Below are 227,152 nucleotides of genomic sequence, written 5' to 3' on the forward strand. Positions count from 1 at the left end.
TGCGGGAATAGCTCAGTTGGTAGAGCACGACCTTGCCAAGGTCGGGGTCGCGAGTTCGAGTCTCGTTTCCCGCTCCATATTCAACAAAAACGCCGCTCAGTGATGAGCGGCGTTTTTGTTTGTGCGTTATTTGTAGCGCAACAAAAAAGGACCTTGCGGTCCTTTTTTGTGGGCCCATCACCTTGGCGGGCCAGTGTCGCGATCAAAGCTTCGGCAGTTGCCCGATCCGTCCCATCATTTCGGTAACGATCTGCAGGTCCAGCAGGAACTGGTCAACCGTCTTGAACTCGCCGTCGGTGTGACCGGTGTATTTGACCTCAGGTCGAGCCAGGCCAAATTGCACGCCGTTAGGCAGTTCATGCACCGAGGTGGCGCCGGCAGAGGTGCCGAACTCGTGTTTCATGCCCAGGTTTTCGGTGGAGACGGCCAACAGCGCCTTGACCCACTCGCCCTCTGGATTGCGGTACATCGGCTCGGCGATCGAGTAATCGAAGTTGACCGCAACGTGGGTTTTCTTGCTCCAGGCCGCCAGTTTGTCGGCGATTTCGGTTTTGAGCACTTCCGGCGACTTGCCCTTCGGCACGCGCAGGTTGACCGCGAGTTTGAAGGTTTTGTCGTCCATCCCGACATAGGTCAGCGAGGTGGTCAGCGGGCCCATGAAGTCATCGGCGAAACCGACACCCAACTTGCCACCCTTGTAGTCCAGGCCCCAGTTGTCGGCGGCGTAGCGGGCGGCGTCGGTGATGTGGTTGTGTTTGAGCGCGATTTTGCCATCCACACTGTGGATGAAGTCCAGCATGCGGGCGACCGGGTTGACGCCGGATTCCGGTTCGGAAGAATGCGCGGAAACGCCGGTAACGCTGAGTTTCACGTCTTTGCCATCGACCTTGGCATTCACTTCGAAATCGCCGCCATGTTGTTTGGCGTATTCGTTACCGGCCTTTTGCAGGCTGGCGGCCAGTTCGGCCGGTTTGTCTGTCACCAGGGTGACGAGCGAAACCGATGGAATCTGGTTGGTCGCCATGCCGCCGGTCATAGAGATGATTTCCGCACCTTTGCCCTCGGCCTTGCGCTTGGCAAATTTGGCCATGACGGTGCCGTAGCCTTTCTCGGCGATCACCACCGGGTAGCCGCCATCCAGCGCCAGGTTGTATTCGGGCGTCGGGTTGCGCTCGAAGTAGTAAGGAATCGCGTCGCCGGTGGTTTCTTCGGTGGTGTCCACCAGCAATTTGAAGTTGCGTGCCAGCGGCAGCTTTTCTTCCTTGATGACCTTCATGGCATACAGCGTCACCACGATGCCGTTCTTGTCGTCTTCGGTGCCGCGGCCGTACATGCGGTCGCCGATCAGCGTGACCTTGAACGGGTCGAGTTTGGTGCCGTCCTTCAGCACCCAGTTTTCCGGAGTCACTGGGACCACGTCGGCGTGAGCATGAATGCCCACGACTTCCTTGCCGCTGCCGTCGAGGGAGATCTCGTAGACGCGGTTGTCGACGTTTCGGTAGTTCAGGCCAAAGGATTCGGCCAGGCTCTTGATCTTGGCGGCAATCTTGATGAATTCAGGGTTCTCGTGCTGGGCAACACCTTCCTTGCGATCGGTCGGGATCTCCACCAGTTCGCGCAGGGTTTCGAGAGCGGCCTTGCCGTATTTCGCCCGAGTGTAGAGGCCGAGCAGGCGATAGATTTCGTTTTGCTGCTCAGCGGTCAGCGTCTTGTTGTCGAGAAACGCGCTGATGGAGGGGCGCAGGTCGTCGGTCTTGCTCAGGTCGCTCTTGGCCAGTTCGCCGAGGAACTGGCGGAAGTCACTGACCTTTGCATCGCTGAATGTCTTGAGGATGGTCGCGCTTTGCTGCGGTGTGATGTTGGCGTGTGCGGGCAGTGTCACGGACGAAAGGCTGGCCAGAATCAGGGTCGACGCGGCCAGTTGCTTGAGGGAAAAATCCATTGCTGGGGGCATTCCTTTGCAGGCAGTGAGTAGGAAGTGTCTGATCGATAGGTCAGACGGTTTCGCAAACTAACACCACAAGCGCGTGATAGGGGAGCCCCCGAAGTGGGACGCGTCGCACAGAAATGCAAAAGCGGCGCAGAATCGAAAAAGCCCGTCCAATCTGTCTGGACCGGGCTTCTCCGTTCAACGTGTTTACATCGACAACACCAGTCGCCCGGCAAACAGGATCAGAATCACTCCCATGCTGCGCTCGAACCAGTGCCCCATGCGCATGAACAGCACGCGCACTTTGCTGCTTGAAAAGAACAGCGCAACGATCACAAACCACAACGCATTCACGCCGCACATCCACAGTCCGTACAGGGCCTGGATTTCCAGCGGCGTGCTGGCGCTGATGATCGTGGTGAAGATCGCCAGGAAAAACAGCGTGGCCTTGGGGTTGGTGGCGTTGGTCAGGAAACCGGTGGAAAACGCCTTGAACAACGATTGCTCGACCAGCGGTTCGTCGCTGGTCTTTTCGCCTTCCAGTGTTGTCTTGGGTTTGCTGCGGATCAGGCTGATACCGAGGTAAAAGATGTAGGCGCCGCCCACGACCTTGGCCACCGTCAGCAGCCAGGGCGTGGTGTGCATCAAGGCGCCGACGCCCAGCAGGGTGTACAGCACGTGTACGGAAATCCCCGCGCCGATGCCCAGTGCCGTGCAGATGCCGACCAGTCGACCGAATCGCACACTCTGGCGAATGGTCACGGCGAAGTCCGGGCCGGGAGCGACCACGGCCAGAAAGTGGATGGTGGCCAGCGCCAGAAACTCGCCCAGGTAATTCGATGTCATTTCAACTCCAGAAAGTCAGGGGTGAAGCATTGCCGCGATAGCCGACAAAAAACGAAAGGCTCAAGCGCGGATCTGCCACGCCCGGCGTCACCGAGTGCATGCGACGCGAATTGAACATGATGAAATCCCCCGGTTCCGGGCGAACTTCGAGGGCTGGCGGGCCGAGCAGCGCCGGGTCGATGCCGTAGCTGTCGCCACGCATCTCGTCGAACCGGTCCGGTGAAATGTCGTCTTCCCACATCTGCAACGCGCCGCCCTCGGTCGGCATGTTCAGGTAGACGTTGCAGGCGAATTGCGCCTCCAGGCTGTGAGCCTGGAAGCTCTCCGGCGCGTCCTTGGCGAAGATGTCGTGGTGGGCCAGGAAGCAGACGCCGGGTTTGACCACCCGTGACAGACCGACATACATCTTGCGTCCGTACAGGTTCTCCAGATGGGCGCCTGCCGGCCAGGATTCGTCGAGCATGCAGCGCAGGGTGTCGATCGGCGAGGAGTAGGGCGCGCAGCGGTTACGCAGTTCGGCAATGTTGCTGGTGGCGCGTTCGAAGTAGTCCTCGATCAGCAACGGCTGGTTTTCCGCCTCGTAGAACGCCATGCCGATGCGGCCGATGCTGGGGGCGTTGATGTAACCCTCGAATCCGGGGGCGAGGATCTTGTCGCCAATCCGGATCGCCTGGTCTTCAGGCAAAAAGCCTTTGACGCGGATGGCGAGGACTTCTTCGTTGGCCAGTTTTTTTATGCACGTCTCATCGAGACGCTCGACGTCAAGCATCATGGTTTCAGGTCCATCTAACGAGTAGTCAACGGAACCAGCGAACGCGGTTCCCCCGGCGACGGACGCTGCGCCTGGCAGCGCCCGAAATCCTCAATCCACGTTGTAGTGGACGGACAACGTGCCCTTCTTCTGCGAAAGGGACGCGATCGTGACTGTGCCCAGATCCTTCAGGCTGCGTACATGGGTGCCGCCACAGCCGTAGGCTGGCAGTTCACCGAAGCCGATTTCCCGCGCACCTTCGCGCAGAGACGTCAGGCGGGGCAGATCGTGTTCGATCCATTGCCCGATGCCGTATTGAACGGTTTGCGCATCGACTTCCTGAGCCGAATCCCCGGGCTTGAATTGCACCCGGCCTTCGTCCGGCCAGTGGTGTGCCTTGATCGGCATCCAGCCCATGGCCTGGACAAAGTGGCCGATCAAATGCCCGGCAGAGTGCATGCGGGTGTTGAAGCGACGGCGGTCTTCATCGACACGAATCTGGGTCATGCCGAGCGGGACGGGCTGATCGACGAAATGGACGATTCGATCCGGCTCCTGCACGACGCGCAGGACCTGACTGTCGCCGATCCAGCCGGTATCGCAAGGCTGTCCGCCACCTTGCGGGTGAAACAGAGTGGCGCGCAGCACCACGGCGAACTCGTTCTCGTGGGGCGTGCAGTCGAGGACTTCCACATTGGCCTTGAGGTCATCACTATGGAAAAAGAGGCGAAGCGTCATATTCCATGCCCTTATTAAAGTTTCTTTTTTAATTATATGAATCGTGCAATAACGTGATAATCCGTTCAAACATCAAAGGACTGTTGCGCTGTGAGCATAAATCTCCCCCTGCCGCTGCTTGGTGAAATGGCGATTTTCGTCAAGGTCGTGGAGACCGGCAGCTTCTCCGAAGCCGCTCGTCAATTGGGTTCGTCGCCCTCGGCGATCAGCCGCAGTATTTCCCGGCTGGAGAAGGCTTTGGCCACACGGCTGCTGCAACGCACCACGCGCAAATTGCGCTTGAGCGATGGCGGGGAAGAGGTGTTCAAGCGCTGTCAGGAGATGGTCAGCGCCGCCAGGTCAGTGATGGAGATCAGCGGCCAGTTCACTCACGAAGCCGAGGGACTGGTGCGGGTCAGCGTGCCAAAAGCGGTCGGACGCTTCGTAATTCATCCGCATATGCCGGAGTTTCTGCGCCGCTATCCCAAGGTTGATGTGGAGTTGCTGCTGGAAGACCGGCAAGTGGATTTGATCGACGATCATGTCGACCTGGCGATTCGCATCACGGAGCGACCACCGGCGGGGTTGGTTGGGCGGCAGTTGTTGACCATCGACCATTTGCTCTGCGCGACGCCGCAATACCTGGCCGAACATGGCACGCCGACGCATCCCCATGACTTGCTCAATCACAGCTGCATCTACCTGGGCGAAACCCCGAGCGATGCGCGCTGGAAATTCAAGAAAGGCAGCAAAGCGGTGACGGTCGGCGTTCGAGGGCGGTATGCCGCCAATCACACGGGCGTGCGTCTGGGCGCGGTGTTGCAGCACATCGGTATTGGCAGCTTGCCGTATTTCACCGCTCGTTATGCCCTGGAACAAGGGCTGATCGTGCAGGTCCTGCCGGACTGGACATTCCTGGCGTCCTACCACGGTGGACTATGGTTGTTGCACTCGCCGACGCGCTATCTGCCACCGAAGTTGCGGGTGTTCATCGACTATCTGGTGGAGTGCCTGGAGAAAGAACCGACATTGAGCAAACCCGGAAAAACCGGCGGTTCAAAAGCCTTGGCCGAGTACGAATTGCCCGAGAGTGAAGGGCTGCTTTAATCAATCAAAAAAAGGCCCGCATGGATCACCATGCGGGCCTTTTCTTTACCGGGTGAAAATCAGTGCTTGCTGTCCTGGGCGGACATCGCCAGCAGTTGTTTTTCCTGATTCCAGTCGAACGGTTCGTCGTTCTGTTCAGCTTCGTAACGGCGCTCTTCCAGTGCCTGATACATGTCGATTTCTTCATCGGACAGGTAGTGCAGGCAGTCGCCAGCGAAGAACCACAGCAGATCCCGCGGGATCAGGTGGGCAATTTGCGGATAGCGGGTAATCACTTGAGTCAGGATGTCCTGGCCCAGGTATTGGCTTTCGATCGGCTCGATCGGCAGTGACGCCAGCAGTTCGTCGAAACGCTCCAGGAACAGGGCATGGCTTTCTTCGGGAACCTGATCGGCCTCACCTACGGCGACCAGGATACTGCGCAGGTGGTCGAGCAAAACCAGATGATCGGCAACGACGTTGGACACGAGATAAGTCCTCAAGAGCAAAACGGGCGCGGGAGTATAAAGCGCCTGCGCCCGTTTTTCACTGATTGAAGGGATCAGCGGACTTTCCCTTCCGCGGGTTTCAGTTCCTCCTTGTCGAAATCATCGACATCGATCACCTTGCGCCGCGCCGCTTCGGCATCACGCAGGGTCTGGGCTTCCACTGCCTGTAGCACTCCGGCCTCCAGTGCTGCATCGATGGCGTGTTCCCCTGCGACCGGTTTGACCTGACCGCTTTTGAGCGAGGTGTGCAGTTTCTTGTGCAGCGGTTGCGCAGCGTTCAACTGATCGCAGGCATGTTGCAGCGCGCCGACCGCATCGTCCGCCGATTGTGGGCGGTAGCAGCCGGCAAGCAGTTCTTCCAGTGCCGGATCGCCCTTGGCCCGACCGATGACGCCGGCCACTTCGGCACCGAGCTTGTCCGACGGGCCTTTGTGGCGACGACCAAACGGGAACACGATCACTCGCAACAGGCAGCCGAAGACCCGGTTCGGGAAGTTGGTCAGCAGTTCATCCAGCGCTTTTTCCGACTGGCCGAGGCTTTCCTCCATGGCCCATCTGAACAACGGCTCCATGTACGCCGGGGAATCGAGGTCGTGATACCGCTTGAGCGCCGCCGAGGCCAGATACAGGTTGCTCAGCACATCGCCCAGGCGCGCCGACAGACGCTCACGGCGTTTCAGTTCGCCGCCCAGCAGCATCATGCTCAGGTCGGCGAGCATGGCAAACGCGGCAGCCTGACGGTTGAGCGCGCGGAAATAACCCTGGCTGAGCTTGTCTCCCGGTGCATGTTCGAAATGGCCGAAACCAAGATTCAATACCAGCGTGCTGGCAGCGTTGCTCACGGCAAAGCCGATGTGCTTGAGCAGCAGGCCATCGAACTCTTTGAGTGCCTGATCCTTGTCCTCGCGACCGGCGAGGGCCATTTCCTTGAGCACGAACGGATGACAGCGGATTGCGCCCTGACCAAAGATCATCAGGTTGCGCGAAAGAATGTTGGCGCCTTCCACCGTGATGAAGATCGGCGCGCCGTTCCAGCTGCGACCCAGATAGTTGTTCGGGCCCATGATGATCGCCTTGCCGCCATGCACGTCCATGGCGTGGCTGATGCACTCGCGACCACGTTCGGTGAGGTGATACTTGAGGATCGCCGACAGCACCGAGGGCTTCTCGCCCAGATCCACCGCATTGGCGGTCAGCATCCGCGCAGCGTCCATCATCCAGGCGTTGCCGCCAATGCGCGCCATCGCTTCCTGGATACCTTCGAATGCCGACAGCGGAACATTGAACTGCTCGCGAATCTGCGCGTACTGCCCGGTCACCAGACTGGTGAACTTGGCCGCGCCAGTGCCCACTGCCGGCAAGGAAATCGAACGCCCGACCGACAGGCAGTTCATCAGCATCATCCAGCCCTTGCCGAGCATGTCCTGGCCGCCGATCAGGAAGTCCAGCGGGATGAACACGTCCTTGCCGGAGTTGGGGCCGTTCATGAATGCGGCGCCCAATGGCAAGTGGCGACGGCCAATCTCAACGCCGGCGGTATCGGTCGGAATCAGCGCGAGGCTGATGCCCAGGTCTTCTTTATCGCCGAGCAGGTGATCCGGGTCGTAGGCCTTGAAGGCCAGGCCGAGCAAGGTCGCGACCGGGCCGAGGGTGATGTAGCGTTTTTCCCAATTCAGGCGCAGGCCGAGGGTTTCCTGGCCTTCCCACTGGCCTTTGCAGATGATCCCTGTGTCGGGCATCGCACCGGCATCGGAACCGGCGAGCGGGCCGGTCAGCGCGAAACAAGGAATGTCGTCGCCCCGGGCCAGTCGTGGCAGGTAATGGTTGCGTTGTTCGTCGGTGCCGTAATGCAGCAGCAGTTCGGCTGGGCCGAGGGAATTGGGCACCATCACGGTGGAGGCGAGGTCGCCGCTGCGGGTCGCCAGTTTCATCGCCACTTGAGAGTGGGCGTAGGCAGAGAAGCCTTTACCGCCAAATTCCTTGGGGATGATCAGGGCGAAGAAGCCGTGTTCCTTGATGTGGGTCCAGGCTTCGGGTGGAAGGTCCATCGACTGGCCGATCTGCCAGTCGGTGACCATGGCGCAGAGTTCTTCGGTCGGGCCGTCGATGAATGCCTGTTCCTCGTCGCTCAGTTGCGCTTTGGGATAGGACAGCAGTTTTTCCCAGTCCGGACGGCCGCTGAAGAGTTCGCCGTCCCACCACACCGTGCCGGCATCGATCGCATCGCGCTCGGTCTGCGACATGGGCGGCAGGGTTTTCTGGAACCAGTTGAACAGCGGCGCGCTGAAGTGTTTGCGGCGCAGATCCGGCAATAGCAGCGGAGCCGCAACGGTGGCCAGCACGACCCAGAAGATCAGCAGCAACCAGCCTGGCGCGTGGCTGAAAATCCCCATCGCCAGCAGGTAAGCTGCGACGATGCCCAGTGCAGGCAGCGGGGCGATGCGTCGGTGGGCCAGATACGCCACGCCGACGATCAGAACCAGTATCCACAACAACAGCATATTCAATCCTCCGTGAACCAGGGCGAACGACCCTCCAGAGCTTAGACGGCATCTGCAAAACGGGGCGGTCAGAGCAAGCTGATCTGAATCGTGGGAATCCCTGGATGTCTTTTGTAGGTTCGGTGGGCAACACCCGTGGGAAATCGTTCGCAGACTCCGCGGCTTTGCGTCCATGTTTGGCCGAAACGTCGTTATCTCTGTGCTGATCCTCTCGCTAGACTCCGGGTTCATCCAGGAGAATGTCGTCATGCGCGAGTATCTGAGCCCCGGCCGCTTCATCGATAGTGACCACCCCTCGGTGGTGGAGTTCGCAGAACAGCACCGTGGTGCCAGCCGCGACCCGCGCGCGCAGGCGATCAGTCTTTATTACGCCGTGCGCGAGGCGGTGCGATACAACATGTACACCTTCAGTCGCGACCCGCAAACCTTGCGCGGCAGCTACGCGCTGGCGGCGGGTGAAAGTTATTGCGTGCCCAAGGCCACGTTGCTCGCCGGTTGCGCGCGCCATTGCGGGATCCCCGCACGCATCGGTCTGGCGGATGTGAAAAACCATCTGTCGACGCCGCGTCTGCTTGAGCTGCTGAGAAGCGAAGTGTTCGCCATGCATGGTTATACCGAGCTGTTTCTCAATGATCGTTGGGTCAAAGCCACACCCGCGTTCAACCAGAAGCTCTGCGAAATGTTCAACGTTGCGCCGCTGGAATTCGACGGCATAAACGACAGCGTTTTCCACCCGTATAACAGCGATGGCGCGCTGCTGATGGAGTACCTGGTCGATCACGGCCAGTTCGCCGATGTACCGGAATCTTTTTTCTTCGAACATCTGCAGAAGTGTTATCCGCACCTGTTCAACGACCAGCAGACGCCACTGTCCAGTGACATGCGCGGTGATGTCGGCAGCCGCTGATCCGGCGTATGCTGCTCGCCCACTCAATGGAAAAGAGGCGGTCATGCTGAAGATCTGGGGTCGCAAGAATTCGTCGAATGTCAGAAAACCGTTGTGGGCTGCCGAAGAACTCGGGCTGGCCTATGAGGCAATCGATGCCGGTGGCGCGTTCGGTGTGGTCGACACGCCTGAGTACCGGGCGATGAACCCGAACGGTCGGGTGCCGGTGATCGAAGACGACGGTTTCGTGTTGTGGGAGTCCAACGCCATCGTCCGCTACCTGTTGGCCAGACACGCGGCGAACACTTCGTGGTATCCGGCAGATCTGCAAACCCGTGCTGTCGCCGACAAGTGGATGGACTGGACCACCTCCAGTTTCGCAGGCCCTTTCCGTACGGTGTTCTGGGGCGTTCTGCGCACCCCGGCGGACAAGCAGGACTGGCCGGCGATTCATGCCGCGATCAAGGAATGCGAAGGGTTGCTGGCGATGGCCGATCAGGCCCTGAAAAACCAGCCTTACCTGTCCGGCGGTGAAATCGGCATGGGCGATATTCCGCTCGGCAGTTTCATTTATGCCTGGTTCGAGATGCCGATCGAGCGTGCGCCGATGCCTCATCTGGAGGCCTGGTATGCGCGACTGAAGCTGCGTCCGGCGTATCAAAAAGCCGTCATGACCGCGTTGACTTAATACCTACTATCGACACACTTGACTGTACTTGTGCGGCGGCGGCAAGCACCATTGCGCTTGTGCGCCGCGGTTGTCTTCCTCGCCGCCCGCCGTCATTCAGTCCTTTTTCTCTTCTTGGTGCGTAAATCCGATATGAGTTCCGCTCTGTCCATCCGGCAGCTAACCAAAACCTACGGCAACGGGTTCCAGGCCTTGAGTGGTATCGATCTGGACGTCGCAGAAGGTGACTTCTTTGCCTTGCTCGGCCCTAACGGCGCAGGCAAATCCACGACCATCGGCATTCTCTCGACCCTGGTGAACAAGACCAGCGGCACGGTGAATATCTTCGGTCACGACCTGGACAAGAACCCCGCGGCGCTCAAGCGCTCGATTGGCGTGGTGCCCCAGGAATTCAACTTCAACCAGTTCGAAAAGACGTTCGACATCGTCGTGACCCAGGCGGGTTACTACGGCATTCCGGCGAAGATCGCCAAGGAACGCGCCGAACAGTACCTGACCCAGCTCGGCCTGTGGGACAAGCGCGATGTGCCGTCGCGTTCGTTGTCCGGCGGCATGAAGCGCCGTCTGATGATCGCCCGGGCGTTGGTGCATGAGCCGCGCCTGCTGATCCTCGACGAACCGACAGCCGGGGTGGATATCGAGCTGCGTCGTTCGATGTGGACCTTCCTCACCGAACTGAACCAGAAAGGCATCACCATCATCCTCACCACGCATTACCTGGAAGAGGCTGAGCAGTTGTGCCGCAACATCGGCATCATCGACCACGGCACCATTGTCGAGAACACCAGCATGCGTCAGTTGCTCGGGCAGCTGCATGTGGAAACCTTCCTGCTCGATCTGAAGAGCGATCTGGCGGTGGCGCCGCAACTGGTCGGCTATCCGGCCCGTCTGGTGGATGCGCATACCCTGGAAGTCCAGGTCGACAAGTCCATGGGCATCACTGCGCTGTTCGGCCAACTGGCCCTGCAGAACATCGAAGTGCTGAGCCTGCGCAATAAAACCAATCGCCTCGAGGAGCTGTTCGTGTCCCTGGTGGAGAAAAATCTGTCGAAGGTGGCGGTATGAGTTCCGAGCTGCGCCCCAACCTCGTCGCCCTCAACACCATCGTTTACCGCGAGGTCAAACGCTTCACCCGGATCTGGCCGCAGACTCTGCTGCCGCCGGCGATCACCATGGTTCTGTACTTCGTGATCTTCGGCAACCTGATCGGCAAGCAGATTGGCGGCATGGGTGGCTTCACCTACATGGAGTACATCGTGCCGGGGCTGATCATGATGTCGGTGATCACCAACTCCTACGGCAACGTGGTGTCGAGTTTCTTCGGCAGCAAGTTCCAGCGCTCCATCGAAGAACTGATGGTGTCGCCGGTGTCGCCGCACACGATTCTGATCGGCTACACCCTTGGCGGCGTGCTGCGCGGCCTGATGGTGGGGGTTATCGTGACGATCCTGTCGATGTTCTTCACCAGCCTGCAGGTGCATCACCTGGGCGTCACCGTTCTGGTGGTGGTGCTGACGGCGACGATCTTCTCGCTGCTGGGCTTCATCAACGCCGTGTTCGCACGTAACTTCGATGACATCTCGATCATCCCGACCTTCGTGCTGACCCCGCTGACTTACCTCGGTGGCGTGTTCTACTCGATCACCTTGCTGCCGCCGTTCTGGCAGACCGTGTCGCTGGCCAACCCGGTGCTGCACATGGTCAATGCCTTCCGTTACGGCATCCTGGGCGTTTCGGACATTCGCATCGGTATCGCGATCACCTTCATGCTGGTCGCCACTGTGGTGCTGTATGTCGGTTGCGCACGGTTGCTGGTAAGCGGACGCGGCATGCGTACCTGATTCACCCGGTGTTGCAAAAAAAAACGGCCTCCCACAGTGGAGGCCGTTTTGCATTCACGACTGGCGACTTTTCTTGCGCCGCGCCCATTGCCGGGCCACCCACCAGCGCCAGTACATCATCACCACGCAGTAGGCGAGGGCGCCCAGCGCCAGCCCGACCACCACCGAGCCCAGCAGGAAGGGTTGCCACAGGGTCGAGAGTTCTCCGCTGATCCATTCCCAGGTCAATTCGTCGGGGAGTGTGCGGGCGGGAACATCCATCAACCACGCACCGGCCTGATAGGTGCAGAAGAACACGGCCGGCATGGTGATCGGATTGGTCAGCCAGACGAGGCTGACGGCAATCGGCATGTTGCCGCGCACCGTGATGGCCAGTGCCGCCGCCACCAGCATCTGCGCGGGAATCGGCAGAAACGCCGCGAACAGGCCAACGGCCATGGCCCGGGCCACCGAGTGACGATTGAGGTGCCAGAGGTTCGGGTCATGCAGCAACGTGCCGAGAAAGCGTAAGGATTTGTGTTCCCTGATGCTCGTCGGATCGGGCATGTAACGTTTGAATAAGCGCCGGGGCATAAGGCTTCTCGGTCGGTTAAGGCGGCAAGTATGTCTGGATTCTACGAACCGCCCATTCAGACTTTGTGACAATTGATAACGACGGCTGCGGCCAACACCCGCTATGCCTGGTGAGGGGAGACTTTTCTGGAAAGTCGCAATCAAGGACGAGCGTATGCGCACAGGGATGATGGCGCTGGCGGTCGGTCTGCTGGTTCCGGTTTTTTTGCCGGCGTTGCCGCCGGTCGGGTGGATGGTTTTGCTGCCGGTCGTGGCGCTGATGCTGCTGCCGTTTCGCAGTTACCCGCTGGCCTTTTTGCTGTTCGGCTTCGCCTGGTCGTGCATCGGTGCGCAGTGGGCGCTGGATGATCGATTGCCATCGAAGCTGGACGGTGAGACGCGCTGGGTCGAAGGGCAGGTGGTCGGTCTGCCGCAAAATGGCGACGGCGTTGTGCGCTTCGAACTGGCCAATGCCCGTTCGCGCCACGAGAAACTGCCGTCGCTGATGCGTCTGGCGTGGTACGACGGGCCGCCGGTCAACAGCGGTGAGCGCTGGCGCCTGGCGGTCAAGCTCAAACGTCCCGGTGGGCTGCTCAATCCCGATGCCTTCGATTACGAGGCCTGGCTGTTGGCGCAACGCATCGGCGCCACCGGCACGGTAAAGGACGGCAGTCGGCTGGCGGCGGCGCAATGGGCCTGGCGGGACAGCATTCGTCGGCGTCTGCTGGAAGTGGACACCCAGGGTCGAGGCGCAGCGCTGGCGGCGTTGGTGCTGGGTGATGGCTCGGGACTCAGTCACGAGGACTGGCAGATTCTGCAGGACACCGGCACCGTGCATCTGCTGGTGATTTCCGGGCAGCACATCGGTCTGTTGGCGGCGGTGATGTATGGGCTGGTCGCCGGGCTGGCGCGATTCGGTGTGTGGCCATTGCGTTGGCCATGGTTGCCGTGGGCGTGCGGTCTGGCGTTCGCGGCGGCGCTGGGTTACGGGCTGCTGGCCGGGTTCGATGTGCCGGTGCGACGGGCCTGCGTGATGGTTGCGCTGGTGTTGCTGTGGCGATTGCGATTTCGCCATCTCGGTGCCTGGTGGCCGTTGTTGCTGGCCTTCAATGGGGTGTTGTTGATGGACCCGCTGGCCAGTCTGCGTCCGGGATTGTGGTTGTCCTTCGCGGCGGTGGCGGTGCTGATTTTCACCTTCGGCGGTCGACTGGGACCCTGGCGCTGGTGGCAGACCTGGACGCGAGCGCAATGGCTGATCGCTATCGGCCTGTGCCCGGTGTTGCTGACCCTGGGCTTGCCGATCAGCCTCAGCGGGCCATTGGCCAATCTGCTGGCGGTGCCGTGGATCAGTTTTGCGGTGCTGCCGCCGGCATTGCTGGGCACTTTGTTGTTGCCGATTCCCTATGTCGGCGAAGGTCTGTTGTGGCTGGCCGGCGGGCTGGTCGATGGATTGTTCCGGGCTCTGGCCCAGATCGCAGGGCGTTGGCCAGCGTGGGTTGCAGCATCGATGCCGGGTTGGGTTCTGGCACTGGGCTGCATCGGTGCACTGCTGTTATTGCTGCCCCGAGGCGTTCCATTGCGCCCCTTGGGTTGGCCGTTACTGCTGGTGCTGGCATTACCGCCCCGGGAGCGGCTGGCCGAAGGCGTGGCGGATGTCTGGCAGCTCGACGTCGGTCAGGGTCTGGCGATTCTGATCCGCACTCGCCATCACACATTGCTATACGACAGCGGCCCGCGTTTCGGTGACTTCGATGTAGGCGAGCGGGTGGTGCTGCCTGCCTTGTACAAGCTGGGCGTGGAGCGGCTCGACCTGATGCTGCTCAGCCATGCCGACGCCGACCACGCCGGTGGCGCGTTGGCGGTGGCAAACGGCTTGCCGGTCAGCCGGGTGATCAGCGGCGATCCGCCGGGCCTCCCCGAAGCGCTGAGCGCTGAGACCTGTGACAGCGGTCGGCAATGGCAATGGGATGGCGTCGCCTTTCATCTATGGCAGTGGGCCGACGCCCATGACAGCAACCAGCGTTCCTGCGTCCTGCAGATCGAAGCCAACGGCGAGCGGTTGCTGCTGACCGGCGATATCGACACCGCTGCCGAACGGGATTTGCTCAACAGCGCACTGGCGGTTCCGACCCGGTGGCTGCAAGCCCCGCACCATGGCAGTCGCAGCTCCTCATCAATGGCGTTGCTCAAGGTTTTGCAGCCTCGGGACGTGCTCATCTCCCGGGGGCAAGGCAACTCGTTCGGGCATCCGCATCCGACGGTCATCGCTCGTTACCGCAAGCTGGGCCTGCGCATCCATGACAGCGCCGAACAGGGTGCCATTCATCTGCAACTGGGCAGATTCCAGCCGGCCCGGCCGATGCGTCAGCAGCGCCGGTTCTGGCGCGACCCGCCACTGCCGGGGGCGGCGTACCGTTGAGCACGGTCGTCGGGGGGACGGGTCTTTATCACGAACCGGTATGGTAAAGTGGCGCACTTTTTCGAGGGGGCTGTCACTGTGTGGGAATTGGTCAAATCCGGCGGCTGGATGATGTTGCCGATCATTCTGAGTTCCATCGCCGCCATGGCGATCGTCGCCGAGCGCCTGTGGACCCTGCGCGCCAGTCGCGTCACCCCCGAGCATCTGCTGGGTCAGGTCTGGGTCTGGATCAAGGACAAGCAGCTCAACAAGGAAAAACTCAAGGAATTGCGCGCCAACTCGCCGCTGGGTGAAATTCTCGCCGCAGGCCTGGCCAACTCCAAGCATGGTCGCGAGATCATGAAAGAGTGCATCGAAGAGGCCGCCGCCCGGGTCATCCACGAGCTGGAGCGCTACGTCAACGCGCTGGGCACCATCGCCGCCATGTCGCCGCTGCTCGGTCTGCTGGGTACGGTGCTGGGCATGATCGACATCTTCAGTGCCTTCACCGGTTCCGGCATGACCACCAACGCTTCGGTATTGGCCGGTGGTATCTCCAAGGCGCTGATCACCACGGCAGCGGGCCTGATGGTCGGTATTCCGTCGGTGTTCTTCCACCGTTTCCTGCAACGCCGCATCGATGAGCTGGTGGTGGGCATGGAGCAGGAAGCGATCAAACTGGTGGAAGTGGTGCAGGGCGACCGTGACGTCGATCTGGCCGGGGGCAAAGCGTGAAATTCCGTCGCAAACCCCGGGAAACGATCGACATCAACCTCGCGTCGCTGATCGACGTGGTGTTCATTCTGTTGCTGTTTTTCGTCGTGACCACCACCTTCACCCGCGAAACCCAGTTGCGTGTCGACCTGCCGGAAGCGGTCAGCGGCTCGCCGGCCGAAGATCAGCAGGTCAAGCAACTGGACGTCGCCATCAGCGCTGAAGGCGTGTTTTCGGTGAACAACAAGATTCTGCCGAAGAACGACCTGGCGACCCTGATGGAAGCCATGCAGAAAGAAGCCAACGGTGACACCAACATGCCGTTGTCGATCAGTGCCGATGGCAAGACTCAGCACCAATCCGTGATCACCGCCATGGACGCGGCCGGCAAGCTCGGTTTCAGCCATTTGCGCATGACCACGGTCGAGGCGGCGCCCAAATCCTGATGGCCATGTCCGATCGTCTGCTCGCCGCGTGGTATCAGGGGCATCCGGCCCTGACGCTGTTGCGGCCGCTGGAGTGGCTGTACCGCCGCGTCGTGGCCGGCAAGCGTCAGCGTTTTCTCGACGGCGAAGGCGAAATCTATCAGTCGCCGGTGCCGGTGATCGTGGTCGGCAACATCACCGTTGGCGGCACCGGCAAGACGCCGATGATTCTGTGGCTGATCGAACACTGTCGGCGCAGCGGGTTGCGGGTCGGAGTGGTCAGTCGCGGCTATGGCGCCAAGCCTCCGCAGTTGCCCTGGCGGGTCGAAGCCGATCAAGGCGCCGAAATCGCTGGTGACGAGCCATTGTTGATCGTGCAGCGCACCGGTGTACCGCTGATGATCGACCCGAATCGCGGTGCCGCCGTCAAAGCCTTGCTGGCCAGCGAGCCGCTGGACCTGATCCTGTCCGATGACGGCATGCAGCATTATCGTCTGGCGCGTGACCTTGAGCTGGTGCTGATCGATGCCGCCCGAGGATTGGGCAACAAGCGCTGTCTGCCCGCCGGCCCCTTGCGTGAACCGATCGAACGCCTGCAAAGCGTCGATGGCGTACTGTTCAACGGCGCGGCGTCGGACCGCGAGGACGGTTTCGCATTCCGTCTGCAACCCACCGCACTGGTCAATCTACTCAGCGGCGAACGCCGGCCCCTCGATCACTTTTCGCCCGGTCAGGCACTGCACGCAGTCGCCGGGATCGGCAATCCGCAACGTTTCTTCAATACCCTCGAAGCGCTAGACTGGCGGCCAGTGCCCCACGCGTTTGCCGACCACGCCGAATACAGCGTGCAGGCCTTGAGTTTCACGCCGTCATTGCCAGTGGTGATGACTGAAAAGGACGCGGTGAAGTGCCGTGCCTTCGCTGCCGCCGACTGGTGGTACCTGGCGGTCGATGCCGTGCCGTCGCCGGCCTTCGTGGCCTGGTTCGACACGCAACTGATGCGCCTGTTGCCGGATCGTCTTTTGCCTTAAACCGTTTTTATCCAGGGAATGTTCATGGACACCAAATTGCTCGACATCCTCGCCTGCCCGATCTGCAAAGGCCCGCTCAAGCTCAGCGCCGACAAGACCGAACTGATCAGCAAGGGCGCCGGCCTGGCGTACCCGATCCGTGATGGCATCCCGGTCATGCTGGAAAGCGAAGCCCGCACCCTGACCACCGACGAGCGTCTGGATAAATGACCACAGCCTTCACCGTTGTCATCCCGTCGCGCTACGCCTCGACCCGTCTGCCGGGCAAACCGCTGCTGGATATCGCCGGCAAGCCGATGATCCAGCACGTCTGGGAACAGGCCAGCAAAAGCAGCGCCAGTCGCGTGGTCGTGGCCACCGACGATGCGCGCATCGTCGAGGCCTGCAAGGCTTTCGGCGCCGAAGTGGTGCTGACCCGTGAAGATCACAACTCCGGCACCGACCGCCTGGCCGAAGTGGCTGCGAAACTGGGCCTTGAGCCGGATGCCATCGTGGTCAACGTGCAGGGTGACGAACCGCTGATCCCGCCAAGCGTGATCGACCAGGTTGCCGCCAACCTTGCGGCCCACACCGAAGCGCGCATGGCCACCCTGGCCGAGCCGATCGAGGACGTGGAAACCCTGTTCAATCCGAACGTGGTCAAGGTCGTCAGCGACCTCAACGGTCTGGCGCTGACGTTCAGTCGTGCGACGTTGCCGTGGGCCCGCGATGCGTTCGCCAAGAACCGCGACGTGCTGCCGGAAGGCGTGCCGTATCGCCGCCACATCGGCATCTATGCCTACCGTGCAGGCTTCCTCCAGGACTTCGTGAGCTGGGGCCCGTGCTGGCTGGAAAACACCGAATCCCTCGAACAGTTGCGTGCCCTGTGGCACGGCGTGCGGATTCATGTGGCTGACGCGTTGATCGCGCCGCCGACCGGGGTCGACACCGCCGAAGACCTCGAGCGCGTCCGTCGCCTGCTGGAGGCCTGATGCGCGTTCTGTTCGTGTGCCTGGGCAACATCTGCCGCTCGCCCACCGCCGAAGGCGTGATGCGCGCCAAACTGCGTGATGCCGGATTGGCGGCTCAGGTCGAAGTGGCCTCTGCTGGTACCGGCGACTGGCACGTCGGCAATCCGCCGGACAAGCGCAGTCAGGCAGCGGCCAAACTGCGTGGTTACGACTTGTCGGCGCAACGCGCTCAGCAGGTCAACCGCGCCGATTTCGCCAGCTACGACCTGATCCTCGCCATGGACAACAGCAACCTGCGCAACCTCAAGGCCTTGCAACCGTCTACCGGCAAGGCTGAGCTGGACTTGTTCCTGCGCCGTTATGAAGGCGAAGTCGATGAAGTGCCGGATCCGTATTACGACGGCGATCAGGGTTTCGAGCAGGTATTGGATTTGATCGAGCGCGCCTGCGACCGGTTGCTGATTGAAGTGAAGGGCCGGTTATGAGTTTGCAGGTACACCCCCAGGTTTCCATGAAGCCGTTCAACACCTTTGGTGTGGACGTTCGCGCGCAACTGTTTGCCGAAGCCCACAGTGACGCCGATGTGCGCGAAGCCCTGGCTTATGCGACCGCCCACGATGTGCCGTTGCTGGTCATCGGTGGCGGCAGCAATCTGCTGCTGACGGCGGACATTCCGGCACTGGTGCTGCGCATGGCCAGCCGTGGCATTCGCGTCATCAATGATGACGGCAACCGCGTGGTGATCGAGGCCGAGGCTGGCGAGCCGTGGCATCCGTTTGTCCAGCACACGCTGGCGCAGGGTTTTTCGGGGCTGGAAAACCTCAGCCTGATCCCCGGCACCGTCGGCGCCGCGCCGATGCAGAATATTGGTGCCTACGGTGTCGAGATCAAGGACGTGTTCGCCGGCCTGACAGCGCTGGATCGCCAGACCGGCGAGTTGCGCGACTTCAGGCTGGATGAATGCAACTTCGCCTACCGCGACAGCGTGTTCAAGCAGCAGCCGGGTCGTTGGTTGATCCTGCGGGTGCGATTCGAACTGAATCGAGTCGCGCATCTGCACCTGGAATACGGCCCGGTGCGTCAGCGCCTGACCGAGCAGGGCATCGAGCAGCCGACGCCGACGGATGTCAGTCGCGCCATTTGCAGCATCCGCAGCGAGAAACTGCCGGACCCGGCGGTGCTCGGCAATGCCGGCAGCTTCTTCAAGAACCCGCTGGTGTCGGCAGCGGTGGTCGCGCAGATCAAGGGGCAGCACCCGGATCTGGTCGCCTACGCGCAACCGGACGGGCAGATGAAGCTGGCGGCGGGCTGGCTGATCGAGCGGGCGGGCTGGAAAGGTTTCCGTGAGGCCGATGCCGGCGTGCATAAATTGCAGGCGCTGGTGCTGGTCAACTACGGCGCGGCGACCGGGCTGCAACTGCTCGATCTGGCGCAACGTATCCAGAAAGACATTGCAGAACGTTTCAATGTCGAGCTGGAAATGGAGCCCAACCGTTATTGAGGCTACGCTTTCAAGGCTGAATCCAAAGCCCTGCACTATTTAAAAAGTGCAGGGCTTTTTTGTTAATCCCGGGTTAACTTAGCGAGCTAACGATACAACCCTTTGCTCCACCAAAGGCCCGGTGCAGACGTTCCTGTCGGCACAAGAGAGCCTCATTAGCCTGAGTCGATCTGCGTGAACCCACCGCTGATTTTCCGGCGGCAGATTGCTCGACCCCATAACCTCCACGAATATGCGGGCGTGCCCATGATTACCCTGAAACTCAATGGTCAAGATCATCCACTCGATGTCACCGAGGACATGCCCCTGTTGTGGGCGATCCGTGACGTCGCCGGTTACAACGGCACCAAGTTCGGCTGCGGCATGGGCCTGTGTGGCGCCTGCACCATTCATATCGACGGCTCGCCGGCGCGCAGTTGCATCACGCCGATCGGCTCGGTGGCCGGGCAGAATGTGACCACCATCGACAACCTGCACGCCGATCCGATTGGCCAGATCGTCCAGCAAGCCTGGCTCGACACCGCCGTGGCCCAGTGCGGTTTCTGTCAGGGTGGGCAGATCATGTCCGCCACCGCGTTGCTCAAGACCAACCCGAACCCGAGCGACGAGCAGATCGAAGAGGCGATGGTCGGCAACATTTGCCGCTGCGGCACCTACAACCGGATCAAGACCGCCATTCGTCAGGCTTCCACTCACTTGAAGGAGGCCAAGGCATGAGCCGCTTACCGAACGATTTCGCCCTGAGCAACCTGAGTCGTCGGGGCTTCCTCAAGGGTGTGGGCGCTACCGGTGCGCTGGTGCTGGCCGCGAGTTGGGGCTGGCAGGATGCGCTGGCCGAAGACAAACCGAAGAAATTCGGTGCCGATGGCATGCCCAACGGCTGGATCGACGATCCGAAGGTCTATGTCAGCATTGCCGCCGACGGCACGGTGACCGTGGTCTGCAACCGCTCGGAGATGGGCCAGGGCGTGCGCACGAGCCTGACCATGGTGGTCGCCGATGAACTTGAGGCCGACTGGGCCCACGTCAAGGTTCAACAGGCGCCGGGCGATGAAGTGCGTTTCGGCAACCAGGATACCGACGGCTCGCGCAGCATGCGCCATTGGTACGAACCGATGCGTCGTTGCGGCGCCGCTGCCCGGACCATGCTTGAGCAGGCTGCGGCCGCGCAGTGGAAGGTGCCGGTCGGCGAGTGCCGCGCGCAACTGCACAAAGTCATTCACACACCGTCCGGGCGCGAGCTGGGCTACGGCGAGCTGGCTGCAGCGGCCAGTGCGTTGCCGGTTCCGGGCCGTGACAGCCTGCGGCTCAAGCAGCCGTCGGAATTCCGCTACATCGGCAAGGAAGGTACCAAGGCCATCGATGGTGATGACATCGTCAATGGTCGCGCCGTGTACGGAGCCGACGTGCATTTCGACGGCATGCTGTACGCCGTGATTGCTCGACCTGCGGTGTACGGCGGCAAGGTCAAGTCGGTGGATGACAGCGCCGCGCTGAAAGTGCCGGGCGTGCTCAAAGTCATTCAGATCGAACCGCGTCCGCTGCCGTCGGAATTCCAGCCATTGGGCGGCGTGGCCGTCGTGGCCAGCAACACCTGGGCGGCGCTCAAGGGCCGCGAGGCGCTGAAGATCGAATGGGACGACGGCCCGAACGCCAGTTACGACTCGGTTGCCTATCGCAAGGAGATCGAAGCCGCTTCACTGAAACCGGGCAAGGTAGTGCGCAACACCGGCGACATCGAAAAGGCCATCGGCAGCGCTGCCAGCACCCTGGAAGCTTCTTACTACTTGCCACATCTGGCACAGGCGCCGATGGAGCCGATGGTGGCCATCGCTCGCTATAAAGAGGGCGTGTGCGAGGCCTGGGCGCCGAGTCAGGCACCGCAGGTCACCCGTGAGCGAATCGCCGAACGCCTCGGTCTGCCGTTCGATAACGTGACCTTCAACGTGACACTGCTCGGCGGTGGTTTTGGCCGCAAGTCCAAACCGGACTTCGTTGTCGAAGCCGCGATCCTCGCCAAGGAATTCCCCGGCAAGGCTGTGCGCGTGCAGTGGACCCGGGAAGATGACATCCACAACTCGTATTTCCACACTGTGTCCGCCGAATACCTCAAGGCCGGCGTGGGCAAGGATGGCTTGCCGTCCGCCTGGCTGCACCGCACGGTGGCGCCGAGCATCACGGCACTGTTTGCGCCGGGCATGAATCATGAAGCCGCGTTCGAGCTGGGCATGGGCTTCACCAACATGGCTTATGCGATTCCCAACGTGCGTCTGGAAAACCCTGAAGCCACGGTTCATACGCGTGTGGGTTGGTATCGCTCGGTGTCGAACATTCCCCATGGCTTCGCGATCCAGAGCTTCGTCGACGAACTGGCGCACAAGGCCAAGGAAGATCCGCTCAAGTACCAGATCAAATTGCTCGGCCCGGATCGGCAGATCGACCCGCGCACGCTCAGTGAAGAATGGAACTACGGCGAATCCCCCGAGCGTTATCCGATCGACACCGGGCGTATGCGCACCGTGCTGGAAACCGCGGCCAAGGCCGCCGGTTGGGGGCGGAAATTGCCCAAGGGCCGTGGTCTCGGATTAGCCGTGCATTACAGCTTCGTGACTTATGTGGCAGCGGTGATCGAAGTCGAGGTCAAGGACGACGGCACGCTGATCGTGCATAAGGCTGATATCGCGGTGGATTGCGGGCCGCAGATCAACCCGGAGCGGATCCGTTCGCAGTTCGAAGGCGCCTGTGTGATGGGGCTGGGCAATGCCGTGTGGGGTGAAATCAGCTTCAAGGACGGCAAGGTGCAGCAAGACAACTTCCATATGTATGAAGTGGCGCGCATGTCGCTGGCACCGAAGGAAGTCGCGGTGCATCTGGTGACGCCGCCGGGCGAAGTGCCGCTGGGCGGTGTCGGTGAGCCGGGCGTGCCGCCGATTGCGCCGGCGCTGTGCAATGCGATCTTCGCCGCGACCGGCCAGCGCATCCGTAACCTGCCGGTGCGTTACCAGTTGCAGGGCTGGCAAAAGGCGCAAGCGTGATGGATAGCGCCGATCTTAATGTCCTGCGCAGCGTCCTGGAATGGCGCCGCGCCGGGCAGCGGGTGGTGTTGTTTTCGGTGGTGCAGACCTGGGGCACTGCGCCCCGGGCGCCCGGCGCGATGCTGGCATTGCGCGAGGATGGCGTGGTCATCGGTTCGGTGTCTGGCGGTTGTGTCGAGGACGATCTGATTGCCCGGTTGCATGACGGGCGGATTCCTGCCGACGGGCCGCCGGTGCAATTGATCACCTATGGCGTGACGCGGGAGGAGGCGGCGCGGTTCGGCCTGCCTTGCGGTGGTACCTTGCGCCTGACCGAAGAGCGAGTCGGCGATCCTGCATGGGTCGCCGAGTTGTTGGCTCGTTGTGAGGCTCACGAAATCGTTGCCCGCGAGCTGAATCTTGAAAGCGGTGAAGTGATTCTTTCGCCGGCGAGCAAAGCGGATGCATTGGTTTTCGACGGTAAAACTTTACGCGCCATCTACGGCCCGCGTTGGCGTCTGCTGCTGATCGGTGCCGGACAGTTGTCGCGTTATGTGGCAGAAATGGCGCGGCTGCTGGATTTCGAAGTGCTGATCTGCGATCCCCGCACCGAATTCGTTTATGACTGGGAAGAGCAGCATGGCCGCTTTGTCCCGGGCATGCCGGATGAGGCGGTGCTGAACATTCAGACCGACGAACGCACTGCCATCGTTGCCCTGACCCACGACCCGCGTCTGGACGACATGGCGCTGCTGACCGCACTGGATTCCAAAGCCTTTTACGTCGGCGCCCTGGGCTCGCGCGTCAACAGCCTCAAGCGCCGGGAATATCTGGCTGAGCTAGGCTTGTCGCCAGCGGCCATTGCAAGATTGCACGGGCCGATCGGTCTGCCGATCGGCAGTCATTCCCCGGCGGAAATCGCGTTGTCGTTGCTGGCGGAAATCGTCGCGATCAAGAATGGTGTCGAGTTGAAGCAGAAGAAGGCAGAGCGCGCATGAGTCGATCCATCGGAGTGATTGTGCTGGCGGCAGGCGAGGGCAGCCGTTTCCGCGAGGTGGCGGGTGCCGACAAAGACAAGCTTCTGGCCGATTGCACGGGGCGCGACGGGGCTGTGCGTTCGGTGATCGAGCAGACGCTGGTGAACCTGCCGGCGAGTCTCGACAAGCGAGTGCTGGTGACGACCGAAGCGCGGCCGCAGGCGATGCGCATGGCGCAGGCTTACGGGTGTGATGTTGTCTCGATCGAGTCCACGGGGATGGGTGACAGCATTGCGGCGGGTGTCGCGGCTTGCCCGGATCTGGATGGCTGGCTGATCGTGCTGGGCGATATGCCGTTCATCCTGCCGTCGAGCATTGAACGGGTGGTGGCGGCGATTGCCGACGATGCGGTCAGTGTGCCGGTGCTCAACGGTGAATACGGGCATCCGGTTGGATTTGGTCGAACATTTGGGTCCGGGTTGATGGCGTTGTCCGGTGATCGTGGGGCCAGGCCTTTGTTCAAGCAGGGGCGGGTGGTTGAGGTAGTCGTGGATGATCCTGGCGTCCTGTGGGATATCGATGTGCCCCAGGCGTTGGTTTTTCCGCCGGCCTGATCTAAACCGCAAGGCATAAAAAAGCCCCGCCTGGATCACCAGGCGGGGCTTTTCATTGGCGGTCGGAATCAGACGAGAGGTTTAGGCTCGTGTTCTTTTTCCTGGGCCTGTTCGTGATGCTCGACCGCGTCCTGAACGGAACGTGGTGCTTCGGCAATCACGGCTTCAACGGCAACTTCTTCAGCGACCGGGGCAGGGGCTGCCTCGACCACTTCGGCAGCTGGAGTAGCAGCGGCGGCAGCGGCAGCCAGTTCGGCTTCCTTCTGCAGACGCTCTTCTTCGCGCTTGCGGCGACGCACTTCACGTGGGTCGTTCGGCGCGCGGCCACTTGGCGTCAGGGCGCTGACTGGAGCCGCTTCAACCACAGGGGCTGGTGCTTCGGCTACAACTGGCGCTTCTACGACCGGAGCTTCAACGACCGGTGCCGGTTCAGCAACCACCACTGGCTCGGCAGCCTTGGCTTCTTCCACGACAGGCGCTTCAACCACTGGCGCTGGTGTTTCAGCGACAGCCGGCTCGGCCACCCAGTTGAAAGCGGTCTGTTCTTCGCGAACTTCACGCACGGTTTCGGTCACGGTTTCAGCGACGGTTTCGACAACAGATGCTTCAACAACGACCGGTGCTTCGAAGGTCACGGCAGGTTCGGCAGCGACTTCAACCTGAGGCTGAGCTTCGCGAACCGGAGCCACTTCGACTTCCGGAGCAGCGGTCACTTCTACTGGCGTGGTTGCTTCAACAACCGGCGCTTCTACTGGAGCGGTTTCCAGCGTTGCAGCGGTGGCGCGTTCAGCTTGCTCGTGGGCCTGAGCTTCGGCCGGAGCGCTGATCACGGTGCTGGCAACAGCGGCAGTCACAGCCAGGCCAGCAGCCAGTTCGGCAGTGCTTGGTGCTTCGGCGTTTTCGCCGGTTTCGGATTCTTCCGAACCTTCGATCACGTTGCCGTTGGCATCACGCTGACGCTCGCGACGGTTGCTGCGACGACGCTGACCACGGGAGCGGCGACGTGGACGATCGCCTTCGGCGTTCTCCGAACCGTCTTCCGGCAGTTGCTCTTCGTTGGTGTTCACTTCTTCTTCAGCCACGGCAGCAGCGGCTTGTTCGGCACGCGGTTGACGCTCTTCACGCGGTGGACGTGGTGCACGCTCTTCACGCGGCTGACGAGCCGGACGCTCTTCAGTGGCGGCTACAGCAACAGCGGCAGCAGCGGCTGGTGCGGCATCCAGAGGTTCACGCAGTTCACGTACGCGCTCTTCACGCTCGCCACGCGGCTTGCGATCTTCACGCGGAGCACGTGGTGCACGTTCTTCACGAGGGGCGCGTGGTGCGCGTTCTTCGCGGGCTACCGGTGCTTCGTCACGGGACTCGCGTGGCTCGCGGACTTCGCGGGCTTCACGAGGCTGACGCTCCTCACGCGGCTCGCGCGGTGCGCGCTCTTCACGTGGGGCACGTTCTTCGCGCGGCTTGCGTTCTTCATCGCGGCGACCGTTACGGTTGCGGCTCTGCTGACGACCGTTGCGACGCTCTTCATTGCGGGCCGGACGCTCGGCGGCAGGTTTTTCAACCACGACCGGAGCAACTGGCTCTTCTTTGGTAGCGAACAGGCTGACCAGCGACTTCACCAGGCCTTTGAACAGGCTTGGCTCTGGTGCGGCAACCGGAGCAGGGGCTGGAGCCGGAGCGGCGACTTCGGTCGGAACCGGAGCGTTGGCGCGGGCCGGAGCGGTCTTGACCGCAGCTTCCTGGCGAACCAGGGTGCGGGTCGCGGCGGCTGGCTGAACGTCTTCGACATCGGCGGCAGCGGCAGCGATTTCGTAGCTGGACTGGTTGGTCGCGGCTTCCGGGCTGTCGTCACGCAGACGCTGAACTTCGAAATGCGGGGTTTCGAGGTGATCGTTCGGCAGGATGACGATGCGAGCGCGGGTGCGCAGTTCGATCTTGGTGATCGAGTTGCGTTTTTCGTTGAGCAGGAACGCAGCCACCGGGATCGGCACTTGAGCACGAACTTCGGCGGTGCGGTCTTTCAGGGCTTCTTCTTCGATCAGGCGCAGGATTGCCAGGGACAGCGATTCGACGTCACGGATGATGCCGGTGCCGCTGCAACGCGGGCAGACGATGCCGCTGCTTTCGCCGAGCGACGGACGCAGGCGCTGACGGGACATTTCCAGCAGGCCGAAGCGCGAGATGCGGCCGATCTGCACACGGGCGCGGTCGGCTTCCAGGCATTCGCGGACTTTCTCTTCCACGGCGCGCTGGTTCTTGGCAGGGGTCATGTCGATGAAGTCGATGACGATCAGGCCGCCGATGTCGCGCAGGCGCAACTGACGGGCGATTTCTTCAGCCGCTTCAAGGTTGGTCTGCAGGGCGGTTTCTTCGATGTCGCTGCCTTTGGTGGCGCGCGCCGAGTTGATGTCGATGGACACCAGGGCTTCGGTCGGATCGATGACGATGGAGCCGCCGGAAGGCAGTTCGACGACGCGCTGGAAAGCGGTTTCGATCTGGCTTTCGATCTGGAAACGGTTGAACAGCGGAACGCTGTCTTCGTACAGCTTGATCTTGCTGGCGTACTGCGGCATCACCTGGCGGATGAAGGTCAGGGCTTCGTCCTGGGCTTCAACGCTGTCGATCAGCACTTCGCCGATGTCCTGGCGCAGGTAATCGCGGATGGCGCGGATGATGACGTTGCTTTCCTGGTAGATCAGGAACGGCGCGGAACGATCCAGCGACGCTTCCTTGATAGCGGTCCAGAGTTGCAGCAGGTAATCGAGGTCCCACTGCATTTCTTCGCTGCTGCGGCCAAGGCCGGCAGTGCGCACGATCAGACCCATGTCGGCTGGAGCAACCAGGCCGTTCAGCGCTTCACGCAGTTCGTTGCGCTCTTCGCCTTCGATGCGACGGGAGATGCCGCCGGCACGCGGGTTGTTCGGCATCAGAACGAGGTAACGACCGGCCAGGCTGATGAAGGTGGTCAGGGCTGCGCCCTTGTTGCCACGTTCTTCTTTTTCGACCTGAACGATGACTTCCTGGCCTTCGCTCAGGACGTCCTTGATGTTGACGCGGCCTTCGGGGGCTTTCTTGAAGTATTCGCGGGAGATTTCTTTGAGGGGCAGGAAGCCGTGGCGCTCGGAGCCGAAATCGACAAAGGCAGCCTCAAGGCTTGGTTCGATGCGAGTGATACGGCCTTTATAAATGTTGGCCTTTTTCTGCTCGCGTGCACCGGATTCGATGTCCAGGTCGTAGAGGCGCTGGCCATCTACCAGTGCAACACGCAACTCTTCGGGTTGAGTTGCGTTAATCAGCATTCTTTTCATGTAGTACCGTCGGTTTCCGGGCTGCCGGAAACGGCGTTCGGCACACACGACTTCTCACGGTCGGTGTCAGGTGCGTCGGGAGTGGTTGGCCATTCCCGTGTCCAGCGATGTCCGGCCAATTGGGCCGTTATCGCGACGTACGCGTCCTGCTTGCTGTGGCTACTTAAGCACTCAGTCAGGAGGAGGAATCAACCGCGGCTGTGGACGAGATGAAGCGTCTTGATAAAGCCTGTTGCTACACAGTCCAGCGGTTGTGCATCTCCACCCTACACGTATCCCTGATAATTCGGGTGCTGCCGCGCGCAGAATCCGCAGCGGGTTGGCATTTACCGTGAGCTCCGAAAGGGGAGGTCACGCATCATGGCTAATTCAGGCGGTGTTTCCGGCGCTTTCGCTCGGGGTCATCCGCGGCTGACTGCACTTTGTGAACTGGCCGTGAATATGGCTCGCGTGGCGAGTCAAAACTCTGCTTTGCGGCGTGATTCAGGCCTCATGTCACCTGCGCTTGTTACAGCTGCAAACTCCACCGTTACGTAGCGAAAGCCCCGTAGGACGGCCTCGCGTCCTGGTGAATTGCGTTGGTCAGGGCCGGTTTTTGACCGTGGTTCCGCTGTCCAGGCCGCTTTTGGCGGCGTTCGCGACTATAGCAGCAATGATTAAGTGCTTCAATTCCATAAAAATTGTTATCATCCGCGCCATGACGACTACTGCCCCTTCGACTCCAGGCGTTCAATTGCTTGAGGTCTCGCCGGAATATGCCGGCCAACGAATCGACAATTTCCTCCTCGCCCGGCTCAAAGGCGTGCCCAAGACCTTGATTTACCGCATTTTGCGCAAAGGCGAAGTGCGAGTTAACAAAGGTCGGATCAAGCCCGAATACAAGCTGCAGGCCGGCGATATCGTGCGCGTGCCACCGGTTCGCGTGCCTGAGCGTGACGAACCGGTGCCTTTGGCCCAAGGTCTGTTGCAGCGCCTGGAAGCCTCGATTGTCTACGAAGACAAAGCCCTGATCGTGATCAACAAGCCCGCCGGCATTGCGGTTCACGGTGGCAGCGGCTTGAATTACGGCGTTATCGAAGCCTTTCGTCAGTTGCGCCCCGACGCCAAGGAGCTCGAGCTGGTTCACCGTCTCGATCGCGACACCTCCGGCCTGCTGATGATCGCCAAGAAACGCAGCATGTTGCGTCATTTGCATGCCGCGTTGCGCGGTGACGGTGTCGATAAGCGCTACATGGCACTGGTTCGCGGCAACTGGGCGACCTCGATCAAGCAAGTCCGTGCGGCGCTCGGCAAGAGCAATCTGCGCTCCGGTGAGCGCATGGTCGAGGTCGACGAGGAGGAGGGCAAAGAGTCTGTGACCGTGTTCAAGGTCCTGCGTCGCTTTGGCGATTTTGCCACTCTGATCGAAGCCAAGCCGATCACTGGTCGTACGCACCAGATCCGCGTCCACACATTGCACGCCGGGCACTGCATTGCGGGTGACACCAAATACGGCGATGACAGTTTCAGCAAGGAAATCCGTGATCTGGGCGGCAAGCGCCTGTTCCTGCACGCCTACATGCTGACCGTGCCGCTGCCCGATGGCGGTGAACTCAAGTTGCAGGCACCGGTCGATGAAATGTGGGCCAAGACTGTGGAGCGATTGAGTGCGCCCATCTGATTACAAGCTGCTGATTTTTGATTGGGACGGCACGCTGGCCGATTCCATTCATCGGATTGTCGAGGCAATGCACTCGGCATCCGGGCGTTCAGGTTTCGAGTTGCGTGATGATTTTGCCGTCAAAGGCATCATCGGTCTGGGCTTGCCCGAGGCGATCCGCACCTTGTATCCGGACATCAGCGATGCCGAAATGACCTTGTTTCGCGAGTATTACGCGGATCACTACATCGCCGCGGAGGCCGTGCCTTCGCCGTTGTTCGAGGGCGTAGTCGAGTCGATGGCGTCCTTTCGCGAGCAGGGCTATCACCTGGCAGTCGCGACCGGCAAGAATCGTCGCGGGCTGGATCGGGTACTCAAGGCCAATGGTTGGGAAGATTATTTCGATATCACCCGCGCTGCCGATGAAACGGCGAGCAAGCCGCACCCTTTGATGTTGGAGCAGATACTGGCCCATTGCGGTGTGCGTGCCGAGCAAGCGCTGATGGTCGGTGATTCGTCCTTCGATCTGTTGATGGCGCGCAATGCGGGGATGGATTCGGTGGCGGTCAGTTATGGCGCGCAATCGATCGAATCGCTGCAGCAGTTCGAGCCGCGTCTGTCGATTGACCGATTTTGTGAATTGCATGCCTGGCTCGCGCAGCAGGCTTAATACGTTTTTGCTGGGGTGGATGGCATGACCGACGAATGGAAAGCACCGGCCAAGGCAACTGCCGACGACGGTGATGCGAAAAGCTGGAAGCTGCTGGAAAAGACTCTGCTGGCCGGTGTGCAAGAGCAGCGTCGTTCCAGGCGTTGGGGGATCTTCTTCAAGCTGCTGACGTTTGTTTATCTATTTGTTGCGCTGATCCTGTTCACGCCGTTGATGGACATGGAAAAAAGCGCCACTCGTGGCCCGAACTACACCGCGCTGATCGACGTCACCGGCATGATTGCCGACAAAGAGCCGGCCAGTGCCGATAATATCGTCGGCAGTCTGCGGGCGGCGTTCGAGGACAAGAAGGTCAAGGGCGTGATCCTGCGCATCAACAGCCCTGGCGGCAGTCCGGTGCAGTCGGGTTATGTGTATGACGAGATCAAGCGCCTGCGCGGCCTGCATCCGGAAACCAAGCTGTATGCGGTAATTTCTGACCTGGGCGCTTCCGGTGCTTATTACATCGCCAGCGCCGCAGATCGGATCTACGCCGACAAGGCGAGCCTGGTGGGTTCTATCGGTGTGACAGCGGCCGGTTACGGCTTTGTTGGCACCATGGAGAAGCTGGGCGTCGAACGTCGCACTTACACCTCCGGTGAGCACAAGTCGTTCCTTGATCCGTTCCAGCCGCAGAAGCCGGAAGAAACGGCATTCTGGCAAAGTGTGCTGGATACCACGCACAAGCAGTTCATCAATAGCGTGAAGCAGGGGCGTGGCGATCGCCTGAAGGACAAGGAGCATCCGGAGTTGTTCTCCGGGCTGGTCTGGTCTGGCGAGCAGGCGCTGCCGCTGGGGTTGATCGATGGTCTGGGCAATGCCAGTTCGGTGGCGCGTGACGTGATTGGCGAAAAGGAGCTGGTGGATTTCACCGTTCAGGAATCGCCGTTCGATCGCTTCTCGAAAAAGCTGGGCGCCAGTGTGGCCGAGCAGTTGGCAATGTGGATGGGTTTCCACGGGCCATCGTTGCGTTGATCGCTTGATGCATAAAAAAACCGGCCTTCGTGGCCGGTTTTTTTGGCTCAGTGGCTCAGTGGCTCAGTGGCTCAGGGAATTTGTACGCCTTCTGCCAACAGCATGTCGATCAGGCGAATCAGCGGCAGGCCGATCAGGCTGGTGGCGTCGGGGCCTTCGGTGGACTGGAACAGGCTCACGCCCAGTCCTTCGGCCTTGAAGCTGCCGGCACAGTCGTAGGGCTGCTCAGCGTGCAGGTAGCGCTCGACGCGGGCCTGATCCAGTACTCGCATGTGCACGGTGAAAGGCACGCAGTCGACCTGGCAGTGGCCTGTCTGGCTGTTGAGCAGGGCCAGGCCGGTGAGGAAGGTCACGCTGGCGCCGCTGGCGGCCATCAGTTGTTCGCGGGCGTTTTCAAAGGTGTGTGGTTTGCCGATGATGCGTTCGCCGAGTACGGCAACCTGGTCGGAGCCGATGATCAAATGGGCAGGGTGGCTGTCGGCCAGTGCCCGGGCTTTCTGTTCGGCGAGGCGTTTGACCAGGTCGATTGCCGACTCGTCCGGGCGATGGCTTTCGTCGATATCCGGTGAGCTGCAGACGAACGGTAAGCGCAGGCGATTGAGCAATTCCCGACGATAGGTCGAGCTTGAAGCGAGTAATAAAGGCAGCATTCGCATCTCCAGAGGCAGGTGGCAGATTCTAGCGGAGCCGCGTAAGTGACGGACAGGGCGCAATTTCCTTTGACATGGGCGGGTGCATCCCTATAATGCTGCGCCTATGTTGAATGACCCGATTCCACCTCACGTTGACCCGCGCAAATTGGCTGACCGTGGCACCACCCTTCAAGGTGAACTGCTGCTGGCCGATTTGAAGAGACTCTGCGACCCGCTTTCCGACGATGTCGGTACGGTGCAGGCTAAATTCGTTTTTGAACGAGATGAACGTAAATCTGTGGTGATCCACAGCTTTATCGACACCGAAGTCAAAATGGTTTGCCAGCGTTGTCTTGAGCTGGTCACCCTGCCGATCCACAGCGAATGCAGTTACGCTGTAGTGAAGGAGGGTGCGAATACCCAGTCGTTACCGAAAGGTTATGACGTGCTGGAACTGGGCGAAGATCCATTGGATCTGCAGTCACTGATCGAGGAGGAGCTTCTGCTCGCCTTGCCCATTGTGCCTGCTCATCATCCGGAAGAATGCCAGCAGCCGGCGGGAGCAGATGAGCCCGAACCGAGCGAGGACGAGGTAACGCGGTCCAACCCGTTCAGTGTATTGGCGCAGTTAAAGCGTGACCCAAACGTTTAGGAGTTAATCAATTATGGCTGTTCAGCAGAACAAAAAATCCCGCTCTGCCCGTGACATGCGCCGTTCGCACGACGCTCTCGAGGCTAGCACCCTGTCTGTAGAAAAAACCACTGGTGAAGTTCACCTGCGTCACCACGTATCGCCAGAAGGCGTATACCGTGGTCGTAAAGTGATCGACAAGGGCGCTGACGAGTAATCACTTGTCCGCTCAAGTCATCGCGATTGACGCAATGGGCGGGGACTTCGGTCCCCGCAGCATTGTTCAGGCCAGCCTTGCTTGCCTTTCTGCTACACCCTCGCTGCACCTGACCCTCGTCGGTCAACCCTCCCTTCTTGAAGAATTGATCACTGGCCAATCGGCTGCCGATCGCGCGCGCCTGACGATTGTTCCGGCGTCCGAAGTCATCACCATGGACGAAAAACCTGCCCAGGCTCTGCGTGGCAAGCCGGACTCGTCGATGCGTGTCGCCCTCGAATTGCTGCGTGATGGCAAGGTTCAGGCCTGTGTCAGTGCCGGCAATACCGGTGCGCTGATGGCGCTGTCGCGATTTGTGCTCAAGACCCTGCCGGGGATTGATCGTCCGGCCATGGTCGCGGCGATCCCTACGCAGAAGGGCTATTGCCAGTTGCTCGATCTGGGCGCCAACGTCGATTGCAGTGCCGAGCATCTGTTGCAGTTCGCTGTGATGGGGTCTGTGGCCGCACAAACGCTGGGCATTGCCCGCCCGCGTGTCGCGTTGCTGAACATTGGCACTGAGGACATCAAGGGCAATCAGCAGGTCAAGCTGGCTGCGACGTTGTTGCAGACGGCCCGGGGCATTAACTACATCGGTTTCATCGAAGGCGACGGCTTGTATCGCGGCGAGGCGGATGTGGTGGTTTGCGACGGTTTTGTCGGCAACATCCTGCTCAAGTCCAGCGAAGGCCTGGCGACGATGATCGCTGCGCGCATCGAAGCCTTGTTCAGGAAAAACCTCGCCTCCCGCGCTGTCGGCGCTCTGGCGCTGCCCTTGATGAAGCGCCTGCAGGCTGATCTGGCGCCTGCGAGACACAACGGTGCAAGCTTTCTGGGCTTGCAGGGGATCGTGGTGAAAAGTCACGGTTCCGCCGGGGTTCAGGGGTTTCAGAGCGCCATTCAGCGGGCATTGATCGAGATTCAGGAGAATCTTCCCGAGCGCCTGCACGGCCGTCTGGAGGATTTGTTGTCTTAGGCGTTTTCGTCGGACAATGCTTAAATGTGACCGCCCGGTTCAAAGGGCCATCCAACTGTCAGTTTCTTGCGTCCCTCTAGCGGGATGCCATTTTTCCGACGACAAGATCATTAGGGGCTTGTTACATGTCTGCTTCCCTCGCATTCGTCTTTCCAGGACAGGGTTCGCAGTCCCTCGGCATGCTGGCCGAGCTGGGCGCGCAACATCCGCTGATCCTCGAAACTTTCAAAGAAGCATCCGATGCTCTGGGCTACGACCTGTGGGCGCTGACCCAGCAGGGTCCGGAAGAGCTGCTCAATCAAACCGACAAAACCCAACCGGCCATTCTGACCGCTTCGATCGCCCTGTGGCGTCTGTGGCTGGCGGAAGGTGGTGCGCGCCCGGCGTTCGTTGCCGGTCACAGCCTGGGTGAGTACAGCGCGCTGGTCGCTGCGGGCAGCCTGAGCCTGGCGGACGCGGTGAAGCTCGTCGAGCGCCGTGGCCAGCTGATGCAGGAAGCCGTTCCGGCCGGGCAGGGCGGCATGGCTGCCATCCTCGGTCTGGAAGATGCCGACGTGCTGGCAGCCTGTGCCGAAGCGGCGCAAGGCGACGTGGTCAGCGCGGTGAACTTCAACTCCCCGGGCCAGGTGGTGATCGCCGGTGCCAAGGCCGCAGTTGAGCGCGCCATCGAAGGCTGCAAGGCCCGTGGCGCCAAGCGTGCCATGCCGCTGCCGGTCAGCGTGCCGTCGCACTGTGAACTGATGCGTCCGGCTGCCGAGCGCTTTGCCGAGTCCATCGCTGCCATCGACTGGCAGGCGCCGCAGATCCCTGTGGTGCAGAACGTCAGCGCTCAGGTGCCGGCGGATCTGGAAACCCTCAAGCGTGATCTGCTGGAACAACTCTACAAGCCGGTTCGCTGGGTCGAGTCCGTACAGACTCTGGCAGCGAAAGGCGCGACCAATCTGGTCGAGTGCGGCCCTGGCAAAGTGCTGGCCGGTCTGAACAAACGTTGCGCCGAAGGCGTTTCGACTTCCAACCTCAATACCCCAGACGCTTTCGCTGCCGCTCGTGCAGCGATTGTCTGAATCAGGAGAAACTTGCATGAGTCTGCAAGGTAAAGTTGCACTGGTCACCGGCGCAAGCCGTGGTATCGGCCAGGCTATCGCACTGGAACTGGGTCGTCAGGGCGCCATCGTTGTTGGCACCGCGACTTCCGCTTCCGGCGCCGAGCGCATTGCTGCGACCCTGAAGGAAAACGGCATTCAGGGCGCAGGTTTCGAACTGAACGTCACCAGCGACGAATCGGTCACCAAGGTGCTTGCAAGCATCCAGGAGCAGTTCGGTGCTCCGGTCGCGATCCTGGTCAACAATGCCGGCATCACCCGCGATAACCTGATGATGCGCATGAAAGACGACGAGTGGTACGACGTGATCGATACCAACCTGAACAGTCTGTATCGCCTGTCCAAGGGCGTTCTGCGCGGCATGACCAAGGCGCGTTGGGGTCGAATTATCAGTATTGGCTCGGTGGTGGGTGCCATGGGCAACGCAGGCCAAGTAAACTATGCAGCCGCCAAGGCCGGTCTGGAAGGTTTCAGCCGTGCCATGGCGCGTGAAGTCGGTTCGCGTTCGATTACGGTCAACTCGGTGACCCCAGGGTTCATCGACACCGATATGACCCGCGAGCTGCCTGAAGCACAGCGTGAAGCCTTGCAGACGCAGATTCCGCTGGGCCGTCTGGGACAAGCTCAAGAGATCGCGTCCGTGGTCGCTTTTCTTGCATCCGACGGTGCGGCATACGTGACCGGGGCTACAATCCCGGTTAACGGCGGGATGTACATGTAATTCAAATGTGACGGATTGCTTCAAAAAAATGTCATACGAGCTGTCTAAAATCCGTTATAAAGCTGCAATCTATTTATAGGCAGAGGGTCGCAGGGTTTGAGGAGTGAAGCTTTCAGTTGAAAAGCTGAAAAGTCTTTCTATACACTTACCCACTGGCCAGCTGCCTGAATTTGTCCATTAGGAGTGAAAACAAGGTATGAGCACCATCGAAGAGCGCGTCAAGAAAATCGTTGCCGAGCAACTGGGTGTTAAAGAAGAAGAAGTGGTAAACACCGCTTCCTTCGTAGAAGACCTGGGTGCCGACTCCCTTGACACCGTTGAGCTGGTGATGGCTCTGGAAGAGGAATTCGAGACCGAAATCCCTGACGAAGAAGCTGAGAAGATCACTACTGTACAAGCTGCAATCGACTACGTTACTAGCCACCAGGCGTAATAGTTTGTAATCGTTGCTTGCTGTCATGGAAAAACCGCACTGCCATCATGGCGTGCGGTTTTTTCTTTAGGCCTGATGCAAAGTCGTCATTTGAAAAAGGAGAGTGCTGTGTCGCGTAGACGCGTCGTAGTCACCGGTATGGGTATGTTGTCGCCACTGGGCACGGATGTGCCGAGCAGTTGGCAGGGCATTCTGGCTGGCCGCAGTGGCATTGGTCTGATCGAACACACCGACCTTTCTGCCTATTCCACCCGCTTTGGCGGCTCGGTAAAGGGCTTCAATGTCGAGGAATACCTGTCGGTCAAGGAAGCGCGCAAGCTCGACCTGTTCATTCAGTACGGTCTGGCGGCCGGCTTTCAAGCCGTACGCAATGCCGGTCTGGAAGTCACCGATGCCAACCGTGAACGCATTGGCGTAGCCATGGGTTCGGGTATCGGCGGTCTGACCAACATCGAAGAAACCAGTCGCACCCTGCACGAAACCGGCCCGCGCCGGATTTCTCCGTTCTTTGTGCCTGGCTCGATCATCAATATGATTTCCGGTTTCCTGTCCATCCACCTGGGTGCACAGGGGCCTAACTACGCCATCGCCACAGCGTGTACCACCGGTACGCACTGCATCGGCATGGCAGCCCGCAACATCATGTACGACGAAGCCGACGTGATGATTGCCGGTGGTGCCGAGATGGCCGCGTGCGGTCTGGGCATGGGCGGCTTTGGCGCCTCCCGCGCACTGTCGACCCGCAACGACGAACCGACCCGTGCCAGCCGTCCGTGGGACAAGGGCCGTGACGGTTTCGTCCTGTCCGACGGTGCCGGCGCCCTGGTGCTCGAAGAACTCGAACACGCCAAGGCCCGTGGCGCGACCATCTACGCCGAGCTGATCGGTTTCGGCACCAGTGGCGATGCGTTCCACATGACATCGCCACCTGCCGACGGTGCCGGTGCTGCGCGTTGCATCACCAATGCGCTGCGTGACGCGAAGATCAACGTCGATCAAGTGCAATACATCAACGCTCACGGTACTTCGACGCCGGCCGGCGACCTCGCCGAAGCCAATGCGATCAAGTCGGTGTTCGGTGATCACGCCTACAAACTGGCGGTCAGCTCCACCAAGTCCATGACCGGTCACCTGTTGGGTGCAGCGGGCGCGGTCGAGGCGATCTTCAGCGTGCTGGCGATCAACAGCCAGGTGGCGCCGCCGACCATCAACCTCGATGAGCCGGATGAAGGCTGCGATCTCGACTTCGTGCCGCACACGGCGCGCAACATGGACATCGATGTCGTGCTGTCCAACTCGTTCGGGTTTGGCGGCACCAACGGCACGTTGGCGTTCCGTCGGTTCGCCGGCTGATGGACTGCTGGGTCGACGGTCAACCGGCTGACACTCTGTCGCTGAAAGATCGCGGCCTGGCTTACGGCGACGGTCTGTTCGAGACCATCGCCGTGCGTAACGGCCAGCCTTTGCTGCTGGAGCGTCACGTGGCGCGACTGGCCGAAGGCTGCTCACGCCTGGCCATCGCGGCCGACATCGAGCTGATCCGTAGCGAGCTGCAAGCCTATGCAGCGGCCATGGGCGAGGGTGTGCTCAAGCTCATCCTCACCCGTGGCGACGGTTTGCGCGGTTATGCGCCGGATCCTTCGGCGCCGGGCCGACGCATTCTGCAAGGCAATCCTCCCGTTGCTTATCCTGCCGTCCATGGCGAGCAAGGCGTTCGCCTGTTTCCGTGTACGACGCGTTTATCTGTCCAGCCCTTGCTGGCAGGTCTCAAGCATCTCAATCGTCTGGAACAAGTCCTCGCTCGCGCCGAATGGCAAGACAGCGAGCACGCCGAAGGCTTGATGCTCGACCAGGCGGGTCGTGTGATCGAGGGCGTGTTCAGCAACCTGTTTCTGGTGCGCGATGGCGTGCTGGTCACGGCGGATCTGAAACGCTGCGGCGTGGCCGGTGTGATGCGCGCCGAACTATTGTTTCAGGCAGCGTCAGCGGGTATCTCCACGCAAATCACCGATATCAGCCTTGATCAGCTGCAATGGGCTGATGAAGTCTTTGTCTGCAACAGCGTGTATGGCGTCTGGCCGGTACGCGCGTACGCTGCACTGAGCTGGCCGGTTGGGCCGCTCACCCGTAAACTGCAAACCATTGCCCGCACGCTACTGGATGCCTGATTCGTGAGACGTAAACTTTTGCTGCTGCTGGAAACCGGACTGGTTCTGGCAGGGCTGCTGCTGGGCGCCAGCGCCTGGAAGATTCATTCGGCACTGGAACAGCCTCTGAATATCACGCAGGAAGAACTGCTGGATGTGCCCAAGGGTTCCACGCCGACCCGCACCCTTCTCGGACTTGAAGCCGATGGCGTGATCAAGGACGCTTTCTGGCTACGCATATATTGGCGTTTCAATCTGACGGGCACCCCGATTCACACGGGCGAGTACCGCATGCAGCCGGGCATGACCGTCAAGGGTCTGATCGATCTGTGGAAGCGTGGCGAAGTGGTTCAGTACAGCCTGACCCTCGTCGAAGGCTGGAACTTCCATCAGGTGCGCGCCGCTTTGTCGAAAGACGAAAAGATCGAGCAGACCCTGACCGGTCTGAGCGACAGCGATGTGATGGCCAAAATCGGCCACAAAGGCTTGTTTCCCGAAGGTCGGTTCTTCCCAGATACCTACCGATTCGTGCGCGGGGTCTCCGATACCGAGCTGCTGAAAAAGGCGTTCGACCGCCTCGACGAAGTACTGGCCAAGGAATGGGAAAACCGCTCCACTGATGCTCCCTACACCGAGCCTTACCAGGCGCTGATCATGGCGTCACTGGTGGAGAAGGAAACCGGCGTTCCGCAGGAGCGTGGCCAGATTGCCGGCGTGTTCGTACGTCGCATGGCGCTGGGCATGCAGTTGCAGACTGATCCGACGGTGATCTACGGCCTGGGTGATCGCTACAACGGCAAGCTGACTCGTGCTCATCTCAAGGAAGCCACGCCGTACAACACTTATGTGATTCCGGGGCTGCCGCCGACGCCGATTGCGATGGTTGGCCGCGAGGCGATTCACGCCGCGTTGAACCCGGTGGAAGGCACCAGCCTCTACTTTGTAGCTCGTGGCGATGGCAGCCATGTGTTCTCTGACGACCTCGATGCGCACAACAGTGCGGTGCGTGAGTTCCAGCTCAAACGGCGCTCGGATTACCGTTCGAGCCCGGCGCCGGCTTCGACACCGGAAGCCGCTCCGACAACCGGGGAAGCCGTTCCTGCCGCATCACCCGAAACTGCGCCAGAATCGTTGCCGCAGGTTCCTGCCCAGGAGCCCGCGCCGACTCCGGAAACCGAAGCGGCCGCACCGCAAACCGTGCAATGACTTTGATTAAGGACTGCCTGTGACTGGCTTGTTTATTACCCTGGAAGGCCCGGAAGGCGCCGGCAAGAGCACCAACCGCGAATACCTCGCCGAGCGCCTGCGCGCCGCCGGTATCGAAGTGGTGCTGACCCGCGAGCCCGGCGGTACGCCGCTGGCCGAGCGTATTCGTGAGGTGTTGCTGGCCCCGGTCGACGAAGTGATGAACCCGGACACAGAGCTGCTGCTGGTGTTCGCCGCCCGTGCCCAGCATCTGGCTGAAGTCATTCGCCCGGCGCTGGCCCGTGGTGCCGTCGTCTTGTGCGACCGGTTCACCGATTCGACTTACGCCTATCAGGGTGGCGGTCGCGGTCTGTCGCTGGAGCGTATCGCTGCGCTGGAGACTTTCGTTCAGGGCGACCTGCGGCCCGACCTGACGCTGATTTTCGATCTGCCGGTGGAAATCGGCTTGGCCCGCGCCAGCGCCCGGGGGCGTCTGGATCGCTTCGAGCTGGAAGGCCGGGCGTTTTTCGAGGCGGTGCGCAGTGCGTTCCTCAAGCGTGCCGAAGCCGATCCTGCGCGCTATGTGCGGATCGACGCCGGTCAGCCGTTGGCCAAGGTTCAACAATCGCTGGATACCCTGATTCCGAACTTGCTGGAGCTGTGCCGTGGCTGAGGCCTATCCGTGGCAGGACAGTCTCTGGCAGCAACTGGCCGGTCGCACTCAGCACGCCCACGCGTATCTGCTGCACGGTCCCGCCGGGATCGGCAAGCGCGCGTTGGCCGAGCGGCTGATGGCCAGTCTGCTGTGCCAGCGTCCGACGCCTGAAGCCTGCGGCGAGTGCAAATCCTGCCTGCTGCTCAAGGCCGGCAGCCACCCGGACAATTACATCCTCGAACCGGAAGAAGCGGACAAGGCGATCAAGGTCGACCAGGTGCGCGATCTGGTCAGTTTCGTGGTGCAGACCGCGCAACTGGGCGGTCGCAAGGTGGTGCTGATCGAGCCGGTGGAGTCGATGAACATCAACGCTGCCAACGCCTTGCTCAAGAGTCTCGAAGAGCCGTCGGGCAATACCGTGTTGTTGCTGGTCAGTCACCAGCCGAGCCGTCTATTGCCGACCATCAAGAGCCGCTGCGTGCAACAGGCCTGTCCGCTGCCGAGCGAGGCCATGAGCCTGCAATGGCTGGCTCAGGCATTGCCGGAATGCTCCGAAGACGAACGGGTCGAGCTGTTGACCCTGGCCGCCGGCTCGCCGTTGGCCGCCGTCACGTTGCAGGGGCAGGGCGTGCGCGAACAGCGTGCGCAGGTTGTGGAAGGCGTGAAGAAGCTGCTCAAACAGCAGCAATCGCCGACGCAACTGGCCGAGGAGTGGAAAAACATTCCGATGCTGCGCCTGTTCGACTGGTTCTGCGACTGGTCGAGCCTGATCCTGCGCTATCAATTGACCCAGGATGAAGCGGGCCTCGGCCTGACCGACATGCGCAAGGTCGTGCAGTACCTGGCGCAGAAAAGCGCCCAGCGTAAAGTCCTCGATATCCAGGACTGGATTCTCGCCCAGCGCCAGAAAGTCCTGAGCAAGGCCAACCTCAATGCCGCGTTGCTGCTGGAAGCGTTGTTGGTGCAATGGGCGAGTCTGCCTGGCCAAAGATAAGAATGTGTACCTAGACTCTGAACATCAGCAGTGGAGGTCAACATGAATGAACCCGTCAGCCCGGGGCCGCGCAACGGCATCTTGTCCCTGACCATCAAGGACAAGTCTGTCCTTTACGCCGCTTACATGCCGTTCATCAGGAACGGTGGCTTGTTCATCCCGACCAACAAGAGCTACAAGTTGGGCGACGAGGTGTTCATGCTGCTGCACCTGATGGATGAGGCGGAAAAGATACCGGTGGCCGGCAAAGTCGCCTGGATCACCCCCAAAGGCGCCCAGGGCAACCGCGCTGCCGGCGTCGGCGTGCAATTCAACGATGGCGACAACACCGCGCGCAGTCGCATCGAAACTCATCTGGCCGGAGCCCTGAAATCCGACCGTCCCACTCATACGATGTAAGTTGCAGTCCTTTTTATGCTCGTAGATTCCCATTGTCACCTTGATCGACTCGACCTCGCCGTTCACGACGGTTCCTTGGATGCTGCGCTGGATGCAGCCCGCCAGCGCGGCGTCGGGCATTTCCTGTGCATTGGCGTCAGCGCCGATAACGCCGCCGACGTCAAAGCCCTGGCCGAGCGTTACGACGACGTCGATTGCTCGGTTGGCGTGCATCCGCTGGATGTGCAGCCCGGCGCGGCGCCGGCACTGGACTGGCTGCTGCATGAACTGAATCACCCGAAAGTGGTGGCGATCGGCGAAACCGGTCTGGACTACCACTACGAGCCGGAAGCCGCCGAATTGCAGCAGGAGTCTTTCCGTCTGCACCTGCAAGCCGCACAGCAGACCGGCAAACCGGTGATCATCCACACCCGTGGCGCCCGCGCCGACACGCTTGAATTGTTGCGCGAAGCTGCGCTGCCCCAGGCCGGTGTGCTGCATTGCTTCACCGAAGACTGGGACATGGCCAAGGCGGCGCTGGACATGGGTTATTACATTTCCCTGTCGGGCATCGTCACCTTCCGCAATGCCGATGCGCTGCGCGATGTGGCAAGCAAGGTCCCGGCGGATCGCCTGCTGGTGGAAACCGATTCGCCGTACCTGGCGCCGATCCCTTATCGCGGCAAACCGAACCTGCCGCAATACGTGCGGGAAGTGGCAGAGTTTCTGGCGATGCTGCGGGGCGAGAACTATGAGCGCTTTGCCGAGCAGACCACGGAGAACTTCAAGCGACTGTTTCCGCTGGCGCACGTAAAAGTCTGAATCGCAGGCAAAAAAAACCCGGGTTCTGGGGGGTGAATCCGGGTTAAGACCATTAGGAGTAAAACAAAGGCACGCGGTCCTTTGGTACCTTTACCGGCGCGACACTTGGGGGAGATGTCGCCCGACAGTTCAAGTATTGATCAGTCTGGCGTTCAGTCCAGTTGGCCGGTCGGGGTTTTTAAACAAATTTGGAATACGTTCGCTTCGGTTATGTTCTCATTCCCCCCAAAACGTTCGTGAAATGAACAAGAAACACAGATATGGTCGGATGATCCGTGCATTTTTGCGCAAGTTAGGCATAATACGCGGCTTCGAATTTTGACCCCTACAGACCTTTTCTTATGCACAAAGAACCTCGTAAGGTCCGTGAGTTTCGTCGCCGCGAGCAAGAAATTCTCGATACCGCGCTCAAGCTGTTCCTCGAACAAGGTGAAGACAGTGTCACCGTCGAGATGATTGCTGATGCCGTGGGTATCGGCAAAGGCACGATCTACAAGCACTTCAAGTCCAAGGCGGAAATCTATCTGCGCCTGATGCTCGATTACGAGCGCGACTTGAACGAGCTGTTGCATTCGGCCGATGTCGACAAGGACAAGGAAGCCCTGTCCCGTGCCTACTTTGAATTCCGCATGCGCGACCCGCAGCGCTATCGCCTGTTCGATCGCCTGGAAGAGAAGGTGGTCAAGGGCAATCAGGTCCCGGAGATGGTCGAGGAGCTGCACAAGATCCGTGCCTCGAACTTCGAACGTCTGACCCTGCTCATCAAGGGCCGCATCAGCGAAGGCAAGCTCGAAGACGTGCCGCCGTACTTCCACTACTGCGCATCCTGGGCGCTGGTGCACGGCGCTGTGGCGCTGTATCACTCGCCGTTCTGGAGCAACGTGCTGGAAGATCAGGAAGGTTTCTTCCAGTTCCTGATGGACATCGGCGTGCGCATGGGCAACAAGCGCAAGCGCGACCCTGAAACGCCAAGCAGCTGAATCATTCAGTCGCCTTATGCGCCGTGTTTTTCGCTACATGGCGCAGTACCGCAGGAATATACTCAGGCATAGGGCTTGCTAAAACTTGAATTGTGAGTCAAGTTTTAGCCGCTCGATTTTCCATCGCCGGAGTGCTTCATGATCGTTGACCGTCAAGGCAGGCGTTTTCGCAATTTGCGGATCAGTCTGACCTCCGCCTGCAATTACGCCTGTACCTACTGCGTGCCCAACGGCAAGCGGTTGGTGGCTGCGCAGGATGAACTGTCGGCCGAGGCCATGGCGCGCGGCGTTGCCTATCTGATCGAAGCCGCCGGCATCGAGCGCCTGCGCATCACTGGCGGCGAGCCGCTGGTCAGTCCCAAGCTCGAATCCTTCATGAGCGCCGTCGGCAAGATGGGCCTGGAAGACATCAGCCTGACCACCAACGGCCAGCTCCTGGCGAAAAAACTCCCGCTGCTGGTCGATGCCGGCCTGCGACGCATCAACGTTTCCCTCGATACCCTGGACGCCGGCGCGTTCCGCAGCATTGCCCGTGGCGGCGATCTGGCCACCGTGCTCGACGGCATGGATCAGGCCGCAGCGGCGGGGATGAAGATCAAGGTCAACATGGTGCCGTTGCGCGGGCAGAACCTCGACCAGGTGATGCCGCTGCTCGATTACTGCCTCGAGCGTGGCTTTGAACTGCGCTTCATCGAGCTGATGCGCATGGGCCACCTGGCCACTGATTCCAACGCCTTCCTGCAACAGTTCGTCAGCCTGCAACAGCTGCTGAGCCTGATCGGCGAACATTACGAGTACGCGCAAACCGACGCGCCGGTGGACGCCACCGCTGTTCGCTATGCAATTCCCGGTCTCGGCAACTTTGGTGTGATCGCCAACGAAAGCGTACCGTTCTGCCGAACCTGCTCGCGACTGCGCTTGTCATCCACCGGATGGCTGCATGGTTGCCTGTCATCGAGCAACCGTCACTACGTCGGTGACCTGCTCGACAAGCCGCGCCACGAGGCGCTGCCAGCGTTGCAACGATTGCTGGTCAAAGCCTTGGGCGACAAGCAGGAAGTCGCGTTCTCCGGCGGCGGCACCGTCATGAAGATCATTGGCGGCTAAATCTCTCGCCACCAAAAATCTATTTCAAACCGGATACCTGCACATTTCCAAGGACTGGCGCAAAAGCTGCATCCTACGGCCATTCGCCGGTTTTCCGTCACCGGCTTCTGGAGGATTAGGATGCGTAGCCTGGTTTTGCTGCTGGCCGTTTTGGCGCTGGGCGGCTGTATGACTGTCAGTGACATGGCCGAAGGGACTCGCTACCAGATGAGCGACGCAGGTCTGCTGGATCACAGCGACAGCCGCCGCGTAAACAATTTCCGCATTCAGCCGGATTCGTTCATCTACATCGCGCAGGGTTCGTTCGCGCCGCCGGGTGGTTCCTACCCGCGTCCCAACGTAGTGGCCGAGGAGGCCTTCAAAGGTTTCGTCGAATACTTCCCGATGGTCCGTCGCGCCCGTGCGCCGGAAGGCCTCGACCAGGCGATGGGCGAAGCCCGTGATGCCGGTGCTCACTACCTGCTGTACACCCGTTTCGCCAAGGCTGACGACCGCATCGGCAACTCCGATGAATGGCTGGATCAGGAAGCCGTGGATCGCCTCGGTATCGACGGCGGCGTGATTCAGATCATGTTGATCGAGACCAGCACCCAGTATTTGATTGATACTGCACGGATCAAGAGTCGTGGCGGTTTACTGACGTTCCACGATAACAAGCCCGAAGACCTGATCGGCCCACCGCTGGCGCAGTACGCGCGCAGCCTGCTGGGCGTCGGGGACCAGTAATTCAAGGAGTACGCCATGAGTGGCCCGCAAAAAGCCAATGACCTGTTGGGACAAATCCCCAAAACCAAAGGCTTGCCGCCGGTGCACTTGTGGAACCCGGATTTCTGCGGCGACATCGACATGCGCATCGCCCGCGACGGCACCTGGTATTACCTGGGTACACCGATCGGGCGCAAGCCGATGGTCAAGCTGTTCTCCACCATCATCCGCCGCGATGGCGATGATTATTTCCTGATTACTCCGGTGGAGAAAGTCGGGATCAAGGTCGATGACGCGCCATTCGTGGCGATTGCCGTCGAGGTGGAAGGCGAGGGTGAGGCGCAACTGCTGCGCTTTACCACTAACGTCGATGAAACCACCGAGGCCGGCCCGGAACATCCGATCCGGGTGGAGATCGATCCGACAACGCAAGAACCTGCCCCCTATGTGCATGTGCGCACCAACCTCGAAGCGCTGATCCACCGCAACGTGTTCTACCAATTGGTGGAGCTCGCAGTCAGTCGTGAAATCGATGGCCAGCGCTGGCTCGGCGTCTGGAGTGGCGGCGAGTTCTTCCGCATCGGCCTCGAACCCTAAGAAACCGCAGTCTGTGAAAGCAGGCTGCGGTTTTTTGTCGTTGACTCTCAATCGTATGATGATTAGCTTGGGCAACCACAGCGAACGGCTTCGGGGTATCCATGTCGAGCAGTTTTCACGCATCAACGGTTGACTGGCTGGGCGCCTGGATTGCCGCCGGCCAGGTAAAACCGGGGCAGGCGATCAAAGTCGAGGCCGATCTGGGCGAACAGCTCGGTGTCAGCCGCACCGTGATCCGCGAAGCGATCAAGACCCTCGTCGCCAAAGGCATGCTCGAAGTCGGGCCCAAAGTCGGCACGCGGGTGTTGCCGATCAAGCGCTGGAACCTGTTCGATCCGCAAGTCGTGGGCTGGCTGTCGCGCAGCGGCCTGCCGGAAAACTTCGTCGATGACCTGCTCGACCTGCGCCGCACCATCGAACCGATGGCGGTGCGCTGGGCCTGCGAGCGGGCGACCGTCGAACAGGTGCAAGCCGTGCAGCAGGCCTACAATGCCTTGGAGCGGGCGGTGGACAGCGGCATTGATTACAACCGCGCCGACCAGTTCTTCCACGAATGCATTCTCGCCGCCAGCCACAATCAATTCATCGAGCAAATGGTGCCGGCCCTCGGCGCGCTGCTCGCCGTGTCCTTCGAAGTGTCCGCGGCAGACCCCGACGAATTACGCCGCACACTGCCCATCCATAAAGACATGGCCGACGCCATCGCCGCTCGGGATGCCGCGCGCGGGGTATGGGCCTGCATGACCCTGATCGACAATGCCGACCTGGCCATCAAGCGGTTCTACCCGCAGGTGATGGCCGACAAAAAAGCCAGCTGACAAAAACAACAAGACAGGAGGTTGCATGACGTGGACTGCGGTGACAGAGCATCGGGCGCAACTGGGCGAAGGCCCGTTCTGGGACGCACCGACCCAGGCGCTGTACTGGGTCGACATCGCCGGCAAGCAGGCGCTGCGCCTGATCGGGCAGAACGTGCAGATCTGGCAGATGCCGGAACACGTCTCGGCGTTCATCCCCTGCGCCAGCGGCGACGCGCTGGTGACCCTGAGCAGCGGCGTCTACCGACTCGACCTGGATTCCCCCGGACTTGAGCCGCGGCTGACGCTGTTCTGCGTCGCCGACCCGCAACCGGGTAACCGCGCCAACGAAGCACGTTGCGATGGCCAGGGCCGCTTGTGGCTCGGCACCATGCAAAACAACATCGGCGAGCAGGGCGAAGATCTGCCGATCACCCGTCGTTCCGGTGGGTTGTTCCGGATTGATCCGGATAAACGAGTCACGCCGTTGCTGCGTGGCCTGGGGATTCCCAACACGCTGCTCTGGAGTGACGACGGCACCACGCTGTTGTTCGGCGATAGCCTCGACGGCACGTTGTATCGCTATTTCATCCACACCGACGGCAACCTCGACACGGCCCTGTCTTGGTACGGCGCCGATCAGAACGGTGGCCCGGACGGTTCGGCGATGGACGCCGAAGGCTACATCTGGAACGCCCGCTGGGACGGCAGCTGCCTGCTGCGCCTGACACCGGATGGCCAGATCGACCGCAAGATCGACCTGCCGATCAGCCGCCCGACCAGTTGCGTATTCGGCGGCGCCGACCTGAAAACCCTGTACATCACCAGCGCCAAAAGTCCGCTGAACCACCCGCTGGACGGCGCCGTGCTGTCGCTACGAGTGGACGTCGCAGGAAAGCTCTGTACGCGATTCGCCAGTTAAATCCCAAAATATGGGATGCAAAATTATATATTGAGATTATTTGGCGGTCGGGTTTATAGTCGGCTCCAGCAGTAACACGCACTCACACTTAAAAAGAACAAAACAGGTGAAGTGATGCAGCGAATCTCTATCGCACTCCCCAGCGGAGTCAGCGTCCCGCAACGGCCCGATGCCGTCAGCGGCGCTCGCCTGTTGTGTTCCAGAAGCCTTCCAGACCGGACATCGTCAGATGCCCGGTTTTTTTATGCTTTCCAACAGGAGTCCTGATTCATGGCTGAACCTCTGTCCCTGCCACCGGTACCCGAGCCACCGAAAGGCGAGCGCCTGAAAAACAAGGTTGTGTTGCTGACCGGCGCCGCCCAAGGCATCGGCGAAGCGATCGTCGCGACTTTCGCCTCCCAGCAGGCGAAACTGGTGATCAGCGATATCCAGGCTGAAAAAGTCGAGAAAGTCGCTGCGCACTGGCGCGAGCAGGGCGCCGATGTGCAAGCGATCAAGGCCGACGTATCGCGCCAGCAGGATCTGCACGCCATGGCCAAACTGGCCATCGAGTTGCACGGTCGTATCGACGTGCTGGTCAATTGCGCCGGGGTCAACGTGTTCCGCGATCCGCTGGAAATGACCGAAGAAGACTGGCGCCGCTGCTTTGCCATCGACCTCGACGGCGCCTGGTATGGCTGCAAGGCCGTGTTGCCGCAGATGATCGAGCAAGGCATCGGCAGCATCATCAACATTGCCTCGACCCATTCCACGAACATCATTCCCGGCTGCTTCCCGTACCCGGTGGCCAAACATGGCCTGCTCGGGCTGACCCGCGCGCTGGGCATCGAGTACGCGCCGAAGGGTATTCGCGTCAACGCCATCGCCCCGGGCTACATCGAAACCCAGCTCAACGTCGATTACTGGAACGGCTTCGCCGACCCGCACGCTGAACGCCAGCGCGCCTTTGACCTGCATCCGCCAAAACGCATCGGCCAACCGATCGAAGTGGCGATGACGGCCGTGTTCCTGGCCAGCGACGAAGCGCCGTTCATCAACGCCTCGTGCATCACCATCGATGGTGGTCGTTCGGTGATGTACCACGACTGAAAAACCGGATTCCAGGTGGCAAGGTTCGCCTGAAATCCAATCATCATACGATATGACTATTGTCCTGATGATTGACAGAAACATGCTTCGACCGCTTCAACGCTTTTCAAATAACGCTCAAGAAAAATAACAAGGAGTCTGCTTATGAAACGTCGTTTCGGGATTCGTACCCTGTGCAGTGCCGCGCTGGCGGTCACTGCGTTCAGCCTGAGCGGTTCGCTGCTGGCCGCCGATCCGGTGAAAATCGGTTTTCTGGTCAAGCAGGCCGAAGAGCCGTGGTTCCAGACCGAATGGGCCTTCGCAGAAAAAGCGGCCAAGGACAAAGGCTTCGAGCTGATCAAGATCGCCGTGCCGGACGGCGAGAAAACCCTCTCGGCCATCGACAGCCTCGCGGCCAACGGTGCCAAGGGCTTTGTGATCTGCCCGCCGGACGTATCCCTCGGCCCTGCGATCATGGCCAAGGCCAAACTCAATGACCTGAAAGTGATTGCCGTGGACGACCGTTTCGTCGACGCCAACGGCAAGTTCATGGAAGAGGTGCCGTACCTCGGCATGGCCGCGTTCGAAGTCGGCCAGAAGCAGGGCGCCGCCATGGCCGCCGAAGCGAAAAAACGCAACTGGGACTGGAAAGACACCTACGCCGTTGTGAACACCTACAACGAACTCGACACCGGCAAGAAGCGCACCGACGGCTCGATGAAAGCGCTTGAAGATGCCGGCCTGCCGAAAGAGCACATCCTGACCGCCGCCCTGAAAACCCTCGACGTACCGGGCAGCATGGACGCCACCAACTCGGCGCTGGTCAAGCTGCCGGGCGCGGCGAAGAACCTGATCATCGGCGGCATGAACGACAACACCGTGCTCGGCGGCGTGCGCGCCACCGAAGCCGCCGGGTTTGCCGCCGCCAACGTGATCGGCATCGGCATCAACGGCACCGACGCGATCGGCGAGCTGAAAAAGCCCAACAGCGGCTTCTACGGTTCGATGCTGCCGAGCCCGCACATCGAGGGCTACAACACCGCGAGCATGATGTACGAGTGGGTCACCACCGGCAAAGAGCCGCCGAAGTACACCGCGATGGACGACGTCACCCTGATCACCCGCGAGAACTTCAAGCAAGAGCTGGAAAAGATCGGCCTGTGGAACTGACGGCAGCGGCGGCCCGGGCAACCGGGCTGTCATCGGTGTGAAGAGGTGGCTTAAATGCACGCGCAAGTACAAACACAACAACACAGTGCCGGCAGTCTGCGCTTCAACGGGATCGGCAAGACCTTCCCCGGGGTGAAGGCGCTGGACGGCATCAGCTTCGTCGCCCATCCCGGGCAGGTGCACGCCTTGATGGGCGAGAACGGCGCCGGCAAATCGACGCTGCTGAAAATCCTCGGTGGCGCCTACATTCCCAGCAGCGGCCAGCTGCAGATCGGCGAACGGACGATGGCCTTCAAGTCCACCGCTGACAGCATCGGCAGCGGCGTGGCGGTGATTCACCAGGAGCTGCATCTGGTGCCGGAAATGACCGTGGCCGAGAACCTGTTCCTCGGCCACCTGCCGGCCAGTTTCGGTCTGATCAATCGCGGTGCGCTGCGTCAGCAAGCCTTGGCTTGTCTCAAAGGTCTGGCCGATGAAATCGATCCGCAGACCAAGGTCGGGCGCCTGTCCCTCGGCCAGCGGCAACTGGTGGAAATCGCCAAGGCGTTGTCCCGTGGTGCCCATGTGATTGCCTTCGATGAACCGACCAGCAGCCTCTCGGCTCGGGAAATCGACCGGTTGATGGCGATCATCGGCCGGCTGCGCGACGAGGGCAAAGTGGTGCTCTACGTCTCCCATCGCATGGAAGAAGTGTTCCGCATCTGCGACGCGGTCACGGTGTTCAAGGACGGTCGCTACGTACGTACCTTCGAGGACATGAGTCAGTTGACCCACGATCAACTGGTGACTTGCATGGTCGGGCGCGACATTCAGGACATCTACGATTATCGCGGTCGCCCGCGCGGAGCCGTGGCGCTGAGAGTCGATGGATTGCTCGGCCCGGGCCTGCGTGAGCCGATCAGTTTCGATGCGCACAAAGGCGAAATCCTTGGCCTGTTCGGACTGGTCGGGGCAGGGCGCACCGAGCTGTTCCGGTTGCTCAGTGGCCTGGAACGCAACACCGCCGGGCGCCTGGAATTGCGTGGCCATGAACTGAAGCTGCGTTCGCCCCGCGATGCGATTGCCGCCGGGATTCTGCTGTGCCCGGAGGACCGCAAGAAGGAAGGCATTATCCCGCTCGCCAGCGTCGCCGAGAACATCAACATCAGTGCGCGCGGCGCGAACTCAGGGCTCGGTTGCCTGCTGCGCGGGATCTGGGAAAAGGGCAACGCCGACAAACAGATCAAGGCCCTGAAAGTGAAAACGCCCCACGCCGGACAACAGATCAAGTTCCTCTCCGGCGGCAACCAGCAGAAGGCGATTCTCGGCCGCTGGCTGTCGATGCCGATGAAAGTCCTTCTGCTCGACGAGCCGACCCGGGGCATCGATATCGGCGCCAAGGCCGAGATCTATCAGATCATCCATAACCTGGCCGCCGACGGCATTTCGGTGATCGTGGTGTCCAGCGATCTGATGGAAGTGATGGGCATTTCCGACCGCATTCTGGTGTTGTGCGAGGGCGCCCTGCGTGGCGAAGTCAGCCGCGACCAGGCCAATGAATCCAACCTGCTGCAACTGGCTTTGCCGCGCCACCGCGCTGACGGCGTGGCGAACTGAGAGGTGACTATGATGACAACCCAAAACGAAACCCTGCCGACCGCGCGCAAACCGCTGGATATGCGGCGCTTCCTCGATGACTGGGTGATGTTGCTGGCGGCGGTCGGGATCTTCCTCGCCTGCACCTTGCTGATCGACAACTTCCTCTCGCCGCTGAACATGCGTGGCCTGGGCCTGGCGATTTCCACCACCGGGATTGCCGCGTGCACCATGTTGTATTGCCTGGCGTCGGGGCATTTCGACTTGTCGGTGGGTTCGGTGATTGCCTGCGCCGGGGTGGTTGCGGCGGTGGTGATGCGCGATACCAACAGCGTGTTTCTCGGCGTCAGCGCCGCGCTGGTAATGGGGCTGATCGTCGGTTTGATCAACGGTATCGTGATCGCCAAGTTGCGGGTCAACGCGTTGATCACGACGCTGGCGACCATGCAGATTGTCCGTGGCCTGGCCTACATTTTTGCCAACGGCAAAGCGGTGGGCGTATCGCAGGAATCGTTCTTCGTGTTCGGCAACGGTCAGTTGTTCGGCGTACCGGTGCCGATCCTGATCACCATTGTCTGCTTCCTGTTTTTCGGCTGGTTGCTGAACTACACGACCTACGGGCGCAACACCATGGCCATCGGCGGCAACCAGGAAGCGGCGTTGCTGGCGGGGGTGAATGTCGATCGCACGAAGATCATCATCTTCGCCGTGCATGGAGTGATCGGTGCGCTGGCGGGGGTGATTCTGGCGTCGCGGATGACGTCCGGGCAGCCGATGATCGGGCAGGGTTTTGAGCTGACGGTGATTTCGGCTTGCGTGCTGGGCGGGGTGTCGCTGAGCGGCGGGATCGGGATGATTCGGCATGTGATTGCCGGGGTGTTGATTCTGGCGATTATCGAGAATGCGATGAACCTGAAGAATATCGACACGTTTTATCAGTATGTGATTCGAGGTTCGATTTTGCTGTTGGCTGTTGTGATCGACCGTCTGAAACAGCGCTGAGATCAATATTCTGCTGACCCTCTCCTTTGGGAGAGGGTGTCTCCAGTACTACGCCTTTTGTCACCTTCCCCAAAAATTACCTTGCTCGTCCCAACCCGTTTCGGTTATCACTTTGTACATGATTAGACAGGTACGATTTGACAAGAAACAACGGGTGGTCGACGAGCTCGTCCGACGCATCGAAAGCGGCCTCATGGAGGACGGCTTTCTGTTGCCCGGCGAGCATCAGTTGGCTCAGGAATTCAACGTCAGCCGTGGCACGTTGCGCGAAGCGCTGGCCGAACTGAAACGGCGCAATTACATCGCCACGCAAAGCGGGGTCGGTTCCATCGTCACGTTCGACGGTGTGGTGCTCGATCAGCGCAGCGGCTGGGCCCAGGCCCTGGCCGACAGCGGGGCGTTCATCAACACCGAAGTGCTGCGCCTGGAAGCCGTGACCCGGCCCGATCTGCTGCCGCGCTTCGGCACCGACCAATTCATCACTCTCGATCGTCGTCGCCGTTCCAACGATGGCACGCTGGTGTCGCTCGAACGCTCATTGATGCCCGCCACCGGAGGCCTGGAAAGCCTGCCGCGTGTCGGCCTGATCGACAATTCGCTGACCGTTACCCTGGCGGCCTACGGCTACATCGGCGAGCGCGGCGATCAGTGGATCGGCGCCGAACCGCTCAACGCTGTAGACGCCGAGCTGCTCGGCCGTCCGGAAGGCACGGTGTTCCTCAAGGCACTGCGCACCACCTACGACCGACAGAACCGCTTCATGGAACTGGTCGAAAGCCTGCTTGATCCGGTGCATTTCCGTCTGCACCTGCAATTTGGAGAATCGAAATGACCGCCCTCGACCGTGCCCTGGGCGCGTTTTATGGCCTGGCCCTCGGCGATGCGCTGGGCATGCCGACGCAATCCCTGAACCGCGAAACGATCAGGCAGCGCTTCGGCCAGATCACCGACCTGCAAGACGCCGGCCCCTTGCAACCGATTGCCGCGAACATGCCCAAAGGCTCGATCACCGATGACACTGAACAGGCGATTCTGGTGGGCGAGTTGCTGGTCGAAGGCAAGGGCCGGATCGAGCCGGCGGTACTCGCGCAACGGCTGATCGAATGGGAAGCCGAGATGCAGGCCAAGGGCTCGCAGGACTTGCTCGGCCCATCGACCAAACGTGCGATCGAAATGATCCTCGCCGGCCATTCGCCGGAAGAGGCCGGGCGCTACGGCACCACCAACGGCGCGGCGATGCGCATCACCCCGGTGGGGATCGCCGCCGATGTCGCCGACTCCGAGCGTTTTATCGCGGCGGTGGTGCAGGCGTGTCAGGTCACTCACAACACCACGCTGGGGATTTCCAGCGCGGCAGCAGTGGCGGCGGTGGTCTCGGCCGGCATCAACGGTCTGGATCTGGGCGAGGCGCTGAACCTCGGCCAGCAGATTGCCCAGCAAGCGGAAGCGCATGGGCACTGGGTGGCCGGTGGGCGCATCGCGTCGCGGATCAGTTGGGCGCGCAGCATCAGCGTTGAAAGCGACCCGGTGCTGCTCGCGGATCTGCTGTACGACGTGATCGGTACATCGGTGGCCTCGCAGGAATCGGTGGTGGTGTCGTTCGCCCTCGCGCAGCAAGTCGCGGTCGGTGAAATGACGCCGTTCGACGCGCTGTGCATGGCCGCCAGCCTGGGTGGCGACACCGACACCATCGCGGCGATTCTCGGCGCCATGCTTGGGGCCTGCCTGGGTCTTCAGAGCTGGCCGGCGGCGATGATTGAAATCGTCAAAACCGTCAATGATCTGGAGCTGGAACCGTTGGTGAAAGGACTCCTCGCGCTGCGCTGAAACGCCGCCCGCCACACGTCAACCATCTGTCTTGCCGACAACCACAACAATGGCAACAGGAGTATCTCTCATGAGTTCATCGAACGCCGGGCAAAGCGCCGGGCAACTGGAAACCCGTGGCATCGAACCGGTGCCGGAAGGCGAGTGCAACGGTCATCCGCTACAGCTGTTCTGGGTCTGGTTTGCGGCCAACATTTCCATCCTCGGCCTGCCGCTGGGCGCCACGCTGGTTGCGTTTCGCGGCCTGGCGATCTGGCAGGCGATCATTGTTGCGATTCTCGGCGCTGCCGGTTCGTTCGCGGTGGTGGGGATCATCTCGATTGCCGGCCGTCGCGGTCGTGCGCCGAGCCTGACCCTGTCGCGGGCGATCTTCGGTGTGCGCGGCAATATCGGCCCGACGCTGGTGTCGCTGATGTCGCGCCTGGGCTGGGAAACCGTCAACACCACTACCGCGGCGTTCGTGCTGTTGTCGTTGTGCTCGATCCTGTTCGGCTCGCCGGTAGAAGCCAAAAGCGCGCCGGTGTTGACCCTGGTCTTCATCGCGATTTTCGTGCTGCTGACCTTGTCGGTGTCCGGCCTCGGCCACGCCACTTTGCTGGTAATCCAGAAGTGGGCGACCTACGTGTTCGGCGCGCTGAACATTCTGGTCGGCGGCTTCCTCTGCGCGACCATTGACTGGAGCGCGGTGTTCAACGCCACGCCAGCACCAATGAGCGCGATGATCATCGGTATCGGCACCATGGCGGCCGGCACCGGGATCGGCTGGGCCAACGCCGGCGCCGACATGTCGCGCTATCAGCATCGCAGCGTCAAAGCCGTGCGCCTGGTGGCTTCGGCGGCGTTCGGTGCGGGGATTCCGCTGGTGTTGCTGATCACCCTCGGTGGCCTGCTGTCGGTGGGCAACAACGATCTGGCATCGGCGACCGACCCGATCGTGGCGATCCGCGACATGCTGCCGACCTGGATGGCCGTGCCGTACCTGATCACCGCATTCGGTGGCTTGCTGTTATCGAACAACCTGTCGGTGTACTCCGCCGGTCTGACCACGCTGACCCTCGGCCTGAAGGTCAAACGCGTTTACGCGGTAGTGGTCGATATCGTCGCGATCTTCGCCGGTTCGATCTATTTCATGCTGATCGCCGACAGTTTCTACGGTCCGTTCATTACCTTCATTTCTCTGCTGGCGGTGCCGATCACCGCGTGGGTCGGGATCTTCGTGGTCGACCTGATTCACCGTCACTACTACAGCCCGAAAGACCTGCTCGACGTCAGCCCGAGCAGCGCCTACTGGTACAGCGGCGGCATCGAGTGGCGCGCATTCGGTGCGTGGGCGATTGCCATCGTGCTGGGTTTCAGTTTCACCACCATCGGTACGACCGCCGAAAATGTCTGGTTCAAGGGCTTCCTGTCCGACTCATGGCTGGGCCACAACGGCCTCGGCTGGATCGTGACGTTTGTGGTCGCCGGAGGCCTGTACTTCGTACTCGGCGGGGCGAAAGACCGCCGCGCCGCGCAAGTTGAGAACGCTCATGCCTAAGATGTTGCACACCGGCCAGGTCATCATCGACCTGGTCATGGCCGTGGAGGCTCTGCCGCAAATCGGCGGCGACGTGCTGGCGCAGTCCGCCAGTTTCGAAGCCGGTGGCGGCTTCAATGTGATGGCTGCCGCCGCGCGCAACGGCTTGCCGGTGGTCTATCTGGGTCGCCACGGCAACGGTCGTTTCGGTGATCTGGCGCGGCAGGCGATGCACGCCGAGGGCATCCGCGTCGGCATCGAGCAGCCTGCAGAGCGCGACACCGGCATCTGCGTGGCGCTGACCGATGCGTCGGCCGAGCGCAGTTTCATTTCCTACATCGGCGCCGAAGGTGAAGTGACGGCGGCGGAGCTGAACAGCGTTGCAGCCGAGGCGGGCGACTATGTCTACGTCAGCGGCTACAGCCTGCTGCACAGCGGCAAGGCCCAGGCGTTGCTGGACTGGACGCTGGCGTTGCCGAAGACGATCAACGTGGTGTTCGATCCGGGCCCGCTGGTGGAATCGCCGGACTCACCGATGATGCAGGCGTTGCTGCCGCGCATCGACGTGTGGACCAGCAACAGCGTCGAAGCCTTGCGCTTCACTGGCGCGACGGACATCGAAACCGCGCTGGACCGGTTGGCCGTGCACCTGCCGCAGGGTGTGCTGATGGTGGTGCGCGACGGGCCGCAGGGTTGCTGGATTCATCAGCACGGCGAGCGCCGGCATGTGCCGGGTTTCAAGGTGCAGGCGGTGGACAGCAACGGCGCGGGCGATGCCCATGCCGGCGTGTTCGTTGCCGGCCTGGCGCAAGGGCTGGCGGCTGATGAAGCCGCGAGGCGCGCCAATGCTGCAGCGGCGTTGGCCGTGACCCGTTGGGGGCCGGCGACTGCACCGGGCACAGCCGAAGTCGATGCGCTGATCCGCGAATCTTCCGCCTACTGACCGGCACCTTCTGAACCCGAACCACCGGTAGTGGTTTTCGAGCCCATACCGGAGCCGGAATTGTCCGGCGGAACGGGATTACCCTGAGTGCCGCCCTGACGTCCCGGATCATTGCCCTGGGTGCGTGGGTCGGTGCCGGTGGCGGGCGGCAGGGCGTTCTCGACGCCCGAGCCATCGGTGTTCATGCCGGGCGCACTCTGGATGGCCGGGGCCTTCGGGCGTTCGACCGGATCGGTGGGGCCGGTGCCCGTGGCGGTCGCGGCGAATGCCACGGGGCAGAGCAGCGTGGCAAACACGAAAGCAGTCAACCTTGACGAGATCATGGTGTGTCTCCAGTGATTGGAATCCTTACCTGATCTTGGTCCGCCCTCGCGTGGCATAGGTGCCGATTGAATGACGAACGGTTCAGTTCGTCAGTGCGCTTTCTACCGTCATCCGCCGCCAGAACAGGCGGCCGAGGGTGATCGACCAGTTCAACGCCGCCACCGCCAACACCGTCAGCAACAACGTCGCCATGCCGTGCTCGACGATGATTTTTCCGGCCAGCAGCGGAAAGCCGAATACTCCGATGAAGTACGCCAGACTGAACAGCAGCAACGCCTGCGACGTGGTACCGGCCGGTGCCTCGTTGGCCGCCAGCCCATTGATCACCGAGTAGGTAAGGCCGTAACCGACACCGAGCATCACCGCCGCCAGCAGATAGCTGATCCCGTTCTGGACGCCGAACGCGAAGAGCACGATCGAGCCCAGCATCAACCCCGACAACAGACACGACGCGCGCAGCGGATCACGCTTGACCACATAACCTGCGATCAACATCCGGCTGCTGATCGCAGCGCTCATGAAGCCCAGGAAGAACAGCGAATAATCCAGCGAACGGGCGGCGGCATAGCTGGTCTGGAAACTCGACAGCCCGCCGAACACGCAACCGCCGAGGCCGACCATGATGATCGGAAACACCGCGCGAGAGCCGAGCACCTGAGTAGTCGCCTGCCAGGAAATTCGCGCTGCCGATGTCGCCTGTGTGCCTTTCAATCGAGCGCCGAGACGCCAGAACAGCAGCACGCCGATCAGGCTCGCCCCGGCTGCCAGATAGAACGCCGACGTCACCGGCAAGCCCAGCGCACTCGCTGCACGCCCGAGCAACGGGCCGCTGCCGATCCCGGTCATCATGCTGCCGGACAGCAGCGCAAAGTATTTCGCCCGCTGTGCCGGGCTCACCAGACTGGCGACGATGATCGGCCCCAGCGTGTAGAACACGCCCCAGCCCAAACCAAGCAGCAATCCGAAAAACAGCAGCCAATGGCCGAACCCCGGCGTCATCGCAAACCCCAGGCTCGCCGCCACCAGCAACAGCCCGAACAGCGCAATCGAACGCGCCGCGCCCAGCCAGTCGGACAAATGCCCTGACACCAGCACTGCAACGAATGTGCTGAGCATCGCTGCGCTGATCACGCTGCCGGCATCGTGCTCGTTGCCGCCGCGTGAACCGATCAGTAGCGAGAGCAAGAATGTCGCGCCGTAGGACAGCGACAGCAGATAACTGGCGAGGCAAAACAGGCCGAACAGTTTGCCCGAGACCTGGGGTGTTGCTTGAGGCATGACGCGGTTCCTTGACCGGAAAAATTGAGCGTCATCTATCTAACACGGCAGGTCCGTGGCTTAGGTCTGAGCTTGGCGAACTCAGGATCGTGAATGACCGGAGTAACGCTTTCAGACGACGCCGATCTCTTCCTTGAACTGCTCCATGAAACCCTTCAGACGTTGATGACGAATCCGTGCCAGATGTTGACCGGCAGTAGTCTGGAAACCGTCGGCGAGGTGCAGCAGTTTGGTCTGGAAATGATCGAGGCAGAATCGCTTGTCGTCGTAGTCCCTTTCCCGAGCCTCGGGATCGTGCGGGTCGTACAGCGAGCTGCCCATGCGCCCGGCGATGTAGAAGGTGCGGGCGACACCAAGCATACCGAGGGAGTCGAGGCGGTCGGCGTCCTGCATCAGACGTGCTTCGAGGGTTAGCGGGGTGATGTTGGCGGAAAAGCTGTGGGCTTCGATGGCGTGGATCACTGCACTGATTTTTTCTTCGGGCCAGTTCAGGTTTGCCAGCACCGTTGATGCTTTTTCCGCCGCCAGGCGCGATGCCTGTGAACGCAGTGGCGAGTTCTTTTCCACGGCCACACAATCGTGCAGCAGCACCGCTGCCAGAAGGACTTCAAGATCGCCGCCTTCCTCGGCCTGCAAGGTGCGCGCGTTATGCCAGACCCGTTGCAGATGTGACAGGTCATGAGCGCCGTCCTCCGACGGTTCCAGGGCGTGGGGCAGCAGTTCGGCGGCGAGTTCCGCGAGGGGCGAGAAAGCGAAGTTTTTCATGGGCGTCCTTTCGAGTGTTCGGCGGCGCTAGCCTAATCTGTGGATTGCCATGTGACGAGCGCCGCGCGCCGCCTTAGTATGGCGTTTTCCTTTTTCCGACAAGGCCCGTCCATGACGATCGAAATCCGCCCGGCGACCCCCAGCGATGCACCGCAAATCCTCGCGTTCATCACTGAACTTGCAGACTTCGAAAAGGCCCGTCACGAAGTCATCGCCAGCGTCGCCGACATCGAGCGCAGCCTGTTCAGCGAAGGCGCCACCGCCCACGGCCTGATCTGCCTGCGCGATGGTCTGCCGATCGGTTTTGCGGTGTTCTTCTTCAGTTATTCGACCTGGCTGGGCAGCAACTGCCTGTACCTCGAAGACCTCTACATCACCCCGGAACAACGGGGCGGCGGCGCCGGTAAAACGTTGCTGCGCCACCTCGCAAAAATCGCCTGCGCCAACGACTGCGGCCGCTTCGAATGGAGCGTGCTGGACTGGAACACCCCGGCCATCGAATTCTACAAATCCCTCGGCGCCCAGCCGCAGGAAGAGTGGGTGCGCTATCGCATGGATGGCAAGGTATTGCGCGAATTTGCCGAGGGCTGAGTAAATAGCGGAAATCTGGCTGCTGATTCGATTGTCCAATCCGCTCTAGTCCGGCATCCTGTGCGCCATTTTTGCGCGCTCACGGACGACACCTGCAATGCCTCTGGCACTCTTTCTCCACGCCCGTGGAGCCCTCGCTGCGTCAACGAGTGACCGGCGTTGAGCGGACTACGGGCGTCGATCCGCCTGTTCGGTCTGGTCAGAAACCTCGGTTCCTCCGATAACCCGCACCGCCCACCGGTGGACATTCTCTGCACCATCACCCCCTCGGTGGCAAAGCCATCCGTGCGTTTGTCTCGTGCCTCGATGTCGCGATGCTCGACAGCACCGGCGGACACGGCAATGTCGTGGTCGGTGGGTCGGGGAAGGTGATTATTGGAAGGTCAAGGATCGTAATTTTTCTGACTTTATTGTGGGCATGGGGGAGCAATGAAACGTTTTTTTGTCATTTTATTTGCAACGATTTTTTCTGTTTCATATTCCACCAATCATGGGCGACCCACCGCCACGCTGCATTTTGGAACTGTTGAGATAACGCCGAGTGGCTTCGGCTTTCTGATGACTTTTACCAGCGATATCGATCTTTTGGCCTTGTTCGGTCCCGCCATTGGGGAAGGTCTCGTATGTGCGCTGGAAGATGATCAGGATTTTTCAATTGGGCATTATTTGAAGCGCTCCGGACGCGGTAGTGTGAGACTTATCGATGACACTACGGGAGGGCATTACGAATCAAAGGTTATTTTTCGCGAGGCAGGAGAGTTGCAAGGGCAGGAAAATATTCTGGGGGGCAAGGCGTTGCGTGATGTATTGGTCAAGAGGAAATTTATAGTATGTGCTTTTAGAGTTAACACTACCGGCAATAGAACGTATGTTTCTAACGTCATGCATGTTCCAGCTTCCGATCTAGTGCAAGCGATTGATGCACATTAAAAACCTTGCTGGCTGAGTATTCCCGCGCAATGCCTCAGTCACTTTCTCGCGCCTCTGTCGTTTTCCGGTGACCACGGAGTAGCCCATCAAGCGCCTGTTGCACGCAAATTCAGAAACGCACAAAAAGGTTGAATTTTTATGAGATGGGTATGTTTTCTCGCTTTGATGTTAGTGCTTTCAGCCTGCTCCCTGAATCATGGTCGACCTATTGCAACTCTGCAAATTTCAAAGGTTGAGCAACTCCGCAATACCGGGATTTATCAGATTTACTTTGCGTCGGATATCGATCTTCTCGGTTTGTTCAAGTCGTCCATTGGTCAAGGCCTGATTTGCTCGCTGAGCGATGATCTGGATTTTTCTCAAGCACATCATATAAAGCAATCGGGATTTGGTCTGGTTGAGGAAGTATCGGCCGAGCCGGGGCTTTACAGGGCTGACGTCATTTTTAGTGAGTCTGAAAAAAGTAGTGGTGGTGAGCGATATCTGCAAGGAGATACTTTGGCCCCTTTCTTGATGAAAAAAGACTCGATCGCTTGTTTGTTTCGGGTTCATTCCACGACGTACACGACTTACTTCTCTAACGTGATGAAAGTGCCTAGCAAGGAATTGCTGAAAGCTAACGCTGAGTACTGATTGTAATTAACAGGATTTTCCCTTGAAGAAATATATAGTTGTAGGTTTGTTATTTTTGTGCGGTGCTTGCACGCAAAATCCACCGGTGCCGCCCATTGATATACAGTTTGAGTCTGTAAGCTATGTGCCTGATTACGCACGCTTTGATGTCCGGTTTTCTTCGGATAAGGATTTGCTGAAATTCTTCGATACCCATGCAGGTAGAAACCAAACCTATGAAGGGTTTGCGTGCTATCTGGGCGCAAAAGTGGAACTCTTTGAAAGGCAGGGTGAGTCAGACTATCTGGATGGCATGATGGTTGAAGTTGATCGTACGGACTCACAGACCAGGCATCAGTACTCGGCGGAACTGAATGCGATTCATACCGACCATGAGACCGGCTCGAATACTTTCATTTCTTCGAAAGATCTTTTGGCGTTGTTGAATGCTCGCAATGCTTTGGCATGCCGGTTTTATGCCTCCGCTTATGGCTATGGAGTTTACTACTCAAGACCAATGGGTGTTCCAGCCTCCGATTTTGTTCGCGTTCTGACCAAGGAGGAGGAACGTTGAACTTTCGTATTTGCAAATGGTTGCTGTTGAGCAGTTTCTTGATGTGTTCGTCCTGCCTGCATCTCGACGTTCCACCTGCCAGGCTTGAATTTGTCTCGATCAATCACGCATTTTCTTCCTTGTACGATCTGCGTTTCACCTCTGACCGAAACCTCATCGATTTGTATGAAGTGCATGGACAGAGCGGCCAGATTGGAACCTCGATTCATTGCTCGCTGAAGGGTGACCTGAATTTTTCCGTCGAACATCAGATCGCTCTGGAAGCTTCGGGGACGGTCAGTGAAATGCGTTTGATCGAAGGCGACCGCCGGTATGAGATGTTTGCAAGGATCAACCTGAAGAATCACGCCCTCAACGACGGCCGGGAGTGGGTCAGGCCCGTTGAGTTGGTGCAGATCCTCAAGCCGCAGGAATACATTCCGTGCAAGGTGGTGATCACCGCGTTTCCGTATGTCGCCTACTACTCAAGAGTCATGTACATCCCCACGTCGCGATTCATTGCCCAGTTGGAAAACCCTCGGGTGGCACCGTCGCGTGTCTCGCTTAAACCCTCTGACCAGCCGCGTTCATTGCTGCCACTTGCGTCGGTGTGCATCGTGCGTTGGCGTTATGAGTTGGCAGCAGGATATGACCGGATCGACAGTCTCGGGCTATGCAGTGATGTGCCCTATGCCGGAATGTTGGCCTCCTTTGCGCCGAACAATACGAAATTGCGGATTGTTGCCGGAGCAGAGGGAACGCCTGCACCCCAGGTGGCGTACATCATCATTCGAGGAGACGGGCGTCAGGAGCCAGGCATAGCCGACGAGAAGGGGCGTACACATGAGGTGGGAGCGAGTGAGCATGAATCTTTGAGCGTCATCCTCAACAAGCACCTGGATCCTGTCGAGCGATAGACGCCTTGGATTGAACGCGTCCCAAAATATGGGATGTAAAATTACATATTGAGATTTTCCACTTGAGAGGTCTATAGTCCAGCTCACTCACTGCCAATAACAAAACAGGTGAAGCGATGCTGGCGCAATTGATCGCGCTCGATTGGGGGACGACCTCCCTACGTGCATACAAACTCGCGGCGGGCGGGCAGGTGCTGGCGCAGCGGTCGCTGTCGTTCGGGATCATGCAGTTGCCGAAGACGCCGCGGGTCATCAACGGTCGTGAATGCGCCGACGGTTTTGAGTTGGCATTCGATGAGGCGTGCGGCGACTGGCTCGATGCGCAACCCGACTTGCCAGTGATCGCCTGCGGCATGGTCGGCAGCGCTCAGGGTTGGCGCGAAGCGTCCTACCGCGATACGCCGGCGAACGTCGCCGATCTCGGAAAATCCCTGCAAACCGTTCGCAGTCTTCGCGGTGTCGATGTGCACATCGTGCCGGGTGTGATTCAGCGCTCGACGCTGCCGAACGTAATGCGCGGCGAAGAAACCCAGGTCCTCGGCGTCCTGCAGAATCTGCCGGTCGAGGCGGGCAAAGATCTGTTGATCGGCCTGCCGGGCAGTCATTCGAAATGGGTGGAAGTGGCCGATGGCTGCATCACTCGTTTCGACACCTTCATGACCGGCGAGGTGTTCGCCGTGCTCAGTGAACACAGCATTCTCGGCCGTACCCAACAGCACAGCGCGACGTTCGATGCCGAGGCGTTTGATCGCGGCGTGCAGGTGGCGTTGTCGTCGGAAGGCGAGATCGGCGCGCTGTCGACCCTGTTCAGCGCCCGCAGCCTGGGCCTGACCGGTGAACTCAGCGCCACCGCGCAACCGGACTATCTGTCCGGCCTGCTGATCGGCCACGAGCTGACAGCGTTGGCCACCGTGCAACGGCGCCGTCGCAACAGCGCGCAGCTTCCTTCGATCATCCTCATCGGCAACGCGCAGTTGTGCGCCCGCTACAGCCGTGCGCTCGACGCCTGTGGTTTCGCCCGGGTGACCCTGGCCGAGCAGGCCACCGAGCGTGGGCTGTGGCAATTGGCGCTTGCCGCCGGACTGATCGATTCCTCATCCCGTTAACCCTGACTGGAGGCCTGACATGCTCAAGCAAGCACTGGCGCAAAACGGTCTGATCGCGATCCTGCGCGGCCTGCATCCGCAGGAAGCCGCCGCTGTCGGAGAAGTCCTGTATGCCGCCGGATTTCGCGTCATCGAAGTACCGCTCAATTCCCCCGCGCCGTACGAAAGCATTCGCATCCTGCGTAAGACCCTGCCCGCTGATTGCCTGATCGGTGCCGGCACGGTGCTGACCCCGGAACAGGTCGAACTGGTGAAGGAGGCCGGCGGCCAGGTCATCGTCATGCCCCACAGCGATGCCAAGGTATTGCGAGCGGCGAAAGCGGCGGGGCTGTACCTGTCGCCGGGCGTCGCCACGCCGACCGAAGCCTTTGCGGCGCTGGAGGAGGGCGCGGACATTCTCAAGCTGTTCCCGGCCGAGCAGATGGGGCCGGCAGTGGTGAAAGCGTGGCTGGCGGTGCTGCCGGTCGGGACGATTCTGGCGCCGGTCGGCGGCATTACCCCGGACAACATGCAGGCGTTCATCGACGCCGGCGTCAAAGGCTTCGGTCTTGGTTCCGGGCTGTTCAAACCGGGCATGACGACTGAGCAAGTGGCGGCCAATGCCAAGGCCTACGTGGCGGCCTGGAAAGCCCTTCGCTAAGACTTTTTGGCGCTGCGTGCGCTGCATCTATAAGAGAGACAAAAAGATGAAAATCACCAAACTGACCACCTTCATCGTCCCGCCACGCTGGTGCTTCCTGAAAGTCGAAACCGACGAGGGTGTGACTGGTTGGGGCGAGCCCGTGGTCGAGGGCCGCGCCCACACCGTCGCGGCAGCGGTCGAGGAATTGTCCGACTACCTGATCGGCAAAGACCCACGCAACATCGAAGACATCTGGACCGTGCTGTATCGCGGCGGCTTCTACCGGGGTGGGGCGATCCACATGAGCGCACTGGCCGGCATCGACCAGGCGTTGTGGGACATCAAGGGCAAGGCGCTGGGCGTGTCGGTGAGTGATCTGCTTGGTGGTCAGGTTCGGGACAAGATCCGCGTGTATTCGTGGATCGGCGGCGACCGTCCGGCAGACACCGCGCGGGCCGCGAAAGAGGCGGTGAGTCGCGGTTTTACCGCGGTGAAAATGAACGGCACCGAGGAACTGCAATTCCTCGATACCTTCGAGAAAGTCGATCTGGCGCTGGCCAATGTCGCGGCAGTGCGCGATGCGGTCGGGCCCAACGTCGGCATCGGCGTCGACTTCCATGGCCGAGTGCACAAACCCATGGCCAAGGTGCTGATGAAGGAACTCGACCCGTACAAATTGATGTTCATCGAAGAGCCGGTGCTCAGCGAAAACTACGAAGCGCTGAAAGAACTCGCACCGTTGACCAGCACCCCGATTGCCCTCGGCGAGCGGCTGTTTTCGCGGTGGGACTTTAAACGGGTGTTGAGCGAAGGTTACGTCGACATTATCCAGCCGGATGCCTCCCACGCCGGCGGCATCACCGAAACCCGCAAGATCGCCAACATGGCCGAAGCCTACGACGTGGCGCTGGCGCTGCACTGCCCGCTGGGGCCGATCGCACTGGCGGCGTGTCTGCAACTGGACGCCGCTTGTTACAACGCGTTTATCCAGGAACAGAGCCTGGGCATCCATTACAACGAGAGCAATGACCTGCTCGATTATGTGAAGGATCCGCGGGTGTTCGACTACGACAAAGGCTTCGTGAAAATCCCCAACGGCCCGGGCCTGGGGATCGAGATCAACGAGGAATACGTGATCGAACGCGCGGCGGTCGGCCACCGCTGGCGCAACCCGATCTGGCGCCATGCCGATGGCAGTTTTGCCGAGTGGTGAGTGGCTGACTCAGCACATCTGATCGTTCCCGTGCCGAGCGCGGGAACGACTCAAGGCCTCAGGCCAACCTCAATAAACATAAGAAGAGGTTCTCCCCATGCAACCGCAAACCCTCACCGGGCAAGCGACGTTAGTCACGCCCAGCCGCAAGCGTTTTTTTATCATGGTGTTGCTGTTCATCACCGTGGTCATCAACTACCTCGACCGCAGCAATCTGTCGATTGCCGCCCCGGCGCTCACCACCGAGCTGGGCATCGACCCGGTGCATGTCGGACTGATCTTCTCCGCGTTCGGCTGGACCTACGCCGCCATGCAGATTCCCGGCGGCTGGCTGGTGGATCGGGTGCCACCGCGCATCCTGTACAGCGTCGCGCTGCTGTTGTGGTCGCTGGCCACGGTGATGCTCGGTTTCGCCGCCAGTTTCATCGCGCTGTTCGTGCTGCGCATGGCGGTCGGTGCGCTGGAAGCGCCGGCGTATCCGATCAACAGCCGCGTGGTGACGACCTGGTTTCCCGAGCGCGAACGTGCCACGGCGATCGGTTTCTACACCTCCGGGCAGTTTGTCGGGCTGGCGTTTCTGACCCCGGTACTGGCCTGGCTGCAACATGAGTTTGGCTGGCACATGGTGTTTGTCGTGACGGGGGCGGTGGGCATTGTCTGGGCCGCGATCTGGTATGCGGTGTATCGCGAACCGCGTGATTTCAAAGGCGCCAACGAAGGCGAAATCGACCTGATCCGTGAGGGCGGAGGGCTGGTGGACATCGCCGCCGAAGCCGCCAAAGTGAAAGCGAAATTCAGCTGGACCGATCTCGGCATCGTCCTCAGCAAACGCAAGCTGTGGGGGATTTACCTCGGCCAGTTTTGCCTCAACTCGACGCTGTGGTTTTTCCTGACGTGGTTTCCGACCTATCTGGTGAAATATCGCGGCATGGACTTCATCAAGTCCGGACTGCTGGCGTCTCTGCCGTTTCTCGCTGCGTTCATCGGCGTGCTGTGCTCCGGGTTCTTTTCCGACTTCCTGATTCGCCGTGGCTGTACCGTCGGGTTTGCGCGCAAATTGCCGATCATTGGTGGCCTGCTGATTTCCACCTCGATCATCGGCGCCAACTTCGTCGAATCGACGCCGCTGGTGATTGCCTTCCTGGCCCTGGCGTTTTTCGGCAACGGGCTGGCGTCGATCACGTGGTCGCTGGTCTCGACACTGGCGCCGGCGCGGCTGCTGGGCTTGACCGGCGGGGTGTTCAATTTCATCGGCAACCTGTCGGCGATTGCCACGCCGATTGTCATCGGCTTCCTGGCCAGCGGCGATTCGTTCGCCCCGGCGATCACCTACATCGCGGTTCTGGCATTGATCGGCGCTTTGTCCTACGTGCTGCTGGTGGGCAAGGTCGAGCGCATCGAGTTGTAGTCGTCCCTGTCGGGCGACCATAATGCCGCCCGTTCCCTCGCTCAACGCTAAAGGCTGGATATGCAGGAAGACGCCCCAAAAACCGCCAAGGACGCCGCGCCGACCGGCACCCAGACCCTGCTTCGCGGGTTGGGTGTGGTGCAGGCCGTCGCCAGTGGCGCCCGCGATCTCAAAGAGATTGCCCGCCTGATCGGTACCACGCGCAGCACCACCCATCGTCTGGCCAGTTGCCTGGTGGACGAGCGTTACCTGCGCGTCGTGCCGCAAGTCGGTTATCTGCTGGGGCCGAAGCTGATCGAACTGGGTTTCCAGGCGCGTGAAGAGTTGCCGCTGGTGACCCTGGCCGGGCCGTATCTGGACGAGTTGTCGGCGCTGACCGGTGACACCGTGCACCTGGGGATTCGCGAAGGCGACGAGGTGCTGTACCTGTTGAAGAATCCGGGGCGCAACGGCCCGGAAATGCGCTCGCGGGTCGGCCATCGCATGCCGCTGGCGCGCACCGGGATCGGCAAGGCCTTGATGCTGGATGACGCGCCGCAGGATTGGCAGCGTCTGTACGACATCAGCCTGCCAGCGGGTGGGAAAAGTCAATTCTGGCCGCAGCATCCCCAGCAGTCGTGGGAGCAGCTGGAGCAGCGGATGACCGAGTACGTGGCCGGCGGCTACGCGTTCGATCTGGAAGACAACGAACCGTCGATCCGTTGCGTGGCGGCGCCGATCCGCGACGCGAGCAAGCGCATCGTCGCGGCGATCAGCATCGCCAGCACCGTGCCGTATATGCCGCTGGAGAAAATGGCCGAGCTGATTCCCCTGATCAAAGGGGTCACAACCCGGCTTTCGGCGGAGCTTGGCCTGAAGGTTTAAAGCTTCAGGGTCGCCATGTCGATCACGAAACGGTACTTCACATCACCGGCGATCATGCGGGCGTAGGCCTCGTTGATCTGGCGGATGTCGAGCATTTCGATGTCGCAGCTGATGTTGTGCTCGGCGCAGAAATCCAGCACTTCCTGGGTTTCTGCGACGCCACCGATGAGCGAGCCGGCCAATACGCGACGGCCCAATACCAGTTTGGCGGCGTGAACCGGCGGATCGATCGGTTCGATCAGACCCACCAGAATATGCACGCCGTCGAAGCGCAGGGTGTCGAGGTACGGGTTGAGGTCGTGCTGCACTGGAATAGTGTCGAGCAGGAAGTCGAAACGACCGGCCGCGGCTTTCATCTGTTCTTCGTCGGTGGAGACGATCACGTGATCGGCGCCCTGACGACGACCTTCCTCGGCCTTGCTCGCCGAACGGGTGAACAGCGTCACTTCGGCGCCCATGGCCTTGGCGAACTTGATGCCCATGTGACCGAGGCCGCCCATGCCGAGAATCCCGACCTTGTCGCCGGCCTTCACGCCGTAGTGCTTGAGCGGCGAGTAAGTGGTGATGCCGGCGCAGAGAATCGGAGCAGCCGCTGCCAGATCCAGCTTCTCGGGGATGCGCACCACGAAGTGTTCGCTGACCACGATGCTGTCCGAATAGCCGCCCATGGTGTTGCTGCCATCGACCCGGTCGGGTGTGGCATAGGTCATGGTCGGGCCTTCGAGGCAATATTGCTCGAGGTTCGACTGGCAGGCTTCGCAGGTGCGGCAAGAGTCGACCATGCAGCCGACACCGACCAGATCTCCTACTTTGTGTTTGGTGACGTTCGCACCGACAGCGGTGACTTTTCCGACGATCTCATGGCCGGGCATCAACGGGTAAACGGCAATGCCCCATTCGTTGCGCGCCTGGTGGATGTCGGAGTGGCAGACGCCGCAGTACAGAATCTCGATGGCGACATCGTCGGCACGAGGGCTGCGGCGTTCGAATTTCATCGGGGCGAGGGGGGTGGTGGCCGTTTGAGCGGCATAGCCGATGGCGGTGTACATGTGAAACCTCGCAAAAGCAGTGACAAGTGAGGCGGCGCATTCTGGGCGCCGTCCGGTCGTCCGGCCATGGCGATTCCTCCGGGTGTCATGCCTAATCCTCCGGCATGCGGGGTTGATCGGTCGCATTGGCAAAAGGATCTGCGATGATGCTTTTATCCCTTTTTCCGTGATTTTTTCTGAAGAGCCACCCGATGCAATTGACCCGTCACCTTGATGCCAACGCCACGCTGGTTTCGCTGATCGAACCGCTGGCGCTGCGCGATGGTTACAGCCCGACCGGGCTGCCGGGCGTCCAGGTGCTGCGCGCCAGTTGTGACGTTGCCCGTGGTCCGCACATTTATGAGCCGAGCCTGATGATCATCGCCCAGGGCAGCAAACTGGCGTATCTGGGGCCGCGCACCATGGAATACGGTGCCGGGCATTACTTGATCCAGGCGTTGCCGGTGCCGTTCGAGTGCGAAACCTATGCGTTGCCGGACGCGCCGTTGCTTGGGGTCTCGGTGGCGATCGACCGGGTGTTGCTCGGTGAGCTGGTGCTGGCCATGGGGCTGGCGCCGGGGCGGCATATTCCGGCGCAGACACCGGAGTCGATGACCTCGGTGGTGCTCGATGATGACATGCGCGGCTGCGTCGAACGCTTGCTGCGCTGTCTGCACGATCCGCTGGAGTGCCAGATTCTCGGGCCTGCGCGGGTGCGGGAGTTGTTGTTCGTCGCGTTGCGCGGTCCACAGGCTGATGTATTGCGGGCGCTGGTGGAGCAGCAGGGGCAGTTTGCCCGGGTGGCGGCTTCGATCAGCCATTTGCATTCGCACTACACCGAACCGTTGAACGTCGAGACATTGGCCAGTTGCGCGAACATGAGCGTTTCGACCTTTCACGAACACTTCAAACGCAGCACGTTGCTGTCGCCGGTGCAGTATCTGAAGCGTTTGCGTTTGTTGAAGGCGCAGACGTTGTTGATCGCCGAGGGGCTGGGTGTCGCGCAGGTGGCGCATCGGGTGGGGTATCAGAGCACGTCGCAGTTCAGTCGCGAGTACAAACGCTATTTCGAACGCAGCCCGGGGGATGAGCGCGCGGCTTGATCTTTTACAAATCGCAGGCAACAAAAAGGCCCCCATATAGGGAGCCTTGATGTTCTGCAGATCGACTTACATGTTCGGGTAAGTCGGGCCGCCAGCGCCTTCCGGCGTCACCCAGGTGATGTTCTGCGAAGGGTCCTTGATGTCACAGGTCTTGCAGTGCACGCAGTTCTGGGCGTTGATCTGGAAGCGTTTCTCGCCGTCTTCCTTGGTGATCACTTCATATACGCCGGCCGGGCAGTAACGCTGCGCCGGTTCGTCGTACATCGGCAGGTTGCGGCTCAACGGGATGGTCGGGTCGGTCAGTTTCAGGTGGCACGGCTGTTCTTCTTCATGGTTGGTACCGGAGATGAACACCGAGCTCAGCTTGTCGAAGCTGATCTTGCCGTCGGGTTTCGGGTAGTCGATCTTCTTGCAGTCGGCCGCGAGCTTGAGGCAGGCGTAGTCCGGCTTGGTGTCGTGCAGGGTGAACGGCAGTTTGCCGCCGAAGATGTTCTGGTCCAGCCAGTTGAAACCGCCGCCGACGATGGCGCCGAATTTGTGGATCGCCGGGCCGAAGTTGCGGCTGGCGAACAGTTCTTCGTAGAGCCAGCTTTTCTTGAAGGCGTCGACGTAGGTGGTCAGCTCTTCGGTGCCATCCTTGTCAGCGAACAGTGCGTCGGCCACGGATTCAGCGGCGAGCATGCCGGACTTCATCGCGGTGTGACTGCCTTTGATCTTGGCGAAGTTCAGGGTGCCGAGGTCGCAACCGATCAGCGCGCCGCCCTTGAAGACCATTTTCGGCAGCGAGTTCAGGCCGCCCTTGCAGATGGCGCGGGCGCCGTAGCTGATGCGCTTGCCGCCTTCCAGGTACTGCTTGAGCACCGGGTGATGCTTGAGGCGCTGGAATTCGTCGAACGGCGACAGGTAGGTGTTGCTGTAGGACAGATCGACGATCAGGCCGACCACCACCTGGTTGTTTTCCAGGTGATAGAGGAAGGAGCCGCCGGTGTTCTCGGTGCCCATGATGTCCATCGGCCAACCGGCGGTGTGCACCACCAGGCCTGGCTGGTGTTTGGCCGGGTCGATTTCCCAGATTTCCTTCAAGCCGATGCCGTAGTGCTGGGCATCGGCATCGCTGTCGAGGTTGTAGCGCTTGATCAGTTGCTTGCCGATGTGGCCACGGCAGCCTTCGGCGAACAGCGTGTATTTGCCACGCAGTTCCATGCCCGGGGTGTACAGGCCTTCTTTCGGATGGCCTTCGCGGTCGACGCCGAGGTCACCGGTGATGATCCCGCGCACGATGCCGTTTTCATCGATCAGTGCTTCCTGAGCGGCGAAGCCCGGGTAGATTTCCACGCCCAGGTTCTCGGCCTGCTGAGCGAGCCAGCGGCACAGATTGCCGAGGGAAATAATGTAGTTGCCTTCGTTGTGCATGGTCTTGGGCACAAAGAAGTCAGGGATTTTCTGCGCGCTTTCGGCGTTTTTCAGCACGAAAATGTCATCGCGGGTGACTGGCGTGTTCAGCGGGGCGCCGAGTTCTTTCCAGTCAGGGAACAGTTCGTTCAGGGCCCGTGGTTCGAATACGGCACCGGAAAGGATGTGTGCGCCGACTTCGGAGCCTTTTTCGACCACGCAGACGCTGATTTCCTTACCGGCTTCGGCGGCCTTCTGCTTCAGACGGCAGGCGGCGGACAGGCCAGCGGGGCCGGCACCGACGATGACCACGTCGAATTCCATGTATTCGCGTTCCACAGGCTATCTCCTACTCAAGGCTCAACAGTTTTTTTTCTAATTTGGAGGTTCGGTGTCGTATCCGTTATTGCCTTTACGTTAACGTCAAGGCTAATAATGGGCAAACCACCTTTCTCTCTAGGCGGCGCATTATATCTACACCACTCTTAGCGTCCAATACAAACGTTTGTTTGAATCGGCTCCAGCCCAGAGAAATCAAAGAAGCGCGGCTTATGACAGGGCATTTTGGCGTATTGACCAGAATGGGCGTTCCGGTCAAGATACGGGCGGTTTTGCGCTCGCCGTAGGCTGAATGGTGGTTTCAAGAGCACCTCTAAAGACAGGGCGTAGGCGGTAACCGGTGATGCGCAGCGCAGGTTCGGCGCGCAGTTTACACACCGCGAAGCGGCATGACTCGTCGGTCACGACTGACGAACGGTCATCCCGCTCAGCCGGCGTTTTTAGAGGTGCCCTTGTGCCCGATGAGCATCAACCGCCAGGTTCGCCTAGGCGACTTTCTTTTCACCGGAGAGTAACGAGGAATCCATGAAGGTTCTTGTAGCTGTCAAACGCGTTGTGGATTACAACGTCAAGGTTCGCGTCAAGGCGGACAATTCCGGCGTAGACCTCGCCAACGTCAAGATGTCGATGAACCCATTCTGCGAAATCGCAGTGGAAGAAGCCGTACGCCTGAAAGAGAAAGGCGTTGCGACTGAAATCGTCGTCGTCTCCATCGGCCCGTCCACCGCTCAGGAACAGCTGCGTACCGCACTGGCTCTGGGTGCCGACCGCGCCATCCTCGTCGAATCCGCTGAAGACCTGACTTCCCTGGCCGTGGCCAAGCTGCTCAAGGCCGTGGTCGACAAGGAACAGCCTCAGCTGGTGATCCTGGGCAAACAGGCCATCGACAGCGACAACAACCAGACCGGCCAGATGCTCGCAGCACTGAGCGGCTACGGTCAGGGCACTTTTGCCTCGAAAGTCGAAGTTTCCGGCGACAGCGTTGCCGTGACCCGCGAAATCGACGGCGGCGCGCAGACCGTTTCCCTGAAACTGCCAGCGATCGTCACCACCGACCTGCGTTTGAACGAGCCGCGCTACGCGTCCCTGCCAAACATCATGAAAGCCAAGAAGAAGCCTCTCGAAGTGCTGACTCCGGACGTTTTGGGCGTTTCCACCGCCTCCACCAACAAGACCCTGAAAGTCGAAGCGCCGGCTGCACGCAGCGCTGGCATCAAGGTCAAGTCGGTGGCTGAACTGGTCGAGAAACTGAAAAACGAAGCGAAGGTAATCTAAATGACTATCTTGGTTATTGCTGAACACGACAACAAAGTGCTGGCCCCGGCCACTCTGAACACCGTTGCTGCCGCTGCCAAAATCGGTGGCGACATCCACGTTCTGGTCGCAGGCCAGGGCGCTGGCGCCGTGGCTGAAGCCGCCGCGAAAATCGCAGGCGTGAGCAAGGTCCTGAACGCTGACAATGCTGCCTACGCGCATCAGCTGCCGGAAAACGTTGCTCCGCTGGTCGCCGAACTGGGCAAGGGCTACAGCCACATCCTGGCTGCCGCCACCTCCAACGGTAAAAACATCCTGCCGCGCGTTGCCGCCCAGCTGGACGTTGACCAGATCTCCGAGATCATCTCGGTAGAAAGCGCTGACACCTTCAAGCGTCCGATCTATGCCGGTAACGCCATCGCTACCGTGCAATCGACCGCTGCGATCAAAGTGATCACCGTGCGTGCCACCGGTTTCGACCCGGTTGCCGCTGAAGGTGGTTCGGCTGCCGTTGAAGCGGTTGCCGCTGCTCACAACGCCGGTACTTCCAGCTTCGTCAGCGAAGAGCTTGCGAAATCTGATCGTCCTGAGCTGACCGCTGCCAAGATCGTCGTTTCCGGCGGCCGCGGCATGCAGAACGGCGACAACTTCAAACACCTGTACGCGCTGGCCGACAAGCTGGGCGCTGCCGTGGGTGCTTCCCGCGCCGCAGTCGACGCAGGTTTCGTACCGAACGACATGCAGGTCGGTCAGACCGGCAAGATCGTTGCGCCTCAGCTGTACATCGCCGTCGGTATCTCCGGCGCGATCCAGCACCTGGCCGGCATGAAAGACTCCAAAGTGATCGTTGCGATCAACAAGGACGAAGAAGCGCCGATCTTCCAGGTGGCCGATTACGGCCTGGTGGCGGATCTGTTCGAAGCCGTACCTGAGCTGGAGAAGCTGGTCTAATCCGGCGGCTTCACTTATAAAGAGCCCGGCCTGTTGGTCGGGCTTTTTTTTGTCTCGGATTTGAGTGGGAGCGTTTCGCCATGGATCTGCATCGCCGGTTGGGCTTCTCGTTATTGCTGTGTTCCAGCCTGTTGCCGGGGTTGTCCATGGCAGCGGGCAAATGCGAGCGACTGGTCGTCACCGGCAGCCCGGATGCACCGCCGTATCTCTGGCAGGATCCGCAGAATCCAAAACAGTTGATCGGTGCCAGTGCCGACCTGTTGCAGCAAGTGGCGAAGGACCTGGGCATCAAGGTCGAATTGCTTTATGCCGGTAAGCGCTCACAGGCCCTCGACGAAGTGCGCAGCGGGCGCATGGACATGCTGGCCGACGCGCCCATGACCTTCAACGAGCTGGAAAACCTCGACTACATCCATCCCCCTATGCTGGAAAACGACTATCTGGTGTGGACCCGCAAAGGCTCGACCCTGGTCTACAGCGAAGCGAAGGATCTCCAGGGCCATCAAGGAGGATTGTCGGAAAAGTCTCGAATGACCCAGGCATTTGGCACTTTTGCCGAGCAGCATTTGACCCTGACCCGTACGGCAAACCTCACTCAGGCCCTGCAGAAACTGCTGCTGGGCGAAGTGGAATATGTACTCGCCGGCCGTTACTCGGGGATGGCGGCCGCGCAGGCCCTGGGCATGGCCAATGATCTGCTGGCCTTCGAGCAACCGATTGACCGGCCGGGTCTGTTCCTTGCGCTTTCCCACAACTCGGCTTGCAACGATCCGTGGTTGCGCGGACAGCTGGCCAAAAAGATGACAGAATTGCCCGCGTCCGGCCTGACGGAAGCCGCGCTGCAACGCAACATCGAGCGCTGGAAGGCGCAGCAGCAACAGCCGCCGCAACCACCTGTCAGCGCCCCAAAACAGTAGGGATTCTTAGTGAGTAATCGAGTTCTTTTCACGGCCCTGGCCGTTCTGGCCCTGGCCGGTTGCGCCAGCGATCCGGCACCCAATGAACAAATGCGCCTGACCGAACAGGCGCTGGAGCAGGCCAAGGCCGTCGGCGCCACCGCCGACGAAGTGCCGGAAATGAAACTGGCGGAAGACAAGTTCAACCGGGCCAAAGGCAGCATGGCCGGCGAATCCTTCAAGAACGCGCGGATGCGCGCCGAACAGGCCGAGCTGGATGCACGCCTGGCCGAAGCCAAGGTGCTGACCCAGAAGAGCGAGGAGCAACTGAACGTGCTCAATACCCGCATCGTCCGTCTGCGCAAGCAACTGGGGGATGCCCAATGAGCCTGACTTCAAAAGCCTTCGGCACTTTGATCCTCGTGGGTTGCGCCAGCCTTTATGGCTGCGCCGGCCAACACAGCGAAACCGCCTTGCAGGAGGCCAGTGCTGACTTCCAGAAGGTCAAGGAAGATTCCAATGTGCTGCGTATCGCGCCGAAAGACGTGATTCGTGCCGGTGAATCCCTGGCCCGCGCCGATCGTCTCTCCACTTACTGGGGAAGTGGCTCGGACGTGGCGCATTACTCCTATCTGAGCCAGCGTTACAGCCAGATCGCCCGCGAGCACACCAACCTGGTGCTCAACGAAGAGCGCGCGGCGAAGCTGGAGCTGGAGCGCCAACGCCTGCAACTGGCACTGCGCGAGTCCAAACTGTTGAGCGTGCAGCAGCAGGGCAAATGGCTGGAAGAGCAGATCGTTGCTCTCGCCACCACCCAGACCGACCGTGGTCTGGTGATGACCCTGGGTGACGTGCTGTTCGACACCGGCGAGGCGGAGCTGAAGAACTCGGCGAATCGCGTGGTCTTGAAGATTGTGCAGTTCCTGCAACTCAATCCGAAACGCGTGGTGCGTATCGAGGGTTACACCGACAGCACCGGCGGCAAGCAGGACAACCTCAAACTGTCCCGCGACCGCGCACAGTCGGTTGCCGATGTGCTGACGGACCTGGGCATCGACGAAAAACGCATTCAGGTCGAAGGCTACGGCGACGAATACCCGGTGGACGCCAACGCTTCCGAGCGTGGGCGTGCGCAGAACCGTCGCGTGGAAATCGTGTTCTCCGACGAAAAAGGCCAGCTCGGCGCCGCCCGCTGAGGGTGGCGTTACTGGAAAGCCCGGCCTGTCATGCAGAGCCGGGCTTTTTTACGTCTGTCGATTACCTCACAAAGCAGTACAGATTTATCCGACACTGCACTGTATGGTTGACTAATATGGCAACTGTCCCAGTACACTTCCAGACTGTTCCGGTATTGTTCACACAAAAATAAAACGCCCGTGATATCGAGTGCTGCGTCATGACCAATCTCTTGCTCTACCAACGTATTGCTCAACAACTGGCCGAAGACATCCGCCGCGGCGTCTATCAGCCGGGCGAGCGCGTGCCCTCGGTGCGCAAGATGAGTTCGCAGCTCAACGTCAGCCATGCCACGGTGTTGCAGGCTTACGCCAACCTCGAGGATCAGGGGCTGATCCGTGCACGGCCGCAGTCTGGCTACTACGTGCACCAGACCCCGGCACTGACCGCACCGACTCCGGACATTGCCCGGGTCGAACGACCTGGCCTGGTCACCCGCGCGAGCATCATTCAGCAAGTGTTGGTCGAGTCGCGCCGCGAAGGCGTGTTCCCGCTGGGTGCAGCGGTGCCCAGTGTTGATTATTTGCCGGTGCGCGCACTGCATCAGCAATTGGCCAAGGTCACCCGATTCCATAGCCCGCGCGCCTTCAGCTACATGTTCAGCCCCGGTTTCGAGCCGTTGCGCCGACAAGTGGCGATCCGCATGCGCGACGCCGGTGTGGTGGTCGACCCGTCGGAAGTGGTGATCACCCACGGTTGTGTGGATGCCTTGCAGATGTCGCTGCGGGTGCTGACGCGCCCGGGCGATCTGATCGCCGCCGAATCACCGACCTATTACGGATTGCTGCAACTGGCCGACCTGCTGGGCCTGAAAGTCATCGAAATTCCCAGCGACCCGGCCACCGGCATGAGTCTGGAAGCCTTGCAACTGGCGGCCAACCAATGGTCGATCAAAGCGCTGGTGCTGACGACCCGGCTGAGTAACCCGCTGGGTGGCACCATGCCCGAAGAGCGGCAAAAACAATTGCTGCGCCTGGCCTCGGACTTCGATATCCAGATCGTCGAAGACGACATCTATGGCGAATTGATGTTCGAGCAAGGTCGCACCAAGGCGCTCAAGGCCTACGACCGGCTGGATCGGGTCATTTACTGTTCGAGTTTTTCCAAGACCTTGTCACCCGGTGTGCGCGTCGGCTGGATGATTGCCGGCAAGTATCAACAGGAAATCCAGCGTCTGCAGACCTTCACCACGCATTCGGCTTGCAGCGTCACGCAAATGGCGATCGCCGCTTATCTGGAAAATGGCGGTTATGACCGGCATTTGCGGTACATCCGCCAGGAATACCGAAAAAACCTCAGCGCATTCCAGCTGGCGGTGCAGCAGTACTTCCCCGAAGGCACGCAAATGACCCGACCCACGGGCGGTTTCATCCTGTGGGTGAGCCTGCCGGGGCGGGTCAACACACAGGAATTGCATGTCCGCGCATTACAGCAGGGCATCAGTATCGCGCCGGGGCTGATTTTCAGTAATACCGAGCAGTTCAACCACTGTATCCGGCTGAACTGCGGCACGCCGTGGAATCGCGAGGCGGAGCGGGCGCTGATGACGCTTGGTCTGCTGGCGACTCAACTGTGTCAGGAAATGGCCGGCGGTTTCTGAACAGACAGCGCGGCGCGCTTGTCATGTGGCGTTCAACAAGCGAGCATATGGCCCTCTGCCGTTAGCGTTGTAGGTTCCATGAAAGCGATTTTTCCTGCTGCCTGGGTTTTGCTTTGTCTGTTGATGATCGGTCACGCGCCAGCTGTCATGGCCGCTGCCGTTTCGGAAAAACCGACAGCAGCGTCCACGGTGAAAAAGCCGGTTGCCAGCAAGAAAGCCGCTCCTGCGAAAGAAAAGCAGCAGAAAGCCGCCCCCGCCAAGAAACGTGCACCGATCGCTTCCAAGTCGAAATCCGCCAGTGAAGTGGCCAAGACGCCATTACCTCCGGCCAGACTCGACTTGAGCCTGCCCAAGGACATGGTTCAGCAGTTGAAACCGGTTGGCACCGTGCCGCTGCCCAAGCGCGAAGCGATCCTGCCGCAGATGTTTGGCGAGAAGAACAGCGGCTTCCAGCTCAACGGTCGTCTGCTGAGCAACGAAATGCAGTTGCAGCTGCGCAATGAAGAGCGCCGCGAAGTCGAAGGCGCTGCGCTGGATTTCGAATTCAAGCAGTAAATTCAATCGATCCGTGACCCGCAGACCAGACGCTTTGTCGGAGACTGGTCAGTCACTTTCGTTTCTGCGTAAAAACCCCGGTTCAGGGAATTTTAAACAGCCGTTTTAGCGGTTACCCTGTTCCGCGTCCCTTTAACACATTGCCCGTCGCGAGGAACTCGTCGTCATGAACTGCCGTGAAGGTTGTGGCGCCTGTTGCATTGCCCCTTCCATCAGCTCGCCGATTCCGGGCATGCCCGATGGCAAACCTGCCGGCGAACGTTGCGTTCAGCTCTCGGTCGAAAACCTGTGCAGCATTTTCGGCCAACCGGAGCGTCCAGCGGTCTGTTCAGGGTTCAAGGCCGATGTCGAAGTCTGCGGAAGCAGTCAGGAAGACGCGATCAGACTGCTCGGCTGGTGGGAGCAGATGACGGCGGCGTGATGTGTCAAACGAACGGAACTTCAACAATAAGGAATAAGACTATGGGTTCGCTGCATCGTATCGCTGTGTTGTGTGGTTTGACTGCCGTGCTGGCCACTTCGGCTGCCCAGGCTGAAGACTGGAAAGTGGCCAAGAACGAAGATGGCATCAAGGTCTCCCTGAGCGAAGTGCCGGGTTCGGACTACAAGTCCTATCAGGGCGTGACCTTGATGAAGACCACCGTCGCCAAACTGCGCGCATTGCAGGAGGACGTCTCCGGTGCCTGTGCCTGGATTCACGAGTGCAAGACCCAGAAACTGCTCAAGCACGAAGGCGACCAGAGCTGGACCTACACCCAGTTCAACACGCCGTGGCCAGTGACCCCGCGCGACTCGATCCTGCATGTCACCACCGTTGAAGGCGCCGATGGCAGCCTGACCCGCAACCTCGAAGGCCTGCCGAAGTACCTGCCGGAAGAAAAAGGCTTTGTGCGCGTAGCTCAGGTCAAAGGCTTCTGGAAGTTCGTGCCAAAAGGCGATCAGGTCGAAGTGACCTATCAGGTCCACACCGAACCAGGCGGCAGCGTGCCGTCGATGATTGCCAACAAGTTTGTGGTCGACGCACCGTTCAATACCTTGAAAGCCCTGAAAGAGCGCGCCGAGAAGTAAGTATCGCGTTCCTCTGCAAACGCCCCGAAGAACTCGGGGCGTTTTGTTTTGTAGGTTTATTGTGTTTCCGGATATGCGTTGAACGAAATTTTCACAAAGTCTTCAAGACAATTCGCCCGCGCTGTTTGCAGCTGTCCGGGTATGCCGTGCCTTTAATGAAAGAGTCCGGCAGCGGGGCAGTAATCAATGGCAATGCCGCCGGTGATCGTGCAACATTTGCGCACCGCGCAAGCCCCGGGGCCTGGAATGGCCAACAGAGGGCAGGGCGCAGCTGTATTTTTGCAACTTCAACTTCCAATGGGTCCTAAAACGACATGGCAAACCCGGACGCCCTGAATCAGCAGCGATCTTCCAGTCGCCTGCTGCAACCGACCGTCAAATCGCATCTGGCCTACACGCTCTTGTGCGCGCTGGTCATGATGGTGATGTTTTCCGTGCTGCGCCTCGCGCTGCTGGTCTACAACCGCGAGATGATCCTCGACACCCCGGCTTCGACGTTCCTCGAAGCCTTCGCCAACGGCCTGCGTTTCGATCTGCGCCTGGTGGTCTACCTCTGCGTTCCGATGGTGCTGGCGCTGTTCAGTGCCCGGGCCATGGCCGCGCGCGGGTTCTTCCGTCTATGGCTGACGGTGACCTCCAGCATCGCGCTGTTCCTCGGCCTGATGGAAATGGACTTCTACCGCGAGTTCCACCAGCGCCTCAACGGCCTGGTGTTCCAGTACGTGAAGGAAGACCCGAAAACCGTGATGAGCATGCTCTGGTACGGTTTCCCGGTGGTGCGCTACCTGCTGGCCTGGGCCGTGGGCACGCTGATCCTGACCCTGGCGTTCAAGGGCGCCGACCGTCTGACCCGTCCGCGTGGCCCGTTCAGTGGCGGCAACGTCGGCACTCGTCAGGTAGCGCCATGGTATGCGCGTCTGGCGGTGTTCGTGGTGTGCCTGCTGATCTGTGTGGTCGCCGTGCGTGGCACCCTGCGTCAAGGCCCGCCGCTGCGTTGGGGTGACGTGTACACCACCGAATCGAACTTCGCCAACCAGCTCGGCCTCAATGGCACCCTGTCGCTGATCGCGGCCGCCAAGGACCGCATGGGCGAAGACCGCAACAACATCTGGAAAGCCACGCTGCCGCAGGATCAGGCGCAGAAAGTCGTGCGCGAGATGCTGGTCATGCCGGACGACAAACTGGTCGATGCCGACATCGCCGCCGTGCGTCGTGACTACACGCCGCCAGCCGACAAGACCCTGCCGATCAAGAACGTTGTCGTGATCCTCATGGAAAGCATGGCCGGTCACTCGGTCGGTGCTCTGGGCGCACCGGGCAACATCACGCCGTACCTCGACAAACTGTCGAAGGAAGGCCTGCTGTTCGACCGCTTCTTCTCCAACGGCACCCACACCCACCAGGGTATGTTCGCCACCATGGCCTGCTTCCCGAACCTGCCGGGTTTCGAATACCTGATGCAGACCCCGGAAGGCAGCCACAAACTGTCCGGCCTGCCGCAGCTGCTCAGCGCGCGCAAGTATGACGACGTCTATGTCTACAACGGCGACTTCGCCTGGGACAACCAGTCCGGTTTCTTCAGCAACCAGGGCATGACCAACTTCGTTGGCCGCAATGACTTCGTCAACCCGGTGTTCTCCGATCCGACCTGGGGCGTGTCCGACCAGGACATGTTCGACCGTGGTCTGGTGGAGCTCAAGGCACGTGAAAACGGCAAGCCGTTCTACGCGCTGCTGCAGACCCTGTCCAACCACACGCCTTACGCCTTGCCGACGCCATTGCCGGTCGAGCGCGTGACGGATCGTGGCACGCTCAACGAACACCTGACCGCCATGCGTTATGCGGACTGGGCACTGGGCCAGTTCTTTGAAAAGGCCCGCAAGGAGCCTTACTTCAAGGAAACCCTGTTTGTCATCGTCGGCGACCATGGCTTTGGCAACGAGCGTCAGATCACCGAAATGGACCTGGGCCGCTTCAACGTGCCGATGCTGATGATCGCACCGGGCATCCAGGAGAAATTCGGTACTCGTGACCACACCGTGGGTACGCAGATCGACATCGTGCCGACCATCATGGGTCGCCTGGGTGGCGAAGTGCGTCATCAGTGCTGGGGCCGTGACTTGCTGAACCTGCCGGCAGGCGACACCGGTTTCGGTGTGATCAAGCCGTCGGGCAGCGAGCAGACCACCGCCATCGTCACCGCTGACCAGATCCTGGTACTGCCGAAAGAGAAGGAAATGGCGCCGAAGATCTACCAGTACCAACTGGGCGCAAATCCTTCCGCCGAAATCATTCCGGACGCACCGCGCACCGCCGAGTTGAAACTCAAACTCGAAGCGTTCCTGCAGACGGCCACCAAGAGCCTGCTCGACAACACCGCCGGTGTGATTAACGGCAAGCCGGACTGATCCTTCCGCGCAATAAAAAGAGGCCCTTTTCAGGGCCTCTTTTTTTGTCGGTCAAAACGTCATATGCGGCCGAGCAACAGCAGCACCAACAGTACAACCAGCACCACACCGATAATGCCCGAAGGACCGTAACCCCAACTTCTGGAGTGTGGGAAGACCGGCAGACCACCGATCAGCAACAGGATCAGGATAATGATAAGAATTGTGCCCATGTCGATTTCCTTGTTGATAGTGTCTGGGAAGTCTTGGTGTTCAAGGGCGGCTGGAAGTTGAACTAAATCCAGGCGGCTTACAAATTCCGACTGGCGCGCGTGAAAGAAAATTCAATGTTTTTTCAGTGTATTTGGTTCACGGTCTTATTTCGTTTGATGCCACGGTTTGCTCCCGCCATTCAGCAATCTGATGGAGCGTGGGTCGCTCCGGATCCTTCGCTACACTCCGCGCATCTTCCCCGGAACAACAAGGCTGTTTGCTATGCAAAATCGCATGATGATCACTGGCGCGGGCTCCGGCCTGGGTCGCGAAATCGCGCTGCGCTGGGCGCGTGAAGGCTGGCAACTGGCCTTGTCGGACGTCAGCGAGCCCGGCCTGCAGGAGACCCTCAAACTCGTTCGCGAGGCCGGCGGCGACGGCTTCATCCAGCGTTGCGACGTGCGCGATTACAGCCAGCTCACCGCGTTCGCCCAGGCCTGTGAAGTGAAATTCGGAGGTATCGACATCATCGTCAACAACGCGGGCGTGGCCTCGGGTGGTTTCTTCAGCGAGCTGTCGCTGGAAGACTGGGACTGGCAGATCGCAATCAACCTGATGGGCGTGGTCAAGGGCTGCAAGGCGTTCCTGCCGCTGCTGGAACAGAGCAAAGGCAAGATCATCAACATCGCCTCGATGGCGGCATTGATGCAAGGCCCGGCGATGAGCAACTACAACGTGGCGAAGGCCGGTGTGGTGGCATTGTCCGAAAGCCTGCTGATCGAACTGGCCCAACAGGAAGTCGGTGTCCACGTGGTGTGCCCGTCGTTCTTCCAGACCAATCTGCTGGACTCCTTCCGTGGCCCGACGCCGGCGATGAAAGCACAGGTCGGCAAGTTGCTGGAAAGTTCGCCGATCACTGCCACCGATATTGCCGACTACATCTACAAACAGGTCGCCGCCGGCGAGTTCATGATCCTGCCCCATGAACAAGGGCGCATGGCCTGGGCGATCAAGCAGAAGAACCCGCAGTTGCTGTACAACGAAATGACTGCGATGGCCGAAAAGATGCGCGCCAAGGCCAAACAGAACAACGGCTGAACTTGCGCCGCCAAAGCCCCGTCGTTAGGGTGACCGCCACAGTCACCCTGACGAGTCATCTGCATGCTCAACTACTTGTGGTTTTTCCTCGCCGCGCTGTTCGAAATCGCCGGTTGTTTCGCATTCTGGATGTGGTTGCGCCAGGGCAAGAGCGCCTTGTGGGTGATCCCGGCGCTGCTCAGCCTGACCTTGTTTGCACTGTTGTTGACGCGCGTTGAAGCGACCTACGCCGGTCGCGCCTACGCCGCTTACGGCGGCATCTACATCATTGCTTCGATTGGCTGGCTGGCGGTGGTCGAGCGCATCCGTCCGCTGGGGTCGGACTGGATCGGTGTCGCCTTGTGCGTGATCGGTGCCAGCGTGATTCTGTTCGGGCCACGGTTTTCGGCGACCTGAAACACCGGCTTGAAGGAAACGTCTGAAGGCCAAAGCACCCGGGCGCGTAGGGTTTGACTGATTTGCCCGCAGCGCATTGTAGGGCGCTCGAAAGCCGCGCATCTTCAAGGCTCGAAAACCTTGAAGGACACCCCCCATGCTTGTACTCAGCCGTGTTGTCGGTGAACTGATTTCCATCGGCGACAACATCACTTTGCGCGTTCTGGCGGTCAACGGCTCCAGCGTGCGGTTCGGCGTCGAGGCGCCAAAGCAGGTCAACGTACACCGCGCCGAAGTCTACGAGCGGATCCAGCGCAAACAGGCCAACGGCAAGGGCCACTGACCGTTTCAGTCGAACAGGTGCTTGGGCACGTCGTGCTTGAGCATCAACTGGCACTGCTCGCTGTCCGGATCGAAGACGATCAGCGCCTGACCTTTGGTCAGGGCCTGGCGAACCCGCAATACGCGGGTTTCCAGTGGGGTGTCGTCACCGTTGTCGGTGCCGTCGCGAGTGACGAAGTCCTCGATCAGGCGGGTGAGGGTGTCGACTTCGAGCGCGTCGTAGGGAATCAGCATGGGCACCTCGGCTAAATCAATGTCGGGATGCTACGGCGAATGACCGCCGAGGGCCAGACTCAACTGTCCGAGCGTTGCCCCACCAGGCTGTCCACCGAGGGCACCCGGGTGTCGCTTTCCATTTGCGTCTCGTGCTCGATCTGGTGACTGAAGCGATCCAGTGACGCGTTGGCCGGTTGTGCATCGCTGGCGAACACCGGCGGACTCAGGATGTACGCCCCCAGCAGACGACTCAGCGCGGCGAGGCTGTCGATGTGCGTGCGTTCGTAGCCGTGGGTCGCATCGCAACCAAAGGCGAGCAGGGCGGTACGAATGTCGTGGCCGGCGGTGACGGCCGAATGGGCGTCGCTGAAGTAATAGCGAAACAGGTCGCGGCGCACCGGCAACTCATGCTCACCGGCCAGACGCAACAGGTGTCGCGACAAGTGATAGTCGTAAGGCCCGCCGGAATCCTGCATCGCCACGCTGACTGCGTGTTCGCTGGAATGCTGGCCGGGCGCGACCGGCGCGATATCGATCCCGACAAATTCGCTGACGTCCCACGGCAACGCCGCCGCCGCGCCGCTGCCGGTTTCCTCGGTGATGGTGAACAGCGGATGGCAATCGATCATCAACTCCTGACCGCTGTCGACGATGGCTTTCAGCGCTGCGAGCAGTGCGGCGACCCCAGCCTTGTCGTCCAGATGTCGGGCGCTGATATGGCCGCTTTCGGTGAACTCCGGCAGTGGATCGAACGCCACCACATCGCCAACACTGATGCCCAGCGAATCGCAATCGGCGCGGGTCGCGCAGTAGGCGTCCAGGCGCAGTTCGACGTGATCCCAACTGATCGGCATTTCGTCGACGGCGGTGTTGAAGGCGTGCCCGGAAGCCATCAGCGGCAACACGCTGCCTCGAATCACGCCGTTGTCGGTGAACAGGCTGACGCGGCTGCCTTCGGCGAAACGGCTCGACCAGCAACCGACCGGCGCCAGGGTCAGGCGCCCGTTGTCTTTCACCGCGCGCACGGCGGCACCGATGGTGTCCAGGTGCGCTGACACTGCACGGTCGGGGCTGTTTTTTTTGCCCTTGAGCGTGGCGCGGATGGTGCCGCGACGGGTCATTTCGAAGGGGATGCCGAGCTCTTCCAGCCGCTCGGCGACATAACGCACGAGGGTGTCGGTGAACCCGGTAGGGCTGGGAATGGCGAGCATCTCCAGCAGGACTTTTTGCAGGTAGTTCAGATCCGGTTCGGGAATATGGGTGGTCATGGAAACTCCTGTTGCGGGGCGTTATTCCCGCGTTTGACGCAGGAATAACGCTGAAGAGAGATCAAACGGCCGGCTGACTGTGCGGAAACAGCAAATCGACAAACCGCTCGGCCGTCGGCTGCGGTTCATGGTTGGCCAGGCCCGCCCGTTCGTTGGCTTCGATGAACACGTATTCCGGCTGATCGGCGGCGGGCACCATCAGGTCGAGCCCGACCATCGGAATGTCCAGTGCTCGCGCCGCACGCACCGCGGCATCGACCAGGGTCGGATGCAGAATCGCCGTGACGTCTTCCAGGGTGCCGCCGGTGTGCAGGTTCGCCGTACGCCGCACGAACAGATGCTCGCCGGCCGGCAGGATGCTGCTGTAGTCGTAACCTGCCGCGTGCAAGGTGCGTTGGGTTTCGTGGTCCAGCGGGATTTTGCTTTCGCCGCCGGTGGCCGCTTGCCGGCGTCGGCTCTGGGCTTCGATCAGCGCGCCGATGGAGTGATGGCCGTCGCCGACCACTTCGGCAGGACGCCGGATCGCCGCCGCGACCACATCGAAACCGATTACCAGAATCCGCAGGTCGAGGCCTTCGTGGAAGCTTTCGAGCAACACGCGGCTGTCAAACTGCTTCGCCGTTTCGATGGCTTGCTGCACCTCTTCGATGCTTTGCAGATCCACCGCCACACCCTGGCCTTGTTCACCGTCGAGCGGTTTGACCACCACCCGCTGATGCTCGTCGAGAAACGCCAGATTGTCGTCCGCATTCGCTGCCAGTTGCTGTGCCGGTACATTCAACCCGGCGCTTTTCAGCACTTTATGGGTCAGGCTCTTGTCCTGGCACAGATTCATGCTGATGGCGCTGGTCAGGTCGCTCAGCGACTCGCGGCAACGCACCCGGCGACCGCCATGGCTGAGGGTGAACAGCCCGGCATCGGCATCGTCCACTTGCACATCGATGCCACGCCGATGGGCTTCCTCGACAATGATCCGTGCATAGGGATTGAACGCGGCTTCCGGCCCCGGCCCGAGGAACAGTGGCTGGTTGATGCCGTTCTTGCGCTTGATCGCAAAGGTCGAGAGGTTGCGAAAACCGAGCTTCGCATAGAGGTTTTTCGCCTGGCGGTTATCGTGTAACACCGACAGGTCGAGGTAGCTGAGACCGCGACTCATGAAGTGCTCGATCAGATGTCGCACCAGCACTTCACCGACTCCGGGACGCGAGCACTGCGGATCGACCGCCAGGCACCACAGGCTGCTGCCGTTTTCCGGGTCGTTGTAAGCCTTCTGATGATTGAGGCCCATCACGCTGCCGATCACCGCGCCGCTGTCCTCGTCTTCGGCCAGCCAGTACACCGGTCCGCCCTGATGATGCGGAGTGAGCAGGGTGGCATCGATCGGTAGCATGCCGCGCGCCTGATACAGCTGATTGATCGACTGCCAGTCCTCTTCGCTTTGCGCACGACGGATGCGGAAGCCGCGAAACACCCGTGTTGCCTGACGGTAATCGCTGAACCACAGGCGCAACGTGTCGGACGGATCGAGAAACAGTTGAGTCGGCTCCAGGCCGAGAACCTGCTGCGGCGCGGCCACGTACAGCGCAATATCGCGTTCGCCCGGGTGCTCGTTGAGCAACTCCTGGGCAAGGCTGGCCGGGTCGGGAAAGGTGTGGCCGATCAGCAAGCGGCCCCAGCCGCAATGCACGGCAATCGGCTCGGCGCTCGGTTGATTGCCATCCTCGGCCAGACGCGCCTGCAAGCGTTCGTAGGACGGTGTCTGACCGCGCAGCAGCCGCTGGCTGTAAGCCGTGGCGTGAGGTTTCATCGATCAGATTCCTTGTTCGCTGAGCCACAGATTCAGAGCCGCCAGTTGCCACAGCTTGGAGCCGCGCAGCGGGGTCAATTGGCCTTGTGGATTGGTCAGCAGTTTGTCGAGCATGGCGGGGTTGAACAGGCCGCGATCCTGACTCGGATCGAGCAGCAGTTCGCGTACCCAGTTCAGGGTGTCGCCTTGCAGATGCTTGAGGCCGGGCACTGGGAAGTAGCCTTTCTTGCGGTCGATCACTTCGCTTGGGATGACCAGTCGCGCGGCTTCTTTCAAGACCTGTTTACCGCCGTCGGGCAGTTTGAATTTGCCCGGAACACGGGCCGACAATTCCACCAGGCGATAGTCGAGAAACGGCGTGCGCGCTTCCAGGCCCCAGGCCATGGTCATGTTGTCGACGCGTTTGACCGGGTCCTCCACCAGCATCACCGTGCTGTCCAGACGCAGGGCCTTGTCGACCGCTGCATCGGCGCCGGGCTGTGCGAAATGTTCCTTCACGAAGTCGCCGGCAGCGTCATTGGCGGTCAGCCATTTAGGCTGCACCGTGGCGGCGTAATCGTCATAGCTGCGGTCAAAAAACGCTTCGCGATAGGCCGCGTACGGATCGGCCGCGCCGTCCACTTGCGGATACCAGTGATAACCGGCAAACAACTCGTCGGCGCCCTGGCCGCTCTGTACCACTTTGCAATGCTTGGCCACTTCGCGGGACAGCAGATAGAAGGCGATGCAGTCGTGGCTGACCATCGGCTCGCTCATGGCGCGGAAGGCGGCGGGCAGTTGCTCGATGATCTCTTTTTCGTCGATGCGCAGTTGATGGTGCTGGGTGCCGTAGTGTCTGGCGATCAAATCCGAATATTGAAATTCATCACCGCGTTCGCCGCCGGCATCCTGGAAACCGATGGAAAAGGTCGACAGGTTTTCCACGCCGACTTCGCGCAACAGGCCGACCAGCATGCTCGAATCGACACCGCCGGAAAGCAATACGCCGACATCCACCGCCGCCCGTTGGCGGATCGCCACGGCTTCGCGGGTGCTGTCGAGCACGCGGTCGCGCCAGTCTTCCAGGGTCAGGTTTTTCTCATCGTCGTGTGGGCCGTAGGGCAGCGTCCACCAGATTTTCTGCTCGGTGGTGCCGTCCGCTTCAATGCGCATCCAGCTTGCTGGCGGCAGCTTTTCGATGCCGGCCAGCAAGGTGCGCGGCGCTGGCACCACAGCGTGAAAATTCAGGTAATGGTTGAGTGCCACCGGATCGAGTATCGGGTTGATGTCACCGCCCTTGAGTAACGCCGGCAGGGCCGAGGCAAAGCGCAGGCGCTGGCCGGTGCGCGACAGGTACAGCGGTTTGACGCCGAGGCGGTCGCGGGCGATGAACAGGCGCTGGGCATCGCGCTCCCAGATGGCGAAGGCGAACATGCCGTTGAGTTTCGGCAGCAGCGCTTCGCCCCAGGCGTGATAGCCCTTGAGCAGCACTTCGGTGTCGCCGCCGGAGTAGAACGCATAACCGAGCGCTTCGAGTTCGGCGCGCAGTTCCGGGAAGTTGTAGATCGCGCCATTGAAGGCCAGGGACAAGCCCAGTTGGCTGTCGATCATCGGCTGCGCCGAGCCGTCCGACAGGTCCATGATTTTCAGGCGTCGATGGCCCAGGGCAATCGGCCCCTGGGCATGGAACCCCCACGCATCAGGGCCGCGAGGCGCCAGGTGATGGGTGATTCGCTCGATGGCTGCAAGGTCTGCAGGTTGTTGATCAAAGCGTAACTCGCCAGCTAATCCGCACATAAAGTCCTTACCGGTTTTTCCGTTGGGGAGAGGGTGTCGCTGAACCGCGCCGAAATGGCCGGTACCCAGAAACTGACCCGGCTCGGATGTGGGAGTTTTAGAACGATCAGTTATAAGTGCGTTGGCCTGACCGGTGGGCCGTTACCAGTCGGGCTGAAGTGTCAGGTAGTAGATAAGTATTCGAAACATACGGATTGCTGCTTGTTTGCGGGCCCGAACGGGCAGTTATTCGTGTTTTTTATTTGATGACGGGATCGCTAGGGTGAAGGGACTCAACAGCAATAAAGGAATATTGCCCATGTCCACTACACCAGTGTCGGTCACACCGATCACCCTCACGGAAAAACAGAAACTGAGCTTTTTGCTGGAGGCCACAGGCGATCTGGACACCGCCAGGGCGTTGCAGAAAAGCTTCCCCCCTGTGCTGCTCAAGGCCAGTGCCGACACCTTGGCGGCACTGGACAAGACCGCGCGTGACTTGCACACAACCCAGGCTCAAGTCGAGACAGACCTGAGCCGGCTGCAATCGCTCAAGCATTTTTGCATCGAACAGTTGAATCGCGCCCTGACTGCGCGCTGGCTGGCTGTGTTCGATGTCGAGAAAGACCATCTGGAGTTGCCGGGAAGCTATTGCGGTTGTGAAGCGGTGACCCCGTCTGGAGGTGGGGAGAAAGTCATTCCGCCGGCGACCCCGACGCTGCTCGAAGCGGCCATGCAGAACTTCACGGAAGACGAGGCGCAAGCCGATTATTTCCCTGAAGGCAGCGTCGTGCGGATTGCCAGCAAACCTGATGGCGTTCCCGGTCTGACACCGACGGCGTTTGCCGCACTCTGCCGGGAGCTGGATCTGGGCCGGCTATACCAGGAACATTTCCAGCAGGTGTTTGGAGTCAAGAAGGTCAATGGCAGTCAGGTCGCCACTGGCCCGATGGTTCGCAATATCTCGGTGATGAAAAAGCAGATGCTGCAACTGGATCTGCACCTGGCGCTGATGAAGGAACATGTTTCCCGGGAAGGCTTCCAGACGGTTCAGCGCTTGATCGATGCCGGTGGCGTCGTCGACGCCAAAAGCCTTCAGTTCAAGGGCCGGCCGCTGATCATGCAGGGCATTGAAGCGCTCGACAGCTGTCTCTGGGGTGTCGTGGTGTTCTCCGAAAAATCGATCGAGCTGGATCCCGATCAATGGTGTCTGGTGTACATGCCCGGCGAACCCGGCCAGCCACTCTACGAGTACACCAGCGTCACGGCGTTCGTTGCGTACCTGGAGTTCAAACTGGGGGTGGGCAGTTACAAAAGTTACTTCACCCACTGCATTGGAGAGGTCGATAAGGTCGACTTTTTCAAGACGTTTGCCGATACCGAGAGCCTGGGGCATATCAAACAATTGGAGATGACCGGTCCGCTGTTCGAATTCATGCTCAAGAGCCATGTCGGCAAGTTGCAACTCGATGCCCGTGCGCTCGCCGTGCCGACGGCCGATGCCGATGAAGAAGAGCGCAAGAAACGATTGATCCAGTACCTGGAAATCGGCATGACGATCGCCAACGTGGCGGGGTTCGTCGTGCCGGTACTGGGGCAATTGATGATGGGCGTCGCGATCGGACAAATGCTCGCCGAGGTGTACGAAGGGATTGAGGACTGGAATCGGGGTGACTGTCAGGAAGCCTTTTCACACCTGCTCAGCGTGGCGGAAAACCTTGCCTTGATGGCCGCCGTGGGTGCCGGCGTCAAGGTCCTGAAATCCCTGGCGATCAAGACGGTTCAAAAACACCCGGACTTCTTCCAGCCTTTCACCGCCATTCTTGACCGCAATGGACAGTCCCGATTGTGGAAGCCGCAACTGAGTGCCTATGAACAACCTTTACCGGCAGGGGCGGAGGCTGAATCTGACGCGACAGGCCTGTATCAGGCTGACGGCAAGGTTTTTGCCCGTGTCGACGATCGAGCCTACGCCGTGGTCCGGGATCCGGTTTCCAGGAGCTGGCGCATTCAGCATCCTGTCCGCCCGGAGGCTTATGCCCCGATACTCAAGCGCAATCAGCACGGGGGCTGGCGTCATGCCTCGGAGCCGAGCGAGCAATGGTCCGGGGCTTACACACTCAAACGCATCGATCCGCCGTTGGCGCGACTCGATGACAGTCGTCTGGAGATGATCCGGCGCCTGTCCGACACTCGCTTCGATGAACTGCATCGGCTGAGCGACGACAGCCTGCCGCTGCCCCCCCGTTTGCGAGACATGATCGAACGGTTCGGCCTTGAGCGCCGGGGCCGTGACTTCATTGCTGCCATGGAGCGTGGTGAGGCGACTGATCCCCGCCATGTCCAGGAACAGATGCATGTGCTGCCCAGACTTGCGAACTGGCCACAGGATCGCTACATCAAGGTCGTGGATGAGGACGGCGGTATTGCTGCGACCTTTCCACCCGGTTCGATTGACGATGACACCCTGAGCGTTATTGTCAGCAACGCCCAGCTGGAAAAAGGCGAATTGCTGCAGACCGTCATCGACGGCCTGTATCCCAAAGAAGTGGAAGCTTTGGTCGGCGCGAACGTTGCGCCGACTGACCAAGGGGTGGCGTTGGCAAAGGTACTCGGTGCCGCGGTCAAGGCTGATCGTCGCTCGATGTTCGACCACCTGTACCGGCGCTATGACCAGACCCTGGACAGTGAGGTGCTCAAGGCAAGGCAAGCATTTCCCGATGTGCCGGCGCGTTACGCTCAGGAACTGATCCGACAGGCTTCAAGTGTCGAGCGCTCGCTTCTGCGTACCACCGGACGAGTGCCCATGGGCCTTGCGCAACGGTTGAGTGAGGCAACGAGCACTATTCGCCTGGATCGGGCGCTGACAGGGTTCTACCTGGCTGAGGTTGCCAATGCCGATACCGAGCAACTGGCCATTGGTCTGTTGCCGCAACTCAGCGGCTGGGATCCGCAGCTCTACCTTGAACTGCGTGCTCAGTCACTCAGGGGCAACCTGCTGCAGACCCTTGGCAAGAAACCCCTCACTCCCGGGAACTCGCTCACGCTGGTCAGGCTCGAAAACGGCTACGAAGGATTCGACAGCCAGGCAAAATCGCTCGGTCAGGTTTTCGGGCCCGACAGCCTTTATCAGGTCATCCTCAAAGGCCTTTCACCTCGCCAGATCAAGGCCATTGGATTGGCAGAGGCCAGGCCTGAAGACGGCTGGCGTCTGCGAAGCCAATTGCTCAGCAGCGCACTGGATGAGCGTGAGGGATGTAACCGGTTGTTGAACGGTGACCGGTTCGAGCCGGCGATTCGGGAGTCGGTATGTACGCTCGCCAATCCACCCGGCGAGGCGACGCATCATCCACAGCGTTTGTTACGCAAGGTGAAAAAACTCTTCCCGCTGTTTTCCGATATGCAGGCCCGGGAGTTTCTTGACCAGTTGGGCAGCGACCATCTGACTCGGGCACTCCGGGTCAGGCAGTTGCAGGATGATCTGGAGCGACTGCGCGAGGTGCTCGATACCTGGATGGACGATGCCGTGGCTATCAAGGCAGAGGGCGGGGTACTGAGCGAGGTGCGTGAATGTCGGCATCTTGTGGCGTACGAGATCGAGGACAGTTTTCGCCGACTGATCTTCCTGCCCGACGAATTCTATCGTTCGGCGTATGGCCTGAAGCTCGATGGCATGCGGTTCGGAAAACTGCCGATCCTGCCACCTGGGCTGACCTTTGACCATGTCAGGCATCTGTCTCTGCAAAACATGCATCTGGACAACGATGTCGTCTATTTCCTCAAAGCCTTCAAGAACCTCGAGACGCTTGAACTGGGTCGCAACAGACTTACGCAATTGCCGGAGGTGGTCTCGCTCATGCCGAACCTCAGGCGTCTGGGCCTGGGGCAAAACCGGATTCAGTTGACTGAGCAGGCCCTGGTGAAACTGTCGCGGATGCGCAGTCTGCAAAGCCTGGACCTGAGCGAAAACCCTCTGGGGGCCACGGTAGATGTCAGCGAACTTTACGATCTGACAGACCTGAGCGTGCGCAATACCCGTACCACGGAGTTGCCTAAAGGTTTGCAGCGCTTGCCCCATCTGGATCGGGTAGACCTGCGTGACAACGACATTCGTGATTTGCCGCAATGGCTGTTTGAAACACCCCGGCGCTTCAGTGAAACGATCAATCTGCGCAACAACCCGATTTCCGAACTCAGCAGCACTCATCTGGACAACTATCGCAAGAAAGTTGGCGTCGGCATGGGGTATCTGGAAAATGATATCGCGCGCCTTGACGAGCATCAGGCACGTACGATCTGGCTGACCGAAACGGGAGGAACCGTAGGCGCCAGACGCCTGCAAACATGGACCGCGATCAACGACGACCCGATGGCCGAAGGCTTGTTTCATTTGCTGGCAGAGCTGGGCAATACCGCCGACTCCGAATATGTGCGCGAGGATATGTCCCGGCGGGTCTGGACGGTACTGGAGGCGACGCAGGCCGATGCCGAATTGCGCGAGCAGATTTTCGATCTGGCGGCCAACCCGATCAATTGCACGGATAACGCGGCGTTGAACTTCAGTCATCTGGAGGTCGCCGTGCATGTGCGCAATGTGTTGCGTGTTTCCGGGGGGCGGCAGGTGTCGGCGGCAGTGCTGATGAGGCTTGCGCGAGGCTTGTTCCAGCTTGAGCAAATCGACCTGATCGCCGCGGAGCACGCCCGGGATCAAGGATCACCCGACCCGCTGGAAGTGACCCTTGCCTATCGCACGGGGCTGGCGCGGGCATTCGATCTGCCGGGGCAGCCCTCGCACATGCGTTACGCTGAACTCGCCGATGTGACGAGTGATGATCTGGTAACGGCGATCAATCGAATCCAGACGGCTGAACTGTCCCCCAAATGGCTGGATTTTCTGGTTCGCCAGCCGTTCTGGAGCGACTACGTGAAGAACAGTTTTGCGCAGCAGTTCGACGATGCCCGGGTGCCTCATCAAGTAGAGGTCCAGGCATTGTTCGACAGGGCTGAAGAACTCAGCTCTGCCGATTACCTCAGTGAAATGAACCTCTGCGCCACCCGGCTGGAACAGACCGAAAATGCCTTGCTGCAACGGTTGACCCTGCAAGTGGCGGAGTTGATCGAGAGGGGAACCTGCATTGTGCCCGGTGACTGATTGCCTTCGCAGAGGGCGTCATTTGCCACGAATCAGTCGGCGCAGGGCAAAGCGGTTGGGATGACAGGCTTCGGCCACGGCTCTGGGCAGCGGCAGCGGTTCGTTGTCCAGCCATGCCGCGAGCAACTCGCCAGACAATGGCGCGGTGATCAAACCGCGTGAACCATGGCCACTGTTGACGTACAGACCGTCCAGCCACGGGCAGGGAGTGTCCGGCACTTGCCGGGCATCCTTGCTCAAGGCGCGATAAGCCTCGGTGAAGGCTTCGCGGTCGGCCAGTGGACCGACAATCGGCAGGTAGTCAGGGCTGGTGCACCGGAAGGCTGCGCGGCCCTGAAGGCTGTCAGCATCGAGCTCGCTGATGTGCAGACGGCTGACCAGATCCGTGGAGATCTCTTCGAGCATCGCCAGATTGCCCAGATGTTCGGCGGTGGTCGGGGTCAGGTCGTCGCTGTTGAAATCGAAACTGGCACCGAGGGTGTGTTCGCCCAACCGTGCCGGTGCCACATAGCCTTCGGCGCAGACCACCGTGGCCAGTGCCTGGCTTTGCGCGGTCTGCGCCAGTCGGGTGATCTGCCCGCGAATACGCTTGAGGGGCAGGTCGGCACTCTGGGGGAAACGCTTGATCTCGGCGGCACCGGCCAGCACCACGACGGGCGCTGTTGCGATCAATCGTTCACCGTCGAAGGCTTGCCACTGACCTTCGACCTTGCGCAGCTCCACGGCTTCCTGATGGGTGAGCAGCGTGACGCCAGGCTGTGCGGATTGTGCCTGACACAGGGCCGGCGGATGCACCCAGCCGCCCTCGGGATAATACAAACCGCCGTGCGCCAGACCGATCCCGGCGCGGGCCTGAGCCTCGGGTTGATCGAGCCATTGCAGAAGGTCTTCAGGAAACGCGGCCGCCAGTTGCGCCTGCCGCTCGCGTTCCTTTTCATTGAACGCCAGTTGCAGCACGCCGCAGTCATCCCAGTCGGTGCCACGTTGCAGGGTTTCCAACAGGCGGCGGGTGTAGCCGAAACCGCTGACGATCAACTGCGACAACGCGGTGCCGTGTGCAGACAATTTCAGATACAGCACGCCTTGGGGATTGCCCGAGGCTTCCTGCGCCACCGCCGCATGCCGTTCCAGCAGACTGACCTGCCAACCCCGCGCCGCGAGGCTGGCCGCCGTGGCGCAACCCGCCAGACCGGCACCGATCACCAAGGCGCGACGCTCACTGCTCAACGGAGCCGGGCGGGCGAACCAGGGTTTGTCTGCCGCCGGTGGTGGAGCCTCCTCTGGCCAGCCGAGAAACTCGCCGCGCAAAATTTCCCATTTGTGACCGATGCCCGGCGTGCGCTTCATTTTGAAACCGGCGGCGTTGAGCAGTCGTCGCACCCAACCGGTGCTGGTAAAGGTGCTGATGGTCGAGCCGGGCGCCGCCAGCCGGGCCAGTTCGGCGAACAGTTCGGCAGTCCACATCTCGGGGTTTTTCGCCGGGGCGAAACCGTCGAGAAACCACGCGTCGATCTGGCCGTCCAGTTGCGGCAACTGCTCCAGCGCATCGCCGATCAACAGCGTCAGGGTCACTCGACCGTGATCCAGAACAATGCGCTGGAAACCCTGATGGATTGCCACGTAATGCTTGAGCAGTTGATCGGACAGTGGCTTGAGATCCGGCCACAGCGCCAGCGCCCGCTGCAGATCGGCGGGGCTCAGCGGAAACTTTTCGACGCTGACGAAATGCAGCCGCGCACCGGCCACCGCGTGCTGTTCGAACAACTGCCAGGCGCAGAGAAAATTCAGCCCGGTGCCAAACCCGGTTTCACCGATCACCAGTCGCCCGCCCGCCGGCAACGCGGCAAAGCGCTCGGCCAGACGGTTCTGTTCGAGGAACACGTAGCGGGTTTCATCCAGCCCTGACTGATCGGAAAAATACACATCGTCGAACACTCGCGAACGCGGGCGTCCCTGGTCATCCCAGTCGAGTTGGGCGTGGGGCATTACAGGTTTCATGGCAGGCTCGGCAACGGCAAGGCGGCCATTCTAGCCGATCACGCGGGCGGCGCTTGATCCATGGCAAGCCTTGCCGCTGATGACTCAAGGACAATCCGCCGCCGGCGGGAATTTCTGTGCCGTGTCTGTGCCCAATCCGCTAGTCTTGCTGAATCCTGGAAGGAGCCGTCCCTATGTTCGAATCCGCTGAAATCGGTCACGCCATCGACAAAGAAACCTACGAAGCCGCCGTGCCCGCCCTGCGTGAAGCACTGCTTGAAGTCCAGTTCGAATTGCAGCAGCAAAAGCGCTTTCCGGTGATCATTTTGATCAACGGCATCGAAGGCGCCGGGAAGGGCGAGACAGTGAAGCTGCTCAACGAATGGATGGACCCGCGCCTGATCGAAGTGCGCACGTTCGACCAGCAGACCGACGAAGAACTGGCACGACCACCGGCCTGGCGTTACTGGCGGATGCTGCCGGCCAAGGGACGGATGGGGATTTTCTTCGGCAACTGGTACAGCCAGATGCTGCAGGGCAGGGTGCACGGCTTGTTCAAGGACCCGCGACTGGATCAGGCGATTGCCGGCGCCGAGCGTCTGGAAAAGATGCTGTGCGATGAGGGCGCGCTGATCTTCAAGTTCTGGTTTCACCTGTCCAAGAAACAGATGAAAGCGCGCCTCAAGGCGTTGGCCGATGACCCGTTGCACAGCTGGCGGATCAGCCCGCTGGACTGGCAGCAGTCAGAGACCTACGACAAGTTCGTCAAATACGGTGAGCGCGTGTTGCGTCGCACCAGCCGCGATTACGCGCCGTGGCATGTCATCGAAGGGATGGACGCGCATTACCGCAGTCTGACGGTCGGCAAGATTCTGCTCGAAGGCCTGCAGAATGCGCAGAAGCGCCCCGACGTCCACCCGCACGATGTCAACGCCCAGCCGCTGGGTACATCGGTGGATCAGTTGAACCTGCTCGACAGCCTCAACCTGACCCAGCGCCTGGAAAAGAAAGACTATGAAGAACAACTGATCACCGAGCAGGCGCGACTGTCCGGGCTGATGCGTGACAAACGCATGCGCCGTCACGCGCTGGTGGCGGTGTTCGAAGGCAACGATGCGGCGGGCAAGGGCGGGGCGATCCGTCGGGTCGCGGCGGCGCTCGACCCGCGTCAGTACAACATCGTGCCGATTGCCGCACCGACCGAAGAGGAACGGGCACAGCCGTATCTGTGGCGCTTCTGGCGGCACATTCCGGCCCGGGGCAAGTTCACTGTGTTCGACCGATCCTGGTACGGCCGGGTGCTGGTGGAGCGGGTCGAGGGTTTTTGCAGCACCGCCGACTGGATGCGCGCCTACGGCGAAATCAACGACTTCGAGGAGCAACTCGCCGACGCCGGCGTGATCGTGGTCAAGTTCTGGCTGGCGATCGACAAGGACACGCAGATGGAGCGTTTCCAGGAGCGCGAAGAGATCCCGTTCAAGCGCTTCAAGATCACCGAAGACGACTGGCGCAACCGCGACAAGTGGGACGCGTACCGTGGGGCCGTGGGCGACATGGTCGACCGCACCAGTACCGAAATCTCGCCGTGGACGCTGGTCGAGGCCAACGACAAGCGCTGGGCCCGGGTCAAGGTGCTGCGCACGATCAACCGTGCACTGGAAGAGGCCTTCGAGAAGTCCGACAGGCACGCCAAGAAACACAAGGACTGAAACAATGGGCACGCATACGCGAGGTGAATGATTGTCGCAGTCGGCGATTGGGTGGACTTATGCTCGGTCCACTCTCAACCGACTACAACAATGAGGTATGCCATGCGTGAAGTGGTGATCGTCGACAGCGTGCGGACCGGCCTGGCCAAGTCCTTTCGCGGCAAGTTCAACCAGACCCGTCCCGATGACATGGCGGCCCATTGTGTAAACGCCTTGCTGTCGCGCAACGACGTCGACCCGGCCAGCGTCGAGGACTGCATCGTTGGCGCCGGTTCCAATGAAGGCGCCCAGGGCTACAACATCGGCCGTAACGTGGCGGTGCTTTCGCAACTGGGCACCGGAACGGCGGGCATGACCCTCAACCGTTTCTGCTCTTCGGGTTTGCAGGCGATTGCGATTGCCGCCAACCAGATCGCTTCGGGTTGCAGCGACATCATCGTCGCCGGCGGTGTCGAGTCGATCAGCCTGACCCTGAAAAGCGTCAATACCGATCACCTGATCAACCCGTTGCTCAAGCAGCAGACGCCCGGCATCTACTACACCATGGGCCAGACCGCCGAAGTGGTGGCGCGTCGTTATGGCGTCAGCCGCGAGGCTCAGGATCGCTACTCGCTGCAAAGTCAGATCCGCACCGCCCAGGCGCAGGCAGCCGGCCTGTTCAACGATGAAATCGTGCCGATGGCGGTGAAGTACCGGGTTGAAGACAAGAACAGTGGCGAGGTGCAGATCCTCGACGGCCTCGTCGATCACGATGATTGCAACCGCCCGGACACCACCTATGAAAGCCTCGCCGGGTTGAAGCCGGTGTTTGCCGAGGACGGTTCAGTGACCGCCGGCAACTCGTCGCAGTTGTCCGATGGTGCCTCGATGACGCTGGTGATGAGCCTGGAAAAAGCCCTGCAACTGGGGCTCAAGCCGAAGGCGTTTTTCCGCGGTTTCACCGTGGCCGGTTGCGAGCCGGACGAAATGGGCATCGGCCCGGTGTTCTCCGTACCGAAGCTGCTCAAGGCCAAGGGGCTGCAGGTAGCCGATATCGATCTGTGGGAACTGAACGAAGCGTTTGCCTCGCAGTGCCTGTACGCCCGTGATCGTCTGGAAATCGACAACGAAAAGTACAACGTCAACGGCGGTTCGATTTCCATCGGCCATCCGTTCGGCATGACCGGATCGCGGCAGGTCGGGCATCTGGTGCGCGAACTGCAACGACGCAACCTGCGTTACGGGATCGTGACCATGTGCGTGGGCGGTGGGATGGGCGCGACCGGGTTGTTTGAAGCGGTGCGCTAAAACGGTCTGCCGGAATCCATCATTTGCATCCGCGCGATGTACGCGCGGATTTCCTGCTCGGCTTTCTCGGGGCTGTCGAACGGCCCTTCGAGGGTGTTCTCCCGGGTGCTGAAAAACAGTTCGCCGTTGACCCGGCACACCCGGTCGCTGCGAAAGTGCGTGGCGGGGGCGGTGTCCTGGGCGCGCATTCCGAACATGATCGATCTCCTTGAGCGCTGCGCTGAATGGGATCCAAAGAGCTTATGCCTGAACCACTTGCAGCGCTTCGTCAGCCGATCAACGGCAACGCGTCAATTTAATGCTGCGACCTGCACAGTTTCATTAGCGGCTTGAGCGCAACTGTTCCTGTGTCGGCCGGGGCTCTGCGCCTAGAATGAGCGCTCCTGTCATTGGCTTTCGGGGTTCTCATGCACGTTTCGTCGGGTCGCTGGGTGTACGGCATGTTCCTGGCCTTGTTGACCGCGTTTCTGTGGGGAATCCTGCCGATCAAGCTCAAGCAGGTGCTGCAGGTGATGGACCCGATCACCGTGACCTGGTTTCGCCTGACGGTGTCCGGCGGCTGTCTGTTCATTTATCTGGCGGCGACCAAGCGGTTGCCGAGTCGCAAGGTGCTCGGGCCCAAGGGCGGCTGGCTGGTGCTGATGGCGGTGCTCGGGCTGGTGGGCAATTACGTGCTGTACCTGATGGGCCTGAACCTGCTCAGCCCCGGCACCGCTCAGTTGGTGGTGCAGATGGGGCCGATCATGTTGTTGATCGCCAGTCTGTTCGTGTTCAAGGAACGCTTCAGTATGGGTCAGGGCATGGGGCTGGCGGTGCTACTGATCGGCTTCGCGCTGTTCTTCAATCAGCGTCTGGCGGAGTTGCTCACATCGTTGTCTGACTACACCGCCGGTGTGTTGCTGGTGCTGCTGGCATCGACGGTCTGGACGTTCTATGCGCTGGGCCAGAAGCAATTGCTGACGGTATGGAATTCGTTGCAGGTGATGATGGTGATCTACCTGTTCTGCGCCTTGTTGCTGACGCCGTGGGTTCATCCGCTCGAAGCGCTGGAGCTGAGCCCGTTGCAGGGCTGGTTGCTGCTGGCGTGCTGCATGAACACCCTGATCGCCTACGGCGCGTTTGCCGAGGCGCTGGCGCATTGGGAGGCCTCGCGGGTCAGTGCGACGCTTGCGATCACGCCGTTGGTGACGTTTGGCGCGGTGGCGGTGGCGGCCGGGGTGTGGCCGGAATATGTGCATGCCGAGCAAATCAATTTGCTGGCGTATGGCGGGGCGGTGCTGGTGGTGCTGGGGTCGGCGCTGGTGGCGCTCGGGCCTTCGCTGATTGCCGGGCTCAAGGCCCGGCGGGCGAAACTGTTGGTCGGATGATCCTTCCCGCGCCAGGCGTGGGAAGGATCGGGATGACTCAGCCCTTGGCGCCAGCCTCGATCATGTTCTCCGGCCGCACCCAGGCATCGAACTCTTCATCGGTCAGATACCCCAGTTCCAGCGCTGCCTCGCGCAAGGTTTTGCCTTCGCTGTAGGCCTTCTTGGCGATTTCTGCCGACTTGTCGTAACCGATGTGCGGGTTGAGCGCCGTCACCAGCATCAGGCCGCGTTCCAGATGTTGCGCCATGACCTTGGCATCCGGCTCCAGTCCGGCGACGCAGTGCTGCTGGAAGTTGCTGCAGCCATCGGCCAGCAGGCGGATCGATTGCAGCAGGTTGTGGATGATCACCGGTTTGAACACGTTCAACTGCAAGTGCCCCTGACTGGCGGCGATACCGATCGTCACATCGTTGCCCAGCACCTGGCAGGCGAGCATCGACAGCGCCTCGCACTGGGTCGGGTTGACCTTGCCGGGCATGATCGAGCTGCCCGGTTCGTTGGCCGGCAGCCGCACTTCGGCAAAACCTGCACGTGGGCCGGAGCCGAGCAGACGCAGGTCGTTGGCGATTTTCATCAGCGCCACGGCGAGGGTTTTCAGGGCGCCGGAAAGCGTGGTCAGTGGCTCATGGCCGGCGAGGGCGGCGAACTTGTTCGGCGCGGTGACGAACGGCAGGCCGGATAACGCCGCCAGTTCCGCGGCAATCGCTTCGCCGAAACCGTGGGGCGAGTTGAGCCCGGTACCGACGGCGGTGCCGCCTTGAGCCAGTTCGCAGACCGCCGGCAACGCCGCGCGAATCGCCCGTTCGGCGTAATCCAGCTGCGCGATGAAGCCGGAGATCTCCTGGCCGAAGGTGATCGGCGTGGCGTCCATCATGTGAGTGCGACCGGTCTTCACCAGTTTCATGTGCCGCGCCGACAGCTCGGCCAGGCCACCCGACAGCTCGGCGATGGCCGGCAGCAGTTGGGTCTGCACCGCCTGCGCGGTGGCAATACTCATGGCGGTGGGGAAGCAGTCGTTGGAGCTCTGCGAGCGGTTGACGTGATCGTTGGGATGCACTGGCGACTTGCCGCCGCGCGGGTTGCCGGCCAGTTCGTTGGCGCGGCCGGCAATCACTTCGTTGGCGTTCATGTTGCTCTGGGTGCCGCTGCCGGTCTGCCAGACCACCAGCGGGAACTGGTCGTCGTGCTGGCCTTCGAGCACTTCGTCGGCGGCCTGTTCGATCAGGCGGGCGATGTCGGCGGGCAGATCGCCGTTGCGGTCATTGACCCGGGCCGCGGCTTTCTTGATCAGTGCCAGGGCGTGCAGCACCGGCAAGGGCATGCGTTCCTGACCGATGGCAAAGTTGATCAGCGAGCGTTGCGTCTGAGCGCCCCAGTAAGCGTCGTCCGGGACTTCGATCTGGCCCAGGCTGTCGGTTTCGATACGGCTCATCGTGCACACTCCTGTTGGTCTGTTTGCGCAGTTTAGGCCCGGTGGGGCCCAAGTGGTTCCATCCGTTCGATTGTTGCCCCGCCAGGCTCCGCCAATCAAGCGCGGCAAGGCTCGGGGGTTGAGCCGCAGCGTTATTCAGGCGCAGAATGGTCGCCCTTGGGGTTTTACCTCGCCTAGCTGAAAAGGAAACTCGATGACTCGTCTTCGTGCCATCTGCACCGCGGTTGCCCTGGTTTGCGCCAGCGGCCAGGTGTTCGCCGATACCGCCAGCCACAACGCCAGTGCCGAAACTTTCCTGACCCTGGCGCACGCTGACAAGCTGGGCACTCCGGTGTACATGCAAGTGCAGCAGATGTTTGCCCAGCGTTTTGAACAGACCAAGGCGCCGGAATCCAAGAAAACCGTACTGGATACCTACCAGGCCAAGGCCAACGCCGCCCTGGACCAGGCCATCGGCTGGAACAAGCTGAAGCCGGACATGGTCAAGCTCTACACCAGCACCTTCAGCGAACAGGAATTGAAAGACCTGGTCGCGTTCTACCAGTCGCCACTGGGCAAGAAAGTCCTGGAAAAAATGCCGCAGCTGACTCAGCAATCGGCCCAGATGACCCAGGCCAAACTGGAAAGCGCAGTACCGGTCGTCAACAAATTGCTGGACGACATGACCAACGAGCTGGCACCGAAAGGCGCTGCTCCGGCCAAGAAGAAGTAAGCGGAGTTCGTGATGACCATGCAACAACGCATCGAATCGACGCTGGCGCTGCTTCAGCCTGAGCATCTGCAAGTGCTGGACGAAAGCCACATGCACAGTCGCGGGTTGCAGACCCACTTCAAGGCAGTGGTGGTCAGCGCGCAGTTCGAAGGTCTGAACCGGGTCAAGCGCCACCAGAAAGTCTACGGCACGCTCGGCGAGCTGATGGGCGAGTTCCATGCGTTGGCGCTGCACACCTACACCCCGCAGGAATGGTCAGAGGTGGGCGCCGCTCCGGCGTCGCCGACCTGTGCCGGCGGCAGCAAGCATTAAACGTCGGTTTTTTGCTAGAATCCGCAACGCGCCGCTCACCCGGCGCGTTTTTTTTCGCATCCGGTTCACCCTTTACGAGGGTAGCCACCTGGAGAAATACCCATGACACAACCGATTGTCGTGGCGGCACTGTACAAGTTCGTCACCCTCGAAGATTACGTCAACCTGCGCGAGCCCTTGCTGCAAGCGATGGTCGACAACGGCATCAAAGGCACCCTGCTGATCGCCGAAGAAGGCATCAACGGCACGGTGTCCGGCAGCCGTGAAGGCATCGACGGGCTGCTGGCCTGGCTGCGCAACGATCCGCGCATGATCGATATCGATCACAAGGAATCGTATTGCGACGAGCAGCCGTTCTATCGCACCAAGGTCAAGCTCAAGAAAGAGATCGTGACCCTGGGCGTCGAAGGCGTCGATCCGAACAAGAAGGTCGGCACCTACGTCGAGCCGCAGGACTGGAACGCGCTGATCAGCGATCCGGAAGTGCTGCTGATCGACACCCGCAACGATTACGAAGTCTCGATCGGCACCTTCGAAGGCGCCATCGATCCGAAAACCACCAGTTTTCGCGAATTCCCCGACTACATCAAAGAACACTTCGACCCGGCCGTGCACAAGAAGGTCGCGATGTTCTGCACCGGTGGCATCCGCTGCGAGAAAGCCTCGAGCTACATGCTGGGCGAAGGCTTTGAAGAGGTTTACCACCTCAAGGGCGGCATCCTGAAGTACCTCGAAGAGGTGCCGCAGGAAGAGACCAAATGGCAGGGCGACTGCTTTGTGTTCGACAACCGCGTGACCGTGCGCCATGACCTGAGCGAAGGCGACTACGATCAGTGCCATGCCTGCCGTACCCCGGTCAGCGTTGAAGATCGCGCTTCTGAGCATTACGTGGCTGGCATCAGCTGCCCGCACTGCTGGGACACCCTGAGCGAGAAGACTCGCCGCAGCGCCATCGACCGTCAGAAACAGATCGAACTGGCAAAAGCGCGCAACATGCCGCACCCGATCGGCTACAACTATAAGCAAGCATCCACCGAGGCTTAATCATGTCTGCACGCCTGCTCTATGTGATGGATCCGATGTGTTCGTGGTGCTGGGGATTTGCCCCGGTGGCCAAGGCATTGGTGGAGCAGGCGCAGGCAGCCGGGGTGGAGCTGCACCTGGTGGTCGGCGGGTTGCGCACCGGCAGCGGTGCGGCGCTGGAGCCGACCACCCGGCGCTACATTCTCGAGCACTGGCAGGCGGTCACCGAGGCCACCGGCCAGCCGTTCAAGCTGGAAGGCGCGTTGCCGGACGGCTTTGTCTACGACACCGAGCCAGCCTGCCGGGCCATTGTCACCGCGCGCAGCCTGGCGCCGGATTGCGCGTGGAAACTGGTCGGGTTGATCCAGCACGCGTTTTACGCTGAAGGTCGCGATGTCACCCAGGCCAGCGTTCTGGTGGAGCTGGCAGAGAAGGCCGGCGTCCCCCGCATCGAATTTGCTGCCCTGTTTGATCATGCCGATCAACACAAGGCGACCCAGGCCGATTTCAGTTGGGTGCAGGATCTGGGCATCGCCGGATTTCCGACCCTGCTCGCCGAGCGCAATGGCCAGCTGGCGTTGCTGACCAACGGTTACCAGCCGCTCAGTGAACTGTCGCCGCTGCTCGGCCGATGGCTGGAGCGCGCCGCCTGTGTCTGACCCGGCCGATGACACGCCAGCCGTCAAGCGTGTCGACCGGCTGAGCTGGGCTGAAGTCCGGCGTCTGGCTCTTCATCACAAAAAATCCCTGTGGATCGCCAACGGCGTGGCCGTACTGGCGACGCTGTGCAGCGTGCCGATTCCGTTGCTGCTGCCGTTGCTGGTGGACGAAGTCCTGCTTGGCCATGGCGATGCCGCACTGAAAGTCATGAACCATGCGCTGCCGACGATGTGGCAGCAGGCGGCAGGCTACATCGGCCTGATGCTGGTGGTGACGTTGACCCTGCGCTGCAGTGCCCTGTGTTTTGGCGTGTTGCAGGCGCGTTTGTTTGCACGGCTGGCCAAGGACATCGTTTATCGCATTCGCGTGCGGCTGATCGAGCGTCTGAAACGGATCTCCCTGGGTGAATACGAAAGCTTGGGCAGCGGTACGGTCACCACGCACCTGGTCACCGACCTCGACACCCTCGACAAGTTTGTCGGCGAAACCCTCAGTCGTTTCCTGGTGGCGATGCTGACGCTGGTCGGCACCGCAAGCATCCTGATGTGGATGCACTGGAAACTGGCGCTGCTGATCCTGTTGTTCAACCCGCTGGTGATCTACGCCACGGTGCAGTTGGGCAAACGGGTCAAGCACCTGAAGAAGCTGGAGAACGACAGCACCTCGCGTTTCACCCAGGCGCTGAGCGAAACCCTCGATGCGATCCAGGAAGTGCGCGCCGGCAACCGACAGGGCTTTTTCCTCGGGCGCCTCGGCCTGCGAGCCCAGGAAGTGCGCAATTACGCGGTCAATTCGCAATGGAAGACCGACGCCTCCAACCGGGCCAGCGGTCTGCTGTTCCAGTTCGGCATCGACATTTTCCGCGCAGCGGCGATGCTCACGGTGCTGTTCTCCGACCTGTCGATCGGCCAGATGCTCGCGGTGTTCAGCTACCTGTGGTTCATGATCGGCCCGGTCGAACAACTGCTGAACCTGCAATACGCCTATTACGCCGCCGGCGGTGCGCTGACCCGGATCAACGAACTGCTGGCTCGCGCCGACGAGCCGCAATACCCGGGCGGCGTCGATCCGTTCAAGGGCCGCGATACCGTTGGCATCGAGGTGCAGGGTCTGAGCTTTGGTTACGGCGATGAACTGGTGCTGGATCAGATGAACCTGTCCATCGCACCGGGCGAAAAAGTGGCGATTGTCGGCGCCAGCGGCGGCGGCAAAAGCACCCTAGTGCAACTGCTGCTGGGTCTGTACACACCGCTGGCCGGCACCATTCGTTTCGGCGGATCGACCCAGCAGGAAATCGGCCTGGAAACAGTTCGGGAAAATGTCGCGGTGGTGCTGCAGCATCCGGCGCTGTTCAACGACACCGTACGCGCCAACCTGACCATGGGCCGTACCCGCAGTGACGAAGCGTGCTGGCAGGCACTGGAAATCGCCCAGCTTGAAGCGACTATCCGCGCCTTGCCGGATGGACTCGACAGCATCGTCGGCCGCTCCGGCGTGCGCCTGTCCGGCGGCCAGCGGCAGCGTCTGGCGATTGCGCGGATGATCCTCGCCGAGCCGAAAGTGGTGATCCTCGACGAAGCCACCTCGGCCCTCGACGCCGCCACCGAATACAACCTGCACCAGGCCATGGCGCGCTTTCTCCATGGCCGCACCACGCTGATCATCGCCCACCGCTTGTCGGCGGTGAAGCAGGCGGACCGGGTGCTGGTGTTCGACGGCGGGCAAGTGGCCGAGGATGGCGACCATCAGCAACTGATTGCCGATGGCGGGTTGTACGCCAAGCTGTATGGGCATTTGCAGCGGATGTAAGTCATTTCCAGAGAACCTGCAGTGCGTCTGCTTCGCCTCTGTGACCGAACTCCTTCATGACCAGTGAGCAAGACCCGCAGGGTGGCATCGTGGTAGCGATGTCAACCGATCTCAGCTCTAGTGGATCAGGGTACTTATCACGTATCACACGAATCAATTTGCTTTCACTGTCCAGTGAGGTCGGTCGTGCTGCCAGTGCTGGTGTGTAGGTGTCGATGTCCTTGATGGTCAGTGGCACAGCAGTCAGGCGCCCTTTGTCGGTCAACTCCAGGTTCGTCTTGCCGACAGTCAGGTTGTAATCGACGTTGATGTACGTGGTGTCGCCGATTTTTACGTGGCTGGTACCCAAGTGGCGAAAGATGGGCAGGTGTTTGGTTGTGCCATTAGCGCCAGAAACACTCACGTAAATTTCGCGTGCGCCCTTAGCGTTGATGACCTCGACATAGGCAATGTTTCGGGCATTGTCTGTACGGTCGAATCGGCTCAGCAGGTTTTGCAGTCTTTGCATTGTGTCTTCGATGCGCAGCGACACGTTGGCAACGGGTGGCTTGATCGCCGGTGACAGAAACAGGGTGTCGAAAATTTCCGCCGTTCGCTGCCGCAAAGCCTCTGGAGCGTCCTTGCTTCGTGCCCACGTGGTGGCACCTTCGGCGCGCTTTGCTACGATCATTCGCGTCGAATGGTCGAACATCAGTGCTTCACCGGGGCTGGTGTCCACCTTCAGCCATTTCATGCCAGCAGACGGATTAGCGGTCGTGCCGAGTGGAATAGCGATCTCATCCATGGTTTTCAGGGCGCGCTCGACCTCTGTAACCGTGTGGATCCGTGCCGTGTTGTTGGCATTGAGCGACCCGGTATAAACCGTCTTCAGTTCCTCCGCCAGTTCTACAGGCAGGGTTTGTGCCTTGCGTAAAACCAGAGGATCGGAAAGAGTCTGTCCGGGCAAGCGTTCGGCGACGTAAAAATCCCCGGCGTTGAGGCGGGTGAATACATAGTGTTTCGAGTCATCTTTCGCGGGAACGATGATCGCTCCGACTTCAAGAGTATCGAACCTTTTTGAGCGATCGTAGGGCAGGCGAACCTTGATGCGCGCATAGATTCCCTTTTGAAACTCCAATGATGCATTGAGTTGCTTGTAGGTCTTGATGGCGCTTGTCAGTAATGGCTGAGATGAGATGGCCGGTGTGTAAATGGTATCGCCGAACCACGGCGCCCATCCCTTGCTTGTGTCTTGACTGTTCGGGGGAGGCGTCGGCGCTGGAGTCCGGGTGACATAACTCGTTTTGCATACATCGCTGCCCGGTGCTCGTCGCGCCCGGCAAGGTATGGATTTGAACATCGACGTTTCATCGATCAGGTCGGCGCGACGCAATTGATCGCCATTCAGTCGATAAGGGATGTCATCAATCAATAGCGTGGTTCGACCATCGACCTCCAGCACTTCACGAATGTGGGCGCTTTCCGGGAGTTCGGCGAGCACGTGGGATTCAGAGGGTGGCAAGGTTTTGAAGGTGGATTGGCCGTGGATCAGGTGACCAGGGTTGTTGCTCAGGCGCGGGCCATAGGGCAAAGACGTGGCAGGATCAACAAGGTGGAATCGGCTCAGGTCTGTTGGACTGGTGTTGCGTACGAGGATGTCGTCTACGCCATTGATGCTCGCCAGTTGATCGCCCTGGGTCAGTGGTTTCCAGTGGCCGGGGTCCATGGCCTGTGGCAGGTTGTGAATCAGACGGTAGTTGTCGACCTGCCCGGTCAGTCGACGGATGCCCCCGAGACCCAGCCGGCCTGCGGCAAGCAACCCTTTGCCGGTGCCGAGTGCAAGTGACTTTGCCAGTGTCGGGATGCCATCCAGCGGGTTGAGGTTTTTCAGTGTGGAGGTTATCAACTTGCGCGACAGGGTTGAGAAAGATGGCAGGCTGGCTTTGACCACCATGCCTGTGACGCTGGCGCCGGCCCGGGCCAGTCGTACCGAACCCGAGATGAACTTGCCCACAGGGAAGATGAAGGACGCCAGATCGAGCAGTAATCCCAGACCGCCCATGACTTTGTTCCCGGTTCCCTCCGAGGAGAGATCATCAATGCTGCCCCAGAACGGTATAAAGCTCTTAACGATCGCCTCGAACACTGCAAGCCGGTTCTCGATTTTTGCCCGGATGGTATCGAAGGTCGTCACGCCGCGGGCCTGAATGCGCAGATGCTGTTCATCGACGTAAAGAAAATGCGTGGCGATGTGGTCTGCCAGTGCAATCAGTCGGGAGGATTCCAGCCCTGTTCCCGCTGCGTCTTTAACGGCCGAGCCCCGCGATACTCGGGCCACGACATCGAGAAATCCTATGTAGTAATGCCGAGCGGCGGGGATGGAACCTTTGGCATGAGCATCCCAGTCAAGCAGTAGCGACATGCTGTCCTTGCTTGAAAAGGTTTGTCCGGGGATGACCGCGTGCAACGGAAACTCGGTGAACACTCCATTCATGGTCGAAAACCTCAGTCCGGTTCTCTGACGAATGAAACCTGCGCTCGGGATGACCTCGTAATAGCTGAACTGGCCCTCCAGTAGCACCTTCAGTACGAAACCTTTTCTCGCCAGAGGTTCTGTATGAATGCCCGGTCTTGTTTTTGCACGCAGGCCCAGCACCTCTACATCACCATGTTCCAGCGTCCGGCGGTCAGCCAGCGGCAGGGATACCAGCAGACTGAGAATCAAGGTCTTGTACGCAGATCTGATGGTGGTCAGGTGCTTGTCGAACGCCGATGCAAACTCCGCATTGACATCCGGCAGCGGTTTGCCGGAAAGGTTGCGAACGATCCCGTCGGTAAACATCGGCCTATAGATGTCGTGTACTTTGCGTTCCGAGTAAAAGTACCGATCTTTGTCCATTCGGAACGTTTCGAGGGTTCGCGTTTTTCCATCTGGCTCGGTGAAAAACCATCGCTTTCCATCATCGAGCTGTCCGTCGGCATAGAGATCCAGAAACCCGTACCCTTCCAGTTTCAGTGACGGCATGTCTCTGAAACCCAGAGCGGCCGGCGGATCGTCCCGCAGGAGTTTGCGTCCGTCCGTCTCCAGTACATGACTACCCAAGGCATCGTCTTTCATTCGCTTGGCCATCTGCAATCTGTCCGGCGGGCGTAGTTCCAGTGATTGCACGGCCTTGTTCAGGCTTTCACTATGGCTTTCCAGCGCCGCCATTGCTCGTTTGATTTCCTCATCGGTGTAGTCGGATGCTTCTCGTGACTGAACGATGCCCATGCAGACTGCCCAGTCGAGTGCCGGGCTCAGTCTCAGTCGCGCAATTTTTTCAAATTCCTCGGTTGAAGCGTTCGTGCTGCGCTCCAGAGGCAGATTGACGAGCTGTTGAAAAGAAAGCGGCTGCAATCGATCAAGGCCAAGTTCGTCAGCCAGCAATACGCCATGCATGAAATTGACCCACACCACCGAGCTCTTGTAGTGAAGATCGGACGGGATGTCGCCCACGGTGAAATCTTTTGCCTCGCGGGTGTACAGCACATGGGCCAGCACTATTGCTTCTTTGCTATCGGCAGCGCGCCGAGCTTTCAGCAGGTGCTGTTCGAAAGCACTGCGCAGGGTCTGGTAGCTTTTGCCCCAGTGTGCCGGGTCTTGCCAACTGAAGCCTTCGAGTGCGTGTGGGTGATCGACCGAAGGCGCACGCACATAGAGGCGGATGGCTTTACACAAGAGTTGGTAGCGGATGGACGCTGGAGTCTGTTCGCCGGGGTTTGCACCGTACCACTTGAGTTGTTTCAACAGCTGCTCGGTCAGTGCCGTTGCTTGGGTCGAGTCGAGTATTTTCTGCAGCCATACCGACGGTGTCGCGCGCAGTTGCTCGACGGACGCGCTCGAAAGGACGTCTGCGCCCAGATGCTTTATCAACGTGGACTGGCCGCTCATAACGCTCGTTACGGTGTCGACGATACGGTTATCGGTGATTTTTGCCATGTACATTTGTATGGGCATGGACAGCGCAAGCTGAGGCGATGCGCGTTTAAGTGCCTTGTAGTGTTTCTGGTCCCGTGTGTCGGGCGTGGGAACCAGGTCTTCGATGTCGGGGCCCTGATCAAGTCCCAATGCCTGTCTGGCACGAAACTCCTGGGTGTCCGGTGTGTCGGTTGTAGCGAGAGGGGTCGATGTCATGCTGCACTCCGCGAGAACGATTTCCTGCCCTGAGAGGGGGGAACTGGAGTGCCAATAAAACGCCGTCAGCAACTTGTATGGCGTTACATATATATAACCCTGCGTTTGTACTGAATCAGGGCTGATCCGCCGCTTGCCGGAACCTCGAACGCCTCCTAGTCTTTGGAGGTTGGTCTGATAGAGACGGACGATCAGGCAGTGACCACGCAAGGAATCCAATGAAACAAAAGCGGACTCTCGGAACGCCTCGGTTGCTGGGCATCGTCTGGCCATTTATCGCCGTCGTGTTGTTTCAAGCCTTGCTGGGGGGCGTGAGCCTTTACGTCCTGTCGGCCGTTCGCGGCTATGTCGCGGGCGAGAGCCTCTGGTCCAAGGGTCAGAAAGACGCGATCTATTACCTCAATCTGTATGCCGACAGCCGAGACGAGGCGATTTATCTCAAATACCAGAACGCAATCGCCGTGCCTCAGGGCGGCCATCAGTTGCGCCTGGCACTGGACAAGCAACCGCCCGACCTGCAAGCGGCGCGCGAGGGCATCCTCAAGGGCGGCAACCACCCGGACGATGTCTCCAGCCTGATCTGGCTGTACCTGAATTTCCGTCACTTCAGTTATCTGGAAACCGCCATCGACCGCTGGACGCTGGGCGATGCCTACCTGGTGGAGCTCGATGACGTGGCGCAGGAGATGCACCGACGCATCACCGCCAATGCCGCCACTGATGCCGATATCCGGCGCTGGAAAGACCGGATCTTTGCGATCAACGATGGCGTGACGCCTGCCGCCAAGGCTTTCAGTGATGCGCTTGGTGAGGGGTCACGGGTGATTCTGCGCCTGCTGCTGTTCACCAACCTCGCCACCGCGCTGGGCCTGATCGTGCTGGCGCTGCTGCGCACCCGCAAACTGCTCAAGCAGCGGCATGCCTTCGCCGAAGCACTGCAACTGGAAAAGGATCGCGCGCATGTCACGCTGCATTCGATTGGCGATGGGGTAATCACCACCGATGTGAGCGGTGCGATCGACTACATGAACCCGGCCGCCGAGGCGTTGACACACTGGAAGGCCGAGCAGGCTGCCGGTCTGCCGCTGGCGGCGTTGTTCAATTTGCTGGATGACAATGCCCAGACCGAAGGGCTGACCCTGATCGAGCACATTCTCAGTGGCCAGCTCACCGGCGGCAGCGAACACTCGAAGCTGATCCAGCGACTGGACGGCAGCACCGTTTCGGTGACTCTGGTCGGCGCGCCGATCCGCAATGCGGGCAAGGTCAGCGGGAGGGTGCTGGTGTTGCACGACATGACGCAGGAGCGGCAATACATCGCCAATCTTTCATGGCAGGCCACTCACGATGCGTTGACCGGCCTGGCCAACCGCCGCGAGTTCGAGTATCGCCTCGAGCAGGCCTTGCATAATCTGACCCGGCAGCCCGGGCGACATGCGCTGATGTTCCTCGATCTCGATCAGTTCAAACTGGTTAATGACACCTGCGGGCATGCGGCGGGCGATGAGTTGCTGCGGCATATCTGTGCGTTGCTGCAATCAGGCCTGCGCGAGGGCGACACGCTGGCGCGGCTGGGCGGCGACGAGTTCGGCATCCTGCTGGAGAACTGCGCACCGGAGGCGGCCGAGAAGATCGCCGAGGGGTTGCGTCAGACGGTGCAGAACCTGCATTTCGTCTGGAAGGGGCGGCCGTTCCTGACCACCGTCAGCATTGGTCTGGTGCATGTCGCGCAAACGCCAACCACCCTTGAAGCCTCGCTGCGGGCGGCCGACATGGCCTGCTACATGGCCAAGGAAAAGGGCCGCAACCGGGTGCAGGTCTACCATGCCGACGACTCGGAACTGTCCCTGCGTTTCGGTGAGATGGCCTGGGTACAGCGCCTGCACATGGCCCTGGAGGAAAACCGCTTCTGTCTCTATGCCCAGGAAATCGCCCCGTTGGGTTCGGTTGCCGGCGGCGCGGGCGGGCACATTGAAATTCTGTTGCGCCTGCATGACGAGGCGGGTCGGATGATTCTGCCGGACAGTTTCATACCGGCGGCCGAGCGTTACGGTTTGATGACGTCACTCGATCGTTGGGTTGTGCAGAATGTATTTAAGGTAATTGCTCAATGTATTAACGAAGAGTGCGAACGGCCTCTGGCAATGTGTGCGATTAATCTTTCAGGCATTACTATCGGAGATGACGCGTTCTTGCACTTTCTGCGAGAACAGTTTGATAACTATTCCGTTCCTCCTGAAATGATTTGTTTTGAAATTACAGAAACCAGTGCCATTGCAAATCTTGGCAGTGCAATCCGATTTATTAATGAACTCAAAGGCTTGGGTTGTTACTTCTCGCTGGACGACTTTTGCGCCGGAATGTCTTCATTCGCTTATTTGAAACATTTGCCTGTAGACTTCCTGAAGATCGACGGGAGTTTCGTAAAGGATATGCTGGACGACCCGATTAACCGCGCTATGGTCGAAGTGATCAACCACATCGGGCATGTCATGGGTAAGCAGACAATTGCCGAGTTTGTCGAAACAGCCCAGATCGAGCAGGCATTGCTTGAAATCGGCGTGGATTACGCTCAGGGTTATGTCATCGAACGCCCGCAATTGTTTACCTGTGACAGTTTGCAAAGTCGGCCCGCCAGACCGCAGCCGCTGTTGTTCAAGGCGCCTGGCACGTTCCGTTGAAGTCTCTCGCCGATCCTTACAATCACAAATCAAAAGGAGCCGAACAGTGATCGACACATTCAACCGAACCGGACCACTCATGGAAGCTGCAAGTTATCCTGCCTGGGCACAACAGTTGATTCAGGATTGCAGCGAGAGCAAACGCCGGGTTGTCGAACATGAACTTTACCTGCGCATGCGTGATAACAAGCTCAGCGCCAAGACCATGCGCCAGTACCTGATCGGGGGCTGGCCCGTCGTTGAGCAGTTCGCGTTGTACATGGCGCAGAATCTCACCAAGACCAAGTTCGCCCGTCACCCGGGTGAAGACATGGCGCGGCGTTGGCTGATGCGCAACATCCGCGTCGAACTCAACCATGCTGATTACTGGGTGAACTGGAGTCGGGCCCACGGCGTGAGCCTGGAAGACCTGCAGGCCCAGCAAGTGCCGCCGGAATTGCATGCCCTGAGTCACTGGTGCTGGCACACCAGTTCGGCGGATTCGCTGATCGTGGCCATTGCCGCCACCAACTATGCGATCGAGGGCGCGACCGGGGAGTGGTCGGCGCTGGTCTGTTCGACCGGTGTGTACGCCGCCGCTTTCCCTGAAGAAGACCGCAAGCGGGCCATGAAGTGGCTGAAGATGCACGCCCAGTACGATGATGCCCACCCGTGGGAAGCGCTGGAAATCATCTGCACCCTGGCCGGGATGAACCCGAGTCGGGCCTTGCAGGTGGAACTGCGCCAGGCCGTGTGCAAGAGCTATGACTACATGTACCTGTTCCTCGAGCGCTGCATGCAGCTGGAGTTGACGGAGCGGGTGCTGGTCGGGCGCGAGCGACGGGCGCTGGTCGAGAGCTAGTTTCGGCGACATCCATAAAAAAACGGGAGCCTGTGTGCTCCCGTTTTTTATTGGCCTGATAAGGTTCAGCCGGCCATTGTCAGGCGATTGCGTCCCTCGCGCTTGGCGACGTACAGCGCGCTGTCGGCGCGGCGCAGCAGGCTGTCAGCGGATTCGCCCGGCAGCAGGGTCGAACAACCGAGGCTCACGGTCAGTTCGATCAACTGGCCATCGGCGTAGTAGTCCTGGGCTTGTGCTGCATAGCGCAGGCGTTCGCCAACCATTGCGGCGGCTTCGCGGCTGGTGTTGGACAGCAGGATCAGGAACTCTTCCCCGCCATAGCGAAATACCATGTCGACGTTGCGCAACTGATCCTTGATCGATGCCGCGACGGCTTTGAGCACTTCATCGCCGGCCGTGTGTCCATGGCTGTCGTTGACCTGTTTGAAATGGTCGATGTCCAGCATCAGCAGCGACAACGGTTGCAGGTGTCGACGCGACATCTCGATTTCCCGCTGCAGGGTCTGCTCCATGGCGATGCGGTTGCCGGCGCCGGTCAATGGATCGCGCAGCGCGGTTTGCGTCGCGACACGATAGAGCAGTGCATTGCGCATCGGGTACAGCAGGGACGACAGGAGTGACTCCAGATTGCCCAGTTCCTGTTCGCTGAAACGCTGGTTGCGGCGAAACACCAGTTCGCCCATGTGCTCGCCGTCGTGGCTGAGGCTGTAGCTGGCGGAATGATGACCACGGGCACCGAATTCCAGGCGCAAGTCACTGCCGCTGTGCACATAGCTCAAGGCATCGAGCGGCACCAGACGCTGAACTTCGCGGAAGAACAGACCCAGGATACGTTGGGGCTCAAGGCTGGTTTGCAGTTGCAGGCTCATTTGCTGGCGCAATTGCGCCAGGCTGACAGGTCGCTCCAGAAGCGGAGGCAACTGACCAAAGCCCAGGCGTTGCAATTTGGCACTGTCGAAGTCAATTGCAGTGGTCTGGGAGGGTGATTTCATATGGCGTGAGCCCCTAAGCAGTAAGTCTGTCTTACAGGCTGGGTGAGAGCGGCTATGGGCTGCGCGTCATACTGATCCATCAGTCCCGTAGGACATTTGGCGTAAGTTTAGTCTGCCCGATGACGATTAGTCAGCTATCGAATCAGGCCTTGCCCGACTGCCTTCACTCGGCGTGCTTTCAGGGAATGTAGAGCGAAAGTCGTGCCATTCAGTTCAGGTTTTATTAAAACCGTTGCGAATCAAAGGCTTGAGTTTTGTGTGAGGAAAGAGGTGGTGGTTATTTGACTGAAACAGGCCTGCGCAAAGCGGCAAATGCCTGCCGCGACGGGAATCCGCCGCGGCAACAAATGCGACGTATGGCACTACTGAGCGTTGAATGCCTGGCCGTTGATACCCGTGCTGTCCGGGCCCATCAGGTACAGATAGACCGGCATGATCTCTTCCGGAGTCGGGTTGTTCAGCGGGTTTTCGCCCGGGTAAGCCTGAGCGCGCATGCTGGTGCGGGTGGCGCCCGGGTTGATGCTGTTGGAGCGCACCGGGGCGACGTTTTCGACTTCGTCGGCCAGGGTTTGCATCAGCCCTTCGGTGGCGAACTTGGACACGCCATAGGCACCCCAGTACGCGCGGCCCTTGCGCCCGACGCTGCTGGAGGTGAACACCACCGAGGCGTCCTGCGAGAGCTTGAGCAGCGGCAACAGGGTGCTGGTCAGCATGAACATCGCGTTGACGTTGACCTGCATGACGCGCATGAAGTTTTCACCGGACAGCTGTTCGATCGGCGTACGCGGGCCGATGATCGAGGCGTTGTGCAGCAGACCGTCGAGGTGGCCGAACTCGGTCTCGATCATCGCCGCCAGCTCATCGTATTGATGGGGCAGGGCGGTTTCGAGGTTGAACGGGATCACCGCCGGCTGCGGATGCCCGGCCGCTTCGATCTCGTCGTAGACCTGGGTCAGGTTGGCTTCGGTCTTGCCCAGCAGCAACACGGTCGCACCGTGGGCCGCGTAGGTCTTGGCGGCCGCCGCACCGATGCCGCGACCGGCACCGGTGACCAGAATGACCCGATCCTTGAGCAATTCGGGGCGAGCGGAGTAATCAAACATATAAAACCTCTAATCCATTAACTTCTGATCGCTCCCACGACCGGCATGGGAATGCAGTGGACACGATTCAGCAACTGCAGAGTGCGTTATCCAGCACCTTGCGCAACTCCAGCGGATGATCCACCACCACGTCCGCGCCCCAGTGCCGCGGGTTGTCGTCCGGGTGAATGTAGCCATAGGTCACGGCGGCAGTCCTGGTGCCCGCGTCACGGCCGGATTCGATATCGCGCAGATCATCGCCGATAAACAGAACGCTCGATGGATCCAGATCAAGCATCTTGCAGGCGAGGATCAGCATCTCGGGATCCGGCTTGCTGTTCTTCACGTGATCCGGGCAGATCAGCAGGGCCGAGCGCTCGGCCAGCCCCAGTTGCTGCATGATCGGTTCGGCGAAGCGCAATGGCTTGTTGGTGACCACACCCCAGACCAGATTGGCTTTTTCGATGTCGGCCAGCACTTCGCCCATGCCGTCGAACAGCTTGCTGTGCACGGCGCAGCCGGCGAGGTAGCGCTCGAGGAACTCAAGGCGTAACTCCTCGAAGCCCGGTGATTCCGGATCCATCGAAAACGTCACTGCGACCATGGCCTTGGCGCCGCCGGAGATTTCGTCGCGGATGTGCTTGTCGTTCATCGGCGGCAAACCGCGATCCGCGCGCATCGCCTGGCAAATGGCGATGAAATCCGGCGCGGTGTCGAGCAGCGTGCCGTCCATGTCGAAAAGGACTGCTCTGATGGCCATCGGCTTACTCCTCGCGCAGGGTCTGGATCATGTAGTTGACGTCAACGTCCGCCGCCAGCTTGTAGTGCTTGGTCAGCGGGTTGTAGGTCAGGCCGATGATGTCCTTGACGGTGAGGCCGGCCATGCGGCTCCACGCACCCAGCTCGGATGGGCGAATGAATTTCTTGAAGTCGTGGGTGCCGCGCGGCAGTAGCTTCATGATGTATTCGGCGCCGACGATGGCGAACAAATACGCCTTCGGGTTGCGGTTGATGGTGGAGAAGAACACCTGACCGCCGGGTTTGACCATGCGGAAGCAGGCGCGGATCACCGAGGACGGATCCGGTACGTGCTCGAGCATTTCCAGGCAGGTGACGACGTCGAACTGCTCGGGCATTTCTTCAGCCAGGGCTTCGGCGGTGATCTGCCGGTATTCGACGTTCACGCCGGATTCCAGCTGATGCAGTTGCGCGACCGCCAGCGGCGCTTCGCCCATGTCGATACCGGTCACGGTCGCGCCGCGCTGGGCCATGGCTTCGCTGAGGATGCCGCCGCCGCAACCGACGTCGAGGACTTTCTTGCCAGCCAGGTTGACGCGCTCGTCAATCCAGTTGACCCGCAGCGGGTTGATGTCGTGCAGTGGTTTGAACTCGCTTTCGCGGTCCCACCAGCGATGGGCCAGTGCTTCGAATTTGGCGATTTCGGCGTGGTCGACGTTGCTCATGATTCAATCCTCTAAAACTTGAAAAAGGCTGTAGCCCCGGAGTTTGCCCCGGGGTGTTTACGATTCGGTGTGGCCGCTGATGCGACGGCCCCAGGCCCGGGCGGTTTCGCCCAGCTGCTGTTCGTCCAGGCGCGTCAGGCGCCGGTCGTCGAGTAATTGCTTGCCGGCGACCCACAGGTGTTTCACACAGTCCCGGCCGGTGGCGTAAATAAGTTGCGAGACCGGGTCATAGACCGGTTGCTGTGCCAGGCCGGACAGATCGAACGCGACAATGTCCGCGGCCTTGCCGAGTTCCAGGGAGCCGGTCTCGGCTTCGATCCCCAAGGCCCGCGCGCCGTTCAGCGTGGCCATGCGCAGCGCCCGATGGGCGTCCAGCGCGGTGGCCGAGCCAGCAACAGCCTTGGCCAACAGTGCAGCCGTGCGGGTTTCGCCCAGCAGGTCCAGATCATTGTTGCTCGCCGCGCCATCGGTGCCGACCGCGACGTTGACCCCGGCCTGCCACAGGCGCTCGACCGGGCAGAAGCCGCTGGCCAGTTTCAGGTTCGACTCCGGGCAATGGATCACATTGGTGTTGCTTTCTACCAGCAACGCCAGGTCGTCATCGCTGATCTGGGTCATGTGCACGGCCTGGAAGCGCGGCCCGAGCAGGCCAAGTCGGCCGAGGCGGGCCAGCGGGCGTTCGCCGCGCTGTTCAACGGCCTGTTGCACTTCGAAAGCGGTTTCGTGGACGTGCATGTGAATCGAGGCGTCCAGCTCTTCGGCGATCACGCGGATTTTTTCCAGGTTCTCATCGCCGACGGTGTAGGGTGCGTGAGGGCCAAAGGTAATCTTGATACGTTCGTGATGCTTCAGATCGCCGAACAGTTCGACGCCCTGACGAATGGCTTCATCGGCGCTGGCAGCGCCCGGAATCGGGAAATCGAGGATCGGAATGGCGATCTGCGCACGGATTCCGCTGTTGTGCACGCGCTCACTGGCAACCTTCGGGAAGAAATACATGTCCGAGAAACAGGTGATGCCACCTTTTATCTGCTCGGCGATGGCCAGGTCAGTGCCGTCACGCACGAAATCTTCATCGACCCATTTGCCTTCGGCGGGCCAGATATGGTTTTCCAGCCAGGTCATCAACGGCAGATCGTCAGCGAGGCCGCGGAACAGGGTCATGGCGGCATGGCCATGAGCGTTGATCAGGCCGGGGCTGAGCAGTACGTCCGGCAATTCGCGGACTTCGGCGGCGTTACACTTCAAGGCTTCGGCGCGCGGGCCGATGAACACGATGCGACCGTCGCGGATGCCCAGGCCATGCTCCTTGAGCACAACGCCTGCGGGTTCGACGGGTACCAGCCAGGTCGGCAGCAATAATAAGTCGAGCGCAATGGCAGGTTTCGGCATCGAGGGTCGGTTCCAGTGCTTTTGTAAAGGATGGCGAAGTATACCCGAGCGTCTTCGCGGGGGGATCGCTATAATCGGCGGCTTTTGTTCATGAGTGCGGGGTGAGGGATGCGCGATCGACTGTTGGCTGCGGAGAAAGTGAAGGCCATCGATTGGCGTGATGGCGCGCTCCACCTGCTGGATCAGCGCGTTTTGCCATTCGAGGAAAACTGGATCGCCTACACCAGCGCCGCCGGCGTGGCCGAAGCGATTCGCTCGATGGTGGTGCGCGGTGCGCCGGCGATCGGCATCAGTGCTGCGTACGGCATCGTGCTGGCGGCCCGTACCCGGATTGCCGAGGGTGGCGACTGGTATGCGGCGCTGGAAGAGGATTTCATGCTGTTGGCCGATTCCCGGCCGACCGCGGTCAACCTGTTCTGGGCGTTGAACCGCATGCATGACCGGCTGGATCGCCTGAAGGACAACGCCGATCCGCTGGCGGCGCTCGAAGCCGAAGCCATCGCCATTCATGAAAGCGATCGTGAAGCCAACCTGACCATGGCTCAGCTCGGCGTCGACCTGATCCGCAAACATCAGGGCAATGCTCAGGCGATCCTGACCCACTGCAATACCGGCGCCCTGGCCACCGGCGGTTTCGGCACGGCGCTCGGGGTGATCCGCGCGGCGTTCATCGAGGGTATGGTCGAGCGTGTCTATGCCGACGAAACCAGGCCGTGGCTGCAGGGTTCGCGCCTGACCGCGTGGGAGCTGGCCAACGAAGGCATTCCGGTAACGCTCAATGCCGACTCCGCCGCCGCGCACATCATGAAAACCAAGGGCGTGACCTGGGTGATCGTCGGCGCCGACCGGATCACCGCCAACGGCGACGTGGCGAACAAGATCGGCACCTATCAACTGGCGGTCAACGCCATGCACCACGGCGTGCGTTTCATGGTGGTGGCACCGAGTTCGACCATCGACATGAATCTGGCCAGCGGTGATGACATTCCGATCGAGGAGCGCGACGGCGCCGAGTTGCTGGAAGTCGGCGGCAAGCGCGTCGGGGCGGATGTCGAAGCGTTCAACCCGGTATTTGACGTGACGCCGGCGGACCTGATCGATGCGATCGTCACCGAAAAGGGCATCGTCGAGCGCCCGGACACCGCGAAAATGGCCCAGTTGATGTGCCGCAAGCGCCTGCATTAAAGGTGTTCAGCGCCCGCTAAATGGCTATCGCCAGCAGTCTGGTTCCCACAGGTTTTGTGCCATGCATGGCCTCTGTGGGAGCTGGCTTGCCAGCGATGAGGCCCTGAAAGTCAATAAACATCCGCAATTTCGTCTCGAAATTTGCATTCGGAGAAGCTCTGAGCCTCTCTCGTCCCCGTTAAGCCTGTCATCGGTCATCTAACTATGCTCCATGCGCATCTGGGGGATAGGTGCGTGGCGGCTCTTGTGATAACATCCGGCGTTTTCCGAGGCAGTCCCACGGGGTTGTCTTCACTGCGCAAATCCAGGGTCAACTTGTTGATTTGTCGTAAGTCGGCGCATGGCACTCAGCCTGCATCGACGAGCTTCGTGCGTCCCCTATGGATATGGCGAAGTTTCACCAGAAAAAGGAATCAGGCTTCTCATGGGCGAACTGGCCAAAGAAATCCTCCCGGTCAATATCGAAGACGAGCTGAAACAGTCCTATCTCGATTACGCGATGAGCGTGATCGTCGGCCGTGCACTGCCGGATGCGCGCGATGGCTTGAAGCCCGTGCACCGTCGCGTGCTGTTCGCGATGAGCGAGCTGGGCAACGACTTCAACAAGCCGTACAAGAAATCTGCCCGTGTTGTCGGTGACGTGATCGGTAAGTATCACCCGCACGGTGATACCGCGGTGTACGACACCATCGTTCGTATGGCGCAGCCATTCTCGCTGCGTTATCTGCTGGTGGACGGTCAGGGCAACTTCGGTTCGGTGGACGGCGACAACGCCGCGGCCATGCGATACACCGAAGTGCGCATGACCAAGCTGGCGCACGAGCTGCTGGCCGACCTGCACAAGGAAACCGTGGACTGGGTGCCGAACTACGACGGCACCGAACTGATCCCGGCGGTCATGCCGACCCGCGTTCCGAACCTGCTGGTCAACGGTTCCAGTGGTATCGCCGTGGGCATGGCGACCAACATTCCGCCGCACAACCTCGGTGAAGTCATCGACGGTTGCCTGGCCCTCATCGACAATCCCGAGCTGACCGTCGATGAGCTGATGCAATACATTCCCGGTCCGGACTTCCCGACCGCCGCGATCATCAACGGTCGCGCCGGCATCATCGAAGCCTACCGCACCGGCCGTGGCCGCATTTACATGCGCGCCCGTTCGATCATCGAAGACATCGACAAGGTCGGTGGCCGTCAGCAGATCGTCATCACCGAGCTGCCTTACCAGCTGAACAAGGCGCGTCTGATCGAGAAGATCGCCGAGCTGGTAAAAGAGAAGAAACTCGAAGGCATCACCGAACTGCGCGACGAGTCCGACAAGGACGGTATGCGCGTCGTGATCGAGCTGCGTCGCGGCGAAGTGCCTGAGGTGATCCTCAACAACCTCTACGCCCAGACCCAGCTGCAATCGGTATTCGGCATCAACATCGTTGCGCTGATCGACGGTCGTCCACGCATCCTGAACCTCAAGGATCTGCTGGAAGCCTTCGTCCGTCACCGTCGCGAAGTCGTTACCCGCCGCACGGTGTTCGAACTGCGCAAGGCTCGTGAGCGTGGCCACATCCTCGAAGGTCAGGCGGTAGCCCTGTCGAACATCGACCCGGTGATCGCGCTGATCAAGGCTTCGCCGACGCCGTCGGAAGCCAAGGAAGCGCTGGTCAGCACGCCGTGGGAGTCCTCGGCGGTGGTCGCGATGGTCGAGCGTGCCGGTGCCGATTCGTGCCGTCCGGAAAACCTCGATCCGCAATACGGTCTGCGTGAAGGCAAGTACTTCCTGTCGCCGGAACAGGCGCAAGCCATTCTAGAACTGCGTCTGCACCGCCTGACCGGCCTGGAACACGAAAAGCTGCTGGCCGAGTATCAAGAGATCCTCAACCAGATCGGCGAGCTGATCCGCATCCTCAACAGCGCCGTGCGCCTGATGGAAGTGATCCGCGAAGAACTGGAAGTGATCCGCGCCGAATACGGCGACGTGCGCCGCACCGAGATCCTCGATGCACGCCTCGACCTGACCCTGGGTGACATGATCCCGGAAGAAGAGCGCGTCGTGACCATCTCCCACGGCGGCTATGCCAAGACCCAGCCACTGGCTGCGTACCAGGCTCAGCGTCGTGGCGGTAAAGGCAAATCGGCTACCGGCGTGAAGGATGAGGACTACATCGCTCACCTGCTGGTTGCCAACAGCCATACCACGTTGTTGCTTTTCTCCAGCAAGGGCAAGGTGTACTGGCTCAAGACCTACGAGATTCCGGAAGCGTCCCGCGCCGCCCGTGGTCGTCCGCTGGTCAACCTGCTGCCGCTGGATGACGGTGAATACATCACCACCATGCTGCCGGTCGATCTCGAAGCCATGAAGCGTCAGGCTGATGAAGAAGAAGCCGAAGGCGCCGAGGCTGATGTAGAAGAAATCGAAAACAGCAACGAAACCGAAGAAGAGCGCAAGGCACGTATCAAGGCTGCCGACCGCAAGAAGGCACCGTTCATCTTCATGTCGACCGCCAACGGTACCGTCAAGAAGACCCCGCTGGTGGCCTTCAGTCGTCAGCGCAGCGTCGGTCTGATCGCGCTGGAGCTGGACGAAGGCGACATCCTGATCTCCGCTGCCATCACCGATGGCGAGCAGGAAATCATGCTGTTCTCCGACGGCGGCAAGGTGACGCGCTTCAAGGAATCCGAAGTCCGCGCCATGGGTCGTACCGCTCGCGGTGTGCGTGGCATGCGTCTGCCAGAAGGGCAGAAGCTGATTTCCATGCTGATCCCGGAAGAAGGCAGCGAGATCCTGACGGCTTCCGAGCGCGGCTACGGCAAGCGCACGGCGATCACCGAGTTCCCTGAATACAAGCGTGGCGGTCAGGGCGTTATCGCCATGGTCAGCAACGAACGTAACGGCCGTCTGGTCGGCGCGGTTCAGGTGCAGGATGGTGAAGAGATCATGCTGATTTCCGACCAGGGCACGCTGGTGCGTACCCGTGTCGACGAAGTCTCCAGTCTGGGTCGTAACACCCAGGGCGTGACCCTGATCAAGCTGGCCAAGGATGAAACCCTGGTCGGTCTGGAGCGGGTCCAGGAGCCTTCGGAAGTCGAGGGTGAAGAGTTTGAGGGTGAAGAAGGTGTCGAGCTGGAAGAAGGCGTGATCGGCGCCGAACCGGACGATGCAGTCGACAACCTGCAGGCGGACGCCGCAGACGAAGAAGAGTCGCAAGACTAACCAAACCGTAGCAGGGCAGAGTGTTTGCTCTGTCCGCTACCGTGATTGCATAGCGAGAGTGGATGTGAGCAAACGAGCCTTTAACTTCTGCGCAGGTCCCGCTGCGCTGCCTGAAGCTGTCCTGTTGCGTGCCCAGTCCGAGCTGCTCGACTGGCACGGCAAGGGTCTGTCGGTCATGGAAATGAGCCATCGTAGTGATGACTACGTGGCCATTGCCGAGAAAGCCGAACAGGACCTGCGCGACCTGCTGTCCATCCCCTCCAATTACAAAGTGCTGTTCCTGCAGGGCGGCGCGAGCCAGCAGTTCGCCGAGATTCCGCTGAACCTGCTGCCCGAGAACGGCACTGCCGACTATGTCGAAACCGGCATCTGGTCGAAGAAAGCCATCGAGGAAGCGCGTCGCTTCGGCAACATCAACGTTGCCGCCAGCGCCAAGCCTTATGACTACCTGGCCATTCCTGGTCAGAACGAGTGGAAGCTGACCCCGGGTGCGGCCTATCTGCACTATGCGTCCAACGAAACCATCGGTGGCCTGCAGTTTGACTGGGTTCCCGAGGCCGGTGACGTTCCGCTGGTGGTCGACATGTCCTCCGATATCCTCTCGCGCCCGATCGATGTGTCGCAGTACGGTCTGATCTACGCCGGTGCGCAGAAGAACATCGGCCCGAGCGGTCTGGTGGTGGTGATCGTCCGTGAGGACCTGCTGGGCCGCGCCCGCAGTTCGTGCCCGACCATGCTCGACTACAAGGTCTCGGCTGACAACGGTTCGATGTACAACACGCCGGCCACCTATTCCTGGTACCTCTCGGGCCTCGTCTTCGAGTGGCTGAAGGAGCAGGGCGGCGTCGCCGCGATGGAGCAGCGCAACAAGGCGAAGAAAGATCGCCTGTACGGCTTCATCGACAACAGCGATTTCTACACCAACCCGATCAGCATCAACGCCCGCTCCTGGATGAACGTGCCGTTCCGCCTGGCTGACGAGCGTCTGGACAAGGCGTTCCTGGCCGGCGCCGACGCCCGCGGCCTGCTCAACCTCAAGGGCCATCGTTCGGTCGGCGGCATGCGTGCCTCGATCTACAACGCCCTGGGTCTGGATGCGGTTGAGGCTCTGGTTGGTTACATGGCTGAATTCGAGAAGGAGCATTCCTGATGTCCGAGCAGGAGCTCAAGGCGCTGCGCGTTCGCATCGACAACCTCGATGAGAAGATCCTCCAGCTGATCAGCGATCGTGCACGCTGTGCCGAAGAGGTTGCACGGGTCAAGATGGCCAGTCTGGCCGAAGGCGAGCAGCCGGTGTTCTATCGTCCGGAGCGTGAGGCGCAGGTCCTCAAGCGTGTGATGGAGCGCAACAAGGGGCCGCTGGGTAATGAAGAGATGGCGCGGCTGTTCCGCGAAATCATGTCCTCGTGCCTCGCCCTCGAGAACCCGCTGAAAGTAGCCTACCTCGGTCCGGAAGGCACCTTCACCCAAGCGGCGGCCATGAAGCACTTCGGTCACGCGGTGATCAGCAAGCCGATGGCAGCGATCGACGAAGTGTTCCGCGAAGTGGCGGCCGGTGCGGTGAATTTTGGCGTGGTGCCGGTGGAGAACTCCACCGAAGGTGCGGTCAACCACACCCTCGACAGCTTCCTCGAGCACGACATGGTCATCTGTGGCGAAGTCGAGCTGCGGATTCACCACCATCTGCTGGTTGGTGAAAACACCAAGACCGACAGCATCAGCCGCATCTATTCCCACGCCCAGTCGCTGGCCCAGTGCCGCAAGTGGCTGGACGCCCATTATCCGAATGTCGAGCGCGTGGCGGTGTCCAGCAACGCCGAAGCGGCCAAGCGGGTCAAGGGTGAGTGGAATTCGGCAGCGATCGCCGGTGACATGGCGGCGGGGCTGTACGGCCTGACCCGTCTGGCCGAGAAGATCGAGGATCGTCCGGACAACTCCACGCGCTTCCTGATGATCGGTAACCAGGAAGTGCCGCCGACCGGCGACGACAAGACATCGATTATTGTGTCCATGAGCAACAAGCCCGGCGCGCTCCATGAGCTGCTGGTGCCGTTCCATGACAACGGGATCGACCTGACCCGGATCGAAACCCGTCCGTCGCGCAGCGGTAAATGGACCTACGTGTTCTTCATCGACTTCGTCGGCCATCACCGTGATCCGCTGATCAAAGGTGTGCTGGAAAAGATCAGTCAGGAAGCAGTAGCACTCAAGGTGCTGGGTTCCTACCCGAAAGCAGTTCTTTAAGGGGTGGTAGCAATGAGTGGCAACTTCCTCGCTCTGGCACAGCCGGGCGTGCAACAACTTTCGCCATACGTTCCGGGCAAGCCCGTGGACGAACTGGCTCGCGAACTGGATCTGGATCCGGCGAGCATCGTCAAACTGGCGAGCAACGAAAACCCGCTGGGCGCCAGCCCGAAGGCGCTGGCCGCGATCCGCGAAGCGCTGGATGAGCTGACCCGTTATCCGGACGGTAACGGTTTTGCGCTGAAATCCCTGCTGGCCGAGCAGTGCCGTGTCGAGCTGAACCAGGTCACCCTGGGCAACGGTTCCAATGACATTCTCGAGCTGGTGGCGCGTGCCTACTTGGCGCCGGGCCTGAATGCCGTGTTCAGCGAGCACGCGTTCGCGGTCTACCCGATCGCGACCCAGGCAGTCGGGGCTCAGGCCAAGGTCGTTCCGGCCAAGGATTGGGGGCATGACCTGCCAGCGATGCTGGCGGCCATCGACGCCAACACCCGCGTCGTGTTCATCGCCAACCCGAACAACCCGACCGGTACCTGGTTCGGCGCCGAGGCGCTGGACGAGTTCCTGCAGGACGTGCCGGAGCACGTGCTGGTGGTGCTGGACGAGGCTTACATCGAATACGCCGAAGGCAGCGATCTGCCGGATGGTCTGGATTTCCTCGCGGCTTACCCGAACCTGCTGGTCTCGCGCACCTTCTCCAAGGCCTATGGTCTGGCGGCGCTGCGGGTTGGCTACGGTTTGTCCACGCCAGTGGTGGCGGATGTGCTGAATCGCGTACGCCAGCCGTTCAACGTCAACAGCCTGGCCTTGGCTGCGGCGTGTGCGGCGCTGAAGGACGAGGAATATCTGGCGCAGAGCCGTCAGCTCAACGAGTCCGGCATGCAACAGCTGGAAGCGGGTTTCCGCGAGCTGGGCCTGAGCTGGATTCCGTCCAAGGGCAACTTTATCTGCGTCGACCTCGGTCAGGTGGCGGCTCCGGTGTTCCAGGGCCTGCTGCGCGAAGGCGTGATCGTGCGTCCGGTGGCCAACTACGGCATGCCGAACCATCTGCGGGTGACCATCGGTCTGCCGGCGGAAAACAGCCGCTTCCTCGAAGCGCTGCGCAAGGTTCTGGTTCGTGGGTGATGTCACTGCGCTGCAATCTGCTGCACCTATGATCGGGCGCCTGGTGGTGGTCGGTCTGGGGTTGATCGGTGGTTCGTTTGCCAAAGGCTTGCGTGAAAGCGGTCTGTGCCGCGAAGTGGTCGGGGTCGATCTCGACCCGCAATCGCGCAGGCTGGCGGTCGAGTTGGGTGTGGTGGATCGCTGCGAAGAAGACCTGGTGGCTGCCTGCCAGGGCGCGGACGTGATCCAGTTGGCGGTGCCGATCCTGGCCATGGAAAAAGTGCTGGCCCGTCTGGCTGGCATGGATCTGGGGCAGGCGATCCTGACGGATGTCGGCAGCGCCAAGGGCAATGTGGTGCGCGCGGCGACCGAAGCGTTCGGCGGCATGCCGGCGCGTTTCGTGCCGGGTCATCCGATTGCCGGTTCCGAGCAGAGCGGGGTGGAAGCCTCCAACTCAGAGCTGTTTCGTCGTCACAAGGTGATTCTGACCCCGCTGGAGCAGACCGATCCGGCTGCGCTGGCAGTGGTTGATCACTTGTGGCGCGAGCTGGGTGCCGACGTCGAGCACATGCAGGTCGAGCGTCACGATGAAGTGCTGGCGGCGACCAGTCATCTGCCGCACCTGCTGGCCTTCGGTCTGGTTGATTCGCTGGCCAAGCGCAATGAAAACCTTGAGATCTTCCGTTACGCTGCGGGCGGTTTTCGCGATTTCACAAGAATCGCCGGAAGCGACCCGGTCATGTGGCATGACATCTTTCTCGCCAACCGCGAGGCTGTCCTGCGCACACTCGATACATTTCGCAGCGACCTCGACGCCTTGCGCGACGCGGTCGATGCAGGGGATGGGCACCAATTGTTGGGCGTCTTCACGCGCGCCCGGGTTGCCCGCGAGCATTTCAGTAAAATCCTGGCCCGCAGGGCCTATGTGGACGCTATGAATTCCAACGATCTGATTTTCCTGGCTCAACCTGGTGGCCGCCTGTCCGGTCGGATTCGCGTACCAGGTGACAAATCGATTTCCCACCGTTCGATCATGCTCGGTTCCCTGGCTGAAGGCGTCACTGAAGTCGAAGGCTTCCTCGAGGGCGAAGATGCCCTGGCGACCTTGCAGGCGTTCCGCGACATGGGCGTGGTCATCGAAGGCCCGCATCACGGCCGCGTGACCATCCACGGTGTCGGCCTGCACGGCCTGAAACCTGCGCCGGGCCCGATCTATCTGGGCAACTCCGGCACTTCGATGCGTCTGCTGTCCGGCCTGCTGGCCGCGCAGGATTTCGACAGCACTCTGACCGGTGATGCGTCGCTGTCCAAGCGTCCGATGAATCGCGTGGCCAACCCGCTACGGGAAATGGGCGCCGTGATCGAAACCGCTGCCGAAGGTCGTCCGCCGATGACTATTCGTGGCGGTCACAAGCTCAAAGGCCTGACCTACACCATGCCGATGGCCAGTGCCCAGGTGAAATCCTGCCTGCTGCTGGCGGGTCTGTACGCCGAAGGCAAGACCACCGTGACCGAGCCGGCGCCGACCCGTGACCATACCGAGCGCATGCTGCGCGGCTTCGGCTATCCGGTGAGCGTCAACGGTGCCACGGCATCGGTTGAGTCCGGCGGCAAGCTGACCGCGACCCACATCGAAGTGCCGGGCGACATCTCGTCGTCGGCGTTCTTCCTGGTGGCAGCGTCGATCGCCGAAGGTTCGGAGCTGGTACTCGAACACGTCGGCATCAACCCGACGCGTACCGGTGTGATCGACATCCTGCGCCTGATGGGCGCCGACATTACCCTGGAAAACCAGCGTGAAGTGGGCGGCGAGCCGGTTGCAGACCTGCGCGTGCGAGCAGCTAAACTCAAAGGTATCGAGATTCCGGAAGCGCTGGTTCCACTGGCCATTGACGAGTTCCCGGTACTGTTCGTGGCGGCAGCCTGTGCCGAAGGGCGCACCGTGCTGACCGGCGCCGAAGAGTTGCGGGTCAAGGAATCGGACCGTATCCAGGTCATGGCGGACGGTTTGCTGGCGCTGGGCGTCAAGTGCGAGCCGACCCCGGACGGCATCATCATCGACGGCGGCCAGATTGGCGGCGGCGAAGTGCATGGTCATGGCGATCACCGTATCGCGATGGCTTTCAGCGTGGCCTCGCTGCGCGCCACTGCACCGATCCGCATCCATGATTGCGCCAACGTCGCGACATCGTTCCCGAACTTCCTGGCGCTGTGCGCGCAGGTCGGCATTCGTGTGGCGCAAGAGGCTCAGTCGTGAACAACATTGCTCCGGTCATCACCATCGATGGGCCAAGCGGCTCGGGCAAAGGCACCGTAGCCGGGATTCTGGCCAAGCGTCTGGGCTGGAACCTGCTGGATTCCGGTGCGCTGTATCGCTTGCTGGCGTTTGCTGCGCACAACCATGGTGTCGACCTGACCAATGAAGAGCTGCTGAAGAAACTGGCCGCTCATCTGGATGTGCAGTTCATCGCGGCGACCGACGGTCAGTTGCAGCGCATCATTCTGGAAGGTGATGAAGTCAGCGATGTCATCCGTACCGAGAGCGTCGGTTCCGGCGCTTCCCAGGTGGCTGCATTGCCGGCCGTGCGCGAGGCGCTGCTGCAGCGCCAGCGTGCTTTCCAGGAAGCGCCGGGCCTGGTGGCCGATGGTCGCGACATGGGAACGGTGGTATTTCCGAATGCGCCCTTGAAGATTTTCCTGACCGCCAGTGCCGAGGAGCGGGCGCGCCGTCGATATTTGCAGTTGAAGGGCAAAGTCGAGGGTGTTAGTCTGTCGAGTCTGCTAGATGAGATTCGTGCGCGCGATGAGCGTGATACCCAGCGAGCGGTGGCCCCGCTCAAGCCGGCGGCCGACGCGATACAGCTGGATTCCACGGAGTTGTCCATCGATCAGGTGCTTGAACGCATCATGAGCGAGATCGCCATTCGCGATATCGCCGGGTGACCAAGAAGGCCACAGGGGACCAGTCATAGTCCTGCGGTGCTTCTTTTTAATGAAACTAACCCACATCGTCTGGGATGTGGAGATGGGCGTACTTTTTCGCCCTAATCAACAGGAATTAAAATGAGCGAAAGCTTTGCGGAACTCTTTGAAGAAAGCCTAAAGACCCTGAACCTTCAGGCAGGCTCCATCATCACCGGTGTTATCGTTGATATCGATTACCAAGCTCGCTGGGTAACCGTTCACGCTGGCCTGAAGTCCGAAGCACTGATCCCTCTGGAGCAGTTCTACAACGACGCTGGCGAACTGAACATCAACGTCGGTGACGAAGTTCACGTTGCTCTGGACTCGGTTGAAGACGGTTTCGGTGAAACCAAGCTGTCCCGTGAAAAAGCCAAGCGCGCTGAATGCTGGATCGTTCTGGAAGCAGCCTTCGCAGCTGAGGAAGTGGTCAAGGGCGTTATCAACGGTAAGGTTAAAGGCGGCTTCACTGTCGACGTTAACGGCATCCGTGCGTTCCTGCCAGGTTCCCTGGTTGACGTCCGTCCAGTGCGCGACACCACGCACCTGGAAGGCAAAGAGCTGGAATTCAAGGTCATCAAGCTGGACCAGAAGCGCAACAACGTTGTCGTTTCCCGTCGCAGCGTCCTGGAAGCCGAGAACTCCGCCGAGCGTGAAGCTCTGCTGGAATCCCTGCAAGAAGGCCAGCAAGTCAAAGGTATCGTCAAAAACCTCACCGATTACGGCGCATTCGTCGATCTGGGTGGCGTGGACGGCCTGCTGCACATCACCGACATGGCGTGGAAGCGTATCAAGCACCCTTCCGAAATCGTCAATGTTGGCGATGAGATCGACGTCAAGGTTCTGAAATACGATCGCGAGCGCAATCGTGTTTCCCTGGGCCTGAAGCAACTGGGCGAAGATCCGTGGGTTGCTATCAAAGCCCGTTACCCAGAAAGCACTCGCGTTACCGCTCGTGTAACCAACCTGACCGACTACGGCTGCTTCGCTGAGCTGGAAGAAGGCGTTGAAGGTCTGGTACACGTTTCGGAAATGGACTGGACCAACAAGAACATCCACCCTTCGAAAGTCGTACAAGTCGGCGACGAAGTGGAAGTCATGGTTCTGGACATCGACGAAGAGCGTCGTCGTATCTCCCTGGGCATCAAGCAGTGCAAGTCGAACCCATGGGAAGACTTCTCTGGCCAGTTCAACAAGGGCGATAAAATCTCCGGCACCATCAAGTCGATCACCGATTTCGGTATCTTCATTGGTCTGGACGGCGGCATCGACGGTCTGGTTCACCTGTCCGACATCTCCTGGAACGAAGTGGGCGAAGAAGCCGTACGTCGTTTCAAGAAGGGCGACGAGCTGGACACCGTTATCCTGTCGGTTGACCCAGAGCGCGAGCGTATCTCCCTGGGTATCAAGCAACTGGAAAGCGATCCGTTCTCCGAGTACGTCTCGGTTAACGACAAAGGCGCAATCGTTACTGGCACCGTGAAAGAAGTTGACGCCAAAGGCGCCATCATCGTTCTGGCCGACGATATCGAAGCGACTCTGAAAGCCTCCGAAATCAGCCGTGACCGCGTTGAAGACGCGCGCAACGTTCTGAAAGAAGGCCAGCAAGTAGAAGCCAAGATCATCAGCGTTGATCGTAAGAGCCGCGTAATTCAGCTGTCGATCAAGTCGAAAGACGATGCTGAAGAGAAAGAAGCCATCCAGAGCCTGAAAGCAGCTCCGGAAGGCGAAGCAGCTGACACCACTATGGCGGCACTGCTGCGTCAAGCAATGGCCAAACAGAACTGAGTTCTGTCTGATCGTTAAAAAGGGCGACTTCGGTCGCCCTTTTTTGTGCCTGCGATTTGGTGTGCTGGATTCCCTGTTGCGCCTTGTGTGTGAAACCAAACTCTTCGCTTGGTGGTCTGTTTCTTTAATCGGATCAATCGCCTATTCGCGACTAAGCTTGGTCTTGGGTGTGCAGTAGTCGGGCTGTTGCCTGGCATAAGGAAGTGGATGAACAAGTTTATTCTCCTCATGGCTGTGCTGGTTTTGGCGGGTTGCACCACAAGTGCCAAAACCCACGCGGTGCGTGGTGTCAGCGGTATAGAGATCGACTGTTCCGGGTTGGGGTCAGGCTGGGAAAAATGCCAAAAGCGTGCGGCGAAGGAGTGCAAGGGGGCGGGTTATAAGGTGCTCACTCGATCTGATGAAGCAAAAGATGAAGATGAATTCCCTTTTGGCTTCAATCCCGCGGGTTACGTGACTCGGACCATGCTGGTGATGTGTCGCTGAGTGCCTGCTGGCGTGGATGTATGGTTTTTCGCCCTGAAAACGGGCGTTTTGACGCTGAAGAAGATATGTCAATCCCTGGGCTGTTCAAAATCTTCCGGGCATGCTAAAACCTTTCAAGCGCTGATCTAGCTGCTTGAAAAAGAAGGGAAAAATATGACGAAGTCGGAGTTGATCGAACGAATTGTCACCCATCAAGGGCTGCTCTCATCCAAAGATGTGGAGCTGGCCATCAAGACCATGCTTGAGCAAATGTCCCAGTGTTTGGCTACGGGTGATCGCATCGAGATCCGTGGTTTTGGCAGCTTTTCCTTGCACTATCGTGCGCCGCGGGTCGGCCGCAATCCGAAGACTGGTCAGTCTGTCAGCCTTGATGGCAAGTTTGTACCGCATTTCAAGCCGGGCAAGGAGTTGCGTGATCGCGTGAACGAAGAAGAGGAGGAGGGGGTTTGACAGCCACGACCTTTCAGGAGGGTGCCCATGCGTAACCTCAAACGCATGCTTCTTGGCGTTTTCATTCTTTTACTGATGCTGGTGATCCTGGCGTTTGTGCTGGAGAATCAGCAGTCCATTTCGCTGATGTTCCTTGGTTGGGCGGGGCCGCAACTTCCAGTATCTCTGGTGATGGTTCTCGCGCTGCTTCTTGGGATGCTCGTCGGTCCTGTTCTGGGCTGGTTTCTGGGACGCTCGTCCCGCGCTGCGCGCAAGCGCCTTGTCTGAAAACGACAGGCGCGGGACATCCATCGAATTTGCGGCGCTGCCTGTCTATATCCATTAGTAAAACGTTAATTAAGCTGTAAAATGCAGCCCTTGTTCGATGGTGGCTTCGTTACCACATAGATTCAGACTGACTCTGACGGAGGCCTGGGTTATGACGGCTTTCGCATTCATGGATTAGGCTGCGCTCGTTATGGGCGCGGTCCGCAGCTCAAGGGTATGGTTTCGCGTGAAAATTCTAGTAACCGGCGGCGCCGGATTTATCGGCTCGGCAGTCATCCGTCATATCATTTCCAACACTAACGACGCCGTCGTGAACGTTGACAAGCTGACTTACGCTGGCAACCTTGAGTCGTTGGTCGAAGTTAGTCAAAACTCACGTTATGCCTTTGAGCGTGTCGATATCTGCGATCGTGATCAAATTGATCGTGTCCTGCGGGAACACCAACCGGATGCAATCATGCATTTGGCTGCTGAATCCCATGTTGACCGTTCGATTTCCGGTCCGTCCGAATTCATCCAGACCAATATCATCGGCACCTACACGTTGCTGGAAGCTGCACGCCAATATTGGTCCGCACTGGACGATACCCGCAAAGCCGCTTTCCGCTTTCATCACATTTCCACTGATGAAGTGTACGGCGACCTCGAAGGCCCTGAAGATCTCTTCACCGAGACCACGCCTTATCAGCCAAGCTCGCCATACTCTGCCAGCAAGGCCAGTTCCGACCACCTGGTTCGTGCCTGGGCCCGTACCTACGGTCTGCCGACACTGGTCACCAATTGCTCGAACAACTATGGTCCATGCCACTTCCCTGAGAAGTTGATCCCGCTGATCATTCTCAATGCACTGGAAGGCAAGCCGCTGCCGGTTTACGGCAAGGGCAATCAAGTGCGTGACTGGTTGTACGTAGAAGATCATGCGCGTGCGCTGTACAAAGTCGTCACCGAGGGTGTCATCGGTGAGACGTACAACATTGGTGGTCACAACGAAAAGCAGAACATCGAAGTGGTTCAAACCCTTTGCGCGCTGCTGGATGAACTCCGGCCGGATTCAGCTCATCGTCCACACGCAAGCTTGATTACTTATGTTCAGGATCGTCCGGGACATGATCAGCGTTATGCGATCGATGCGAGCAAGATTCAGCGTGAACTCGGCTGGGCGCCAGAGGAAACCTTCGAAACCGGTATTCGCAAGACGGTGGAATGGTATTTGAACAACGCGCAGTGGGTTGAACATGTGAAAAGCGGCAGCTATCAACAATGGATTGATCAGAACTACAGCGATCGCTCCCAAAAAGCATGAGAATCCTTCTTTTTGGAAAAAATGGTCAGGTGGGTTGGGAGCTGCAGCGCTCCCTGGCTCCGCTGGGTGAGCTCATCTCGATGGATCGCCACCTGCTCAATGGCCTGCAAGGCGACTTGTCGGATCCGGAAGCGCTGCGCGCAACGATCCGTCATCTGAAGCCGGATGTGATAGTCAACGCTGCCGCCTACAATGCCGTCGATAAAGCAGAGTCCGAAAAGGAACTCGCTACCCTGATCAATACCCAGGCCGTCGCCGTCATGGCGGATGAAGCATTGGCTCTGAATGCCTTGCTGGTTCACTACTCTACTGATTATGTGTTCAGTGGTGAGGGTGACTTGCCCTGGAAGGAAGACGACCCTGTTGCGCCCCTGAATCAATACGGAATCAGCAAGCGCGCCGGCGAAGAGGCAATTATTGCTTCCGGCTGTTCGCACTTGATCTTTCGTACGAGCTGGGTCTATTCCACTCGGGGCAACAACTTCGCGAAAACCATGTTACGTCTGGCCAAAGAACGTGAGGCGTTAAATGTGATTTTCGATCAGGTGGGTGCGCCAACCGGTGCTGACCTGATTGCCGATGTAACGGCCCATGCCATTTTGAAAGTGAAACAAAGTGCCGATTTGGCGGGTATCTACCATCTGGTTGCCGGTGGTGAAGTTTCCTGGCACGGCTATGCTTCCCATGTCATAGAATTTGCGCGAAAGATTGGCGAGCCATTGAAGGTGACTGAAGTAAACCCGATCGAGTCGACAGCCTATCCGACTCCCGCCCGTCGTCCCTTGAATTCACGCCTGAACACCCAGAAACTGCGAAATAATTTTGCCCTTCGCCTGCCGGAATGGCAAAGCGGCGTAAACAGAATGCTGATGGAAGTTTTTAATAAATGATCAAGACAAATCGAAAGGGAATTATTCTGGCCGGTGGTTCGGGAACACGCTTGCACCCGCTGACTCTGGGTGTTTCCAAGCAAATGTTGCCGATCTATGACAAACCGATGATTTTTTATCCGTTGTCCGTGCTCATGCTCGCAGGTATGCGAGAAATCCTGATCATTTCCACCCCTGAAGATCTGCCAAACTTTCGCAAGCTGCTCGGTGACGGTAGCCGCTACGGTATTCAATTGACCTATGCCGAACAGCCAAGTCCCGATGGTTTGGCTCAGGCCTTTATTATCGGTGAGGAGTTCATCGGTAAGGATCCGTGCTGCTTGATCCTCGGTGACAACATATTTTACGGTCAGCACTTCTCCGATAACTTGCGTTCCGCCAGCTCTCAGGAACGAGGCGCGACAGTATTCGGTTATCACGTTTCTGATCCGGAGCGTTTCGGCGTCGTTGAGTTCGATGCGTCTGGTCGGGCATTGAGCATCGAAGAAAAGCCGCTCAAGCCAAAGTCCAGTTACGCCGTCACCGGTCTTTATTTCTACGATAACCAGGTTGTCGATATTGCCAAGGGCATCAAGCCCTCCGAGCGAGGCGAGCTGGAAATTACAGACGTTAACCGTGCTTATCTCGAGCAACAAACCCTCAATGTCGAAATGCTCGGTCGAGGCTTTGCGTGGCTGGATACCGGTACTCACGACTCGCTGCTTGAGGCGAGCCATTTCGTGCATACCATCGAACACCGCCAGGGTTTGAAAGTGGCGTGCCTTGAAGAAATCGCGTACAGCAATGGCTGGATTACGTCGGATCAGTTGAGCGAGCAGGCAGAGGCTCTCAAGAAGACAGGCTACGGGCAATACCTGAAAAAATTGTTGGATTCGACTTCTTTCTGAGTCTGGAAAGTTCGGCATTCAAACAAAGCGTTCAATCCGTGCAAGCAGGAACGGCATGCCAGTAGAACATCCGAAGGTTGCAGTTTTACTGGCTGCCTACAATGGAACACCGTGGATTGAGGAACAACTTTCCTCAATCCTCAATCAATCAGCAGTTGATGTAACCGTTTACATCAGTATTGATCCCTCATCAGACGGTACGGAAGCGCTGTGCCGAGCGTACGCCAGTGAGCACCCCGGTGTGGTGATCCTCCCGGACTCCGGGCGATTTGGCGGTGCGTCGCGCAACTTCTTCCGGCTTATACGCGATGTCGACTTCGCTAAGTTCGACTTCATTGCCTTTTCAGATCAAGATGACATCTGGCATTCGAACAAGCTGCTTCGTGCAACACAAAGCATTGCAGAGCAAAGCGTTGATGCGTACTCCAGTAACGTCACTGCATTCTGGCCTGATGGCAAGACTGTCCTTCTGGACAAAGCGCAGCCACAGGTTGATCTGGACTATTTGTTCGAGGCTGCCGGGCCGGGTTGTACCTACGTAATGAGTAACGCTCTGGCGGGCTCTTTAAAGGTTTCAATGCTTGCGAACTGGCAGCAACTGCAAGGCGTCAGCCTGCATGACTGGTATTGCTATGCCTATGCGCGAAGCAACGGCTATCGCTGGTATATCGATCCAGGGGCATCTATGGATTATCGCCAGCACGAGCGTAATCAAGTCGGTGCCAATACCGGTCTACGACCATTGATTACTCGCTATAAAACCATCCATGACGGCTGGTGGTTCAGTCAGGTTGAACTCATCGCAACGTTGGTGACGCCTGAACAGGCGCCATCGGTAGTCAATACTCGGCAGTTGCGTGGGATGAAACTGGTCAAGCTTTCCTTCAGGGCCTGGCAATGCAGGCGTCGGGTAAGGGATAAGGTCTTCTTCTTCTTTATCTGTTGGGCTAGCGCATTGTTGGGGAGCAAGTCTTGAGCATCGTGCCAAAACCGAGCATTTTTGTGTCCGGTGCCAGCGGGTTTGTCGGGCAGCGGCTGGTCATGCGCCTGTTGCTCGATAAAAAATACACGCCTATCGCTGCCGCGCGTCGTGCTACGCAATTGCAGGGATTATGCCCCACTGTGTCTTTTGACATGGATAACCCGAGTCACCGGCCTGATTTGAATGGCGTGGATGTTGTTGTTCATACGGCCGCGCGAGTGCATGTGATGAATGAAACTGCCGAGGATGCCCTCGCTGAGTTTCGCAAGGTCAATGTTGAAGGAACCTTGCGACTGGCGAAGCAGGCAGCGGAAGCAGGAGTGCGGCGCTTCATTTTCATCAGTTCGATCAAGGTCAATGGGGAAAGCACTCTTCCGGGGAAACCGTTCAGCGCGGATGATGTGCCTGCTCCCCAAGACCCCTATGGAGTCTCCAAATACGAGGCCGAGCAAGCACTGAAACAACTGGCACTGGAGACTTCAATGGAGCTTGTGATCATTCGTCCTCCACTGGTCTATGGGCCTGGTGTCAAAGCCAATTTTCTGAATATGTTGCGCTGGCTCGACAGAGGTGTCCCACTGCCTTTAGGTGGCATACGCAACCAGCGAAGTCTGGTTGCGCTGGGCAATCTGGTGGATTTTATCGTCACGTGTATCAATCATCCTGCGGCGGCTAATCAGACATTTCTGGTTAGCGATGGTCAGGATCTCTCCACTCCTCAGTTATTGAACAGCCTTGCGAACGCTCTGGATAAGCGATCCCGGCTGATTGCCTTGCCAGAGTGGCTGATACTGTCTGTGGCGGCGCTGCTGGGCAAGCAAGCGGTTGCAAGTCGGGTCTGCGGTTCGCTGCAGGTTGACATCTCCAAGAACTATGAGTTACTGGGGTGGGCTCCACCGATACATTCAGATCGAGCCATGCGTCAGACGGCCATTCACTATCAGGAAGCATTGGTAAAGCACCGTGCCTGAAACCATGAAGATTCTGGATTCTCATTCTTCGGTGCCGCTGGTCGAATGGCGCTCTATGGATGTAACGCTGCTTGCTGACGGGAATGTTTTAAATGTGAAGCTTTGATTGAGTCTTGCTGTACGCGGCGAGATACTTCGGATTAACGGGTTAGACTATTTTTACTTTTATAGGTTATGTATGTCATTCAGCAAAATAAATTTCTGGATTGAAGGTGATATTTCGACGACAAGAATTGTTTCGCGTCTGCTGAATGATGTGAGTGGTGAAGATAACTGCGATACCCGCCTTCTAAGCACTGTCGGCTGGTCGTCCCTCGTCAGCGGTGTCAACATATTTTGTCGGATTTGTGATCCAAGATACGACTGGTTGCCGGTGTACTTGCGCGAGCATGGTATTCCCTATGCATATTACATCGATGACAATTTCTGGAAAATCACCGGCTCCGGAGCGTTGGCGCGTTATTATCAATCGGCAGAAGTCGTCATGTCGCTCGACGCTTTTGTTGAGAATGCCAGTTTCGTAATTACGCACAACAAAACATTCGCCGAATTTATCAATCGAAGATTTCCTGATGTGAAATGTGAGTTGTTGCCAGTCCCTTTTGACACTTCACTGATTCGTAAGATTGCAAAAAAACTTACAGTAAAACCTGCAAGGGACGCGGTGGTCGGGTACGCCGGTGGCTATAAGGAAGAAGAGTTTGCGCTGCTTCAGGAAGTGGTTGAGAAATTAGGAAAGGAGCGGCCTGAAATTCGCTTTGAGTTCATTGGTGGTGTTTCCGATGAATTGCGCAACTTGAATAATGTGCAGTGGTTTCCGGGTTTTTCGGACTATTCCAAATTTCTTGAGTTCAAAATGGGCCGAAACTGGACTGTCGGATTGGCGCCGTTGATGGAAAGTCAGTTCAACTCTTCCAAAACGAACAATAAATTCAGAGAGTACGGTGGATGCGGGATATCCGCTATCTATAGCAATACGACTCCCTATGTCGAGTGTGTAGTGTCGGAGCGCTCCGGCCTGTTGGTTGATAACAACGTCGACGATTGGGTGGAAGCTATCAAGCGCCTCGTTGATAGTTCTCAATTGCGCGATACGATAAAGGAAGAGTCCTTCAAGTATGTCGAATTGAACCATTCGCATGAATCGATTATTCCAGCCTGGCGCGAGGCGCTCGATAGAGTTTCTCATGATTCTGAATGCTTGATGTCCTCCAGGATTCGGTTCAACTATGTAAAACATTTCCATCTGAGTGGCATGTCACGCGTTGCCAAGCGAATGGAGGCCGCTACGGCGACTTCTATATATGGATTTGTCTTGAAAGGAAAGCTGAAGTCGCTTTTGAGCAGGGCGCCTGTTAGAAAAGTGGTAAGAACCTTTGCTTTTTTTGCGTTGATTGCTACCGGCTTGTATATCTTGAAGGCGAGTATAATGTGAGGAAAAAAACTGTTTTGATCGTCTGTAATGATGTCGTCGGGCTCAAAATGGCTGGACCGGCAATCAGATGTGTGGAAATAGCAAAAGTTCTTTCACAAAGCTTCGATGTTAAAGTGTATGCGCCAAAGGCTCAGCCGTTGGTTGACGTGTTGTTCGAAACAAAAAAGTTCTCGGATGCGGATTTCAAGTCGACAGCAGAAAATGCGGATTTTCTGATAGTTCAAGGTGACGCTTTAAGATCTCATCCTTTTTTAAAGGATTTAAAAGGTTGTCTTGTGGTAGACCTTTATTGCCCGGTTCCACTTGAATATCATCAGGCATCGGAAGGTGTAAGCCTTAATGTAAGAGGGATGACCAGCAATTTTTTATGCGATGTGCTGCTTGAGCAACTCGTGTACGGAGATCATTTCCTTTGTGCAAGTGAAAAACAGAGGGAATTCTGGCTGGGTGCACTGACGTTGGCCGGACGAGTCAACGCAGATCGTTGGCCGCAAGCGAGTCACGCCGATGTTTCCGACCTGATATCGCTGCTGCCATTTGGATTGTCGTCCCAGCGGCCGGAGCCGACCAGGCGAGCGATACGCTCAACCTTTAATATCCCCGCAGATGATTTTGTTCTTGTATGGGGAGGTGGGTTGTATCAATGGTTTGATCCATTGACGCCCATCAAGGCTGTCCATCGCTTGATTTCGGAAGGTGCACGAGTGCATCTCGTGTTCATTGGGGTCAAGCATCCAAATGCCAGTATTGCTCAGCATGATATGTGTGCTCGAGCAGTCGAACTGGCCACCGAGCTCGGGTTGATCGATAAGTTTGTTCACTTTAATTTTGGCTGGGTGGACTATGACGATCGCCATAATTTTCTGCTTGATGCAGATGCCGGTATAAGTTCTCACTTTGACAATCCCGAGACGCGCTTCTCGTTTCGAACTCGCATGCTGGATTATCTCTGGTGTGACTTGCCGATCATCGCAACACAAGGCGATGTGTTTGGTGATTCTCTGATTCCCGAGGGGACGGGCATATCCGTCGGTTTTGAAGACCTTGAGGGCTGGGTTCAAGCTATAACGGTCTTGATGACTGATAATAGCGAGCATAAAAGATACCAGGAAAACGTCCGCAACTATTCAGAAAGGTTTCGCTGGGACTCTGTAGTACACCCTTTGCTCGAAAGGCTTGGGACAATGACTGTTGCACCTGACCGATCACTGGTCCGGTCGCACTACGTCAGCGCCAATCAATCAACAGGTTTTTTCTTTCGTTTGCGACGTCGTTATGCTTCCGGCGGAGTTCTATCGATTTTTGCTGCTGTATGGAGACGTTTGCGTTAAATGAGGAGTTCCAGGTTTGAGGTCGTGTAGTTTGACGTTCCGTAACTATATAAATGGGCATGAGCATTCGAGTTTTATATGAAAAAACAAGTCCCATCTGTATGCGCAGTGATCATTACCTTCTTTCCAGATCTGGGCAACTTGAGGAATTTGGTCGAGTCTTTAAACGAGCAGGTCGATAGCATTGTCATTGTGGACAATGGGTCGTCGGATTCGATGGAGCTTTTTGTCAGCAAGCTAGACATTGAAAGCAAACCTGCTGTTCTCAGTCTTGGTGAAAACCTGGGTATTGGTCATGCGCAGAACGTTGGTATTGAATATGCCAAGACTTCCGGCGCTACCTACGTCGTACTGTTTGATCAGGATAGCTGCCCTGAGAAGAATATGGTTGTGAAGCTGCTTTCCGCAGCGAGGGAGCTGGAGTCATCTGGTGTTCCTTTGGCAGCGGTTGCGCCAGGTTACAAAGACTTCGACGGCGGCAGGTTGTCCAGTTTTGTACGTATCGGGTATTTCGGTTTTTCTCGAATAGACTGTGCTCCTGACAGCGGAGTCGTCGAGGCAGACTTTCTAATTTCCTCTGGATCGCTGATTCCCCTTTCGGCTATCGCCAAGGTCGGGGGCGTGGATGCGAGCCTGTTTATCGATCACGTCGACACTGAATGGTGCTTGCGCGCGAAGTCTATGGGACTCAAGCTGTTTGGCGTAAACGACGCGATCATGTTGCATTCGTTGGGTGATCGTAGAGCCAGATTCTGGTTTCTTCGTTGGCGAACCGTTCCGTACCATTCACCTTTCCGTTATTACTATATGTTCCGCAATAGCATTCTGCTTCAGCAAAGATCCTACATGCCGCTACGTTGGAAAATAGCCGACCTTGCACGATGCCTGAGAGCACTGGTTTTTTTTGGTATTTTTTCTTCGGATCGAATGGCGTGCGTTAAGATGATGCTTCGTGGCGCGCGGGACGGTATAGCCGGTGTCACTGGCAAGATGAAATAAGCGTTGTCGGGGACGTCCGGTCATTCGGGTGTGTAAGGTAAGTGGCTTGCATCGTGATCTACGTGTATTGCGCTTAGAGTCATATCAAATATGAGTAGGTTTTATTTATGGTAGTTCTTGATATTGGCTGTGGAAGGAAGAAAATCACCGGGGCAATCGGCATTGACTTTTCTGCGATGAGCGATGCCGATATTACGCTCGATCTCAATAAGGAACGTCTGCCTTTTGAGGACAGCAGTGTCGATTTCATTTTTTCATCTCATACTCTAGAACATTTGACGATCGAAGGCTTTCTCCATGTTATGGAGGAGTGCTATCGGGTATTGAAGCCGGCTGGTCAACTCAAAATCGTTGTTCCTTATTTTACAACCACCGCTAACCTGGCCAATCCATTTCACAACAACAACATCTGTTTCAACGAACATACGTTTCGGTTCTTTTCCTCCGATTCGGAAACGGATGCAATGGCGAAGCACGAGTATGCTTCACCCAGTTGCCCGCATTGGGGGCTGAGATACTCTGCGAACAGTGAAATTGGTATTGAGTTCAAGACCTTGTCAGTATCCTATTTCTACTTTCCAGAATATGTGGATTCTTCCGACGAGGAGAAATTTTTGGCGCGTTCCTCGAAAATGAACGTGGTGGATCAGATCGCCTATTCCCTGGAAGCAGTCAAACCTTGTCCTGTGCGTCCTGAAACAGGTCCTGTCGGGACCAAGGATGATCCGTTTGCGTTTGTTGAGCAGCAGCTCCAGCACATAAACAATCAAATCGCCTATCTTGAAGCAAGAGAAGTGGGTGAGTCAGAACTCCGTACTGCGAAAAGTGTAGTGACCACTACGAGAAAAGACGGAAGTATTTTCAGTGTTGACGGGGTTCTGACGCCAGTCAACTTCCTGGTTTATGAGCTAGATGCCGTCATTCAGGATCTTCGTCGCAAGATTGATGCTCTGGGGTAGTCGAGCCAAGACGCTACGATCAGCTGTCTCGCACCTCTAAGTCCCGACAGAATGCTTACTGTTTTTAGTGAGCAAGATGCCGGGATTTTTTGATTCCGTTTGTATTAGACCGAATGAAACGCTCGCCGAGGATCTCGCCGGTGGGTAGGTGGCCGCCTGTCCGGATTCAGGATAGGGGCGTGGCGGTGTTGCTGCGCCCCCTCCCAACCACTCCTCCGTACAGGGCAAGCAGAGACAGAGCCTTGTCGGAAGGCGGATGGTTTTGTTCACCCGGCGCCCTGCACGACGGTACAATTCAGAAACTATTTAGCCAAGCCAGAGGATTGTCTGCAATGGGTTATATCAAGGAGCACTGGGGCTATTTGACCGGTGCAGGTGCGTATCCGGGCGTCGATTGCTTAAGGGCGCTGGCGGTTGCGCTTGTTGTTCTCTACCACTTCCATTTGTTTCCTGTCGGTTGGATAGGCGTAGATATATTTTTTGTACTGAGTGGTTTTTTGATCGGTGGAATTATTCTCGATAAAACAACATCGGGTCGTTTCGATTTTGTGGAGTTTTACAAGAAGAGAGCTTTACGAATACTTCCAATTTATTATTTTATAATGCTTTTGTGTTTTGTGTTGAAAGCGGGTGGGGTGTTCGATTTTATAGCTGTAAAAAGCATGCTTTCGGGGATGTTGTTTCTGCAGACTACGGGGCCTTACTTCTTTCCGGGCTATTTCAATATCAATGAGGCTTACATCCCAGGTGGCTCGTGGAGTCTGGTCATTGAGGAAATGTTCTACCTGATTGCTCCATTGGCGATTGTCTTGGTTTCTTACCTTTCGGGTAAAAAGCCATGGCCGATGCTGGTCGCGCTGGTGGTTGCTTATCTTTCAGGTATGGCAGTGCGGGCGGCAATGACATCGGGCTTTGCACCCGATGATTCCAGTTGGTACTTCGCAAGCTTTATTCAGTTCCATTCTCGATATGATGAGCTGACAGTCGGCGTTCTGGCGGCGGCTTACTTAAGGTTTGCACGTGATGTAAGATCGCAATCGGCGTGGTGGATTTCGGCGGCAATTATTCTGAGTTTTCTTTTTCTTGTGTATATCTATGGAAACCCTGAGTTTCTTGCGAGGCCGTTCCTGATAACGCGAGACACCCTCTGGCTGCCAACACTCCTGGGGGCGATAGGTGCTTGTTTTGTGCTCGGTGCTTACTGGATGCCTCTACAAGCAAAACCCATTGTGTTGCTTGCCAGGTTGTCGTACCCGCTTTACCTGGTTCATATATTGTTCCTTGAAATAACCAATAGGTACATCGGTGGCGGTTTGCTCAAGTGGTTGGCTGATACATTTACCGAGCACGGCCTGTCTATAATCCGGATAGTAATCTGTGTTTTTCTTTCTTATCTTGTTTCCTTGTTGGTGGAGTATCCATTTATCAGGATGTACAAGAGGAAAGATAGCAAGAGGGTAAGCAAGGAGGGGATGGAAGTGGCTCCCGTGTAAGCCGGTTTCTCGTCCTTAACATTCTGCTCATGGGGCAGTTCGTGGTCGGAGCGAATCGCGACGTGCATGGGAAACTTGGCCGGGAAGGGTGAACTTCCTCCTCGGCCAAGGTGCTAACTGTTTACGCGGTTCTTGACAGGATTTCGATCATGGCTTCTTGAATGCCTGCTTCTCGAAGTCTGTTTTTATAGGCATCGATATCATAATTTGCTCTGAAGAACTCTACAGTTCTTGAGTGCGCATCGATAGACGCGTAGCACGCACCGGGAATTCTGTCCCTGGCCTGGCCTACAGAACCCGGGTTGACGATGACTCCGCTTCCGGCTGGCCGTTGCATTGGATGGTGCGTGTGTCCGAGCACCAGGTAGTCCATTGCGTCGGGCCAGGCAAAGCCTATCTCCGTATCCTTATAGATGTACTCTTCAGCGTTATGTGGGCTTCCGTGCGCTACATACATGGCTGTATCGACAGGCGTGCTTTTTTCATCGGTCGAAAAGCGCAGTTCCAGAGCGTCCGGGAGTGATGAAAGCCATTCCAGATTCTCGTCGGTCAGCGATTCTCGTGTGCTCTGTATTCTGTACTTCGATTCTCGGCTATCGGAATAGCTGAGCTCGCCCAGTACGTATTTGTCATGATTGCCTTTGATGCAATGTACTTTGCGTTCTCGCAGTAACCGGCAAACCTCGTTCGGCTCGGTGTAGTAGCCCAGGAGGTCGCCAGCGCAAACGATATCCGCCGAGGGCGGTATTGAGTCCAATACCGCTTGCAGGGCGGGGAGGTTGGCGTGTACATCGGCAATGATGTACACGGGCTCTCCACGATAAGGTAACAGCAAGGGGAGGCTGCTCATTATTCGAAGTACAGCTCTTCGTAGTAGCGCAGGAATCGGCCAGACTGTGCAATCTTCCAGCCGTTGAAAGGTTCTTGTTTAACGATGTTGTATACAAAGGCTGCGCACGAGTTGTAGCCGTAGTATGCCTTGGAGGCCTCGGTTGAACTCAAACGACCATTGATTTCAAACAAAACGGGACCGGTTTCGGTCTGGATCAACTGAACGTTGAAGTGGCCAAAGTCCAAGCCTTCTTCAATCAGTGCCTTGCCGATATTATTCAGATAAGAGGAAATGCTTTCATCCAGAACGATTTCACCATAGGAGGTGGCGCCGTCCGGCGTCAGTGTTCTCTTGAAAATGATATGGTTGATTTCTTTGGTGTAACGGTCAACGTAGCAACCGCAAGTGTACTCGTTGCCTGTCAACAGTTCTTGAACCAGGAAGGAGTCAACTTTGATGTTTTCTTCCGCGATCAGCTTCTTGGCTTCAGCAAGCCCGGAAACCTTATAGATGCTGCGAGAAGAGGAGCTATGGTTCGGTTTGATTACAATCGGGCCGGAGATGTTGCCGGACTCCAGGTACTCACTCAGCGAACTGGTCTTTGGAACTCTGATGCCATGTCGCTCCAGCACGGCTGACGTGGAGACCTTGTCCATGCAGATGTCAGTGATGCTAGAGGAGAGCGTTGCGGCTCGCAGTGTTTCATCGCGATAGTTGGCTACCGCCGCCAGCTCGTGCTGGGTGCCGGAGAACACAATTTGAATGTCGTGTTCTTTTACATAGTTTCGCAGGTGGCTGTGATACTCAGGGGATGCCGCCAGAGGAAATATAGGCGTCTTGACTACAGGTGCTGAGGGCAGGGAAAAAAAGCGTCCGGCACCCAGCTCTTCACTGTTGGCGAAGTGGATGTTCAGAGGCTCGCCAAAGTCGTGAAATGCCAAGGCCTTGTAAATGCTCTGTCCCATTACAGAGCCCGCACCGGTAATCAGAATATTCATGTTCTATGTTAAACCTGTAAATTGATTTCTTCGACATAGCCAGCGAAAGCACTTTTGAAAGAGCTCCACTGAGGGGCATAGCCTGGCAGGATTGTCGGCTGCATGGTTCTGACATCAAAAGCCGACTGATCATTTTCTATGTGTTTGTTGATGACTTCCAACCCGGTCATTTCGGCTGCCAGCGCCACGATTTCAGCAATGCTGGCAGAGTCCGGGTAGCCAGTGTTCAGAACGCGTGTTGTCGATGCCAGATCAAATCCGTCTGTCGCAATCCATTTCAGTAATTGGACCAGTTCAGTGATGTGGACATACGTGCGTCTTTTGAGGCCTGCACCGTACTGAGCGAGACTACTCTTCTGACGGATGCCTTGCTCGATCGCCTTGAAGAAGTTTCCGTGTTTCTGGCCTACGCCAAAGACATCGGCAATTCTTACCGAGACAAAGGGGACTCTGATCAGATCTTCGAACAGTTTTTCGCCGAAGACCTTGGAGGCAGAGTAGTAATCGTTGCAGCGCAGCTTGTCGCCAGTGCGGCAGTTCAAGGCGTAGGGGTAGACGTTGTTGGTGGAAGCGTAGATCAAGCCACGATGTTTTTCGTTGACCTGTTCCAGTACCAGCGTGTCGATGAGGGTGTTTTCAGAAAGTGCGCTGCTTGTATTGTTCATGTTTGCTGCAAGATGAACAATCAATGAGCCAGCTGGAAGTTGAGTAAAGTCAGTCTCAACAAAATCTGGAGTCTCGAAAGACTCCAGAAATTTGCTTCCGACATATCCGGTTGATCCGGTTACCGCAATGCGGTAACCGGCTGAATATTTGCATCGGAGATTCATGGTCAGAGACCCGCTTGGACTACTTTCTTCAGCGTCTCTACGATGACCTCTACGTCATTCTTGGTAACGCCCATGTGCATCGGCAGAGAGATCAGCTCATTGCTGGCCTTGTGTGCGGCAGGGCATTTGCCGGCACCCGAGCTGTACATGCGGTATTCGGTGTTGTCGCGATAGTGCACGCCTGGGTAGATTTCGTGTTCGTTCAGAGCCATCAGGACTTCATCGCGTTTTGGTACGCGAACCTGGAACAGGTGACGAGACGATTCGCAGCCTGGCGAAACCAGAACAGGCTCGATCAGTGTTTCGCCTTCCAGGGCTTCCAGGTACCAGTCGGCCAGTTGGCGGCGATAGGCGTTGTCGCGGTCAAGGTACTTCAGCGAGACCAGGCCGATGGCGGCCATGATGGAGTTGCCGTGATATTTGAAGCCCAGCTCTTCCACGTCGTACTTCCATTTGTAGGCACCCTGGCTGGCGGTGCGTGCAAATGTGTCCTTGTTGATCCCGAGCCATGCCAGCTTGCGCGCACGTTCGTCGTCTTCCTTGTCGCGGAAGCAGATCATCCCGGAGTCGGCAGTCGCCAGGTTTTTTACGGCCTGGAAGCTGAATACGGTGACGTCTGCGTCGTGGCCAACGTGCTTGCCGTCAACGCGGGTGCCCGCCATGTGAGCGGCGTCCAGAACGACCTTGATGTCGCGATCCTTGCACAGCTTGAGCACTTTTTCGTACTGGCCGACGTTACCGCCCAGGCCTACGAAGATGATCGCCTTGGTCTTGTCGGTGATCTTGCGCTCTACATCGACCGGGTCAAGGCAGAGGTATTGGTCGACATCAGCGAAAACCGGGGTGAGTTCGGCTTGGATGATCGCGTGGTTGGTCGATACGAAGGTCAGCGCCGTAGTGATGACTTCGGCATCGTCGCCCCAGCCATACTTCGTCTTCATCATGTGGAATGCCAGGTGCAGACCAACCGTGTTGGAGCTCAGGAAATGCGCATGCGGCAGGCCTGTGTAGGTTTTCCAGGCCTCTTCCATTTCGACTGTCTTGAAGCCCAGACCGGTCCAGCCTTTTTCCAGGCATTCGCGGATGCCTTCAAGGCATTCGTCGACTCGGAAGTTTGGAACAAAAAGTTGCGTTGCCACAGTATCACCCCGCGTGATTATTCAAATATTTTTTAATAACGACATCTGGCTCACCATCTTCGACGATGCTGCCGTGATCGATCCAGATAACTCTATTGCACAGCTTGCGCAGCAAGTCGGGCTGATGGGATACGAATACCATGATGCTAGAGCTATCAATGAAATCATGCATGCGTGCCAGAGCCTTATCGATGAATTCTGCATCACCACCGGCAAAAAGTTCATCGAGAATAAGAATGTCTGGATGAACGGCAGTGGCGATAGCAAAAGCCAGGCGCATGTACATCCCTGTGGAGTAGTACTTCACAGGGGTGTCAATGAACTCGGCCAAACCCGTGAACTCAATGATCTCGGGTTCGATCTTTTTGAGCATGGACTTGCTGTAGCCGAGGATTGCGCCGTTGAGGTAGATGTTCTCACGGCCGCTCAGCTCAACGTTGAAGCCTGCTCCAATTTCCAGTAGAGGGGCAATTCGGCCATTGACCGTTACAGATCCCTCTGTTGCGCAGTAAATGCCGCAAATGGCTTTCAGCAGCGTACTTTTCCCTGCTCCGTTGTGGCCCACAATCCCGATCCGGTCGCCATGAACGACCTCGAGATTGAGGTTTTTCAGTGCGCGGAATTCCGTGTATTTGCTTTTGTTGTGGCGCTTCAGCAGCCCAGCAAAGAATTCCTTCAGCGACTGTCCTTTGTCATGGTACAGACGGAAGTTTAGATTTAGATCTTTTATCGAGATACTTGAGTTCATATCGATCACAACTTGAATACTATGTATCGATCATGCTTTTTGAATATGTATATACCCAAAAGCAAGCTGAGAATTGCCAGTGTCACAACCTTTGCATAAACATCGGGCCCGGCGAGGGAGCCTTCATAGATAGGCAGTCGGAAGATTTCGATGAACAGCGTCAGCGGGTTCAACGCAAAGATCCATCTGTAGGTGTCCGGGACGAAAGAGAGCGGGTAGATGATCGGCGTCAGGTAGTAAAGGGCTTGGAGTATCACACCCACGATGTTGGGCAGGTCACGGAACGAAACGGTCGCGATGCTCAATGCCAGTCCCAGGCCTACTGCAAAGGCAAATAGCAACAGGAAGTTGATTGGCAGGATAAAGAGCGAAGCGGTAAAAGGAGCGCCGATCGCAAGGGCGATGATGAACAGGCAGATCGTGCTGAAGATAGCGTCGACCAGCAGGCTTATCGAAGTGGAAATGACGAATATCTGTTTCGGTATGTGGATTTTCTTGATTAATGACTCGTTGGCCAGCAATGCCTGCATACCTTGGGCCAGGCAGTTCGAGAATAACGTGAAAGGTACGAGCCCCGAGAACAGGAAAATTGCAAATGTCTTAAGTGGCCATTTCATGATCATCGAAAATACGACAGAGGTCACGACCATGGTCAGTAGCGGGTTTAACAATGTCCAGAAAAAGCCGAGGGCGGTCCTTCTGTAACGCATTGTCAATTGTTGCCAAATCAACTGCTTGAGCACTAATTTGTATTGGAATAGTTCTTTAAAAAAAATGCTGAACACAATGTTTTATTCCGAGGCGAAAGGCCAGATTGCATGTTTCTCAAAAAGAGGTCGCCCTTGCATATGGACGGCCTGCCAAGTGCTTTGTTGATACCGTTGTGTTGAATGTTGCTCGGGTATCAAGAAAACATATCCATGTCCGCAAAAGAATCATGTCCCGAAAGCGTGGTGCATGATGCAGTTGAGTTTGATTGTTTCAGCCGCTTGCTGATAATCGCTTTTTCGGCTTTACACATGCTAGCACCTCCATTTCTTTCGGAATTCCGAATCAGCCTGCCTGGACCGCGCGACAGCATACCAGCATGTATCGATCGAATGAAGCCAGCCACCCATTTGCGCGGGGAGCGACGAGCGGTGAAAGCCACGCTGTGCCAGTGATTGGCCAGGTTTGGCTTGTGTACCGTCATTGGGCTGGCTGTGTGTATTCGGGCCGGTGGTCTGTGCACTTGTCCTGCGCAGCAGCCAGGCTCGATGTGCTTGATATGTGAAGGTGTGGAGGTTCTCTCGAGGGGGCATTATCCTTGGCTGTCGTTGAAGGAGCGGCTGACCGTTCACGAAGGGCAATCAGGTGCCGGTGGCACTGATCAATATCACCTGCGCTGTTGCGGGCACATGCCAAAGGAAGAGAGGGCTTCGGCGAGATCAGGTTGAAGCCTGACAGAGTATTCTCCCGGGGCTGTCTGAGCGCAGTGTTGTATCAAATTAGCCGACTTTTTCGGAGCCCGGTCGAGTATGAGTTTCTGGTGGTTTTTTATTGGCGCGGGTGTCGCATCGTTCGTGCTGACGGCCCTTTTGCGTCAATACGCACTCGCACGCAGTCTGATGGATATTCCCAATGCCCGCAGTTCGCACTCGGTTGCGACGCCGAGGGGCGGCGGCGTTTCGATTGTGATCGTGTTTCTTCTGGGGCTTTGCGTTCTGTACGGGCAATCGCTGACAAGTCTTGCCACCTTTCTCGGGATGGCGGCGGCGGGAGTCGTCATAGCAGTTATCGGGTTTATGGATGATCACGGCCACATTGCCGCTCGCTGGCGGCTTGCCGGGCATTTCTGTGCGGCAGCCTGGATGGTGTTCTGGCTCAACGGTTTCGAGACGATCAAGCTGTTCGGACTGACGATTCATCTGGGCTGGAGCGGTGCCGTCATTGCGGCGATCTATCTGGTGTGGATGCTCAACCTCTACAACTTCATGGACGGTATCGATGGCATCGCCAGTGTCGAGGCGATCAGTGCCTGCGCAGGGGCGTGTCTGCTTTACGCGCTTGATGGTCAGCCGGTGTTGATCTGGGTTCCGCTATTGTTGTCCCTGGCGGTCGCGGGTTTTCTGATCTGGAACTTTCCGCCCGCCAGAATTTTCATGGGCGATGCAGGCAGCGGTTTCCTGGGCATCATTTTAGGTGGTATTTCGCTGGCGGCTGCTAGTGTTGATTCCAGGTGGTTCTGGGTCTGGAACATTCTGCTGGGTGTTTTCATCGTTGATGCGACATTTACGCTGTTGCGCCGATTGGTGCGGGGGGACAAAGTTTATGAGGCTCATCGAAGTCATGCTTACCAGTACGCCTCTCGCCTCTACGGCAAGCATCTCCCGGTGACGCTTGGGGTCTTGTTGATCAATGTATTCTGGTTGCTGCCCGTGGCGTTTTCGGTCGTGTATTTTGATGTCGATGGCGCAGCGGCTCTGACAATTGCTTATGTGCCCCTGTTGTTGATTGCCATCAAGTATCGTGCGGGTGAGCTGGAGCGTCCCGTCCCTACAACGTAGCGCATAATACATTTGGGTCCGGCCGTCATGAATTCCCGTAAAATGCCAATATATCGTCGTCAGGGAAAGGGCCATCCGGTTGAGGTTTATGGATAAGATACGAGCGTTTTTGTTGGGGCTACCGAGGCGGCAGAAGCGCCTCATCCAGGTCGCTACGGACATTTTTCTGGTCTGGATGGCTCTGTGGCTGGCGTTCATCGTTCGTCTCGGGATTGACGACATGTACAACCCGCTGCGCATTCATTTCTGGCTTTTCGCTTGCGCTCCCGTCATCGCCGTTCCTCTTTTCATACGTTTCGGTATGTACCGTGCCGTGATGCGCTATTTCGGCAACGATGCGCTGATTGCGATCATCAAGGCTGTCAGCCTTTCTGCCCTGATCCTGGCGCTTGTGGTTTTCTGGTACAGCAATCATGAAGCTGTCGTCCCGCGCTCGATCATTTTCAACTACTGGTGGCTGAGCCTTGTGATCATCGGTGGGCTGCGCCTGTGCATGCGCCAGTACTTCATGGGTGACTGGTTCACCGCGGCGCAGCATGTACCGTTCGCCAGCCGGGATGATGGTCTGACCAAGGTGGCGATCTACGGGGCGGGTGTCGCAGGCAACCAGCTTGTCGCGGCATTGCGCATGGGGCGGGTCATGCGTCCTGTCGCGTTCATCGACGATGATTCCAGTATTGCCGACCGGTCTATCTCGGGTCTGCAGGTCTACAAGCCAAAACACATTCAACAGATGATCGATGTCACCGGGGCGCAGGAAATTCTCCTGGCGCTGCCTTCATCGACTCGGGCGCGTCGCAGGGAAATCCTCAATCTGCTGGAAGGCTTTCCGCTTCATGTGCGCAGCGTGCCTAACTTCACGGATCTGGCCAGTGGCCGGGTCAAGGTCGAGGATATCCAGGAGGTCGATATCGCCGACCTGCTGGGGCGTGATTCGGTGCCGGCTCAGCCGGACCTGCTCGAGCGCTGCATCCGGGGCAAGACCGTGATGGTCACCGGGGCGGGTGGATCGATCGGTTCGGAGTTGTGCCGGCAGATCTTTGTGTTGGGGCCGACGACCCTGTTGCTGTTCGAACACAGCGAATTCAATCTTTACAGCATTCTGTCCGAACTTGAGCAACGGGGATGCAGGGAGGCGGTGCGGGTGCGGTTGCTGCCGATCCTCGGATCGATCCGTCAGCCGGAAAAGTTGCTCGATGTGATGAAAACCTGGAAGGTCGACACCGTTTACCACGCGGCGGCCTACAAGCATGTACCGATGGTTGAACACAACATTGCCGAGGGTGTGTTGAACAACGTGATCGGCACGCTCAACACGGCGCAAGCGGCGTTGCAGTCTGGTGTTTCGAACTTTGTACTGATCTCGACCGACAAGGCAGTTCGCCCGACCAATGTGATGGGCAGTACCAAGCGTCTGGCAGAGCTGACCCTCCAGGCTCTGAGTCGGGAAGTGGCTCCGGTGCTGTTCGGCGACAAGGCTAATGTTTCCCGTGTCAACAAGACCCGCTTCACCATGGTGCGTTTTGGCAACGTGCTGGGTTCGTCCGGTTCCGTGATTCCGCTGTTTCACAGCCAGATCAAGTCCGGCGGGCCGCTGACCGTGACTCATCCGAAGATCACCCGCTACTTCATGACGATCCCGGAGGCGGCACAACTGGTGATCCAGGCAGGTTCCATGGGGCAGGGCGGTGATGTGTTCGTGCTGGATATGGGCGAGCCGGTCAGGATTGTCGAACTCGCCGAGAAAATGATTCACCTGTCGGGTTTGAGTATTCGTTCCGAGCGCAATCCTCAGGGCGACATTTCCATCGAGTTCACAGGTTTGCGCCCGGGTGAAAAGCTCTACGAAGAACTGTTGATCGGCGACAATGTTGCCGCCACGCCGCATCCTATGATCATGACGGCCAATGAGGATCACTTGCCCTGGGACGTTCTGAAGTCCCGGCTGAGAGAACTGCTCGCGGCTGTCGAAGCGGATGACTACTCCCGCGTCCGCCAGCTTCTGCGCGAAACGGTCAGCGGCTACACGCCGGACGGCGAGATAGTCGACTGGATCCACCAGCAGCGCCGCCTCGAGCCCTGATTGTTTCACATCCTGTAACGGACGTATTTTTGACTTGTCCTGATCATCGCCTAACTTTGAGGAGCAGCTTCGGAAAAGCTGCTTTCTCAATTGATGATGGAGCGTCACATATGCGTACCGGTTATTTCTACTCGCCTCGATTGCCGCCATCGCTGCGCCTGTGGCGCCGTCCGATGCGAACAAGGTCCCACTGGTGATGGATTCGTCAGCCACTTCCGACGTCCGGAAAGTTGATCTCAACGGGGCCGATGCAGCCACCCTTCAAAAGGAGCTGGCGGGTGTTGGAGAGGCCAAGGCCAAGGCAATTGTTGCATATCGTGAAACAAACGGGCCATTTGCATCCGTCGATGAGTTGCTCGAAGTGAAAGGCATCGGCAAAGCGATCCTGGATCGCAATCGCGACAAGCTGGAAGTCAACTAAGCTGATTGTTCAACGCCAAGGGGCCGGTCATTGACCGGCCCTTTTTGCATCCCGGTCCTGAAGGTCTGCGAGGGAGCAGGGTGCCTTTCCGTCGGAATATATAAAATTATGGCTATCATATTGCGCTGAGATTATGCCTATAATAATTTCGCTCGCCACGGAAGCTTTCCTGCTTTCAGAGGCTGCTCATTCCTCACGCATTCCAGGAGTATCGTCATGAATTCCCCGAAATCCCAAGGTACGGCGCTTGTCACTGGCGCTTCTTCCGGCATTGGTGCGGTGTATGCCGAGCGGTTGGCGGCACGTGGTTTTGATCTGTTGCTGGTGGCTCGCGATCAGGAACGCCTGGAGTCTGCGGCTGGCAAGCTGCGGGGGGATTACGGTGTCCAGGTCGAAGTGTTGAAGGCCGATCTGACGCAAAAGGAGGAAGTGCTCAAGCTTGAGCAGCGCCTGCGCAGCGATTCCAGCATCAGCCTGCTGGTGAACAATGCAGGGGTGGCGGTCAATGGATTGCTGGCCAATGCCGATCCCGAGGTGCTGGAACAACTGATTCAATTGAACGTCACCGCACTGACCCGATTGGCAGCCGCCGCAGCCGCTGCGTTTACCAAGGCCGGGCATGGCACGATCATCAATATCGCGTCAGTGGTCGCCTTGTTCCCCGAACGTTTCAATGCCACCTACAGTGCCAGCAAGGCCTACGTGTTGAGCCTTACTCAATCGCTCAATACGGAACTCGAAGGCACGGGCGTCAAGGTACAAGCGGTATTGCCGGGTGTGACCCGCACTGAAATCTGGGAGCGTTCCGGTTTTGATGCCAGCGGTATTCCGGCGGAGATGGTCATGGAGGCGGGCGAGATGGTGGATGCTGCGCTGTCGGGGCTGGATCAGGGTGAGCTCGTCACCATTCCTTCGCTGCCCGATGCCGCAGAGTGGCAAGCCTTCGTTGCCGCACGTCATGTGATGGCGCCCAACCTGTCCCACAGTTCGGCGGCCAGCCGTTACAAGTAAAAAACTTTAGAGTCGTGAGAGGTCAACCCGATATGGATCAGCGTCGAATAGTTGTCACGGGTATGGGCCTGGTATCGCCCTTGGGCAGTGGTGTCGACGTCGTCTGGCAGCGTCTGCTTGCCGGGCGCTCGGGCTTGCGCCAGTTGCCGGAAACGGTGGTTGCCGATCTGCCGGCCCGGGTCGGTGGTGTGGTGCCGACGATGGAAGAGGACGCCGAAGCCGGTTTCGATCCGGATCGGGCGACGCCGCCCAAAGAACAGAAGAAGATGGACCGTTTCATTCTGTTCGCCATGGAGGCTGCCCGTCAGGCGCTGGAGCAAGCTGGATGGCAACCTTCGGACGCCAATGCTCAGGAACGCACGGCCACCATCATCGGTTCGGGTGTCGGTGGCTTCGGTGCGATTGCCGATGCCGTGCGTACCACCGACAGCCGTGGGCCACGGCGTTTGTCACCGTTCACCATTCCGTCGTTTCTGGTCAACCTCGCGGCAGGCCATGTCTCGATTCAGCACGGGCTCAAAGGTCCGATTGGCGCACCGGTCACCGCGTGTGCCGCGGGTGTCCAGGCGATCGGTGACGCCGCTCGGCTGATTCGCGCCGGTGAGGCCGATATTGCGGTGTGCGGCGGTGCAGAAGCGTCTATCGATCGAGTCAGCCTTGCCGGTTTTGCAGCGGCGCGGGCGTTGTCCAGCGGCTACAACGAAACGCCCGAACGAGCCTCGCGGCCGTTCGACAGTGGCCGGGACGGTTTTGTGATGGGTGAAGGCGCAGGGCTGCTGGTGATCGAATCGCTGGATCACGCATTGGCACGCGGTGCCAGGCCACTGGCCGAACTGGTCGGCTACGGCACCAGCGCCGACGCCTATCATCTGACCGCCGGGCCGGAAGACGGCAGCGGAGCTCGACGAGCCATGACGTTGGCGCTGGCTCAGGCCGGTATCGCGCCGGACCAGGTGCAGCATCTGAATGCACATGCGACCTCGACGCCGGTTGGCGACCTGGGTGAACTGGCTGCAATCAAGTCGGTGTTTGGAACGCAGAACAAAATCGCCGTGACCTCGACCAAGTCCGCCACCGGGCATTTGCTGGGTGCTGCCGGCGGCCTTGAGGCGATCTTCACGCTGCTGGCTATCCGCGACCAGGTCGTTCCGCCGACCCTCAACCTGGACAATCCCGATCCGGCCAGCGAAGGCGTGGACATTGTCCACGGTCAGGCGCGGTCGATGCCGATCGAGTACGCGCTGTCCAACGGGTTCGGATTCGGTGGGGTCAATGCGAGCGTGTTGTTCAAGCGTTGGCGGGATTAGTCTTCGGAGCGCTTGAGGTGTTCGCGGGTGACGTCGAGGATCTGTTGCGCCAATCCGGCATCCGCGACGCTGCGTGAGAGCAGGAGCGCGCCCGCCAGTGTGGCCATGATGACGATGCTGCGTGCGGCCGCGTCCTCGCCTTCGAGGGTGTTCTGGATCTGATCCAGACGCGCTTTCAGCACGGCGTCGCTGGTCGGGCTCGGTTGGCCGCGCAATCCCAGTTCCGAAGAAATGGTCAGCAGCGGGCAGCCTTCATGAGGCGAGGTCTGGTGCCACTCGGACAGGTACGTATCGATGAAGGCTTCCAGCGGTTTTTCCTGGGCGAACAGTTCCTCGCACAAGCCTGCGACCTGATCGCCGGCGGCTTGCAGGGCTTTTTCGACCAGGTCGTCCTTGGATTTGAAATGCGAATAAAAGCCGCCGTGGGTCAGGCCCAGCGCTTTCATCAACGGTTGCAGTCCGGTCGCGCCGATGCCGTCCTTGCGAAACCGTTCGGACGCTTCCTTGATGATGCGCTGATGGGTCTGGGCTTTATGATCTTGCGAGTAACGCATTTAAACTCTCCGCAACAAGAGCACCATCTTAACCAATGAGAATTGAATGGTGACTGTACTTCTACTTCTAAAAAGCCTGCCGATGAATCCAACATGTTCGTAACAGCCATCAACGGTTGGCACGGATAGTGGTTGCAGCTCACAAAGTTGCCATCACCGAAGGAGCAGGAGAACCATGTACAAAGACTATCCGGCCGCCTATCAAGTCAGTAAAGGCTCGGCCTTGCAGGTCAATGCGCCGTTTTACGAGCGGATTCGCGACCAGAAGGGGGCGCGGACCCTGATCGAGCAATTCGAAGTGCCGATCCGCACCGGCCGCGCCTGGCATGTTCCGGCGGGGCATGTGTTTCGTGTCACCACACCGGTGGGGCCGCAGGTGGGCGACTTCAATGTGTGGAATGCCCACGATCCGCGCGAACGGATGTGGGCGGCCCGGACCCGGCAACTGCAGGGCGCGCATGTCAGCACCCACGATCGCCTCTGGTCGAACCTGCCTTTTCTGCGGCCAATGGTCACCATCACCGATGACAGCCTGGCCGGTTATGGCATCGACGAGCACGGCGGGCGCCTGCACGATTTGCTCGGTACGCGCTGCGATCCCTATGTGAACAAAATGCTCACCGGCGAAGACTTTCATCATCACTGCCACTCCAACCTGACCCGCGCCGTGCTACCGCACGGTCTGACCGAGTTCGACGTGCATGACGTGCTCAATATCTTCCAGTGCACGGGCCTTAACCACGATGACCTGTACTTCATGAAAGCCTGTCCGGCGCAGAAGGGTGACTATCTGGAGTTCTTTGCGGAAATCGACTTGCTGTGTGCGTTATCGACCTGTCCTGGCGGTGATCTGTCGCTGGCGATGTGGGGGCCGGATGCGCAGGATCCGCTGAGTGTGTGCCGTCCGCTGGGTGTGGAAATCTATCGCCTGGAGGATTCGCTGCTCGAAGGCTGGAGCCAGCCAGAACGTGCGGCGTACAAAGGCCTGCATGGCTTGCGCATTGCCAAGGCTGACTGGGAAAAGTAACCGCAATAGAAAAACAAACCCCGCCGATTCAGGCGGGGTTTTTCGTTCAGCGGTCCTGCGCGTCCTTGACGTCCGCTTCGGCATTGCGCTCAGCAACGCGTTGACGTTGTTCTTCGGTCAGTTCGACCTTGTTGGCGGTGTCGCGCAGCATCATCAGACCCCCCACGATCGAGCCGATTGCAACGACCAGAATCAACCAGGCATACCAGGGCATAGCGGCTCTCCTTAATGGCAGGTCGCCGGGCGAGGATTTCGCCGGGCGATGCTGCTTACCACGTTTGAGCGATGGAAAATCGCAGTGGTTCCATTCTAGGCCGGTTATGCCCGGTACACCCGCACAGCTTCTATTGACCGGTCAGCATCGCATCGGCCGGCGCGTTCGCGCGCAACTGGCCAGTGAGCAGGAAATAGCCGAATCCGACCGCCATGAAACCGAGGAAGATCAGTCCGATCAGTGCGTTGAACCAGGCCATCGCCACCAGGCACACCACCGCCAGCACCAGCGCGATGAACGGGATCAGCGGGTAGCACGGCGCACGGAAAGTCCGCTCCAGATTCGGTTCGGTTTTGCGCAGCTTGAACAGACTGAGCATGCTCATGATGTACATCACGATGGCGCCGAACACGGCCATGGTGATCATTGCGGCAGTGAGGGTCATGCCGCCGAGGTTGATCAGGCCGTCGCTGTAAATGGCGGCAATGCCGATGATTCCGCCGGCGATGATCGCCCGGTGCGGCGTCTGGAAACGCGACAGCTTCGCCAGCGAGGCTGGCAGGTAACCGGCGCGGGCGAGGGCGAAAAACTGCCGCGAGTAACCAAGAATGATCCCGTGGAAACTTGCCACCAGACCGAACAGGCCGATCCACACCAGCATGTGCAACCAGCCGGAATTGTCGCCGACCACTGCTTTCATCGCCTGCGGCAACGGGTCGTTGATGTTCGACAGGGTGCGCCAGTCGCCGACGCCGCCAGCAAAGAACATCACGCCCATCGCCAGCAGCACCAGGGTCAGAATGCCGCTGATGTAGGCCTTGGGAATCGTGCGTTTCGGATCCTTGGCCTCTTCGGCCGCCATGGCCGCGCCTTCGATGGCGAGGAAGAACCAGATCGCAAACGGAATCGCCGCGAACATCCCGGCAATCGCCGGTGCTCCGAACATGTCCGAGCCGGCCCAGCCATTGAGCGCGAAGTTGCTGAAGCTGAAGGCCGGTGCAACCACGCCCATAAACACCAGCAACTCGGCGACGGCCAGCACGCAGACGATCAACTCGAAGGTCGCTGCCAGTTTCACACCGAGGATGTTCAGCCCCATGAAGACGATGTACGCGCCGACCGCCGCGTGTTTCGGATCGAGGGCCGGAAACTGCACGTTCAGATAGGCACCGATTGCCAACGCAATCGCGGGCGGGGCGAAGACGAATTCGATCAGCGTCGCCAGGCCTGCGATCAATCCACCTTTTTCACCGAACGCCCGGCGACTGTAGGCGAACGGCCCGCCCGCGTGAGGAATCGCCGTGGTCAGTTCGGTGAAGCTGAAAATGAAGCAGGTGTACATGGTCGCGACCATGAATGACGTCACCAGAAAACCCAGTGTCCCCGCGACGCCCCAGCCGTAACTCCAGCCGAAGTACTCCCCGGAAATCACCAGCCCCACCGCGATACCCCACAGATGCAACGTGCCCAGCGTGGGTTTGAGTTGTGTGTTCATGCCTTTGCTCCCTGAACGGTTTGGAAAGCTCGGGGGAGGGCGTGTGCAGTGGGCGTGCCATTTTGTATTGGCGGGTCGTAATGCGTTGAAAGCTGTCGTATCGGGGATGTTCGCCACTCGATAGCGCACATTTCTGTGCGCCAGTCAGGTGCACCGCCCACCGGATACCGTCGTAAAGAAGGCATAAACCCACTCTTTACGCTTTCTTTATGTCCCGCACGCACCCTCGGTCTCGTTCCTTTACAGCCTCCTTTCCGACAATGCCTCCACACGCGGCAATACGCCGTAACACGGAGATCTTCCATGAGCGTTCTGGACGGGGTGTCCCTGCTGCTGGCAGTGGGGCTGTTCATTTATCTGTTGGTTGCGCTGTTGCGCGCGGACCGGAACTAGGAGCGGCTATGCACAGTTATGACTATTGGCAGATCCTCGCGTTTTTCGCGTTGGTGTTGCTGCCGGCGCCGTTCCTCGGGCGCTTCTACTACAAGGTAATGGAAGGTCAGCGCACTTGGCTGACGCCGATTCTCGGCCCGGTCGAGCGCGGCTGTTATCGCGTGGCCGGGGTCAATCCGCAGGACGAACAGAGCTGGCAGAAGTACACGCTGGCGCTGCTGGCGTTCAACCTCGCGGGTTTCCTGCTGCTGTTCGCGATCCTGTTGTTCCAGGATCACTTGCCGCTGAACCCGCAAAACCTGCCGGGCCAGGAGTGGACGCAAGCGTTCAACACCGCCGTCAGTTTCATGACCAACACCAACTGGCAGTCCTACAGCGGTGAAGCGACCCTCAGCTACCTGAGCCAGATGGTCGGTCTCACCGTGCAGAACTTCGTCAGCGCCGCCACCGGCCTCGCGGTACTGGTTGCGCTGTGCCGTGGCATCGGTCGCAAATCCACCAAGACCCTGGGCAACTTCTGGGCCGACATGACCCGCGCCACCCTCTACGGCCTGCTGCCGCTGTGCCTGCTGCTGGCGCTGTACCTGGTGTGGCAGGGCGTGCCACAGACCTTCGCGCAATATGTGAATGCGGTGACGATGCAAGGCGTCGATCAAGTGATCCCGCTGGGCCCGGCGGCCAGCCAGATTGCAATCAAGCAACTGGGCACCAACGGCGGTGGTTTCTTCGGGGTCAACTCCGCGCATCCGTTCGAAAACCCGACCGCGTGGAGCAACCTGTTTGAAGTCACCTCGATCATCCTGATCCCGGTCGCGCTGGTGTTCACCTTCGGCCATTACGTGAAGGACCTGCGTCAGAGCCGCGCCATCATCGGTTGCATGCTCGCGCTGTTCCTGATCGGCGGCGCCACTTCGCTGTGGGCCGAGTATCAGCCGAACCCTGCGCTGAACAACGTGGCCGTCGAACAGACCGCGCCGCTGGAAGGCAAGGAATCGCGCTTCGGCACCACCGCCACCGTGCTGTGGTCGGTGACCACCACCGCGGCCTCGAACGGATCGGTCAACGGCATGCATGACAGCCTCAACCCGCTTAGCGGCATGGTCGCGCTGGTCAACATGATGGTCGGCGAGGTGATCTTCGGCGGTGTCGGTGCCGGGCTCTACGGCATGTTGCTGAACGTGCTGATCGCGGTATTCCTCGCCGGCCTGATGATCGGCCGCACCCCGGAATACCTCGGCAAGAAACTCCAGGCCCGCGAAGTGCAACTGCTGGTCGTGACCTTGCTGGTGATGCCGGTCGGCGTGCTGGTGCTGGGCGCGATTGCCGCTGCACTGCCTGGCCCGGCGGCGACCATCAGCAACCCTGGCCCCCATGGTTTCAGCCAGTTGCTGTACGCCTACACCTCGGCCAGCGCCAACAACGGTTCGGCGTTCGGTGGCCTGAGTGCCAACACACCGTTCCATAACCTGATGCTGGGTCTGGGCATGTTGATCGGTCGCTTCGGTTACATCCTCCCGGTACTGGCCCTGGCCGGCAGCCTGGCGATGAAGAAAACCGCACCGATCGGCCAGAACAGCTTCCCGACCCACGGCCCGCTGTTCGTGACCCTGTTGACCGTGACCATTTTGCTGGTGGGCGGCCTGACCTTCTTGCCGACCCTGGCGCTCGGCCCGATTGCCGAACACCTGAGCATGGGCTTCTAAGGAATCCATCATGAATATGCATGTTCCAGCTTCAAAACCTGCGGTAGCTGCCAAGTCGGCAGAAGCGCCCAAAACCGCGATCAGCGCCCTGTGGCGTCCGGCGCTGGTGCAAGCGTTCGTCAAGCTCGACCCGCGCCAACTGGTGCGCTCGCCAGTGATGCTGGTGGTCGAACTGACGGCGATCTTCACTACCGTGTTGTGCTTCATTCCGGACAACGTCGTGCCGACCTTCGTAGCGGCGCAAATTGCTCTGTGGCTGTGGTTCACCGTGCTGTTCGCCAACTTCGCCGAAGCGCTGGCCGAAGGTCGTGGCAAGGCCCGCGCCGATAGCCTCAAGGCTGGCAGCGAAGGCCTGAGCGCCCGTCGCAAACTGGCCAACGGCAGCTTCCAGGTAGTGCCGGCCGCCAGCCTGCGCAAGGGCGATGTGGTGCGCGTCGAGGCCGGGGAAATGATCCCCGGTGACGGCGAGGTCATCGAAGGCATCGCGGCGGTCAACGAAGCCGCGATTACCGGTGAATCGGCGCCAGTGATCCGCGAGTCCGGTGGCGACCGTTCCGCCGTCACCGGCAACACGCGTCTGGTGTCTGACTGGCTGATGGTGAAAATCACCGCTAACCCTGGTGAGTCGACTCTGGATCGCATGATCGCGCTGGTTGAAGGCGCCAAACGCCAGAAGACCCCGAACGAAGTGGCGCTGGACATCCTGCTGATCGGCCTGACCCTGATCTTCCTGCTGGTGGTCGTGACCCTGCAACCGTTCGCCCACTTCGCCAACGGCAGCCTGCCGCTGGTGTTCCTGGTGGCGCTGTTGGTCACGCTGATTCCGACCACCATCGGCGGTCTGCTGTCGGCGATCGGTATCGCCGGGATGGATCGTCTGGTGCGCCTGAACGTGATTGCCAAGTCCGGTCGTGCAGTGGAAGCGGCGGGTGACGTGCACGTGTTGCTGCTGGACAAGACCGGCACCATCACCTTCGGCAACCGTCGTTGCAGCGCGGTGTATGCGGCTCCCGGCGTAAGCGGCCGCGAGTTGGCCGAAGGCGCGCTGTTTGCTTCGCTCGCCGACGAAACCGCCGAAGGCAAGTCCATCGTCGAGTACCTGCGTGGCCTGCATCCGCAAGCGGAACCTGCGCTGGAGGTGTTGACTGCGGTGCCGTTCAGCGCAGAAACCCGCTTGTCCGGTGTCGACTATCAGGGCCGCGTATTCCGCAAAGGTGCAGTGGATTCGTTGCTGGGGTTCATCGGTCAACAACGTTCTGATCTGGCCCCGAGCCTGTCCCGTGAAATCGACAAGATCGCCCAGAGCGGTGGCACGCCGTTGCTGGTCTGCGCCGACGGCAAACTGCTCGGTGCGATTCATCTGAAAGACGTGGTCAAGCCAGGTATCCGCGAGCGTTTCGCCGAGCTGCGCAAACTGGGGATTCGCACGGTGATGGTCACCGGCGACAACCCTCTGACCGCTGCCGCGATTGCCGCTGAAGCAGGCGTCGACGACGTGCTGGCCGAAGCGACACCGGAGAAAAAACTGGCGCGCATCCGTCACGAGCAGAACGACGGTCGCCTGGTCGCGATGTGCGGCGACGGCGCCAACGATGCCCCGGCGCTGGCCCAGGCTGACGTCGGCATGGCGATGAACGACGGCACTCAGGCGGCGCGCGAAGCGGCCAACATGGTCGACCTCGACAGCGATCCGACCAAGCTGCTGGACGTGGTGCAGATCGGCAAGGAATTGCTGGTGACCCGTGGTGCGCTGACGACCTTTTCCATCGCCAACGACGTGGCCAAGTACTTCGCGATCCTTCCGGCGCTGTTCGCCGCGATCTACCCGCAACTGGGCGTGCTGAACATCATGCACTTGAGCAGTCCGCAGAGCGCGATCCTGTCGGCCATCGTCTTTAACGCCCTGATCATCGTCGTGCTGATTCCGCTGGCCCTGCGCGGCGTGCGGGTGCAGGCCGCGAGTGCGGCGGCGCTGTTGCGACGCAACCTGCTGATCTATGGCCTGGGCGGGATTCTGGTGCCGTTCGTGGGGATCAAGGCGATCGACATGCTGTTGACGGCGTTGCATCTGGTTTGAACCTGAACAGCGGTGTGCCGGGCACACCGCTTCAAGCACGAATTCGAGGAGTCTGAAATGTCCACAATGATCCGTCCGGCCCTGAGCCTGCTGGTGCTGATGACCCTGGTCACCGGCGTTGCCTATCCACTGGTGGTGACTGGCGTTGCGCAGGTCGCGTTCCCCGAGCAGGCCAACGGCAGTCTGGTGCACGACGCCGAAGGCAAGGTACGCGGCTCATCACTGATCGCTCAGGATTTTGTCGGCGATGCCTGGTTCCATCCACGTCCTTCGGCCGGTGCCTTTGCCACCGTTTCGAGCAGCGCGAGTAACCTGGCGCCGAGCAATCCGGCGTTGGCCACCCGGGTGAACGATGACGCCAACAAGTTGCAGGTGCCCGGTCAGGGCCCGGTGCCATTGGCGCTGTTGACCACGTCCGGCAGCGGTCTCGATCCGCACTTGCCACCGGCCGCGATTGCCTATCAACTGGCGCGTGTTGCGGCAGCGCGCAATGTGCCGGTGGCGACTCTGCAGCAGTTGCTGGACGCACACATCGAACAGCCGCTGGTGGGCCCGCCGGTGGTGAATGTGCTGGCGCTGAACATGGCGCTGGAAAAGCTGTAATGAATCAATCAGGAAGAGACCTTCAAGCATGAGTGACTCCGGCCGCGCCGATGCGCTGTTAGCAGACCTGCCCCGCGACGGCCGTGGCCGGCTCAAGGTTTTTCTCGGCGCCGCGCCGGGCGTGGGCAAGACCTACGCGATGTTGCAGGCGGCTCACAGCCAGTTGCGTCAGGGCGTGAAAGTCATCGCCGGCGTGGTCGAAACCCACGGCCGCGCCGAAACCGAAGCGCTGCTCGGCGGCTTGCCGCAACTGCCGCTTGTGCGTTCGGAATACCGTGGCGTGACGCTGGAGGAAATGGACCTCGACGGCCTGCTCGCAGCAAAACCGAAACTGGTGCTGGTCGATGAACTGGCCCACAGCAACGCCCCCGGCAGCCGTCACGCCAAACGCTGGCAGGACATTCAGGAATTGCTCGCCGCCGGCATCGACGTCTACACCACGGTCAACGTCCAGCACCTGGAAAGCCTCAACGATCAGGTGCGCGGCATCACCGGTGTGCAGGTGCGCGAAACCCTGCCGGACTGGGTGTTGCAGGAAGCCTACGAACTGCTGCTGATCGACCTGCCGCCTCGGGAGCTGCTCGAGCGCTTGCGCGAGGGCAAGGTCTATGTGCCGGAGCAGGCACGGGCCGCCATCGATGCGTTTTTCACCCAGACCAACCTCACCGCACTGCGTGAACTGGCGATGCAGACCGCCGCGGCGCAGGTCGATAACGATCTTGCCCAGGGCTATCGCCAGCTCGGCCAGGCTGCGCCGGCGGTGCGCGGACGTTTGCTGGTCGGGGTCGACGGCAATGCCGATGCCGAACGGCTGGTGCGTCATGCCAGTCGGGTCGCCCAGCGTCGGCATTTGCCGTGGAGTCTGGTGCACGTCGATAACGGCAGCGTGCGCGATGAACAAACACGCCTGCGCCTGCAAAGCGCCCAGCAACTGGCCGAGCGGCTTGGCGGCGAAGTGGTGTTGTTGCGGGCCGGCGAAGTGGCGAAGACCTTGATCCAGCACGCCACCGAGCGCCGGGCAAGTCTGGTGCTGGTCGGCCAGTCGCGGCCGAGTCTGCGTCGGCGTTTGTTTGGCGGTGGTCTGGCGGCGCGTTTGTTGCGTCAGTCCCACGGTCTGGAAATCAACGTGCTGGACAGCGATCACAAACAACATTCGGCACGCCTGCGGACGGCGCCGGCTCTGGTGTGGTTCGACTATGTGCTGGCGCTGGTGGCGACCATTCTGGCCAGTGCGCTGGCGTGGGCGGTGTCCAGCGTATTGCCGTTGCCGAACATCTCGCTGGTGTTCCTCGCCGCAGTATTGCTGGTGGCGGTGCGCAGCAGCCTTGGGCCGTCGCTGGCCTGTGCGGCACTGTCGTTTCTGACCTATGACTTTCTGTTCATCCCGCCGAATTTTTCCTTCGCTATCCAGCGCGAAGAAGACGTACTGACCTTGCTGTTCTTCCTGCTGATGGCGGCGCTCACCGGTAACCTGGCGGCGCGTCAGCGTCGGCAATTGCAGGCGTTGCGTGACACCCAGGAAGAGACCACCGAGCTGCTCGACCTGTCGCGCAAACTCACTGCCGCCACCGATCGTCAGGCCGTGGTCAGCGCCGCCGCCCAGCACCTCAATGGCTGGAGCGATCTGCAATTGTGCCTGCTCAATCGCGATGGCCAGGGCGGCTGGAAAGTCGAGACCGGCGGGCCGTTGCAATTCACCGAAGCGGAACGCGCCGCCGCCGACTGGGCCTGGCAACACGATCAACCGGCGGGCATGGGCACCGGCACGCTGCCATTCGGGCGTTGGTGGTGGTGGCCGCTGTCGGTGGAGGACGGGCCGCTGGCGCTGCTCGGTGTGTGTGCCAAAGAAGGCCAGACCTTGAGCGGGCAACGCCGCCGCTTGTTGACCGCGCTGAGCCAGCCGTTGGCCCAGGCATTGGCCCGGGCGCAACTGGCCGATGACCTGGAAGCCGCGCGTCTGCACGGCGAAACCGAACAATTGCGCAGTGCCTTGCTGGCCTCGGTGTCACACGATCTGCGCACGCCGCTGACGTCGATGCGCGGCAGTATCGACAGCCTGCTGGCCCTCGGCGAAGCGATCCCGCTGGAGGATCGCCGCGAGTTGCTCGAAGGCACTCGCGATGAAGCCGAGCGTCTCGACCGTTACATTCAGAACCTGCTGGACATGACTCGCCTCGGTCACGGTGCCCTGAAACTGGCGCGGGACTGGGTGTCGCCAGCGGATATCGTCGGCAGCGCGCTCAATCGTCTGCGGGCGGTGCTGTCATCGTTGCAAGTGAGCACGGATGTGCCGGCCGAGTTGCCGCTGCTGTTCGTCCATGCCGCGTTGATCGAACAGGCGCTGGTCAACGTGCTGGAAAACGCCGCGCGGTTTTCGCCGTCCCACGGCCGTCTGCAATTGCGTGCCGGGGCGGATGACAGCGAAGTGTTTTTCTCGGTCAGCGATGAAGGGCCGGGGATTCCGGTCGATGAACGAGCGAAGATTTTCGACATGTTCTACACCGCCGCCCGGGGGGATCGTGGCGGGCAGGGCACCGGCCTGGGGCTGGCGATCTGTCAGGGCATGGTCGGCGCCCATGGCGGGCGGATCAGTGTCGGCGACGGTATCGACGGACACGGCACCTGCATCACCCTGCACTTGCCTTTGCAGGCGCAACCGGGGATGGACGGTGAAGCCTGATCCGCGCTGCGCTACTCTCTTGCCACTCTTTTGTGTTGATGTGAACTCATGACTCAGACCGCGACCATTTTGGTCATCGATGATGAACCGCAGATCCGCAAGTTCCTGCGCATCAGCCTCGTATCCCAAGGCTACAAAGTGCTGGAGGCCGGCACCGGTGCCGAGGGCCTGGCCCAGGCGGCGCTGAACAAACCTGATCTGTTGGTACTCGACCTCGGCCTGCCGGACATGGACGGCCAACAAGTTTTGCGCGAGTTTCGCGAGTGGGCTACGGCGCCGGTGCTGGTGCTCTCGGTGCGCGCCAGTGAGGGGCAAAAGGTCCAGGCGCTGGATGGCGGCGCCAATGACTACGTGACCAAACCGTTCGGTATTCAGGAGTTTCTCGCTCGGGTCCGCGCGTTGTTGCGCCAGGCGCCGGCCGGAGAAGCGCAGCAAGCGGCGTTGGTGTTTGGCCCGCTGACGGTGGACCTGGCCTATCGCCGGGTGCTGCTCGACGGCGTCGAAGTCGCCCTGACCCGCAAGGAGTACGCCGTGCTGGCGCAACTGGCGCGGCACCCGGGACGGGTGATCACCCAGCAGCAATTGCTCAAGGACATCTGGGGCCCGACCCACACCGAGGACAGTCATTATCTGCGGATCGTGGTCGGGCATCTGCGGCAGAAACTCGCGGACGATCCCACCCGGCCCCGGTTTATCGTGACCGAGGCCGGCGTTGGTTATCGGTTGTTGAACGAGAACAGCCTTTAGTTCTGTTCACTCTCGTAGCGATCCAGCGTATCCCTGGCAATCTCGCGACCCAGCGCGATCAATTCCGGCGCCTTGTAGAACTCGAAGAACCGGCACACCCGCTTCGGCACGTTGATCAGGATGTCCGGCGGATACCCGGCGATCTTGTACTGCGCCAGCGAGGTCTGCATCACCTCGAAACTCTGGTTGATCAAGTCCAGCAATGACGCCGGCCCGACGTTATCGATGATGAACGAACCGGTGGCGGATTTCGGGGCGCCGTCGCGTTCGGGGGCGGCGGCCGGTTGCTGGGTTTCAGGCTCCGCGCCTTCGACCCACGGATTGATTTCCGCCGCTTCGGCGCGCAGTGCTTCCTGTTCCAGCAACAGCAATTGCTCGGCCTGTTTGCGGCGGAACGGCATCTTCGATCCCAGCGAACTGATCAGGCTGTCGAAGCGTGTGCGAAACGCCGCGGGACGCTGTATCACCGGTAATTTGTAATGACGCTGGTTGGTCGAGTTGAGATTGACCGCGATGATCAGATCGCAGTGGCTCGACACCACCGGCACGATCGGCAGCGGGTTGAGAATCCCGCCGTCCACCAGCATCCGGTTGCCTTGCATGACGGGCGTGAACAGGCTGGGAATCGCCGCCGAGGCACGCATCGCCTGATGCAGGCAACCTTCCTGAAACCAGATTTCCTGTTGATTGGTGAGGTCGGCGGCCACCGCCGTGTAGGGGATGCGCAGGTCTTCGATGTTGATCTCGCCGACGATCTTGCGGATCTGGCCGAAGACCTTTTCGCCACGGATCGCGCCGAGTCGGAAACTCACGTCCACCAGACGCAGCACATCGAGATAATCCAGGCTTTCGATCCAGTTGCGGTACTCGTCGAGTTTGCCGGCGGCATAGATCCCGCCGACCACGGCGCCCATCGAACAACCGGCAATACAGGCGATGTCGTAACCACGCCGTTCAATCTCTTCGATGACCCCGATATGGGCATAGCCCCGGGCGCCACCGGAGCCCAGCACCAGTGCGACACGCTTTTTCATCAGACTTCCTCCCGACAGGTTTTCACAATGCACCCATCGAGGGCCGGGCTACAATCGTCACGGTCGCTCGGGGTGGCAGTGGCGTCGTTATTTCGATACTTCATGACCCGCTGGCGTTATCTTTCGTCGTGCGGTGGATTCGCGGGGCACAAGGCACTTTTTCGCCGCCGAACCGTCTTAACTGCACGACTGTTGACCTATCTTTGAGGTGTAAGTGATGAAAGCCTGGATCTGTGTGCCCTTGATTGCCCTGGCATTGGCCGGTTGCGCCGGCAAGACCGCCTACCGCGACAGCTGCGGCAGCCAGCTCGACGCGGCGTGGCATGAACTGGATCTGGCCAAGGCCGAGGGTTTCGCCGGCACGGTCAGCTACTCCAAAGCCCTGTCGTTGCTGACAGCGGCCAAGACTCAGCAGCAATTCGAGGGATTCGAGGGTTGCAGCAGAAAAGCCGAGAAGGCGCGTTTCTACATTCGCGAATCCCGTGCCGGGCGCTAAGCTGCTGACGTAGCGCAAGTGCAGGTGCCTTGCGCAGGTGCACACTCATGCAGCGTCATTGAATTCAGGAGCAAGTAATGTCTGCGTTGGTTGACCGGTTGGTGGCTCATGTCCTGAGCCTGGAAGTCAGGCTGCTGGCCTGTCAGGCACGTTTGACCGCTCGAACCGACCCTGAGGCGCTGCATGATCTGCGAACCACCGTGCGCCGCTTGCGCAGCCTGTTGCGGCCGTTGCGCGGCTTGCCCGGTGTCGAGCAACTGGAAGTCGCGGCGGCTGGCGTCGGGCAACTGACCACGCCATGGCGCGACCGCGAGGTGCTGGCGGCGTACCTGCTCGAACATGGTCAACCTGAGGCCGCGCAGCGGCGCATGGCGCAGATGGCCGAGGCTTATCCGGCATTGGCGGCCAGTGCGGAAGTGGCTTCGCTGCTGATGATCCTCGACGCGTTTCCGCGTTTCCTGCGGGCGTCCCAGCGTCAGGGATTGCTCAATGACTTGGACAAACGCATCGAAAAACGCCTGGGCAAACAATGGAAGAACCTCGACGTGGCGCTGCACGATCCGGCCCACGACCGTCATCGCTTGCGCCTGCTGATCAAGCGTGTGCGTTACGGCATCGAAGCCTATCCCGAACTCGATCGCCTGCCGAAACCCGCGTTGGAGCGTCTGAAGTCCGCACAGGGCGCGCTGGGCGACTGGCACGATTGCTGGCAATGGCTGGCAAAGGCCGAACAGGAAGCGGATCTGCAACCCTGCGTCGCCACCTGGCAGGCAACCATGATCAAGGCCGAAAGCAAGGCGGACCGGGTGCTGGAAAAGCTCAGCGCCGCCTGCTTCAAGTCCTGAAACCCTCTTCAGCTCGGCGCGCTGTCTTATCTGTCAGTCTCTTTGACCGGAATGGACGCTGCGCCGCTCTGCCGCGCTGGTTAAGATCCGGTCATTCCCTTTTTCGTGTCCGAGGTTCCCATGCGCTTCTGCGATCTGATCGATGCTGTCCGCCGTCAACCGGAGGTCACCATTCCGGCCGAGTGGGGCCAGGGCCGGGCCAGTTTTGGCGGATTGGTTGCCGCGCTGCAATTTGAAGTGATGCGCACTCGGGTGCCAGCCGATCGGCCGGTGCGTTCGCTGGCCATCAGTTTTGTCGGCCCGGTCGAGCCCGAGGTGCCGGTGAGCTTCGAGGTCGAGGTGCTGCGCGAAGGCAAAGCGGTCATTCAAGTGCTGGGACGCGCCGTGCAGAACGGCCAGGTGGTGACGATGGTGCAAGGCAGCTTCGGTGCTTCGCGCCCGTCGGAAGTGGCGGTTGAAGCCTATCCGGCGCCCGAGATGAAGCATTGGGACGACTGCCAGGAGCTGCCGTACATCAAAGGTGTGACCCCGGAGTTCATGCGCCATCTGGCGATGCGCTGGAGTGTCGGCGGTATGCCGTTCACTGGTAATCAGTCGCGGCTGATGGGCGGTTGGGTGCGCTTGCGTGGGGATGTGAAGGAAGAACCGGTCAACGAAGCGCATCTGCTGGCGCTGGTCGATGCCTGGCCGCCCGCGCTGTTGCCGTACCTGAAGAAACCGGCACCGGGCAGCACGCTGACCTGGACCATCGAATTCGTTCAGCCATTACACGACTTGAGCACGCTGGACTGGTGCCAATATCTGGCGGACATCGAGTATGCCGCCGACGGCTACGGCCACGTTGCTGCCAAGCTGTGGAGCGCCCAGGGTGAGCTGATCGCCATGAGCCGGCAAACGGTGACGATCTTCGCCTGACTCAATGACGGCGGTGACGTTCGCGCCAGGCGCGATACCAGCCACCGCTGAGTAAGAACCGTGGGAAGGTCAGAAACTGCTCGACCAGCAGGCGCGATACCGCGTCCTTGCGATCACTGAAAGGCTCGGAGGCTTGCGCCTCCAGGCTGTGGCCGTGGCGCTGCAGACCCAGCGCCGCGACGATCCCGATCACGCCAATCGCCACGCTCGCCAGACTCAGGCTGAACACGCCCGAGACGATCAACAGAAACGCAACGATGAACAGCGGCACGGCGATCAGGTGCAACACCAGATTGGTCGGGTGCTGATGATTGGCCGGGTACGCGCGCCATTGCCACGCGGGAAGGTTGGGGTGACGTTTGCCCATGTTGTTGCTCCTCAATCCATGTTCGATTCATGGTTGAAGAATAGGCCCGGGCGGGCAGGGCGGCGAATCAAGGTTGGCTATTGCAGTGATAGGGACAATGGCCATTCTTGATGTTGTCCCTAGAGCTTCAACTGACCGATCGCCTTGTTCAGCTCACCGGCCAGCGTCGCCAGCTCGTTGCTGGTGGTCGCCGAATCCACGGTCTGCTGCACCGTGTTCTCGGTCACATCACGAATGCTCACCACCGCGCGGTTCATCTCTTCGGCTACCTGACTCTGCTGTTCTGCCGCTACCGCAATCTGCGTGTTGCTCTCGCGCATCTGCGCCACCGCCCCGGTGATCTCCGCCAGCGCTTCTCCTGCCTCTTGCGCTTGCTGCACGCAGTCGTCGGCCTTGTAGGAACTCTCCTGCATGAAGTCCACCGCATCGCGAGTGCCGGCCTGCAGCGCCGACACCATGGTGGTGATTTCATCGGTGGAGGTCTGCACGCGCTTGGCGAGGTTGCGCACCTCATCGGCCACCACCGCAAACCCGCGACCCATTTCCCCGGCACGGGCCGCTTCGATGGCGGCGTTGAGGGCCAGCAGATTGGTCTGTTCGGCGATGCTGTGGATCACGCTGACCACGCCGTTGATCTTCTGGCTGTCCTCGGCCAGACGCTGGATCATTTCGGCGGTCTGCTGCACGCCGCTGGACAGGCCGGCAATCGAATGCTGGACGCGGGTCACCACTTGCTGGCCGCTGCCAGCCAGCCCGTCGGCGGTCTGCGACAGGTCGCGAGTGGCGCCGGCGTGCTGGGCGATGTGGTAGACGGTGGCGGTCATTTCGTTGATGGCCGTGGCGGCCTGATCGGTTTCACTCTGCTGGCCGAGCATGCCATGACGCACCTCGTTCATGCTCGATGCCAGCCGCGCAGCACCGACGTCCAGTTGCCGCGCGGTGTTGGCCACGGTGGTGACCACCCGCTGGTAGCCGGCCTGCATCGCGTTGAAGGCATTGGCCATCTGACCGACTTCGTCCTTGCAGGCCAACGGCACCCGGGCCGAAAGATCGCCGGTTTTTTCAACGTGCAGCATCACGTCCTTGAGCGTGTTGAGCTGGCTGAGCAGGAAGCGGATCAGCAACTGTGAAGCGCCGAGCATCGCCAACATCAAAATGAACACTGCCACCGCATAGTTGGCGAAGCGCTCACTGAATACCTGGCTCAGGCTTGGTGCGAAAGCAATGACGGCGACCTGGCCATCGGCGCGGCTGAACACCTCGGCGCCGAGCAACGGGTTTTCGCCGAACAGCGGCAAGTGGCTGATGTCGACCCAGCCGTTGCTGTCGGTGATTTCCAGCAGCGGTTGATCGTTTAGGCGCGGCGCTTCACCGCGTTTGAAGGTCAGCACCTGATCGCTCTTGGGCAGTGCCTGACCTGCGGGCCAGGCCTTGAGCAATTGCGCTTGTGCCTGCGCCGAGGCCTGCGCGGCATGGCTGCGGGCCTGTTGTTCGAGCTGCACCGCGTACAAGACCAACAACAGGGTGGTGACGAAGGCGACCGCATTGACCGCCCAGAATTTGTATTTCAGCGAGATATTGCTAAGCCAGGCACCCATGGAGGTCTTCTCTGATAGCGGAAACAGTTTTGGCAAGGTGCCATTATTGTGCCGCTACGCAGGTGTCCGGATCTTGATGTGCATCAACAAGTGATGCATTCGCCGCGCTTGTAGAAGTGTTTCAGGGCAGGGCAGGCAAACCGTAGAACGCCCGGGCGCAGGCGGTGGTGTGGGCCGCGAGGTCTTCCTCGCTTTCACCTCGATGCAGCGCCACTTCACGCAACACTTCGGTCAGATACGCCGGCTCGTTTCGTCCGTTCTTCGGTTTTGGCCGTAGTGTGCGCGGCAACAGGTAAGGCGCATCGCTTTCCAGCATCAACCGACCCCGCTTGATCTCTTTCACCAACGGGTGCAAATGGGTGCCGCGACGCTCGTCACAGATCCAGCCAGTGATACCGATGTGCAGGTCGAGGTCGAGGTAACTGAACAGCGCTTTCTGCTCGCCGGTGAAGCAATGCACCACGGCGGCAGGCAACTGATCACGAAAATCACGGAGGATTTCCAGCAGGCGCTGGCTCGCATCGCGCTCATGGAGGAACACCGGCAATTGCAGTTCCACGGCCAGGGCCAGATGTTCTTCGAGGACTTTTTCCTGCTGCGGGCGCGGCGAGAAATCACGGTTGAAATCCAGCCCGCATTCACCCACCGCCACCACGTTCGATTCCTTCAGCAGACTGCGCAGACGCCGTGCGCTGTCGGCGTTCCAGTCACTGGCCGAATGCGGGTGAATACCGGCGGTGGCGAACAGTCGCTGCCCGTCCGGATCCAGTTGCTGGCACAGTTCCAGCGCCTGTTCGCTGCCCTCGACGCTGGTGCCGGTGAGCACCAGTTGGCAGACCCCGGCAGCGTAGGCGCGGTCGAGCACGGCCTGATGTTTGTCGGCGAAACTGGGGTTGGTCAGGTTGACGCCGATATCGATGAGTTGCATGGTGCTACCTCGGGCCGAAGGCCGGAAAGCATATCAGAGCGGTAGATTTAAAAGAAAAGCCAAGAACTACAACGGCTTATGGCTGTCTGTTGAGGCCGCGAGACAGGATGGGGTGACAGAGTTGCCATCACTGTGCCAGTCTCTCGCACTTTATCAGCGCTTCAGGCGCTCTGTTTTCGTCGGTGTTTTGCGACCGCTCAGCGGTGAAAACACCCCGTATTCTTTCCGGAGAGTGGATGATTCGTCCCTCGGTTTTGCTACTGCTGTGTGGATCGTTGCTGCTGCCGATGACGGCGGTCGCGCGCCTGCCCGGGCCGCTGCAAGCCGTGCCGGCCGCCAAGGTCCGCGACCTGACCGAAATCCGCAACAGCCGCGTGCTGCGGGTGCTGGTCAACCAGAGCCGCAACAGCTCCGGCGAAGTTCAGGGCCAGACCATCGGCGTCGAATATCACCGTTTGCGTGCCTTCGAGCAGTACCTCAATGGCCACGCCCGCGACGGCCAGGAAATCACCCTCAAGATCATTCCCAAAGCCAAGGATCAATTGCTCGGCGCGTTGCAGCGTGGCGAAGGCGATCTGGTAGCGCCGGGCGAGCTGCTCGATCTGCAACCGGGTCACGCGGTCGCCAGCAGCGAGCCGATCGCCAGCAACGTGCCGCTGGTGCTGGTCGGCATCAAGGGTGAGAAGCGCTACACCAAGGTCGAGCAACTCGCCGGCAAAACCCTGGCGCTGCCCACCGGCAGTGCGGCGGGGGAGGCGGTCAGCCAGCTCAACCAGAAACTGGCGCTGCACAAACTGGCGCCGATCAAGATCGAATGGGTCGATCCTACGTTGGCCGTCGAGGACGTGCTGGAAATGGTCCAGGGCGGGATCTTCCACCTGACCATCGTCGAGCAACCGATTGCCGAGCGCTGGGGCAAGATCCTGCCCAAACTGCGCTTCGACCGGCAGTTGATGATCAGCGAGCCGGGCGAAGAGTACTGGTTCGTGCGGCGCGATGCCGCGATGCTGCGAGCGAGCATCGACCGCTTCCTGACCGGCTACAAGACGCCGTCGAACGAAGATGCAGCGTTTCTGCGGATCTACCGCCGCCTCTATCAAGTGCACTATCCATTGGCCAAGGCTGACCGCCAGCGCCTGGAAAAACTGCGTCCGACCCTGCAAAAACATGCCGAAGCGCAGAACATGGACTGGCTGAACCTGGCAGCGCTGGCGTTCAAGGAGTCGGCACTGCAACCCAGTGCACGCGGCGGCGGAGGCCCGACCGGGCTGATGCAGATCACCCCGTCCGCCGCACAGCGGGTCGGCGTCAACAACATCCAGAATCTCGATGCGAATGTGCAGGCCGGAGCCAAGTACCTGGCGATGATCCGTCGCAAGTTCTTCAACAGTCCCAAGCTCAACGAGCGCGAGCGCATGGCGTTCACCCTGGCCGCCTACAACATCGGCCCGGAGCGTGTGCAGGGCATGCGCGCCGAGGCCCGACGCCGTGGGCTGAACCCGAACCAGTGGTTCTTCCAGGTCGAGCGCATCGCGATGGAGCAGGTGGGCATGGGCGCCGTCAGCTATGTTAATAGCGTGAACAAGTATTACTTGGCGTTCGACCGGGAGCGGGAGTCGTTGGAGCCCCGGGGACAGAAAGTTGTCTCACGCAAATGATCTAATAAGTTGATTGTTATGGCGGAATATTTGCGCTTTTAACATAAATTTAACTGATTAATATGGCGGCCAACCAACAAGCACTTCTCACAACAAGGAATCGAAACATGAGCTCTCTGATCAACAAGGTCCTGTTCACCCGCGCTGGCTACGGTCTGACCATTCTGCGCATTGCCGTCGGTGTGATCTTCGCCGCCCACGGTTCGCAGAAACTCTTCGGCCTGTTTGGTGGCTACGGCCTGGCCGGCACTGCGCAATACATGGAAAGCATCGGTCTGACCCCGGGTTACCTGATGGCGACTCTGGCGGGCGGTACTGAGTTCTTCGCCGGTCTGGCATTGATCATCGGTCTGCTGGTTCGCCCGGCGGCACTGGGGCTGACCTTCCTGTCGCTGGTCGCGATCTTCTCGGTGCACATCCACAACGGTCTGTTCATGGCCAACAACGGTTACGAGTTCGCCCTGGCCCTGCTCGGTGGCAGCCTCGCGGTGCTGATCGAAGGCGCCGGCAAACTCTCGGTGGATCGCGCCATCGCCGGTTGACCGCTCTGGTTCAAGCAAAAAGGCCCGCATTGTGCGGGCCTTTTTTGTTGCGGCTGATTCTTGACACTGGCTGGTCACGTTCTCTAGGATGCCGCTCATGCGCCGATTTAAACAGCTACTTGCGGGGCGCCAGGTGACTATTCTTCAGTTGCCGTCAGAAGCCGGAACAGGGCTTCGAAATACCGCTAAAGCGCTGGTTCGGTGTTGCCTCTCACCTGCCATGCAGACTTTTGAGGCAGAGACACGACACGATGAATGCACTTCGCCCTCCAGCACGTCCCGCGCCGATCACGGCACATATCACCCAGCGCAATCCAAAAATCCTGCTTGGCGGCAAACACCAGCCGACGCTGTTGCGTTATCTCGATGGCTGGCCACGTCGCAGCGGCGGTCCTGCCGCCTTCCTGATCCAGTTTGTCGAAGATGGCGAGTCGCTCGCGCGTTTTGCCGATGACAGTTTCGACCTGGCGGTGATCCAGTCGCCCAACGCTGAAGACGCCCCGGAAATGATCCGTCAACTGACCCGCGTTGCCCGCCAGGGGCTGATTGCCCGACGCTGAGCGTCAGGGATAGTCGATCGCCACGATGTAGACGAATTGCTCGCCGGTTGGCGTCTGTACCCGAACTTCGGCGTCCAGCGCCTTGCCGATCAGGGCGCGGGCCAGCGGCGAGTCGATGCTGATCAGGCCCAGTTTCAGATCCAGCTCATCCGGGCCGACGATACGGTAGCGCGACTGTTTGCCGTCTTCGTCTTCGATGGTCACCCAGGCGCCGAAGTAGACCTTGTTCGGGTCGCTCGGTTTTTCACTGACGACCTTCAGGGCTTCAAGGCGTTTGGTGAGAAAGCGCACGCGGCTGTCGATCTCGCGCAGCATCTTCTTGCCGTAGGTGTACTCGGCATTCTCCGAACGATCACCCTGAGCCGCCGCTTCGCTGACCGACTGCGTCACCTGCGGGCGGCGCACATGCCACAGCTCATGGAATTCGGCGCGCATCCGCGCTTCACCTTCGGGGGTGATCAGCGCGGTGCCGGCGGTGCGGGGAGGGCGATAACGGCTCATGGCAACTTCTTGTGGTATTGAGGGCTGGAGTCTATCAATCCTCGCGCAACACTGTCAGCGGGCTCGCATTCAGTGCCCGACGGGTGCCGAACACACCGGCGCCACCGATCAGGGCCGCACCGATCAACGGCAGCACCAGCAACCATGGATGCGGGTGCCAGGGCAGGTCGAACGCGAAGCGATACAACACCAGACTCACCACTTCCGAACCGATGGCCGCCAGCAACCCGCTGACCGCGCCGAGCAAGCCGAACTCGATCCGCCGTGCCTTGACCAGCAACTGCCGTTCCGCCCCCAGCGCACGCAACAATGCGCCCTGGCGAATGCGTTCATCGAGGGTTGCCTGCAACCCGGAAAACAGCACCGCCATCCCGGCCGCCAATACAAACAACAACACGTACTCTACCGCCAGGGTGACCTGAGCGAGGATGCTGCGCAGCTGTTCGAGCAAGGCTTCGACTTGCAGGATGGTCACCGCCGGGAATGCTCGTGACAACTCGACAATCTGCTGGTCGTGACCGGGCGCCAGATAGAAGCTGGTCAAGTAGGTCGCCGGCAGATCTTTCAAAGTGCCGGGCTGGAAGATCATGAAGAAGTTCGGCTGGAAGTTGTCCCAGTTGATCTCCCGCAGGCTGGTGACCTTCGCTTCGCGATTCACTCCGCCAACGGTGAACACCAGGTGGTCGCCGAGTTTGAGTTTGAGGCTTTCGGCGACTTTGCCTTCCACCGACACGCCGGGCGCATCGTCCTGTGACTGATCTTTCCACCACTCACCGGCAGTGAGCTTGTTGCCTGCCGGCAGGTCAGCGGCCCAGGTCAGGCTCAGGTCGCGCTGGATCGCCCGGTCACCGGCCGAGTCCTTGCTGACGATCTGCTGCACCGCTTCGCCGTTGATGCTGATCAGTCGTCCCGGCACCACCGGATACAACGGCGCAGCCTGAGCCGAGACATTGATCAGGTGGTCGGTGAAGGCCTGCTTGTCCGCCGGCAGGATGTTCAGGGCGAAATAGTTGGGGGCGTTTTTCGGTAGCTGGTTTTGCCAGGTGTCGAGTAATTCACCGCGCAGCAAAGCGATCAGCGCCATCGATAGCAAGATCAGACCAAATGCCAGGGACTGTCCGGCCGCCGCCAGCGGGTGACGCAGTAACTGGCCCAAGCCGAGACGCCACGGCAGCGATGCACGAGCCAGCAGACGACGCAGGCTGTTGAGCAGCAGCAACAGCAAACCACCCAGCACCAGTGCGGCGACCACGCCACCGCCAAGCAAGGCAAAGGTCAGCAACAGATCCAGGCTCAGGCGCCACATGATCAACCCGAGCGCACCGAGCGCTGCGCCGTAGACCATCCATGTGCTCGACGGAATCGGCAGCATGTCCCGGCGCAAAACCCGCAGCGGTGGAACGCGGCCCAATGCGGCCAGTGGCGGCAAGGCAAAACCGGCCAGCGCAACGAGCCCGGTGCCGATCCCCGCCAGCGCCGGCAGCAAGCCACCCGGCGGTACGTCGGTCGGCAGCAGATCATGCAGCAGCGCAAACAATCCCAACTGGGCAAGCCAGCCAAGCAGGGCGCCGCTGAGGCTGGCGAACAGGCCAAGCACCGCCAGTTGCAGGCTGAACAGGACCATGGTTTCCCGGCGAGACAAACCCAGGCAACGCAACAGCGCACTGGCATCGAAACGGCGGCTGGCGAAGCGATTCGCCGACAACGCCACCGCCACGCCGGCCAACAGTACAGCGACCAGACTGGCCATGTTCAGATAACGCTCGGCCTTGCCCAATGCACCGCCGATCTGCCGGTTGCCGTCGCGGGCATCCTGAATCCGCTGGTTGGCGGCAAGGCCCGGCTTGATCAGTTGGCGATAGGTTTCCAGCGCGTTGGGTTCACCGCGCCACAATTCGCGGTAGCTCACCCGGCTGCCAGGCTGGACTACGCCGGTCGCGGCGAGGTCGTCGAGGTTGATCAGCACCCGTGGCGTCAGACTGTAGAAGTTGCCGGCGCGATCCGGCTCGTAGGTCAACACCCTTGTGAGCTTCAAGGTCTTCATGCCGACGTCGATGCTGTCGCCAATCTTAAGGTCCAGCGCCGTGAGCAGGCGCGATTCGACCCAGGCTTCTCCCGGCTGTGGTTCGCCGCCTGATTCTTCGGCAGCAAACGGCGCTGGTGCACTTTTCAGCTCACCACGCAGCGGATAGGCGCGGTCGACGGCCTTGATGCTCGACAACTGAATGCCGTTATCGGTGGCGATGACGCTGGAGAATTCAACGATCTGCGCATGGTCGAGGCGCAGCTCGGTGCCGCTCTTGATCTGTTCCGTTCGGGCGGGAGAACTGCCTTCGAGCACCAGGTCCGCGCCAAGAAATTCGGTGGCGCGCAAGGTCATGGCACCATTCAGACGAGCGCCGAAGTAGCCGATGGCGGTACTCGCCGCCACGGCCACCAGCAAGGCAAAGAACAGCACCCGCAACTCCCCGGCGCGGGCATCGCGCATAAGTTGGCGCAGGGCAAGGCTGAACAGACGCAACAGCGGCAGACGTGCCATCAAGGCTCCAGGGGGGCGACCAGCAGGCCGGCTTCAAGTCGGATCAGGCGCCGGCAGCGATGGGCCAGGCGTTCATCGTGGGTCACCAGCACCAGGGTGGTGCCGCGTTCCTTGTTCAGTTCGAACAGCAAATCGCTGATGCGCTCGCCGGTGTGGCTGTCGAGGTTGCCGGTGGGTTCGTCGGCGAACAGCACATCCGGCTCGGCAGCGAAGGCTCGGGCAATGGCGACACGCTGCTGCTCGCCACCGGAGAGCTGGCGCGGCGAGTGCGTCAGGCGCTGACCGAGGCCGACCCGCTGCAGCAATTCGGTGGCGCGACCGCGGGCGTCTTTGCGGCCGTCGAGTTCCAGCGGCAGCATGACGTTTTCCAGGGCGTTGAGACTGTCGAGCAACTGGAATGATTGAAAGACGAAACCCACGTGTTCGGCACGAATGCGTGCGCGCTGGTCTTCGTCGAGGTTGCTCAGGGACTGGCCGGCGAGAACGACTTCGCCGCTGCTTGGCAGGTCGAGGCCGGCGAGCAGGCCGAGCAGGGTGGATTTACCGGAGCCGGACGCGCCGACGATGGCCAGGCTGTCGCCCTTGTTCAGTTCCAGGCTGAGTTCGTGCAGGATGGTCAGTTCACCTTCCGCGCTGGGAACCACTTTGCTAAGGTTCTTCGCGGTGAGAATGCTTGCGCCCATGGAGAATCCGATGCGTGTGTGGTTTTTGAGTGCTGGCCTGGCCTTGATGTGCATGGCCCAGAACGCAGCGGCGGGTACAGTCCTGATCGTTGGCGATAGTATCAGCGCCGGTTTCGGACTGGATACCCGGTTGGGGTGGGTGTCGCTGCTCGAGCAGCGGCTCAAGGCCGAAGGTTTTGACGATAAAGTGGTCAATGCCTCCATCAGCGGCGACACCAGTGCCGGAGGCCAGGCGCGCCTGCCGGCGCTGCTTGCAGAGCATAAGCCGGAGCTGGTGATCCTCGAGTTGGGCGGCAATGATGGCCTGCGCGGAATGCCGCCGACGCAATTGCAACAAAACCTTGCGGCGATGATCGACAGCTCCCGTCAAAGCGGTGCCAGGGTGCTGTTGCTCGGCATGCAATTGCCGCCCAATTACGGCAAGCGCTACACCGATGCGTTCGCGCAGGTGTACGGCCAACTGGCCGAGGAGAAAAAGATCCCGCTGGTGCCGTTTTTCCTCGACGGGATCGGTGGACATCCCGACTTGATGCAGGCCGATGGTCTGCACCCGGCGGTCGGGGCCCAGGGCAAGTTGCTGGAAAATGTCTGGCCTACGCTAAAACCGCTGCTATGAGGCTTTTCTAGCGGCAGGCTTTCGGCTAATGTGGCGCCCCCCTAAATGGAGCCCCCGATGCCGCGTTCTGCCTGGTCCCTGTTTGCCTACCAACTGATCGAGCCTGACGAACAGCTGGATCTGTTCGCCTGCCAGGAAGTGCGGGTGCATTTGGTGACCCGTCAACTGGAGCTCGGTGGCTCGGCTGACCGAACCCTGTGCGGCAGTCTGCTGCCGGCGCAACCGCGCTGGTCGAGCGTGGATCGCCGGGTGTTCCAGGATCAGCGCCTGTGCTCGCTGTGCCGGGCGATTCTCGAATCGCAGAAGCGTGGAACCTCGCCGATCTGGCCTGAGCTGCGTTTCGAGCTTTAAGCGCAAGCATCTTTCGAACACAGCCCGAGCTGGCGGTGGCTTCAATTATGAAGAGTTCTGCCTGCCCATCGGCGCATCTCCCCGAATTCCCTGGGTGCGGTGTACAATCGCGTTCTTATACCCTTGTCGATCTTGCGAAGGATTCTCCGGATGTTGCCGCGTTTCCCTGCCGTCACCCGCTGCCTGTCTCTTGCCGCCCTGTGTGTGGCCGGCCCCGTTGCCGCATTGGAGTTTCCCCTGCCACCACCTGGTGAGGACATCATCGGCCAGGTGCAGGTGATCAAGGCCAAGTACGAAGACACCTTTGCCGATCTGGGCACCACCTACGATCTGGGCTATTCGGAAATGGTTGCGGCCAACCCGGGCGTCGATGCCTGGTTGCCGGGTGCGGGCACCGAAGTGGTCCTGCCGACCCGTTTCATTCTGCCGCCGGGTCCACGTGAAGGCATCGTGATCAACCTGGCCGAGTACCGCCTCTACTACTACCCGAAAGGCCGGAACGTGGTGTACACCTTCCCGCTGGGTATCGGTCGCGAAGGCTGGGGCTCGCCGATTGCCCACACCACGATCACTGCCAAGACGCCGAATCCAACCTGGACACCGCCAGCCTCGATCAAGGCTGAACACGCCGCCGATGGCGATCCGCTGCCGAACGTGGTGCCGGCCGGTCCGGACAACCCGCTGGGTCCGTTCAAGTTCACCCTGGGCACACCGGGCTACCTGATCCACGGTTCGAACAAGAAGTTCGGCATCGGCATGCGCACCAGCCACGGCTGCTTCCGCATGTTCAACAACAACGTGCTGGAAATGGCCGGCATGGTGCCGGTGGGCACGTCGGTGCGAATCCTCAACGATGCGTACAAGTTCGGTCGCAGTGGTGGCAAGGTCTACCTGGAAGCGCACACACCGATCGACGACAAGGGCAACCCGTCAGTGGTCGACAAGCACACCGCCGTGATCAACGCGATGCTCAAGCGCGAAGACATCACCAACAACCTGCGCATGAACTGGGATGTCGTCCGTGATGTAGTCGCGGCCGAAGATGGCCTGCCAACCGAAATCGGCACGCCGAACACCTCGGCGCCGATCGTCTCCAGCGCACCGATCGACTTGCAGCAGTAAGCCGATAAAAAGAACCCGCCGATGCTTGCGCGTCGGCGGGTTTTTTATTGCATGAAGAAAATTTCAGGCAAAAAAAAGCCGACCCGAAAAACGGGTCGGCTTGATAACAATCCCGAAGGACTATTACTTGCGGCTAGCTTTTTCCAGCATGCGCAGAGCACGCTCGTTAGCTTCGTCAGCAGTCTGTTGTGCTTTTTGAGCAGCAGCCAGAGCTTCATCAGCTTTACGGTAAGCTTCGTCTGCACGAGCCTGGGAGCGAGCAGCTGCGTCTTCAGTAGCGGTCAGACGTGCTTCGGTTTCTTTCGATGCGCTGCTGCAACCGGTAGCCAGAACTGCGGCCAGAGCCAGAGCAGAGAATTTCAGAACGTTGTTCATCGTGTTCCCCTTCAAGGACTTTCAATTAAGTGGCTGTCTCCTCCGATTGAGGAAATAGCCGGCGTACATACTACCCATTACTTGTAGTAAGTAAACTGACGTAAGGCAAGAAGCAAAAAAAATTGTAGGCGTTGATTCTTTTTCGAGCAACTTTTAACTGGGTTGTATAAAAAATATTCAGCTGCAAGGCCCGAGATGAGCGAGTTAATGAGAAAAAGTTCCCGTGGTGAGGTGCTGTTTTGCGGGTAGTGGCTAGAGTCTGTCTATATGGATTCGTCCACACTTTTGTTGCGTTTTTGTGCAGCGTCTCACCTATCTTTGTCCATGTTCAGGTGACTTTAAAAAACCAGGCACGTCTTAAGTCTCAACATCCGGCGATGTTCAGCCTTTCGGCTCGGGACGAGCTTCTCCCGAACCGGCCCTGAGTCCACCGGAGCTGCCCCGTCAATCAGCACGATGACGAGTGCGCCTTGAGCATTTTCGCCATTGGTGCCTACTATTTGATACGTGCTCGGGTTGCGCGAGATCGGTGCAGTTCTTCTCGGTGTCCATCAGGCACGGGGTGGCGTAGATGTTCCTTCGCCGGGAAAACATCGGTAAGGTAGGGGTCAGAATTCGAGACCCGCGAGGAGTAGTGATGAGCGAGGCGTTGTCCATCCACCATGACCAGGCTGGTCATCAGTTCGAGACCAATGTGGACGGTCATCGTGCCTACCTGACCTATATGGATCTGGGGAAACAGACCCTGGATATCTACCGCACCTTCGTGCCCAACGCATTGCGTGGCCGAGGCATCGCGGCAGCCCTGACCGAACGGGCGCTGCAGTACGCCGATGAAATGGGCTACACGGTCATTCCGTCGTGCTCCTACGTGGAGCGCTACATGGAGCGTCATCAGCGGCGCACCGCCAAGATCTGACTGACCTCACACCGCACACACAAAAACGCCGGGCAATGCCCGGCGTTTTTTTATGCCTGCGAAACGGCTATCAGTTGCGCTGACGTTTCGGCAGCACATCCTTGAGCTTGGCGTGCATGCTGCGCAAGGTGTTTTCGGTGGCCGACCAGTCGATGCAGGCATCGGTGATCGAGACGCCGTATTGCAGGTCGGCGAGGTCTTTCGGAATCGCCTGGCAACCCCAGTTCAGGTGACTCTCGACCATCAGACCGATGATCGACTGGTTGCCTTCGAGGATCTGGTTGGCGACGTTCTCCATCACCAGCGGTTGCAGGGCCGGATCCTTGTTGGAGTTGGCGTGGCTGCAATCGACCATGATGTTCGGCTTGATCTTCGCCTTGTTCAGCGCCTGTTCGCACAGGGCGACGCTGACCGAGTCGTAGTTCGGCTTGCCGTTGCCGCCGCGCAATACCACGTGACCGTAGGCGTTGCCCTTGGTGGTGACGATCGAGACACCACCTTCCTGATTGATGCCCAGGAAACGGTGCGGGCTGGAAACCGACTGCAAGGCGTTGATCGCCACGGTCAGGCCGCCGTCGGTGCCGTTCTTGAAACCGACTGCCGAGGACAGGCCGGACGCCATCTCGCGGTGGGTCTGGGATTCGGTGGTGCGAGCGCCGATGGCCGACCAGCTGATCAGGTCCTGCAGGTATTGCGGGGAGATCGGGTCGAGGGCTTCGGTCGCGGTCGGCAGGCCTTTCTCGGCCAGGTCCAGCAGCAACTGGCGACCGATGTGCAGACCATCCTGGATCTTGAACGAGTCATCCAGGTACGGGTCGTTGATCAGGCCTTTCCAGCCGACGGTGGTCCGCGGTTTTTCGAAGTACACGCGCATGACCAGATACAAGGTGTCCGATACTTCCGCCGCCAGCACCTTCAGGCGCTCGGCGTACTCGTGGGCAGCCTTGATGTCGTGGATCGAGCAAGGCCCGATGACCACGAACAGACGGTGGTCGGTGCCATCGAGAATGTTGCGGATGACTTCGCGACCCTTGGTGACGGTGCGCAGGGCAGCGTCGCTCAGAGGGATATCACGCTTGAGCTGATCGGGAGTGATCAGTGTCTCGTTGGAGGCGACGTTTAGGTCGTTGATCGGTAAATCAGCCATCGTTTACTCGTCAGGTCACGGGTGCCGGCCGCCAGCGATCCCCGCGCGGCGGAGCACAGCAGATTTAAGCGCGTCGGGGAGCCGAACCTTATCGCGTTAGACGCCTGCTAGACAATGGGCAAGTCACTGTTCAGTCCAGCTCTGGTTACGCAAAAGCCTTGCGAACGCTGTCGTGGGAGAATTCTTCGGCGTGCTGCTCGACCCATTGCAGCGCTCGCGCCTGGATATCCTGCAGGTCATCGTGGGCATCGTTGATTCGGCAATAACGCTCGATCTGACACACCTGCTCACCCATTCGCGCACTGAACAGCGTCTGCTCATCGGTGAACGCAATGCCCACCAGATAACCTTTTTTACGGCGCAAGCACCAGGCCACATAGCCCGGATAGGCGAAGTCGGCATTGAGTGTGGGCATGCGCACTTGCAGCGCGGTGCCATGACGCCAGGCGCGGTGGTAATTGCAAGCGATGCCGCCGAGGCTGATAGTGTGCAGCTGTTGCCGCGAAATGCACTCAGGTTTGAGCAACGTTAATTCGACGGGCACATCATCCGGATGAGGAATAAACCGTCCCATGAGCACAGACTCCCTGTGTCGGCCATTTGACATTGTCTCCCCCAGTATAGTGTTCGAATCGGAACTGACCGATTTCGACGCCGACCAACGGCTGCTGGCGATGAACGGCATTTCGCTGGTGATTTTCACCAGCGTCGGCTGCGCGAGTTGCCGCTATGCCCGCGAGGTGTTGCCAGGGCTCGATCTGGCGGTCGATCGCGTGTGCTGGATCGACGCTGGCAACAACGGCGGGCTGGTCGAGCGTTATCAGGTCTTTCATTTGCCGGCGCTGTTCGTGGTGCGCGACGGCGAGTTCTTTGGGGCAGTACACACGCGCTTGAACGCCACGGAGCTGAACGCAGCCGTGGCCCAGGCGCTGGGTCGAATTGCAGAGGAGTTGCCGTGATGGGAGCAGTGAACAGACCGGTCGTGGGGATTATCGGTACCGGCGCAATTGGAGGGTTTTACGGCTTGATGCTGGCCCGGGCCGGGTTCGATGTGCACTTTTTACTGCGCAGCGAGTTTTCCGCCGTCGCCGAACGTGGTTTGCAGGTGGACAGTGCGGTTCACGGCACGCTGACGCTGAATCCGGTGCAGGCCTATTCCTCGGCTGAAGACATGCCGCTCTGTGACTGGTTGCTGGTCGGCGCCAAGACCACCAGCAATGCCGGGCTGGCGCCGTCGATCATTCAGGCGGCCAAACCCGATGCCAAAGTGCTGGTGCTGCAGAACGGCCTGGACGTCGAGGACAGTCTTCGCGCGTTGCTGCCCGATTCACTCCACTTGCTGGGCGGTTTGTGCCTGATCTGTGTTCACCGGGAAGGCCCGGGCCACATCACCCATCAGGCGCTGGGGGCGGTGAACGTGGGTTATCACAGCGGTCCGGCAGCCGATGATGCGGCGCGCATGGCGATCGTCGAGGAGGGCGTCGGACTGTTCCGCACTGCGGGCATCGACTCCCAGGCCATGCCGAACCTGCATCAGGCGCGCTGGCAGAAACTGGTCTGGAACATTCCCTACAATGGTCTTTCGGTGCTGCTCGGTGCGAGCACCACACCGCTGATGGCCGATGCCGACAGCCGCATACTGATTCAGGCGTTGATGGCCGAAGTGGTGCAGGGCGCCAAGGCCTGTGGTCATGACATGCCGCCCGGTTACGCCGAATATCTGTTCATGATGACCGAGAAAATGCCCGACTATTGGCCGAGCATGTACCACGATTTTCTGCACAAACGACCGCTGGAACTGGACGCCATCTACGCTCGACCCTTGGCAGCGGCAAAAGCGGCAGGTTGCGAGCTGCCGCGCATCGAAGCGCTGTATCGCAATTTGCGTTTCATCGACCGGCGTAACACCTGAGTCGGTTTCTTGAGGGGATTTGGGGGAAGGCATGGCCAAGAACATCGATGACAAACTGGTGCTGGCGATTTCGTCCCGTGCCCTGTTCGACCTGAGCGAGAGTCACAAGGTGTATCTGTCGAGCGGCGTCGAAGCCTACCGGCAATATCAGATCGAGCACGAAGACGAAATCCTCGCGCCGGGCGATGCCTTTCCGCTGGTGGAAAAACTGCTCAACCTCAACAGTCGCCTCGGCCGTGCCCGGGTCGAGGTGATTCTGGTGTCGCGCAACAGTGCCGACACCGGCCTGCGGGTGTTCAACTCGATCGATCATTATGGTCTGGCGATTTCCCGCGCGGCATTTGTCGGCGGGCGCAGTCCTTATCCTTATCTCAAAGCGTTCGGTTGCGACCTGTTTCTTTCCACCCACGCCGAAGACGTGCGCTCGGCGCTGGATAACGGCTTTGCGGCGGCGACCATTCTTTCCGGCGGCGCCAGCCGTGCGGCCAGCGATGAATTGCGCATCGCCTTCGACGGCGATGCGGTGCTGTTTTCCGACGAATCGGAGCGGGTCTATCAATCCGGCGGCCTCGAAGCCTTCCAGGCCAAGGAGCGTGAATCCGCTCGTGAGCCGTTGCGTGGCGGGCCGTTCAAAGGCTTCCTCGCGGCGCTCAATCTGTTGCAGCGCGAGTTCCCGGACGACGCTTGTCCGATCCGCACCGCGCTGGTCACGGCGCGTTCGGCACCGGCTCACGAGCGGGTGATCCGCACTTTGCGCGAGTGGGACATCCGTCTGGACGAGTCGCTGTTCCTTGGCGGCCTGACCAAGTCGGCGTTCCTCGAAGCCTTTGCCGCCGACGTGTTTTTCGACGATCAGGCCGGTCACTGCGAGCTGGCCCGGGAGGTGGTTGCCACCGGCCATGTCCCGCACGGCATCAGCAACGAACCGGCGGTCTAAAGCCCACGTGGTTCAAGACGTTGCGTCGCACGTCGTACTCGCCAAGGCACTGCTAAGCTGAATCAAATCTCCGCCATGTTGGCTAGCGAGGAGGTCATATGATTCGTTCGATGCTGTATGCCACTGACCTCGGTCTGTACGCACCGTTAGTGATGCAGCATGCCTTGGCGATGGCTCGAATATTCAATGCCGACTTGTATGTGGTGCACGCGGTGGAACCCATGGGGCTGTTTGCCGAATCGGTGTTGCAGAGCTATCTCGACGAGCAGGCGTTGAACGAATTTCACAGTCAGGGTCTGAAAACCGTCATCGCCAATATCGAGCAGCGGGTGCTGGACAGTTTTCGCGAGGAACTGGGGGACGAAGGCGAGCAGGATCTGCTGCGGATTCGTGCGGTGCGGGTGCTGCAGGGTGATCCGTCGCAGGTGATTCTCGACCAGGTACAGAAACTCTCCGTCGATTTGCTGATCGTAGGAAGTCACAGCCACGGGGTTGGGGCGGAAACACCGTTGGGGCGCACGGCGACTCGCTTGCTGCAATTGTCCAAGGTGCCGGTTTACATGGTGCCGCTGGTGGAGCGTCGGCGTCGGGAGGATCGCTGAGGCGGGAATAATGGCGTTTTGATAAAAAAGTTCTAGATTTATTCTTCAAACCATTAATATAGTTATATACCGTCGCTGATGCCCGTGGCGTCTACCTGCTTTGAGGGATTCATATGAAGCTTCAACAATTGCGCTACATCTGGGAAGTGGCGCACCACGACCTCAACGTTTCCGCTACAGCCCAAAGTCTCTACACCTCGCAACCGGGCATCAGTAAGCAAATCCGTCTGCTGGAAGACGAACTGGGCGTCGAAGTGTTCGCCCGCAGTGGCAAGCACTTGACCCGCGTCACCCCGGCCGGCGAGCGCATCATCACCACTGCCGGTGAGATTCTGCGCAAGGTCGAGAGCATCAAGCAGATCGCCCAGGAATTCTCCAACGAGAAAAAAGGCACCCTGTCGATCGCCACTACTCACACCCAGGCACGTTACGCACTGCCGCCGGTGATCAGCAATTTCATCAAGCAATACCCGGACGTGGCGCTGCACATGCACCAGGGTTCGCCGATGCAGATCGCCGAAATGGCCGCTGACGGCACCGTCGATTTCGCCATCGCCACCGAAGCGTTGGAGCTGTTCGGCGATCTGGTGATGATGCCGTGCTACCGCTGGAACCGCTGCGTGGTTGTACCTCAGGGCCACCCGCTGACCAAGCTGCCGAAGCTGACCCTCGAAGCGCTGGCCGAATACCCGATCGTGACTTACGTGTTCGGCTTCACCGGCCGTTCGAAACTCGACGAGGCTTTCAGCCATCGTGGTCTGACGCCGAAAGTAGTGTTCACCGCTGCCGACGCCGACGTGATCAAAACCTACGTGCGTCTGGGGCTGGGTGTCGGCATCGTGGCGAAAATGGCCGTCGATACCAAACTCGACAACGACCTGGTGGTACTCGATGCCAGCGAACTGTTCGAGTCCAGCGTGACCAAGATCGGTTTCCGTCGCGGCACCTTCCTGCGTGGCTTCATGTGCGATTTCATCGAGAAATTCGCGCCGCACCTGACTCGCGAAGTCATGGCCAAGGCCATTCAGTGCCACAACAAGCAGGAACTCGAAGAGCTGTTCGAAGGCGTCGAACTGCCGGTTCACTAAGCCCCTGTCTACAGCACCTCGGTGACAGCAAACTGTTGCCGGGTGCCCGCCACCAGAATCTCCACCTCATCACCTTCGAACTTGCCCAGCAGGCTTTTGCCCAGCGGCGAGCGCGGGGTGATGACGGTAATCGGCTGACCGACCACGTCGACTTTCAGTCCCGCCGCATCCGGCGCCAGAAACAGCCATTGCTCGCGACCCTTTTCGTCTTCCAGACCGAGCAGGGCGCCGATTTCAATTCCGCGTTGATCGTCATAGGCCCGAAGCGTCAGGTTCTGGCAGACCGCCAGTGACTGGCGGATCTCCTCGACCCGTTTCGCTTGCCCGGCTGCCAGGTACGACGCCTCAAGTCCCAGGGTGTCGTACTTGTTTTCGGCGATGTTCTCTTCGTGGGTCGCGGTTTCGTAAGCGGTTTGCGCGGCGCGTTCGGCGATATCGAGGTCGACGCGCAGTTTGTCGAGAATCAGTTGATGGACGGCGTGCTTGTTCATGATCAATCGCAGAATTGCAGGACGTTGGCGCGGCTTTTTTCGCTCGGGGCCGTCTGATCCTGCTGGAGCCAGAACTGGCATTTAGGATTCGACTGGTTGCGCGTGCTGCTGCGGGCCTGATCGAGACGGTTTTGTTGTTCGTTCTTGCGCAGGTTTTCTTCGTACTGCTCGAACAACGGGCTTTGTGGAGGAATATCCGGCACCGCTCGTACCGCCGGTGGATTGGCCAGTTGTTGTACGGCCTGGGCAACTGGCGCCAGTTGTTCATTGAAGACAAAGCGTGAAATGAGCCAGCAGGTCAGCGCAATGGCCAGGAAACCCAGCCACAGGCCCAGGGCAATGCTGCCGGTCAATTGCAGCGCGCTAAGCTGAACAGGCAAGGGGCGGCGCGGGTTTGGGCGGTAGGGCATGGCTGCCTCCTGGCGGATGATTGCGGGCAAGTGGCGATTGTCGCACGAAGATTAATCGTCGTCGGCTCTTCTGCACGCAGACATTTATGCGGACAATCGTCGCTTTTGCCAACGGGAGTCTTGAATGCCGCAACCGAAAACCCGCTGGGACATCTTTTGCACCGTGGTCGACAACTACGGCGACATCGGGGTGACCTGGCGTCTGGCCCGGCAACTGGTGGCCGAGCATGCATTGGCAGTGCGGCTGTGGGTCGATGATCTGCGCGCGTTCGAACGGATTTGCCCGGAACTCGACATCAATCTCGACGCGCAATGGCAGCAGGGTGTCGAGGTCCGGCACTGGCCGGCAGAATGGCCGGAAACGGACGCCGCCGATGTAGTGATCGCCGCGTTCGCCTGCCAGTTGCCGGGTGCCTACATGGACGCCATGGCCGAGCGGGAAAAGCCGCCATTGTGGATGAACCTCGACTATCTCAGCGCTGAAGACTGGGTGGCCGGCTGCCACGGCCTGCCTTCGGTGAAGTACAAGTCCGTGCAGAAGATCTTTTTCTTCCCGGGATTCCAGGCGGGCACTGGCGGGTTATTGCGTGAAAGCGGATTGCTTGAGCGACGTCAGCGGTTTCAGCAGGATCCCGAGGCGCAGCGACAATTCCTGCAGGCGTTGGGGGTCGATCCTGCACCCGGTACGCAACTGATTTCGCTGTTCGCCTACGAGAATGCCGGGCTCGCCAGTTGGCTGGATGTACTCGCGGCCGATTCGACGCCCACTCATCTGCTGGTGCCGGAAGGGCGGATTCTCGGTGATGTCGCGCGCTGGCTTGGCGTCGAGTCGCTGTCTGCCGGCGCTGTGCATGTCGATCGATCGCTGACCGTGCAGGTGCTGCCGTTCGTCCGTCAGGATCAATACGATCAACTGCTGTGGTGCTGCGATTTCAACGCGGTGCGCGGCGAAGACTCGTTCATCCGGGCGCAGTGGGCAGGGCGGCCGATGTTGTGGCACATCTATCAGCAGGACGAAGATATCCATCTGGACAAGCTCGATGCCTTCCTCGCGCTCTATGGAAAAGGCCTTTCGACGGAAGCTGCCGAGGCGATGAACGGTCTCTGGCGAGCCTGGAGTGCCGGGCAGCCTATCGGCGAGCACTGGCTTGAGGCCCGTAAATACTGGCCCGAACTGCAGAAAAATGCCGAAGCATGGTGTCTGGAACAGGCCTTGCAGGCCGATCTTGCGACGGCGCTGGTACAGTTTTACCGAAATTGGATATGATACGCGGCCTAGATTTTTGTAAATCCCATCCAAATTCGGATATTCGCAATGAAAACTGGTAAAGAACTCAAACCCGGTACCGTGATCCGTATCGACAACGATCCTTGGCTGGTTCAGAAAGCTGAATTCACCAAATCGGGCCGTAACAGCGCGATCATGAAGACCAAGCTGAAGAACCTGCTGACCGGTTACAAGACCGAAACCGTTTACGGTGCGGACGACAAGCTGGACGACGTGATCCTGGACCGCAAAGAAGCGACCCTGTCCTTCATCAGCGGTGACACCTACACGTTCATGGACACCAGCGACTACACCATGTACGAGCTGAACGCCGAAGACATCGAAAGCGTTCTGCCTTTCGTTGAAGAAGGCATGACCGACGTTTGCGAAGCCGTGTTCTTCGAAGAGCGTCTGGTTTCCGTAGAACTGCCGACCACCATCGTGCGCGTAGTTGACTACACCGAAGGTTCGGCTCGTGGCGACACTTCCGGCAAAGTCATGAAGCCAGCCAAGCTGAGCAACGGTACTGAGCTGCAGGTTGCCGACTTCATCGAAATCGGTGACAAGATCGAAATCGATACCCGCGAAGGCGGTTCCTACAAAGGCCGTGCCAAATAAGCACTGGTTTTTGCGGAAAGAAAAAGCCCGACCATTGAGTCGGGCTTTTTTGTGCCTGATGAAAATTACTGCTTCAGGTGTTGTTTCAGTTCTTCCGAGGCCTGCAACATCGCCGAGCGCACCGCCGGCACCTGGCTGACCACGTTGAGCAAACCGTAGTCGTGGATCATGCCGTTGTAGCGCACCGAGGTCACCGGCACGCCGGCTTCGTCGAGTTTGCGGGCGTAGGCTTCACCTTCGTCACGCAACACGTCGGCCCCCGCAGTCTGGACCAGTGCGGGCGGCAGACCTTTCAATTGCGCGGTCGTGGCCCGCAGCGGCGAGGCGTAGATCTCGTTGCGCTGGTTGGCGTCGGTGGTGTAGTTGTCCCAGAACCACTTCATCATGTTGCGGGTGAGGAAGTGCCCCTCGGCATACTGGTTATACGAACCGGTGTCGAAACCGGCATCAGTCACCGGCCACAACAGCACCTGGAACTTGATCGCCGGGGTGCCTTTGTCCTTGGCCATCAAGGCGACGACTGCCGCCATGTTGCCGCCGACACTGTTGCCCGCCACCGCCAGACGCTTGCCGTCGACGTTGATCTCTTTGCCGTGTTCGGCCACCCATTTGGTTGCCGCGTAAGCCTGGTTGATCGCCACCGGGTAATGCGCTTCCGGCGAAGGGGTGTAGTTGACGAACACCGCCGCGGCCCCCGAGCCGACCACCAGATCCCGCACCAGACGTTCGTGGGTCGGGAAATCTCCCAGCACCCAGCCGCCGCCGTGGAAGAACATGAACACCGGCAACTCGCCCTTGACCCCGGCCGGCCGGACGATGGTCAGGCTCAACGGTTGGCCATCGACCTGGATGGTCTTCTCGCTGACGTCTGCCTTGGGCAGCGTCAGTTTGACCCCCGACTGAGCGCCCGTCAGTACGGCGCGGGCATCCTTGGGCGTCAGTTGTTCCATCGGTTTGCCGGTGCCGGCGTTCAGCACATCGAGGAACGCCTGAGTGTTGTGCTCGACGTCACCGGCGAATGCGCTGTGAACGGACAGGGCGAGAAGGGTACCGGTCAAGACTTTGCTGAAAGTGTTCATGTTCATTTCCTGTTCGGGCCTGGGTGTCAGTGATTACACGGTGACGTGCAGGCGCACATCGACATTGCCACGGGTGGCGTTGGAGTACGGGCAGACCTGGTGGGCGGCGTCGACCAGGCTTTGTGCGTCAGCCTGTTCCAGGCCCGGCAGGCTGATGTGCAGGTCGATGTCCAGACCGAAACCACCAGGAATCTGACCGATGCCGACGTGAGCGGTGATCGAGGCGTCGTCCGGGATTTTGCGTTTGGTCTGGCTGGCAACGAATTTCAGCGCGCCGATGAAGCAGGCCGAGTAGCCGGCAGCGAACAGCTGCTCAGGGTTGGTGGCTGCGCCGCCGGCACCGCCGAGTTCTTTCGGAGTGGCCAGTTTGACGTCGAGAATGTTGTCGCTGGAGATCGCACGACCGTCACGGCCGCCAGTGGAGGTTGCGATTGCGGTGTAGAGAGTTTGCATGGTGTGAGCCTCATTGAGTGTGATTTATTGCGCTAATTGTTTGCGCGCTAACTAGGTGCGAAGTAAATGTACTGCGCGAATATTTAGCGCGCAAGATAAATTTTTGAAAAATGATGAAGCCGAGACTTGGATCAGGCTGAGAAGAGATCTCAACTCTTTGATATGAAAGGTTTTTACGAAGGGAAAACGAGAGAGAAAAAATTTTGCGGGAGAGGGGGAAAGCAGAGAAAGGCGTGATTTCCCTGTAGGTTCGAGGTCGCTCCTACAGGGAAAGGGGGAGGCTTAAGTGAGGCTGTCCTGCAAATGACCGCGCAAGGCCTGCAACTCGGCTTGCAGGTTTTGCAGGCGCTCCAGCGTGAAGCCACTGGCCCCCAGAATGCATTGCGGAACGGTTCGGGCCTTGTCTTTCAAGGCGCGGCCCTGTGCGGTCAATTCGACGATCACCACCCGTTCATCCTCGCGGCTTCGAGTTCGGCTCAGCAAACCTTCACCTTCCAGGCGCTTGAGCAGCGGGGTCAGCGAACCCGGATCGGTCAGCAGGCGCGTGCTGATTTCTCCGACGGTCAAACCATCCTTCTCCCACAGCACCATCATCGCCAGATACTGCGGATAGGTCAGGCCAAGCGCTTGCAACAGCGGTTTGTAGACCTTGGTCATCATCAGCGAAGTGGAATGCAGGGCGAAGCAGGCCTGATTGTCGAGCAGCAGTTCTTCGCAGTGGTCGGTGGTGTCGCGGGTGGTGGTCATGTCGGTGCCTTGAACGGTGATGCAGATGAATCTAGCGCTCGAATCTTTAATGCGCCAGACAATTGTGCCCGGTGGCGAATCGGTCAGTGCCGGCCCAGTTCCCGTTGCAGTGCCAGATCCCACGGTGGCACGGGGCTGAAGCGGGTCTTGAGGTATTCCAGCAGCAGGCGGCTGCGGGAGCTGGCCTGCTGTTCCAGTCGCAGCGCATAGATACCGGTGCTCTCCGGTTTTGGCAGGCCGTTGTCACAGAACAGCGGCAGCAGTTCGCCGCGCAACAGGTATTCGCTCGCCAGCCAGGTCGGCAGATGCGCGATCCCGAGGCCCGCAAGTGCACCGCACACCAGAGCCTCGGCGTTGTTGGCGCTCATGCGGACCCGCGCCGGGCGGTGCAACTGCATCTGCCCGTCCTGTTCGAATCGCCAGGCGAAGGGCGGGGCGAGGCCGTCCCAATCGAGGCCGTCATGTTCACCCAGTTGTGCCGGCTCGCTCGGCACACCCCGACGCTTGAGATAGTCGGGGCTGGCGCAAGCGATGCGCACCATGCTCGCCAGCGGTGTGGCGACCAGTCGGGTATCGGCCATTTGCCCGGCGCGCAACACCAGATCGACCTTGCCCAGGTTCGAGCCGTCCATGTCGACGAAGCTGTCGATCAGATGCAGTTGCACGTCCAGCCCTGGATACAGCACCAGAAAATCGGCAATCACCGGCGCCAGATGCCGACGCCCGAACGCTGCCGGCGCATCCACCCGAATCAAGCCTTCCGGCGCGCTGCTCAGGGAAACGGCTTCAGCGCGGGCCAGTTGCAACTCGGCAACGATCCGCCGCGCCCGTTCGGCAAACGCCAGACCGGCCGGTGTGGCGCGCACCGCATGAGTGCTGCGGATGAACAACTGGCTGCCGACAGCGCTTTCCAGGCTGTCGATACGCCGGGCGACGGCCGATGGCGTCAGCGGATGCCGGCGCGAGGCGGCGGAAAAACTGCCACTCTCCAGCACATCGAGAAACAGCCCGAGTTGTTCGGTCAATTGATTGGGATTCATGAATCAGCTCAGTGCCTATGCGAATTTGGCACAGCCATTGTGCGTTGCTGTGCGTTTCCGTGCCAGCGCCGACTGCGTAGGATGAATCCCCTGACGTATGAGGAATTCTGCTGTGATCGAGTTTTTGCTGTACCTGTTGTTTGGCGCCGCCCTCGGCACCCTGGGTGGGATATTCGGAATCGGCGGCGGCTTGATCGCCATTCCGCTGTTGGGCGTGTGGTTCGGGCTCGATCAGCAGATCGCCCAAGGCACGGCGCTGGTGATGGTGGTGCCGAACGTGATGCTGGCGCTGTGGCGTTATCACCAGCGCAATCGCATCGAACTCAGGCACGCGTTGCCGCTGGCAGTGATGGGGTTCTGCTTTGCATGGATCGGCTCGATCTGGGCCGTGGGCATCGACGCGCAAACCATGCGCATCGGTTTTGTCGCGTTCCTTGTGGCATTGTCAGCGTACAACCTCGTGCGCATGTTCGGCGCGCGTCCGGCGGCGACTTCCGAGATGCGTTATTCATGGCCGTGGCTGGGCGTGCTCGGCGCGGCGTCGGGCACTATGGGCGGCCTGTTCGGTGTCGGTGGGGCAGTGGTGGCGACGCCGGTGCTGACCAGCCTGTTCGGCACCACTCAGGTGGTCGCTCAAGGCCTGTCGCTGGCGCTGGCATTGCCGAGCACCGGTGTCACGCTGGTGACGTACGCGGTGCACCACGAAGTGGACTGGATGATCGGCCTGCCGTTGGCCATCGGCGGTTTGGCCAGTATCAGTTGGGGCGTGAAGGTGGCCCACGCGATGCCGGAAAAACTCCTGCGTGGGCTGTTCTGCGGGTTCCTGGTGCTGTGTGCGGTGATGCTCGCCTTTAAAGTTTGAAGCCTTCGACGATGTGCTCGGCCAGGCATTCGGTGATCGGCGACGGATTGTTCAGATTGCGGATCAGCATGATGCTGGCCTCGGGCAACAGCGGCAGATCTTCGGCGGCACCGAGAATTCGCAAGTCCGGGGTGATCAGGCTTTCCAGTTGCGCGGTGATCGCCAGACCCGCGCTCACCACCGCCATCAGCGCCGACAGGCTGGTGCTGTTGTAGGCAATCCGGTATTCACGGCCCATGGCGTCCAGCGCATTGCAGGCCCACAGGCGGCAGAAGCAATCACTGTTGAACATCGCCAGTGGCAAAGGCGTCTGCTCGTGGGCGCTGAAGTTCTGCGCCTCGGCCCAGACGAAACGCTCCTTGCGCAGCAACTGGCCAATCTCGTTGCCCGGCTCGCGGGTGACGATCGACAGATCCAGGTCCGTGCGTTGCAGCAACTGTTTGGTCGACTCGCAGTGCACTTCGATCTGGATCAGCGGATAGAACTGGGCAAAGCGCGACAGGATCCCCGGCAGAAACCGCATCACGTAATCATCCGGCGTGCCGATCCGCACCGTGCCGACCATGTGCGGCTCGCGCAGGGTGTTGAAGACTTCGCTGTGCAATTTCAGGATGCGCCGCGCGTAGCCGAGCAACACCTGGCCTTCGGCGGTGAGGCGCACCTGACGCCCGTCGCGCTCGAACAACTGGCGCTGCAACACGTCCTCTTCCAGACGCTTCATTTGCATGCTCACCGCCGACTGAGTGCGGTTGACCATTTCGCCGGCGCGGGTAAAACCGCCCTGATCGGCAATTGCGACAAAGGTACGCAGGACATCGGTATCGATACTGGGGTACGCCGACAATTGATGAATCTCCGTGATGCTTGCCATCAGAAACATTCGTTGGATTGATCGTAGCCCCGGCGCGAGACTTGAGCCATCCCTAAAGGAGGGCAACACGATGAAAGGTCAAAAACTGTATGTGAGCGATGAAAGAGTGCCGGTCCATCTGATTTCCGATCTGCTGCACAAGTTTAGCCGCTGGTACGAACTTCACCGCGAACGCGAGCTGCTCGCCAGTCTGAGCGACGAAGCGTTGAAGGACATCGGGGTCAGCCGTGCCGATGTCGAACACGAAGCGATTCGGCCGTTCTGGGACGATCCGATGCATAAATGATGAGGCCATCGCTACACAAACCCTCTTGTGGTGAGGTAGGTTGCGAGCAGACATGGAGGTACACATGCCCGCGACATTGTCCTTTTCCCTTAAACAGGCTCGACGTCTGGCACTGGCTGCCCAAGGGTTTCACGGGCGCCAGCCGCCGGCTGTCAAGGCGATGCACGTCAACCGGCTGATCGAACGTCTCGGCCTGTTGCAGATCGACTCCGTCAACGCCGTGGTGCGCTCGCACTACCTGCCGCTGTTTTCCCGTCTCGGTTCCTATTCTGCTGACTTGCTCGACCAGGCTGCCTGGAGTTCGGGGCGACGTCGTTCGCTGTTCGAATACTGGGGCCATGAAGCGTCATTGCTGCCGCTGTCGATGTACCCGCTGATGGGCTGGCGCATGCAGCGAGCCAAGCGGGGCGAAGATATCTATCAGCAACTGGCGCGTTTCGGCCGTGAGCAACAAGACACCATTCGCCGGGTGCTGGCGTCGGTCGAAGAGCAGGGCGCGCTGGGCGCCGGCAGCCTGTCGACCCGCGAGGAAAAGGCCGGCCCCTGGTGGGACTGGAGCGCGGAAAAACATGCGCTGGAATGGTTGTTTGCCGCCGGCGAAGTCACCGTGGCCGGGCGGCGCGGCTTCGAAAGGCTGTATGACCTGCCGGAACGAGTGATCCCGGCGTCCGTGCTGCAACAGCCATTGCCCGATGAGGCCGAGGCGCAGCGCGGTTTGCTGCTGCACGCGGCTGAGGCGTTGGGCGTAGGCACGGAAAAAGACCTGCGCGATTACTTCCGCCTGAACCCTGCCGATGCCCGACCGCGCCTGGCGGAGCTGGTCGAGGCCGGGCAACTGCTGACCTGCGAAGTTGCTGGCTGGCGCCAGATTGTCTACTGCCTGCCCGAACCGAAAGTCCCGCGCAAAGTCGAGGCCAGCGCATTGCTGTCGCCGTTCGATTCGCTTATCTGGGAACGCAGTCGCACCGAGCGGTTATTCGACTTCCGCTATCGGCTGGAGATTTACACGCCGCAGGACAAACGTGTCTACGGCTATTACGTGCTGCCGTTCCTGCACAACGAACGGATTGCTGCGCGGGTTGATCTGCGCGCCGAGCGGGCGGCGGGGCGATTGGCGGTGCACGCGGTGCACGAGGAAGAGCCGGGGCTGGATGAGGCGGGGATGCTGGCGTTGGCGCTGAACTTGCGGCAGATGGCGGATTGGTTGGGGCTGGAGCAGGTGCTGCTCAATTGCCAGCGCGAAAGTGCCGGGCGGTTGCGGGTGGCGTTGGCTCAAGTCGAAAACGACCGAGCCAACGTCATCGCGGTTTAGCGTTTGACCTGTTTCAGCGTCTCGGCAATCAGAAACGCCAGTTCCAGCGACTGATCGGCGTTCATCCGTGGGTCGCAATGGGTGTGATAGCGATCCGACAAACCATCTTCAGTGATCGGCCGCGCGCCACCGATGCATTCGGTGACGTTCTGCCCGGTCATTTCGATGTGGATGCCGCCGGCGTAGCTGCCTTCCGCTTCGTGAACCTGGAAGAACTGCTTCACCTCGCCAAGGATCTGCGCGAAGTCGCGAGTCTTGTAGCCACTGCTGGCCTTGATGGTGTTGCCGTGCATCGGGTCGGAACTCCATAGCACCTGCTTGCCTTCACGCTGCACCGCGCGGATCAGCGCCGGCAGGTGATCGCCAACCTTGTTCGCGCCCATCCGTGCGATCAGGTTGAGGCGGCCCGGATCGTTGTCCGGGTTGAGCACATCGATCAAGCGGATCAGGTCGTCGGGGTTCATGCTCGGGCCGACTTTGACACCGATCGGGTTGTTCACGCCGCGCAGGAATTCGACGTGGGCGCCGTCGAGCTGACGGGTGCGGTCGCCGATCCACAGCATGTGCGCCGAGCAATCGTAGTAATCGTTGGTCAGGCTGTCGCGGCGCACGAAGGCTTCTTCGTAGTTCAGCAGCAGCGCTTCGTGGGCCGTGAAGAAACTGGTCTCGCGCAGTTGCGGCGAGCTGTCCATGCCGCAGGCACGCATGAAGGCCAGGGTCTCATCGATGCGGTCGGCGAGGTGGCTGTACTTCTCCGCCAGCGCCGAGTTGGCGATGAAATCGAGGTTCCACTTGTGCACTTGATGCAGGTCGGCAAAACCGCCCTGGGCGAAGGCGCGCAACAGGTTGAGGGTGGCGGTGGACTGGTGATAGGACTGCAGCAGACGCTCCGGATCCGGCACGCGGCTGGCCGAGTCGAAGCCGATGCCGTTGACGATGTCGCCACGGTAAGCCGGCAGGGTCACGCCGTCGATGGTCTCGTCGTTGGCCGAGCGCGGCTTGGCGAACTGGCCGGCCATGCGCCCGACTTTCACCACCGGGCAACCGGCGGCGAAGGTCATGACGATCGCCATTTGCAGCAGCACTTTGAAGGTGTCACGAATCTTCGCGGCGGAGAACTCGGCGAAGCTTTCCGCGCAGTCGCCGCCTTGTAGCAGGAACGCCCGGCCCTGGGTGACTTCGGCAAACTGACGACGCAGCTCCCGCGCTTCGCCGGCAAACACCAGCGGCGGATAGCTGGCCAGCGTCTGCTCGACCTGGTGCAGGTGCGCGGCGTCGGGGTATTGGGGTTGTTGCTGGATCGGCAAGGCGCGCCAGCTGTCAGGGCTCCAGGGTTGGCTCATCACGGTCTCTATGGTTCTACGCACGGACGGCCATGTTAGCAGCAATTAGTGCGTGACCTGCTCCCGCCGCTTCGCCGACAATCGCCGCTTTGCCACGGCGCCACAGCGGTGCCATCGCGTCACCGCGCCCGGTGACCACCAGGAGACGAAATGACTGAGGAGCGCGTCGAGCTGTTGCTCGCCGAGGTACAGGATGAGTTCGGCGTGATTCGCGTGCTGGAAGTGGCCGACTACCGCTTTCTGGAGTTCGGCGACGCCATCGAGCAAAGCTGCGTGTTTACCGCCGACCCGAGCTGGCTGGAGTACGACTACACCCGGGCGATGCTGATTGGCGCGTTGTGCCATGAGCAACCGGAGAGCGCACTGTTTCTCGGCCTTGGCGCCGGCACGCTGACCCAGGCCTGCCTCAAGTTCCTGCCGCTGGAAGATGTCGAAGCCATCGAGTTGCGCCCGGATGTGCCGCGTCTGGCCATCGAATACCTCGGTCTCGATGACGATCCGCGGCTGTATATCCGCGTTGGCGATGCAATCGAACTGCTGCCGACGGCCGAACCGGCGGATCTGATCTTCGTCGACCTCTACACCGATGTCGGCCCCGGTGCCGCTCACCTTGCGTGGAATTTCCTCGGTGACTGTCAGAAACGTCTGAATCCCGGCGGCTGGCTGGTGATCAACCAATGGGCCACCGATGACGGCAAGCCTCTGGGGGCGGCGCTGTTGCGCGGGCTCTATCACCGGCATTACTGGGAACTGCCGGTGAAGGAGGGCAACGTGATTCTGATCGTGCCGGCGGATCTCGATCAGGTGCTGGACATGCAGGCGCTCACCGCCCGGGCTGAAGCGCTCGCGCCGAAGCTGGGGTACTCGTTGCAATCGTTGATCAAGGCTATTCGCCCGGCAACCTGAGCCTCAAATGCCTTTGAAGACCCCCGGTCTGCGCTCCACCAGCGAGCGCACGCCCTCCTTGGCATCCTCACTGGCCAGCAACTTCTTCACCAGCGGCGGCAAGCTCTGCGCCGCTGCGGTCTCGCCTTCATAGCGCGCCTGACGTGCCGACATCAGCGTCGCCTGCACGCCCAGTGGCGCCTGTCGGGCGATCCGTTCGGCCAGTTCGATGGCGCGTGGCAGCAAGTCTTCGCTGGCCATGACTTCCTGCACCAGGCCCAGGCGCAACGCATCATGGGCATCAAACTCGTCGCCGGTCAGCAGCCAGCGCATGGCATTGCCCCAGCCGGCTATCAGATGAAAGCGCAACGTCGCACCGCCGAACGGAAAGATCCCGCGCTGCACTTCCATCTGGGCGAAGCGGGTGTTGCTGGCGCACAGGTTGATGTCGGCGGCGAGCATCAGCTCGATACCGATGGTCAGGCAATAGCCTTGCGCGGCGACAATCACCGGTTTGCTGACTCGCGGTCCGACAAATACGCCCCACGGATCGCAACCGCCGGGCGGCACCTGCCAGCCCTGGGCGAGGGCGGAACTGGCGTTGACCAGATCGAGCCCGGCGGTGAAATGCTCACCATGCCCGAACACCACGGCCACCCGCGCGTCGCTGTCGGCCTCGAATTCACCGTAGGCCAGGGCCAGGTCATTGAGCAGATCCAGATCGAAAGCATTGCGCTTGGCTGCACGGTCCAGGCCAATCAAATGGACGTGACCGTGGCGCGCACGGCTGACGCGGCCGGGGCAGGGCTGATTCATGGGTGTTTCCTCGGACGGGAAGAAAGGGTGCAGCGACCAGATGCCGCACGTCGGTGAATCGTTTAAGCGCCATCGCCCGCAGGGCCGGGGTCTTTGAAAAATAGACCTTTGCCCGATTATCCGCAAAACCCCGTTACACAGCGGTGACAACTGTATTTCACCGATAAAAAAAGCTCCCTTTTTTGGCAAATTCCGGTATAGTGCGCGCCGGCCTTTAACCGGGCCGCGTTTAGGTAGCGCAATTCCCCGAAGTCAGCTTCGGCTGCACGTCCGCACTGCGGGCTCTTCCTTGACGATTCTTTTTCATTCATTCGTTTTCGCAAATCCCCGCCGACAAAGCTGCCAGGGCGACTCTTGAGTCTCAACACGGCATGTGCAGCTTTGGAGCATGGGTCTTTGCGGATGCACTTAGAGGCAGACCCATGACCCAGGAAATCGGCGGCTTCGCCGCTCTTGAACTTCATCCCAATATTGTCGCTGCAGTAGTCGCTACCGGCTATGAAGAGCCTTCGGCCATTCAGCAGCAGTCGATCCCGATCATCCTCGCCGGTCACGATATGATTGGTCAGGCGCAAACCGGTACCGGTAAAACCGCTGCCTTTGCCCTGCCTATCCTGCACCGCATTGATCCGTCCAAGCGCGAGCCGCAAGCTCTGATCCTGGCCCCAACTCGTGAGTTGGCGCTACAAGTTGCAACCGCTTTCGAAACCTACGCCAAGCAAATGCCGGGCGTAACTGTTGTGGCTGTCTACGGCGGCGCGCCGATGGGCCCACAATTGAAAGCAATCCGTAATGGCGCACAGATCGTTGTCGCCACTCCGGGCCGTCTGTGCGACCACCTGCGTCGCGACGAAAAAGTGCTGCAGACTGTGAACCACCTGGTTCTCGACGAAGCAGACGAAATGCTCAAACTGGGCTTCATGGACGACCTCGAAGTCATCTTCAAGGCCATGCCGGAAACCCGTCAGACCGTATTGTTCTCGGCTACCCTGCCGCAATCGATCCGTGCCATCGCCGAGCGTCATCTGCGCGATCCAAAGCACGTGAAGATCCAGAGCAAGACCCAGACCGTTACCGCGATCGAACAGGCTCACCTGTTGGTTCACGCTGACCAGAAGACCTCTGCCGTTCTCAGCTTGCTGGAAGTGGAAGATTTCGACGCTCTGATCATGTTCGTGCGCACCAAGCAAGCGACCCTGGATCTGGCCAGCGCCCTCGACGCCAAAGGCTACAAAGCCGCAGCGTTGAACGGCGACATCGCCCAGAACCAGCGTGAGCGCGTCATCGACTCGCTGAAAGATGGCCGTCTGGACATCGTTGTGGCGACCGACGTAGCCGCCCGTGGTCTGGACGTACCGCGCATCACCCACGTATTCAACGTGGACATGCCGTACGATCCGGAGTCCTACGTGCACCGTATCGGCCGTACCGGCCGTGCCGGTCGCGAAGGCCGCGCGCTGCTGCTGGTGACTCCACGTGAGCGCCGCATGCTGCAAGTGATTGAGCGTGTAACCGGTCAGAAAGTTGCCGAAGTGCGTCTGCCGGACGCTCAGGCCGTTCTCGATGCCCGCATCAAGAAACTGACCAACAGCCTGTCGCCGCTGGTGGCTGACGCCGAATCGACTCACGGTGATCTGCTGGATCGCCTGACCGCCGACATCGGTTGCACCCCACGTGCCCTGGCTGCCGCTCTGCTGCGCAAGGCCACCAATGGTCAGGCGCTGAACCTGGCAGCGATCGAGAAGGAACGTCCACTGGTGCCGAACAGCGCTCCACGTGGCGACCGTCCTGAGCGTTCCGGTGATCGTCCGGACCGTGGTGATCGCGAGCGTCGTGCTCCGATGCCACTGGGCGAAGGCCGTGCCCGTTGCCGTACCGCGCTGGGCGCGCGTGACGGTATCGCGGCGAAAAACCTGCTGGGCGCCATCCTCAACGAAGGTGGTCTGGCACGTGAAGCCATCGGTCGCATCCAGGTGCGTGACAGCTTCAGCCTCGTCGAGCTGCCGGAAGATGGTCTGGACAAACTCCTGACCAAGCTGAAGGACACTCGCGTTGCCGGTAAGCAGTTGAAGCTGCGTCGCTACCGCGAAGATTGATCCGCCCTTGGGCTGATTGATCGAACATAAAAAATCCCCGACTGGTTCGGGGATTTTTTTTGCCTGCGATTTGAGGTGGGAACGAACTCGTCAGCCGAAGCGGTAGATGTCCATGCCCAGCGCGCCCATGGTGAACCCTTGGTGCGCAATGCTGAACTCACCGCCGGCGCCGCGAGCGAAGTACAGCGGCAACAGATGCTCGTCGCTCGGATGGCTGCGCACGGCGTTTGGCGCTTGCTGGCGGTAATCGTGCAGGGCGGCTTCATCATTGGCCGCGAGCTTGTCGATTATCCAGTCACGGAAGTCCCGGGCCCACGGCTCGACGCTTTCCGGGCCGGCATGCCAGTCCAGTTCACGCAGGTTATGGGTGATGCTGCCGGAGCCGATCAACAGAATGCCCTGGCCGCGCAGGCTGGCCAGCGCCTGGCCGACGCGGGTCTGCAACGCCGGGCCGCCACGGCTGGGCAGGGAAACCTGAACCACCGGGATGTCGGCTTGCGGATACATCAGCGACAGCGGCACCCACACGCCATGGTCGAACGGTCGTTGCGGGTCGAGACGCGCGGGCAGGTTGTTGGCGGTCAGCAGTTCGGCGACCTCTTGCGCCAATTGCGGATTGCCCGGTGCGGGGTACTGCACTTCAAACAATGCACGGGGGAAGCCGCCGAAATCGTGCCAGGTTTCCGGTTGCGGATGGCTGCTGACCAGCAGCTCATGGCTTTCCCAGTGGGCGGAAACGATGACGATGGCTTTCGGACGCGGCAGTTCGGCGGCCAGACGCGCCAGGGCCGGGCCGCTGGCGCCGGGTTCCAGCGCGAGCATGGGCGAGCCGTGAGAGATAAACAGGCTGGGAAACATGGAAGGGTTCCTGAGCGTTAAGATGGTTCATCTTCAGTCAGTTCATTGATCTAATTCCAATATAAGTTTTAACGCTTTTTGATCGAATTCTTAGGAGGAACCATGCAGCCGGAGTTTTGGCACAAGAAGTGGGAATCGAACCAGATCGGCTTTCACCAACCCGAGGTGAACCCGTATTTGCAACGGCATTGGCCCGATCTGGCCATCCCGGCGCAGGCGCGTGTGCTGGTGCCGTTGTGCGGGAAAAGCCTGGATCTGTTGTGGCTGGCAGGTCGTGGGCATCGGGTTCTCGGCGTCGAGCTGTCGCAGAGGGCTGTCGAAGACTTCTTCCGTGAACAGCAATTGCAGCCGCAGATCAGCGAAGAGGGCGGCTTCAAGGTTTATCGGGCCGGGGCGATAGAGTTGTGGTGCGGGGATTTCTTCGCCTTGTCCGCGAGCGATGTGGCCGAATGCACGGCACTGTATGACCGCGCGGCGCTGATCGCCTTGCCGGCGCCGATGCGTGAGCGCTACGCGTCGCACTTGCAGAATATCTTGCCGGCGGGCGTACGCGGTTTGCTGATCACGCTGGATTATGATCAGGCGCAAATGCCCGGGCCGCCGTTTGCAGTGGAAGATGCCGAGGTGCAGCGTCTGTTCGGTGGCGGCTGGCAGGTGCAGGCGCTGGAAGAACAGGACGTGTTGAGCGAAAGCGAGAAGTTCCTGCAGGCGGGAGTGACGCGCCTGGAAGAGCGGGTGTACCGGCTGACGGGCCAGTAACAGGCACAAAAAAGGCCCGCATCACTGCGGGCCTTTTTTTAGCCGGGCTGATCAGCCGCGACGACGCAGGGCGTCGATACGCTCTTCCAGCGGCGGGTGGCTCATGAACATGCGGGCGAACCCTTGTTTGATGCCACCGTTGATGCCAAAGGCGTTCAGGGTGTCGGGCATGTGCACCGGCAGACCTTGTTCGGCACGCAGGCGTTGCAGAGCGCCGATCATCGCGCTGGTACCGGCCAGACGGGCGCCGGCTTCGTCGGCACGGAACTCCCGTTTGCGCGAGAACCACATCACGATCGCGCTGGCCAGGATGCCCAGAACCAGTTCGGCAAAGATGGTCGCGATGTAGTACGCGATGCCCTGGCCTTCCTCGTTCTTGAAGATCACCTTGTCAACGAAGTTGCCGATGATCCGCGCGAAGAACATCACGAAGGTGTTCACCACGCCCTGGACCAGTGCCAGGGTGACCATGTCACCATTGGCCACGTGGCCGATCTCGTGGGCCAGAACGGCTTTCACTTCATCCGGAGAGAAACGCTCCAGCAAGCCCTGGCTGACCGCGACCAGCGCGTCGTTCTTGTTCCAGCCGGTGGCGAAGGCGTTCGCTTCGTAGGCCGGGAAAATCCCGACTTCGGGCATCTTGATCCCGGCTTCGCGAGACAGTTGCTCGACGGTTTGCATCAGCCATTGCTCGTGGCGGGTGCGCGGCTGGGTGATGACCTGGGTGCTCGTGCTCATCTTCGCCATCCACTTGGAGATGAACAGCGAGAACAGCGAACCGGCGAAACCAAAGACGGCACAGAAGACCAGCAGCTGACTGAGGTTGAGGTCAACCCCGTTGGCCGCCATGAACCCGTTGAAGCCGAACAGGCTCAGGGTGATGCTGGCTATCAGCACGACCGCCAGGTTAGTGGCCAAAAACAGCAGGATGCGCATCATGGTTGTAGAAATCTCCTCAAGCTAAAGATGTAGCGTACTGCGGGGTATATAAGGTGCGGCACCGGGCGATTCAACCGAGTGACTATTTCAAACTGTGTCCTACATCGGATTCTCCGGTGTGCGGGACAATTCCCACCCCTGAAGACGACAAGGATGACAGCCGCGCGCCACCCACCGGCATTGCATCAGGCGCATGTGATCGGTACGAATCGACAGTGTAGAAGGCGTACGGAAGGGGGCGGGGCAGAAGTGTTGCTGAATCAGACAGTGCGCAACGAAAGGCTCGTTGCGCACGGATCGCCGGTTACTGGCGGTAGGACTTGAGGAAGTTGCCGATGCGCCCGATGGCCATGTCCAGGTCATCGACACGCGGCAGGGTCACGACACGGAAGTGATCCGGCCACGGCCAGTTGAAGGCCGTGCCCTGAACCACCAGCAGCTTCTCGGACAGCAGCAGGTCGAGGACGAATTTCTCGTCGTTGTGGATCGGGCAGATCTTCGGGTCGATCTTCGGGAAGGCATACAGGGCGCCCATCGGCTTCACGCAGCTCACGCCGGGAATGTCGTTGAGCAATTCCCAGGTGCGGTTGCGCTGTTCCAACAGGCGACCTTGCGGCAAGACTAGGTCGTTGATGCTCTGATAGCCGCCGAGGGCGGTCTGGATCGCGTGCTGGCTCGGCACGTTGGCACACAGGCGCATGTTGGCCAGCATGTCGATGCCTTCGATGTAGCTGTGGGCGTTGTGTTTCGGCCCGGAAATGGCGATCCAGCCGGAACGGAAACCCGCCACGCGATACGACTTCGACAGACCGTTGAAGGTCAGGCACAGCAGGTCCGGCGCCAGCGAAGCGGTGCAGATGTGCACGGCGTCGTCGTAAAGAATCTTGTCGTAGATTTCGTCGGAGAACACCACCAGGTTGTGCTGGCGGGCCAGTTCCAGCATGCCCAGCAACACTTCCTTCGAATACACCGCGCCGGTCGGGTTGTTCGGGTTGATGATCACCATGGCCTTGGTGTTCGGGGTGATCTTGGCCTTCATGTCGGCCAGGTCCGGGAACCAGTCGGCGCCTTCGTCGCACAGGTAGTGCACCGCGTTACCGCCGGCCAGGCTTACGGCAGCGGTCCACAGCGGATAGTCCGGCGCCGGCACCAGCACTTCGTCGCCGTTGTTGAGCAGGGCCTGCAACGACATCACGATCAGCTCGGATACGCCGTTGCCCAGGTAGATGTCTTCGATGCCGACACCTTCGACCTGCTTCTGCTGGTAGTACTGCATCACGGCCTTGCGCGCGCTGAACAGGCCTTTGGAGTCGCTGTAGCCCTGGGCGGTCGGCAGGTTGCGGATCACATCCTGGAGAATTTCGTCCGGCGCTTCGAAACCAAAGGGCGCCGGGTTGCCGATGTTCAGCTTGAGGATGCGATGGCCTTCCTCTTCCAGACGTTTGGCGTGCTTGAGCACTGGGCCGCGAATGTCGTAGCAGACGTTGGCGAGCTTGTTCGATTTGCTGAACTGCATGGCGATGTGATCCCGAAAATGAACGATCCAGGCGGCGAATGGACAACCGTGCTGGGAATCCTGCGTCTTCACACAGGCAAGCGTCTTGAGCGGCGGTTTCCAACAATCCGTTTGAATGCGCAGGATCCCGCTGCCAGACTGGCGTGTGACGAGGCGCAATCATACGTGCCACCCGATCCGTGGAAAAGGTACAGATCGGGCTTTTTCAGCCGTTGAGGTGTGATGATGGAAAAGATAGAAAAGACCCTGGAAGAATGGCGCGCGATGCTCGACCCGGAGCAATACAACGTGTGTCGTCTCAGTGCCACCGAGCGACCGTTCTCGGGCAAATACAACGCCACCAAGACCGACGGTGTCTATCACTGCATCTGCTGCAATGAGCCGTTGTTCGATTCCAAGACCAAATTCGACTCCGGTTGCGGCTGGCCGAGCTTCTACGCACCGATCGGCGAGAGCGCCATGACTGAAATCCGTGACACCAGCCACGGCATGATCCGCACCGAAGTGAAATGCGCCCGATGCGATGCGCATCTGGGTCACGTGTTCCCCGATGGCCCGCCGCCGACCGGTCTGCGTTACTGCATCAACTCGGTGTGCCTGGACCTGGTGCCACGCGAATAACCGATGCGGGCGATCCCTGGATCGCCTTTCGGATAATTAAATTGCACACAATTCAATTGCTCGCTATTTTTACAGCTTCTCAACTTTCCAGAGTGCGCACCATGAGCGATAACCTGCTGACCATCCCGTGCACCACCATCAAGGGTGAGCAAAAGACCCTGGCCGATTTCGCCGGCAAAGCGGTGCTGGTGGTCAACACTGCCAGCAAGTGCGGCTTCACCCCGCAATATAAGGGCCTTGAAGAGCTGTGGCAGACCTACAAGGATCAGGGGCTGGTGGTGCTGGGCTTTCCGTGCAACCAGTTCGGCAAGCAGGAACCCGGCAACGAGGGTGCGATCAGCGAGTTCTGCGAGCTCAATTACGGCGTCAGCTTCCCGCTGTTCAAGAAGATCGAAGTCAACGGCAGCGGTGCGCATCCACTGTTCGTGCAGTTGAAGAAGCGTGCGCCGGGTGTACTGGGTTCCCAGGGCATCAAGTGGAACTTCACCAAATTCCTGATCGGCAAGGACGGCCAGTTGGTCAAGCGCTTCGCCCCGGCCACCAAGCCGCAGGACCTGAGCCGCGAGATCGAAGCCCTGCTCAAATGAACGATCTGTCAGCCGATGCGCTGAAGCTCGACAGTCAGTTGTGCTTCAAGCTCTACGCCGCGTCCCGGGCCGTGATTCGTGCCTACAAGCCGATGCTCGATCAGCTCGGCCTGACCTACCCGCAATACCTGGCGATGCTGGTGCTGTGGGAATGGCAGGGCGCGGCGCCGGAACAACCGACCGTCAAGGCACTGGGCGAGCGTCTGGCGCTGGATTCCGGGACGCTGACGCCGCTGCTCAAGCGTCTGGAGCAACTGCAACTGGTGCAGCGTCAACGTTCGGCGCGGGACGAGCGTGAGGTTCACCTGAGCCTCACGCTTCAGGGCCAGGCGCTGCGCGAGCAGGTCGGGCCTTTGAAGGACCGGTTGCTGTGCGACAGTGGCGTGGACCTGGATCGTCTCAACGAACTGCGTACCGGGCTCGATCATCTGCTGGGGCAAATCAAAGCGCTGTCGTAGTCGGTATCCACTGATCCAGCAGCGCTGCCAGTTCTTCGCGACGGAACGGTTTGGCCAGGTAGTCACTCATGCCCGCCGCCCGGCAGCGCTCCCGTTCCTCGGACATGGCGTTGGCCGTCAACGCCACGATCGGCAAGTGTGGCCAGCGACCGCTCTGACGGATCTGCCGGCTCGCTTCGTAACCGTCCATCACCGGCATGTTGCAGTCCATCAGCACCAGATCGAACTCATGGTGTTCCAGCTGATCCAGCGCTTCTGCGCCATGGGCCGCCACCACTACCTCGCAACCGAGTTTGCCGAGCATGCCCTTGGCCACCAGTTGGTTGACCGGGTTGTCCTCCACCAGCAACACCCGCCCGCGACGCTGCGACGGCACGCTTTCAAGACGCGCACGGTCGATGGTGGTGATGTCCGGTTGCAGGGTTCTGCGCAGATTCTGATACAGCGCGTTGCGTGCCAGGGGACGCGCCTGCTGCTGTAGCGGGGCAAGGGCCGCAGCTTCTTCGCCCGGCATGAAACTGCCGTAGGCCGTCACCAGCAGAATCGGTGCGGTCATGGTCGGGCGCAGGCCAAACAGGCATTCGGGGCAATCGGTGATGATGATGTCCGGTGACGGGCCGAGGAGTGACGCTTCAATCGTGCGCTGTTCGTACGACAGACCCCAGACCGGCAACAGACTGCCCAGCAGCTCTGACAGGCCGCTGGCCGCAGTGGTGATGGCGAGCACGCTGCCATGCAGCGGGGCCGGGATGACTGCGCGGGTGTGGCAGGGCAACGGCAGTTCGGCACAGAACTGACTGCCGAAACCGACTTCGGAACTGATCGTCAGGCGCCCCTGCATGGCCTCGCAAAGGTTGTAGGTCAAGGCCAGGCCCAGCCCGGTGCCGCCGTACTGGCGGGTGATACCGGCCCCGGCCTGGGTGAAGGGCTGGAAAATCTTCACCTGGGCTTCCTGGGCGATACCGATGCCGGTATCGCAGACCTCGATGCGCACGCCATCCTTCCAGGTCGACAAACGCACATCGACCCGACCAAAACGGGTGAATTTCAGGGCGTTGGACAGCAGGTTGCTGACGATCTGCCTGACCCGGGTCGGGTCCCCGAGCACCAGCGCCGGAAAGTGCGGATCGATCAGACACGTCAGCTCCACGCTTGGCGCGGCGTTCTGCGACAGCAGGTTGGCGGTGTCTTCGATCAACGAGCCGAGGTCGAACGGGATGTGTTCGAGTTCCAGTTGCCCGGCATCGAATTTCGACAGGTCGAGAATATCGTTGAGCAACTCCACCAGCACTTTGCCCGAGTCGTGGGCAATGGACAGTTGTTGCTGCTGTTCGCCGTTGAGCGGGCCGTCGAGGGACAGCGCGATCATGCCCAGCAGGCCATTGAGCGGGGTGCGAATCTCGTGGCTCATGTTGGCAAGGAACGCCGAGCGGGCCTCTGCCATGTCCAGTGCGGTGCTGCGGGCGACCTCCAGTTCCTCGTTGGACTGGCTGAGGCGGGCGTTGATTGCCTTCAGCTCGGCGGTGCGTGCCGACACGATGTCTTCGAGTTGAGCGAGGTAGTCGGTGAGGCGGTTTTCCGCGGTGCGCCGTTGCTGGATTTCCGTGGCGATGTTCTCGAACTGCTGGTTGGCGACCTTCACCAGCACGCCGATCTCATCGTTGGCGTGTCCACTCGGACATTCAAGCGTGGTCGGTTCGGCACTGCGCGGATCGCGCCCGCTGAGTTCACGGATCACCCGCACCAGGGGCTTGGTCAGCATCACGTAGAACAGCGCCAGCAGGATGCCGGTCAGGATCAGGCTGCGGGCAAAACCGTTGAGCAGCGTGACTTCGGCTCGACGCAGGAAGCGGCTGCCGAAGGCATAGGTGTCGACTTCCAGGCTCAGGGTGCCGAGGGATTCGTTGGGCAAGTGGTCGAGATAGAGCCGATCTTCGAACTCGCGTTTGGCACCGAACAGAAAGTCGCTGATCAACCGATAGCCGTTTTGCAGCTCCGGGCGCTTCACGCTGGCCAGAACCGTCTGATTGTTGTCGGTCAGTTGTGCGGAAATGATGGCCGGCGAGCGCAGCAGGCCCAGCGTGAGTTCCTGAGCCAGCTCGGCATCGATGTTATAGGCGATACGCGAGGCCGGGTTATGGCTGATTTCCAGCAAAGACAGGATTTCACGGTTGATGGAGGCGTCTTCACTGGCATAATCGATGCCGATTTGCAGCAGGCTGAGCAGCGTGCCCAGAATGAACCCGACCAGCACGGTAAGCCGGGCCTGTTTGTATGACAGCCGGTGGGTGAATTTGATATCCATGGGGTGTTGAACCACTTCCGTTTCCCTTCGCTGCTCAAGCATAGTCGATCATGTATGGATACCGTGGTTCCCGAATCGCCTTGTAACAAGGGCCGGGGCGGGTGTCGAACGCTATCGGTCGTCGCTGTATCGCCATCATTACTGTGAACCAGCCCGAGGAGAAGACGTGGATTCCCGATTGAATGCTTTTCTTGAGCGCGCCGAGTCGGTTCTGGCGCGGATCGAACCGCTGCTGCCAGCACCACGCCCGGTCATCGACTGGGGCACTTGCCTGGCCGCACGCTGGCAGCGTGACGGTCGCAGCGGCTATCTGCTGCCGCTGGAAGTCAGCCTCGACATGCGTCTGTCGGACTTGATCGGTGTCGATCGGCAACTGGAGCAACTGGGCCGAAATACCCAGCAGTTCCTCGACGGCATGCCGGCCAACCATGCGTTGCTCTGGGGTTCGCGCGGTACCGGTAAATCCTCGCTGGTACGGGCGCTGCTGGCCGAGCACGCCAAGGCCGGTCTGCGCCTGATCGAGATCGAACGCGATCACCTGGCCGACCTGCCACGGGTGGTGGAGCAGATCGGCAAACTGCCGCAACGTTTCGTGCTGTTTTGCGATGATCTGTCGTTCGAGTCCGGCGAAGGTGATTACCGGGTGCTGAAAAGCGTGCTGGATGGCTCGCTGGAGCAGGCGCCGGACAATGTGTTGCTGTACGCCACCTCCAACCGTCGCCATCTGGTGCCGGAAAAGGAAAGCGACAACGAAAACTGGAAGCGCGTCGATGGCGAACTGCACCCGAGCGAAGCGGTGGAAGACAAGATCGCTCTGTCGGATCGCTTCGGCCTGTGGCTGTCGTTCTATCCGTTCACCCAGGAACATTTCCTCAACGTCGTCGAACACTGGATCGGCCAGTTGGCCGCCAAGGCCGGCCTGAGCTGGCAGCGCGACGAACAACTGGACATTCTCGCCGTGCGCTGGGCGACCGGCCGTGGCAACCGCAACGGACGTTGCGCGTACCAATTCGCCCGTTACTGGGTGGGACTGAAATTGCTGGAGCACAAGGCATGATTGATTTGCAACAGAGCGGCCAGGGTCTCGAAGGCTATGGCATGTTGGCCGCGCAACTGGAGTCGCTGCTGGCGGACGAGCGCGATTTCATCGCCAACGCCGCGCAGTTTTCGGCGTTCCTGTTCAACCAGCTCGATGATCTGAACTGGGCTGGTTTCTACCTCAATCGCAACGAAGAGCTGGTGCTCGGCCCGTTCCAGGGCCAGATCGCTTGCGTACGCATTCCGTTCGGTCGCGGTGTGTGTGGCGCGGCGGCGGCCAGTCTGCAGACACAACGGGTCGAAGATGTTCACGCGTTCCCCGGCCACATCGCCTGTGACAGCGCGTCGAACAGCGAACTGGTGGTGCCGTTGGTCAAGGATGGTCGCCTGATTGGCGTACTCGACCTCGACAGCCCGAAGCTTTCGCGTTTCGGCGCAGACGATCAGGCTGGTATCGAACGACTGGCGGCGATCTTCCTGCGCCTGACCGACTGCTGATCACGCCGCAAGACCGGCCTTGCGCAGCACGCCGGCAGGGTCGACAGCATCGATCTGTTGCGGGTCGAGGAAACGGCTGGCGTATTGCAGATACAGGCCTTCGCGGATGAACAGGCCGAACAGCTCGGCATCGATATGTGCCTCGCGGCACATGGTGGCCATGATTCCCAGCGCTTCGCTGAGGGTCTTGGCCTTTTTGTACGGGCGGTCGGCGGCGGTCAGCGCTTCGAAGATGTCGGCAATCGCCATCATCCGTGCCGGCAGGCTCATCTCCTCGCGTTTCAAACGTTTCGGATAACCGGTGCCGTCCATTTTTTCGTGATGGCCGCCGGCAATCTCCGCCACGTTGTTCAGATGCCCGGGGAAGGGCAGATGGCTGAGCATCAGGATCGTCTGCACCATGTGGTGGTTGATGATGTAACGCTCCTCTCGGGTCAGCGTGCCACGAGGAATGCTCAGGTTGTACAGCTCGCCACGGTTGTATTTGTAGCGCGGGACGTCGAGTTTGAACCCCCATGGGTTGTCTTCCGGAATCAGTTCGCTGTCGGCACGTTCGAGCAGATGCTCGGGCTTGTCCGCCAGTAACCTTTCGCTGACCGGAAGGGGGGGCGCCGATGTGCGTGCCTGGCGCCGGTTTTCCTCCCAGGACACGCCCAGGCGATCATCCAGCGTACGTGTCCAGGTGCGCTGCGCAATGCCCTCAAGACGCTGAAGGTCGGCGTCCGCCATGGCCTCACTGCCCAGATTGCAGCGGGCGACAAAACTGAAGTCATCATCCAGCGCTGTCAGCGTCGCGTCGCGCAGGCTGGCCAGTTGTCGTTCGTCGCCACCCGACGCCAGGGCTTTCCAGTAGCTGATCCACGCATCGCGCTTGAGCACTTCGAACCGGGTGCGGACTTCATGGATGCGATCGTTCAGGGTTTCCAGTTTGGTGGCTTTGTCGACGACGTATTCCGGCGTCGTGACTTTGCCGCAGTCGTGCAGCCACGCGGCGATGTGCAAGGCTTCCCATTCGTCCTCACTGGGCTGGTAGTCGCTGAAGGCGGGGGCCTCGCTGGCCGCGGCGGCGTGGGCGAGCATCAGGGTCAGTTCCGGCACGCGTTGGCAATGCCCGCCGGTATAAGGGCTCTTGGCATCGATGGCGCCGGCGAGCAGTTGAATGAACGCATCCAGCAGTTGTTTCTGCCGGGCTTGCAGACGTTGGCTCTCGATACTCACCGCCGCCGCACCGGACACCGCTTGCAGGAACGCGATGCGGTCGGGTCGCAGCTTCTCCAGGTCGGCCGGGGTGCCGCTGTCATTGATCAGCAACACCAGCAGGCCGATTGTTTCGTTGTGCTGGTTGTGCAGGCGGATCCCGATCAGGTGGACCCGCGGCGTGTCCATGGCCAGCAGGACCTTTTGCAGATCGGCGGCCTGTTCGAAGCCAAGGTTGCTGACCACGTTGTCGGCATGCGCCAGTTGCTCGAACCATTCGGGACCCTGCGCGGTATCAAGGTTGTGGCCTTGAATATCGAACGCTGCCAGCGGCCGGGAAGTGCCGTCGACCACCAGCCCGTAAGGTTCCATGCGGTTGCCATCACTTTCGCGCAGGTAGATCAGACCAGCCTGGGCCTGGGCAATCTGCACCGTTTCGAACAACACCCGTTGCAGCAGCGGGGCGAACCGGGTTTCGGCGGTCAGGCTGTCGGTGATGCGAAAGAAGCTGGCCAGGGTGTCCTTCATCCGCGCCATCGACAGGCTCAACTGGTCGACCTCCAGCACTGGTGAGCGACGGGTCACGGGAAAGTTGAAATCGAAGCTGCGGATGGCATCGGCTTCCTTGACCAGTGCATGCAGCGGCTTGACCAGAATCCGCGAGATCAGCCAGCCCAGCGGCAGGCACAACAACAGGGTGGCAAGGGTGATCAGCGCACCTTGCCAGCGCATGCGATAGGCATCGACCAGTAACTCGTCCTCCGGCACCAGCAAGGCCATCTGCAAACCTTTCGGGCCGCCTTCCTGCAGGCTGCTGCGGGCAACGATCCAGCGTCGCCCCTCAGCTTTCAGGCGTTTGCCCTGATGATCGGCCGACAGCAGGGCATGCAGGCTCGGGCTCAGGTCAGCCGCCTTGGCCAGGCGCGCGGTACGGTCATCGACGATCAGCCGGCTGCTGTCGGGATAGGCCACGGCGTTGCCTTCGGCATCGAACAGGACGATTTCTGTCGCCGGCGTCACTACGTGTTTGGTCAGGGTTGCCGACAGTGCGTCGAGGGTCAGGTCGGCAGCGATCACCGCGTGCACGCTGCTGCGCCGGGCGAGGGTGGTGCCGACATTGTGGGTGGAAAAAAACACATAGGGTTCGGTGGTGATTTGTTCGTTCTGTTGCTGCGCGCGGGTGTACCAGGTGCGGCTGCGCGGGTCGTAGGCATCGTCCGGATTGTCGTGACGACCCACCGCTGACAACGCCTGATTGAAGAACAGCGATTGCGATCTGGCGCCGCCATCGGCGTCATGTTCGATGCTCCAGACCTGATACGCCGCCGCATCCGGAGCTTTCAGCAAGGTTTTCAGTGACGCGGTGCGCAAGGGGCGCACCATGAAGAAATCACCGTTGTCGTAACCCAGATACAACGAGGCCAGGTCCGGGTTGTCCGCCAGTGACTGGCTGAACGGCTTGAGCAGCGTCAGGCGTTGTTCAAGCGTTGAGGCCTGAGTCCCGGGGTTGTCCGCGAGCAGGCTCAGCAGGTGCCGGATTGGCGCGTAGGTCGATTGCAGGTCGACACGTACATCCTGTTCGATGCGTTCGAACAGTTTTTCGCTGCTCGACAGAATGATCTGCGTGGTCTGCCGGTAGTTGAACAGCCCCAGCACGACCCCAGTGAGCAACAGCAGAAAGGTGAACATGACGCTGATGTGCACGTGCAAAGGAAACCGGCGTTGATCCGGGCGCAGTGGGCTGGGCATTGCGGACTCTCCGTGTTGGTAAACACACTGCTCAGCGCCCAAGCATAGTTAAGGCCCGGTCATTCTGCTCTGGTCGGTCAGCGTCAGTTGTTGCTCCAGTGCCTTCTCCAGTTCAAGGATGGCGAAGCTGCTCGCCTTGCAGCGGCGTTTGATCTCGTCCACCGGCAACGCTTGCAGGCAGGCCTGTTCCAGAGCGTCGCAACTGTCGATCAGGCGTGACGCCTGGGCAATGCGCGCGGCGCCTTTGATCTTGTGCGCCATCTCGGCCAGAGCCTGGTGATCCCGCCCCGGGGACAACGCCAGCAGATCCTGACGGTCAAGCCGACTGCTGTTGAGCAGTTCGGTCAGCAGTCGGCGGGTCTGAGCGGGGTTTCCTCCTGTCAGGGCGTGCAACCCTTGCAGATTGAACGCAGGCGAAATGAGCGCTGGCCGGACACTGTCGACCCATTGGCTCAAGGCACTCAGGCTCAGTGGTTTGAACAGGCACTCGTTCATGCCGGCCTGCTTGCAGCGAAGCACCTCTTCCGGTTGGGCATTGGCGGTAAACCCCAGCACGGTGCAGGTGGGGCGCTGCGTGAGTTTTTCGTGGCGCCGGATCGCTCGGGTCAGTTCATAGCCATTCATGACGGGCATGTTGCAATCGGCGATGACCAGATCGAATGCACCGTTTTTCCATTGTTCCAATGCGCTCTGGCCTTCTTCGGCGATGCTGAAGTGGTGCCCCAGGAACTCGAGTTGCTGACACATCAGCAGGCGATTGGCCGGATGATCGTCGACCACCAGAACGTTCAGCGGGGCAAGGGCGGTCTGGATCTGCGGTTCGTGTTTTCGGCCTGTCACTTCCGCGGGCAGGATAGCCAGCGGCAGCGACACACTTACCTGTGTACCGATCCCGGGCTGGCTACTCAATTGCAACTGACCTCCCATCATCTCGCACAGGCTGCGGCTGATGACCAGTCCCAGCCCGGCGCCACTGATTGCCCGATCCCTGCCTTGGCAGGCCTGGGCGAAAGGTTCGAACAGCCGTTGCTGATCCTCGGCAGAGATGCCGATGCCGCTGTCCTGAACCGTCAGTTGTACCTGCGAGACATCGGGAACATCGCTGGCCAGCAGTTCCAGCGTGATCCTGATCTGGCCTTTTTCGGTGAACTTGATGGCATTGCTGATCAGGTTCGACAGCACCTGTTTGAAGCGCAAGGGATCCAGGTGTACGTCGACGTTGAGTTCGGGAGGGGAGACGTTCACCACCAGCGTCAGCCGTTTCTGCCGGGCCAGGCCTTCGAAGATCCTGACGACCGAGGTGATGGTTTCGATAAGGTTGACCCGCTCGGGGCTCAGGCTCAGGCGCCCGGACTCGATCCGGGCGATATCCAGAATGTCGCCGATCAGCCCCAGCAGATCCTTGGCCGAACTGTAGGCGGTTTCGATGCTGGAGCGGTCCGGATGCACTTTGTCCATGCGCTTGAGGGTCAGTTCGAGCATGCCGATGACCGCGTTCATCGGTGTACGTATTTCGTGGCTCATGGTCGCCAGGAAAGTACTCTTGGCCCGGTTGGCATCATCCGCGCGTTCCTTGGCAGCACGAAGTTCGTCGAGCAGCTCGTGACGTTCACTGATGTCGATCCAGCCGCCGATGATCCCCTGGACATCGCCGCCGGAGTCGCGGTAAGGCAGGATCCAGTGATAAATCGTCAGGCGCCGGTTGCCGATATGCAACGGCCGGTCGAGCACCAGCGGCCTGCCCTCGGTGACCACCCGTTGATAGTCGGCCTGATAGGCGCGGGCTTCGAAGGCATTGCTCAGGGCGCCTTCCATTACATTCTTGCCGATGACGTCTTCGCGCCGGGCATTGAAGGCTTCGAGATAGCTGTCGTTGCAGCTTTGCAGCAGGCCCTGTCGATCTCGCACATAGATCGGGTGGGGCGTGCCATTGACCAGCGAACGCATGAACTCCAGTTGATCATTCAAGGCGCGTTCGGCCGATTGGCGCTGTTTGATCTGGCGACGCATGTAGGCATTCCAGAGCATCGACAGCAGCAAGAGCAGGCTGGCGCCCCCGATCACCTGATAGAACAGGCGTCGATACTGATGCCAGGTGCCTTGCGAAAGGCTGGAGTAGCCCCGCCAGCGACCGTTGATGATGCCCAGTTCTTCGGGCGTTATGCTCATCAGCGTCTTGTCGATGATCGAGCCCAGTTCCGTGTTGTCCCGGGCGGTTGCCAGGGAAAAGGCTGCCTGCCGTGTGCCGATGGTGGTGGTGATCTGCAAGGGCTGCTCGAAGATGTGTGAGGCGATGAAATAGTTGGCGATCACCAGCGAGTTCACCGCGCCCTCGACCTGACCTTCGTCGAGCAATGCCACCGCACTGAAGGTGTCCGGGGTTTCGATCAACTGGATGTAAGGAAACTCGCGGCGCAGGTACTCGATCATCGGGTTGCCCTGGGCGATGGCCAGACGCTTGCGCTTGAGCTGGCCCAGGTGCGTCGGACTGTCGGCAGCCTTTCGAGTCAGCAGGACGTAGGAGTTTTCAAGGTAGGGGCGGCTGAACTTGAGCGTTTCCTCGCGCAGGGCGGTTGGCAGCAGGGCGGCGATCAAGTCGGCCTGATGGTTTTCTATCTGCTTGATCATCTCGGCATCGCTGCGGCTGCGGCGGACTTCGAAGCGCAGGCCGGTGCGCAAGCGGATGAGTTCGAGCAGGTCGGCGCTGATGCCGCGAAAGTTGCCATCGGTATCAAAGAAGCTCAGGGGCGCAAAGGCCTCGTTGACGACCACGCTCACCACCGGGTGTTTTTTCAGCCATTGTTCTTCACGATGGGTCAGTTGCAGTTTCTGATCGGTCAGCAAGGTATCGCTGCCGGCACTCCAGCGTTTGGCGATGTTTTCCCGCTCGCTGCCCGGGACAGCCTTGAGCACGCTATCGATGATACCCAGCAGTTGAGGATTGTCGCGGCGAACGGCAAAGCTGAAACCGTGGGCCTCGTGCTTGCCGAAATTGGCCATGCGGATGTTGTTCAGATAACCCTTGCTGATCATGTAGTGGGTGGAAATGGTGTCGCCGAGAAACACGTCCGCCTGATCGAAAGCGACCGCGTTGATTGCGTTCTGGTACGACGGATAGGACGTGATGAGGGCCTTGGGATACAGGGCCTTGACCTCGTCCAGCGGCAGATAGTGATACAGCATGCTCAGCCGCAGGCCGGCCAGGCCATCGGTCAGTGAGCGGGTTTCACCGACGCGGGTGACCAGTACCGGTTGATCGATGGCGTAAGGGCTGGACAGCACGATGTCGGCGTTTTCCGCCTCCAGTCCGTTGGACGTACCGAGCATGTCGATGCTGCCATCGATCAATGCCCGTATCGCGGCGTCCCGTGTGGCAAAGCGCTTGACCTTGACCGGCAGACGGGTTGTCTGGCCAATGAGCCCGGCATAATCGGCCGTGAAACCTTCGTAGTCGCGGCCACTGGCGGTCATGTCAAAAGGCGGATAGTCGGGAGCGGACGTGCCCAGAATCAACTCATTGCGATTGTGCAACCAGTCCCGTTGCGAATGTTCAAGCAGGACCGGCAGCAACTTGTCGGACGAACGACTGAGCAGGGCCAGGTCTTGTGAAGTGACGGGCGTGGCTGTTGCATGAGCACTTAAACCAAGGCATGCACTCAATACAATCAGGCAGGTTTTCAAGCGACTGGGCATGTTGGCTCTCACACGAGTGCGTTACGTTTGGCCATTTCGATAAGTTCTACAAGGGACTTGGCTTTGAGTTTCTGCATCAGGCGTTTTTTATAAGTGCTGACGCTCTTGTTGCTGAGGAACATGCCTTTGGCAATTTCCTTGTTTGTGCGACCTTGGGCAAATAGTTGCAATACCATTAATTCCCGGTCGTTGACGGCTTTGAATAGTTCCAGTTCCGTGTAACGGACATCATCGCTGCGAACCGGGTTCAGCGCCTGACTGGGAAAGTAGTTGTAACCGGATAGAACAGCCTTGATGGCACTGACCAGTTCACTGAGGTCTTCCTGTTTGCAGACATAACCCGACGCGCCGGACTGCATGCAACGAATGCCGAACAGTGTCGGGCACTGTGCGGTCAGGACCAGTGTTTTGAACGGCGAACTCATGGCATTGAAGCGGGCAAGGACTTCCAGGCCGTCCAGCTTCGGAATACTGATGTCGAGGATGATCAGGTCAGGCGCGCATTCGCGGACCATTTGCATGGCATCGACCCCGTTATCGGTTTCACCGACGACTTTGTAGCCTTCATGTTCCAATAGCATTCGAACGGCAAGACGGATAACCGGATGATCATCGACGATAAAAACGGAGTTCATAATAAAGTCCCATGCGAGCGCGAATAAAGGGCGCACCTTAGCTCAGATGGATGAGCGGTCGCATGAACCGACAGTGCCTCAGTGGCAATCTAGGATTATTCCTACATATAAAGAAGAATGAGACTACGCGTGAACTAGTTTTGGCGTAGGTAGAGGGAGTGGGGCGTTAATTGAGTCTCGTCAATGGAGCGCCGTGCGTTATTGAAAGGTCTGGCTGTTTAATATTTATCGGATATTAAGGGGCTTCGGTTTTTTGTTTCAGTGATTCTTTTCGATATTTGGACGATGCATATAAAGAAAAATCGGAACCTGCAACAGACCCTGTCCTGAATTCTGTCTTGTGTGATGCGTGCGCCCGACCGATCAGCGCCTGACCGGTCGGAGCACGAGGCATCATTGGCTGGAGCGGCCTGTCATTTCCTGGGCCATGTCGCTGGCGTAACTGTCAGTCATGCCCGCGATGAAGTCGATCATGCGCAGGAACGATGCGTGCAACGGGCCGTGCGGATCCGGTGCATTGTTGCCCAGCAAGTCGAGGATTCTGCGGCTCTTGAACGACGGCGTACGGCCGTTGTGCTGTTCCAGGGCCGCGCCGCAGAACGCGTTGAGCAGAATTTCCAGTGTCGTGTAGGCACCAATCTCGTGCAGCGTCTTGCGCTTGTCCTGGAAGATCTTTCGGCGGGCGATGTCCTTGGCGTTCAAGACGCAACGTTTGGCCGGGCCATGCATGTGCTCCACGAGGTCCCCGTGCAGCGTACCCGCCAGCAGTGCGTCCTGTTGCTCGACGAAGGCCCGGGCGGCGGCGTTGGTCAGGTGCTCGATGGCCTTGCCCCGCAGGATCGCCAGTTTGCGCCGGCGCGAATCCTGAGGGCCCAGCAGGCGATAGGTTTCCGGCAGATCGTCGCCGACCAGACCCAGCAGCAGCGACTCGACCTCGGCGTAGTCCAGCAGCTCCATCTCCAGGCCATCTTCCAGATCGATCAGCGCATAGCAGATGTCATCTGCGGCCTCCATCAGATACACCAGCGGATGACGTGCCCAGCGCTGCTCTTCGAGTTGCGGCAGGCCCAGTTTGTGGGCGATCTGTTCCAGCAGTGGCAACTCGCTCTGATAACAACCGAACTTGTGTTTCTTGTAGCCGAGGGAGTCGGCGTGACGCGCGGTCCACGGGTACTTCAGATAGGTGCCGAGGGTTGCATAGGTCAACCGGGTGCCGCCGTCGAACTGGTGATATTCCAGTTGCGTGAGGACCCGGAAGCCTTGGGCATTGCCCTCGAAATTCAGGAAGTCACCGCGCTCGGCGTCACTCATCGCATCCAGCCAGCCGCGCCCGGCAGCCTGCTGGAACCAGTGACGAATGGCGTCTTCGCCGGAATGGCCAAACGGCGGGTTACCGATGTCGTGGGCCAGGCAGGCGGACTGAACGACCATGCCCAGATCGCTCGGCTCGCACCACTCGGGCAGATCGCGGCGCAGGGTTTCACCGACGCGCATGCCCAGCGAACGACCGACGCAACTGACTTCCAGCGAATGGGTCAGACGCGTGTGGATGTGGTCGTTGCTCGACACAGGGTGCACTTGGGTCTTGCGGCCGAGGCGGCGAAAGGCGCCAGAAAAAATGATGCGGTCATGGTCTTTGTGGAACGGGCTGCGGCCGAGTTCCTGCGGACTGTGCAGCGGCTTGCCGAGACGTTCGCGGTTGAGCAGGGTTTGCCAATCCAAGGCTGATTCTCTCCGTCGGGTGACTGGTGCCCTAGCTTCCCGGTTCGAGCGAGTGTCTGCAAGCGCAACTACAGTCCGGCAGCGTCAATGTCGATCAACAGCAGGCGTTCGCCATTGTCGAAGAATTGCCCGGCGGTCAGGCAATACTGGTTGCTGGTGGCATCGCGGTAGGTGTTGGAAAGCGTCAGCCGCCGTTCTTCCCAGCCTTCGGCCAGCAGGTGGTAGAAGTAGGGGCGCCACGACCAGTTGTGGCCCAGGTAGCGGTTGTCGGCGACCCAGCCGCTTTGGCGCCATTCCAGATTCGGGGTCAGTTGCGTGCCCTGGCGGTCGCACTGATAAAACCGCAGCAACCACGGAAAGGCATCGAGTTGCGGCAAGGCACTGAGCGGCGCGTGAGCCTGAGCCCAGGTCTGCAGGATTGTCATCAACTCGCCGAGCTGTTGGCGCATCGACATCAACTTGCCGCGCTCAGTGAGCTTCTGCTTCACATAGGCCTGGCGCAGTTCAGCGAAGCGCTGGACGAACGCATCCGTCGCAAAGAAAGCCTCCTGCGCCCGGGCGAACAGAAAACCCTGCACGTAACGCGAGCCGCACTCCAGCGCGAAATTCAGCTGCGCTTCGGTCTCCACGCCTTCAGCGATGATCCAGCAGCCGGTTTTTTCGGCCATCTGTGCCAGCGCCTTGACCACATCACTGCTGGGCCCACCGAGTGCGGCGGCCTGGAACAGGCGCATGTCGAGCTTGAGGATGTCCGGTTGCAATGCGAGCACACGATCAAGTTGTGAGTATCCAGCGCCGAAATCGTCGATGGCGATTCGCGCCCCGGCATCGCGATAGCGCGCGACCACTTCAGACAGGCGCTGACTGTTGCCGCCGAGCTCGGTGATCTCGAAGACAATCCGCTGCGGGTCGACGCCATGCCGGGCGAGTTGTTTGAGGCTCGGCAGCGCCTGGTCGGCGCGCAGACGGCTGATCCAGCGCGGCGACATGTTCAGGCTGAGAAACCAGTCCGGTGGCGCTTCGTGCAATCGGCTCAGCGCATTGTCGCGAACCTGCCGGTCGAGGCGGCGCAACGCGGTGGCTGGCGTTCGTGGATCGGCGAACAGCGGCCCGACCGATGTCAGTTGCCCTTGCGCCTGGCGCAGACGGCCCAGCGCTTCGACGCCTGCAATGCGTCCGGTGGCGGTATCGATGAAAGGCTGAAAGCAGGCGAGCGGTTGCCCGTCGATCACGGGGCCTCCTTGGTCGTTGTTGTTCGGGTGGGATCCTGCCGGCCGGATAGACGAGCGGGATTGAATCTCCGGATGAAGAGATTCAATCCCGCCAGCACTGCAAGAATGCAGCCAGATGTGCAGCTCAGCGCTTGCTGGTGTTCTGCATGACCAGTTTGATCAGCGGAGCAAGGCTGGTGCCGAGACGGATCAACCGACTCAGACCGCCGACGCCTCCACTCTTGGCACCTTTGCCGGTGAGGAAGCCCAGCAGCGTCACGGCCGCCACGCCCCACAACGGCGCGTGCTTGATGCCGAAACCGTCCTGCAGGTTTTGCGTCATGCCACGCATGCGTTGCAAGGGTTGCAGGACCTGGCCGGCTTCGTGACGGATTTCCTGACGATGCATTTCCATGCGCAGACGGATCAGGGCCTTGCGCATTTCCTGGCGCGAGCTGTTTTGCGGAAGTTCAGGCAGGCTCATGGCAGCAGGCGCTCCCGGTCGTTGGCCAGTTCTTCCAGGGTGCCGTGGAAGGGCGAGGATTCATCGAAGATCGCAGCCTTGAGACGCAGCGCGCAGAAGATCGCCGCCAGGGTGTAGAACACGCACAGGCCGATGATCGCGGCGAGACGATACGTGTCCCAGAACACGATCAGGACGAGGGTCGACAGGCCGACCAGCAACAGCAATGCAAACACCAGCGCCAGGCCTGCAAACAGCAACAGGCTGACGGTGCGTGCCTTCTGCTCCTGCAGTTCGATGCCGAACAGTTCGACATGACTGTGCAACAGACCAAGGACGGCTGCGCCCAGGCGCCGCGTGGAGGAAGTGGTGCCCGAAGTCGGGCCGGATTCACCGATCGACATGATCAGCGCCGCGTGGCCAGCAGGCCAATCAGAAAGCCTACGCCCGCCGCGATACCCACCGATTGCCACGGGTTGGCCGACACATAATCTTCGGTGGCGGTGACCGCTGCCTGACCGCGCTCGCGCAGGGTGTCTTCGGTCAGTTTCAGGGTTTCCCGTGCGCGCAGCAGACTTTCGTGGATCTGTTCGCGCAACTCATCCGCCTGATCACCGGCCAGCGTGGCGGTGTGTTCCAGCAACCGTTCGGTGTCGCTGACCAGGGTCTGGAAGTCGTTCATCAGGATTTCTTGAGCAGTCTTTGCCTTGGTGCTGGCCATGGGGAATCTCCGTAAGTGGCTGTCTGAAACGGCTTCTGAAACTTTCGAGTATGAGCCTTGTGTGAAGGTTCAGTACAAATGACTGGTACATCTTTTGCTGTGTCGTGGTGCGTCACCGGACAGCAGTGCGCTGTTGCCGGGCGCGAAGCCGGGAAATCATAGCCCGGATGACACGGGTTCATATCAGGACATCGACCTTGTGCGCCAAAGCGGTTCGCCGGACCAGTGGATCGGTGACTGCGCGGTCGCAACTTGGTGCATGAAATGTCTGCATGAACCGCTTTGGTGCCTTTTTCAGCCTTGGGTCTGCCTCTTCATGGAAAATCTGCAAAGCGCTGTGGATACGCTCGTTCATAGTTCCAACACGTTGTTCATTCTGATCGGTGCGGTCATGGTGTTGGCCATGCACGCCGGTTTCGCCTTTCTGGAGGTCGGAACGGTTCGCCAAAAGAATCAGGTCAACGCCTTGTCGAAGATCCTCAGCGACTTCGCGGTGTCGACGCTGGCCTATTTCTTTATAGGCTATTGGATTTCGTACGGGGTGACGTTCCTGCAACCGGCGGCGGTGCTCAGCGCCGATCATGGTTACGGGCTGGTGAAGTTTTTCTTCCTGCTGACCTTTGCGGCAGCGATTCCGGCGATCATTTCCGGAGGCATCGCCGAGCGGGCACGGTTCGTTCCGCAATTGTGCGCGACGGCGCTGATCGTGGCGTTCATCTATCCGTTTTTCGAGGGCATGATCTGGAACGGCAACTTCGGTCTGCAAGCCTGGCTGGCGGCGCGGTTTGGTGCATCCTTCCATGACTTCGCCGGTTCCGTGGTGGTTCACGCCATGGGAGGCTGGCTGGCGCTGGCGGCGGTGCTGTTGCTCGGCCCGCGTAATGGCCGCTATCGCGATGGCCGGCTGGTGGCATTCGCACCGTCGAGCATTCCGTTTCTGGCGCTGGGATCGTGGATCCTGATCGTCGGCTGGTTCGGCTTCAACGTGATGAGCGCGCAAACCTTGCAGGGTGTCAGTGGTCTGGTGGCGGTCAATTCGTTGATGGCGATGGTGGGCGGTACCGTGGCGGCGTTGATCGTCGGGCGCAATGACCCGGGCTTTCTGCACAACGGCCCGTTGGCCGGTCTGGTGGCGGTGTGTGCCGGCTCCGACCTGATGCACCCGGTGGGCGCGCTGGTGACCGGTGCGATTGCGGGCGCCCTGTTTGTCTGGTGCTTCACGGCGGCGCAGGTCAAATGGCGGATCGACGACGTGCTGGGTGTCTGGCCGCTGCACGGCTTGTGTGGCGTGTGGGGTGGCATCGCCTGCGGGATCTTCGGCTCGACCGCGTTGGGCGGGCTCGGTGGCGTCAGCCTGATCAGCCAGTTGATCGGCACGGCGTTGGGCGTGTTGGTGGCGCTGGTCGGTGGCTTCGCCGTCTACGGTTCGATCAAGGCGCTGCATGGTCTGCGCCTGAGTCAGGAACAGGAGTATTACGGCGCTGATCTGTCGCTGCACAAGATTGGCGCGGTAAGTCAGGACTAAGTCTCTTCATCTTCGGCACCCGGGTAGAAGCCATGCAGCAGGCGATAGCGGTCGATGCGCACCCGATCGACTTTCTCCTGCACCTGGTGTGCCGGCAGACCGAGCAGAATCAAGGCATGGGACGCGAGCATCAGGCTTGATTCCAACAGCTCCGGCACCACTTCGCTGGCGCCGGCGGCTTTCAGTTCGGCCCACTGACTGTCATCGCGGGTGCGCACCAGAATCGGCACCTTCGAGTTGAGTCGCCGGGCTTCCTTGAGCACCCGCAACGCCACATCGCTTTTATCCACGGCAATCACCAGCAGCCTGGCGCGCAGCAAACCGACGGCAGTCAGCAGGTCGCCGCGTGCCGAGTCGCCGTAATGCACGTCGCGTTCGACGGTGGCGGCCTCCTGTATACGTACGGGGTCGTTATCCAGGGCGATGTAAGGTTGCCCGGCATTGCGCATGAAGCGTCCGATCGACTGACCGACACGACCGTAACCGCAGATCACCACATGCTGATCGAGGCCGGCATTGAGGGCGCTGATGTGTTCGATCTGTGCTTCCTGATTGGGTTTGCGGTGCAGGGCGGCGGCGATACGCGGTGCTGCACGCAACATCAGCGGCGTCAGCAGCATCGAGCAGAATGTAGCAGCGAGGAGCAGCGCGCCGAGTTCGGCGGGCATCAGCTGGTTTTGCTGCATCTGCGCCATCAGGGCGAAACAGAACTCGCCGCCCTGAGCCAGTGCCAGGCCGCTGCGCCACGCGGTTTCATTGTCGTTGCCGCGCCATTTCACCAGCAGCGCCACCACTGAACCCTTGATCACCAGCAAACCCAGGGTCATGGCGAGTATCAGCAGGCTGTGGCTGGCGAACAGTTGCAGGTCGATCAGCATGCCGATGCTGACGAAGAACAGGCCGAGCAGGATGTCGCGGAACGGCCGGATATCGGCTTCGATCTGATGCCGATAATGACTTTCCCCCAGCAGCATGCCGGCCAGGAAGGCGCCGAGGGCAGGGGACAGGCCGAGCAGGTGAGTCAGCCATGCCGTGAGCAACACGATCACCAGCGCCAGCAGCACGAACAGCTCGGCCGAACGCGAGGCCGCCACCTCCTGAAACAGACGTGGCAACAGCCAGCGACTGGCCAGCAGCAAGCCGATGAACAGCACAACCGTCTTGAGCAGTGTCAGCGGCAACGCCCAATACCAGGCCTGATCGCTGCTACCGGCGAAGACGGGTACCAGCGTCAGCAACAACACGGCCACCACATCCTGAAACAACAGGACCCCCACGGCGTTCTGGCCGTGGCTGCTGAAGATTTCGCCGAGGCTGCCCAGTTCCTTGGTGACGATCGCCGTGGATGAAAGCGAAAGCCCCGCGCCGAGCAGCAGCGCCGGGGTGAGGGGCATGCCCAGCAGCATCAGCATACTTCCCAGCAGCGCTGTGCTGATCAGCACCTGTTGGCTGCCCAGACGGAAAACCACCTGGCGCAGCGCAATCATTTTCGACAGGGAGAATTCCAGCCCCAGCGAAAACAGCAGAAACACCACACCCAGCTCGGCAAGGTCCGGCAAGTGTTCACTCTCGTTGATCCAGTCGAACGCCTTCGGTCCGACCATCAGTCCGACGCACAGGTAGCCCAGCACTGGCGGCAGGCGCAGGCGGCGGAACAGGGCAATCATCACCAGGGACGAGGCAAGAATGATCAACAGGTTGGCAAACACAAAACACTCCGGCGGCAGGGTCAGGCTCTTCAAGCGTAGAGGCAAAAAACACTGGAGCATGCTGGAAAACGCATTTGTGCGGGCTGATTTGAGTCAGGGTTTTGCGAGGATAAACCTGCTCGAGGGCTTGAAGCCTTTGATGGGTCGACGGGTTCACAGGTGAGGCCTAAAATGGCCAATCAAATTTTGGGATTGAACGCGCATGCTTCCTGAATGCCAGTTGTTCGGCACCCTGGGGTGCCATCTGTGTGAAGTCGCTGAAGCCGAACTGATGCCGTTTGTCGAGCATGGCCTGCTGGTGGAACTGGTGGACATTGCTGACGATGAGTCCTGGTTCGAGGCCTACAGTCTGCGGATTCCTGTGCTGCGCCGGGTCGATACCGGGGCGGAGCTGGGGTGGCCGTTCAGCGCCGATCAGGTTGTGGCATTCCTGCGTTAGCCTTTTCCCTCGACGTTGTTCCGACCTGGCCAT

The 227,152-nt window shown here is 59.8% G+C and carries 213 protein-coding genes, 1 tRNA gene and 1 pseudogene; 146 read left to right on the forward strand and 69 right to left on the reverse strand.

Annotated elements, in window-relative coordinates; all coding sequences use genetic code 11:
* Position 1 precedes the first annotated feature (1 nt).
* Positions 2-77, forward strand: a tRNA-Gly gene (locus AC1RMX_RS22445).
* A 125-nt stretch (positions 78-202) separates the two neighbouring features.
* Here AC1RMX_RS22445 and AC1RMX_RS22450 read toward each other — a convergent pair.
* The 4 genes from AC1RMX_RS22450 to AC1RMX_RS22465 all read right to left on the reverse strand — a co-directional run bounded on the left by AC1RMX_RS22450 (position 203) and on the right by AC1RMX_RS22465 (position 4,265).
* A complete protein-coding gene (locus AC1RMX_RS22450; RefSeq protein ID WP_493073046.1) occupies positions 203-1,942 on the reverse strand; it encodes a dipeptidase in 1,740 nt (579 codons plus the stop codon).
* Positions 1,943-2,137: 195 nt separating this feature from the next.
* On the reverse strand, positions 2,138-2,776 hold the full coding sequence (locus AC1RMX_RS22455; RefSeq protein WP_096820935.1) for a LysE family translocator: 639 nt from the start codon (positions 2,774-2,776) through the stop codon (positions 2,138-2,140).
* A gap of 1 nt (position 2,777) precedes the next feature.
* Complete coding sequence (locus tag AC1RMX_RS22460) at positions 2,778-3,548, reverse strand: 2OG-Fe(II) oxygenase (RefSeq protein WP_096820936.1); 771 nt, start codon at positions 3,546-3,548, stop codon at positions 2,778-2,780.
* A gap of 90 nt (positions 3,549-3,638) precedes the next feature.
* Positions 3,639-4,265 carry an alanyl-tRNA editing protein gene (locus AC1RMX_RS22465; protein WP_273538909.1) on the reverse strand — a complete coding sequence of 209 codons (627 nt, stop codon included), beginning with the start codon at positions 4,263-4,265 and terminating at the stop codon, positions 3,639-3,641.
* Between the two features lie 90 nt (positions 4,266-4,355).
* Here AC1RMX_RS22465 and AC1RMX_RS22470 point away from each other — a divergent pair, with 90 nt between their 5' ends.
* Entirely contained in the window at positions 4,356-5,351 is a 996-nt protein-coding gene (locus AC1RMX_RS22470) for a LysR family transcriptional regulator (RefSeq protein WP_493073047.1), read from the forward strand.
* Positions 5,352-5,410: 59 nt separating this feature from the next.
* On the opposite strand, the gene AC1RMX_RS22475 is transcribed toward AC1RMX_RS22470, so the two are convergent.
* Entirely contained in the window at positions 5,411-5,818 is a 408-nt protein-coding gene (locus AC1RMX_RS22475; protein ID WP_007950758.1) for a PA2817 family protein, read from the reverse strand.
* A 74-nt stretch (positions 5,819-5,892) separates the two neighbouring features.
* Entirely contained in the window at positions 5,893-8,340 is a 2,448-nt protein-coding gene (locus AC1RMX_RS22480; protein WP_493073049.1) for an acyl-CoA dehydrogenase, read from the reverse strand.
* Between the two features lie 247 nt (positions 8,341-8,587).
* On the opposite strand from AC1RMX_RS22480, the gene AC1RMX_RS22485 reads away from it, so the two are divergent.
* The 4 genes from AC1RMX_RS22485 to AC1RMX_RS22500 all read left to right on the forward strand — a co-directional run bounded on the left by AC1RMX_RS22485 (position 8,588) and on the right by AC1RMX_RS22500 (position 11,755).
* Positions 8,588-9,247 carry a transglutaminase-like domain-containing protein gene (locus AC1RMX_RS22485; protein WP_493073050.1) on the forward strand — a complete coding sequence of 220 codons (660 nt, stop codon included), beginning with the start codon at positions 8,588-8,590 and terminating at the stop codon, positions 9,245-9,247.
* Positions 9,248-9,290: 43 nt separating this feature from the next.
* Positions 9,291-9,914, forward strand: a complete 624-nt coding sequence (locus tag AC1RMX_RS22490) for a glutathione S-transferase family protein (RefSeq protein WP_493073051.1) — start codon at positions 9,291-9,293, stop codon at positions 9,912-9,914.
* A gap of 132 nt (positions 9,915-10,046) precedes the next feature.
* Positions 10,047-10,979, forward strand: a complete 933-nt coding sequence (locus AC1RMX_RS22495) for an ABC transporter ATP-binding protein (protein ID WP_085612257.1) — start codon at positions 10,047-10,049, stop codon at positions 10,977-10,979.
* Positions 10,976-11,755, forward strand: a complete 780-nt coding sequence (locus tag AC1RMX_RS22500; RefSeq protein WP_096820942.1) for an ABC transporter permease — start codon at positions 10,976-10,978, stop codon at positions 11,753-11,755. Before AC1RMX_RS22495 ends, AC1RMX_RS22500 begins: the two co-directional genes overlap by 4 nt.
* Positions 11,756-11,809: 54 nt before the next feature.
* On the opposite strand, the gene AC1RMX_RS22505 is transcribed toward AC1RMX_RS22500, so the two are convergent.
* On the reverse strand, positions 11,810-12,328 hold the full coding sequence (locus AC1RMX_RS22505; RefSeq protein ID WP_096820943.1) for a DUF2062 domain-containing protein: 519 nt from the start codon (positions 12,326-12,328) through the stop codon (positions 11,810-11,812).
* A gap of 154 nt (positions 12,329-12,482) precedes the next feature.
* Here AC1RMX_RS22505 and AC1RMX_RS22510 point away from each other — a divergent pair, with 154 nt between their 5' ends.
* The 12 genes from AC1RMX_RS22510 to AC1RMX_RS22565 all read left to right on the forward strand — a co-directional run bounded on the left by AC1RMX_RS22510 (position 12,483) and on the right by AC1RMX_RS22565 (position 23,931).
* On the forward strand, positions 12,483-14,726 hold the full coding sequence (locus tag AC1RMX_RS22510) for a DNA internalization-related competence protein ComEC/Rec2 (protein ID WP_493073052.1): 2,244 nt from the start codon (positions 12,483-12,485) through the stop codon (positions 14,724-14,726).
* A 78-nt stretch (positions 14,727-14,804) separates the two neighbouring features.
* Positions 14,805-15,440, forward strand: a complete 636-nt coding sequence (locus AC1RMX_RS22515) for a MotA/TolQ/ExbB proton channel family protein (protein WP_162803506.1) — start codon at positions 14,805-14,807, stop codon at positions 15,438-15,440.
* A complete protein-coding gene (locus AC1RMX_RS22520; RefSeq protein ID WP_007950767.1) occupies positions 15,437-15,865 on the forward strand; it encodes an ExbD/TolR family protein in 429 nt (142 codons plus the stop codon). The genes AC1RMX_RS22515 and AC1RMX_RS22520 overlap by 4 nt, the downstream gene beginning before the upstream one ends.
* Entirely contained in the window at positions 15,865-16,875 is a 1,011-nt protein-coding gene (lpxK, locus tag AC1RMX_RS22525) for a tetraacyldisaccharide 4'-kinase (RefSeq protein WP_096820945.1), read from the forward strand. Before AC1RMX_RS22520 ends, lpxK begins: the two co-directional genes overlap by 1 nt.
* A 24-nt stretch (positions 16,876-16,899) precedes the next feature.
* The gene (locus AC1RMX_RS22530) at positions 16,900-17,085 is read left to right on the forward strand and encodes a Trm112 family protein (RefSeq protein WP_003174668.1); all 186 of its coding nucleotides are present in this window, start codon (positions 16,900-16,902) and stop codon (positions 17,083-17,085) included.
* Entirely contained in the window at positions 17,082-17,846 is a 765-nt protein-coding gene (gene kdsB, locus AC1RMX_RS22535; protein WP_096820946.1) for a 3-deoxy-manno-octulosonate cytidylyltransferase, read from the forward strand. The genes AC1RMX_RS22530 and kdsB overlap by 4 nt, the downstream gene beginning before the upstream one ends.
* On the forward strand, positions 17,846-18,310 hold the full coding sequence (locus AC1RMX_RS22540) for a low molecular weight protein-tyrosine-phosphatase (protein WP_493073054.1): 465 nt from the start codon (positions 17,846-17,848) through the stop codon (positions 18,308-18,310). The genes kdsB and AC1RMX_RS22540 overlap by 1 nt, the downstream gene beginning before the upstream one ends.
* The gene (gene murB, locus AC1RMX_RS22545; protein ID WP_493073055.1) at positions 18,307-19,326 is read left to right on the forward strand and encodes a UDP-N-acetylmuramate dehydrogenase; all 1,020 of its coding nucleotides are present in this window, start codon (positions 18,307-18,309) and stop codon (positions 19,324-19,326) included. The genes AC1RMX_RS22540 and murB overlap by 4 nt, the downstream gene beginning before the upstream one ends.
* Before the next feature lie 246 nt (positions 19,327-19,572).
* Positions 19,573-20,043 carry a (2Fe-2S)-binding protein gene (locus tag AC1RMX_RS22550; RefSeq protein WP_096820949.1) on the forward strand — a complete coding sequence of 157 codons (471 nt, stop codon included), beginning with the start codon at positions 19,573-19,575 and terminating at the stop codon, positions 20,041-20,043.
* A complete protein-coding gene (locus AC1RMX_RS22555; RefSeq protein ID WP_493073056.1) occupies positions 20,040-22,361 on the forward strand; it encodes a xanthine dehydrogenase family protein molybdopterin-binding subunit in 2,322 nt (773 codons plus the stop codon). The genes AC1RMX_RS22550 and AC1RMX_RS22555 overlap by 4 nt, the downstream gene beginning before the upstream one ends.
* Positions 22,361-23,338, forward strand: a complete 978-nt coding sequence (locus tag AC1RMX_RS22560) for an XdhC family protein (protein WP_493073057.1) — start codon at positions 22,361-22,363, stop codon at positions 23,336-23,338. Before AC1RMX_RS22555 ends, AC1RMX_RS22560 begins: the two co-directional genes overlap by 1 nt.
* Entirely contained in the window at positions 23,335-23,931 is a 597-nt protein-coding gene (locus tag AC1RMX_RS22565; RefSeq protein WP_096820952.1) for a nucleotidyltransferase family protein, read from the forward strand. The genes AC1RMX_RS22560 and AC1RMX_RS22565 overlap by 4 nt, the downstream gene beginning before the upstream one ends.
* A 68-nt stretch (positions 23,932-23,999) precedes the next feature.
* Here AC1RMX_RS22565 and rne read toward each other — a convergent pair whose 3' ends face one another.
* A complete protein-coding gene (rne, locus tag AC1RMX_RS22570) occupies positions 24,000-27,239 on the reverse strand; it encodes a ribonuclease E (RefSeq protein WP_493073059.1) in 3,240 nt (1,079 codons plus the stop codon).
* 697 nt (positions 27,240-27,936) lie between these two features.
* Between rne and rluC the strand changes: the two genes are divergently transcribed.
* From rluC to sppA, 3 genes are read left to right on the forward strand one after another with little or no spacing between them, the layout of a single operon-like run.
* Entirely contained in the window at positions 27,937-28,899 is a 963-nt protein-coding gene (rluC, locus tag AC1RMX_RS22575; protein WP_025113008.1) for a 23S rRNA pseudouridine(955/2504/2580) synthase RluC, read from the forward strand.
* Positions 28,886-29,548: an HAD-IA family hydrolase gene (locus AC1RMX_RS22580; RefSeq protein WP_096820954.1), complete on the forward strand. Its 663-nt coding sequence runs from the start codon at positions 28,886-28,888 to the stop codon at positions 29,546-29,548. The genes rluC and AC1RMX_RS22580 overlap by 14 nt, the downstream gene beginning before the upstream one ends.
* Before the next feature lie 24 nt (positions 29,549-29,572).
* On the forward strand, positions 29,573-30,562 hold the full coding sequence (sppA, locus tag AC1RMX_RS22585; RefSeq protein WP_493073060.1) for a signal peptide peptidase SppA: 990 nt from the start codon (positions 29,573-29,575) through the stop codon (positions 30,560-30,562).
* Between the two features lie 71 nt (positions 30,563-30,633).
* Here the strand turns inward: sppA and AC1RMX_RS22590 are convergent, their stop codons facing one another.
* Complete coding sequence (locus AC1RMX_RS22590; RefSeq protein ID WP_493073062.1) at positions 30,634-31,212, reverse strand: Maf family protein; 579 nt, start codon at positions 31,210-31,212, stop codon at positions 30,634-30,636.
* Positions 31,213-31,318: 106 nt separating this feature from the next.
* Between AC1RMX_RS22590 and AC1RMX_RS22595 the strand changes: the two genes are divergently transcribed.
* From AC1RMX_RS22595 to AC1RMX_RS22725, 27 genes are all read left to right on the forward strand, one after another.
* Positions 31,319-31,846 carry a YceD family protein gene (locus AC1RMX_RS22595; RefSeq protein ID WP_003204262.1) on the forward strand — a complete coding sequence of 176 codons (528 nt, stop codon included), beginning with the start codon at positions 31,319-31,321 and terminating at the stop codon, positions 31,844-31,846.
* A 13-nt stretch (positions 31,847-31,859) separates the two neighbouring features.
* Positions 31,860-32,042, forward strand: coding sequence for a 50S ribosomal protein L32 (gene rpmF, locus AC1RMX_RS22600; RefSeq protein ID WP_003179396.1), 183 nt, complete (start codon positions 31,860-31,862; stop codon positions 32,040-32,042).
* A 4-nt stretch (positions 32,043-32,046) separates the two neighbouring features.
* Positions 32,047-33,057: a phosphate acyltransferase PlsX gene (gene plsX, locus AC1RMX_RS22605; RefSeq protein WP_096820957.1), complete on the forward strand. Its 1,011-nt coding sequence runs from the start codon at positions 32,047-32,049 to the stop codon at positions 33,055-33,057.
* Positions 33,058-33,182: 125 nt separating this feature from the next.
* A complete protein-coding gene (gene fabD / locus AC1RMX_RS22610) occupies positions 33,183-34,121 on the forward strand; it encodes an ACP S-malonyltransferase (RefSeq protein ID WP_096820958.1) in 939 nt (312 codons plus the stop codon).
* Between the two features lie 16 nt (positions 34,122-34,137).
* Positions 34,138-34,881, forward strand: a complete 744-nt coding sequence (fabG, locus tag AC1RMX_RS22615; protein ID WP_007950790.1) for a 3-oxoacyl-ACP reductase FabG — start codon at positions 34,138-34,140, stop codon at positions 34,879-34,881.
* Positions 34,882-35,077: 196 nt separating this feature from the next.
* Positions 35,078-35,314, forward strand: coding sequence for an acyl carrier protein (gene acpP / locus AC1RMX_RS22620; protein WP_003175607.1), 237 nt, complete (start codon positions 35,078-35,080; stop codon positions 35,312-35,314).
* Between the two features lie 108 nt (positions 35,315-35,422).
* The gene (gene fabF / locus AC1RMX_RS22625) at positions 35,423-36,667 is read left to right on the forward strand and encodes a beta-ketoacyl-ACP synthase II (protein ID WP_007908259.1); all 1,245 of its coding nucleotides are present in this window, start codon (positions 35,423-35,425) and stop codon (positions 36,665-36,667) included.
* Positions 36,667-37,482, forward strand: a complete 816-nt coding sequence (pabC, locus tag AC1RMX_RS22630) for an aminodeoxychorismate lyase (RefSeq protein WP_096820960.1) — start codon at positions 36,667-36,669, stop codon at positions 37,480-37,482. Before fabF (AC1RMX_RS22625) ends, pabC begins: the two co-directional genes overlap by 1 nt.
* Positions 37,483-37,485: 3 nt before the next feature.
* Positions 37,486-38,667, forward strand: a complete 1,182-nt coding sequence (gene mltG / locus AC1RMX_RS22635; protein ID WP_096820961.1) for an endolytic transglycosylase MltG — start codon at positions 37,486-37,488, stop codon at positions 38,665-38,667.
* Between the two features lie 19 nt (positions 38,668-38,686).
* Complete coding sequence (gene tmk, locus AC1RMX_RS22640) at positions 38,687-39,319, forward strand: dTMP kinase (RefSeq protein ID WP_096820962.1); 633 nt, start codon at positions 38,687-38,689, stop codon at positions 39,317-39,319.
* Positions 39,312-40,295, forward strand: coding sequence for a DNA polymerase III subunit delta' (locus AC1RMX_RS22645; RefSeq protein WP_096820963.1), 984 nt, complete (start codon positions 39,312-39,314; stop codon positions 40,293-40,295). Before tmk ends, AC1RMX_RS22645 begins: the two co-directional genes overlap by 8 nt.
* Positions 40,296-40,337: 42 nt before the next feature.
* Positions 40,338-40,694 carry a PilZ domain-containing protein gene (locus tag AC1RMX_RS22650; RefSeq protein WP_085710925.1) on the forward strand — a complete coding sequence of 119 codons (357 nt, stop codon included), beginning with the start codon at positions 40,338-40,340 and terminating at the stop codon, positions 40,692-40,694.
* 15 nt (positions 40,695-40,709) lie between these two features.
* Complete coding sequence (locus tag AC1RMX_RS22655) at positions 40,710-41,495, forward strand: TatD family hydrolase (protein ID WP_273536319.1); 786 nt, start codon at positions 40,710-40,712, stop codon at positions 41,493-41,495.
* Positions 41,496-41,836: 341 nt separating this feature from the next.
* Positions 41,837-42,475, forward strand: a complete 639-nt coding sequence (locus tag AC1RMX_RS22660; protein ID WP_007950805.1) for a TetR/AcrR family transcriptional regulator — start codon at positions 41,837-41,839, stop codon at positions 42,473-42,475.
* Between the two features lie 138 nt (positions 42,476-42,613).
* Positions 42,614-43,582, forward strand: a complete 969-nt coding sequence (locus tag AC1RMX_RS22665) for a GTP 3',8-cyclase MoaA (protein ID WP_493073064.1) — start codon at positions 42,614-42,616, stop codon at positions 43,580-43,582.
* A gap of 120 nt (positions 43,583-43,702) precedes the next feature.
* A complete protein-coding gene (locus AC1RMX_RS22670; protein WP_007950810.1) occupies positions 43,703-44,308 on the forward strand; it encodes a DUF4823 domain-containing protein in 606 nt (201 codons plus the stop codon).
* A 15-nt stretch (positions 44,309-44,323) separates the two neighbouring features.
* Positions 44,324-44,884, forward strand: coding sequence for a DUF1285 domain-containing protein (locus tag AC1RMX_RS22675; protein ID WP_096820965.1), 561 nt, complete (start codon positions 44,324-44,326; stop codon positions 44,882-44,884).
* Positions 44,885-44,985: 101 nt separating this feature from the next.
* A complete protein-coding gene (locus AC1RMX_RS22680) occupies positions 44,986-45,702 on the forward strand; it encodes a FadR/GntR family transcriptional regulator (RefSeq protein ID WP_007950814.1) in 717 nt (238 codons plus the stop codon).
* Positions 45,703-45,727: 25 nt separating this feature from the next.
* The gene (locus AC1RMX_RS22685) at positions 45,728-46,603 is read left to right on the forward strand and encodes an SMP-30/gluconolactonase/LRE family protein (RefSeq protein WP_096820967.1); all 876 of its coding nucleotides are present in this window, start codon (positions 45,728-45,730) and stop codon (positions 46,601-46,603) included.
* A 270-nt stretch (positions 46,604-46,873) separates the two neighbouring features.
* Entirely contained in the window at positions 46,874-47,692 is an 819-nt protein-coding gene (locus AC1RMX_RS22690) for an SDR family oxidoreductase (protein WP_102622546.1), read from the forward strand.
* A gap of 144 nt (positions 47,693-47,836) precedes the next feature.
* Positions 47,837-48,841, forward strand: a complete 1,005-nt coding sequence (locus AC1RMX_RS22695) for a substrate-binding domain-containing protein (RefSeq protein ID WP_096820969.1) — start codon at positions 47,837-47,839, stop codon at positions 48,839-48,841.
* Positions 48,842-48,895: 54 nt separating this feature from the next.
* Entirely contained in the window at positions 48,896-50,437 is a 1,542-nt protein-coding gene (gene araG / locus AC1RMX_RS22700) for an L-arabinose ABC transporter ATP-binding protein AraG (RefSeq protein WP_493066357.1), read from the forward strand.
* Between the two features lie 12 nt (positions 50,438-50,449).
* On the forward strand, positions 50,450-51,418 hold the full coding sequence (araH, locus tag AC1RMX_RS22705) for an L-arabinose ABC transporter permease AraH (RefSeq protein ID WP_085697229.1): 969 nt from the start codon (positions 50,450-50,452) through the stop codon (positions 51,416-51,418).
* Positions 51,419-51,536: 118 nt separating this feature from the next.
* Positions 51,537-52,250: a GntR family transcriptional regulator gene (locus AC1RMX_RS22710; protein ID WP_096820971.1), complete on the forward strand. Its 714-nt coding sequence runs from the start codon at positions 51,537-51,539 to the stop codon at positions 52,248-52,250.
* Entirely contained in the window at positions 52,247-53,245 is a 999-nt protein-coding gene (locus AC1RMX_RS22715) for an ADP-ribosylglycohydrolase family protein (RefSeq protein ID WP_493073066.1), read from the forward strand. Before AC1RMX_RS22710 ends, AC1RMX_RS22715 begins: the two co-directional genes overlap by 4 nt.
* A 70-nt stretch (positions 53,246-53,315) precedes the next feature.
* On the forward strand, positions 53,316-54,782 hold the full coding sequence (locus AC1RMX_RS22720; protein WP_096820973.1) for a purine-cytosine permease family protein: 1,467 nt from the start codon (positions 53,316-53,318) through the stop codon (positions 54,780-54,782).
* Positions 54,775-55,704 carry a PfkB family carbohydrate kinase gene (locus tag AC1RMX_RS22725; protein ID WP_493073068.1) on the forward strand — a complete coding sequence of 310 codons (930 nt, stop codon included), beginning with the start codon at positions 54,775-54,777 and terminating at the stop codon, positions 55,702-55,704. The genes AC1RMX_RS22720 and AC1RMX_RS22725 overlap by 8 nt, the downstream gene beginning before the upstream one ends.
* On the opposite strand, the gene AC1RMX_RS22730 is transcribed toward AC1RMX_RS22725, so the two are convergent.
* The 3 genes from AC1RMX_RS22730 to AC1RMX_RS22740 form a co-directional block, all read right to left on the reverse strand.
* A complete protein-coding gene (locus AC1RMX_RS22730; RefSeq protein WP_096820975.1) occupies positions 55,698-56,027 on the reverse strand; it encodes a hypothetical protein in 330 nt (109 codons plus the stop codon). The genes AC1RMX_RS22725 and AC1RMX_RS22730 overlap by 7 nt on opposite strands.
* 82 nt (positions 56,028-56,109) lie before the next feature.
* On the reverse strand, positions 56,110-57,306 hold the full coding sequence (locus AC1RMX_RS22735) for an MFS transporter (protein ID WP_493073069.1): 1,197 nt from the start codon (positions 57,304-57,306) through the stop codon (positions 56,110-56,112).
* Positions 57,307-57,417: 111 nt separating this feature from the next.
* Positions 57,418-58,071, reverse strand: coding sequence for an HD domain-containing protein (locus AC1RMX_RS22740; protein WP_096820977.1), 654 nt, complete (start codon positions 58,069-58,071; stop codon positions 57,418-57,420).
* 111 nt (positions 58,072-58,182) lie between these two features.
* Between AC1RMX_RS22740 and AC1RMX_RS22745 the strand changes: the two genes are divergently transcribed.
* From AC1RMX_RS22745 to AC1RMX_RS22790, 10 genes are all read left to right on the forward strand, one after another.
* Positions 58,183-58,662 carry a GNAT family N-acetyltransferase gene (locus AC1RMX_RS22745; protein WP_041475599.1) on the forward strand — a complete coding sequence of 160 codons (480 nt, stop codon included), beginning with the start codon at positions 58,183-58,185 and terminating at the stop codon, positions 58,660-58,662.
* A 429-nt stretch (positions 58,663-59,091) separates the two neighbouring features.
* The gene (locus AC1RMX_RS22750) at positions 59,092-59,592 is read left to right on the forward strand and encodes a hypothetical protein (protein WP_493073071.1); all 501 of its coding nucleotides are present in this window, start codon (positions 59,092-59,094) and stop codon (positions 59,590-59,592) included.
* 138 nt (positions 59,593-59,730) lie between these two features.
* A complete protein-coding gene (locus AC1RMX_RS22755) occupies positions 59,731-60,225 on the forward strand; it encodes a hypothetical protein (protein WP_493073072.1) in 495 nt (164 codons plus the stop codon).
* Between the two features lie 22 nt (positions 60,226-60,247).
* Entirely contained in the window at positions 60,248-60,778 is a 531-nt protein-coding gene (locus AC1RMX_RS22760; protein WP_096820980.1) for a hypothetical protein, read from the forward strand.
* On the forward strand, positions 60,775-61,674 hold the full coding sequence (locus tag AC1RMX_RS22765) for a hypothetical protein (protein ID WP_493073073.1): 900 nt from the start codon (positions 60,775-60,777) through the stop codon (positions 61,672-61,674). Before AC1RMX_RS22760 ends, AC1RMX_RS22765 begins: the two co-directional genes overlap by 4 nt.
* A gap of 116 nt (positions 61,675-61,790) precedes the next feature.
* Positions 61,791-62,780: a 2-dehydro-3-deoxygalactonokinase gene (locus AC1RMX_RS22770; protein WP_493073074.1), complete on the forward strand. Its 990-nt coding sequence runs from the start codon at positions 61,791-61,793 to the stop codon at positions 62,778-62,780.
* A gap of 19 nt (positions 62,781-62,799) precedes the next feature.
* On the forward strand, positions 62,800-63,420 hold the full coding sequence (locus AC1RMX_RS22775) for a 2-dehydro-3-deoxy-6-phosphogalactonate aldolase (protein ID WP_096820983.1): 621 nt from the start codon (positions 62,800-62,802) through the stop codon (positions 63,418-63,420).
* Positions 63,421-63,466: 46 nt separating this feature from the next.
* Positions 63,467-64,615, forward strand: a complete 1,149-nt coding sequence (gene dgoD, locus AC1RMX_RS22780; protein WP_007908327.1) for a galactonate dehydratase — start codon at positions 63,467-63,469, stop codon at positions 64,613-64,615.
* Between the two features lie 97 nt (positions 64,616-64,712).
* Positions 64,713-66,023: an MFS transporter gene (locus tag AC1RMX_RS22785; RefSeq protein WP_096820984.1), complete on the forward strand. Its 1,311-nt coding sequence runs from the start codon at positions 64,713-64,715 to the stop codon at positions 66,021-66,023.
* Between the two features lie 60 nt (positions 66,024-66,083).
* Complete coding sequence (locus AC1RMX_RS22790; protein WP_096820985.1) at positions 66,084-66,887, forward strand: IclR family transcriptional regulator; 804 nt, start codon at positions 66,084-66,086, stop codon at positions 66,885-66,887.
* On the opposite strand, the gene AC1RMX_RS22795 is transcribed toward AC1RMX_RS22790, so the two are convergent.
* Positions 66,884-67,936, reverse strand: coding sequence for an NAD(P)-dependent alcohol dehydrogenase (locus tag AC1RMX_RS22795; RefSeq protein WP_011335405.1), 1,053 nt, complete (start codon positions 67,934-67,936; stop codon positions 66,884-66,886). The genes AC1RMX_RS22790 and AC1RMX_RS22795 overlap by 4 nt on opposite strands.
* 191 nt (positions 67,937-68,127) lie before the next feature.
* Here AC1RMX_RS22795 and AC1RMX_RS22800 point away from each other — a divergent pair, with 191 nt between their 5' ends.
* Positions 68,128-69,018, forward strand: coding sequence for an AraC family transcriptional regulator (locus AC1RMX_RS22800; RefSeq protein ID WP_096820987.1), 891 nt, complete (start codon positions 68,128-68,130; stop codon positions 69,016-69,018).
* A 66-nt stretch (positions 69,019-69,084) separates the two neighbouring features.
* Here the strand turns inward: AC1RMX_RS22800 and AC1RMX_RS22805 are convergent, their stop codons facing one another.
* Positions 69,085-70,749, reverse strand: coding sequence for an electron transfer flavoprotein-ubiquinone oxidoreductase (locus tag AC1RMX_RS22805; protein ID WP_096820988.1), 1,665 nt, complete (start codon positions 70,747-70,749; stop codon positions 69,085-69,087).
* A gap of 525 nt (positions 70,750-71,274) precedes the next feature.
* On the opposite strand from AC1RMX_RS22805, the gene AC1RMX_RS22810 reads away from it, so the two are divergent.
* The 10 genes from AC1RMX_RS22810 (at position 71,275) to AC1RMX_RS22855 (ending at position 80,717) form a co-directional block, all read left to right on the forward strand.
* Positions 71,275-72,024 (forward strand): electron transfer flavoprotein subunit beta/FixA family protein, encoded by a 750-nt coding sequence (locus AC1RMX_RS22810; protein WP_493073076.1) that lies wholly within the window; start codon positions 71,275-71,277, stop codon positions 72,022-72,024.
* Entirely contained in the window at positions 72,025-72,954 is a 930-nt protein-coding gene (locus tag AC1RMX_RS22815; RefSeq protein ID WP_085710904.1) for an electron transfer flavoprotein subunit alpha/FixB family protein, read from the forward strand.
* An 80-nt stretch (positions 72,955-73,034) separates the two neighbouring features.
* Entirely contained in the window at positions 73,035-73,871 is an 837-nt protein-coding gene (locus tag AC1RMX_RS22820; RefSeq protein ID WP_096820989.1) for a substrate-binding periplasmic protein, read from the forward strand.
* A gap of 9 nt (positions 73,872-73,880) precedes the next feature.
* Positions 73,881-74,237 carry a DUF4398 domain-containing protein gene (locus AC1RMX_RS22825; RefSeq protein ID WP_096820990.1) on the forward strand — a complete coding sequence of 119 codons (357 nt, stop codon included), beginning with the start codon at positions 73,881-73,883 and terminating at the stop codon, positions 74,235-74,237.
* Positions 74,234-75,046, forward strand: a complete 813-nt coding sequence (locus AC1RMX_RS22830) for an OmpA family protein (protein ID WP_192558680.1) — start codon at positions 74,234-74,236, stop codon at positions 75,044-75,046. Before AC1RMX_RS22825 ends, AC1RMX_RS22830 begins: the two co-directional genes overlap by 4 nt.
* 200 nt (positions 75,047-75,246) lie before the next feature.
* On the forward strand, positions 75,247-76,686 hold the full coding sequence (locus AC1RMX_RS22835; RefSeq protein ID WP_096820992.1) for an aminotransferase-like domain-containing protein: 1,440 nt from the start codon (positions 75,247-75,249) through the stop codon (positions 76,684-76,686).
* A gap of 78 nt (positions 76,687-76,764) precedes the next feature.
* Positions 76,765-77,241, forward strand: a complete 477-nt coding sequence (locus tag AC1RMX_RS22840; protein WP_096820993.1) for a translation initiation factor 2 — start codon at positions 76,765-76,767, stop codon at positions 77,239-77,241.
* A 166-nt stretch (positions 77,242-77,407) separates the two neighbouring features.
* Positions 77,408-77,662, forward strand: coding sequence for a YkgJ family cysteine cluster protein (locus AC1RMX_RS22845; protein ID WP_102620504.1), 255 nt, complete (start codon positions 77,408-77,410; stop codon positions 77,660-77,662).
* 41 nt (positions 77,663-77,703) lie between these two features.
* Complete coding sequence (locus AC1RMX_RS22850; RefSeq protein WP_085704686.1) at positions 77,704-78,309, forward strand: START domain-containing protein; 606 nt, start codon at positions 77,704-77,706, stop codon at positions 78,307-78,309.
* A 314-nt stretch (positions 78,310-78,623) separates the two neighbouring features.
* A complete protein-coding gene (locus AC1RMX_RS22855; RefSeq protein WP_096820995.1) occupies positions 78,624-80,717 on the forward strand; it encodes an LTA synthase family protein in 2,094 nt (697 codons plus the stop codon).
* A 59-nt stretch (positions 80,718-80,776) separates the two neighbouring features.
* On the opposite strand, the gene AC1RMX_RS22860 is transcribed toward AC1RMX_RS22855, so the two are convergent.
* Positions 80,777-80,935: a DUF3309 family protein gene (locus tag AC1RMX_RS22860; protein ID WP_169432680.1), complete on the reverse strand. Its 159-nt coding sequence runs from the start codon at positions 80,933-80,935 to the stop codon at positions 80,777-80,779.
* Between the two features lie 256 nt (positions 80,936-81,191).
* On the opposite strand from AC1RMX_RS22860, the gene AC1RMX_RS22865 reads away from it, so the two are divergent.
* The 3 genes from AC1RMX_RS22865 to csrA all read left to right on the forward strand — a co-directional run bounded on the left by AC1RMX_RS22865 (position 81,192) and on the right by csrA (position 82,725).
* Positions 81,192-82,007, forward strand: coding sequence for an SDR family oxidoreductase (locus AC1RMX_RS22865; RefSeq protein WP_096820996.1), 816 nt, complete (start codon positions 81,192-81,194; stop codon positions 82,005-82,007).
* Positions 82,008-82,070: 63 nt separating this feature from the next.
* Complete coding sequence (locus AC1RMX_RS22870; protein WP_085710895.1) at positions 82,071-82,403, forward strand: YnfA family protein; 333 nt, start codon at positions 82,071-82,073, stop codon at positions 82,401-82,403.
* Positions 82,404-82,539: 136 nt separating this feature from the next.
* Positions 82,540-82,725 (forward strand): carbon storage regulator CsrA, encoded by a 186-nt coding sequence (csrA, locus tag AC1RMX_RS22875; RefSeq protein ID WP_102620500.1) that lies wholly within the window; start codon positions 82,540-82,542, stop codon positions 82,723-82,725.
* Between the two features lie 5 nt (positions 82,726-82,730).
* On the opposite strand, the gene AC1RMX_RS22880 is transcribed toward csrA, so the two are convergent.
* The 4 genes from AC1RMX_RS22880 to AC1RMX_RS22895 all read right to left on the reverse strand — a co-directional run bounded on the left by AC1RMX_RS22880 (position 82,731) and on the right by AC1RMX_RS22895 (position 87,791).
* Positions 82,731-82,958 (reverse strand): YheU family protein, encoded by a 228-nt coding sequence (locus tag AC1RMX_RS22880; RefSeq protein ID WP_003236706.1) that lies wholly within the window; start codon positions 82,956-82,958, stop codon positions 82,731-82,733.
* A gap of 59 nt (positions 82,959-83,017) precedes the next feature.
* A complete protein-coding gene (locus AC1RMX_RS22885; protein WP_493073078.1) occupies positions 83,018-84,208 on the reverse strand; it encodes an osmoprotectant NAGGN system M42 family peptidase in 1,191 nt (396 codons plus the stop codon).
* 61 nt (positions 84,209-84,269) lie between these two features.
* Positions 84,270-86,015 carry an N-acetylglutaminylglutamine synthetase gene (gene ngg, locus AC1RMX_RS22890; protein ID WP_493073080.1) on the reverse strand — a complete coding sequence of 582 codons (1,746 nt, stop codon included), beginning with the start codon at positions 86,013-86,015 and terminating at the stop codon, positions 84,270-84,272.
* A 3-nt stretch (positions 86,016-86,018) separates the two neighbouring features.
* On the reverse strand, positions 86,019-87,791 hold the full coding sequence (locus tag AC1RMX_RS22895; protein WP_493073081.1) for an N-acetylglutaminylglutamine amidotransferase: 1,773 nt from the start codon (positions 87,789-87,791) through the stop codon (positions 86,019-86,021).
* Positions 87,792-88,089: 298 nt separating this feature from the next.
* On the opposite strand from AC1RMX_RS22895, the gene AC1RMX_RS22900 reads away from it, so the two are divergent.
* Positions 88,090-92,922, forward strand: coding sequence for an NEL-type E3 ubiquitin ligase domain-containing protein (locus AC1RMX_RS22900; protein WP_493073083.1), 4,833 nt, complete (start codon positions 88,090-88,092; stop codon positions 92,920-92,922).
* A gap of 18 nt (positions 92,923-92,940) precedes the next feature.
* Here AC1RMX_RS22900 and mnmC read toward each other — a convergent pair whose 3' ends face one another.
* A complete protein-coding gene (gene mnmC, locus AC1RMX_RS22905) occupies positions 92,941-94,920 on the reverse strand; it encodes a bifunctional tRNA (5-methylaminomethyl-2-thiouridine)(34)-methyltransferase MnmC2/FAD-dependent 5-carboxymethylaminomethyl-2-thiouridine(34) oxidoreductase MnmC1 (RefSeq protein ID WP_493073084.1) in 1,980 nt (659 codons plus the stop codon).
* Between the two features lie 173 nt (positions 94,921-95,093).
* Between mnmC and pap the strand changes: the two genes are divergently transcribed.
* Positions 95,094-96,608 (forward strand): polyphosphate:AMP phosphotransferase, encoded by a 1,515-nt coding sequence (gene pap, locus AC1RMX_RS22910; protein ID WP_493073086.1) that lies wholly within the window; start codon positions 95,094-95,096, stop codon positions 96,606-96,608.
* A gap of 102 nt (positions 96,609-96,710) precedes the next feature.
* Entirely contained in the window at positions 96,711-97,895 is a 1,185-nt protein-coding gene (locus AC1RMX_RS22915; RefSeq protein WP_493073088.1) for a thiolase family protein, read from the forward strand.
* Here AC1RMX_RS22915 and AC1RMX_RS22920 read toward each other — a convergent pair.
* Positions 97,892-98,092: a DUF6316 family protein gene (locus AC1RMX_RS22920; RefSeq protein WP_096821005.1), complete on the reverse strand. Its 201-nt coding sequence runs from the start codon at positions 98,090-98,092 to the stop codon at positions 97,892-97,894. The genes AC1RMX_RS22915 and AC1RMX_RS22920 overlap by 4 nt on opposite strands.
* Positions 98,093-98,302: 210 nt before the next feature.
* On the opposite strand from AC1RMX_RS22920, the gene AC1RMX_RS22925 reads away from it, so the two are divergent.
* Positions 98,303-99,262, forward strand: a complete 960-nt coding sequence (locus AC1RMX_RS22925; protein WP_096821006.1) for a DMT family transporter — start codon at positions 98,303-98,305, stop codon at positions 99,260-99,262.
* Between the two features lie 37 nt (positions 99,263-99,299).
* On the opposite strand, the gene AC1RMX_RS22930 is transcribed toward AC1RMX_RS22925, so the two are convergent.
* Complete coding sequence (locus AC1RMX_RS22930) at positions 99,300-100,694, reverse strand: class II fumarate hydratase (protein ID WP_096821007.1); 1,395 nt, start codon at positions 100,692-100,694, stop codon at positions 99,300-99,302.
* A 193-nt stretch (positions 100,695-100,887) separates the two neighbouring features.
* Between AC1RMX_RS22930 and AC1RMX_RS22935 the strand changes: the two genes are divergently transcribed.
* From AC1RMX_RS22935 to AC1RMX_RS22955, 5 genes are all read left to right on the forward strand, one after another.
* Positions 100,888-101,406 carry a DUF2059 domain-containing protein gene (locus AC1RMX_RS22935; protein WP_096821008.1) on the forward strand — a complete coding sequence of 173 codons (519 nt, stop codon included), beginning with the start codon at positions 100,888-100,890 and terminating at the stop codon, positions 101,404-101,406.
* Positions 101,407-101,418: 12 nt separating this feature from the next.
* Complete coding sequence (locus AC1RMX_RS22940) at positions 101,419-101,718, forward strand: BolA family protein (protein WP_096821009.1); 300 nt, start codon at positions 101,419-101,421, stop codon at positions 101,716-101,718.
* Between the two features lie 102 nt (positions 101,719-101,820).
* The gene (trhO, locus tag AC1RMX_RS22945; protein ID WP_096821010.1) at positions 101,821-102,762 is read left to right on the forward strand and encodes an oxygen-dependent tRNA uridine(34) hydroxylase TrhO; all 942 of its coding nucleotides are present in this window, start codon (positions 101,821-101,823) and stop codon (positions 102,760-102,762) included.
* A 35-nt stretch (positions 102,763-102,797) separates the two neighbouring features.
* Positions 102,798-103,400 carry a DsbA family protein gene (locus tag AC1RMX_RS22950; RefSeq protein WP_176504858.1) on the forward strand — a complete coding sequence of 201 codons (603 nt, stop codon included), beginning with the start codon at positions 102,798-102,800 and terminating at the stop codon, positions 103,398-103,400.
* The gene (locus tag AC1RMX_RS22955) at positions 103,393-105,210 is read left to right on the forward strand and encodes an ABC transporter ATP-binding protein (protein ID WP_096821011.1); all 1,818 of its coding nucleotides are present in this window, start codon (positions 103,393-103,395) and stop codon (positions 105,208-105,210) included. Before AC1RMX_RS22950 ends, AC1RMX_RS22955 begins: the two co-directional genes overlap by 8 nt.
* A 1-nt stretch (position 105,211) precedes the next feature.
* Here AC1RMX_RS22955 and AC1RMX_RS22960 read toward each other — a convergent pair whose 3' ends face one another.
* Positions 105,212-109,363 carry a hypothetical protein gene (locus tag AC1RMX_RS22960; RefSeq protein WP_493073090.1) on the reverse strand — a complete coding sequence of 1,384 codons (4,152 nt, stop codon included), beginning with the start codon at positions 109,361-109,363 and terminating at the stop codon, positions 105,212-105,214.
* 218 nt (positions 109,364-109,581) lie between these two features.
* Here AC1RMX_RS22960 and AC1RMX_RS22965 point away from each other — a divergent pair, with 218 nt between their 5' ends.
* Together AC1RMX_RS22965 and AC1RMX_RS22970 are read left to right on the forward strand one after the other, a co-directional pair.
* Complete coding sequence (locus AC1RMX_RS22965; protein ID WP_493073092.1) at positions 109,582-112,044, forward strand: EAL domain-containing protein; 2,463 nt, start codon at positions 109,582-109,584, stop codon at positions 112,042-112,044.
* Between the two features lie 79 nt (positions 112,045-112,123).
* Complete coding sequence (locus AC1RMX_RS22970; RefSeq protein WP_493073093.1) at positions 112,124-112,885, forward strand: iron-containing redox enzyme family protein; 762 nt, start codon at positions 112,124-112,126, stop codon at positions 112,883-112,885.
* 65 nt (positions 112,886-112,950) lie between these two features.
* Here the strand turns inward: AC1RMX_RS22970 and AC1RMX_RS22975 are convergent, their stop codons facing one another.
* From AC1RMX_RS22975 to AC1RMX_RS22995, 5 genes are all read right to left on the reverse strand, one after another.
* Positions 112,951-113,877, reverse strand: a complete 927-nt coding sequence (locus AC1RMX_RS22975) for a GGDEF domain-containing protein (protein WP_096821014.1) — start codon at positions 113,875-113,877, stop codon at positions 112,951-112,953.
* Between the two features lie 362 nt (positions 113,878-114,239).
* Complete coding sequence (locus AC1RMX_RS22980; protein ID WP_007950904.1) at positions 114,240-114,980, reverse strand: YciK family oxidoreductase; 741 nt, start codon at positions 114,978-114,980, stop codon at positions 114,240-114,242.
* A gap of 67 nt (positions 114,981-115,047) precedes the next feature.
* The gene (mupP, locus tag AC1RMX_RS22985; protein WP_096821015.1) at positions 115,048-115,719 is read right to left on the reverse strand and encodes an N-acetylmuramic acid 6-phosphate phosphatase MupP; all 672 of its coding nucleotides are present in this window, start codon (positions 115,717-115,719) and stop codon (positions 115,048-115,050) included.
* 4 nt (positions 115,720-115,723) lie between these two features.
* Entirely contained in the window at positions 115,724-116,422 is a 699-nt protein-coding gene (ubiG, locus tag AC1RMX_RS22990) for a bifunctional 2-polyprenyl-6-hydroxyphenol methylase/3-demethylubiquinol 3-O-methyltransferase UbiG (protein ID WP_007950906.1), read from the reverse strand.
* A gap of 57 nt (positions 116,423-116,479) precedes the next feature.
* Positions 116,480-117,814, reverse strand: coding sequence for a TRZ/ATZ family hydrolase (locus AC1RMX_RS22995; RefSeq protein WP_102620488.1), 1,335 nt, complete (start codon positions 117,812-117,814; stop codon positions 116,480-116,482).
* Positions 117,815-117,922: 108 nt separating this feature from the next.
* On the opposite strand from AC1RMX_RS22995, the gene mtnA reads away from it, so the two are divergent.
* The 21 genes from mtnA to AC1RMX_RS23100 all read left to right on the forward strand — a co-directional run bounded on the left by mtnA (position 117,923) and on the right by AC1RMX_RS23100 (position 142,757).
* Entirely contained in the window at positions 117,923-118,999 is a 1,077-nt protein-coding gene (gene mtnA, locus AC1RMX_RS23000; protein ID WP_096821017.1) for an S-methyl-5-thioribose-1-phosphate isomerase, read from the forward strand.
* 424 nt (positions 119,000-119,423) lie between these two features.
* Positions 119,424-122,207, forward strand: a complete 2,784-nt coding sequence (gene gyrA / locus AC1RMX_RS23005) for a DNA gyrase subunit A (protein WP_096821018.1) — start codon at positions 119,424-119,426, stop codon at positions 122,205-122,207.
* A gap of 64 nt (positions 122,208-122,271) precedes the next feature.
* Positions 122,272-123,357 (forward strand): 3-phosphoserine/phosphohydroxythreonine transaminase, encoded by a 1,086-nt coding sequence (gene serC / locus AC1RMX_RS23010; protein WP_096821019.1) that lies wholly within the window; start codon positions 122,272-122,274, stop codon positions 123,355-123,357.
* The gene (gene pheA, locus AC1RMX_RS23015) at positions 123,357-124,451 is read left to right on the forward strand and encodes a prephenate dehydratase (protein ID WP_007950913.1); all 1,095 of its coding nucleotides are present in this window, start codon (positions 123,357-123,359) and stop codon (positions 124,449-124,451) included. The genes serC and pheA overlap by 1 nt, the downstream gene beginning before the upstream one ends.
* Positions 124,452-124,463: 12 nt before the next feature.
* Positions 124,464-125,576: a histidinol-phosphate transaminase gene (gene hisC / locus AC1RMX_RS23020; RefSeq protein WP_493073095.1), complete on the forward strand. Its 1,113-nt coding sequence runs from the start codon at positions 124,464-124,466 to the stop codon at positions 125,574-125,576.
* A gap of 28 nt (positions 125,577-125,604) precedes the next feature.
* Positions 125,605-127,812: a bifunctional prephenate dehydrogenase/3-phosphoshikimate 1-carboxyvinyltransferase gene (locus tag AC1RMX_RS23025; protein WP_493073161.1), complete on the forward strand. Its 2,208-nt coding sequence runs from the start codon at positions 125,605-125,607 to the stop codon at positions 127,810-127,812.
* Positions 127,809-128,498, forward strand: a complete 690-nt coding sequence (cmk, locus tag AC1RMX_RS23030; RefSeq protein WP_011335369.1) for a (d)CMP kinase — start codon at positions 127,809-127,811, stop codon at positions 128,496-128,498. Before AC1RMX_RS23025 ends, cmk begins: the two co-directional genes overlap by 4 nt.
* A 120-nt stretch (positions 128,499-128,618) precedes the next feature.
* Entirely contained in the window at positions 128,619-130,304 is a 1,686-nt protein-coding gene (gene rpsA / locus AC1RMX_RS23035) for a 30S ribosomal protein S1 (RefSeq protein WP_007950918.1), read from the forward strand.
* 207 nt (positions 130,305-130,511) lie between these two features.
* The gene (locus AC1RMX_RS23040) at positions 130,512-130,790 is read left to right on the forward strand and encodes a hypothetical protein (RefSeq protein ID WP_096821021.1); all 279 of its coding nucleotides are present in this window, start codon (positions 130,512-130,514) and stop codon (positions 130,788-130,790) included.
* 153 nt (positions 130,791-130,943) lie between these two features.
* Positions 130,944-131,240, forward strand: a complete 297-nt coding sequence (gene ihfB, locus AC1RMX_RS23045) for an integration host factor subunit beta (protein WP_003189779.1) — start codon at positions 130,944-130,946, stop codon at positions 131,238-131,240.
* 27 nt (positions 131,241-131,267) lie between these two features.
* Positions 131,268-131,507, forward strand: a complete 240-nt coding sequence (locus AC1RMX_RS23050; protein WP_096821022.1) for a lipopolysaccharide assembly protein LapA domain-containing protein — start codon at positions 131,268-131,270, stop codon at positions 131,505-131,507.
* Between the two features lie 226 nt (positions 131,508-131,733).
* Positions 131,734-132,810, forward strand: coding sequence for a dTDP-glucose 4,6-dehydratase (gene rfbB / locus AC1RMX_RS23055; protein ID WP_176504853.1), 1,077 nt, complete (start codon positions 131,734-131,736; stop codon positions 132,808-132,810).
* Positions 132,807-133,700 (forward strand): dTDP-4-dehydrorhamnose reductase, encoded by an 894-nt coding sequence (rfbD, locus tag AC1RMX_RS23060; protein ID WP_493073097.1) that lies wholly within the window; start codon positions 132,807-132,809, stop codon positions 133,698-133,700. Before rfbB ends, rfbD begins: the two co-directional genes overlap by 4 nt.
* Positions 133,697-134,587: a glucose-1-phosphate thymidylyltransferase RfbA gene (rfbA, locus tag AC1RMX_RS23065; protein ID WP_192558662.1), complete on the forward strand. Its 891-nt coding sequence runs from the start codon at positions 133,697-133,699 to the stop codon at positions 134,585-134,587. The genes rfbD and rfbA overlap by 4 nt, the downstream gene beginning before the upstream one ends.
* Positions 134,588-134,642: 55 nt before the next feature.
* Positions 134,643-135,563, forward strand: a complete 921-nt coding sequence (locus tag AC1RMX_RS23070; RefSeq protein ID WP_096821026.1) for a glycosyltransferase — start codon at positions 134,643-134,645, stop codon at positions 135,561-135,563.
* A gap of 5 nt (positions 135,564-135,568) precedes the next feature.
* Positions 135,569-136,540 carry a UDP-glucose 4-epimerase family protein gene (locus tag AC1RMX_RS23075; RefSeq protein WP_096821148.1) on the forward strand — a complete coding sequence of 324 codons (972 nt, stop codon included), beginning with the start codon at positions 135,569-135,571 and terminating at the stop codon, positions 136,538-136,540.
* 178 nt (positions 136,541-136,718) lie between these two features.
* Entirely contained in the window at positions 136,719-137,975 is a 1,257-nt protein-coding gene (locus tag AC1RMX_RS23080; protein ID WP_141401783.1) for a glycosyltransferase family protein, read from the forward strand.
* A complete protein-coding gene (locus tag AC1RMX_RS23085) occupies positions 137,972-139,306 on the forward strand; it encodes a glycosyltransferase (RefSeq protein ID WP_493073099.1) in 1,335 nt (444 codons plus the stop codon). The genes AC1RMX_RS23080 and AC1RMX_RS23085 overlap by 4 nt, the downstream gene beginning before the upstream one ends.
* Before the next feature lie 78 nt (positions 139,307-139,384).
* The gene (locus tag AC1RMX_RS23090) at positions 139,385-140,305 is read left to right on the forward strand and encodes a glycosyltransferase family 2 protein (protein WP_192558658.1); all 921 of its coding nucleotides are present in this window, start codon (positions 139,385-139,387) and stop codon (positions 140,303-140,305) included.
* 107 nt (positions 140,306-140,412) lie between these two features.
* Complete coding sequence (locus AC1RMX_RS23095; RefSeq protein ID WP_096821030.1) at positions 140,413-141,264, forward strand: class I SAM-dependent methyltransferase; 852 nt, start codon at positions 140,413-140,415, stop codon at positions 141,262-141,264.
* Positions 141,265-141,443: 179 nt separating this feature from the next.
* Positions 141,444-142,757: an acyltransferase family protein gene (locus tag AC1RMX_RS23100; RefSeq protein ID WP_493073100.1), complete on the forward strand. Its 1,314-nt coding sequence runs from the start codon at positions 141,444-141,446 to the stop codon at positions 142,755-142,757.
* A gap of 121 nt (positions 142,758-142,878) precedes the next feature.
* Here the strand turns inward: AC1RMX_RS23100 and AC1RMX_RS23105 are convergent, their stop codons facing one another.
* Genes AC1RMX_RS23105 through AC1RMX_RS23130 form a run of 6 tightly spaced genes read right to left on the reverse strand, consistent with a single transcriptional unit; the run spans position 142,879 to position 148,089 of the window.
* A complete protein-coding gene (locus AC1RMX_RS23105) occupies positions 142,879-143,565 on the reverse strand; it encodes a metallophosphoesterase family protein (RefSeq protein ID WP_176504854.1) in 687 nt (228 codons plus the stop codon).
* 41 nt (positions 143,566-143,606) lie between these two features.
* Positions 143,607-144,587, reverse strand: a complete 981-nt coding sequence (locus AC1RMX_RS23110; protein WP_096821033.1) for an ATP-grasp domain-containing protein — start codon at positions 144,585-144,587, stop codon at positions 143,607-143,609.
* A gap of 8 nt (positions 144,588-144,595) precedes the next feature.
* The gene (locus tag AC1RMX_RS23115) at positions 144,596-145,417 is read right to left on the reverse strand and encodes an NAD-dependent epimerase/dehydratase family protein (RefSeq protein ID WP_493073102.1); all 822 of its coding nucleotides are present in this window, start codon (positions 145,415-145,417) and stop codon (positions 144,596-144,598) included.
* Between the two features lie 2 nt (positions 145,418-145,419).
* On the reverse strand, positions 145,420-146,556 hold the full coding sequence (locus tag AC1RMX_RS23120) for a DegT/DnrJ/EryC1/StrS family aminotransferase (protein WP_096821035.1): 1,137 nt from the start codon (positions 146,554-146,556) through the stop codon (positions 145,420-145,422).
* A gap of 4 nt (positions 146,557-146,560) precedes the next feature.
* Entirely contained in the window at positions 146,561-147,304 is a 744-nt protein-coding gene (locus tag AC1RMX_RS23125) for an ABC transporter ATP-binding protein (protein WP_176504855.1), read from the reverse strand.
* A 5-nt stretch (positions 147,305-147,309) separates the two neighbouring features.
* Entirely contained in the window at positions 147,310-148,089 is a 780-nt protein-coding gene (locus tag AC1RMX_RS23130) for an ABC transporter permease (RefSeq protein ID WP_096821037.1), read from the reverse strand.
* 732 nt (positions 148,090-148,821) lie between these two features.
* Here AC1RMX_RS23130 and AC1RMX_RS23135 point away from each other — a divergent pair.
* The 5 genes and pseudogenes from AC1RMX_RS23135 to fabF (AC1RMX_RS23155) all read left to right on the forward strand — a co-directional run bounded on the left by AC1RMX_RS23135 (position 148,822) and on the right by fabF (AC1RMX_RS23155) (position 154,672).
* Positions 148,822-149,850, forward strand: coding sequence for an MraY family glycosyltransferase (locus tag AC1RMX_RS23135; RefSeq protein WP_096821038.1), 1,029 nt, complete (start codon positions 148,822-148,824; stop codon positions 149,848-149,850).
* An 88-nt stretch (positions 149,851-149,938) separates the two neighbouring features.
* Positions 149,939-151,933 (forward strand): polysaccharide biosynthesis protein, encoded by a 1,995-nt coding sequence (locus tag AC1RMX_RS23140; RefSeq protein WP_192558653.1) that lies wholly within the window; start codon positions 149,939-149,941, stop codon positions 151,931-151,933.
* Between the two features lie 110 nt (positions 151,934-152,043).
* Positions 152,044-152,354: pseudogene (locus AC1RMX_RS23145) on the forward strand (ComEA family DNA-binding protein).
* 216 nt (positions 152,355-152,570) lie between these two features.
* Positions 152,571-153,365, forward strand: coding sequence for an SDR family NAD(P)-dependent oxidoreductase (locus tag AC1RMX_RS23150; RefSeq protein ID WP_493073105.1), 795 nt, complete (start codon positions 152,571-152,573; stop codon positions 153,363-153,365).
* A 32-nt stretch (positions 153,366-153,397) separates the two neighbouring features.
* On the forward strand, positions 153,398-154,672 hold the full coding sequence (fabF, locus tag AC1RMX_RS23155; protein ID WP_493073106.1) for a beta-ketoacyl-ACP synthase II: 1,275 nt from the start codon (positions 153,398-153,400) through the stop codon (positions 154,670-154,672).
* Here fabF (AC1RMX_RS23155) and AC1RMX_RS23160 read toward each other — a convergent pair.
* Positions 154,669-155,226 (reverse strand): TetR/AcrR family transcriptional regulator, encoded by a 558-nt coding sequence (locus AC1RMX_RS23160; RefSeq protein ID WP_192558650.1) that lies wholly within the window; start codon positions 155,224-155,226, stop codon positions 154,669-154,671. The genes fabF (AC1RMX_RS23155) and AC1RMX_RS23160 overlap by 4 nt on opposite strands.
* Before the next feature lie 175 nt (positions 155,227-155,401).
* Here AC1RMX_RS23160 and AC1RMX_RS23165 point away from each other — a divergent pair, with 175 nt between their 5' ends.
* Positions 155,402-156,253 (forward strand): urea carboxylase-associated family protein, encoded by an 852-nt coding sequence (locus AC1RMX_RS23165; RefSeq protein WP_493073107.1) that lies wholly within the window; start codon positions 155,402-155,404, stop codon positions 156,251-156,253.
* Positions 156,254-156,299: 46 nt separating this feature from the next.
* Here the strand turns inward: AC1RMX_RS23165 and AC1RMX_RS23170 are convergent, their stop codons facing one another.
* Together AC1RMX_RS23170 and eat are read right to left on the reverse strand one after the other, a co-directional pair.
* On the reverse strand, positions 156,300-156,467 hold the full coding sequence (locus AC1RMX_RS23170; protein ID WP_096821045.1) for a DUF2897 family protein: 168 nt from the start codon (positions 156,465-156,467) through the stop codon (positions 156,300-156,302).
* A 130-nt stretch (positions 156,468-156,597) separates the two neighbouring features.
* Positions 156,598-157,962, reverse strand: a complete 1,365-nt coding sequence (gene eat / locus AC1RMX_RS23175; RefSeq protein ID WP_096821046.1) for an ethanolamine permease — start codon at positions 157,960-157,962, stop codon at positions 156,598-156,600.
* 303 nt (positions 157,963-158,265) lie between these two features.
* Between eat and kdpF the strand changes: the two genes are divergently transcribed.
* From kdpF to AC1RMX_RS23205, 6 genes are read left to right on the forward strand one after another with little or no spacing between them, the layout of a single operon-like run.
* Complete coding sequence (gene kdpF, locus AC1RMX_RS23180; protein WP_007899818.1) at positions 158,266-158,355, forward strand: K(+)-transporting ATPase subunit F; 90 nt, start codon at positions 158,266-158,268, stop codon at positions 158,353-158,355.
* A gap of 8 nt (positions 158,356-158,363) precedes the next feature.
* Positions 158,364-160,058: a potassium-transporting ATPase subunit KdpA gene (gene kdpA / locus AC1RMX_RS23185; protein WP_096821047.1), complete on the forward strand. Its 1,695-nt coding sequence runs from the start codon at positions 158,364-158,366 to the stop codon at positions 160,056-160,058.
* A gap of 10 nt (positions 160,059-160,068) precedes the next feature.
* Entirely contained in the window at positions 160,069-162,135 is a 2,067-nt protein-coding gene (gene kdpB, locus AC1RMX_RS23190; protein ID WP_096821048.1) for a potassium-transporting ATPase subunit KdpB, read from the forward strand.
* A 57-nt stretch (positions 162,136-162,192) separates the two neighbouring features.
* A complete protein-coding gene (gene kdpC / locus AC1RMX_RS23195; protein ID WP_493073109.1) occupies positions 162,193-162,738 on the forward strand; it encodes a potassium-transporting ATPase subunit KdpC in 546 nt (181 codons plus the stop codon).
* A 28-nt stretch (positions 162,739-162,766) separates the two neighbouring features.
* Positions 162,767-165,418, forward strand: coding sequence for a DUF4118 domain-containing protein (locus AC1RMX_RS23200; protein ID WP_493073110.1), 2,652 nt, complete (start codon positions 162,767-162,769; stop codon positions 165,416-165,418).
* Between the two features lie 48 nt (positions 165,419-165,466).
* The gene (locus tag AC1RMX_RS23205) at positions 165,467-166,165 is read left to right on the forward strand and encodes a response regulator (protein WP_102620456.1); all 699 of its coding nucleotides are present in this window, start codon (positions 165,467-165,469) and stop codon (positions 166,163-166,165) included.
* Here the strand turns inward: AC1RMX_RS23205 and AC1RMX_RS23210 are convergent.
* Entirely contained in the window at positions 166,162-167,199 is a 1,038-nt protein-coding gene (locus tag AC1RMX_RS23210) for a patatin-like phospholipase family protein (protein ID WP_096821052.1), read from the reverse strand. The two genes, AC1RMX_RS23205 and AC1RMX_RS23210, sit on opposite strands and share 4 nt — an antisense overlap.
* 217 nt (positions 167,200-167,416) lie before the next feature.
* On the opposite strand from AC1RMX_RS23210, the gene AC1RMX_RS23215 reads away from it, so the two are divergent.
* The 3 genes from AC1RMX_RS23215 to AC1RMX_RS23225 all read left to right on the forward strand — a co-directional run bounded on the left by AC1RMX_RS23215 (position 167,417) and on the right by AC1RMX_RS23225 (position 169,455).
* Positions 167,417-167,695 carry a hypothetical protein gene (locus AC1RMX_RS23215; protein WP_096821053.1) on the forward strand — a complete coding sequence of 93 codons (279 nt, stop codon included), beginning with the start codon at positions 167,417-167,419 and terminating at the stop codon, positions 167,693-167,695.
* A 77-nt stretch (positions 167,696-167,772) separates the two neighbouring features.
* Positions 167,773-168,540, forward strand: coding sequence for a CHAD domain-containing protein (locus AC1RMX_RS23220; protein WP_102620455.1), 768 nt, complete (start codon positions 167,773-167,775; stop codon positions 168,538-168,540).
* 120 nt (positions 168,541-168,660) lie between these two features.
* Positions 168,661-169,455, forward strand: a complete 795-nt coding sequence (locus AC1RMX_RS23225) for an acyl-CoA thioesterase (protein ID WP_096821055.1) — start codon at positions 168,661-168,663, stop codon at positions 169,453-169,455.
* Between the two features lies 1 nt (position 169,456).
* On the opposite strand, the gene AC1RMX_RS23230 is transcribed toward AC1RMX_RS23225, so the two are convergent.
* The 3 genes from AC1RMX_RS23230 to AC1RMX_RS23240 all read right to left on the reverse strand — a co-directional run bounded on the left by AC1RMX_RS23230 (position 169,457) and on the right by AC1RMX_RS23240 (position 172,348).
* On the reverse strand, positions 169,457-169,822 hold the full coding sequence (locus tag AC1RMX_RS23230) for an Mpo1-like protein (protein ID WP_119429646.1): 366 nt from the start codon (positions 169,820-169,822) through the stop codon (positions 169,457-169,459).
* 119 nt (positions 169,823-169,941) lie between these two features.
* The gene (locus tag AC1RMX_RS23235) at positions 169,942-171,420 is read right to left on the reverse strand and encodes a methyl-accepting chemotaxis protein (RefSeq protein ID WP_096821056.1); all 1,479 of its coding nucleotides are present in this window, start codon (positions 171,418-171,420) and stop codon (positions 169,942-169,944) included.
* Between the two features lie 121 nt (positions 171,421-171,541).
* The gene (locus AC1RMX_RS23240; RefSeq protein ID WP_493073112.1) at positions 171,542-172,348 is read right to left on the reverse strand and encodes a TatD family hydrolase; all 807 of its coding nucleotides are present in this window, start codon (positions 172,346-172,348) and stop codon (positions 171,542-171,544) included.
* A 236-nt stretch (positions 172,349-172,584) separates the two neighbouring features.
* Here AC1RMX_RS23240 and AC1RMX_RS23245 point away from each other — a divergent pair, with 236 nt between their 5' ends.
* From AC1RMX_RS23245 to AC1RMX_RS23255, 3 genes are all read left to right on the forward strand, one after another.
* Entirely contained in the window at positions 172,585-174,006 is a 1,422-nt protein-coding gene (locus tag AC1RMX_RS23245) for an MltF family protein (RefSeq protein ID WP_493073114.1), read from the forward strand.
* Positions 174,007-174,113: 107 nt separating this feature from the next.
* Positions 174,114-174,548 carry a DoxX family protein gene (locus AC1RMX_RS23250; protein ID WP_096821059.1) on the forward strand — a complete coding sequence of 145 codons (435 nt, stop codon included), beginning with the start codon at positions 174,114-174,116 and terminating at the stop codon, positions 174,546-174,548.
* 251 nt (positions 174,549-174,799) lie between these two features.
* Positions 174,800-175,108, forward strand: a complete 309-nt coding sequence (locus tag AC1RMX_RS23255; RefSeq protein ID WP_096821060.1) for a hypothetical protein — start codon at positions 174,800-174,802, stop codon at positions 175,106-175,108.
* 3 nt (positions 175,109-175,111) lie between these two features.
* Here the strand turns inward: AC1RMX_RS23255 and greB are convergent, their stop codons facing one another.
* Genes greB through AC1RMX_RS23270 form a run of 3 tightly spaced genes read right to left on the reverse strand, consistent with a single transcriptional unit; the run spans position 175,112 to position 178,831 of the window.
* A complete protein-coding gene (gene greB / locus AC1RMX_RS23260) occupies positions 175,112-175,609 on the reverse strand; it encodes a transcription elongation factor GreB (RefSeq protein WP_003226818.1) in 498 nt (165 codons plus the stop codon).
* A gap of 34 nt (positions 175,610-175,643) precedes the next feature.
* On the reverse strand, positions 175,644-178,148 hold the full coding sequence (locus AC1RMX_RS23265; protein ID WP_493073116.1) for an ABC transporter permease: 2,505 nt from the start codon (positions 178,146-178,148) through the stop codon (positions 175,644-175,646).
* On the reverse strand, positions 178,148-178,831 hold the full coding sequence (locus tag AC1RMX_RS23270; RefSeq protein WP_085710774.1) for an ABC transporter ATP-binding protein: 684 nt from the start codon (positions 178,829-178,831) through the stop codon (positions 178,148-178,150). Before AC1RMX_RS23270 ends, AC1RMX_RS23265 begins: the two co-directional genes overlap by 1 nt.
* A gap of 10 nt (positions 178,832-178,841) precedes the next feature.
* Between AC1RMX_RS23270 and AC1RMX_RS23275 the strand changes: the two genes are divergently transcribed.
* From AC1RMX_RS23275 to AC1RMX_RS23285, 3 genes are all read left to right on the forward strand, one after another.
* The gene (locus tag AC1RMX_RS23275) at positions 178,842-179,447 is read left to right on the forward strand and encodes an arylesterase (protein WP_096821062.1); all 606 of its coding nucleotides are present in this window, start codon (positions 178,842-178,844) and stop codon (positions 179,445-179,447) included.
* 57 nt (positions 179,448-179,504) lie between these two features.
* On the forward strand, positions 179,505-179,798 hold the full coding sequence (locus AC1RMX_RS23280) for a hypothetical protein (RefSeq protein WP_007955656.1): 294 nt from the start codon (positions 179,505-179,507) through the stop codon (positions 179,796-179,798).
* A gap of 150 nt (positions 179,799-179,948) precedes the next feature.
* Positions 179,949-180,920 carry a L,D-transpeptidase family protein gene (locus AC1RMX_RS23285; RefSeq protein WP_096821063.1) on the forward strand — a complete coding sequence of 324 codons (972 nt, stop codon included), beginning with the start codon at positions 179,949-179,951 and terminating at the stop codon, positions 180,918-180,920.
* 123 nt (positions 180,921-181,043) lie between these two features.
* Here AC1RMX_RS23285 and oprI read toward each other — a convergent pair whose 3' ends face one another.
* The gene (gene oprI, locus AC1RMX_RS23290) at positions 181,044-181,295 is read right to left on the reverse strand and encodes an outer membrane lipoprotei OprI (protein WP_003183784.1); all 252 of its coding nucleotides are present in this window, start codon (positions 181,293-181,295) and stop codon (positions 181,044-181,046) included.
* Positions 181,296-181,932: 637 nt separating this feature from the next.
* Here oprI and AC1RMX_RS23295 point away from each other — a divergent pair.
* Positions 181,933-182,214 (forward strand): GNAT family N-acetyltransferase, encoded by a 282-nt coding sequence (locus AC1RMX_RS23295; protein WP_007955658.1) that lies wholly within the window; start codon positions 181,933-181,935, stop codon positions 182,212-182,214.
* A 70-nt stretch (positions 182,215-182,284) separates the two neighbouring features.
* Here AC1RMX_RS23295 and AC1RMX_RS23300 read toward each other — a convergent pair whose 3' ends face one another.
* Together AC1RMX_RS23300 and AC1RMX_RS23305 are read right to left on the reverse strand one after the other, a co-directional pair.
* Entirely contained in the window at positions 182,285-183,361 is a 1,077-nt protein-coding gene (locus AC1RMX_RS23300; protein ID WP_493073117.1) for a 3-deoxy-7-phosphoheptulonate synthase, read from the reverse strand.
* Positions 183,362-183,506: 145 nt separating this feature from the next.
* Entirely contained in the window at positions 183,507-183,935 is a 429-nt protein-coding gene (locus AC1RMX_RS23305) for a PilZ domain-containing protein (RefSeq protein ID WP_085730573.1), read from the reverse strand.
* Here AC1RMX_RS23305 and AC1RMX_RS23310 point away from each other — a divergent pair.
* From AC1RMX_RS23310 to cysB, 5 genes are all read left to right on the forward strand, one after another.
* Positions 183,934-184,320 (forward strand): thioredoxin family protein, encoded by a 387-nt coding sequence (locus tag AC1RMX_RS23310; RefSeq protein WP_096821064.1) that lies wholly within the window; start codon positions 183,934-183,936, stop codon positions 184,318-184,320. The two genes, AC1RMX_RS23305 and AC1RMX_RS23310, sit on opposite strands and share 2 nt — an antisense overlap.
* Complete coding sequence (locus AC1RMX_RS23315) at positions 184,320-185,273, forward strand: putative 2-dehydropantoate 2-reductase (protein ID WP_493073119.1); 954 nt, start codon at positions 184,320-184,322, stop codon at positions 185,271-185,273. Before AC1RMX_RS23310 ends, AC1RMX_RS23315 begins: the two co-directional genes overlap by 1 nt.
* A gap of 31 nt (positions 185,274-185,304) precedes the next feature.
* Positions 185,305-186,210 (forward strand): 5'-nucleotidase, encoded by a 906-nt coding sequence (locus AC1RMX_RS23320; RefSeq protein ID WP_096821066.1) that lies wholly within the window; start codon positions 185,305-185,307, stop codon positions 186,208-186,210.
* Positions 186,211-186,308: 98 nt separating this feature from the next.
* Positions 186,309-186,812, forward strand: a complete 504-nt coding sequence (locus AC1RMX_RS23325; protein WP_085730577.1) for a universal stress protein — start codon at positions 186,309-186,311, stop codon at positions 186,810-186,812.
* Between the two features lie 113 nt (positions 186,813-186,925).
* Complete coding sequence (gene cysB / locus AC1RMX_RS23330) at positions 186,926-187,900, forward strand: HTH-type transcriptional regulator CysB (RefSeq protein WP_007955684.1); 975 nt, start codon at positions 186,926-186,928, stop codon at positions 187,898-187,900.
* A gap of 8 nt (positions 187,901-187,908) precedes the next feature.
* Here cysB and AC1RMX_RS23335 read toward each other — a convergent pair whose 3' ends face one another.
* Positions 187,909-188,391, reverse strand: a complete 483-nt coding sequence (locus tag AC1RMX_RS23335) for a GreA/GreB family elongation factor (RefSeq protein WP_096821067.1) — start codon at positions 188,389-188,391, stop codon at positions 187,909-187,911.
* 2 nt (positions 188,392-188,393) lie between these two features.
* The gene (locus AC1RMX_RS23340) at positions 188,394-188,801 is read right to left on the reverse strand and encodes a hypothetical protein (protein WP_102620449.1); all 408 of its coding nucleotides are present in this window, start codon (positions 188,799-188,801) and stop codon (positions 188,394-188,396) included.
* Positions 188,802-188,925: 124 nt separating this feature from the next.
* On the opposite strand from AC1RMX_RS23340, the gene earP reads away from it, so the two are divergent.
* A complete protein-coding gene (gene earP / locus AC1RMX_RS23345; RefSeq protein WP_493073120.1) occupies positions 188,926-190,068 on the forward strand; it encodes an elongation factor P maturation arginine rhamnosyltransferase EarP in 1,143 nt (380 codons plus the stop codon).
* 48 nt (positions 190,069-190,116) lie between these two features.
* Positions 190,117-190,686 (forward strand): elongation factor P, encoded by a 570-nt coding sequence (locus AC1RMX_RS23350; RefSeq protein ID WP_096821070.1) that lies wholly within the window; start codon positions 190,117-190,119, stop codon positions 190,684-190,686.
* Positions 190,687-190,751: 65 nt separating this feature from the next.
* Here the strand turns inward: AC1RMX_RS23350 and AC1RMX_RS23355 are convergent, their stop codons facing one another.
* The 4 genes from AC1RMX_RS23355 to AC1RMX_RS23370 form a co-directional block, all read right to left on the reverse strand.
* The gene (locus AC1RMX_RS23355; protein ID WP_192558636.1) at positions 190,752-191,765 is read right to left on the reverse strand and encodes an alpha/beta hydrolase; all 1,014 of its coding nucleotides are present in this window, start codon (positions 191,763-191,765) and stop codon (positions 190,752-190,754) included.
* Between the two features lie 33 nt (positions 191,766-191,798).
* Complete coding sequence (locus AC1RMX_RS23360) at positions 191,799-192,218, reverse strand: organic hydroperoxide resistance protein (protein ID WP_034155242.1); 420 nt, start codon at positions 192,216-192,218, stop codon at positions 191,799-191,801.
* Between the two features lie 282 nt (positions 192,219-192,500).
* A complete protein-coding gene (locus AC1RMX_RS23365) occupies positions 192,501-192,965 on the reverse strand; it encodes a MarR family winged helix-turn-helix transcriptional regulator (RefSeq protein ID WP_102620446.1) in 465 nt (154 codons plus the stop codon).
* Positions 192,966-193,048: 83 nt separating this feature from the next.
* The gene (locus tag AC1RMX_RS23370; protein ID WP_102620445.1) at positions 193,049-194,005 is read right to left on the reverse strand and encodes a LysR family transcriptional regulator; all 957 of its coding nucleotides are present in this window, start codon (positions 194,003-194,005) and stop codon (positions 193,049-193,051) included.
* 112 nt (positions 194,006-194,117) lie between these two features.
* Here AC1RMX_RS23370 and AC1RMX_RS23375 point away from each other — a divergent pair, with 112 nt between their 5' ends.
* Entirely contained in the window at positions 194,118-194,867 is a 750-nt protein-coding gene (locus AC1RMX_RS23375) for a sulfite exporter TauE/SafE family protein (protein WP_085744971.1), read from the forward strand.
* On the opposite strand, the gene AC1RMX_RS23380 is transcribed toward AC1RMX_RS23375, so the two are convergent.
* On the reverse strand, positions 194,857-195,711 hold the full coding sequence (locus tag AC1RMX_RS23380) for a LysR substrate-binding domain-containing protein (protein ID WP_007955701.1): 855 nt from the start codon (positions 195,709-195,711) through the stop codon (positions 194,857-194,859). The genes AC1RMX_RS23375 and AC1RMX_RS23380 overlap by 11 nt on opposite strands.
* Positions 195,712-195,808: 97 nt before the next feature.
* Between AC1RMX_RS23380 and AC1RMX_RS23385 the strand changes: the two genes are divergently transcribed.
* A complete protein-coding gene (locus tag AC1RMX_RS23385; protein ID WP_085607148.1) occupies positions 195,809-196,024 on the forward strand; it encodes a DUF1127 domain-containing protein in 216 nt (71 codons plus the stop codon).
* 64 nt (positions 196,025-196,088) lie between these two features.
* Positions 196,089-197,336, forward strand: coding sequence for a winged helix-turn-helix domain-containing protein (locus tag AC1RMX_RS23390; RefSeq protein ID WP_493073121.1), 1,248 nt, complete (start codon positions 196,089-196,091; stop codon positions 197,334-197,336).
* Here the strand turns inward: AC1RMX_RS23390 and AC1RMX_RS23395 are convergent.
* On the reverse strand, positions 197,333-198,679 hold the full coding sequence (locus AC1RMX_RS23395) for a class II 3-deoxy-7-phosphoheptulonate synthase (protein ID WP_493073123.1): 1,347 nt from the start codon (positions 198,677-198,679) through the stop codon (positions 197,333-197,335). The two genes, AC1RMX_RS23390 and AC1RMX_RS23395, sit on opposite strands and share 4 nt — an antisense overlap.
* 150 nt (positions 198,680-198,829) lie before the next feature.
* Here AC1RMX_RS23395 and AC1RMX_RS23400 point away from each other — a divergent pair, with 150 nt between their 5' ends.
* Positions 198,830-199,585 (forward strand): spermidine synthase, encoded by a 756-nt coding sequence (locus tag AC1RMX_RS23400; protein ID WP_096821076.1) that lies wholly within the window; start codon positions 198,830-198,832, stop codon positions 199,583-199,585.
* A 3-nt stretch (positions 199,586-199,588) separates the two neighbouring features.
* Here AC1RMX_RS23400 and AC1RMX_RS23405 read toward each other — a convergent pair whose 3' ends face one another.
* Positions 199,589-200,380, reverse strand: a complete 792-nt coding sequence (locus tag AC1RMX_RS23405) for a crotonase/enoyl-CoA hydratase family protein (RefSeq protein WP_493073124.1) — start codon at positions 200,378-200,380, stop codon at positions 199,589-199,591.
* A 422-nt stretch (positions 200,381-200,802) separates the two neighbouring features.
* Here AC1RMX_RS23405 and AC1RMX_RS23410 point away from each other — a divergent pair, with 422 nt between their 5' ends.
* Positions 200,803-202,476, forward strand: coding sequence for a DEAD/DEAH box helicase (locus tag AC1RMX_RS23410; RefSeq protein ID WP_007955707.1), 1,674 nt, complete (start codon positions 200,803-200,805; stop codon positions 202,474-202,476).
* Between the two features lie 90 nt (positions 202,477-202,566).
* On the opposite strand, the gene AC1RMX_RS23415 is transcribed toward AC1RMX_RS23410, so the two are convergent.
* Positions 202,567-203,334, reverse strand: coding sequence for a DODA-type extradiol aromatic ring-opening family dioxygenase (locus AC1RMX_RS23415; RefSeq protein WP_493073126.1), 768 nt, complete (start codon positions 203,332-203,334; stop codon positions 202,567-202,569).
* Between the two features lie 102 nt (positions 203,335-203,436).
* Between AC1RMX_RS23415 and AC1RMX_RS23420 the strand changes: the two genes are divergently transcribed.
* Positions 203,437-204,093: a thiopurine S-methyltransferase gene (locus AC1RMX_RS23420; RefSeq protein WP_493073127.1), complete on the forward strand. Its 657-nt coding sequence runs from the start codon at positions 203,437-203,439 to the stop codon at positions 204,091-204,093.
* 51 nt (positions 204,094-204,144) lie between these two features.
* Here the strand turns inward: AC1RMX_RS23420 and htpX are convergent, their stop codons facing one another.
* Together htpX and AC1RMX_RS23430 are read right to left on the reverse strand one after the other, a co-directional pair.
* Complete coding sequence (htpX, locus tag AC1RMX_RS23425) at positions 204,145-205,032, reverse strand: protease HtpX (protein ID WP_096821080.1); 888 nt, start codon at positions 205,030-205,032, stop codon at positions 204,145-204,147.
* Positions 205,033-205,336: 304 nt separating this feature from the next.
* Positions 205,337-206,548, reverse strand: coding sequence for a pyridoxal phosphate-dependent aminotransferase (locus AC1RMX_RS23430; RefSeq protein ID WP_085710751.1), 1,212 nt, complete (start codon positions 206,546-206,548; stop codon positions 205,337-205,339).
* 225 nt (positions 206,549-206,773) lie between these two features.
* On the opposite strand from AC1RMX_RS23430, the gene msrB reads away from it, so the two are divergent.
* From msrB to AC1RMX_RS23445, 3 genes are all read left to right on the forward strand, one after another.
* Positions 206,774-207,169 carry a peptide-methionine (R)-S-oxide reductase MsrB gene (gene msrB, locus AC1RMX_RS23435; protein WP_096821149.1) on the forward strand — a complete coding sequence of 132 codons (396 nt, stop codon included), beginning with the start codon at positions 206,774-206,776 and terminating at the stop codon, positions 207,167-207,169.
* A gap of 101 nt (positions 207,170-207,270) precedes the next feature.
* Entirely contained in the window at positions 207,271-207,756 is a 486-nt protein-coding gene (locus AC1RMX_RS23440) for a glutathione peroxidase (RefSeq protein ID WP_493073128.1), read from the forward strand.
* Positions 207,753-208,214, forward strand: coding sequence for a MarR family winged helix-turn-helix transcriptional regulator (locus AC1RMX_RS23445; protein ID WP_192558630.1), 462 nt, complete (start codon positions 207,753-207,755; stop codon positions 208,212-208,214). The genes AC1RMX_RS23440 and AC1RMX_RS23445 overlap by 4 nt, the downstream gene beginning before the upstream one ends.
* Here AC1RMX_RS23445 and AC1RMX_RS23450 read toward each other — a convergent pair.
* Positions 208,198-210,519, reverse strand: coding sequence for a hybrid sensor histidine kinase/response regulator (locus tag AC1RMX_RS23450; RefSeq protein ID WP_192558629.1), 2,322 nt, complete (start codon positions 210,517-210,519; stop codon positions 208,198-208,200). The two genes, AC1RMX_RS23445 and AC1RMX_RS23450, sit on opposite strands and share 17 nt — an antisense overlap.
* A 166-nt stretch (positions 210,520-210,685) precedes the next feature.
* Here AC1RMX_RS23450 and AC1RMX_RS23455 point away from each other — a divergent pair, with 166 nt between their 5' ends.
* The gene (locus tag AC1RMX_RS23455) at positions 210,686-211,576 is read left to right on the forward strand and encodes an ATP-binding protein (protein WP_096821083.1); all 891 of its coding nucleotides are present in this window, start codon (positions 210,686-210,688) and stop codon (positions 211,574-211,576) included.
* A complete protein-coding gene (locus AC1RMX_RS23460) occupies positions 211,573-212,055 on the forward strand; it encodes a GAF domain-containing protein (protein WP_085710746.1) in 483 nt (160 codons plus the stop codon). The genes AC1RMX_RS23455 and AC1RMX_RS23460 overlap by 4 nt, the downstream gene beginning before the upstream one ends.
* Here AC1RMX_RS23460 and AC1RMX_RS23465 read toward each other — a convergent pair whose 3' ends face one another.
* From AC1RMX_RS23465 to AC1RMX_RS23500, 8 genes are all read right to left on the reverse strand, one after another.
* Positions 212,056-215,001, reverse strand: coding sequence for an HD domain-containing phosphohydrolase (locus AC1RMX_RS23465; RefSeq protein ID WP_493073130.1), 2,946 nt, complete (start codon positions 214,999-215,001; stop codon positions 212,056-212,058).
* Between the two features lie 48 nt (positions 215,002-215,049).
* Positions 215,050-218,694 (reverse strand): transporter substrate-binding domain-containing protein, encoded by a 3,645-nt coding sequence (locus tag AC1RMX_RS23470; protein ID WP_493073131.1) that lies wholly within the window; start codon positions 218,692-218,694, stop codon positions 215,050-215,052.
* 8 nt (positions 218,695-218,702) lie between these two features.
* Positions 218,703-219,329, reverse strand: coding sequence for a response regulator (locus tag AC1RMX_RS23475; RefSeq protein WP_493073132.1), 627 nt, complete (start codon positions 219,327-219,329; stop codon positions 218,703-218,705).
* A 393-nt stretch (positions 219,330-219,722) separates the two neighbouring features.
* The gene (locus AC1RMX_RS23480) at positions 219,723-221,051 is read right to left on the reverse strand and encodes a deoxyguanosinetriphosphate triphosphohydrolase (RefSeq protein ID WP_096821087.1); all 1,329 of its coding nucleotides are present in this window, start codon (positions 221,049-221,051) and stop codon (positions 219,723-219,725) included.
* A gap of 68 nt (positions 221,052-221,119) precedes the next feature.
* Complete coding sequence (locus tag AC1RMX_RS23485; protein ID WP_493073133.1) at positions 221,120-222,283, reverse strand: EAL domain-containing protein; 1,164 nt, start codon at positions 222,281-222,283, stop codon at positions 221,120-221,122.
* A gap of 124 nt (positions 222,284-222,407) precedes the next feature.
* Positions 222,408-222,746 (reverse strand): hypothetical protein, encoded by a 339-nt coding sequence (locus AC1RMX_RS23490; protein ID WP_096821089.1) that lies wholly within the window; start codon positions 222,744-222,746, stop codon positions 222,408-222,410.
* Entirely contained in the window at positions 222,743-223,129 is a 387-nt protein-coding gene (locus AC1RMX_RS23495) for a phage holin family protein (RefSeq protein ID WP_096821090.1), read from the reverse strand. Before AC1RMX_RS23495 ends, AC1RMX_RS23490 begins: the two co-directional genes overlap by 4 nt.
* 2 nt (positions 223,130-223,131) lie before the next feature.
* Positions 223,132-223,446: an ElaB/YgaM/YqjD family protein gene (locus AC1RMX_RS23500; RefSeq protein ID WP_085710739.1), complete on the reverse strand. Its 315-nt coding sequence runs from the start codon at positions 223,444-223,446 to the stop codon at positions 223,132-223,134.
* 316 nt (positions 223,447-223,762) lie between these two features.
* Between AC1RMX_RS23500 and AC1RMX_RS23505 the strand changes: the two genes are divergently transcribed.
* Positions 223,763-224,971 (forward strand): ammonium transporter, encoded by a 1,209-nt coding sequence (locus tag AC1RMX_RS23505; RefSeq protein WP_096821150.1) that lies wholly within the window; start codon positions 223,763-223,765, stop codon positions 224,969-224,971.
* On the opposite strand, the gene AC1RMX_RS23510 is transcribed toward AC1RMX_RS23505, so the two are convergent.
* Entirely contained in the window at positions 224,968-226,680 is a 1,713-nt protein-coding gene (locus tag AC1RMX_RS23510; protein WP_493066397.1) for a cation:proton antiporter, read from the reverse strand. The genes AC1RMX_RS23505 and AC1RMX_RS23510 overlap by 4 nt on opposite strands.
* A 202-nt stretch (positions 226,681-226,882) precedes the next feature.
* Between AC1RMX_RS23510 and AC1RMX_RS23515 the strand changes: the two genes are divergently transcribed.
* Positions 226,883-227,119, forward strand: a complete 237-nt coding sequence (locus AC1RMX_RS23515) for a glutaredoxin family protein (RefSeq protein ID WP_007955734.1) — start codon at positions 226,883-226,885, stop codon at positions 227,117-227,119.
* Positions 227,120-227,152: the final 33 nt, after the last annotated feature.

It is taken from the genome of Pseudomonas sp. GW822-FHT03F04 (assembly GCF_058801405.1).

Coding starts and splice junctions, on each gene's coding strand:
- AC1RMX_RS22450 (WP_493073046.1), bottom strand. CDS start 1,942: ATGGATTTTTCCCTCAAGCAACTGGCCGCGTCGACCCTGATTCTGGCC.
- AC1RMX_RS22455 (WP_096820935.1), bottom strand. CDS start 2,776: ATGACATCGAATTACCTGGGCGAGTTTCTGGCGCTGGCCACCATCCAC.
- AC1RMX_RS22460 (WP_096820936.1), bottom strand. CDS start 3,548: ATGATGCTTGACGTCGAGCGTCTCGATGAGACGTGCATAAAAAAACTG.
- AC1RMX_RS22465 (WP_273538909.1), bottom strand. CDS start 4,265: ATGACGCTTCGCCTCTTTTTCCATAGTGATGACCTCAAGGCCAATGTG.
- AC1RMX_RS22480 (WP_493073049.1), bottom strand. CDS start 8,340: ATGCTGTTGTTGTGGATACTGGTTCTGATCGTCGGCGTGGCGTATCTG.
- AC1RMX_RS22485 (WP_493073050.1), top strand. CDS start 8,588: ATGCGCGAGTATCTGAGCCCCGGCCGCTTCATCGATAGTGACCACCCC.
- AC1RMX_RS22490 (WP_493073051.1), top strand. CDS start 9,291: ATGCTGAAGATCTGGGGTCGCAAGAATTCGTCGAATGTCAGAAAACCG.
- AC1RMX_RS22495 (WP_085612257.1), top strand. CDS start 10,047: ATGAGTTCCGCTCTGTCCATCCGGCAGCTAACCAAAACCTACGGCAAC.
- AC1RMX_RS22500 (WP_096820942.1), top strand. CDS start 10,976: ATGAGTTCCGAGCTGCGCCCCAACCTCGTCGCCCTCAACACCATCGTT.
- AC1RMX_RS22505 (WP_096820943.1), bottom strand. CDS start 12,328: ATGCCCCGGCGCTTATTCAAACGTTACATGCCCGATCCGACGAGCATC.
- AC1RMX_RS22510 (WP_493073052.1), top strand. CDS start 12,483: ATGCGCACAGGGATGATGGCGCTGGCGGTCGGTCTGCTGGTTCCGGTT.
- lpxK (WP_096820945.1), top strand. CDS start 15,865: ATGGCCATGTCCGATCGTCTGCTCGCCGCGTGGTATCAGGGGCATCCG.
- AC1RMX_RS22530 (WP_003174668.1), top strand. CDS start 16,900: ATGGACACCAAATTGCTCGACATCCTCGCCTGCCCGATCTGCAAAGGC.
- kdsB (WP_096820946.1), top strand. CDS start 17,082: ATGACCACAGCCTTCACCGTTGTCATCCCGTCGCGCTACGCCTCGACC.
- AC1RMX_RS22540 (WP_493073054.1), top strand. CDS start 17,846: ATGCGCGTTCTGTTCGTGTGCCTGGGCAACATCTGCCGCTCGCCCACC.
- murB (WP_493073055.1), top strand. CDS start 18,307: ATGAGTTTGCAGGTACACCCCCAGGTTTCCATGAAGCCGTTCAACACC.
- AC1RMX_RS22550 (WP_096820949.1), top strand. CDS start 19,573: ATGATTACCCTGAAACTCAATGGTCAAGATCATCCACTCGATGTCACC.
- AC1RMX_RS22555 (WP_493073056.1), top strand. CDS start 20,040: ATGAGCCGCTTACCGAACGATTTCGCCCTGAGCAACCTGAGTCGTCGG.
- AC1RMX_RS22560 (WP_493073057.1), top strand. CDS start 22,361: ATGGATAGCGCCGATCTTAATGTCCTGCGCAGCGTCCTGGAATGGCGC.
- AC1RMX_RS22565 (WP_096820952.1), top strand. CDS start 23,335: ATGAGTCGATCCATCGGAGTGATTGTGCTGGCGGCAGGCGAGGGCAGC.
- rne (WP_493073059.1), bottom strand. CDS start 27,239: ATGAAAAGAATGCTGATTAACGCAACTCAACCCGAAGAGTTGCGTGTT.
- rluC (WP_025113008.1), top strand. CDS start 27,937: ATGACGACTACTGCCCCTTCGACTCCAGGCGTTCAATTGCTTGAGGTC.
- sppA (WP_493073060.1), top strand. CDS start 29,573: ATGACCGACGAATGGAAAGCACCGGCCAAGGCAACTGCCGACGACGGT.
- AC1RMX_RS22590 (WP_493073062.1), bottom strand. CDS start 31,212: ATGCTGCCTTTATTACTCGCTTCAAGCTCGACCTATCGTCGGGAATTG.
- AC1RMX_RS22595 (WP_003204262.1), top strand. CDS start 31,319: ATGTTGAATGACCCGATTCCACCTCACGTTGACCCGCGCAAATTGGCT.
- rpmF (WP_003179396.1), top strand. CDS start 31,860: ATGGCTGTTCAGCAGAACAAAAAATCCCGCTCTGCCCGTGACATGCGC.
- fabD (WP_096820958.1), top strand. CDS start 33,183: ATGTCTGCTTCCCTCGCATTCGTCTTTCCAGGACAGGGTTCGCAGTCC.
- fabG (WP_007950790.1), top strand. CDS start 34,138: ATGAGTCTGCAAGGTAAAGTTGCACTGGTCACCGGCGCAAGCCGTGGT.
- acpP (WP_003175607.1), top strand. CDS start 35,078: ATGAGCACCATCGAAGAGCGCGTCAAGAAAATCGTTGCCGAGCAACTG.
- pabC (WP_096820960.1), top strand. CDS start 36,667: ATGGACTGCTGGGTCGACGGTCAACCGGCTGACACTCTGTCGCTGAAA.
- AC1RMX_RS22650 (WP_085710925.1), top strand. CDS start 40,338: ATGAATGAACCCGTCAGCCCGGGGCCGCGCAACGGCATCTTGTCCCTG.
- AC1RMX_RS22655 (WP_273536319.1), top strand. CDS start 40,710: ATGCTCGTAGATTCCCATTGTCACCTTGATCGACTCGACCTCGCCGTT.
- AC1RMX_RS22660 (WP_007950805.1), top strand. CDS start 41,837: ATGCACAAAGAACCTCGTAAGGTCCGTGAGTTTCGTCGCCGCGAGCAA.
- AC1RMX_RS22665 (WP_493073064.1), top strand. CDS start 42,614: ATGATCGTTGACCGTCAAGGCAGGCGTTTTCGCAATTTGCGGATCAGT.
- AC1RMX_RS22670 (WP_007950810.1), top strand. CDS start 43,703: ATGCGTAGCCTGGTTTTGCTGCTGGCCGTTTTGGCGCTGGGCGGCTGT.
- AC1RMX_RS22675 (WP_096820965.1), top strand. CDS start 44,324: ATGAGTGGCCCGCAAAAAGCCAATGACCTGTTGGGACAAATCCCCAAA.
- AC1RMX_RS22680 (WP_007950814.1), top strand. CDS start 44,986: ATGTCGAGCAGTTTTCACGCATCAACGGTTGACTGGCTGGGCGCCTGG.
- AC1RMX_RS22685 (WP_096820967.1), top strand. CDS start 45,728: ATGACGTGGACTGCGGTGACAGAGCATCGGGCGCAACTGGGCGAAGGC.
- AC1RMX_RS22690 (WP_102622546.1), top strand. CDS start 46,874: ATGGCTGAACCTCTGTCCCTGCCACCGGTACCCGAGCCACCGAAAGGC.
- AC1RMX_RS22695 (WP_096820969.1), top strand. CDS start 47,837: ATGAAACGTCGTTTCGGGATTCGTACCCTGTGCAGTGCCGCGCTGGCG.
- araG (WP_493066357.1), top strand. CDS start 48,896: ATGCACGCGCAAGTACAAACACAACAACACAGTGCCGGCAGTCTGCGC.
- araH (WP_085697229.1), top strand. CDS start 50,450: ATGACAACCCAAAACGAAACCCTGCCGACCGCGCGCAAACCGCTGGAT.
- AC1RMX_RS22710 (WP_096820971.1), top strand. CDS start 51,537: ATGATTAGACAGGTACGATTTGACAAGAAACAACGGGTGGTCGACGAG.
- AC1RMX_RS22715 (WP_493073066.1), top strand. CDS start 52,247: ATGACCGCCCTCGACCGTGCCCTGGGCGCGTTTTATGGCCTGGCCCTC.
- AC1RMX_RS22720 (WP_096820973.1), top strand. CDS start 53,316: ATGAGTTCATCGAACGCCGGGCAAAGCGCCGGGCAACTGGAAACCCGT.
- AC1RMX_RS22725 (WP_493073068.1), top strand. CDS start 54,775: ATGCCTAAGATGTTGCACACCGGCCAGGTCATCATCGACCTGGTCATG.
- AC1RMX_RS22730 (WP_096820975.1), bottom strand. CDS start 56,027: ATGATCTCGTCAAGGTTGACTGCTTTCGTGTTTGCCACGCTGCTCTGC.
- AC1RMX_RS22735 (WP_493073069.1), bottom strand. CDS start 57,306: ATGCCTCAAGCAACACCCCAGGTCTCGGGCAAACTGTTCGGCCTGTTT.
- AC1RMX_RS22740 (WP_096820977.1), bottom strand. CDS start 58,071: ATGAAAAACTTCGCTTTCTCGCCCCTCGCGGAACTCGCCGCCGAACTG.
- AC1RMX_RS22745 (WP_041475599.1), top strand. CDS start 58,183: ATGACGATCGAAATCCGCCCGGCGACCCCCAGCGATGCACCGCAAATC.
- AC1RMX_RS22750 (WP_493073071.1), top strand. CDS start 59,092: ATGAAACGTTTTTTTGTCATTTTATTTGCAACGATTTTTTCTGTTTCA.
- AC1RMX_RS22755 (WP_493073072.1), top strand. CDS start 59,731: ATGAGATGGGTATGTTTTCTCGCTTTGATGTTAGTGCTTTCAGCCTGC.
- AC1RMX_RS22770 (WP_493073074.1), top strand. CDS start 61,791: ATGCTGGCGCAATTGATCGCGCTCGATTGGGGGACGACCTCCCTACGT.
- AC1RMX_RS22775 (WP_096820983.1), top strand. CDS start 62,800: ATGCTCAAGCAAGCACTGGCGCAAAACGGTCTGATCGCGATCCTGCGC.
- dgoD (WP_007908327.1), top strand. CDS start 63,467: ATGAAAATCACCAAACTGACCACCTTCATCGTCCCGCCACGCTGGTGC.
- AC1RMX_RS22785 (WP_096820984.1), top strand. CDS start 64,713: ATGCAACCGCAAACCCTCACCGGGCAAGCGACGTTAGTCACGCCCAGC.
- AC1RMX_RS22790 (WP_096820985.1), top strand. CDS start 66,084: ATGCAGGAAGACGCCCCAAAAACCGCCAAGGACGCCGCGCCGACCGGC.
- AC1RMX_RS22795 (WP_011335405.1), bottom strand. CDS start 67,936: ATGTACACCGCCATCGGCTATGCCGCTCAAACGGCCACCACCCCCCTC.
- AC1RMX_RS22800 (WP_096820987.1), top strand. CDS start 68,128: ATGCAATTGACCCGTCACCTTGATGCCAACGCCACGCTGGTTTCGCTG.
- AC1RMX_RS22810 (WP_493073076.1), top strand. CDS start 71,275: ATGAAGGTTCTTGTAGCTGTCAAACGCGTTGTGGATTACAACGTCAAG.
- AC1RMX_RS22815 (WP_085710904.1), top strand. CDS start 72,025: ATGACTATCTTGGTTATTGCTGAACACGACAACAAAGTGCTGGCCCCG.
- AC1RMX_RS22820 (WP_096820989.1), top strand. CDS start 73,035: ATGGATCTGCATCGCCGGTTGGGCTTCTCGTTATTGCTGTGTTCCAGC.
- AC1RMX_RS22830 (WP_192558680.1), top strand. CDS start 74,234: ATGAGCCTGACTTCAAAAGCCTTCGGCACTTTGATCCTCGTGGGTTGC.
- AC1RMX_RS22835 (WP_096820992.1), top strand. CDS start 75,247: ATGACCAATCTCTTGCTCTACCAACGTATTGCTCAACAACTGGCCGAA.
- AC1RMX_RS22840 (WP_096820993.1), top strand. CDS start 76,765: ATGAAAGCGATTTTTCCTGCTGCCTGGGTTTTGCTTTGTCTGTTGATG.
- AC1RMX_RS22845 (WP_102620504.1), top strand. CDS start 77,408: ATGAACTGCCGTGAAGGTTGTGGCGCCTGTTGCATTGCCCCTTCCATC.
- AC1RMX_RS22850 (WP_085704686.1), top strand. CDS start 77,704: ATGGGTTCGCTGCATCGTATCGCTGTGTTGTGTGGTTTGACTGCCGTG.
- AC1RMX_RS22855 (WP_096820995.1), top strand. CDS start 78,624: ATGGCAAACCCGGACGCCCTGAATCAGCAGCGATCTTCCAGTCGCCTG.
- AC1RMX_RS22865 (WP_096820996.1), top strand. CDS start 81,192: ATGCAAAATCGCATGATGATCACTGGCGCGGGCTCCGGCCTGGGTCGC.
- AC1RMX_RS22870 (WP_085710895.1), top strand. CDS start 82,071: ATGCTCAACTACTTGTGGTTTTTCCTCGCCGCGCTGTTCGAAATCGCC.
- csrA (WP_102620500.1), top strand. CDS start 82,540: ATGCTTGTACTCAGCCGTGTTGTCGGTGAACTGATTTCCATCGGCGAC.
- AC1RMX_RS22880 (WP_003236706.1), bottom strand. CDS start 82,958: ATGCTGATTCCCTACGACGCGCTCGAAGTCGACACCCTCACCCGCCTG.
- AC1RMX_RS22885 (WP_493073078.1), bottom strand. CDS start 84,208: ATGACCACCCATATTCCCGAACCGGATCTGAACTACCTGCAAAAAGTC.
- ngg (WP_493073080.1), bottom strand. CDS start 86,015: ATGAAACCTCACGCCACGGCTTACAGCCAGCGGCTGCTGCGCGGTCAG.
- AC1RMX_RS22895 (WP_493073081.1), bottom strand. CDS start 87,791: ATGTGCGGATTAGCTGGCGAGTTACGCTTTGATCAACAACCTGCAGAC.
- AC1RMX_RS22900 (WP_493073083.1), top strand. CDS start 88,090: ATGTCCACTACACCAGTGTCGGTCACACCGATCACCCTCACGGAAAAA.
- mnmC (WP_493073084.1), bottom strand. CDS start 94,920: ATGAAACCTGTAATGCCCCACGCCCAACTCGACTGGGATGACCAGGGA.
- pap (WP_493073086.1), top strand. CDS start 95,094: ATGTTCGAATCCGCTGAAATCGGTCACGCCATCGACAAAGAAACCTAC.
- AC1RMX_RS22915 (WP_493073088.1), top strand. CDS start 96,711: ATGCGTGAAGTGGTGATCGTCGACAGCGTGCGGACCGGCCTGGCCAAG.
- AC1RMX_RS22920 (WP_096821005.1), bottom strand. CDS start 98,092: ATGTTCGGAATGCGCGCCCAGGACACCGCCCCCGCCACGCACTTTCGC.
- AC1RMX_RS22925 (WP_096821006.1), top strand. CDS start 98,303: ATGCACGTTTCGTCGGGTCGCTGGGTGTACGGCATGTTCCTGGCCTTG.
- AC1RMX_RS22930 (WP_096821007.1), bottom strand. CDS start 100,694: ATGAGCCGTATCGAAACCGACAGCCTGGGCCAGATCGAAGTCCCGGAC.
- AC1RMX_RS22935 (WP_096821008.1), top strand. CDS start 100,888: ATGACTCGTCTTCGTGCCATCTGCACCGCGGTTGCCCTGGTTTGCGCC.
- AC1RMX_RS22940 (WP_096821009.1), top strand. CDS start 101,419: ATGACCATGCAACAACGCATCGAATCGACGCTGGCGCTGCTTCAGCCT.
- trhO (WP_096821010.1), top strand. CDS start 101,821: ATGACACAACCGATTGTCGTGGCGGCACTGTACAAGTTCGTCACCCTC.
- AC1RMX_RS22950 (WP_176504858.1), top strand. CDS start 102,798: ATGTGTTCGTGGTGCTGGGGATTTGCCCCGGTGGCCAAGGCATTGGTG.
- AC1RMX_RS22960 (WP_493073090.1), bottom strand. CDS start 109,363: ATGACATCGACCCCTCTCGCTACAACCGACACACCGGACACCCAGGAG.
- AC1RMX_RS22965 (WP_493073092.1), top strand. CDS start 109,582: ATGAAACAAAAGCGGACTCTCGGAACGCCTCGGTTGCTGGGCATCGTC.
- AC1RMX_RS22970 (WP_493073093.1), top strand. CDS start 112,124: ATGGAAGCTGCAAGTTATCCTGCCTGGGCACAACAGTTGATTCAGGAT.
- AC1RMX_RS22975 (WP_096821014.1), bottom strand. CDS start 113,877: ATGAAATCACCCTCCCAGACCACTGCAATTGACTTCGACAGTGCCAAA.
- AC1RMX_RS22980 (WP_007950904.1), bottom strand. CDS start 114,980: ATGTTTGATTACTCCGCTCGCCCCGAATTGCTCAAGGATCGGGTCATT.
- mupP (WP_096821015.1), bottom strand. CDS start 115,719: ATGGCCATCAGAGCAGTCCTTTTCGACATGGACGGCACGCTGCTCGAC.
- ubiG (WP_007950906.1), bottom strand. CDS start 116,422: ATGAGCAACGTCGACCACGCCGAAATCGCCAAATTCGAAGCACTGGCC.
- AC1RMX_RS22995 (WP_102620488.1), bottom strand. CDS start 117,814: ATGCCGAAACCTGCCATTGCGCTCGACTTATTATTGCTGCCGACCTGG.
- mtnA (WP_096821017.1), top strand. CDS start 117,923: ATGCGCGATCGACTGTTGGCTGCGGAGAAAGTGAAGGCCATCGATTGG.
- gyrA (WP_096821018.1), top strand. CDS start 119,424: ATGGGCGAACTGGCCAAAGAAATCCTCCCGGTCAATATCGAAGACGAG.
- pheA (WP_007950913.1), top strand. CDS start 123,357: ATGTCCGAGCAGGAGCTCAAGGCGCTGCGCGTTCGCATCGACAACCTC.
- hisC (WP_493073095.1), top strand. CDS start 124,464: ATGAGTGGCAACTTCCTCGCTCTGGCACAGCCGGGCGTGCAACAACTT.
- AC1RMX_RS23025 (WP_493073161.1), top strand. CDS start 125,605: ATGATCGGGCGCCTGGTGGTGGTCGGTCTGGGGTTGATCGGTGGTTCG.
- rpsA (WP_007950918.1), top strand. CDS start 128,619: ATGAGCGAAAGCTTTGCGGAACTCTTTGAAGAAAGCCTAAAGACCCTG.
- AC1RMX_RS23040 (WP_096821021.1), top strand. CDS start 130,512: ATGAACAAGTTTATTCTCCTCATGGCTGTGCTGGTTTTGGCGGGTTGC.
- ihfB (WP_003189779.1), top strand. CDS start 130,944: ATGACGAAGTCGGAGTTGATCGAACGAATTGTCACCCATCAAGGGCTG.
- AC1RMX_RS23050 (WP_096821022.1), top strand. CDS start 131,268: ATGCGTAACCTCAAACGCATGCTTCTTGGCGTTTTCATTCTTTTACTG.
- rfbD (WP_493073097.1), top strand. CDS start 132,807: ATGAGAATCCTTCTTTTTGGAAAAAATGGTCAGGTGGGTTGGGAGCTG.
- rfbA (WP_192558662.1), top strand. CDS start 133,697: ATGATCAAGACAAATCGAAAGGGAATTATTCTGGCCGGTGGTTCGGGA.
- AC1RMX_RS23070 (WP_096821026.1), top strand. CDS start 134,643: ATGCCAGTAGAACATCCGAAGGTTGCAGTTTTACTGGCTGCCTACAAT.
- AC1RMX_RS23080 (WP_141401783.1), top strand. CDS start 136,719: ATGTCATTCAGCAAAATAAATTTCTGGATTGAAGGTGATATTTCGACG.
- AC1RMX_RS23090 (WP_192558658.1), top strand. CDS start 139,385: ATGAAAAAACAAGTCCCATCTGTATGCGCAGTGATCATTACCTTCTTT.
- AC1RMX_RS23095 (WP_096821030.1), top strand. CDS start 140,413: ATGGTAGTTCTTGATATTGGCTGTGGAAGGAAGAAAATCACCGGGGCA.
- AC1RMX_RS23110 (WP_096821033.1), bottom strand. CDS start 144,587: ATGAATATTCTGATTACCGGTGCGGGCTCTGTAATGGGACAGAGCATT.
- AC1RMX_RS23115 (WP_493073102.1), bottom strand. CDS start 145,417: ATGAATCTCCGATGCAAATATTCAGCCGGTTACCGCATTGCGGTAACC.
- AC1RMX_RS23125 (WP_176504855.1), bottom strand. CDS start 147,304: ATGAACTCAAGTATCTCGATAAAAGATCTAAATCTAAACTTCCGTCTG.
- AC1RMX_RS23135 (WP_096821038.1), top strand. CDS start 148,822: ATGAGTTTCTGGTGGTTTTTTATTGGCGCGGGTGTCGCATCGTTCGTG.
- AC1RMX_RS23140 (WP_192558653.1), top strand. CDS start 149,939: ATGGATAAGATACGAGCGTTTTTGTTGGGGCTACCGAGGCGGCAGAAG.
- AC1RMX_RS23150 (WP_493073105.1), top strand. CDS start 152,571: ATGAATTCCCCGAAATCCCAAGGTACGGCGCTTGTCACTGGCGCTTCT.
- fabF (WP_493073106.1), top strand. CDS start 153,398: ATGGATCAGCGTCGAATAGTTGTCACGGGTATGGGCCTGGTATCGCCC.
- AC1RMX_RS23160 (WP_192558650.1), bottom strand. CDS start 155,226: ATGCGTTACTCGCAAGATCATAAAGCCCAGACCCATCAGCGCATCATC.
- AC1RMX_RS23165 (WP_493073107.1), top strand. CDS start 155,402: ATGTACAAAGACTATCCGGCCGCCTATCAAGTCAGTAAAGGCTCGGCC.
- AC1RMX_RS23170 (WP_096821045.1), bottom strand. CDS start 156,467: ATGCCCTGGTATGCCTGGTTGATTCTGGTCGTTGCAATCGGCTCGATC.
- eat (WP_096821046.1), bottom strand. CDS start 157,962: ATGAACACACAACTCAAACCCACGCTGGGCACGTTGCATCTGTGGGGT.
- kdpF (WP_007899818.1), top strand. CDS start 158,266: ATGAGCGTTCTGGACGGGGTGTCCCTGCTGCTGGCAGTGGGGCTGTTC.
- kdpA (WP_096821047.1), top strand. CDS start 158,364: ATGCACAGTTATGACTATTGGCAGATCCTCGCGTTTTTCGCGTTGGTG.
- kdpB (WP_096821048.1), top strand. CDS start 160,069: ATGAATATGCATGTTCCAGCTTCAAAACCTGCGGTAGCTGCCAAGTCG.
- kdpC (WP_493073109.1), top strand. CDS start 162,193: ATGTCCACAATGATCCGTCCGGCCCTGAGCCTGCTGGTGCTGATGACC.
- AC1RMX_RS23200 (WP_493073110.1), top strand. CDS start 162,767: ATGAGTGACTCCGGCCGCGCCGATGCGCTGTTAGCAGACCTGCCCCGC.
- AC1RMX_RS23205 (WP_102620456.1), top strand. CDS start 165,467: ATGACTCAGACCGCGACCATTTTGGTCATCGATGATGAACCGCAGATC.
- AC1RMX_RS23210 (WP_096821052.1), bottom strand. CDS start 167,199: ATGAAAAAGCGTGTCGCACTGGTGCTGGGCTCCGGTGGCGCCCGGGGC.
- AC1RMX_RS23215 (WP_096821053.1), top strand. CDS start 167,417: ATGAAAGCCTGGATCTGTGTGCCCTTGATTGCCCTGGCATTGGCCGGT.
- AC1RMX_RS23220 (WP_102620455.1), top strand. CDS start 167,773: ATGTCTGCGTTGGTTGACCGGTTGGTGGCTCATGTCCTGAGCCTGGAA.
- AC1RMX_RS23225 (WP_096821055.1), top strand. CDS start 168,661: ATGCGCTTCTGCGATCTGATCGATGCTGTCCGCCGTCAACCGGAGGTC.
- AC1RMX_RS23230 (WP_119429646.1), bottom strand. CDS start 169,822: ATGGGCAAACGTCACCCCAACCTTCCCGCGTGGCAATGGCGCGCGTAC.
- AC1RMX_RS23235 (WP_096821056.1), bottom strand. CDS start 171,420: ATGGGTGCCTGGCTTAGCAATATCTCGCTGAAATACAAATTCTGGGCG.
- AC1RMX_RS23240 (WP_493073112.1), bottom strand. CDS start 172,348: ATGCAACTCATCGATATCGGCGTCAACCTGACCAACCCCAGTTTCGCC.
- AC1RMX_RS23245 (WP_493073114.1), top strand. CDS start 172,585: ATGATTCGTCCCTCGGTTTTGCTACTGCTGTGTGGATCGTTGCTGCTG.
- AC1RMX_RS23250 (WP_096821059.1), top strand. CDS start 174,114: ATGAGCTCTCTGATCAACAAGGTCCTGTTCACCCGCGCTGGCTACGGT.
- AC1RMX_RS23255 (WP_096821060.1), top strand. CDS start 174,800: ATGAATGCACTTCGCCCTCCAGCACGTCCCGCGCCGATCACGGCACAT.
- greB (WP_003226818.1), bottom strand. CDS start 175,609: ATGAGCCGTTATCGCCCTCCCCGCACCGCCGGCACCGCGCTGATCACC.
- AC1RMX_RS23265 (WP_493073116.1), bottom strand. CDS start 178,148: ATGGCACGTCTGCCGCTGTTGCGTCTGTTCAGCCTTGCCCTGCGCCAA.
- AC1RMX_RS23270 (WP_085710774.1), bottom strand. CDS start 178,831: ATGGGCGCAAGCATTCTCACCGCGAAGAACCTTAGCAAAGTGGTTCCC.
- AC1RMX_RS23275 (WP_096821062.1), top strand. CDS start 178,842: ATGCGTGTGTGGTTTTTGAGTGCTGGCCTGGCCTTGATGTGCATGGCC.
- AC1RMX_RS23280 (WP_007955656.1), top strand. CDS start 179,505: ATGCCGCGTTCTGCCTGGTCCCTGTTTGCCTACCAACTGATCGAGCCT.
- AC1RMX_RS23285 (WP_096821063.1), top strand. CDS start 179,949: ATGTTGCCGCGTTTCCCTGCCGTCACCCGCTGCCTGTCTCTTGCCGCC.
- oprI (WP_003183784.1), bottom strand. CDS start 181,295: ATGAACAACGTTCTGAAATTCTCTGCTCTGGCTCTGGCCGCAGTTCTG.
- AC1RMX_RS23295 (WP_007955658.1), top strand. CDS start 181,933: ATGAGCGAGGCGTTGTCCATCCACCATGACCAGGCTGGTCATCAGTTC.
- AC1RMX_RS23300 (WP_493073117.1), bottom strand. CDS start 183,361: ATGGCTGATTTACCGATCAACGACCTAAACGTCGCCTCCAACGAGACA.
- AC1RMX_RS23310 (WP_096821064.1), top strand. CDS start 183,934: ATGAGCACAGACTCCCTGTGTCGGCCATTTGACATTGTCTCCCCCAGT.
- AC1RMX_RS23305 (WP_085730573.1), bottom strand. CDS start 183,935: ATGGGACGGTTTATTCCTCATCCGGATGATGTGCCCGTCGAATTAACG.
- AC1RMX_RS23315 (WP_493073119.1), top strand. CDS start 184,320: ATGGGAGCAGTGAACAGACCGGTCGTGGGGATTATCGGTACCGGCGCA.
- AC1RMX_RS23320 (WP_096821066.1), top strand. CDS start 185,305: ATGGCCAAGAACATCGATGACAAACTGGTGCTGGCGATTTCGTCCCGT.
- AC1RMX_RS23325 (WP_085730577.1), top strand. CDS start 186,309: ATGATTCGTTCGATGCTGTATGCCACTGACCTCGGTCTGTACGCACCG.
- cysB (WP_007955684.1), top strand. CDS start 186,926: ATGAAGCTTCAACAATTGCGCTACATCTGGGAAGTGGCGCACCACGAC.
- AC1RMX_RS23335 (WP_096821067.1), bottom strand. CDS start 188,391: ATGAACAAGCACGCCGTCCATCAACTGATTCTCGACAAACTGCGCGTC.
- AC1RMX_RS23340 (WP_102620449.1), bottom strand. CDS start 188,801: ATGCCCTACCGCCCAAACCCGCGCCGCCCCTTGCCTGTTCAGCTTAGC.
- earP (WP_493073120.1), top strand. CDS start 188,926: ATGCCGCAACCGAAAACCCGCTGGGACATCTTTTGCACCGTGGTCGAC.
- AC1RMX_RS23350 (WP_096821070.1), top strand. CDS start 190,117: ATGAAAACTGGTAAAGAACTCAAACCCGGTACCGTGATCCGTATCGAC.
- AC1RMX_RS23355 (WP_192558636.1), bottom strand. CDS start 191,765: ATGAACACTTTCAGCAAAGTCTTGACCGGTACCCTTCTCGCCCTGTCC.
- AC1RMX_RS23360 (WP_034155242.1), bottom strand. CDS start 192,218: ATGCAAACTCTCTACACCGCAATCGCAACCTCCACTGGCGGCCGTGAC.
- AC1RMX_RS23365 (WP_102620446.1), bottom strand. CDS start 192,965: ATGACCACCACCCGCGACACCACCGACCACTGCGAAGAACTGCTGCTC.
- AC1RMX_RS23370 (WP_102620445.1), bottom strand. CDS start 194,005: ATGAATCCCAATCAATTGACCGAACAACTCGGGCTGTTTCTCGATGTG.
- AC1RMX_RS23385 (WP_085607148.1), top strand. CDS start 195,809: ATGAAAGGTCAAAAACTGTATGTGAGCGATGAAAGAGTGCCGGTCCAT.
- AC1RMX_RS23390 (WP_493073121.1), top strand. CDS start 196,089: ATGCCCGCGACATTGTCCTTTTCCCTTAAACAGGCTCGACGTCTGGCA.
- AC1RMX_RS23395 (WP_493073123.1), bottom strand. CDS start 198,679: ATGAGCCAACCCTGGAGCCCTGACAGCTGGCGCGCCTTGCCGATCCAG.
- AC1RMX_RS23400 (WP_096821076.1), top strand. CDS start 198,830: ATGACTGAGGAGCGCGTCGAGCTGTTGCTCGCCGAGGTACAGGATGAG.
- AC1RMX_RS23405 (WP_493073124.1), bottom strand. CDS start 200,380: ATGAATCAGCCCTGCCCCGGCCGCGTCAGCCGTGCGCGCCACGGTCAC.
- AC1RMX_RS23410 (WP_007955707.1), top strand. CDS start 200,803: ATGACCCAGGAAATCGGCGGCTTCGCCGCTCTTGAACTTCATCCCAAT.
- AC1RMX_RS23415 (WP_493073126.1), bottom strand. CDS start 203,334: ATGTTTCCCAGCCTGTTTATCTCTCACGGCTCGCCCATGCTCGCGCTG.
- AC1RMX_RS23420 (WP_493073127.1), top strand. CDS start 203,437: ATGCAGCCGGAGTTTTGGCACAAGAAGTGGGAATCGAACCAGATCGGC.
- htpX (WP_096821080.1), bottom strand. CDS start 205,032: ATGATGCGCATCCTGCTGTTTTTGGCCACTAACCTGGCGGTCGTGCTG.
- AC1RMX_RS23430 (WP_085710751.1), bottom strand. CDS start 206,548: ATGCAGTTCAGCAAATCGAACAAGCTCGCCAACGTCTGCTACGACATT.
- msrB (WP_096821149.1), top strand. CDS start 206,774: ATGGAAAAGATAGAAAAGACCCTGGAAGAATGGCGCGCGATGCTCGAC.
- AC1RMX_RS23440 (WP_493073128.1), top strand. CDS start 207,271: ATGAGCGATAACCTGCTGACCATCCCGTGCACCACCATCAAGGGTGAG.
- AC1RMX_RS23445 (WP_192558630.1), top strand. CDS start 207,753: ATGAACGATCTGTCAGCCGATGCGCTGAAGCTCGACAGTCAGTTGTGC.
- AC1RMX_RS23450 (WP_192558629.1), bottom strand. CDS start 210,519: ATGGATATCAAATTCACCCACCGGCTGTCATACAAACAGGCCCGGCTT.
- AC1RMX_RS23460 (WP_085710746.1), top strand. CDS start 211,573: ATGATTGATTTGCAACAGAGCGGCCAGGGTCTCGAAGGCTATGGCATG.
- AC1RMX_RS23465 (WP_493073130.1), bottom strand. CDS start 215,001: ATGCCCAGCCCACTGCGCCCGGATCAACGCCGGTTTCCTTTGCACGTG.
- AC1RMX_RS23470 (WP_493073131.1), bottom strand. CDS start 218,694: ATGCCCAGTCGCTTGAAAACCTGCCTGATTGTATTGAGTGCATGCCTT.
- AC1RMX_RS23475 (WP_493073132.1), bottom strand. CDS start 219,329: ATGAACTCCGTTTTTATCGTCGATGATCATCCGGTTATCCGTCTTGCC.
- AC1RMX_RS23490 (WP_096821089.1), bottom strand. CDS start 222,746: ATGAGCCTGCCTGAACTTCCGCAAAACAGCTCGCGCCAGGAAATGCGC.
- AC1RMX_RS23495 (WP_096821090.1), bottom strand. CDS start 223,129: ATGTCGATCGGTGAATCCGGCCCGACTTCGGGCACCACTTCCTCCACG.
- AC1RMX_RS23500 (WP_085710739.1), bottom strand. CDS start 223,446: ATGGCCAGCACCAAGGCAAAGACTGCTCAAGAAATCCTGATGAACGAC.
- AC1RMX_RS23505 (WP_096821150.1), top strand. CDS start 223,763: ATGGAAAATCTGCAAAGCGCTGTGGATACGCTCGTTCATAGTTCCAAC.
- AC1RMX_RS23515 (WP_007955734.1), top strand. CDS start 226,883: ATGCTTCCTGAATGCCAGTTGTTCGGCACCCTGGGGTGCCATCTGTGT.